Here is a 230686-nt window from a genome sequence, read left to right as displayed (position 1 = left end):
CTGGTCGCAGCAGAGGCAGCCTGGCGGGAGGGGGATGCCTGGCTGGCAGCACAGCTTGATTATCTGCGCGCCAATCGTGACTGGCTGGTGGAACAGGTTAATGCCCTGCCCGAGCTCAGCATGGTATCCCCAGAAGCGACCTACCTGGGCTGGATCGATGCCAGCAAGCTTGCCGTTGCCAGCCCGGCACGGTGGTTTGAACAGCACGGTCTGGGTTTCTCACCAGGACGCGACTTTGGCGACGATAATTTTGTTCGTTTCAATTTTGGCTGTACCCTCGCCACGCTGGAGGAAGCTGTCGCGCGTCTGCAACGCGCGGTGGCAACCCGGCGTTAGGCCTGTTCGCTGGCGACGATCTCTTCCAGTCGCCACGGATGAAACTTAATGGTGGTTTGCCCATCCGTCACTGCCAGGGTCGGATTGGGCAAACGCTCCTTTTCGCCCTGCGGGGTGCTGGTTTTAAACGAAATTCCCGGTTGCATCAGCGCTTCATCGGCCAGCAGCGCCATCGCCCGCATGCCCAGCGTTTCCGGCTCACCACGCAACACAATTTCCACATGTTCCCATCCTTCATGCCGATAGCGTTTTTCACCCGGCCAGGGCAACTCGATCACCTCAACCTGCCATCCCGCCAGCTGCATGGGCTGATGCAGTTTGAACAAACAAATCGGACGACCATTGATCATAGCTTCAGAGAACTGGCTGCCGATTTGCAACAAACCCTGCTTCCAGCGCTCAGCCGTAGCGTACTGATGGCAGCGAACTGCCACATGATCGGCTTCGTGTTGATCGAGCTGCAATCCCAAACGTTCAGCAAATTGGAGTAACGCCTGTTCAAAGCGCAGCAGGTCCTGTTCCAAATCCTTCAGTTCCGAAGGAAAAATCATCGTCATGCGTCAATCACCTTACGATTAGTTTAGATCTTTTAATCAATGCAGACTCTTGCAGAATCTGAATTTCTTCAGGCATAACTGTCGGAATCATCTGATTTCGACGCTAAAACCCCGTAAAACCGTATAAAACTGCCTTTCAATTCGGATTAATCGCAACCCCAGGTCCAAAAGTTACTTTATGAAAGTACTTTAACCATCTGTTTTTAATAAACATAATTAATACAATGAGATAAGTCTTATTTAGCCTGCAAACAATTGCAGCCTGAAATCCTTTCTTATAAATTTGTGACTACTCAAATAAAAGGAATGGCCCTATGTCTATGCTCATTGTTGTCGCGGTCCTGATTGCATTGATGGGATTTGCAATTTCCCGCCACTGGAAGGTGCGTGAAGACAAAAGCGTTAAAAATCCTCGTCGCTTTACACGGCGCCGTTAACCGGCGCTGCAATTTCCGCTATTGTTCGCCCTGAACCGATTGCTGACGCACTCTATCATTTCACGTATACTTCCCCTCTTATTTTTTTCCGTCCCGCCAGCCCGAGAACGCCTCTGCGGGATGACGACAACGGCTCGCTCATGGCAGGCGGGCCATTTCAGCATATGAAGGTAACGCGGTGAATATTCAGGCTCTTCTTTCCGACAAAGTCAGTCAGGCAATGATCGCGGCAGGTGCGCCTGCCGATTGCGAACCCCAGGTTCGTCAGTCCGCTAAGGTGCAATTTGGCGACTACCAGGCGAACGGTATCATGGCGGTGGCAAAAAAGCTCGGTCAGGCACCGCGTCAGCTGGCTGAGCAGGTGATCCAGCATCTTGATCTGCACGGTATTGCCAGCAAAGTCGAAATCGCCGGTCCCGGCTTCATTAATATCTTCCTCGATCGCCAGTGGCTGGCTGAGCAGGCGGCGCAGGCGCTGGTATTACCCCGTCTTGGCGTTAGCAGCGTGGCACCCGAAACCGTGGTGATTGACTATTCCGCACCGAACGTGGCGAAAGAAATGCACGTAGGTCACGTCCGTTCCACCATCATCGGTGATGCTGCGGTGCGTACGCTGGAGTTTCTCGGCCACCATGTCATCCGTGCCAACCACGTCGGTGATTGGGGTACGCAGTTCGGTATGTTGATTGCCTACCTGGAAAAACAGCAGAACGAACATCATGAAGATATCGCACTGGCTGACCTCGAAGCCTTCTACCGCGAAGCCAAGCGCACTTATGACGAAGACGAAGCTTTCGCCGAAATCGCGCGCGGCTATGTGGTGAAATTGCAGGGTGGCGATGAATATTGCCGCACCATGTGGAAGAAGCTGGTCGACATCACCATGAGTCAGAACCAGAAAGTTTATGATCGTTTGAATGTTACCCTGACGCGTAAAGATGTGATGGGTGAAAGCCTGTACAACGACATGCTGCCGGGCATCGTTGCAGACCTGAAAGAGAAAGGTCTGGCGGTGATCAGTGAAGGCGCAACCGTGGTGTTCCTTGATGAATTCAAAAACAAGGAAGGCGAACCGATGGGGGTGATTGTGCAGAAGAAAGATGGTGGCTATCTCTACACCACCACCGATATCGCCTGTGCGAAATATCGTTACGAAACCCTGCATGCTGACCGCGTGCTGTACTACATCGATTCACGCCAGCATCAGCATCTGCAACAGGCATGGACCATCGTGCGTAAAGCCGGTTACGTGCCTGAGAGCGTGCCGCTGGAGCACCACGCATTTGGTATGATGCTGGGCAAAGATGGCCGTCCATTCAAGACCCGTACCGGCGGCACCATCAAACTGGCTGACCTGCTGGACGAAGCGGTTGAACGCGCACTGGCGCTGGTCAGTGAGAAAAACCCGGATATGACACCGCAGGAGTTGCAGGATCTGGCGGAAGTGGTGGGCATCGGCGCGGTGAAATACGCCGACCTGTCAAAAAGCCGTACCACCGATTACGTCTTCGACTGGGACAATATGCTGGCCTTTGAAGGCAATACTGCGCCTTACATGCAGTATGCATACACCCGCGTGCTGTCGGTGTTCCGTAAAGCCGGCATTGAAGCCGACGGCCTGCAAGGCGAGATCGTACTGACTGAAGAGCGTGAAGCCCAGCTGGCAACGCGTCTGCTGCAATTTGAAGAAGTCATTACTCAGGTTGCTCGTGACGGGACACCTCATGTGATGTGTGCTTATCTGTACGATCTGGCGGGTCAGTTCTCGGGCTTCTACGAGCACTGCCCGATCCTGTCGGCGGAAGATGAGCAGGTGCGTAATAGCCGTCTGCAACTGGCGGCATTGACAGCGAAAACGCTGAAGCAGGGTCTCGATACCCTCGGCATTAAAACTGTCGAACGTATGTAATACGAAAAACCCGCCAGAAGGCGGGTTTTTTTATGGGCTAGTGATAATTCACAGTAACTTCGCTGCTCACCACGCGCAGGCCAGGCGGCACCGCCCCCCTGCCGTTAAATCCAAAAGCCAGGTGCAACGTTTCATCAGCAGCGATGTGCGCCAAACCGCGCGTCGTCCCGCTCGCCCCCTCCAGCAGCACACAACGCTGGCTGGCACAAAGGCGCACCACCAGCCCGGACGGTGCCGGACGGCTCAGCTGATAGCGCCAACTCACCTGTGAAATCGTTCCCTGCACCTTGGTTGTGGCACGCAGCGGCGGAGAAGCCAGCCAGTTACCGCGCGCGCCGAGAGTCGGCCCGCTGGCGCTGGCATGCCACGCACCGTCCGCCGCCACTGCCCACAGGGGTAATAACAGCAACAGACCCGGCCAGACGCGACGCATGTTATTTACCTCCGATGGTGGCGGTCATACGAATCTGGCGGTTATCCGTCAGCTCCATATTAGACAACACCACCAGCTGCGGCAGATTGCGGCGCAGGAAGCGCGCCAGCAATGCGCGCAGCGGATGGTTAACCAGCAGCACCGGCGGCGCACCCAGCATTTCCTGACGTTGCAGCGCATCCTGTGCCTGATGCAACAAGCGATCGGCGAGACCCGGTTCCAGACCGCCGCCGCCCTGTAACGCCTGTAACAACAGACGTTCCAGCGTGGCATCCAGACCGATCACCTGCACTTCCCCGTTGCCCGGGAACCACTGCTGGGTGATGGCACGACCCAGCGCCACGCGAACCACACTGGTCAGCTCCTGCGGATCGGTCTGTACCGGTGCATGTTCGGCCAGCGTTTCGATAATGGTGCGCATATCACGAATCGACACTCGCTCCGTCAACAGGTTCTGCAAGACCTTATGCAACGTGGTCAGGGTGATCACGCCCGGCACCAAATCTTCGGTGAGTTTCGGCATTTCCTGCGTCACACGATCCAGCAGCTGTTGGGCTTCCTGACGACCAAACAACTCGCTGGCGTATTGTCCAATCAGATGATTGAGGTGCGTTGCGACCACGGTACTGGCTTCCACCACGGTGAAGCCCTGAATTTGTGCCTGCTCTTTCAACGCACTGTCGATCCAGATAGCCGCCAGGCCGAAGGCTGGGTCGACAGTCGCTTCACCCGGCAGGGTGCCGGCTGCGGTGCCAGGGTTAATCGCCATCCAGCGTCCCGGATAGGCATCGCCGCTGCCAATTTCCACCCCTTTCATCAAAATGCGGTAACGTGCGGGCGGCAGTTCCATGTTGTCGCGAATATGTACCACAGGCGGCAGAAAGCCCACCTCCTGCGCCACTTTTTTACGGATACTGCGGATACGCCCCAGCAGTTCACCATTTTGCAAATGATCGACCATCGGAATCAGGCGATACCCGACTTCCATACCGAGTGAATCTTCCAGTTGGACGTCGGTCCATGAGGCTTCAACCGTGGCAGGCGTCTCCTGACTTTTCACCACGCTGGACGCTTCCGGTTGTTTCTTCGGCTGCATTTGACGGCCACGCAACCACCAGGCCAGACCCAATAGCCCAGCGGTGAACAGCAGGAATACAAAGTTAGGCATTCCAGGCACCAGGCCCAGCAAACCAATCACCCCACCACTTAACATCAGTACGCGCGGATTGTTAAACAGCTGGCCCACCATCTGCTCGCCAACGTCCTGGTCAGTACTGACGCGCGTCACAATAACACCCGCAGCGGTCGAGATGACCAGTGCCGGGATCTGCGCCACCAGACCATCACCGATGGTCAGCAGCGTATAGGTTTCGGCTGCGTGCCCCAGATCCAGACCGTGCTGAACTACACCCACCAGCAGGCCACCGATCACGTTTATCACCATGATCATGATCCCGGCGATGGCATCGCCGCGTACAAACTTACTGGCACCGTCCATCGAACCGTAGAAGTCAGCTTCCTGGGTCACCTCTGAGCGACGGCGTTTGGCTTCCTCTTCACCGATCAAACCGGCGTTCAGGTCGGCGTCAATCGCCATCTGTTTGCCGGGCATCCCATCGAGGACAAAGCGCGCTCCCACCTCAGCGATACGGCCAGCACCCTTGGTGATAACCATAAAGTTGATGATGACCAGAATGATGAACACCACGATGCCAATCGCGAAGTTACCACCGACCAGAAAGTGGCCGAAGGCTTCCACCACGCGTCCTGCCGCTGCGGCACCGGTATGACCATCCAGCAGGATGATACGTGTCGAGGCGACATTAAGCGCCAGACGCAGCAACGTGGAGAACAGCAGAATGGTAGGAAATGCCGCGAAATCCAGCGTGCGCTGGGTGAACATTGCCACCAGCAAAACCATGATCGACAGCGCAATGTTAAAGGTAAACAGCAGGTCAAGGATGAACGCGGGTAACGGCAGCACCATCATTGACAGGATCATCATGATCAGTACCGGACCAGCCAGTACCTGCCATTGTGTGTCTTTGAAGTTGCCCGGTAGCCGCAGCTTTTCGGCCAGATTAGCCATCGTTTCTGTTCTCTCCTGGAATGTCCATCTCTGCCGGGACCGACAGATTATTAGGTTTCTTCGGTATCATGCCGCCTTCACGCTTCCAGCGTCTCAGCTGCCAGACCCACGCCAGCACTTCGGCCACCGCCGCATAAAGTGCCCCCGGAATGAACTGACCAATTTCGGTATGACGATATAGCGCACGCGCCAGCGGCGGTGCTTCAAGAATGGGTACGCGATGTTCTTTGCCCAGTTCGCGAATTTTCAGCGCCACGTCTCCGGCACCTTTGGCGATCACCTTCGGCGCGCTCATCTTTTTCTCGTTATATTGCAGCGCAACCGAGTAATGCGTCGGGTTGGTGACGATCACATCGGCTTTGGGTACGTCAGCCATCATGCGGCGTCGGGCAGCGGCGCGCATCGCCTGACGAATTCGCCCTTTAACATGAGGATCGCCCTCCTGCTGTTTGAATTCGTCACGGATATCCTGGCGCGACATGCGTAATTTTTTGAAGTAGCTGTACAACTGCCAAAACACATCGAAGCCGACCATCGGAATCAAACCCAGCATCACCAGCACACAGCACACAGCAATCATGTTCATGCCATGTTCCAGCGCGTTCATGGGGGATTCACTGATTAAACGCAGCATCTCCGGCCAATGTGACCAGACATACCAACCAGCCACCGCCCCCACCAACACCGCCTTGAGGATGGCTTTCAGCAGCTCAGCCCAGGTTTGTCCTGAAACCATACGTTTCAGACCACTTAACGGGTTAAGTTTGGTTAAATCGAGGCTGAGAGATTTACCGCTGATGACGATACCGCCCAGCAGCATGGGTGCAGCCATCGCCACCAGCACTAAACCGGCCATCAGCGGCAGCACCGCCAGCACCGCCTGGCCAATCAGGGTACTGATATGCGCCACGATCACTTTGTCATCAGTGACCATGCCATGATCAAAACGAAAACCGGTCGCCACCATCGCCGCCAGCCGTCGCGCCATGCTGGTGCCACCCAGCCATAAAATCATAATGCCGGATAACATCATCAGTAATGACGTCAGCTCGCGCGAACGCGGAATCTGCCCATCCTCACGCGCTTTTTCAAGTCGGTGCGCTGTGGGCGATTCTGTTTTGTCCTCATCGCTACTGTCTTCAGCCACGACATACCTCTGCTGACTGGAATTCTGAGCATAGGATGCCAAAAGGCGCGGACGCTAAAGCGTGGATTAAGGGGGGAAAATGTCAGCTTATTTAGCCATAAGGGAAATTACCGCCTGCACTGATGATATCGCGGGGTGTTCAGGAAAGTATCAGCAAAGAGTCATTTCAAAACGATGCCCTTTCAGGACAGGGCATCGCAGAAAATGGCGTGATGAATCGCGCGGCTACACCATAGCGCAATGTGCCGCGTTTGCGACGCTGGTCGCGCGATAAAAGCGCACCACTTCACCCACCAGCAACAACGCGGGTGATTGCGGCCGCTCGCGGGCTACTGTCTCGCTAAGCTGCTCCAGGGTGGTGATGAGTACCCGTTGCTCTGGTCGCGTGCCATTCTCAATGATGGCAACCGGCGTGGTCGGTTCTCGCCCCTGCGCCTGCAACTGTACGCTAATACTGGCGCTCCATTTCAGCCCCATATAAAACACCAGCGTCTGATTGGTGGCGGCGAGGCTATGATCATCCAGCTGCGGCTCGCCGGTTTTACCGTGCCCGGTAATCAGTCGCAGCGACTGGGCGCATTCGCGATGGGTCAGTGGAATACCGCTGGCTGCCGCACAACCTGCAGCGGCCGTAATCCCTGGCACCACCTGACAACCAATTCCGGCCTGCTGGAGAAAAACCATCTCTTCCCCACCACGACCAAAAATAAAAGGATCGCCCCCCTTCAGACGCACCACATTGCGCCCGCTACGCGCCAGATCCACCAGCAGTTGATTGATCTGCGCCTGTTTTAACCCATGACTGCCCGGTTTTTTACCGACATCAATCGCCAGCGTGCTGGAGGGTACTTCCGCCATGACATCATCACTGACCAGCCGATCATAGACCACCACATCCGCACTTTTGATCATCCGCAGCGCTTTCAGCGTCAACAACTCCACATCGCCCGGCCCGGCACCCACCAGCCATACCTGACCCTGTGGCGCATCCAATCCCGGCGGGTTAAACAGTTTATCCAGTGTCTCAATTGCCTGGGTCATGATGGCCTCCGCTACTGCGCTACCTGAAGCGCGCTGATAAGTTGTTTCAGCTCCGGAATACAGGAGCCACAGTTGGTGCCGCACTTGAGCGTTGCGCCCAGCGCTGCCGGAGAGTGGCAACCCTGCTCAATGGCACGTCGGATGGCGACTTCACCGACGCCAAAACAACTGCAAATAGTCCGTCCCTGGCTCTCCCCCTGCGCAGGCCGTCCGCCAAGTAACGCATGACGTTGTTGCGCCGTTGCTGGATGTTCGCTGAATCCCAACGCGACAAAGGAATGGTCAATCTCTGGTAACCAGGGGGCGGCATAGAATGCCCGCACCAGCTGACCATCGCGCCAGCCCAACAGATGCAACTGCTGACCTGCCTGGGCTTGCTGCCATTGCAGTTCAGTTGCACCGGGCTGTTGCTGTAACCAATCGGCAGGTGCTCCCTGCCCGGCCAGCACATAACGCTGTACACCCGGCTGCGGCGCGCGTGACCAATAATCCACATGCTGGGGATCCACCTGCTCGCGCTGCCACAACCAGCCCTGCCACTGCGGACGCAGCGGTTGCAGACGCACGGCAGTTTGCTTGAGAGCTGGTTGCCCGGAATCCGGACAACAACGCGCCGCCACCAGCCCATCGACATTCGCCTGGGCGCTGAACTGACGCGTCCAGTGCATCGGGATAAACAGCTGTCCACGCGTCAGGCCGTTATCGATATTCACCCGTCCACACCACCAGCCAAGTTGTGATTGCACCCGCGTCAGATCGCCCTGACTCAGGCCATGTGCCGCCGCGTCATGCGGATGCAGCAATACAAAAGGTTCGTCGTAATGCTGCATCAACCGCGGCACCGCACCGGTACGCGTCATGGTGTGCCACTGATCGCGGATACGCCCGGTGTTCATCAGCAACGGATAGTGTTCGGACGATGGGGTAGATAACGGAATGGCTACCGGCAGCAGACGGGCTTTACCATCCGGATGAAAGAAGCGGCGATCGCTGAACAGCCGCGGGGTACCTGCCGGGGCAGCCGTGTTAACCGGCCACTGCACCGGCTGCAACTGGTCATACTGTTCACGACTGAGCGTTGCCAGGGCGCTGATATCAAACGCACGACGCCCCTGATTTTCAAAGCCAGACAGTGCTGCATGTTCAATAAAGATTTCATGCGGATGCTGCCAGCCAAAAGCGTCTCCGTAACCGAGGCGCTGAGCCACCTGAGCCAGCAACCACCAGTCCGGCTTCGCTTCCCCGGCGGGCGCAACAAAACTGCGTTGCCGCGAAATGCGGCGTTCCGAATTGGTCACAGTGCCATTCTTTTCCCCCCATCCCTGGGCGGGCAGCAGCACGTCGGCATAAGCGCTGGTATCGGTGGCCGCACTCACCTCCGAGACAATCACCAGCGGGCAACGCGCCAGCGCTTCAGCCACGCGATTTCCCTCCGGCATCGACACCGCCGGATTGGTGCCCATAATCCAGACCGCTTTTACCTCACCGCGCTCAACCGCCTGGAACAGTTCCACCGCCTTCAGTCCGGGCTGAGAGGCTACCCGCTCGCTGCGCCAGAAACGGGCCAGTCGATCCACCTCTTCCACGCTAAACCCCATATGCGCGGCCAGTTGATTGGCCAGGCCGCCAACTTCGCGCCCGCCCATGGCATTGGGCTGGCCGGTGAGCGAGAAAGGCCCGCAGCCAGCGCGGCCAATTTTGCCGCTCAGCAGATGCACGTTAAGGATGGCGTTGTTATTGTCGCTGCCGGTCTGCGACTGGTTGATCCCCATGCACCATAACGTCAGCACGCGGGGATGCGCGGTGAACAGCTGCCAGAAAGCAAGGATGCTGGCCTGATCCAGCTGGCAGGCATGGGCAACGGCGGCCAGATCCCAGTCAGTACAGGCCGCCTGCGTCGCTTCGACATGGTCGAGGTGCGGCAACATGCTGCTATCGATGCCACCCTCGCTGCTTAGCCAGTTAAGTAATCCGGCAAATAAGGCGCTATCGCTGCCGGGACGCAGGGCCAGGTGCAGGTCGGCCAGATCGCAGCTGGCGGTCCGTCGCGGATCGATAACCACCAGCTTCATCCCGGGCCGCTGCTGCTTCGCCTGCACCAGCCTCTGCCAGGCAACCGGATGCGCCCAGGCGGCGTTGGACCCCACCAGAATCACCAGATCCGCCTGCTCAATATCTTCATAGCAGCAAGGCACCGCATCGGCACCAAAGGCCCGTTTGTACCCCACCACTGCCGAGGCCATACACAGCCGCGAGTTGGTATCGATATTGGCGGCACCAATAAAACCTTTCATCAGTTTATTGGCGACATAATAATCTTCAGTCAGCAGTTGCCCGGAGGCATAAAACGCCACTGCCTGTGGGCCATGCTGACGGATGATGTCACGCAATCCTGTGGCCACATAATCCAGCGCCTGCCCCTTGCTGGCACGCTGGCCTTTTACCTGCGGCCACAGCAAACGCCCCTCCTGCCCGAGGGTTTCCCCCAGCGCAGAACCCTTGACGCACAGGCGGCCAAAGTTGGCGGGATGCTGGCGGTCGCCACTGACCGGGGCATCAGGAGCATGGATCTCGACGCCACAACCCACGCCACAGTAGGGACAGGTGGTTTTCATGATGCTGCCGCCAGGGCCAGCAGCGGCTGATTACCCAACCAGACTTTGCCACCCTCAACCCGCACTGGCCAGCAACGTAATTGCAGCTGGGGGTTGTCGAGACTTTGTCCGTCACGCAGGCGTATCCGCTGCTTATACAATGGCGAGATCACCACCGGTTCCCCGGCCACATCACCGAGAATGCCGCGTGACAACACGCTGGCCTGAGTACCCGGTTCAATATCCTCCAGCGCATAAATGGCACTACCGAAGCGGAACAAGGCCACGCGCTGCTGACCCAGCCGCGCCCCGACACCTGCCGCAGGCGGGATCGCCGCCTCATCACAGATGGCATGCCACGGTTCCACTGGCAGGGTCAGGACCGGGATACTGAGGTTATCCGCCGGCTGACGCTGGCCACGTACTTCACTGTAATGCAGGGTTTCGTCCGGCTGGTCGCTGTTGATGGTGGCACTGAACAACGCACGGCGCGACGGGTCGGCCAGCGTGGTGTGCCATTCGCACTGATAACGATCCACCACCCGCTGCATCTCCTGCTCCAGTGTGGCACCGATGCCGAGCGCATCGTCAATCACCACCTCACGCAGATACGCCAGCCCGCCTTCCATGTTGTCCATCCATACGCTGGTACGTTGCAAACGATCGGCAGTGCGGACATAGAACATCAGAATGCGATCGACATAACGGATCAAGGTGTCGTCATCCAGGTCGCTGGCAAACAGATCAGCATGGCGTGGCTTCATACCGCCATTGCCACACACATACAGGTTCCAGCCTTTATCGGTGGCGATTACGCCAATATCTTTGCTCTGCGCTTCCGCACATTCGCGCGTACAGCCGGATACCGCCATTTTAATTTTGTGCGGCGCTCGCAGGCCTTTGTAGCGATGCTCCAGCGCGATGGCAAAGGCGGTAGAATCCTGCACGCCGTAGCGGCACCAGCTCGATCCGACGCAGGATTTAACCGTGCGTAGCGATTTACCATAGGCATGGCCAGTTTCGAATCCGGCGGCAATCAGCGCTTCCCAGATAGCGGGCAGTTGATCGAGACGCGCACCAAACAGGTCGATACGCTGCCCGCCAGTAATTTTGGTGTAGAGATCGTACTGCGCCGCCACTTCACCAATCGCAATCAGGCCCTGCGGAGTGATTTCACCACCGGGTACGCGCGGTACCACCGAGTAGGTGCCATCTTTCTGGATGTTAGCGAAGTAGCGATCGTTGGTGTCCTGCAACGGCAGATGCGCGGGCTTAAGCAGATAATCATTCCAGCAGGAGGCCAGCAGTGACCCCACCAACGGCTTGCAGATTTCGCAGCCATGACCACGACCATGCTGGGCCAGCAACTCATCAAACGTGGTGATCTCACCCACGCGGATCAGGTGATACAGCTCCTGGCGTGACCAGGCAAAGTGCTCGCAAATGTCCTTCTTCACTTCAACCCCGAGACTGGCGAGCTGATGCTCCATCACCTGCTTCACCAGCGCGCTGCAGCCCCCACAACCGGTGGCCGCTTTGGTGCAGCTTTTCAACGTCGCCATATCACCGCAGCCGCTTTGCACCGCAGCACAGATGTCGCCTTTGCTGACATTGTGGCAGGAGCAAATCTGCGCGCTGTCCGGCAACGCGGCAACGCCAAGTGCTTTGGCCGGCGACCCCGCCAGTTGCGGCAGAATCAGGCTTTCAGGCGCTTCCGGCAGCGCCATTTTGTTCAGCATCATTTGCAGCAGGCTGGCGTAATCGCTGCTGTCTCCCACCAGCACGCCACCCAGCAGGGTTTTGCCATCCTCAGACACCACCAGCTTTTTGTAGATGCCTTTCGGGTTATCGATCCATTGATAGTTCTGGCTGGCCGGAGTACGACCATGAGCGTCGCCAAATGATGCGACTTCCACCCCCAGCAGCTTAAGTTTGGTGCTCATGTCCGCGCCGCTGAAGGCCGTCTCTTCCTGAGCCAGTCGTCCGGCCAGCACCCGCGCCATCTGGTAACCGGGTGCCACCAGACCAAAAATTTGTCCGTGCCACAGGGCGCATTCCCCGATGGCATACACATCGCGCACGCTGGTCGCACAGCCATCATCAATGACGATGCCGCCACGTTCACCGAGGGTAATGCCCGCCGCACGCGCCAGCGCATCGCGCGGGCGGATCCCGGCGGAAAACACCACCAGGTCGCTATCCAGCAGGCTGCCATCGGCGAAACGCAGTTGCACGCTGCCGTCCGGCTGGCTCTCAATCGCTTCCGTCGCCTTGCTGGTGTGCACCTGCACCCCGAGGGCGCTGATTTTGCCACGCAGCATTTGCGCACCACCGTCATCCAGCTGCACGGCCATCAGGCGTGGGGCAAACTCAACAACGTGGGTTTCCAGTCCCAGTTGCTTCAGGGCATTAGCCGCCTCCAGACCCAGCAAACCGCCACCAATCACCACCCCGCGTTGCGCCCCACGCGCACAGGCGGCGATAGCATCGAGATCCGCCAGCGTACGATAGACAAAGCAACGCGGCAGGTCATGGCCTGGCACCGGTGGCACAAACGGCACTGAGCCGGTCGCCAGCACCAGTTTGTCCCACGCCAGTTCGTTCCCCTGGCTGTCGCGCAGGCTGCGGCGCTGCGGGTCAATCGCATTAACTTCGCAACCGCTACGCAACTCAATGCCGTGCTGCTGGAAAAAGTTGTCACTTACCAGTGACAGGTCGTCAGCACTTTTGCCCGTGAAATACTCGGTCAGATGCACGCGATCGTAAGCCATCTGCGGCTCGTCGCCGTACACCACAATATGATATTGCTGATGCAGCTCGCGGCTGACCAGTTGCTCAAGAAAATGGTGGCCAACCATACCGTGGCCCACGACTGCGAGAATGGGTTTGCTCATCATTGTGCTTCCTGCAGCCACTGGCTGCGTCGTATTGTTGTCCAGGCCAAACAGCGCATTGATATCAACGCGTTCGGTCCGTTGTAATCGGGTGAGTAACGTTGCTGCCGGACTGCTGTCACCAAACAACAGCACGCCTGAAAGCACACCATCACGCAGGTACAGCCGCTGGTAGTGTCCCGCTAGCGGGTCGAAGCTGGTCAGCGAAGGGGCTTCACTCATGTCTCCGGCACTGAACATCTCGATGCCGCTGACCTTGAGCCGGGTGCCGCTCTCCTGGTAATAAAAATCATCCACCGGCTCCCCTGCCAGGCTTCCGGCCAGCACCGCCGCCTGTGCCAGACAGGGTGCGACCAGGCCGAAGGTTTCCCCGTCAATCTCGCAGCATTCACCCAGGGCATAGATACCGGGGATCGCGGTATGCAACTGGCGATTCACCAGAATGCCGCGTTGACAAGGCACGCCCGCCGCCTGCGCCAGCGCAATCTCCGGAATGACGCCGATGGCAATCACCACCTGCTGTGCGGCGATCTGGCTGCCATCGGTGAGCGTCACCTGCTGCGACCCCACCTGCTGCAACGACACCCCGAGACGGCAGTCGATACCACGCGCGGTCAGATGTTGCTGCAACAGTGCCCCGGCGTGGGCATCCAGCTGACGATCCAGCAGCCAGGGACGATGGTGCAGCAAAGTGACTGCGCGCCCCTGCAGGCAGAGTGCCGCTGCCGCCTCAACACCAACCAAGCCACCGCCCAGCACCACCACCGGTCCCGCCTCAGCCTGCATTTTTTCCACATCGCGTAAGGTGCGGAATCCCAGCACATGGGGCTGTCCGATGCCTGGCAGTGACGGCATCCGTGGCTGCGATCCACAGGCAAATACCAGCTTGTCCCAGCTCAGGGTGCGCTGGTCGGTGTGCAGCAGTCGGGCGTCGATGTCCACCGACTCGGCCTCTTCCCCCGCCAGCAACCTGACACCGTTCTCTGCATACCATTGCGGGGAATGAATCAGGGTTTCAGCGAAGGTTTTCTCCCCCGCCAGCACCGGCGACAGCAGCACCCGGTTGTAATTTCCCTCGGGTTCGCGGCCAATGACGGTAATCGCATAACGTCCTGGCGCACGCTGCAGCAGGGTTTCCACCATGCGCATCCCCGCCATACCGTTTCCGATAACAATCAGCTGCTGCATACCCGGCTCCTTACGCGACCGCCGTCTGTTTTTCGTAGAGGAAATGCAGGATTTGCTGGCGCAACTGGTGATAACGCGGCTCATCGGCCAACGCCACACGCGAGCGCGGGCGTGGCAAATCAATCGCCAGAATTTCGCCAACCTGCGCAGCAGGCCCATTGGTCATCATCAGCACCCGGTCAGAAAGCAGCACCGCTTCATCCACATCGTGAGTAATCAGCACGATGGTGGTGTTGAGTTCCTGCTGGATGCGCATCACGCTGTCCTGTAAATGGGCGCGGGTCAGTGCATCCAGCGCACCAAAGGGCTCATCCAGCAGCAGCACTCGCGGCTTCATTGCCAGCGCACGGGCAATGCCCACGCGTTGCTTCATGCCACCGGAGATTTCACCCGGGCGTTTATGCATGGCATGACTCATCTGCACCCTGCCGAGGTTGTGTTCGATCCACTCCGCCATCTCGCTGCGACTCATCTTGCCTTTAAAGACCTGCTGCACAGCCAGTTCAACGTTTTGATACGCCGTCAGCCACGGCAGCAGCGAATGGTTTTGAAACACCACCGCGCGCTCCGGGCCAGGACCGGTGATCTCGCGGTTGTCACACAGCAGCACACCGCTGCTCGGCGCGGTCAGTCCGGCAATCAGGTTAAGCAGCGTCGATTTGCCACAGCCGGAATGACCAATAAGACTGAGGGTTTCCCCCGGATGGATGTCAAAGCTGACGTTGTCGAGGGCGAGAAAATCACCCTGAGCCGTGGCAAAACGCTGGCTCACCTGCTGCACACGAATGATCGGATTCATCAGAGAGGCTCCTTATTTATCCCAGCTAAAACGACGCGCCAGCAGCATCAGTATTTGTTCGAGCAACAGCCCGACCACGCCGATAATCACAATGGCAATCAGAATGTTTTCCACATTGAGGTTGTTCCACTCATTCCAGATCCAGAAACCAATCCCCAGGCCTCCGGTCAGCATCTCGGCGGCGACGATCACCAGCCAGGCGATACCGATGGACAGACGTACCCCGGTCAACACTGCGGGCAACACCGCCGGGAACAGGATGCGGCGCATCACCGTCCATTCAGACAGTTGCAGCACCCGCGCCACGTTAAGGTAATCCTGCGGGATGCGTTGCACCCCTTCGGCGGTGTTGATCACCATCGGCCAGATGGAGCAGATAAAAATGGTCCAGCTGGAGGCCGGTTCAGCACGCTGAAACAGCAGCAGGCCGATTGGCAGCCAGGCGAGCGGGCTTACCGGACGCAGCAACGCGATGATCGGATTGAACATGCGGGAGACAAAGGTGAAGCGGCCGAGCAGAAAGCCTGCCGGAATGCCCACCAGCGCTGCCAGACCAAAGCCCACCGCCACGCGTTGTAACGATGCCAGCACGTTCCAGCCAATGCCCTGGTCGTTTGGACCGTTGTTATAGAAAGGGTCGGCAAACAGGGTCAGTGCCGCCTGCCAGGTGGCGTACGGTGTGGGAAAGCCTTTGCTGGATAGCGCGGCGATTTGCCATACCAGCAGCAGCAACAGCATGCCGCAGCCTGCCGGGATCAGCCGTTGCAGCAGCGGCCGCAGCCAGGGCTGGCGGATGCTGGGGGCCGTTTGAAGCTTGAGAGTGATCACCTGCGCCGTCGGAGCGGCGGCGCTGACCGGAGGTTTCAGGGTGCGCGCTTCAGATTTCATGGCAACTCCTCTTAATGGTGAATAGCGAAACTGGCGGCGTAGGCGGCAGGGTTGCTGCCATCCCACACTTTGCCGTCCATCAGGGTGCTGCTGCGCATGACGCCAGTGGGCAGCGTGACATTGCCCACCGCAGCCGCAGCCTGCTTATAGATGTCGATACGGTTGATTTTCTGTGCCACGCCAAGGTAATCCGGATCGCTTTTCAGCATTCCCCAGCGTTTCAGTTGCGTCAGGAACCACATGCCATCGGAAAGCCACGGGAAGCTGACTTCACCGTCGTGGAAGAAGCGCATCGCATGCGCGTCCTGCCACTGCTGACCGAGACCATTTTCGTAATGACCCAACATGCGGCCTTCCAGGGTTTCGGGTTTGGTGTTGATCCAGGCGCGCCCTGCCAGGGTTTGTGCGGTTTCGCGTCGGTTGTCGTCGGATGCATCAATCCAGCGCGCGGCTTCCAGTACCGCAGCAGTAAGCGCGCGGGCGGTGTTGGGGTTTTCCGTGACCCATTGCGAGCGGGTGGCGAGGATTTTTTCCGGGTGATCCGGCCAGATTTGCTGTGTGGTTGCGGCGGTGAAACCAATGTTGTCGCTGATGGCACGCTGGTTCCAGGGTTCGCCAACACAAAAACCGCTCATATTGCCGATTTTCATGTTCATCACCATTTGCGGCGGTGGCACCACCACGGTACGCACATCCTCAATGGGATCGATCCCGGCATTTGCCAGCCAGTAATACAGCCACATGGCGTGGGTACTGGTGGGAAAGGTGTGAGCAAAGGTATAAGTGCCTTTGGCGCTGCCCGCGATCAGGGTTTTCAGGCTGACGGCATCGGTCACCTTCTGATCTTTCAGCTGGTTGGCTAAGGTGATGGCCTGGCCATTGTTGTTCAGCGTCATCAGGTTGGCCATATCGTGCTGCGGACCGGCCACACCCAATTGCAGGCCATAGATCATGCCGTACAACGCATGGGCCGCATCCAGCTCACCGGACGTCAGTTTGTCGCGCACTGCCGCCCAGCTGGCTTCTTTGCTGGGTTGCAGGCTGAGGCCATATTTTTTGTCGAATCCTTTCACGGCCGCCATCACCACCGGTGCGCAGTCCGTCAACGGGATAAACCCCACCCGCACTGTACTTTTCTCCGGCGCATCACTGCCTGCTGCCCAGACGGCGTTGCGTAAGCCAGGCAGCAGATAGCTACTGCCCACCACCGCACTGCCCAGCAAAAACTGACGACGGGAAATCGAAAACCGCGTTTTGCTCATCCGCTTTACCCTGAAAAAAAGGAATAAAAAAAGGCGTCCTCCCACATGCAATTGCACGGGGCCGGACGCCTTTATCCAAAGCACTCGTTCTGCCGCCATTGGCAAAACAAATGCGTAATGTCATTCAGGATATTGCAAAGGCTGTGCCAGGAAGGTGAAGGGCGACATTTCAGGCAGTTAAGCGGCTAAGCCCTTTTTTCGTTCAACGGTGCGCACTGCGTTGACGCAAAATACGCACATTGTTTGTGCAGCTAACTCTAATGGGTTATGCCTTTAACGTGGCAGCGACCGCGAGGATCGCCTGAGCGATTTCAAGGATGCGTTTGTTCTGGTTCATGGCGCTTTTACGCAGCGTCTGCCACGCGTCCTGCTCACTGTAGCCATGTTGTTGCATCAGCCAGCCCTTGGCCTGATCAATGATTTTGCGCTCATCCAGCGAGGCACGCATGCTGGCCAGTTCATCGGCCTGGGTTTGTAAACGCTGCGCCTGTTCGCGGATAAGCGACAGCACCGAACGGCCCAGCTGGGGGGCCAGACCATTGCTATCCAGCGTGATATCCTGCCCCGCCAGCCAGTTAGCCCCTGCGACATATAAGGTGAAACCGGCCTCATCCGCCAGCGCAGGCGCGTGGGTATCATGCTGCTCGCTGGCGGCGATGGCGCGTTGACAGCAGCTCATTAACATGGCACTCAGGCCATCTTCTACCTGTTTCATTTTATCGAGACGCGCGGTGAGCAACCGGAACCATTGCAGTACGCCGTTCTCGCCACAATGCGCACCGGTACAGGCGATACGCCGCAGACGTTCAATATCCCCTCCCGCATCAGCCATAGCGCGCCAGCGTTGCAAATTATAGGCATCGGCGAACTGGCTGAAGGTGGCGAAGCTTTGCTCCTGGGCTTCAATCAATGCCTGCAACCGCTGCCGCTGCTGCTCACTAAAATGTCCGGCGGCAAAACCCGCAGAGCCGGTGGCGCGTTCCTGCCCGGCCAGTTCTTTCCCCTGCATAAAGCTGAACAGCGCGATCAGCGCGCGTGAAATATCCGGCTCGCTGGCGGTATCCGCCGCTTCAAACACCAGATTGAGTAAGGTGCGGATAATGTGGTTGAACGCTTCCATCGCCTGTGCATGCGCCAGCTGCTGGCTTTGTACCTGCAACCGCAGTGCGGGTAATCCTTCCAGCGCCTGTAAACCCGCCGCGATTAACAGGCAGAAGCGACTGTAGCCTGGTTGCGCATCTGCCGGTGGCAGCACGGCGAGCATGTGCTGTTGACCACGCAGGACATCCAACGCGCGCGCTTCCAGCTCATCACCAAATAAACGTCCGTCTGAACACAACCAGATGTTGCTGACGCCTCTTTCGCGTTGCAACAGATGAATTAACTCACTGATTGCAGTGATTAATTCACCAGTACGCAGCAGCCGTTGCAGGCTGGCAATTTCGCTCGCGCGGCTGGCCTGCAAATAATCCACAGCCTGAGTCATCGCATTCTCCTGGCAAATAACCTTTTCGACTAAAAGACTTAGCAAAAGCCATGCCGGAACTGATATTGCAACGGGCCGAATCAGGGGTGGATATTCTGAAAGTAAGAAAATTGTTTACTGCCGCAATCTTTTTTTACAATAGAAAATAGATTAATCTTATTTACCGTTTATTTTTGGTCCTGACGGGTATCAAAAGCAGTTACGCTGGCCTGAGCGCCGAATAGCATCAAATAAGTTAAATTGGCTTAACTATCCCCACGCGCACAGTTTTTTTATCAACCAACGATCGTCCCGTTTTCCCCGTTAACACGGGATTTCATACGGTGCAATGGTTTGAATTCTCAAAAGTCTTAGGTAGACTGACGGGAGCACTATCTTTCTGTAATCTGTCTGTTTTTTTGATGGCTTTCTCACTGCATAATCCGGCCTCCTGCGCCCGTTAACAGGCACCCGGGACTCCCCATTATGTAGTTAATCTGATGAAATTTGAGGATCATGGTGAATAAGAGTCTTGTGCTAACACTGCTGGCGGTGCTCACTCTGGCGAGTTGCAAAGCGCCACCGCCGCCAGTCACAGATGACACCCTGGTAACCAGTGAAGTGAATGGGGTTAAACTGGTTCATCGTCATGCGGTGGCAGCACCTGGCGAATTTACGCCGGTCAATGAGAGCTTTCGTGCCTTATATGGCGCATCCATCATGACCACACCCGACTATAGCGGCAAAGTGGTGCGTTACCTGGAAACCGGTAAAACCTTTGAAGTTTTAGGCCGGGTTGAGCATAGCTGGCTGGCGATTGCGGATGAAGCGCAGGGTCAGCTGATTGGCTACGTGCCGCCGAAAGCGGGTGTCGAAAGCAGCCGTTACGATGCCACCGTGCGCAGTGACCGTCCTCGCCCCCGCCGCAGCAAACAGGTCTGTGTAGACGTGGGGGGTGCCAGCAAGGCATGCCGCACCAACGATACCGCGACCTGGATCTTAGACTGATCATGAAATCCGGCGCATATTGCCCGCAGAAGGCTGACTCTCTGCGGGCAGAGAGTTTCACTATTGCCTGGAAGAACACGATTTAATGACTCAGGACGCTCCTGCACGTGATGCGAACGTCACGGGCAATGATAACCTTTTATTGACTGCCGCAGCCCCAATCCTCAATGCCGTCGTTCAGATTCGGCAGGCCGCGACGCATGACGATCCTGCCGGGCTGCGTCAGTTACTCATCGATGAAGTTCGCCAGTTCGAAAGCCGCTGTAAACAAGCCGGTTTACCGTTTGAGATGATCATTGGCGCCCGCTATTGCCTGTGTAGCCTGCTGGATGAAGCCGCCGCGCAAACGCCGTGGGGCACCCGTGGTGTCTGGTCCGGTAATGGCATGCTGGTCACTTTCCATAATGAAAGCTGGGGCGGCGACAAGGTCTTTCAACTGCTGTCACGCATTTCACAAAGCCCGGAACAACATCTGTGGCTGCTGGAAGTGATCCACTATTGTCTGCTGCTGGGGTACGAAGGCCGCTATCGCGGTAGTGAAAACGGCCCTGCGCAGTGCGAAATCATCCGTAAGCGCCTGGCGCATTTGATTGCCGAAACCCGTCCGGATAACGCTGCCGCGATGGCTCGCCTGGTGGAGGTCCATCCGCTGGTGAGCAGCTTATCCCGTCCGATGGTGCCACTGTGGGCCTGCGTCACAGTGACGGCCCTGGTGGCCTGCCTGATCTACAGTGGCCTGAACTGGCGTCTGGGCAACGCCGCGGAACCCCTGCTGCGCGCCATCTATCAAACACCGTTACCGCAAATTACGCCAGGACGCCGCCCAACATCCCCCCAGGCACTGCTTGACCTGCATCAGCGCCTTAACGATGTGATCGCCGCCGGGCAACTGGAAGTCAGCGATGGTGCATTTGGTAGCAAGGTGATCATCCCCGCCGATAAACTGTTTGCCGCCGACGGTACGGTCGTCAATCAGGTGGGACGCGCCCTGCTGGCACACGTCGCCAGTGCGATGAAATCAGTGAAAGGTACGGTGCTGGTTTCCGTGTATACCGATGACAGTGCCGTGGATGGACGCTTTGCCTCCAGCTATGAATTCTCCTTTGCCCGCGCTCGCGCCGTCGCGCAGTTGCTCAATCCGCAGTTGGCTGAGGGGCACAACGTAAAAGCTGAAGGACGTGGCGACAGCAATCCCCTGCTGCCCAACGACAGCAATGAAAACCGCGCCCGCAACCGCCGGGTGGAAATCACCCTATTCGCGGCACCGGAAACCCTCAGCAATCATCAGGGAGGCCAGTGATGCGCGCATCACTTCAGCATTTATTAACCCACCGCCTGCTGTGGAGCTTTATTGGTGTCAGCGCGCTGAGTTGCGTGCTGTGGATACTCGGTCCGCTGTGGAGCTGGGGCGATACCCGCCCGCTCGAACCGGTGTGGCCACGCCAGCTGGTGGTGGGCTTCCTCTATTTTTGCTGGGTTCTGTTCCAGTTTATCCCGGCAATCTGGCGGGGGTGGTTTAACAGTAAACTCCTCACCCGGTTGCAACAGGACAGCAGTGAAGAGTTAACCGATCGCCTGGCAACCGAAACGCTCCTGACACAACGTTTCAGTGAAGCCGCACAGCGCCTGAAGCGTACCCAGTTTGGCCGACGTCCACAGCAAAGCTGGCTGGCACGTTTTCAGAGCCACTATCTCTATCAGTTACCCTGGTATGTGATCATTGGTGCTCCCGGTGCCGGTAAAACCACCGCCCTGCTTAATGCCGGGCTGGATTTTCCCCTTACCGATAGCCTTGGCAACGCGGCAATCCGTGGTGTTGGCGGAACACGCCATTGCGACTGGTGGTTTACCGACAGCGCGGTACTGATCGACACCGCCGGTCGCTATGCATTGCAGGAGAGTCAGCGTGCACGCGATGCCAGCGAATGGCAAAACTTTATCCATTTGCTGAAACGCTATCGCACCCGTCAGCCGATTAACGGCGTCATCATTACTATTAGCGTGGCCGATCTGCTGACCGATTCAGCCGAAGCGCGCCATGCTCAGGCCACCGCCCTGCGCCAGCGGATGGTCGAACTGCATCAGCAAACCGGCATTCATTTCCCGGTTTATGTGATGGTGACGAAAACCGATCTGCTGAAAGGATTTCTCAGCTTTTACGGTGCACTGACTAAGCAACAGCGCGATGCCATCTGGGGTTTTACCTTTCCGTGGGATCCAGGTAAACCGCACAAGGACAGCTGGCATCGCAGCTTCAATCAGCATTTCCACCTGCTGGAACAACGCCTGCAACAGCAGCTGGCGGGGGTGATGGCGCAGGATCGCGACCTGACGCAACGTGCCGACAGTTTCCTCTTCCCGCAGGAATTCAGCTCCCTGCGACCACTGCTGAGCGAATATCTCGATGTGGTGTTTTCCGGTCATCAGGATGCCGTGGCCTGGTCCGCGCGCGGGTTGTTTTTTACCAGCGGCACCCAGGAAGGCTTGCCCTTTGACCGCATCATGGGTGAGTTGAACCGCAAATTACAGCTGCCGCTGGCTGGGCAGCACACCATTGCTGCCTGGGATAGTGTCAATCGCAGCAGCCCGATTCCCGGTACCAAAGGTCAAAGCTTTTTTATCCGTAATCTCCTGAGTGACCTGGTGTTTCGTGAGAGCGGGCTGGCCGGGAGTAACCGCCATTGGGAGTATCGCAACCGGTTATTTCACTGGATTGGCTACGGTGCCCTCACTGGTGCCCTGCTGCTGCTTTCCTGCCTGTGGCTGGCAAGTTATCTCCAGAATCAGCGCTATCTGGACCAGGTCGCCGCTCGTATCGCGCCCATTACCCGCCAGAGCCAGCAGGTGATTCATCAGCCTGCTGATAATATTTTTGATCTGCTACCCTTCTTAAATAACCTGGTCAAATTGCCGCTTTCGGACCGTTTTTCCCTCGACAATCCACCGCTTACTATGCGTGTCGGCTTGTATCGCGGTAATCAGGTGAGTGACGCGGCATGGGTGCTTTATCAAAACGCCTTAAAGTCTTTATTGTTGCCACGCGTGGCACAGCAAATTACCAATCTGCTGCGCGACGATCCCGGTACCGACAATGAATACAGCCGCAACGCCTTGCGGGCCTATCAGATGTTGTATCAGCCTCGCAATTATGACGGTGAGTTTCTGCGCGGCTGGCTGATGCAAAACCTGCAACGTTCCCTGCCCGCCAATGTCAGCGCTCGCGATTTACAACAACTGGACTGGCATCTCAGCCAATTGCTGGATCAGCAGATTCAGTCTTCGCCTTATGCCAGCGACAATGCGTTGATGATGCGTAAGCTTGCGGAAAATCTGAAAAATGCGGGTCAGAATGGCAATACGCTGACGCTCGTGCCTTTAAAGGCTGCACAGCGATTGACCGGACGCAGTGAGTAATGGTGAGGTAACGATGGCGACCTATACCGCCCCAGGCTGGTACGGGAAATTGCCGACAACCGGTGATTTCCTGCGACAGCGTCTCAGTGAAAATACCGTGACATCCTGGAGCCATTGGTTTCAACAGGGATTGCTGCACTGGCACCCGGAGCATGATGCCAGTACCCAGCAGTTTCTCGCCGCACCGGTGTGGAATTTTGTTTTGCCGATTTCGCCACTGCGCCAGCAGGTGCAAATGGGTTGCCTGCTGCCCTCGTGCGATCGTGTCGGTCGCGCCTGGCCGCTGCTGGCATTGCACCATTTTCCACTCAACCTGTGGCATCCTGCTCAGCTGGCGATTTCCGGTGAGTGGTTCCAGGAGCTGGGTGCGACGCTGTGGCATGCAGTGCGTGAAGCACAGACAGCGGAGCAGCTGGAACAGTCGATACAGCAGGTGTCACCTTTGCTGGTACCGGAAAAACGTCGCTCTGACATCATGGATGTCATCGGTTTTGACGATCTGCCCAGCACGCTGAGCTGGCGTGAGGTGGCAGACCAGTTTGATCCCCAGCAGCATATCAGCTACTGGTGGAGTAATCGCAGTGACGGTTTTGCTCACGCCACGCATAAACACAGTGGCCCGCTCACCGCGCAGCTTTTTTCGTTATTGTTTAACCCGGCGTCTGGTGCGCAGCCGGGACGTAACGGTCTTTATCCGCCGATGTTCGAATAAGACCGCGACGTTTGCCCTCTGAAAACGGGAAGACTCATGGAATTTACCATTGTGCAATGCAATACGGATGTGCCGGCAAAAACGGTGGCGTTTAAGCCTCCCGGCGGCACCATCGGCCGTAGCCAGGATAATGACCTGGTGCTGCCGGATGAATCGCGGGCCATTTCGCGCCTGCAGGCACTGGTACATCTGTCGCCAGAAGGCGAATGCCGTCTGACCAATCAGGGAAGCGTCACCTCGGTGGTGTTGAATGGTGCAGCATTACCCCGTGGCGCGCAGGCAGTCCTGCAGCATGGCGATACGCTAAAGATTGGCGATTATGGCCTGGAGGTCCGCGATCCGGTGCGTACAAGTACGCAAAAAGATGATCCGCTGGCGTTGTTTGCTGCCAGCGAAAGCGATCCTCTCGGCATGCTGGATGGCCTGCATATCCCCGCTGAGAATGTTATCTCTGAACCCTTAGTGACACGCTCTGAACGTCATAATGATGCCCGGCTCGGCATCGATCCACAGAGCGATTCCCCCGCCCTGCCCGCCATCATGACCGGCAGCGATCAGGATAAACTGATTGCTGCTTTGCTGGAGGGGATGGGGCTGAATAACGGCCATCAGACGCCGATGAATGAAGATCAAATGCGGGTCACTGGCCGCATGTTGAGTCTGTTCTCACAGGGAACGGTGGCGCTGCTTTCCTCGCGCTCGATTCTCAAGCGCGGCGTAAAAGCTGACATGACGATGATCCTCAATGAGGCCAATAACCCGTTCAAGATCCTGCCCTCCGGCAAAACTGTGTTGATGCAGATGTACCAGAGCCAGATGCCGGGCTTTATGCCGCCGGAAACGGCGGTACGCGATGCGCTGGTGGATTTACAGGCACATCAACTCGGAATGATCGCCGGGATTCGTGCCATTATTGCGGCAATGCTGCAATCGTTCAATCCGCAACGGCTGGAAGAACAGGCACGACGCGATGGCGCCATGCCGAAAATGCCGTTTTCCAATACCCGCAAAGCCGCGCTGTGGGACCATTTTTCCCGTCATTATCAGCGCACCGCCGGTGAGATTGAGGATGACTTCCACACCCTGTTCGGCGAAGCCTTTCTTCATGCCTACGACATGGAAGTCAATCAATACAAGGACTCACAAACGCGGACCGAAGACGCATGAAGATGATGTTTGCCAGTCGCTGCCAGCAGGGTATGCGCGATGAAAATCAGGATCGCACCGGCGCGAAACTTGACGAGCATAAAGCCTGTTTTCTGGTCTGTGATGGCGTCGCAGGCATACCCGGCGGTGACATGGCGGCACAGCTGGTACGTGACACGCTGCTGGGTGCATTGCAGGACAATGATGACTTCACACCGGAAGTCACCTGTGAAGCGGTGAAACTTTGCCAGCGCGTGTTGCTGGACGCGCAGGGAAAGAATCCGAATTTTTCCCGCATGAGTACCACGCTCGCTGCCCTGTTTATTGACCGGGAAAAACAATGCGCGTGGTGGGCGCACGCGGGTGACAGCCGGGTTTATCACTTCCGTCATGGTGCGCTGCACCAGGTCACTCGCGACCACAGTCTTGCCCAGCAGTTACGCGAAGCTGGCTATGAAAATACCGGCATTAACAGTAATTTACTCTATAATGCGCTGGGCGTTGAACCGGCGAAACCCGCCACATTTAGCGATGTGATTGCGCTGGAGGATGGCGACGCATTTCTTGTCTGCACCGACGGATTTTGGCTCAACCTGACCACCGAAGAAATGGAACAGGCACTGCGCATGGTGAATGCCTGCGAAGAGTGGCTGGCATTGATGGAACAAGCCGTTAACCGCAGCGTAAAAAGCGACAATCTGAGTGCTCTGGCGATTTGGATTGGCGAGCCACAGGAAGCAACGCTGCTTTATTCCCAGGCTGATGCGGCACGTTTTCTGCCGTCACGTTATTGATGCAAGGATTCATATGAAATTGTGGTTGCCGGGCTTAGCGACCTTGCTGCTCACCCTGACAGCACAGGCCGAAGATTATCGGGTGGTGTACTCGCCAAGCCTCTCACTGGAAGTGTATATCGATGACGTGGCCAGTAATGCGCCGAACGACTGGTGTAAAGAGACGCTGCCGCTGCGCATTGTCTCGGGTAAAAGCACCGACTCCAGCGTACTCACCAGCTTCCTGCCGCGCGTAGGGACATTACTGGCGAATCAGTGTGGCACGCTTGATGTCATTCCCTGGCAAATGACTGATAAAGAAGACAGCGTACTGGCGAACGGCAGTGCCACCAAATTGCAGAACTGGCGGCCGATTGTATTGAATGACGCCACGGCCAGTGCCAGCAACGATAATGCCGCACCGCTTGATTTATCGCGCCCTGCGGACAGCACGCCATTGCAGCAATTTGCGCTGCCCGGTGGCTGCCATTTCCGGACTTCATGGGATGAGAAAGGGGAATCGTTATTTGTCCCGGAGAGTACCCAGCAGCACTGCTCCAGTGAAGGCTGGCTGGAAGGTGCGAGCGAACTGACGCTGATGAGTGCCGGCCAGACCCGCAAGCAGTCAGTGAATTTTTATCAGGGTTATCCCATTGCCGATCTCAATCTGAACGCGACAGCGTTGCAGGTGGTGGCTGTGAATAATCAACGCATGATTGTGACGCGTCCTGATGCCGACGGTAGCTGGCTGGTGTTGCCGTTTGATGCGCAACAACACCTGTGGCGCTTTACCGGGACTTTGCTGATTAAAATGGATAAGACCGCTGGACAGGATAGTGATGTCGTTAAAAAGCGGGTTGATACCTTACGTGGCGTCTGGACGCCACAGTTTATGCCACAGCAAAAAGTGACTGTGTTACTGATTGACACCCTGCATGCGGATCTCGCCGATCCCGCGATTGGTGCCTGGCGTAACATTAATTAATTAGCGGTCGTTGCCCATGTCATCGCGATGGCCGGGCGCTACAGGACGTGTTCAGAGAGTTCACTATGTCGGCAAACGATAATCAGAAAGTACCCAACGCCCTGCCTGCGGGTTACCGGTTTAATGAGTTTGAAATCAAGGATGTGATTGGCGGCGGTGGTTTCGGCATTGTTTACCGTGCCTGGGATCATCAGCTGGAGCGCACTATCGCCATCAAAGAATATATGCCGGTTTCACTGGCCATTCGTGCTGCTGATCTGACGCTGGAGCTGCGCGGCGAGCGCTTTCAGAAGCTGTTCAACGCCGGTCGCAACAGCTTTATTCAGGAAGCCCGTCTGCTGGCGCGTTTTAACCATCCCGGCCTGCTGCATGTATTGCGTTTCTGGGAGGAGAACGGCACGGCCTATATGGGGACGCTCTACTACAGCGGCATGACGCTGAAAGAGTGGCAGCTGACCAGCCCGGAAAGCGTCAACGAAGCCTGGATACGTCGCCTGCTGCCGCCGTTGTTTGGCGCCATCAATACCATTCATCAGGCCGGTTACCTGCATCGTGATATCTCACTGGATAATATCCAGATTCAGGAAAACCAGCTGCCAGTGCTGCTGGATTTCGGCTCCGCGCGTAAAGAGATTGGCAACCTGTCCGATGAAACCGAGATTATGCTGAAACCCGGTTTTGCGCCCATTGAACAATACAGCGAAGAAGGTGAAGGCGAACAGGGCCCCTGGACCGACATCTACGCGCTGGGCGCGGTACTGCATAATCTGATTACCGGCTATGCGCCACCGGTTTCCGTGGTGCGCTGCATTGAAGACAACTATCAGCCGCTGGTAGAACGTAAACCTGCAGGCTATTCGCTGCCCCTGCTGCATGCCATCGACTGCGCGCTGGCGATGAAACCCACTGACCGGCCACAAACCATTGATGCTTTCGCCAGCCTGATCGACTTACCGGTAAGCGATGTCGAAGCGCTGGTAGCCCGGTATACCAGCGTCAGCGAAACGCCAGCGGAACCTGAACCAGCGATCATCATTCCTGAACCCCAGATCATGGGAGTTAACCACGCGGCGGCGGCCATTGAACCGCTCACCCCACGCAACGTCCGTCGTTTATCACCCGGACTGCTGGCGGTGGCTGCCGTTGCACTGCTGGCGGTGATTGTTGCCGTCTGGAAAGTGAATCATCGTGAAGTGGCGGTGCCGTTAGCGAACTCAGGCACACCTGCACCCGCCGAAGCCAGCAAAACCGTCAGCAATGCAGCACCCGTGCTGGCAACCCTTTATCTGCGTTTGCAGAGCGGCGAGAATATCGTGCTGAATGGGAAAGCGCAGAACGTGAAGCCTGCCAGCAACGGGTTTGCCTCGCTGAGCCTGGCGGCAGGCCAGTATCATATTGAAGTGCACAGTGGCAGCCAGGTTCACAGCCAGACGCTGACCATTGATAAACCTGGCACCTGGCTGATTAATCCCGGCAATTAAGAGGATAAGCGCGCTGTACGCTGTTGCAGCGCTCTGACCTGGCTGGCAAGCACCGTTAGCCCTTCTTCCTGCATACCGCGCTTTGCCAGTTCCTGCTCCAGCGCAAAGAGATACTGCGCGTTGGTGCCCAGCGGGCCGCTGGCCTGGGCAATTAACGGGGCGATAGTCCCAGGGCAGGAATCGGCTTCGAACAGCGGATGGCGCGGATCCATAATAAACACCAGCGCAGATACGCTGCGACCATCGTCCAGCTTCAGCTCACACCAGGTGGGCAGATAGCAGCCAGTGATCATTTCACGCTTCCACAGCAATTCCAGCTCTTCATGCAGACGCGCTTCTGGCAGACGAAACGCCAGCCCACTGGTGCTACCGCCCTCTTTCAGCGCCAGCATGCGGCCAGGGTGCGATGCGGTACCGCGTCCAGCCGTGAGGCGCAGACAGAAAGCACGATGCCAGCCATCAAGATGACCAGACGCCACTTCTTCCGACTCAAAAACCGGGTTCCACATTAGCGAGCCGTAACCGAAAATCCACACCGGACTTTGGTCAGGCCGACAGGCAAGCGTGGCAGCGAGAGAAGCGGCACGTTGCTCACAGCTCCACAGCAGCGTGTCATCAATATCGCCGAATGATGTTTTACAATCCGCTTTTAATAAGAATTCCCGGGTTAGCAATGCGACCTCCTCAACTCCCCTGACATCCTGTCGATTTGGCTCCGCTGAAACTGGTTTCATGACCTTTGGCTAGCACAGAGCTGCCTGATAAGAAGACATTAATGCATTTGTCACAATTTTTTCAAGGTTGATGCCGATCACAAAGGGTAAATTGCCCGTAAATAGCATCGGCTGCCTGGCATGATACTTGAGGTGAGAAAGTCAGATGAGTTGAGAAGTGTGAAGCGGGCCGCAAAGACCCGCGCAAATTAATGTTTACGATGCCACTTATTATCGTCGCCCTTTTGGTAATCTTTTTTCACTGCCGCCCAGGCCACTTTATGTGCCACCTTTTCCCGTGAATCATCGCCGCGCCAATCGTCTTCATTCTGATACTGATCCCAGGCGCTGTTAAACGCTTTCTGGTAGATGGTTTGCGCGTGCGCTGGCAGTACATGGCGTATGCTGTCAGGCAGTTGACGTGTTGATGAATAAGGCATAGTTCCTCCCCTGCGAACACACCTTATAAGTCTGGAACAGATAAAGAAAAACGCAAACCACCATTTTTACCTTATAAACAGAATAATTCAGTTATAACATCAATTTTTATCCATAAACTCAAAATTAAATCGCAAAAATTACCATTCAAACCTTCATCACTCAAACATTAACATCATGAAAATATGAAGATGAATTGAGATAACCTTATTTTTTACCCGAATTTGTCTTGATTTCAATAAAAGTAAAAACGCGTAAAGATGCAACAACGGAGAAGCTGAAAAGTTACACTGCGCATCGCGGTAAAACCACGTATATTTATCAGGCACTGACTGCCTGATTTTGTTCTTTTTTCCGGAGAGGATGGTGAATGGCTGCACAAGAGAAAACCCGACATTCTGAGTATTCCCTGATTTTCCCGATTGTCGCCCTGGCAGTATTGAGCTTTTTTGGCGGGCAAACCAGCCTGCTGGCTGTCGTCGGCATTAACCTGCTGGCGTTGGTTGCTATTCTGAGCAGCGCATTCAGCGTGGTTCGTCATGCTGACGTTCTGGCCCACCGGCTAGGTGAACCTTATGGCTCACTGATCCTCAGCTTGTCGGTGGTGATTCTGGAGGTCAGCCTGATCTCCGCGCTGATGGCAACCGGCGATGCCGCGCCCGCACTGATGCGCGATACGCTTTACTCCATCATTATGATTGTTACCGCAGGCCTGGTCGGCTTTGCGCTGCTGCTCGGCGGACGTAAATTCGCTACCCAGTACGTCAATCTGGTTGGCGTTAAGCAGTATCTGATCGCCATTTTCCCGCTGGCGATACTGGTGCTGGTGTTCCCCAATGCGTTACCCGGTGGCAATTTCACCACCGCCCAGGCGTTGCTGATTGCGGCGATTTCCGCGGCGATGTATGGCGTGTTTCTGCTGATTCAGACCAAAACGCACCAGAATTTGTTTGTTTATGAGCACGAAGATGAGAGCGATGATGGCGACCCGCATCATGGCAAGCCATCGGCGCACAGTTCTGTCTGGCATACCGCCTGGCTGATTGTGCATCTGATTGCGGTGATCAGCGTGACCAAAATGAACGCCAATACGCTGGAACATCTGCTGACAGAATTAAATGCACCCGAGCAGTTTACCGGTTTCCTGGTAGCATTACTGATTCTGTCACCGGAAGGACTCGGGGCGATCAAAGCGGTGCTGATGAACCAGGTACAACGCGCAATGAACCTGTTTTTCGGTTCCGTGCTGGCGACAATTTCCCTGACGGTACCTGCGGTGACCATTATCGCTACGCTGACTGGCCAGCAGCTGGTGTTCGGCCTGGAGCCGCCGCATATGGTGGTGATGAGCGCCGTACTGATCCTGTGCCATATTTCGTTTTCCACCGGGCGTACCAATGTGCTCAACGGCGCGGCCCATCTGGCTCTGTTTGTCGGCTACCTGATGACGATTATGTTGTAATCGAACGTGCAATTAAAAAGGCGTCTTACGACGCCTTTTTTCATCAACCGGCAAATTAATTGCTGGTATCCAGTTCCGGGAAGCTTTTTACCAGATCATCAATGGCTTTCATCTGCACCAGGAACGGCTCCAACTTGTCGAGTGGCAGCGCTGACGGGCCATCACATTTGGCGCTGTTCGGCTCCGGATGCGCTTCGATAAACAGGCCGGCAATACCCACTGCCATACCCGCACGCGCCAGTTCACCCACCTGTGCACGACGTCCACCGGATGCTGCACCGAAGGGGTCACGGGTTTGCAGCGCATGGGTAACGTCGAAAATCACCGGGCTATTGTTGGTGACTTTCTTCATGACGTTGAAACCGAGCATATCCACCACGAGGTTGTCATAGCCGAAATTGCTGCCACGGTCACACAGAATGACTTTGTCATTGCCGCCTTCGGCAAATTTATCCACGATGTTGCCCATCTGACCCGGGCTGACAAACTGCGGTTTCTTCACGTTGATCACCGCGCCGGTTTTCGCCATCGCTTCAACCAGGTCAGTCTGACGCGCCAGGAATGCAGGCAACTGAATCACATCCACCACATCAGCAACGGGCTGTGCCTGCGCCGCTTCATGGACATCAGTAATGATTTTCACGCCAAACGCCTGTTTCAGCTCCTGAAAAATCTTCATACCCTCTTCCAGACCCGGACCGCGATAGGAATGGATTGAAGAACGGTTCGCTTTATCAAAAGAGGCTTTGAACACGTAAGGGATGCCGAGTTTATCGGTTACTTTCACGTAGTGTTCGCAGATACGCATGGCGAGGTCGCGCGACTCCAGCACGTTCATGCCGCCAAAGAGAACAAATGGCAGATCGTTTGCGACCTTGATATCACCAATACTGACTACTTTCTGTGTCATGCCCTTTCCTTATTCAGAGGTACGCTTAGTGCAGCGTGACCTGTTTTTGTTCAATTGCGTGGATCTGCACCCGAATCATTTCGCTCACCGGGTCTTCCGGACACTGTTCAACAAAGTAGGTAAGATCGTTCAGCGCGATATGTTCACATTCCAGCTGAGCATAGATCAAACCACGATCGCGGATTTCATACGGGTCGTCCGGATCGATTTGCAACAGCACCTGGCTGACATTCAGCGCCAGCTCCATCTTCTTCTCTTCCATCAGCGCCGCTTTCAGCGTATCGAGCATTTTGCGCATCACGCTGACGGTTTTCGCTTCGTCGAGATCATCCTGATAGAGTTTCGCTGTCGGGCTGATATTGCCCTTCAGCCACACTTCCAGCGTATGGGTATCAAGGGTTTCGCCGTTAAACGGATTGATCAGCCACATTTCGCCATCCAGCCAGTCCGCACGCAGAATCATCTGCGTCGGGAAAATCACCGGCATCAGCGGCAACTCCAGCTCCTCAGCGATATGCAGCAGGATCACGCCCAGTGACACCGCCGTGCCCTGGCGGCTTTTCAGCACCTTATCGATCCATAACGCATCCGATAAATTGTAGACGCCACTGGCACCACCAAATCCCCACTGGCGATAAAACAGCTCCAGCAACTTTTCCAGTTGCAGGTCGGCATCCGTTGCACTGCTGACATAAACGCGCGCTTCTTCAACCAACGCAGCCAGCTGAAGCTCAACGGATTGAGCAGAAAAATCTTCGCGGATGGCGCAGGTTGCGCCAATAACCGCTTCACTTAACGGTGTTTGACTGTAATCAAGTTGCTCTGGCGAGGTCATACTATCCCCAATAACGGCACTTTGGTCATCGCCAGCTTAAACACGACCAGCAACGCCACGATAGCCAGCAGACAGGCAATCCAGCGGATACTTATCTTGCGTGGGCGACGACTTAGTGCCACGGAACCTAAGGCGATGTAGATAATAACCCCTATCAGCTTCTCCGTCAGCCAGCTTCCTTGTGGTGAGAACGGGTAAAAGTGCGTAATCATGACCAACAGCACGCCGCTCAACAGTAAAAAGGTGTCGTTTACGTGTGGCGCAATGCGCACCCAGCGACGGTTCAACTGCCCGGAACCGGTACAAAGCCAGTAGAAACGCAGCAAGAACAGGCTAATGGTGATGACCACCGTCAGCAGGTGGAAATGTTTGATCAGTGGATACCAGGTAACCATCTTGCTTCCTTAATCAGAGAAATTGTCCAAGCGTCACGCGCGGATTACCGCCGTAATCGTCCACGGTGTTCACCTCTTGATAGCCGTGCTGAACCAGCAAGGTACGCACCGCCTCACCCTGTTGCCAGCCATGCTCGAGCAACAGCCAGCCGCCCGGCAAAAGCCAATCCGGGGCCGATGCGATAATGACCCGAAGATCCGCCAGTCCGGCATCATCGGCCACCAACGCGCTGAGTGGTTCAAAACGTACATCCCCCTGCTGCAGATGTTCATCGGCGGCATCAATATAGGGAGGATTGCTGACGATCAGGTCAAAACGTTGCGGGGGAAGGTCGCTAAACCAGTGGCTGAGGAAAAACGTTGCGTTAGAAATATGCAGACGCTGGGCATTTTCCTGCGCCAGCGCCACGGCAGCGGCAACACGATCGCAGCCGATAACCTGGCAATCAGATCGCTCACTGGCCAACGCCAGCGCAATAGCACCGGTGCCGGTGCCCAGGTCAAGTATGTTTGCGGCAGCAGCAGGCAGATGGGCCAGCGCCTGCTCCACCAGCACTTCGGTATCAGGACGCGGGATCAGGGTGGCGTCACTGACGCGTAGCGGCAGCGACCAGAATTCGCGTTCACCCACCAGATGCGCCACCGGCTCACCCCGGGCACGACGTGCCAGCAGAGTATCGAGTTGCTGTAGCTGGGTGTCATCAAGCTGCGCATCATCAAACGCCACCAGCCAGCTGCGGGATTTGCCCGTGACAAACGCCAGCAGAATTTCTGCATCGCGTTTTGGGCTATCGCCACCACGGAGCGTAGTGACGGCCTGCCGGAGCCAATGACGGATTTCCATTAATCCTGTCCAGCCAGCGCCGCCAGCTGATCGGCCTGATATTCCTGCACAATCGGTTCAATCAGGGTATCCAGCTTACCTTCCATGGTTTCGTCCAGACGATAAAGCGTCAGGTTGATACGGTGGTCGGTCACCCTTCCCTGCGGGAAGTTATAGGTGCGGATACGGTCGGAGCGGTCACCGCTGCCCAGCAGGTTGCGACGCGTTGAGGCTTCGGCTTCGTGGCGTTTTGCCATTTCAGCTGCGTGGATACGCGCACCCAATACGGCCAGCGCTTTCGCTTTGTTTTTATGCTGCGAACGCTCGTCCTGGCACTCCACCACAATACCGGTCGGCAGGTGGGTAATGCGGATAGCAGAGTCGGTGGTGTTAACGTGCTGGCCACCGGCACCGGAGGAGCGGAAAGTATCAATTTTCAGGTCGCCTGGATTGATTTCCGGCAGTTCGGCTTCCGGCAACTCAGGCATCACCGCCACGGTACAGGCTGAAGTATGGATGCGGCCCTGCGACTCCGTTTCCGGGACGCGCTGCACGCGATGTCCACCTGACTCAAACTTGAAGCGACCATAAGCGCCATCGCCAATTACGCGGGCGATAACCTCTTTATAACCGCCGTGCTCGCCGTCATTGCTGCTGATAATTTCTACCTGCCAGCGACGCGCTTCCGCATAACGGCTGTACATACGGAACAGGTCTCCGGCAAAAATCGCCGCTTCATCACCGCCAGTGCCCGCACGGACTTCCACAAAGCAGGGACGCTCGTCGTCAGGATCCTTCGGCAACAGCAATACCTGTAGCTGTTGCTCCAGTATTTCGCGTTTTTCGCGTGACGTTTTCAGTTCTTCCTGCGCCATATCGCGCATTTCAGGATCGTCGAGCAGCATCTCAGCCGTCTCAACATCTTCCTGTACCTGCTGCCATTCACGGAAACAACGGGTCACGTCAGACAGCTGTGCATATTCGCGCGAAAGCGCACGGAAACGGTCCTGATCGGCAATCACGCCAGCATCGCCCAGCATCGCTTCCACTTCTTCGTGACGTTCCTGGAGCGCTTGCAGCTTGGCAACAATAGAGGTCTTCATGTAATTGAGGGTATCCCGTAAAAGGACGTAACAGCCTAATCGAGACCGAGACTGTCACGTAAGATCTGCAGGCGTTCGCTGTCGCCATCGCGCGCGGCCTGCTGTAGTGATTTGGTTGGAGCGTGAATTAAACGGTTGGTCAGCTTGTGTGCCAACTCCTGCAATACTTTTTCCGCATCCGCGCCCTGACGCAATGCTGCCAGCGCACGCTCCTGCAATTCTGCGCGGACATCATCAGCCTGGGTACGATACTCGCGAATGGTTTCAACGGCACTTTGCGCGCGCAGCCAGGCCATAAATTCGCCACTTTCCTGCACCACAATGCTTTCGGCCTGCACGGCAGCGGCTTTACGCTGCGCCATATTCTGCTCAATGATGGCCTGCAGGTCATCCACACTGTAGAGATAGGCATTGGCGAGTTTGCCCACTTCCGGCTCTACGTCACGCGGTACCGCGATATCCACCAGCAGCATCGGCTGGTTACGGCGTGCTTTTAACGCGCGTTCCACCATCCCTTTGCCGATAATGGGCAGCGGGCTGGCAGTAGAAGAAATAATAATATCAGCATCGGCCAGACGCGAATCAATATCCGCCAGACCAATCACTTCAGCCCCGACCTCATCGGCCAGCAGCTGAGCGCGCTCACGCGTACGGTTAGCGATCATCAGTTTTTGCACATGGTGCTCGCGCAAATGGCGCGCCACCAGCTCGATGGTTTCACCGGCACCCACCAGTAAAACATTGACGGTGCTGAGCGATTCAAAAATTTGACGCGCCAGGGAACAGGCGGCAAAAGCGACGGAAACCGCGCTGGCACCGATTTCGGTTTCGGTACGGACGCGTTTGGCGACAGAGAAGGTTTTCTGGAACATGCGCTCCAGTTCGCTGGTCAACGCATGACCGCGCTGGGAATCGGCGAAGGCTTTTTTCACCTGCCCCAGAATTTGGGGCTCGCCCAGCACCAGTGAGTCCAGCCCGCTGGCGACGCGCATCAGATGGCTGACGGCGGCGTTATCCTGATGCCAGTAGAGACTTTTGCGCACATCTTCTTCGCGCAGCTGGTGATAATCACACAACCAGCGCACCAGCTTCTCCTGCAAATCAGTCTGCTGCTCTACGCTGAGGTAGAGTTCAGTACGATTACAGGTGGAAAGCACCACTCCGCTTTGCACCATCGGTTGGGACAGCAGGCTGCTAAGTGCCTGATCCAGCGTATCCGGCGTGAACGATACACGTTCGCGCAGTGCAACGGGTGCGGTTTTATGGTTGATTCCGAGAGCAAGCAGCGTCATGGTGATTCTGGTTGGGATATCCCAGGTATTGTCATGGTTTTGTGAAGCGCATTCTACAAGATGCCTTAGATCAAGAAAAGCCATACAAAGGCTATGACTGTAATAAGATTAAACTGATCGTGCGCAATAATCCGTACATCAGCATTGACGGCTTAGATGCGGATGGTTAGCGTTACCGGTTACGAAATAAAAACGTGTCTGAGGAGATGACCACGTGATGCACATGCCCCCGCGCAAGCTGTTGCGCTTTCTACCCCTTGCCAGTGTGCTGCTGGCTGCCTGTAGCATCAACAAGCCGCAGCAGGGTCCTGGTCCCAGCACCACCTCACCACAGTGGCAACAACATCAGCAGACAGTGGCGAAAATCAGCCACTATGAAACCCGTGGTGCGTTCGCTTACATCTCTGATCGCCAGAAAGTGTATGCCCGTTTTAACTGGCAACAAACCGCCGCTGACCGCTATCGCCTGCTGCTGACCAACCCGCTGGGCAGCACCGAGTTGCAGCTGGATGCGCAAGGTTCAGTCGTTCAAATCGTCGATAACAAAGGCAAACGCTACGTTAGCAACGATGCTGAAAAAATGATCTCCCAGCTGACCGGCATGGATATTCCGCTCGCCAATCTGCGTCAGTGGATGATGGGCCTGCCTGGCGATGCCAGCGAGTATCAGCTGAACGACCAGTATCAGTTGCAGAGCCTGAACTATAGCCGTAACGGCCAGCAGTGGAAGGTCTCGATTACGGATTATGACAGCAAAGTCACACCACCGCTGCCGGCAAATCTGGAGCTGACTGAAGGTGAGCAGCGCATCAAACTGCGTATGGATAGCTGGACCGTACAATGATCACCACCTGGCCTGCTCCGGCGAAGCTGAATTTATTTCTCTACATCACTGGCCGTCGTCCGGACGGCTATCATAATCTGCAAACCCTGTTTCAGTTCCTTGATTACGGCGATACGCTGACCATCACCCCGGATGACAGCGGCGATATTCGTTTGCTGACACCACTTGATGACGTGCCGGACGAGGATAACCTGATTGTGCGGGCCGCCCGGGGGTTAATGCAGGCGGCAAACCTGCGCGGCACCCTGCCGCCACATGCCGGTGCGCAGATCACCCTGGAAAAGCGTCTGCCGATGGGTGGTGGGCTGGGTGGCGGCTCATCAGATGCCGCTACGGTGCTGGTGGCGCTGAATCATCTGTGGCAAACCGGGTTGAGTGTCGATGAGCTGGCGACCCTTGGCGTGCGGCTGGGAGCCGATGTACCGGTGTTTGTCCGCGGGCAGGCAGCTTTTGCCGAAGGCGTGGGAGAACAATTGCAGCCAGCCGCCCCGGCAGAAAAGTGGTATCTGGTGGCCCATCCTGGCGTCAGTATCGCTACGCCGCAAATTTTTGGCGATCTGGAGCTGACGAGAGATTCACCAACTCGCTCACTTGATGAACTTTTGCAGCTTCCTTTCCACAATGATTGTGAGTCTGTGGCAAGAAAACGTTTTCGTGAGGTTGATGAGCTGGTTTCCTGGCTGCTAGAATACGCGCCGTCGCGCCTGACTGGGACCGGAGCTTGTGTGTTTGCTGAATTTAACACCGAATCCGCCGCTCGTCAGGTGCTGGAGCTTGCCCCGGAATGGATACGAGGATTTGTGGCGCGCGGGCTAAATATCTCGCCGTTGCAGCGTACTCTTTCCGGGATTTAAGCGTATGCGTGACTGTGTCACCCCTGTTCCAGACACAGCACGCGACGCATCAACACACCTGTCTGAACACGCTTTGCGGTATGCGCCGGTTATCGCAGTGTTGTTCATTCGCTGGACGCAAAGCCTGAGGTTCTTCTCGTGCCTGATATGAAGCTATTTGCTGGTAACGCCACCCCGGAACTAGCACAACGTATTGCCAACCGCCTTTACACTAGCCTCGGAGACGCCGCTGTCGGTCGTTTCAGCGATGGTGAAGTGAGTGTACAGATTAACGAAAATGTACGCGGTGGTGATATTTTCATCATCCAGTCCACCTGTGCCCCCACCAACGATAATCTGATGGAGCTGGTTGTGATGGTCGACGCGCTGCGTCGGGCTTCTGCTGGTCGTATTACTGCCGTTATCCCCTACTTTGGCTATGCCCGTCAGGACCGCCGTGTGCGTTCTGCGCGTGTGCCAATCACCGCTAAAGTGGTTGCGGATTTCCTTTCCAGCGTGGGCGTTGACCGTGTTCTGACGGTAGACCTGCACGCCGAGCAGATTCAGGGCTTCTTTGATGTCCCGGTTGACAACGTGTTTGGCAGCCCAATTCTGCTGGAAGATATGCTGCAAATTGGTCTGGAAAACCCGATTGTGGTTTCCCCGGATATTGGTGGTGTGGTTCGCGCCCGTGCGATTGCCAAACTGCTCAACGACACCGATATGGCTATCATTGATAAACGTCGCCCGCGTGCCAACGTTTCTCAGGTCATGCATATCATTGGTGACGTCGCTGGCCGAGACTGTGTACTGGTCGACGATATGATCGACACCGGCGGTACGCTGTGTAAAGCGGCTGAAGCGCTGAAGGAGCGCGGTGCGAAGCGCGTGTTCGCTTACGCCACACACCCGATTTTCTCTGGTAACGCAGTGGAAAACCTGCGCAAATCGGTGATCGATCAGGTTATCGTTTGTGACACCATCCCACTGTCTGACGAGATGAAATCTCTGCCTAACGTGCGTACTCTGACGCTGTCCGGCATGCTGGCCGAAGCGATTCGTCGTATCAGCAACGAAGAATCTATCTCTGCCATGTTCGAACATTAATCGAACGAAACCGGGCCTCGTGCCCGGTTTTATTTCTCTCACCCTGCTATTGCGTCATTTACCGATTAAGCCGCTCCCGGCGCGGGTTCTTGCGCGATAAATTTCGTTAAAATTCACTATTCTCGTTGCCATTCACTGTTTTCAGCCAACACTGACATCCGGGCTTTAGCGCTACCATGTTTAGTGGTATTTTTCACCACACTTTTTTTGAGAACTCCGACCACTATGGCTCTCGACATCTACACACTTTTTGTTTGTGAGCTCTATGTACTGGGGTTTTTAAGCATCATTCTGGTCTTCGCCTGGGTCGGTTCACAATATGATCGCGTGCTGGGCTTCACTTCGCTGACCCTGACATTAACCTTACTGGCGGTGTTTCTCAGCAGCCTGCGCGCCGCAGGATTGCACTTCCTGCCGGTCGCAGTCGGAAATGTGGTCATGCTGCTGGCCTATGGCAGTTTGCTGAATGCCTTCCGCGTGTTCGATAACAAGCCACTGGGATTAAGCTGGCTGGCCGGTGCCCTGCTCTGGGCGATTCTGTGTTGCTTCCCCGCCTTTTATTACAGTCTGCCCAAACGCGTGCTGGTGGTTTGTCTGCTGTGTATCTTTTACACCGCAGCCTTAATTCAGTTGCTTTGGCGTGCCCGCGCCACATTGACGGTGACATTCTGGCCTGCACAAACTCTGCTGTGGATTCATCTGCTGTTCCACGTTGCCCGTATTTTTCTTGATGATGCCGTGGCGACTCCGGTACATGGGGCGATTGGTGGCTCCAGTTTTTCCGTCTACGTCATTCTTGAATCCATTTTGTTCGTGATTGGTCTGGCCTTTACGATTCTGGCAATGGTGAATGAACGCACGCAAATTGCACACAAGCTGGCATCACTGCACGACCCGTTAACCAGCGTGTGGAATCGCCGGGCCCTGTTCGAGCAGGCAGAAAAGATCATTGCCCGCCGATTACGTCAGCAGCAGCCATTCACCGCAGTGTTGTTCGACCTGGATCACTTCAAAAGCATCAATGACCGTTATGGTCATCAGCAAGGCGACCGGGTGCTCATCGATTTTTGTCAGATTGCGCAGGCGTTATTGCCGGAGGAAGGTAAGTTTGCCCGTCTGGGCGGCGAGGAATTTGCCGCTATTCTGCCAGGTGGCAGCGAACTGGCGCAAACAGTCTGCGAACGCATCCGGGTAGCGACTCAGCTGTCGCAACCGAATGATATCAGTTACACCGTCAGCATTGGTTTTGCCACTTCCTGTCAGGAAGATAAACATTTCCCGGCATTGCTGGCACTGGCCGATGAAGCACTCTACCGTGCAAAAGCCACAGGCCGTAACCGCACCGAACAGTATCTGGCGCAGTTACAGCCGTTTAATCAGGCTACGTTGGTGTAGCGTTAAGAATGATGGGTATTGCGGCGGCAACGTTTATCGCCGTAATGCCGCAACCAGAAATAACGGTCTTCTACTTTTTCACGTCCGCTGACGCGTGCGCCAACCAGCCACAGCAGCGCACCGATAAAGATGCTGAACATTGCGCCATGCGCCAGAAATTGCGGCAGATTCAGCGAAGGAATTTGATTAATGATCGAATACCCGACGCCGAGCACCATGGTGAGTAAGCCGAGACACATCAGGCCGTTACCAATATAGCGAGTATGATGACGTTTCATGGTTTACCTCCTTCCTTATGAGCAAAGCTCAGAACAGCACATAACGTTAACTGACCATAAGTTTAGGCAATACCAGGCGGTTAATATGCGTACAGGATCACACATCTTTCACAATTCTGACAAAACTTTACCGCTTATCGGATTGATTTCGATAGAAAATGATAAATAACGAAGCGTCACTATTCTTCAGCCTCGCCCTTTGTCATCTTCTCGGGCACGCAGTAAACTATCGCCCTTTCGTGATCGAGACAGGATAACCATCGTGAGCAGCATTAAACTGATTGTCGGACTGGCGAATCCCGGCGCCGAATATGCCGCCACGCGCCATAACGCTGGCGCCTGGTATGTGGATCTGCTGGCAGAGCGCTACAATCAGTCTCTGAAAGACGAACCCAAATTCTTTGGCTATACCGCCCGGCTGTCGCTGGCAGGAGAAGATGTGCGCCTGCTGGTACCGACCACATTTATGAACCTGAGTGGCAAAGCGGTGGCAGCGATGGCGACCTTTTACCGTATTGCGCCGGAAGAGATTCTGGTCGCACATGATGAGCTGGATTTGCCGCCTGGCATCGCAAAATTTAAGCAGGGTGGCGGCCACGGCGGCCATAACGGGCTGAAAGACATCATCAGCAAACTGGGGAATAACAATAACTTTCACCGTTTGCGTGTTGGCATTGGCCACCCTGGAGATCGCAATAAAGTCACCGGATTTGTGCTGGGTAAACCGCCCACCAGCGAGCAGAAGTTGATTGATGATGCCATTGATGAAGCGGTGCGTTGCACTGAACTCTGGCTGAAAGAAGACAAAATAAAGGCGATGAACCGCCTGCACGCTTTCAAAGCCGGTTAACGCCAATTCCCGCGCCGCACAGCAGCATTTCTGTGTATAATGCGCGAAATTTTTAGAATCTGTCAGCGTTGCCAGCCAGCGCTGCACCCTCAGTGAGAAAGGTAATCAGACCATGGGATTTAAATGCGGTATTGTGGGCCTGCCGAACGTCGGTAAATCCACCCTGTTCAACGCGCTGACTAAAGCGGGTATCGAAGCAGCCAACTTTCCGTTCTGCACCATCGAACCCAATACCGGTGTGGTGCCTATGCCCGACCCGCGTCTTGATCAACTGAGCGACATCGTTAAGCCGCAGCGTGTTGTGCCAACCACCATGGAATTCGTCGATATCGCCGGTCTGGTTGAAGGTGCGTCGAAAGGTGAAGGTCTCGGCAACAAATTCCTGACCAATATCCGCGAAACCGAAGCTATCGGCCATGTGGTACGTTGCTTTGAGAATGACAATATCATTCACGTTGCAGGCAAAGTAAACCCGGCTGAAGACATTGACGTTATCAACACCGAACTGGCGCTGTCGGATCTCGATACCTGCGAACGCGCTATTCAGCGTGTGCAGAAGAAAGCCAAAGGCGGAGATAAAGACGCAAAAGCTGAACTGGCTGCGCTGGAGAAGTGCCTGCCGCATCTGGAAAACGCCGGTATGCTGCGTTCACTGGATCTGGATGCCGATGAAAAAGCCGCCATCCGTTATCTGAGCTTCCTGACGCTCAAGCCAACCATGTACATCGCCAACGTCAACGAAGATGGTTTCGATAACAACCCTTACCTCGACCAGGTTCGTGCGATTGCTGACGCTGAAGGCTCTGTCGTAGTACCGGTATGTGCGGCTGTCGAATCAGATATCGCCGAGCTGGATGATGAAGAGCGTGCTGAGTTTATGGCGGAGCTGGGTCTGGAAGAACCAGGTCTGAACCGCGTTATCCGCGCCGGTTACACCCTGCTCAACCTGCAGACTTACTTCACCGCAGGCGTCAAAGAAGTGCGTGCCTGGACCATCCCGGTAGGCGCAACGGCTCCACAGGCCGCTGGCAAGATCCACACCGACTTCGAAAAAGGCTTTATCCGCGCCCAGACCATCGCATTTGATGACTTTGTCACTTACAAGGGTGAACAAGGTGCGAAGGAAGCAGGAAAAATGCGTTCAGAAGGCAAAGAATACATCGTGAAAGATGGCGATGTGATGAACTTCCTGTTTAACGTCTGATTTACTTCTTATAAGCTGACGTCAAAAATCAGGCCCATGCAAATTGCATGGGCTTTTTTATTACCGCTATTATTACCCGGCATTTTGTCAATTAGCTTCAATACGGTTTACAGATTGAAGACACTCCAGGGATTTTTCCTCACCGGCTCCAGAGTTTTAGGAAATCTTGCATCGGGTAGTTCTGTGATGATCACGGTTATTGCCGGCACCCAGTTCCGTAACCTTATCTGGAAAAAAGAACGCGCGAATCTGACCGTTGAAGTCAACATTGAATGATCTGGCTTTAACAATGGCACCAGTATTGCGAGCTCTCCTTCGCGAACCAAAAACCCACGCAGTTGCGTGGATTTTTCTTTACACACCACCGCTAATTAGTCCCTTTTCCTCGCTCTCCTGCTGTCTTATTCATTGTCGCTGATGAAATAACAGCTAAGACATTTCTGTGATTCCCAAAAGAAAACATCTATCCCACATACTGTTACATTACCGAACTTTAAGCAGAAAATTATCTTAATATTCAACACCACTCAGAAAGAGTTTTTTTCTATCGAAATTTGCACAAAACAAAATTCAACTAATAATTAGCCACTGCCAGATATTCAGCACACTTGATTTATTCATGGAGGAGAAACATGAAATATTCTTTTTTTGCCCTGGCTGTAACCACCTGTTTAACAAGCAATGTCTGCGCTATAACCCCAGGTGGTGTGGCCGGATGGAACTGGTCTGTCAATGCGGACAATATTACCAGCCTCACCCTGCCGTTAACGGTTAACAAGGCCCCAGACACTGCTGGTTATTATTTTGCAAATCAATTTTCTTTCACTGGTACCAGTGCCGTTGGTTATATTGGTTTGCAACCACACACAACCGAACAATATATGTTGATTTTCTCTTCTTTTATTAACGGAACGGCTGTACTGGACAGTCAGCACTGTCGCCTGGGTGCTGATGGCGGTCACGGTGTGAGTTGTTCTACCCTGTATCCGATCAAGACAGGTAAAAAATATCTGTTTGAAGTTCGCCGTGATAACCATGACACGAATACCTGGTACGGTTTCGTCAAAGAAGAAGGGAGTAAGGATGAAACACAGATTGGTGCATGGCGCCTGCCTGCGGGTTCAGGAACATTAAGAAACAACCAGGCGGGGTGGATTGAGTATTATAAGAATGTTGCAACCTGTTCTATTCCGGAAGTCGCGCAAATCACCGTTTCACCACCCTACGTCACTTCAAACGGGAAACAAGGCGAGCTTACTCATCCGCATTCATATGGCCGATGTAATGGTAAATTCAATTATCAGTATGAGTTCGCGGGTAAAGATTTAAAAACCACCGTTGGGCAACCCAGTCACTAAGACGCTGTTCTTTATGATGAAGACTGTTCTTACCGCAATCAAATACGAAAAAATCCACGCGATTGCGTGGATTTTTTATCGCGTAAGATTAATGCGTTACTTAATCCCCATCGCATCCCGCAGGGTAAAGAACAGGTCAGTCTGATCTGTCAGACCCACCACATTGGCCGCATGAGGGCCGTAAGCAGCAATACGCAGCTGAGTGCCGGTATGTTCCTGCGAATCCTCTTCTGAATTACCGTAGCTGATGGTCATCACCGCGCCATCTTTGGTGTTAACAGCCTGCGTCAGTCCCGGCGCTTTGGTGCCATTTTCGATAATCTGGCTACTGTGAGCGTGGTCCGCAGTCACCACCACCAGCGTGTCTCCGTGCTGGCGGGCAAAGGCCAGTGCCTGCTGTACCGCTTCGTCCAGGTCCACGGTTTCACCTATCTGACCACAGGGATTGGCAGCATGATCCTGTTTATCAATCGATGCCCCCTCAACCTGCAGGAAGAAACCTTTGTCATTTTGACTGAGCAAGTCCAGTGCCTTTTTGGTCATCTGCGCCAGTGTCGGCGTAGTTGCCGGGCGATCTTTATTCACTTCACAGGTGACCACCGGCTTATCCAGGTTACCGTGATAGCTGGCTTTTGGCCCCTGCCAGCGTACCGGCATATTGCCTTCCGCAAACAGCCCCAGCACTGGCTTGCTTTGGTCTGCCTGCTGCACAGCATTCATACCATCAAGATTATCCACCAGCTGATAACCCATAGCCTGCGCCTGCTCACGCAGGGTTTTGCCCTGATATTCACCCGCTTTCGCCACTTCGCTGAAGGATTTCGCTCCGCCGCCCAGCGTGACATCCGCGCGGGTTTTCAGCATCTGTTCGGTAATTGAACCCTTCCCACCCTGCTCCAGCGCATTGGTCGGGCATAGCTCACTGGTTTTTTCCGGGCCATAACATTTACGTGAGGTCACATGGGCGATCAGTGCCGCAGGTGTCGCATCCTGCAATTCCGCAGTAGAAACGTTACCGGTCGCCTTGCCCGCTGCTTTTGCCAGCTCCAGCAGCGTGGTCTGATCTTTACCGTTCACATCAACGCCAATGGCACCGTTATAGGATTTGGTCCCGGTAGCCCAAGCCGTGGCAGAAGCGGCTGAATCCGTGACGTAGTTTGGTTTGTGGGTTTTCTTATCCAGAGAATAGTGGGTGTACTGGCCGGTGAGCGGTAACGCATCGATACCCGGGAAGAAGCCACCGGCCCCCATCGCCTGGTTACGTGCTGCGGTGATTTCTGAATCCCCCATGCCATCACCAATCAGCAGAATCACGTTTTTAGCCGTGCTGTTGCTGAGCGAGGCTTTCAATGCTTCAGTTTGATCCCCCGTCAGACGACGCGCACCGCCGTGCTGCGTCAAATCGCCGGTTGCGGCGCGGGAGTAAGTTGCCTCATCCGCCACCGCAGCCGAAGCAAACAGTGAAGCGATAAGTGGAACCGTAATCAGAGGTATATGTTTCATTTATAAGCATCCTTATTCACAAATATAACCAAATGTTTCCGCGGACAAGTCTGCGACAATTTAGTGACACTTCTGTGACTGACATGCAATATTTTGATGACAGGATAACCAAAGCGCACAGGGTTAAAGCGATTCGCTCAGGGCTTAAGCGAATAGAAAAAAAGGAGAAAATAGGGCTTGACCCTTTTAGGCGAACTCCCTATAGTAGCGCCCCGTTGACCCGCCAAGGTCAGCAGCAAAAAATGTGGTGAGGTGTCCGAGTGGCTGAAGGAGCACGCCTGGAAAGTGTGTATACGGCAACGTATCGGGGGTTCGAATCCCCCTCTCACCGCCACAATTTTGAAGAAGAGTCTGAACTTACGTTCAGACTTTTTTTTTGCATATTCTTCGGGTGAGAGAGGGTGAGAACCCCCGACGGGGTTCGACAACCGGCGCAGCCGGTTGGACAGTTTGGGCGCGCAGCGAATAAACTGCCCGCAGGGCAAGCGAAGCGAGTCAATCCCCTTCTCACCACTCCCAACACGATCACATTCTCCAGCGCATCAGCTTCGATAATCCCGTCATCGGTCATCAGGTATTTCGGGTACCACTTCCCAATCATCTGGCATCCATCAATCTGGAAGACGACCAAATCGCCAGGCCTCACCTTAACCACCTGGTCAACGAGCAGACAGCCCGTTGCAGTTTCAATCATGAACGTGTTTGCCCGGTTCGGCATGAATATCTGATTCAGGTCGAGGCGTGGCTCGACATAATCATTCACCGGTGAAGGAAATCCCATCAGAGCACCCTCCCCATGTTGCGTAAAACATAGGTGCGATCGGCACCATCGCCATCAGTGATGTCCTTGAAGAAAGTCTGCTTGCGGGTAAACCACTCGTTGCAGCGCTGCAGGGGCCAGTCATGATTAAGCTTGTGAAGCTCAGTCCGGAACACTGAAGTCTTGACAGTCAGCAAACCCCTTTGATTACGGATAACTTCAAGCGTGAAAGCGTATGGGATGTCGAGTTCGCGGGGGCATGGTGCACCCTCCAATAGATACTGTATATACACACAGCATTATTGATCGGCGGAACTGATCAAGTGGAAGGTGACCGGGATGCGTGAAGGGATTGGCGGGAAAGGGAATTTAGTTGGTTGTGGGAGTGGTGACTACAGAAGGCAAAGTGGTCTCTCTCTGTGTCAATGACTTGTGTTCTTATCTGATTTGAGTGATATCATTTCATTAGATAGCGGTTTTTATCATGGATATTGATTGAGAATTAACATGAAATTACATAAGTACAATATATTTGGCGTGTCCATATTGTTGATTATGGTTTTAGCTTCAAGCCTAATAAAGTATAAGAATATGAAGGACGACAATGGCATCGAAAACATTGAGGCATCATATCACGTTCTGTTAATTGCCAAGTCAATTTCGGAGAGAAACTTTTCAGAACATCATTTCTTGCCGCTTGTTACATTGGGTGGCGCCGTAAATTCTAACATCCCTTGGGGGGCGGCAGTTCCTGACAAATCCGGTGGCTATATCTATACTAGTTTTCCCAGTTTTGGTTTCTTAGTTCCAGAAATGTTCATTAGAACATTAAATCTTGACTACTCAATACAAAGCTTGTTTTACATAAACTTATTGATATTAATTTCAACATCAATAATATCTTATTCTTTAATTTTAAAGTTATTTAAACCTGAACGGTGTTTTGGTTTTGTTCTTGCAGCGATTGCTTGTGCTCCACTCATACTTTCCCGAGAATCACTGGCTAGTTCTGGAATACTTTACTGGCCTCAATCACTAAGCCAGTTGCTTATCTCGGCATTCATGCTCTCAGTTGCACGCAGAATTGAAAGTAAAACTCGCAGTTCTTTATTTTTTGTTTTTGCGTCTTGTTTACTGATCGCTTTGACTGAGTGGACTGGCTTTGTTCTGGGTGGGCTTTCATTGTTATATTTCACTCTGAGTAAAGCAAACAGAGACTACAGGCTCGCAATCAGTATCATGTCATCTCTTGTTGCCTCCCTGCTCATTTTTGGTATGCAATTATTACTCACCTTGGATTTATCCACCTTTACTTCTGCCTCCCTGGCGCGCTTTAGCGTCAGGAGTGGTGAGAATGCAAACTTCACAGACCTCATCTTTGGATACTATGAGTCGTTCTCTTTATTCCTGCTCGTCATTCCTGTTTACATTGCACACAAATTTATAGGTAGAAATAAATCGAACAATTTAACAAGAATTGCCATCCTGCTCTGCGTGTTTATGCTTGTAGAGAATGTCATACTGGCTCAGCATGCAACAAGCTACACATTCGACAGGTTTAAGCTGGCATTCCTTCTTGCTGTACTGATTGGAGAGTTGATTGTCTCCGAGGCTCAAAAATTAAGATTAGTAACACTGGTAATTATATTAATTTCCATTCCACTATCGATTAACACATACAAAAAAGACATAAGCAAATTCAAGGACTGGGTTTCAATCCAGAAGTCTAATCATGAATTGGCAAGCAGAATAAAGGAGGTTAATGGATTTGAGTGTGCAAGGATTTTTAACAGCACTCGGGTCAGGGCTTATCTTAACTTAATTCTTAACAGGTCTGTTTGGGAGCATGTCCCTGGCGATAGTGACTTAAGGTCATCAACAGATAGTAAATGCCCCATCATTATAATCAATGGGGATTTACCCTATAAGGACCTGCAGGAGATTTCATCCGCATATGTTTACAGGAACGGTATTAAAGTCGAAACAATTGAGTAAAGCTTAATTGGAATTTGGAGGGGTTAATTGAACCCTCCAGTGTTTTTATCGTAATTCATTCCAATAGTTACAAACACTCCAGCTTCTATTTTAATGAAGCAGTACCCTTCAATTTCAAACCCATCCTCAGCCACGAGGACGTTGATAATTTCCGTATCGCCGGATTTGATCATTGCATAGTCAGGTGTTTCCATTAGGTTTACTCCTCGATAATTACATACCTGTTCGCACCTTTTCCTGACGCAAAAGCTGAGCCAGGCTTAGAACCACCCACTCCACCGCCGCCAGGAAAGCCTCCATCATCACCAGCTGATGCTCAGTGTCCAAGACCACCATAGCTACTAAATGATGCCCCTCCGGTTCCACCAAGCGAAGAACTCACCACCCCTTGGTCTAACTGCCCTGTGAAGTTAATAATGTTACCATTCGTTCCTGTTCCCCCTGAAGGGGTTCGACAACCGGCGCAGCCGGTTGGACAGTTTGGGCGCACAGCGAACAAACTGCCCGCAGGGCGAGCGAAGCGAGTCAATCCCCCTCTCACCGCCACAATTTTGAAGAAGAGTCTGAACTTACGTTCAGACTTTTTTTTTGCATATTCTTCGGGTGAGAGAGGTAATGACCAGTGATGATGATGTCACTCCAATTCTGCCACGCAGTCAGTTGTGTTCACTGTCTTCTACCCTATCGGGTCCATCTTGATGCTCTGGTGAAAGGCGATCTGTATGTCGCGGTAACGTGGCATGGTGATTACCCCTTACTGATTACTGCATGTGCAGACATGCATTATCGATCGATAGAATCGATCAAGTAGATCGTAGGATCTTTCTGGGAAGGGATGGTCAGGAAAAGAAATTTAGATGCCGGGAAGGTGTGGCGGAATGAAGCATTACCGGCGTATCTGGTAAAAATTACATGGATAGTCCCATATAAAGAATTTCGCCCGCTGCTGCGGGCTTTTTTACGAACCGGATCCATAAAATGCAACGATACGGTTCTTTAAGATTGAGTTTTGTGAACTCAGTACCCAGCACGAAGGAAATAAGCAATCATCTCGGGAGACCTCTCTGCGACAGGTTTCACAGCATCATTTTCTGGATCTGAGTTCACGCTGGGTCCATCCGGAGTGTGTAAACGTGATAAGCATACAGAGTTTCTGATCTTGTAGACCTCAAACATTCCTGGATGGGAGACAGGTTCACTTTCCGGAGTCCTTCGCAAGTTTTTCATGGCAACGTCCCTTTCACAAAAAGGGCATGATAACTCCAGGAAAAATCTTAGTTAAGGAAAATTTCATTTATATTAATTTTCTCATATAAAAATCAACTTGCTGGAGAGAATAGACACAGATAACCGGTCTGAAATCTATCAGCTAACCCTTGATGATTACCGTTTATTATTCATTGGTATAGTTTCCCTGCGCCAGTCCAGCATCAAGCTGCCCAGGCGCAGAACAATGATTGTGGCTTACTCAGTCGGTGCGGTTGGGAGCGTTGCGCTTCCGTCACCAGTCGAAATGTACGCTCTCAGCACTTTACGTCAGGTTGTCCAACAACATTTAGCACAAAAAAACCCGGCCTGAGCCGGGTTTTGTCTACTGTCCTGATTCTCAATGGTTAACTGTAAGCATGCAGCGTGCGCTGGCAGAGTGCTGAACGGACACAGTCGTCTTTAGCAAAACGGACAACCCCAATCATCTCATCCTCTTCGAAGCGCGCCAGCGCATCTGCAAGGCCTGATAGCACGCCACGCGGTAGATCACATTGGGTGATATCACCGTTGACGATGACCGTCACGTTCTCACCAAGGCGCGTCAGAAACATCTTCATCTGCGCGGCGGTGACGTTCTGCGCCTCATCCAGAATCACTACGGCATTTTCGAAGGTGCGTCCGCGCATATACGCGAAGGGCGCGATCTCCACCTTGCCGATTTCGGGACGCAGGCAGTACTGCATAAAGGAAGCGCCAAGACGTTTAACCAGAACGTCATAGACCGGCCGGAAATAAGGGGCGAATTTCTCGGAAATATCTCCGGGGAGGAAACCGAGATCTTCATCCGCCTGCAGAACCGGGCGCGTAACGATTATCCTGTCGATGTCCTTATGTATCAGCGCCTCGGCCGCTTTGGCTGCGCTAATCCAGGTTTTTCCGCAGCCGGCTTCACCGGTGGCGAAAATAAGCTGTTTCGTTTCTATGGCATTAAGATAGTGCGCCTGAGCATCATTTCTGGCCTCAATTGGTGAACGATCGCGTACATCCCGCGCCATACCAATTGCATCCAGCCCACCCATCTGCACCAGCGAAGTGACCGATTCTTCTTCACGCTGACGATGACTGCGAGAGTCATTACGAATTACTCTTCTTGCTTCGCGACGCGCTTTGATCACTGCTTTCTGTCTTCCCATAGTGGCACCTTACAGTTGGTTTCATTTATCGCCGCAGGGGCTTTCCTGTTGCGATGACGTGAACGCTTTAGAGGTTTACGTGGCTTCCTTTAGAGCCGTTTCTAGCCATTGAGAAAGGTGTACAACAACGCCAAAACGCTGCCGTGCACCGGTAATGAATTGGGGCCTGAAAAAGTCTGAAGATTGAAAAACGAAGAGGAAACTTTCGAGGGAAGAAATCCCCCGCAGTGGACTGCGTATGTTGGAGGGTATTTACCTGTCCTTTGAAGGACCGAATCATGCGCGAACTCCAGTGACCTTAGCCACACTTCTGACAACGCTTATGATTAAAGTGCATCATATTTACGGTCCTTTGCAACAGTAATTTTAACTATCGGCTAACAAAAAGTGACTGTGGCATGCACCCGGTCTGCATCTTAAATTAAATTTATGATAACTATCAATTGGTTAGTTATTTCAGGTTGGTCTGAACTTTTTAGGAGGATTCGGAAACCGCAGGTGCCATGCGAAACTCAGGAAAACCTGACGGGGATGAAGCCTGCGCATCTGATGTGGTAAAACGTGCTGTGTGTTTATTAACCAACTGGTCAACAATCGGCAGGTGGGATAATTGTTTTACCCTGGAAAATATATTCACCCTCGGTTGAACACCTCATCTCTATGGCACTGCAATAAAACCCGCCCCATCAAATGAGGCGGGCTGAGGCTTATTTAGTCTGATACTCGGCTTCTGCCGCTGCGAAACGCAGTTGCGCCTCCTGCGAGGGTGCCCGGCCCATCAGACTCACCACCACAATCGCGATACTGGCAAACAGGAAACCTGGGATAATTTCATACAGATCCAGCCAGGCAAAATGTTTCCACACCAGCACCGTCGCTGCGCCGATAATCATGCCCACCAGCGCACCGTTACGTGTCATGCGTTGCCAGCACACACCAAATAGCACCACCGGACCAAAGGCAGCGCCAAAACCGGCCCAGGCATAACTCACCAGACCCAACACCCGATTTTCCGGATTTGCAGCCAGCGCGATTGCAATCAAGGCAATCACTAACACCATCAGACGTCCCACCCAAACCAGCTCCCGCTGACTGGCATTTTTCCGCAGGAAACCTTTATAAAGATCTTCCGTCAGCGCACTGGAACACACCAGCAACTGGCAACTCAGCGTTGACATGACTGCCGCCAGAATGGCCGACAGCAGAATACCGGCAATCCACGGATTGAACAGGATGCGCGCCAGTTCGATAAACACGCGCTCACCGTTCTGACTGACACCGCCAGCCTGGTCAGGATGGTTCTGGAAGTAAGCAATACCGAAAAAGCCCACTGCCACTGCGCCTGCCAGGCACAGGATCATCCAGGTCATCCCAATCCGACGCGCGCTGCGGATGGAACGATGGGAGTCGGCAGCCATAAAACGCGCCAGGATATGCGGTTGACCGAAATAACCCAGCCCCCAACCGAGTAACGAGACAATCGCCACAAAGTCCAGCCCTTTCAGCATGTTGAGGTTTTCCAGGCTTTTGGCTTCAATCACCGCCAGCGAGTCGGACAGGCCACCCACCGCAACAATCACAATCACTGGCGTCAGGATCAGCGCGAAGATCATCAGGCTGGCCTGAACGGTGTCAGTCCAGCTCACCGCCAGGAAGCCCCCCACCAGGGTATAGAGGATAGTGGCCGCAGCACCGGCCCATAACGCCGTCTGGTAATCCATACCGAAGGTGCTTTCAAACAGACGCGCGCCGGCAACCACTCCTGAAGCACAATAAATGGTGAAGAAGATAAGAATGATCAGCGCAGAGATCACCCGCAGAATTTTGCTGTGGTCCTCAAAGCGGCTGGTAAAGAAGTCTGGCAGCGTCAGGGCATTGTTATGATGCTCCGTCTGTACACGCAGACGTCCGGCAACGATTTTCCAGTTCAGCCAGGCACCGATAGTCAGGCCGATGGCAATCCAGCTCTCAGAAATGCCCGAGAGAAAAATGGCACCTGGCAACCCCATCAGCAGCCAGCCACTCATATCTGACGCCCCTGCAGAGAGCGCCGTTACCACGCTGCCAAGGCTGCGGCCACCGAGAATATAATCATCAAAGTTTTTGGTTGAACGATATGCCGCAAACCCGATCAACACCATCCCGAGGATATAAACAACAAAAGTCACCAGCATCGGTGTACTGACATTCATTTTATCTCTCCACTTATTATTCGATTTCCATAAAGCCGCGGTATCCTGCCGCAAAGCGGTGGCCGGTACAATGCCTTTCATTCCGCGCCACAGACGGTTGCACCCAATGAATTTACAACCACGAAAGGTGCAACCCTGGCGAGATTCTTGCAACAAACCCCAGACCAATGACTTAGCGCACAATTAACAAGGTTGCACAAAGTTGCAACATAAGTGATAGTGCAGTTCACACCGGACATCAAACTATTCTTTTTGAGGAACAGGAAAGCATGGGAACCACCACCATGGGGGTGAAGCTGGATGACGCCACCCGCGATCGCATTAAACTGGCAGCGCAGAAGATCGATCGCACGCCACACTGGTTGATTAAACAGGCGATTTTTAACTATCTGGCGCAACTTGAGGCCGGGGATTCGCTGCCAGAGATTCCATTGCAATCCAGCGACACTGTGCAGGAAGACGCGTCAGCTGAAGAACCCCTGCAACCGTTCCTTGATTTCGCCGAGCATATCCTGCCACAGTCGGTGACACGTTCAGCCATTACCGCCGCATGGCGTCGTCCGGAAACCGATGCCGTCCCGATGCTGCTGGAACAGGCACGCCTCCCGGCCCCGCTGGCGGAAAAAACCCATCAGCTGGCTTACACCCTCGCCGATAAACTTCGGCATCAAAAAGGTGCAACCGGGCGCGCCGGAATGGTGCAAAGTTTGTTGCAGGAGTTCTCCCTCTCTTCTCAGGAAGGGGTGGCGCTGATGTGTCTGGCCGAGGCTTTGCTACGTATTCCAGATAAACCGACGCGTGATGCACTCATCCGCGACAAAATCAGCAATGGCAACTGGCAGTCGCATCTCGGTCGCAGTCCGTCGATGTTCGTTAATGCCGCCACCTGGGGCCTGTTGTTCACCGGTCGTCTGGTGTCCACCCACAATGAGGCTAACCTGTCCCGTTCCCTTAACCGCATCATTGGTAAGAGCGGTGAGCCGTTGATCCGCAAAGGTGTGGATATGGCGATGCGTCTGATGGGGGAACAGTTTGTGACCGGTGAAACCATCGCGGAAGCGCTGGCTAACGCACGCAAGCTGGAAGAAAAAGGCTTCCGTTATTCTTACGATATGCTGGGCGAGGCGGCACTTACCGCCAGTGATGCCAAAGCCTACCTGGTCTCCTATCAGCAGGCCATTCATGCCATTGGTAAGGCCTCTAATGGTCGTGGCATTTACGAAGGCCCGGGTATCTCCATCAAATTGTCGGCACTGCATCCACGCTACAGCCGCGCGCAGTATGAACGTGTGATGGAAGAACTCTACCCGACGCTGAAATCGTTGACGCTGCTGGCGCGCTCTTACGACATCGGCATTAACATCGATGCCGAGGAAGCTGACCGTCTCGAACTGTCACTCGATCTGCTGGAAAAACTGTGCTTTGAACCGGAGCTGGAAGGCTGGAACGGGATTGGCTTTGTGATTCAGGCCTACCAGAAACGCTGTCCGTTCGTGATTGATTACCTGGTGGATCTGGCTCAGCGCAGCCGTCGTCGCCTGATGATCCGTCTGGTGAAAGGCGCCTACTGGGACAGCGAAATCAAACGCGCCCAGATCGACGGCCTGGAAGGCTACCCGGTCTATACCCGCAAGGTGTATACCGATATCTCCTACCTGGCCTGTGCACGCAAACTGCTGGCGGTGCCAAATCTGATCTATCCGCAGTTTGCCACCCATAATGCCCATACGCTGGCGGCGATTTATCAGCTGGCAGGTAACAACTACTATCCAGGCCAGTACGAATTCCAGTGCCTGCATGGCATGGGGGAACCCTTGTATGAGCAGGTGGTGGGCAAAGTGGCGGATGGCAAACTCAATCGCCCATGCCGAATTTATGCACCCGTCGGCACCCATGAAACCCTGCTGGCGTATCTGGTACGCCGTCTGCTGGAAAACGGAGCTAACACCTCGTTCGTGAACCGCATCGCCGATACTTCGCTGCCGATTGATGAACTGGTGGCCGATCCGGTCACGGCGGTGGAAAAAATGGGTGCGAGCGAAGGGGCGATTGGCCTACCGCACACGAAAATTCCGTTGCCGCGCGAATTGTATGGTGAAAAACGCGTTAACTCCGCCGGTCTCGACATGGCGAACGAACACCGTCTGGCGTCGTTGTCCAGCGCCCTGCTGAACAGCGCCAGCCAGCCGTGGCAGGCCCAGCCGCTGATTGACGGTGAACTGGGTGCCGGTAGCGGCCGTCCGGTGCTCAACCCGTCGGCTCCTGCTGATGTGGTGGGCAGCGTGCGCGAAGCCACGTCCCAGGAGGTGTCACAAGCACTGGATGCCGCGGTGAATGCCGGTCCGATCTGGTTTGCCACCCCACCGCAGGAACGCGCCGCCATTCTGGAACGCGCTGCCGAAATGATGGAAGGCCAGATGCAGCAACTGATTGGCCTGCTGGTGCGCGAGGCGGGCAAAACCTACAACAACGCCATCGCCGAAGTGCGTGAAGCGGTGGATTTCCTCTACTACTACGCGGGCATGGTGCGTGATGATTTCGACAATGTCACCCATCGCCCGCTGGGTCCGGTGGTGTGTATCAGTCCGTGGAACTTCCCGCTGGCGATTTTCAGCGGCCAGATTGCCGCCGCCCTCGCCGCAGGCAACAGCGTGCTGGCGAAACCGGCCGAGCAGACGCCACTGATCGCCGCCCAGGCAGTACAGATTATGCTGGATGCCGGTGTGCCGTCTGGCGTGCTGCAACTGTTGCCAGGCCTGGGGGAAACCGTGGGTGCTCAGTTGACCGGAGACGAACGCGTGCGCGGTGTAATGTTCACTGGTTCTACCGCCGTCGCCACCCTGCTGCAGCGCAATCTTGCCGGTCGTCTTGATCCGCAGGGTCGTCCAACGCCGCTGATTGCCGAAACCGGAGGGATGAACGCGATGATCGTGGATTCCTCAGCGCTGACCGAGCAGGTGGTGGTGGATATCGTTGCCTCCGCGTTTGATAGTGCCGGACAGCGTTGCTCCGCCCTGCGTTTGCTGTGTGTGCAGGATGATGTGGCCGATCACACGTTGAAAATGCTGCGTGGTGCCATGGCCGAGTGCCGCATGGGGAATCCGGAGCGCCTCTCCACCGATGTGGGTCCGGTAATTGATGCCGAAGCCAAAGCCAATATTGAGCGTCACATTCAGGCGATGCGCAGTAAAGGCTTCACCATTTACCAGGCCGCACAGGAAAATCCGCAGGACAGCAAAGAATGGGCGACGGGCACCTTTGTTAAACCAACGCTGATTGAGTTGGAACAGGTCAGCGATCTCGACAAAGAGGTATTTGGTCCGGTGCTGCATGTAGTGCGTTTCGCACGCAATAACCTGCCGCAGCTGATCGATCAGATCAACGCCTCCGGTTATGGCCTGACGCTCGGCGTACACACCCGTATCGATGAAACCATTGCGCAGGTCACCGCCGGAGCGAAAGTTGGCAACCTGTATGTGAACCGCAATATGGTCGGTGCCGTGGTCGGCGTGCAACCGTTTGGGGGTGAAGGCTTGTCGGGTACCGGTCCGAAAGCCGGCGGCCCGCTCTATCTCTATCGTCTGCTGGCAAACCGCCCGGACGCTGCACTGCGCACGACTTTTGATCGCCAGGATGCCGAGCGCCCGGTGGACAGCGTGCTGCGCACCACGCTGCTCAGCGCCCATCAGGCACTGCAACAATGGGCACAGGACAAACCTGAACTACTGGCCCTGACACAGCGTTATGAACAGCTGACACAGGCCGGTACGGTGCGCGTGCTGCCGGGTCCGACCGGAGAGCGCAACACCTTTACCCTGTTACCACGTGAGCAGGTATTGTGTATCGCCGATAATGAACAGGATGCGCTGGCGCAACTGGCAGCCGTCACCAGCGTCGGCAGCCATGCGTTGTGGCCGGATGATGAACTGCATCGGGCGCTGCGCGCCGCGTTACCTGCGGCGGTTCAGCAACGTATTACGCTGGCAAAAGATGTGCTGGCCGGTGAGTTTGACGCGGTGATCTACCACGGTGATGCCGATCAGCTGCGTAGCCTGTGCGAACAGGTTGCCGCGCGTGACGGTGCGATTGTTTCCGTGCAGGGCTTTGCCCGTGGCGAAACCAATCTGCTGCTGGAACGGTTGTTGATTGAGCGCTCGCTCAGCGTCAATACCGCCGCTGCCGGGGGTAACGCCAGCCTGATGACCATTGGTTGATATTGAAAAGCAAAGCGGCCCTGTTACAGGGCCGCTTTGCAGATCTTATTACGCGATAAATCGCGTTGCTACGCAGCGGTTTTCTTACGTTTCATACCAATCAGAGTCGGGAAGACAAACAAGGACTGCCCCAGACCACGATTGGTTAATGACCACACCAGTACCGAGCACAGCGAACAGATGGTGACGATCGCTATCGGGTAGAGACATGCCCACAGCACGGAAAACCATGTTTGCTCGAACAGATGATGACGCTGGGCAAACAGAATCGCCGACATACCAAAGAACTCGATGAAGATGCGGTGAATAACGTAAATCTGTAACGTATTACGCCCAATCCAGTTGAGCCAGCTCATACGGAAATGGGCATTCAGCCAGCGACAAATTGCCACGCTGCACAGCACCGCAATCAGGCACATAAACAGGCTGCGGTTCATACCGAAGATCACATGGACACCGGCAATGGCCGCCAGCAGCGCCCAGGGCACGATATTCTCACGCCGCCATTCGCTCAGGCGCAGCATCAGCGGGCTCCAGAATGCCCCCATCAGGAAGAACAGGAAATATTGCGCCAGGCTTTGTGGTCCCCAGAAAGGAATAATCTTCTCTACGGCCAGATAATTCAGCACCACCGCCACCACCAGCAACGCCATTTTCTGCTTACGGAAGATCCTGGCGAGCAGGAAGTAAATGCCCAGACCATACAGATACCAGGAAGTACTCATCGCGAGGAAGGTCAGCTTGAGAAACTCAAGTAAAGAACCTGCATACGCCGCATTCAGGTTTTCGGAAATACGCTGCCCGGTAATTTCAGAGGAGATACCAACAATTGACCACCACTGAATGAATCCCCATAAAATATAGAGATAGAACAGGTTGGTAATCCGGCTGGTAAATACCTGTTTCCACGGGCGATTCATAATCCCGTTTGCCGCCAGCAATCCCGACACAAAGAAAAAGGCGGGCATACGCAGTGGCGACAATACCGTATTGAACTTCACCCATAACTCAGCCGGAATCCATCCTGCCGACAGATACTGCACCGTATTCTCAAATCCGGGTAAGACCGTGTGATAGAGCACAACCAGTAATATGCAGGTCCCTTTGAGGGTGTTTACCCACAATATTTCATCGCTCCTGGTGTTATTCATAAGATTAACTCCCGCTGTGTAGGTCTGAAATGTGAAAAATGTGAGGCAGATAAATGGCGAGTACTTTTTTTGATTAAGGGGCGATTATCGGGCAGGAGAGGTTGCATTACTGTAGCGAAACTCTTAAAAGTTTTTCACTGGTCCTGATATAACAATGCGTTACGTGGTTTTATCTTTATTTGTAAATAAGCAGGCTAATGATTTACTTCATTTATTTAAACGATGAGTAACCACCATCACTGTCAACAGAATATCAACACCCCTCACAATTAAGAATATTTCACCTACTATTCAGCCAGGGAATAATCGAGTCAGAAGAGTAAAAAAACGCCGCAACTGAATTGCGGCGTTGAGGATTATTGATTAAGGAATTTATCGAGAAATTGCCGGGTACGCGCCTGCTGTGGGTTGCTAAACAGCGCCTTTGACGGCCCCTGCTCTACGATGCGTCCTTGATCCATAAAGATCGCCCGGTCAGCAACATCACGGGCAAAGCTCATTTCGTGGGTGACGATGACCATGGTGCGTTTCTCTTCCGCCAGCGCACGAATGGTATTCAGCACCTCCCCCACCAGCTCAGGATCGAGAGCGGACGTCGGTTCATCAAACAAAATCACCTGCGGCCGCATCGCCAGCGCACGCGCAATCGCCACGCGCTGCTGCTGTCCACCGGACAACCGGCGTGGGAAGCTCTCTTCCTTACCCTGCAAGCCGACTTTCTCCAGCAGCGAGCGCGCGCGCGCAATGGCTTCCGCTTTCGGCTCGCCTTTGACGATTACCGGCCCCTCAATGATATTTTCCAGCACCGAGCGGTGAGGAAACAGATTGAAGTTCTGGAACACAAAACCAACCTGCTGACGCAGACGCCGTACCAACTCTTTTTGCTTGTGGATGCCCAGTGCGGCATCGACCGAGATATCCCCGACCCTGATGCGCCCACTGTCCGGCACTTCCAGCAGGTTGATACTGCGTAATAACGTGGTTTTACCCGAGCCACTCGGTCCGATAATGGCGACGACTTCGCCGGAAGCCACGTCCAGATCGATACCGTGCAGCACCGTCTGGCCGTGAAATTGCTTCACCAGCTGACGAACTTCAATGGCACTCATTTCACCTCCCGATCCTGACGATTTACATGCGCTTCCAGCCGGTTCTGCAAGGCAGAAAGTACCGTGGCCATCACCCAGTAAATCACCGACGCGGCCAGATACATGGTAAACACCTCAAGGGTACGCGAGGTGATCAGCTGCGCCTGACGGAATAACTCCGGCACCTGAATGGTCGCTGCCAGCGAGGTGTCTTTCACCAGGCTGATAAAGCTATTGCCCAGCGGCGGCAATGCCGTCCGCGCCGCCTGCGGCAGGATCACGCGCCGCAGTGTCTGCCACGGCGTCATACCGATACTGGCGGCCGCTTCCCACTGTCCACGCTCAATCGCCGCAATGGCACCACGCAGCGATTCCGAGGCATAGGCTGCGGTGTTAAGCGACAGGCCAATCATCGCGGAAGGAATCGGGTCCAGCTCGATACCGAACTGCGGCAGACCGTAGTAGATCATAAACAGCTGGGCGATCAGCGGGGTACCGCGGAAGATCGAGACGTAAATGCGGGCCAGCCAGTTAATTGGCCAGAAGTGGGACAGGCGCATCAATGCCAACACAAAGCCAAGTATCAGGCCAAAGAACATCCCGCCGATACTCAGCTGAAGGGTGAACACCGCGCCTTTAAGGAGAAATGGTGCTGAATCCAGCACCAGTTGTAGGCTTTCCTGCATTATTTAGTGACGTCCGCGCCGAACCATTTCTCGGAGAGCTTGCTCAGCGAGCCATCTTTTTGCATCTCAGCAATGGCGGCATTAATCGCGTTCAGCAAATCATCATTGCCTTTACGCAGTGCCACACCCGATTCCAGACGGGAGAAGGCCGGACCGGCCACTGCCATGGTATCGCCGGTTTTCTTCACCAGATCCAGCGCAGCCAGGCGATCAACCAGGATGGCATCAAGACGGCCAGAACGCAGATCCTGATATTTGGTCGGGTCATCATCGTAGGTGCGGATATCCACACCCTTGACGTTATCGCGCAGCCATTGTTCATAGTTAGAACCGAGGCCAACGCCCACTTTCTTACCCGAGAGATCTTCCGGCTTACTGATGCTGCCCGCGTTTTTCTTCAGCGTCAGCGCCTGCACACCAGAAATGGTGTATGGCGTGGAGAAGTCATATTTCTTCTTACGCTCGTCAGAAATAGTGACCTGGTTGATGACGACGTCAATGCGTTTTGAATCCAGTGCCGCCAGCATGCCGTCCCATTTGGTCGGTTTCAGGCTGGCTTTGACGCCGAGATGCTGAGCCAGTTGCTGAGCAAACTCCACCTCAAAACCGGTCAGCTTGCCGTTTTCATCCTGGAAGCTGAACGGTGGATACGTCCCTTCCAGCCCCACCAGCAGCGTACCGCGCTCTTTAACTTTATTGAGCAGATTTTCTGCCGCAAAGGTTTTCACGTTGAAGCCAGCGACTAACGCCACCGCCATCACGCCCATCACCAGCTGGCGACGAATCTGTGAGAAAGCCATAATTACCCCATTTATTATTTGTGAGTTGTGTGTTGTGAGGCGGCAAAAACCACATCTGCCGCACTATTGTTATTAGCGCTACTTAACCGGGCAAGTCAAATAACGGCCGGATTATAAACCTTTTTTCAGCCGCGCCTCAGACCGAAGGATGATAAGCAAATAACGCGGGCGCACCGCCGGTATGAACAAATAATAGTGGTCCTTCGCGGCGGAAGCGCTGCTGACTGATACCATCAATGAGACCGGCCATGGCTTTGCCGGTGTACACCGGGTCAAGCATGATGCCTTCCAGCCGCGCCAGCAGCTTGACGGCGTCCATCCCTTCTTCGTTCGGTTCACCGTAGCGCGGGGCAAAATAGTCATCCCACAGGGTAATCGGCGCCTTAGCGGTGACCTCCAGCTGCTGTGCCAGTGCACTGCGGATGCGCTCCACCACTGGCAATTGATCGGCCACCTTACGCGAAACGGTCACCCCCACCAGCTCGCTATCTGGCAGCAACTGCTCCAGACCAATCGCCAGACCGGCATGGGTACCGGCGCTACCAGACGCGACAACCACCGCAGCAAAATCCACCACCCCTTCGCTCTGATGTGCGATTTCCTGCGCGCACTCGACATATCCCAGCGCCCCGAGCGCATTGGAGCCGCCAACGGGCACCACATAAGGGCGGAATCCCTGCGCTTCAAGGCGGATTGCCTGCTCCGCCAGCTGTGCGGTTGGGTTGTGTAACGCCTCCACCATCACCACTTCAACATCCATCAAATCGAGTAGCAGACGATTACCGTTGCTGAGGTAGTTTGCGGCGTGGGTGCCAATCGGGTTTTCCAGCAGCGCCACGCATTTCAGGCCAAGACGCGCTGCCACCGCGGCGGTCTGGCGCACATGGTTCGACTGGATAGCGCCAGCGGTCAGCAACACATCCGCGCCTTCGCGCAGGGCATCGGCCGCCAGAAATTCAAGTTTGCGCAGTTTATTGCCGCCGAACGCCATCGGCGTGAAATCATCGCGTTTGATGAAAATATCACGGCCCAGATAGTCAGACAGACGTGGCAGGTGTTCCAGCGGCGTAGGTGCACCGAGTAATTCAAGACGGGGATACTGGTGCAAAAGATGTAAGGACAATGCAGCCTCCATTCGGGCTAAGTGCGATTATTCTTACAGTGTTGCAGAAGATGAGAGAAGTCGCACCCGGAAATCACCGGGTGCGGTCCCTGTTGCTGACGTCTTCGACAACAACAGAGGGGAGGATCACAGTTAACTGCGCTGCCAGCCTAAAAACTGGTCATATTTGCGCAAAGCGATGCGGTAGTTGTTGTTACCGGCATCAGGTAAATCGTTCTCCAGACATTCATGCCAGCTGTTGCCCCGCAAGCGTTCTGCCGGGAAGTTTTTCGCCTTAAGCATGTCATCGAGACGACGTAACCGCACCACATATTCACGAATGGTGCTGTGACTCATCTCAGTCTGTTCAAAGAGGTATTGTTTGAACGCCATGATATCGAAGTAATTCGGATGAGTATTACAAAAAATATCGCTGCAAAAACGACACAAGGCAGTCAATTCCGGCTGGAGTTTCATCCAGACCTGATCGTCAATCATCTGGTCCATCCGTGCGATGGCCTCCTTATTGATAATCTGGCCACGGAACACTAACGCCATACGGTCAAGAACTTTGCCACAGTGCGAACAATTGCTTTGGCTGTGCTTGTAGTCTTTAAGGTAGCGACTTAAAGGTCTGGCTTTGGATTTGGCTCCCATTGCTGAGTCCCCGGTTTTATTATTTTTGGATCGCCAGGAACTGATTCTGTCAGCGCGCTCCCGTTAATCGGGCACGCAGGCGTTTAATCGCCTGACTGTGCAGCTGGCTGACGCGGGATTCGCCCACTTCAAGCACCGCGCCAATCTCTTTCAGGTTCAGTTCTTCCTGGTAGTACAGTGTCAGCACCAATTTTTCACGCTCGGGCAATGCCTCGATCGCTTCAATTACGCGCTCACGCAGATTCCCTTCCATCAGTTGATGAAGCGGGTTGGCTTCTTCATGCCCTTCCGTCACCAGCTCTGCGCTGTCACCGTGTTCTTCCCGATACTCGTCGTAGGAGAAGAGCTGGCTGTTGTTGGTATCCAGCAGAATCTGCCGATACTCTTCCAGCGAAACATTCAATTGCTCAGCCACTTCCTGCTCGGTAGCCGCGCGCCCCATCGCTTGTTCTACCTGATGCATGGCACCCGCCACTTCGCGCGCATTACGGCGAACACTGCGTGGTGCCCAGTCACGGCTACGCAATTCATCCAGCATTGATCCCCGGATGCGCTGCACGGCGTAAGTGGTAAAGGCGGTACCCTGTAACGCGTCGTAGCGTTCCACGGCGTTCAGTAAACCAATGCCACCGGCCTGCAGCAGATCGTCAAGTTCAACGCTGGCTGGCAAGCGCACCTGCAGACGCAGCGCTTCATGCCGCACCAGAGGAACGTAGCGCTGCCAGAGCGAATGTTTATCCATCACGCCATCGGCGGTATAGAGATCGTTCACGTTGACTACCCTGCGTTAGTAAAGTTATCGGCATGATTATCCAATTCTGTAGGGTGTTTTGATTGGGTGAATAGGCGGGCAAAGCGCGGTTATTTCAAATTTGTAATAGATGGCAGCATCATGAGCCGCCATCCATCGGGAGATTAACGCAGATTACGCAGACGCTGCCGCGTGCCGGGCGGCACCGCATCCCACAGCGCACAGATTTTACCCTCAAGCACCTGATAAAAAGGATTAATGTTATCGTCGCTTTCCAGTTGTGATTTGAACAACACCTGGCCAGTTTCCGCATCAATGCTTAACATTCGGTTGATAAACAGCCGTTGTAAGTCACTGCGCAGGAACAAACCGTTGTCCACGCTATTATCGGCGAGAAATCCATCATCATTTTCCTGGGTATCGATATGGCAGGCTTCAACCCAGGGCCAGCTATGGCGCTCGGTCAACCGGGTACCAGTGATAATGCAGGCACCATAACGCGCCTTAACCGCGGCGCTAAATTCGGCCTGGCTGTCGCGCTGGAAAACTCTGGCTTTAACCCGCCTGCCCACTTCGATGCCGGGCATCACTGCGATCGGTACTTTATGTTGCGGCGTACTCAGTACCACCAGGAATTGCACTTTACGTGACAGCGGGAAACAAGGGTGCGCCTGTGGGTCGAACAACTGCCAGTATTCATCCTCTTCATTCTGGCGCATCAGTACCAGCTTAAAACCACGGCTCGCCAGCATGTTTTGCGCCTCGGCAGAATGCGGATCGAGCATCGCATAGACCCGGGTTTCCCCCACCACCTTCCAGCGATTTTCTTTCTTTATTTCATCAGTACGACGGAAATAAAGGAAAGCCTGCTGGTTTTTCAGGTAATGCTCAAAACGGCGCAGATAGTTTTTACGTTCGTTATCATCCGAGACAAATAACAGATCTTCCAGCGGGCTATTGAACTCCTGCTGGGCAAACACTGCGCGGATAATCAAATTGCGATAGCTGGTTGACGGGCTCAGCAACCCGCGGGAGGTAAGCTCTTTTTCGTCAGGATGCTGTTGCGTGTAGCGCAATGCGATCTCTTCAAAAGTCAGTAGCTCACCGGGTAACAAGTCATAATTGAAGCGCATAGACACCCCAGAAAATGGAAAAAATAAGGCAATAATTGGTGTGATTCTGAAAGGGGTTATCGGCAGATTAGGCGGGTTCTGTAACAGGATGGTTACTTTTTTTATGGTAGCGGCACACTGAATCGTACCGCTGCGGAAAGATAACCTGTCAGATAGAATTTTGGCGGGTTTCCTGCGCTTTATGCAACGCTAAAATTTGTTTAGCAAGACGCTCTAGCGCCTCCCGGTTTTCTGAATCGGTCGGGAAACGACCGTGAGTATCGTAGAAAATCGACGCTTCTGAATCAATAATGGCGCGCAGTGCGGAAAAACCGGTGTTTTCAAAACGGAAAAATTCACCGAGTGATACCCCTTCGCCATCGTAAACCTCTAAATAATCCGGACGCAGCAACAGCCAGGGTTCATTTGGCTGATCGGCGGGTGGTATGAAACTGACCACTCCGTTCGGTTGATAATCAGCGACAAAATCACGTACCTGATTTTGCTCAACCACCATGATATTCGTATGCCGGGCCAGATAGTGGCATAGCCGCTCCCAGGGAATATCATCAATGGCAGTCTGCAACACCTGAAGACGCTCTTCCAGCCTTGCCCGCCAGGTTTTGTCCATTGCCAGCGAGGTCACCAGTTTTTTCCAGTCAGCGTGAGGGTTATAAGGTATCTCACCTTCAACAGGTTCCTGATTTATCAATGCAGCAATATCAAGGATACCCCGGCCGCCATCAACACCATTCGGGAATAAAAACAGCAGATACGCCAGTTCATCTACTTTCAGAGATAGCTTTTCCAGCGTGTAGGGGTAAAGACCGTCCTGAATTAATTTTCCGAATTGATGCTCGTCAAATTTATCTCCATTAAGTTTTTTACCAATACGTTGCAGTGCACTGAACAATAATAAACTATCATGATCACCGTTTTGTTCGGGATTTCTGAATGCGCAAAATAATAACTCTAACACGTCATCCGGGAAATCATCCATCCAGTGAAAATCAAGCATGCCTGTTTTGGTTATTTTTGAAATAATGGTATTACTCCAGAGACCAATACGATTAAGGCGAAAGATGGAAATATTCCGATTATCGATTAATTCCTGATAGAGAAATTTATAACTTAGTCCCTTATCACCATAGTCGAGACCATCCAGATTCATACCGGTAACGGGCTTACCCTCGCCGAGAATAAACGGTGCTCCAATCATATGCTGCCTCAGACTGGCCAATCTGGCGGCGCGATTATTTCTGAGGTGATGCTTAAGGTTTTTTACGCTAAGGCGGCCATCATAATACAGCCCCCTTTCTTCCGGGTTAATCACACTTCTCGTCATAAATAATGGGCTATTATAAGCCGCGTCCTCATGAAGATTACTCATGGGGAGACGTTGCAGGTGACGATGTTCCAGCAATCGCCTGACACGGTTAGCAATCAAATGTTCTTTAATTACACCCTCTCTGGCGAGCACAACCTCAAGGTTGTCAGTGTAATTATAATTTTCAGCACTATAATTCTCGTCTAATTGCTGCTCATTCAGAAAAAAATGCCCTTCAAAATCGATGTTATTAACAAAGTGTGCCAGTTCAATCAGATCCTTTTCAAAGCATTCTTTTAAATTATCTATCTTTTCCTGAACCGCTGGCTCTCTGATGCGCTGGCAATCTTCGGGTAAATCGGGGTCTTTCTCCATTTCCAGCACAATTTCTCCCAGATCTTCCAATGCGGTACCGAGTAATTGGCCCTCTTGTAGCAATGTCGCGGCTTCAGTCAGTTCAATGAAAGCCAGCAATTGGTGAGGACTGATACCGGTTTCTAACAACACTGTCACCAGATCATGGGTAATGGCATTGGCAAGGATCTTCAGTGAAGCCATTTCCCTGACCTTCTGCCTGCTTGCCTGCTCATTTAACTCAAGGTTGTACTCGCCATCCTGAGCACGCTCGATCCGATACTGTAAACGACCGAGGATTCTCTTTTGCTCAACTGGCTTCAGATAAGCAATCGTTTCTTTTATTCCCTGAAACCTGCTGGCATCATAGATCGATAAAAAATGGTGCAGAGCATTTCTCAGAATTCGTTGATCTTTTTCAGAAACAATTTGCGATGGTGTCGCACTGCGCCCGATAAAACTGCGTAAATCCTTTTGCAACGTCGTTAAGAAGTTATCCAGAATAATATCCTTAACGTGTGGCTTACTTAGCGTAAGATCTGGCAAGAGATCTTCAAGTTTTTTTTCCTGCCCGGTTATATCTGGTGCCAGCTCCAACGGTGCTACCCGAACAAATTCCCGATAAATATCATAGTGATTTTCAATATGATCTGCTGTCTGACCTCTTAAATAAATCCAGGAGTCTTGATCGCCGTACAACGCCATGGATACTGAGCGGAACAAACAATTGCCATCGGCCGCCACATCATGCACGTAACCTGCATTATCGATAAATTGATAATGCTCATAACCGCGAATCCTGACTCTTTGTAAATTAATGGTTCTCTGTGCATTCTGCTCCTGACCGGCATCAGCAATCATTCCCACATCAGCATCATAGATTCGGATTCGTATATTGCAGGCATTAGCCAGCGCATCCACGGCAATATCGATGGCATCATGATCCCATCTGCCTTCCTCACGAATGCAACTTAATAAATTTTCTTTTTCTTTTTCGCTTTCACTTTTTTCCTTCGTCTGTGATGAAAGTTTTTCCAGTAACTGTGTGGCGTTTTTTTGGATCGATTTTTTTACTTTTGCATTATATCTTGCTTTACTCCCTGATTTTAATATATCGCTCGCGCCCCAGCTGGGATCAAAGCGTTTACTTTTAACTTGCTCTTTGCGACCACGGGTAATCTCCATAACCGAAGACGGTCTTTTCTGCGCGATACTAAATGGCGCTATTTTCTGAATTGAACGGATAAATTTACTGTCTGCATGGTTGCGGAAAGGGAAAGATTGACTGGCAGCAGAGGATAGATTCCGCTCTGGCCGGAGTGCTGGTGGCATAATACGTGAAGCGATTGATGCGGTGGTATTATTTAATGATGCAACCGTTGTTATTTTTTTCAATGCAGGTGGGCGGATAGATAATGTGGACTGGCGATTAAAATTCACTAATGAATGAACATTATGAAAATCTGGCATGATATATTCCTTCTTAAGCCTTGATAATCCATCATTTATTCTGACACTGAATATGTTTATATCAGCAATCATTACAACAGGCTTTTATATTCCTGGTGCGAAATAAAAACACAATAACCTCTGTTCTCTGATGTACCTCCTCTGTTTTGGCATATTCAGTAGCGGTACGATAAATCGCATCGTTGTTGAGTTTTTAGCCTTTATGGTGCGCTAAGATGTTCAGCGCAAATTGTTCTAAAGCCTCCCGATTCTCCGCGTCAGTGGGTTTGCGCATGCGTATATTCGCAAAACGGATTGCCTCAGTTTCAATAATTGCCCGCAGGGCAGAGAAATTAGTTTGTTCAAAGCGGGAAAATTCGATCGGTTCTGCTTCTCTGCCATCATAGACTTCTAAGGAATCAGGACGCAGCACCATGAAAGGTTGGTCTGGCTGCTCTGCCGGTGGCGTAAAAACAACCTGACCTGTTGGTTCATAGTAAGCCAGAAACTCCTGCGATTCGTCCTCCTCGATAACTATCATATTCCCTTGTCGGGCTAAATAGCGGCAGAACGCCGGAAGAGGAATATGATCAATTTTTTCCTGTAAAACCTGCAAACGTAACTGGAGCCTTTCTCTGAACCTTGTTTTATCGGCCAACAGAGTTACCAGCATTTTCCAGTCAGCGACTGGGCTATAAGGTACTTCGCCTTCCGCACATTCTTCATCGATCTTTGTGGCAATATCAATAATACCCCGTCCCCCGTCTACGCCATACGGCAGTAAAAACAACAGATGGGCAAGCTCGTCCAGTGTTAGTGATAATTTCCCCAGGGTAAAGGGTTCAAGACCTTCTTCGATAAGTCCGGCAATCTGGTGTTCATCGAATTCATCCCCTTTAATTATCTTTCCGATACGCATTAACGATGAGAATAATAACAAGCTATCCAGCTCATCATTATTTCCCGGATTTCTTACCCCCTGAAATAAGGCCTCGACCGTATCATCCTTTAACTCATCCATCCAGTGGAAATCCATTACCCCGGTTTGGGTGATTTTAGAAATTACCGTATTACTCCAGAGACCAATACGATTCAGGCGAAATATTGATACAGTCGGATTATCGATCAATTCCCGGTTTAATGTCTCAATACTCAACCCTTTATCACCATAGTTGAGACCATCCAGGTTCATATCCTTAACCGGTTCCCCTTCACCAAGTATAAAAGGCGCACCGGTCATATATTGCTTCAGGCTGGCTAATCTGGCCGCGCGATTATTGTTAAGATGATGCCTGACACTTTTTTCACTGATTTCACCATCATAATACACCTCCCTTTGCTCAGGATTAATTACGCTCCTCACCATAAACAGCGGGCCGTTATAGATTACATCCTCAAAAAGATGATTAACCGCCACACGCTGCATAAAAAGCTTCTCTAATAAACGCCTGCTTCGATGAGCAATGACATCTTTTTTATTAACACCTTCCCTGCTCACTACATCATCAAGCTTATCGGTGTGGTTGTAATTCTCCGGACTATAATTATCATCTAATTGCCGATCGCTCATAATGAAAAAACCGTCGGCATCGATATCTTGATCAAACTGAGCAAGGGCAACAAGACTCTCTTCAAAATCTTCTTTTAACTGTTCAATCTGGCGCTGAACCGAGTATTCCTTAATGCGCATGTATTCGGCTGGCAAATCAGGATCTTCTGCCGTCCCCTGTAAGATATCAGCCAGATCCTCACAGGTGGCACCGAGCAAACCGGCATCCTGTAGCAGATTCGCGGCTTCGGTTGCCTCAAGAAAGGCCAGCAGCTGATGAGGATTGATTCCTGTACCCACCATAATGCTCACCAGATCATTACTGATGGCCGTCGCAAAAATCTTCAGTGAATTAACATCTTTATGTTTTTGCTGACCGGCCTGCTCACGAAACTCCAGGCAGCGCAGGTTATGTTGAGAACGTTCTGCCAGCGTTTGTAAACGCCCCAGCTGTCGTTTTTCTTCCACCGGGTCCAGTTGCCAGCGAGTAATGGCTTGCTTTATTTCAGCCAGCTTTTTCACATCATAGATCGATAAAAAGTGATGCAACACGTTTCGTAAAGTTACTTCATCTGCTTTAGCAATGACCTGCACCGGCGTTACGTACCGTCCAATAAAGCTGTATAAATTCTCTTTCAGCATTCGCGCGGTGATATCGAGGATGTTATCTTTAATATGCGGTTTGCTTTCAGTCAGTTCTGACAAGCGTTCATTTAATGATGTATCTTCCGATGGTTGCTCAATAAATTCTTTATAATCATCCCAATATTCATTAATATGACTCGCTGTTTCATTCCTTAAATGACCCCAGGAATCTTCATCGCCGTACAGCCCAATAGATACTGTCGTGAACAGGCAATTTCCATCCGCCGCTACATCGCGAACGACGCCGGAATCATCGATAAATTGATAATGTTCCTGATCATGAACCCTGATCCTTTGTAAATTTATCGTCTTTTGTGGCGTTGGTGATTGCCCAATATTAACAGAAAAACCCAAATCGGCGTCATAAATATTCAAGTGAAGGTTAAATGCATTCGCCAGCGCCGCCACTGCAATATCAATCGCCTGATGATTCCATTTGCCGGGCTGGCGTATGTTTCTTAATATATCCTGTTTAATTTGTTCAACCTGATTACTCTCATGCTTATTCAGTGAGAGTTTCGCCAGCTGCTGAGCCGCATTTTTCCTGATAAATTTTTTTTCTTTTATAGCATTCTTTATATTATCCGTAGATTGCAATATACCCTTTACTCCCCAATCACCCGTGATACGCTGTTTTTTATTATTCATATCGCGGCTGCAATCCATTGCCAATACCGGAGAGGGTCGCTGCAACGTGGGAATTGTGACCGGAGATATCGTACGAATTGATCGGGTAAATTGATTTACCACGTTACTACGGGAAGATAACAGAGGTAAGGATAAACTGGTTGCGCGCGATAAAACCCGTGCGGGCATTAACTGTGGCGGTAATGATAGCCGTGCCGAACTATTTGCTAACAATGTGACAGCTGTGGTTCTGATTTGCGAGGTTGCTGGCGTGGATAATGTTGATTGCCGATTGAAATTGACTACCGAATTCACGTTATTAGCATCAGGCATAATTGTTTCCTTATCAGGCCGATAATAATCCATCATTAAATCTGACGCGGCGCGCGTCAGTTCACCGACTATAGCAGCCCCTTTTTTACCTGAAATCCTGCTCTCCTTCCCTGAGACTTGTTCACAAACCGACCTGCATCACGATTTTATCGTCACCCTGAAGCGTCTTGCTGCCACACCCTGGCAAAACCCGGCAAATCAGGCCAAAAAGCCCGTCTGTTTAAGCCATTGTTCCCACTGCCTGCTGCATAAAATAAAACCGTTAAATTTACTCAGGCTAAGGTTGGACACCATGTCTTCACCCTCACGGGCGCTGCTGCTGGATGCGGGATTCGCATCGCTGCCCTTTCTCGATGTGTTACGCCAACAGGGTTATCGCACTGCGGTCTGTGGCAGTAAAAACCAGGACCCCGGCCATCGTTTCGCTGATGACAGCAGCCCGGTTAACTATGGTGATGTCCAGCAGGTGATTGATTTGTGCCGTGAATGGCGCATTGCTGCCTTGCTGCCCGGCGTCACTGATGTGTCTTATCTCACCGGCTCACGCGTGGCTGACCAGCTCGGGTTCCCGGGATTCGACTCTCCCGAGGTGAGTGACACGCTGTTTCAGAAGGACCAGTTCCGCAGTTGGGCACAGGCCAACCATTTCCCGGTTCCTGCCGCTGTTGAGCAGCTAAGTGAGAGCGAATCGCTCCCTTTACCATTAATCGTGAAACCCGTGGATGCTTACAGTGGGCTGGGTATTACGCATATCAGCGAACGTGCACAGTTACCCACTGCCTTTGACGCAGCCCGTCAGGCATCGCGCAGCGGTGAGGCGCTGATCGAACAATTTATTCGGGGAACGCTGCACAGTCATTCGGCGTTTGTTCGCAACGGTGAAATCGTCTGTGAATTCTTTGTCGATGAGTTTTGCACCGTCTATCCGTGGCAGGTCAACAGCAGCTCCCTCACCACCCAGCTCAGTAGCGCAATGCAGGATCGGGTCAGTGACTGTCTGGCGACGCTAACCGCACAACTTGGTCTGGTTGATGGTCTGCTGCACACCCAGTTTATGACTGATGGCAACGATTTCTGGTTGATTGAACTGACGCGCCGTTGTCCTGGCGATCTTTACAGTCGCCTGATCAGCCTCTCCACCGGGGTGCCGTACTGTAGCCACTTTGTCGCCCCCTTTATCGGTCTTGACGACCATTTTGATCAACGCCGTCCGGTACGTCAGCGTTTTATCGCCCGTCATACCGTCTCGGTAGCCGAGGCGACCCGCTTCCCTGGTTTTCACTTCGCGACATTACCGGCACAGATTCTGGATGTGATCCCGCTGAAAATGCCAGGCGACGCGCTGGAGGCCGCACCACGCGATCGCGCGGGTCTGGTGTTTGCCGAATGCGACAGCCTGACCACGCTGGCAGAGCTGACTCCTCATCTGAACCAATATCTCAACCCGTCGATACAACAGGAGAGATCATTATGACCCAGCCGCTCAAACTGGCCTTTCTCGGTGGCGGGATGAATTCCGCCATCGGCCAGACGCATAAAATTGCCTGCCAGATGGATGGCGAGTTCCAGCTGGTCGCCGGTTGTTTCAGCCGCGATGCACAAATTAACCAGCAAACGGCACAGGCTTGGGGGATCCCGGCAGCACGCCTGTATGACCATTACGAGGCGTTACTGGCTGCCGAACATGCCCAACTGGACGCCGTGGTGATTTTACTGCCAACCCCCCATCATCTTGATGTGATCGTGCGCTGCCTGGAATACGGCGTCGCCGTGATTTGTGAAAAAGCGCTGGTCGAGTCCGTCGCCAGCGCCCAGCTGGTGCACCGTACCCTGCAACGCACCGGTGGCCGTCTGTATGTCACCTATAACTACAGTGGCTACCCGATGGTGCGCGAACTGCGTCAACGCATCGCGGAAGGCGAACTCGGCGATATTCAGCAAGTACTGGTGGAAATGCCGCAGGAAGGCTTTAGTCGCCGCAATCCGGCCGGTGAAGTGGCTCGTCCGCAAAGCTGGCGACAATCCGACGGAGTGATCCCAACTGTCTCTCTCGATCTCGGCGTACATGTCCATCAATTGGTGGATTTTGTCGTGCAACGCCGGGCAACCGATGTATATGCCATCAATAGCCACTTCACCTCGCTGCCCAATATCATCGATACCGTGCATGCCGTTTCCCGTTATGAAGACGGCCTGGTATGCCAGTATTGGTATGGCAAAGCCGCGCTGGGTTACCGCAATGGCTTACGCATCCGGGTGATGGGTGATAAAGGCAGTGCCGAATGGCTCCAGGTCGAACCGGAGACCCTGAAGCTCACCAACGCACAGGGGCAGGTCACATTAATTGATCGTACCGATAACGCCAACCGCATCGCTAATCTGCCTCGCTACTGCCGCTTCAAAGCCGGTCATCCTGCCGGGTTTATCGAAGCCTTTGCCAATTATTACGTGGATATCGCGCACAGTTTGCGCGGTGAGCATAATGATTACAGCCTGGGTATTGATACCGCGTTGAGTGGCTTAACCTTTCTTGAGAAAGCGCAGCGCAGTGCTGCACTGCATCAACCGGTTACGCTGCTGGATCTGCTCAGCCAGCCGGTTACCGCCGCCAGCTAACCCTGCTGTAACCGCATCTCCCCCGCGTCAGGGGAGATGCTCTTGTCGTCTGTCTTCAGGCTGCCGCGATCTGGCTGGCTGCCAGCACGATATCAATGATACGCGTCTGCTCAGCTTCGGTCAGCGTCGGATGGATCGGCAGGCACAGAACCTGTTGAGAGGTTTCGGTCGCCACCGGCAAGTTGTCGGGATGGGATGAATCGTAGCCTTTGTACATCGGGAACTGCGATATCAGTGGGTAGAAATAACGACGCGCATAAATACCGGCATCTTTCATGCGCTGGTACAGTTCATCGCGCGACAGCGGGAAGTGTTCAGGATGGATAAACAACGGACAGTAGGCATAATTCCACTCGGTTTGCGCATCGCTATACAACAGTGACACACCGGGTACAGAAGCCAGTGCCGCAACGTAGCGCTGATAGATCTGCTGACGCACCGCAAAAGCAGCATCAACGTGTTTGAGCTGTAACATACCAAACGCCGCCTGGAATTCGCTCATTTTGCCGTTGATACCCGCCGCTACCACGGTGGTTTCGTCAGCAAAACCGAAGTTTTTCAGATAATCGATGCGACGTTTGATTTTCTCATCAGGACAGATAATCGCCCCGCCCTCAAAGGTATTAAACACCTTAGTGGCGTGGAAACTCAGCACCGATAAATCGCCATGATTCAGGATGCTGACGCCTTCACGCTTCACCGCGAAGGCATGCGCAGCATCATAAATCACCCGCAGGCCATAGGTATCGGCAATACGCTGAATCGCATCGGTATCGCACGGAATACCGTAGCAATGTACCGGCATGATGGCGCTGGTTTGTGGCGTAATGGCCGCTTCAATTTTGGCCGGATCGAGGTTACAGGTCACCGGATCAATATCGACAAATACCGGTTTGATGCCGTTCCACAGCAGCGAGTGTGAGGTGGCGACAAAGGAATAAGGCGTGGTGATCACTTCTCCGCCGATGCGTAATGCCTGTAGCGCCGTCATTAAGGCCAGCGTGCCGTTAGAGAACAGGCAAATATGTTTGACCCCAAGGTACTCCGCCAGTGCCGCTTCCAGCGCCTGATGGTACGGACCGCCGTTGGTCAGATATTTGCTCTGCCAGATATTCTCCAGATAAGGAATAAACTCTTCCAGCGGCGGCAATAACGGGCTGGTGACCAGAATGTTTTTATTGTCGTAATGTGGCGCAATCTTTTTCATCAAAACCCCCTGTGGGCGGTGTCACGGTCAGGAAAATGGATACCAGCCTGTTGCCAGAAGGTCATAAGCCCGGCTGCTGTCAGCTGATACGCAGGGTCGAGCGCGGGAACCGGCGGCCATTCAGTCTGCTGGTGCCAGTCGCGCAGTGCGGTTATCCAGATATTCTCTTTGTTACGGATATGGCTCGCCGACCCGCGATGCCGGAGCGAAGCAATGTCGCTGCACAGCACCGGCAGACCTGCCGCCTGGTAATGGAGTAATGACAAATCATCTTTGCCACGGTTTTCGTCCAGATTGAGACGAAACAGCACCGCCATGTTGACGTGCAGGCTGGCGAGTTCGTCGGCCGAAACCGGACCCGGCGCAACGCGATGGATTTCGCAAATCGAACCAAGCCAGCTGGCCGGTGCTGCACCCCGGATCACCCAGTCGATAAATGCTGAGGTTTCGCTCACGACGCAGGCAAAAAAGCGCACATCGGCAGCGCTGAGTTCACGGGTGTCACACAACACGCGCAGACGTGCGTGACGCGGTGCACGGGGGGGAGGTGTTTCTGGCATCATGACCTGCGACGGCAGCAGAAACGCGCTTTGCTTACGTTTTTGCAGCCAAAGCTGTGATTCTTCGCTCCACACCAGCCAGCCGTTCAACCAGCTGGCCTGCAACAAATTCGAGCCGGATTGCTGGCTGACACTGGCTTCCGGCAGGACATAGCATTGGCAGCCGCTCAGGTTCACTAGCGACGCAATATTTTCCCGTTGTCGCTCGGCGACATCGGCGGTAACGATCAACATATCCGGTTGCAGACGCAGCAGCACCCAGGGGGTAAAGGCGTCATAGGTCAGCAGTGCAATCTGTTGCTGCTGTGCCATCACACTCAAGACCTGCAGTAAGCGCGCACTATTGTGCTTATGTTGATCGCCATGTACAAAAGCCACACGGGGAATGTTTGCCTCGCTAAAGGCAGGCCAGGTTTGTTTCAGGCTCTCATCAACGCTGAAAGGATCACCGTGCAACGAGTAATTAAGGGGATAAGCCGGATCGCACAGCAAGTCACGTCCCCAATGCTGGCGCAGCTGACTGGCCTCTGGCGACGAAGGGTTGAATCCGCGCGCATTGCCCTCGGTTGCCACCACACTGTGCGGTGTCCAGATACTGCGATAACCCGCCTGGGCAATTTTCAGCGCAAAGTCGATTTCTGCCACGGCAGGATCGCTATAGCTTTCGTCCAGCCCACCCGCCTGCTGCCAGCAATGCTGCCGGATCAACAGGCACTGAGCATTGAGCAGCCGTGACTGACGATCGCTTTGCAGATAACCGCCCATTGCCGATGAATCCCAGCGTTCGCCGTGACCAATATGTGCGGCCAGCCCGCGATGACCGGCAATAACCCCTGCCGAGAGGATATGCTGTTCGGTGTGGATCAACTTTGGCCCTACCATCGCCACTTCCGGGCGCAGCGCATGGTTCATCAACGCTGCCAGCCAGTTATCCAGCAGGAAGATCAACTGCGGCTCAATAAAGCACAGGAACTCGCCGGTGGCCTGCGTTGCTGCCGCATTACGCAGTGCAACGGGCTGCCAGCCGGTGTCCACCTCAATCACGCGAATGCGTGCTGGATCGATGGTTGCCAGCCCTGCCAGCCAGGTATTCAGGGTGCTGTCTTCATGCTGATGATTCACCACCAGCAGCTCGGTATGCGGCCAGTTGTTATGTTGCAGCAGACTGGTGATGGCACGCTCCAGCTCTGCCAGCGAATTGCCTGCCAGCAGGATCAGCGAGACCAGCGGCATTGCCGTATGCCCATACAGCAGCTGCAGCGTCTGACCTGGCTGAATATGGACCTGAGCCGCGGGATACCCCATCAGCTGCAGGCCATGCTCCAGCACCCGCCCAGTCTCCAGACTCTCTGCTTCAGTCAACTGCGGCTCAGGCAGGATACACAGCGGGTCCGGGTAATGTCGGATCGTCTCAGCACCTGCGTGTAAGGTGATCTGCTGCATCAGAGCAACTTCAAATGCCTGCGGATATTGCCGTGCCTCACCCTGCCAGCGTTGCAGTGCCTGGCGTGACAACCAGCATCGTTGCAAATATGCCGCAGGTGCTGCACTGAACAGGTCCCAATCCCACTGGGGTTTCAGATGTGGCACCGCTGCACCTGCCGCGTTCAGCCATAGCTCGTCGCTGTACACCGCCAGTGCATCCGCTTGTCTGCTGAGGAAATGGGCCAGTACTGGCCAGCTTTCCGCGCTGTAAAAACTGCCAGCGGGGATGCAATGTAACCAATCATAGGTGGCATCAACACTGGCGTGTTGCAGCCAGTTGAGCCACTCATCTGCATGAATCGCCAGTATGTCAGCAGGCAAGGTAATATCCTGCGCCGTAATCACCACCACCTGCACAAACGCGGGCCGTTGCACCAGCGTGTCTAACGTCAGCAAGAGATGCTCAGGATGGTCGGGATCGTTAAACACCGCCACCAGGATACGCGGCGAGCTGGCTAATGCCAGCCTGTCATGCAGAGTGGGTGTCAGGCTACGTTGCACCAGCCAGTTTTCCAGTCGTCCCTGCCACAGTGCCTGCTGGTGCTGGCGCAGCTTCTGCTGGGTAATATCCACTAGCTGCTGGATCTGCGCCTGCGTCTGCTCACGTCGCTTCAGTAAGGTATCGCGCATCTGCCATAAATTGGCCCGCACAGCCTCAAGCGTGGCGGGATGGTCATCCCAGCAGATGCCGACAGCACCATTTTCCGCCAGCGTCGCCTCGGTCAGGGCATATTTTTCGTAACCCGCCGCCCTGAGCGCCACCACCGGGCTGCCACACAGAATGGCCAGCAAGGCGGTACCGGATGACTCAAAGGTATAAAACGTTCGCGCCGTTTTCAGCTTGGCTGCCAATTCTGTCAATGTCAGCGGATTGCGCATCGAGAGGATCTCAATGCCTGGCGGTAAGGCGGAGAAATCAACCGCAGAGAGCGGTACACGGTTGAGATACAGAATGTCGCAGCTTTTCTCTGGCTGATCGTTCTGGAACAAGTCGAGGTCATAGCACTCGATATTGAGCATGCGCGGATTGGCGTGTTTGCCAGCAAATTCCGGGCGATACCAGAAAAACAGGTCATCAGCACCGGCTTCCAGGGCATTGCCGTTAATTACCCCTTCCTGGTTGAGCATGTAACGCACCACCATTGCTGCCTGATGAGGGTTGCCGCTTATCACTTCCGGGTAGATAGCGGTAAACAGGCCACCACGCAGCCTGTGCTCCCGCAGTTCTTTACCGCTGACCACCGGTGTATTCCATGCCGGATTAACGGCGCAATTGACCATCCATGCCTGTCTGCCACTTTCATTCAACAGATGGCACAAGCGATGCATCACCTGTATGCCAGCCGAAGACTCGCGATAATCCGGCGCAATAATGAAATAAGGGAAGTTTTCGTCCTGAATGGTGGTCATCGTTGTGCGCTTCTTCTGTAGCTGATGTAGCCCGGCAAATATTCCCTATACTAGCGACCCCGCTCTGCCTCCAATCCCCAAAACAAAGGGCAAAAACGGGGTATTTATGTCGTTATCAGACAGTCCAGGCTTTTAACCAGTTGTCCAGATGCGTACCGGTCAGCATCCACTCATCCCGCACCAGGGTTTGCAGTGCCAGACCATTGCGTTCGCTGGCATCCGCATCGCTGAGGTGCATACGGATCGCATCCACCCAGTCCTTAAAGCGGTTCTTAACGCGCGTGACCGGCAAATCAGTGTGGCGATAACATTCCACATCGCTACAGATCACGGGAATACCACAGGCACCGTACTCCATCAGACGCAGATTGCTTTTGCAGACGTTAAAGATATTGTCTTCCACCGGTGCCAGCGCCAGATCGAGATTGAGCGCCGCCAATGCTGCCGGATAGAGACTGATGTCTACACCAGCATGATGTTCATGGACGTAAGGACGCAGTTTTTCCGGGCACATGCCCATAAACACCCACTCCACCTCATTCGCCAGCGCCTTCACCACGTCGGCAATCATTTCCAGATCGCCCTGATGGCTGGAGCCACCGGCCCAGCCCACGCGCGGTTTGCGCCCCTGGCCGCGCAGGCTGTGCAGGTTGCCCCACCAGTTCACCGGCAGACGGTTCAGCACCACCTTGATATCGGGATGGAAAGTGGCGAGCGACTCCGCCAGTGGCGGTGTCGAAACCACAAAGCGGTCGAAGTAGCTCAGGCTTTTACGCAGCAGTCCGGAGATCTCCTGGCTGAAATTGGCACGGTTGTAATGCTTCATCGGCAGATTGAGGATGTAATCATCCAGTTCGAACACTTTGAACATATCCGGCAACTTACCCGCACGTTCGATCCACGTATGAAAGGCCGGAGCGTAACGGCGCTGGATGATCAGGCTGTCGGGACGATACTGGGCAACTTCGCTCAGATTGAGCAAAGATAACGAGGCGTTGCCCTGCGCTTTTCCTTCCATTTGCATGGCATACAACGGCTGCAACATGCGGTAATGACCGCAACCCGCCGTATCAGAGTGATGCAGCAGCAACTGTGGCAGCGCGGCTCGTTGCACCGGACGCCAGCTCATTTCGCTGTCGTTGCTGATATCAAAGTGGCGGCTGCGCAGAGACAGATTGGTGTTATAGGCCGGGTCATGCCCCACCAGCGGCAGCCAGCGTTGCAGCAACGTGTCTTCTTCCTGCTGCCTGAGCTGGGCGGCAGTCTTGAGGGTGACACCCGCAAAGGGACTTTTGCGTTCGGCGGCACGCATAATACGTGCGTAAGGCGTCCAGACCGTGAGATAACCCTGTTCGCGCGCGCGCAAACACAAATCCACATCGCTAAACAGCGGCTGGTTTTCGTCGAAACCGTTAAGCGCCGCGAACACGGCAAAACGCACCAGCATAAAGTCGCCGGACACGGCGCTGTAATTCTGATCGAGATGCAGGCGACCCAGCACACTGGGATCTTTATCATCATGGCCACGCAGCACATCACCCACCACGCCATTAATGCCCAGAATATATCCCGCGTGACGGACTTTATTATTGGTGGAGAGCTGCTTACCGCCAACGATCGCCACCTCCGGACGCTGCCCATGATTGAGCAGATTATCCAGCCAGTCGCCATCGGCAATCGCCAGCTCACTGTGCATAAACATCAGGTATTCACCCAGTGCCTGCTCTGCTGCCAGATTGCTCATCGCCCCCTGATGCCACGGATGCGGATAGTGAATGACGCGAATACGTTGTGGATCCACCGTGGCAATGGCACTCAGCCAGTTGTCGCGTTCCGGGCTGTGCTGATCGTCAGCCACAATCAGCAGCTCATAATGCTGATAGCGCGTCTTCTCCATCAGGGTGGTCACACAGGTAATCAACGCAGGCAGACTTTGCCCGGCGAGGATCACGATTGATACTTTTGGCTGCGCCTCGTGGTTGTAGCGCAGGCGATAGTTGTAGTAATTGTCGAGGGCAATTTCGGCATTGGCGTACCCCCGGTTTTGCAGGTGACGCTGGATAATCCCGGCATCCACCACCACCTCGCGTGCACGCAGGTGCGCCGTCACCAGCGGTTCCGCCAGGTGCCCGACGACATTCAATCCTTGTGATTCGATCAATTTCACGATCAAATCCAGCTCTGCCGCCTGCGGATAATGGAGGTCAAACCCTTCCGCTGCCAGCAGCAATTCACGGCGGAACAGCCAGTGCTGGGCCATGGTTTTCGGCGAACTGAGTAGCATATCGAGGTTAAAATCCGGGCGAAATGCCAGACCTGAGGGTTCACCGTTGATGAAGAAATACTCATCGGCATATAACGCCAGCACATCATCACGGGATGGCAAGGTACTCGCCAGTGCGATCAGGCCAGAGGCATTAAAACGCGTCCCTGCCTCAACAAAGATAAACCAGTGGGCATCCTGATCGTTGATCAGTTGATTAATCACCGGCAAACGTTGATCGGCTGCGGCCGGAAACGCCAGCACGCCTGCCTGATTATCGCTTACCGCACCGACCAGCATTGGGTGCAGCGTCAGTAATGGGGAAGAAAACGCCGCCAGCGATGTGACTGTTTCATCAAGCAGGGCCGCATTATCCGGGGTGACGTTGATCACCACCGCCACACAAACCGGTTGCGCGACTTCCGCGCTCAATTGCATCAGCGCCACCTGGTGAGCCGGAGTCAGCTGACGTACCGTATTCCAGTGGTTAAGGGTGCTGTTGCTCAGCGCCTGATACTGCTGCTGACGCATATTGTATTGCGTCGTCTGAGCCGGTTGCCTCAACGAGGTCACCCTGACGATATCCGACGGACCTTTAGCATTGATATACCATGCCGCTTTGCGCAACTGCTGAATCAGTTTCTCACGGGGAATGCGGATGTGATCTTCCCCCTCTTTCATATGCGGTTGCACATACAAATCTGACACGCGCACCGTGCACAGCGCCTGTGGGAACCACACCACATCCCCCTGCGGCAGTAGTTTGCTGTACAGCACCAGCGCACCAATTTCTGGCAGCGCCTCACCCTCAATGCTTAATAACGCACCGTTATCTGGCATCAGCGCCAGTAACATTTCCCGACGCATCAACGCAGCACTGAGATCACCCAGCAGGTTGTAGCCGAGACGACACTGGTAACGCAACAGGTCCATACCCTTGATCACCCCCGGCTCCGGCAGAAACGCGGCGGTGGAGAGGATATCTGGCAACGGTTCACCGGCTGCATCCATCCGATTGCGTTTTGCGAGTGCCAGCACCGCCTGAGGTGCTGTCTCTAATGCTCCGACCAGGGTGCTGATGGCGTTGCTGGTCAACAGATCCGTATAACTCAGCACATTAATCAACTCACCCCGCGCTTCCCGAATCGCTTCGGCAATCACTTCAGGATGTCGTGACGGATAGACCAGATGGCGAACCGGATGACCCGGCTGATTCAGATAAGGTTGTAGCAGTTGTGCGACAAATTCCGTACCGCTGACGTCAGCCACCAGGATTTCACAGTTGGGGTGATCCTGCGCCAGCGCACTGTTGAGTGCCGCTTCCAGCCAAACGGGAAAATGCGCCGTGATAATAATGCTGACAAGTGGGGAGTGGTTCATGATGGCCCTTCTCTGGCAATGGTTGCGTCAACCGTCATCGGCACGCAGCAAGACGATTTTTCCTTATCCTAAGGGTTACCAGCGAATTCAATCCGCCAAGCAGCGCCACGATTTTGTGGTTATTCAGCCATAAAAAAACCCCGCCGGAGCGGGGTTTGCAAGCCATTAGAAACTTACTGCAGCAGAGACAGAACCTGCTGCGGAACCTGGTTAGCTTTCGCCAACACGGAGTTACCCGCCTGCTGGATGATCTGTGCTTTAGACATGTTCGACACTTCTGTCGCGTAGTCCGCATCCTGGATACGGGACTGTGCTTCTGACAGGTTGGTCGTGGTGTTGTTCAGGTTGGTGATGGCAGAGTCCAGACGGTTCTGCACCGCACCCAGGCTTGAACGGTAGGTGTCAACCTGAGAGATAGCTTTGTCCAGCAGTGCCAGCGGGTCAGCAGTGGATGCACCAGCGAATTCTGCAGTCGCGGTGGTTGCACCGCTGGTGCTCAGATGAATGGCCATAGTACCGCTGGTTGATTGAGTGGCGTCATTGCTGTTCGCCAGCACGGTACCGCTTACTGCGTAGTTTTTGTCTTGCAGGGTGGTGTAAGCAGTCACATTACCGCTGCTGTCGGTACCCACTTTAATCAACTGACCACTCACGGTCGCCGGGCTGCCGCTCGACAGACCATTCGCTGCGTCATCATAAGAAACGTCAACGGTGTTGAGTTCAACTTTACCTGCGTTGCTGCCAGTTGTTCCATCAGTATCAACAGATACAGAGTAGTAATCGCTGCCAGACTGTACCACGTATTCGCTGGTGCCAGAGATCTGGTGCAGAGACAGAGTACCGCTGCTCACGCCCAGTTTGCTTGCTACGTCAGTCAGGTCGATATCTTTCATCACGCCGGTGCCGGTATCAGCAACCTGAGTGATAGAGTCAGACACATCCAGAGAGTTTTTAGAGACGGAGAAGCCGCTCAGACCCAGAGTAGAAGAGTCAATCTGCTGCAGGTTGATATCGATGGTTTCGCCATCGTTAGAACCGACCTGGATGCTCATTGAACCGTTTTTAGACAGCACGTTCACGCCGTTGAAGGTGGTCTGGCCAGACACACGGTCAATTTCGTCGAGACGTGATTTGATTTCGTCCTGGATTGAAGACAGGTCGGAATCAGAGTTGGTACCGTTCTGTGCCTGTACGGTCAGTTCACGGATACGCTGTAAGTTGTTGTTGATTTCAGACAGTGCGCCTTCAGTGGTCTGCGCAGCAGAGATACCGTCGTTGGCGTTACGCGCTGCCTGAGTCAGGCCGTTGATGTTAGAAGTGAAGCGGTTGGCAATCGCCTGGCCCGCTGCGTCATCTTTAGCGCTGTTAATACGAAGACCAGAAGACAGACGCTCGATAGAAGTAGACAGAGCAGACTGGTTCTTGTTGATGTTGTTCTGAGTGATCAGCGAGAGGCTGTTGGTATTAATGACTTGGGCCATGATAAATATTCCTGTTAATCAAGTCTTTCGGTTAAGGTGTGGGCTTCAACCCGCCGGCTTCAGCGCCGTCAAAGTTGTTATCGTCTGCCCTTAAACAACCTTTAGATTTTTTTTAGTACCAGGCAAAAATTTTTCACTTCAGCCTGTCACGCTTATCTTTATCGCCCAGGTCCTGCACTTCTTTAGTGCTGAATGATCACTTTTCTAGCGCCAGAAATACCCTTCTCTATATGCGCTATTCGCTTTATTACTCTCAGGTAAATACTTTTAAACTTTCCCCATCCTAAGCCGATAACCCCGGTATTCACTCTCCGTGTCGACATAAATAAGGAAACAACATGGCAGCAACGATTACTAACCTGGGTGTCGGTTCAGGCCTTGATTTAAGTAGCATTCTGGATAGTCTGGAAACCGCCGAAAAAGCGTCATTAACACCGATCTCCAATCAGCAGACGGCGTACACCGCCAAACTGAGTGCCTACGGCACGCTGAAAAGTGCGTTGACGACGTTCCAGACAGCCAATACCGCGTTAAACAGTGCTGACCTGTTTACTGCAACAACCGCGACCAGCACTTCCAGCGCCTTTAGCGCCACCACGTCTGGTAACGTTGTAGCCGGTAATTACACTATCAGCGTATCTCAGCTGGCACAGGCACAGACGCTGACCTCCGCCACGCAAACCAGCAACAGCACTGCACTGGGCGATAGCTCGGCCAGCAGCCGCACCATGACGATTAAACTGGTGGATGGCACCAGTAAAGACATCACCCTGACCAGCGATCAGACCTCGCTGACCGGTATGCGTGATGCCATCAACAGCGCCGATGCCGGTGTCACCGCCACTATTATTAAAACCGGCGATAGCAGCTACCGTCTGTCACTGACCTCAACTGAAACCGGCAGCGATAATGCCGTCAGCAGCATCACGGTGACAGGCGATGATACGTTGCAGGGTATCGTCGGCTATGACGCCAGCGCCAGCAGCAACGTCATGACAGAAAGCGTTGCCGCGCAGAACGCCAAACTGACAGTGAATAACGTGGCGATTGAGAACAGCAGCAACACCATCAGTGATGCGCTGGAAGGGATTACGCTTAATCTGAACGATACCACCACCGGCAACCAAACGCTGGCCATCACTAAAGACTCATCGAAAGCAGATAACGCAATCACCAGCTGGGTGAGTGCTTATAACGCCCTGCTGACGCAGTTCGACACCCTGACCAAATATACCGCGGTGGATGTGGGTTCAGATTCACAGGACTCCAGCAACGGCGCACTGCTCGGCGACAGTACCCTGCGTACCATTCAGACCCAGCTGAAAAGCATGCTGACCAATGCGCAGAGTTCATCTACCTATAAAACCCTGGCACAGATTGGCATCACCACCGATCCGACATCAGGTCAGCTGGAGCTGGATTCCGACAAACTGTCAACCGCACTGAGCACCGATGCCGCTGGCGTTAAAGAGATGATTGTCGGCGACGGTAAAACCACGGGTATTACCACCACCATTGCTACCAACCTGACCAGCTGGCTCTCGACTACCGGTATTGTGCAATCAGCAACTGATGGTGTCAGTAAGACCCTGAACGACCTGACCGATCAGTACAACGACATGAGCACGCGTATTGATAACCTGATTGCGCGCTATAAAACGCAATTTACCCAGCTCGACGTCACTATGAGCTCGCTGAATAGCACCAGTACTTACCTGACTCAACAGTTCAGTACGTCATCCAGCAGTAGCTCATCCTCATAAGGAGTGATTCATGTATAGCGCAAATGGCACAAAAGCCTATGCCAAAATCGGCGTTGAAAGCGCCGTCATGAGCGCCAGCCAGCAGCAACTGGTGGTGATGCTGTTTGACGGTGCGCTCAGTGCGCTGGTTCGCGCCCGCCTGTTTTTACAGGACGGTAATATGGAGGGCAAAGGCCGCTCGCTCTCACATGCGATCAACATTATCGAAAACGGACTCAAACAGGGTCTGGCAGACAGCAACGGTGATGAACTCACCGATAACCTGTTAGGGCTGTATGCCTACATGGTTCGCCGTCTGCTACAGGCTAATCTGCGTAATGACGTGGAAGCCATCGAAGAAGTTGAAGGCCTTCTGCGTAATATCGCTGATGCCTGGAAAGAAGTCGCTCAACCTCAACACCTTCAGGACGCCGTTTAATGACTATCGCACCGCATCTGATTGCCATTTATCAACAGTTACTCGATCTCAGCCAGGGAATGCTGCGCCTTGCCGCAGAAGGCGAATGGGATGAATTGATTAAAAAGGAGTTGGAGTATGTCAGTGCGGTGCAACAGCTAGCCCGATCAACGCAGGATGCTGCACCTTCGCTGCAAACCCAGGAACAGTTGCGCCCGGTACTCCGCCATATCCTCGACAACGAGAGTGAAGTCAGACGTCTGTTGCAGGCTCGTATGGATGAACTGGCACAGCTGGTAGGGCAGACATCACGGCAGAAGTCGGTGATGGGCGCTTACGGCAAGCAAGGCAGCGTACTGGTGCCGCGCGAATCGGTCTGATTTTTTACCCTCACGCAGCGGCAGTGGAAGATCCTTTCCCCGCCGCTGCGTTTTTTTCCTGCCTTTATTGCTGCGCAACGCTCTGCGTCGGCCGCAAAATTTCCGGCTCAATATTCTGAATCACCGCTTCATTTGGCCGCGCCGCCACTTCCTGTAAGGCCTGCTGACATTCAACTGTCGGGCGCTCCACTTTGCGCATGCGCAAACCATCGTAACGCAGCTCACCATTTTGCAGTCGCAGCGGCATCACGCGTACCAGACGCGTCACATTGACCCACTGATCGTCAAAACGCGTCAGTTTGCCCGGCTTGGCGATCACGCGTTGCCATTGACGGCAATCCAGCGTATCCCCCTTCGCACCGATGATCAGACTCGCCATCGCCTGGTCACTGATAAGCTTGCTCTGCGGCCCTGTGGTTTGCCAGTAACCCTGCAATTCTGCCGGAGGCGGGGTTTTCACGGCGGCTTCATAGTTGTTAATCTGCGCACAACCGGTCAGCGCCAGCGCCGCCAGTATCATCCACTTTTTCATCTTCGGTCCCTACACTCGCTTCAATGGCGGCTACGTTATAATTTTTCCAGTGAGTTTCGCAAGCTATCTGCGCGCTGGTTGTTCGTATCACGCTCTTTTTCCGTCATAGAAGCGCGCCCGGGCGACAACCCGGCTGCGGCACGTTACACTACGCGCCGAGTCGATCAGCAGGAATTCCGCATGAAAACACCAGAACAATATTACGCCCAGGCGCGCGAGATGTTTTTTGCCGCCCACCCTGATTTCCAGTCCGCACTGGATGAACTGACGGAGCAGGATGCCCAGCAGGCGAGCATGACATTAGCCGCCCTGCGCCAGTGGCACGCGGAGCGTATCTACGCCGCATTTCTCCGCCAGAAAAATCTCGACGGTATGCTGTTTTCCATTCAACTCGCCGAGCCAGACAAGGAAGTGGCGGCAACCGCTATCGAAACTTATCTGAAATCACACGCTACGGCGCTGGGAATGACGTGGGAAGAGTTCTGCATCAAAAACGAACTCTGACTCCGCAGCACGATTTCATCTGGCCCTAAAAAGCTCAAAATGATCAGGATAAAGTTGTACAACTCAATAAAAGTTGTATAACTTAATCTCACGACTTCGGTCGTAGATTGTCCTTGAACGAATGGTGCCTTTGCACCGCCTCTGGAGGTGTTGCTGGATTTCCACCTCCAGAGGTAAAATTTTTTTGCTACTCTTCGCGTTCAATCGCCTTCACTTCTACATAACGCGCCACGGCCAGCAGGCGGTTAATGTGCGTCAGCAACAGATCCACATCGGACTGCAAGAACTCCTGTGATGAGCGTGATGCCGTCACAATGGCGTCCTGCACCGTGTCACTGATGGTCAGCGAATTATCCTGTTTGGCCTGAATCAGCAGCGCAGCAATCAGCAGCGACTGTGCTTCCACCTGTGCCATGAGTTCTTTTGCTTCCACATCCATTTTTGCCATCTTGAGCAAAATATCGATGACCAATTGCCGCATGTTTACCCCCTGGAATGTAAAGTATCCTGATCAAAGATAATATTTTCGTCTTATCCCTTCCCGCCGCTTGATACTGTTTTTATTTACAGTAATATGACGCTCTGATTCATTAAATGGAATGCCCTGATGTTTGTGGAGCTGATTTACGACAAGCGCAACGTAGCGGGATTGCCTGGCGCGCGCGAAATGATTTTGCAGGAACTGGAAAAACGTGTGCAGCGGGTGTTTCCGGAAATTGAAGTGCGGGTTAAGCCGATGGAACGCAATGCCATCGAAACCGACATGAGTAAAAACGAGAAAGCCACCCTGGCACGTATCATCGAAGAGATGTTCGATGAGGCTGATATGTGGCTGGTGGCTGATTAACCACCAGCTCCATCGGCTTAGCTTTCCTGCTCGCTATGATTGATGGCGATTTCCAGATCCTGAATCGCCTGATCAATATCATCCAGCAATTTTCCCTGCCTGTTGATCAACCCATCAAACCGGGTGGCATACTCTTTATCTTTATATTCACCCGCATCGAAGGCCAGCCAGTGACTGGAAAGCATTTCAGTATTGGTTTGCGCGTAATGACGCATCTCTTTTAGCTGTGAGGTGACATCACGCAGGTAGTCAGTTTTGGTTTTGATTGCCTCTGAATCACTCATGCTATTTTCCTTTTTCTAAAAATTGCCAGTTTTAATAACGTGCGAATGATTAAAGTTAGTAGAAAATAGCGGTAACGCCTTAGGAATAATCGGAACTGATTGCAGATCAATGTCGGGCAAAAAACCCGCACAGTGGCGGGTCAAATAAGACAAAACTACGGCAAAAATTACAACACGTCGGTCAAGTGATCGACGACAACCCTTCCGTTTACATCGGTTTGCGTAATGCGATAACTGACGCACCAGGAACGCTGGATACACATTTTATCAAACAGGGACACCCGCCCTTTATGTTCGCCATTCGCACCGATAATGCGCCATTCAGTAATATCTTCCTGACCGCGATTGTTAAGCCTTTGCATACCCTGTTCTACTAAGCGATCGCTATCATCAATCTTCAAATAATCACGCAACATTGTACTCACCTCCCGTTAACGAAGGTTACATTACGCTTTTTATTTGTCGTTTCAATCTAATTTTTTTATCGATAAGTGAGTAACAACCTGATGCAGAAAGAATCCGACTTGACGTAAACCCATCGCCACGTTCCAGCCGGTGAAAGGAAGGAAAGCAACGGCAAAGATAAATCATCTGTCATATCGTCTTTTTCCGTCATCGCTCTGTTAATGTAGGTCACACAAAAATAATGCTGTGGAACCTGCCATGCTCTCAACCGTCCTTTATCGCAGCCATCTGTGCGACCATGTTCCGGTGAAAACTCTGGAAGATATGGTTGATAAAGCCAATAAAAAGAATGAATTATCGAATGTAACGGGCATTTTGTTATTTGATGGTCTGCATTTTTTCCAGCTGCTGGAGGGACCGCCTGAAGCCGTGCAGTCTATCTATGATCGGATCTGTAAAGACGCGCGTCATGAGAACCTGGTGGAATTGTTGCATGACTATGCTCCCGCCCGCCGTTTTGGCAATTCCGGTATGGAGCTGTTTGACCTGCGCGAGCATGATAAGGCCACGGTGTTGCAGGCAGTGCTGAACAAGGGGACATCTAAGTATCAGCTTACCTTTGAAGATCGGGCGTTACGTTTTTTGCGTACCTTTGTCGAAGCCAGAGAAAAAGAAAACTATTTTGAAATTCCGCCGGCCAGCACCTGGGAATTTATCGCTGATAGCGGAGAAAAGGTGCTTATCGACGTTATTCCCGATCCCACCACGCAGTGCCACTTTGCCTTTCAACCGATTATCGACCCGTTCTCACGCGAAGTCCTGGCGCTGGAGGCGCTGATTCGCAGCGCGGATGGCGGACCGCCACAAAAGTTCTTTGCTCCCTACAGCCGCAAGCAAGCCTATGAGGTCGATCTCAAAAGTAAAAGCCAGGCCTTTAAGCTGGCAAAACAGTTCGGCATTCCGGAACTGACGCTGTCGATTAATCTGTTACCGATGTCGCTGGTGATGGTGCCCAACGCCGTGGATTATTTGCTGGCTGAAATTCGGGCCAGCGGCCTGGTGCCTGAGCAGATAGTGGTGGAGGTGACCGAAGATGAAGCCATCTCGCGTGCCGATGAATTCGCCGCCGCAATTAAACAATTAAAGGCCGCCGGGATCAGCGTGGCGCTTGATGACTTTGGTGCCGGGTTTGCTGGCCTGTCGCTGCTGGCAAAATTTCAGCCCGATAAGATCAAAATCGATCGCAGCATCATCAAAGACGTACACAAAAGCGGCCCGAAGCAGGCTATCGTGCATGCCATGATTAAGTGCTGCTCCTCACTGGAGATTTCAGTGATTGCCGAAGGGGTAGAAAAAGCTGAAGAGTGGATGTGGCTGGAAGCTGCCGGGATCAGCAAATTCCAGGGTTTCCTGTTTGCCCGCCCGCAGCTGAACGGCATTCCTGCCGTGGCCTGGCCGGAGATTCAATAGGTTTTATGATGCCATAGCAGACAGGCCACCCGCAGGTAGCCTGTCTTGAAATTAATGCCCCACCCGGCGCTTATCTCCGGCACTCGTAATTGGCTTAGCTCTTGAAGGGGCAGAACAATCATCTCAGATTATTCCCAGCGAAACTTAGCAATAGTTGCTAAGTTTATTATTAGCCTGGAAACAGTATGTTTCGGGTATTAACTCTGTTTCTACACCGACATATTCATGATGTCGGTGTAAGCCGAGACCAGCTTGTTTCTGACCTGAATTCCCATCTGCATTGAAATCGATGATTTCTGCAAATCGACCATCACGTCGTTCAGTGCGACGCCTGGTTTACCCATCTCAAAATCCTGCGCCTGGGTGCGTGCGTTGTTCTGGGTGTCGCTGATTTTATCCAGCGCGGCTTTCATGGTGGCTGCAAAATCCACCTGCTGTGTGGTGTCACTCTGCTGACCGCTGGCCTGCACCGATGTCAGCTGGAGCTGCTGCAGAACACCATCAATTGCCTGAATCGACATGCCATTACCTCGTTGAAGTTGATCCGAATTTTCACGATGGAAAAGTTAGCACACTGTCAATAAGACAAAGGCGCTAAATGACTGCAAAAAACCCGGCTTATTCAGCCATCAAATTTCGCGATTCAGAAAATAATGCAAAGCATTGGAGTGGAATTTCATTTTTCGACGTTTCAGGGAGTCAGTTTTGTCACCACAACACACCCGGTCAATTATGTCAGGCAGGAATCGGTCATGAATGCGAGTGCAGCCGCTACACAGGATACAACAAAGAAAGGCTTCAGTGACCTTATCGCCCGCCTGCGCGCCAATCCGCGAATTCCCTTAATTATCGCTGCCGCTGCGGCTATCGCAGTGGTTTTTGCATTGGTACTGTGGGCCAAAACCCCGGATTATCGCGTCCTTTATAGCAACCTTTCCGATGAGGACGGCGGCGCAATTGTTACCCAGCTGACCCAGATGAACATCCCTTACCAGTTCTCAGAGACTGGCGGTGCGCTGATGGTGCCTGCAGAAAAGGTGCATGAACTGCGCCTGCGTCTTGCCGAGCAGGGGTTGCCGAAAGGGGGTTCGGTCGGTTTTGAATTGATGGATAAAGAGAAATTCGGCATCAGTCAGTTCAGCGAACAGGTTAACTATCAACGTGCGCTGGAAGGTGAACTGGCGCGCACCATCGAAACGCTCGGCCCCGTCAAAAGCGCTCGCGTCCATCTGGCAATGCCAAAACCGACGCTGTTTGTTCGTGAACAGAAAGCCCCTTCTGCCTCAGTCACCCTGAACCTGCAACCAGGACGTGCGCTCGATGAAGGCCAGATTCAGGCCATCGTGCATATCGTCTCCAGCAGCGTCCCCGGTCTGCCGCCGGGTAACGTCACGGTGGTGGATCAGGCCGGTCGCCTGCTGACCCGTTCTGACAGCGAAGGGCGCGATCTTAACGATGCCCAGCTGAAATTCACTTCCGAAGTGGAAGCACGTTATCAACAACGCATCGAAGCTATCCTCAACCCGATTGTTGGCCAGGGCAATGTGCATGCGCAGGTGACGGCGCAGCTCAACTTTGACCGCAGCGAACAAACCGACGAGAAATATCAGCCGAACGGTGGTCCGGATAACTCGGCGATCCGCTCACGCCAGACCAGTACCAGCCAGCAAAACGGCAGCCCTTATCCGGGTGGCGTACCGGGTGCATTGTCTAATCAACCGGCTCCGGCCAATACGGCACCGGTCACCAACCCGCCAGCCAATAATGCCAACGGCCAGAACGCCAATGGGCAGAACAACGCGGCGAATGGCAGTACCACCAGCACCGCTCAGAACAGCGGCCCGAGCAACTCGCGTCGTGACGACACGGTGAACTACGAGCTGGATCGCACCATCCGTCACACCAAAGTGAATGTCGGTGATGTGCAGCGTCTGTCGGTTGCCGTGGTGGTGAACTATCGCGCTGACGACAAAGGCAAACCTGTTGCCCTTAACGACCAGCAGATTAAGCAGATTGAAGACCTGACGCGTGAAGCGATGGGCTATTCGCAGACCCGTGGCGACAGCATCAACGTGGTGAACTCACCGTTCAACATGACTGAGCCTGCCGGTGGCGACCTGCCCTTCTGGCAACAGCAGTCGTTCTTTGATCAGCTGATGACCGCCGGTCGCTGGCTGCTGGTCGCACTGGTTGCCTTCATCCTCTACCGCAAGCTGGTCCGTCCGCAGTTGCTGCGTAAACGTGAACAGGAACAGGCTGCCGTTGAAGCTGCTGCCGCCCGCGCCGCTGCGCAGGAAGAAGAGCAGGCCTACAACGTGCAGCTCAGCAAAGATGAAGTGGATCAGGAGCGTAAATCAACTAACCGCATGAGCGCGGAAGTGTTGAGCCAGCGCATCCGCGATATGTCTGAAAACGATCCACGCGTTGTTGCGCTGGTGATCCGTGAATGGATGAGTAACGAACTATGAGTCTGACCGGTACTGAAAAAAGCGCCATTCTGATGATGACCATTGGCGAGGATCGTGCGTCTGAGGTGTTCAAACACCTCAACCAGCGCGAAGTGCAGCATCTGAGTGCGGCGATGGCTAGCATGAAACAGATTTCGCACAAGCAGCTGACCGAGGTGTTACGTGAGTTTGAGATGAATGCCGAGCAGTTTGCCGCGCTGAGTCTCAACTCCAATGACTACCTGCGTACGGTGCTGGTCAAAGCGCTGGGCGAAGAACGCGCCTCCAGCCTGCTGGAGGACATTCTCGAAACGCGTGAAACCACCAGCGGGATGGAAACCCTCAACTTTATGGAGCCGCAGGCAGCGGCGGACCTTATCCGCGACGAACACCCGCAGATTATCGCCACCATCCTGGTCCACCTCAAACGTGGCCAGGCGGCAGATATTCTGGCGCTGTTCGACGAGCGTCTGCGTCACGATGTGATGCTGCGTATCGCCACCTTCGGCGGCGTACAGCCAGCGGCGTTGGCAGAGCTGACCGAAGTGCTCAACAGCCTGCTGGATGGTACCAACCTCAAGCGCGCGAAGATGGGCGGCGTAAGAACCGCAGCAGAAATTATCAACCTGATGAAAACCCAGCAGGAAGAAGCGGTTATCGAAGCGGTTCGCGACTTCGATGGCGAGCTGGCACAGAAGATCATCGACGAGATGTTCCTGTTCGAAAACCTGGTGGAAGTGGACGACCGCAGCATCCAGCGTCTGTTGCAGGAAGTGGAATCCGAGCAGTTGCTGATCGCCCTGAAAGGTGCCGAGCAGCCGCTGCGCGAGAAGTTCCTCAAAAACATGTCCGCCCGTGCGGCCGACATCCTGCGCGACGACCTCGCCAACCGTGGCCCGGTGCGTATGTCGGCGGTGGAAAACGAACAGAAAGCCATCCTGCTGGTGGTACGCCGTCTGGCAGAAGCAGGCGAAATGGTAATTGGTGGTGGCGAGGAAACCTATGTCTGATGCCTTTTCCGCCCGTCCGTGGCAGCCCTGGCAGCCTGATGATTTAGGGCGTTCGTTTGATGCGGAACCGGAACCGTTGCCGCTGGAACCTATCAGCAACGAAGAGCTGAGTCCCGAAGATGAGCAGCAGCAACAGCTGGAACGTCTGCAACAGCAGATGCGCAAAGAAGCTCAAACCCAGGGCTACAGTGAGGGTTACCAGAAAGGCCATGCCGAATCACAGCAACATGGTTATGACGCCGGTTTTCAGCAGGGATTAGCCGATGCCCAGCAGCAGCAGGCTCCTTTGCAGGCGCGTATGCAGCAACTGGTGACGGAATTCCAGCACACCCTGGAATCCCTCGATAGCGTGATAGCCGCGCGACTGATGCAGCTGGCACTGGAAGCCGCCCGTACGGTGATTGGCCAGGCGACCACGGTCGATGGCAGCGCCCTGCTGCGCCAGATCCAGCAGCTGATCCAGCAGGAACCGATGTTCAGTGGCAAACCGCAACTGCGCGTCCATCCTGACGATTTGCAACGTATCGAGCAGACACTCGGCCCGACACTGGATCTGCACGGCTGGCGTCTGCTGGCTGACAGTACCCTGCACCCCGGCGGCTGTAAGCTCAGTGCCGAGGATGGCGATCTCGACGCCAGCGTGGCAACGCGCTGGCAGGAATTGTGCCGCCTGGCGGCACCGGGAGAGTTCTGATGACTACGCGCCTCAATCGCTGGCTCGGGGCGCTGGACGCCTTCGAAGAGCGTATTTCTCAGGTCCAGACCGTGCGCCGTTATGGTCGATTGATTCGTGCCACCGGCCTGGTGCTGGAAGCCACTGGCCTGCAACTGCCGCTCGGAGCCACCTGTGTGATTGAACGCCACGATGGCGCGAATATTACCGAAGTGGAAAGCGAAGTGGTCGGTTTTAACGGCCAGAAACTGTTTCTGATGCCGCTGGAAGAAGTGGACGGCATTTTGCCCGGTGCCCGCGTTTATGCCCGCGTCACCGGCGATAACGCCCACAGCGGTAAACAGCTGCTGCTCGGTCCGCAACTGCTGGGCCGCGTGCTCGATGGCAGCGGCAAACCGCTGGATGGTCTGCCCTCACCGGAAACCGGCTATCGCGCCCCGCTGATCACCGCGCCTTTCAACCCGTTGCAACGTACCCCAATCGAAGATGTGCTGGATACCGGTGTGCGCGCCATTAACGCCCTGCTCACCGTCGGTCGCGGCCAGCGTATGGGCCTGTTCGCCGGTTCCGGTGTCGGCAAAAGCGTGTTGCTCGGCATGATGGCACGTTACACCAAAGCCGATGTGATTGTGGTGGGGCTGATTGGTGAACGTGGTCGCGAAGTTAAAGAGTTTATTGAAAACATTCTCGGTGCAGAAGGCCGTGCCCGTTCGGTGGTGATTGCCGCACCGGCGGATGTCTCACCGCTACTGCGTATGCAGGGTGCCGCCTATGCCACGCGCATCGCCGAAGATTTCCGCGATCGGGGTCAGCACGTGTTGCTGATTATGGACTCTCTCACCCGCTACGCCATGGCCCAGCGTGAAATCGCGCTGGCTATCGGCGAGCCACCGGCGACCAAAGGTTATCCGCCTTCGGTGTTCGCGAAACTGCCTGCGCTGGTGGAACGCGCCGGGAACGGCACCCACGGCGGCGGTTCCATCACCGCCTTCTATACCGTACTGACCGAAGGCGACGATCAGCAGGATCCGATTGCCGATTCGGCGCGTGCCATCCTTGACGGCCATATCGTGTTATCGCGCCGTCTGGCAGAAGCCGGACACTATCCGGCGATTGATATTGAAGCCTCGATCAGCCGTGCCATGACGGCGCTGATCGATGAAAACCACTACGCACGCGTGCGTCAGTTTAAGCAACTGCTCTCCAGCTTCCAGCGTAACCGTGACCTGGTGAGTGTGGGGGCTTATGCCGCAGGGAGCGATCCCATGCTGGATCGGGCCATCAAGCTCTATCCACAAATGGAGGCTTTCCTGCAACAGGGGATTTTCGAACGCAGCGACTACGACGATGCCTGCCTGCATTTACAGGCGATGTTCGGTTAACCCGGTGTTAAGGGGAATGCAATGAAAACGGCCAATGCTATTGATACATTGCGCGATCTGGCGGAACAGGACCTGGAAAAAGCGGTTATTCATCTCGGTGATATGCGCCGCGGTCAGCAACAGGCGGACGAGCAGCTGCATATGCTGCTCGATTACCAGGATGAATATCGCAACAAGTTAAATCAGGACATGTCAGGTGGCATCGCCAGCACCCGCTGGACCAACTACCACCAATTTATTCAGACGCTGGAAAAAGCCATTGAACAGCATCGCCAACAGCTGCAGCAATGGGAAAAGCGTCTCGATCAGGCTCTCAACAACTGGCGCGAAAAGCAAAAGCGGCTCAATGCCTACCAAACGCTAATCACCCGCGCTGCCGAAAACGCTTTACGACAGGAAAACCGTCTCGACCAGAAACGGATGGATGAATACGCCCAACGGGCTGCATTGAGGAAAGGCGAATGATTACGCTGCCAACAGTGGTGACGCAAACCCCGACTGCGGGTGATGCGGACACTTCAGTTTCGACGGACATTCTGCAGGGGGTGGAAAACCTGCCGCAGGACTTCGTCACCGCGCTGGGAAATAAGCTGCTCACGCTGGCGCAACAACAAGGCACCAGCACGCAATCGGCTGATTCATCAGCAGAAAACGATGAAAAATCCAGCAAAGGTGTCTCTCTGAGTACGCTGATGGAGGCACTGGACAAACCAGAGACCCTGAACGCACTTTTACAACCGGAAAATATTAAAGCCACGCTGAAATCAGCCGATGATAAGGATAAGAGTGAGGCAAGTTCGTTAAGCGCCAGCGACTTACAGAATGTTCAGGCCCTGTTCGCCATGTTGCCAGCTGCGGTAGAAAACCGAACCACACAGACAGCAGCAACCAGCGCGCTGAGTGACAGCACCAGCGATAAAAACGCCAGCCTGAATAGCTCGTTACTCAATTCGCTGGCCAGCGCCATGAAGGATGAACAGCCCGAGACAACGGCGGCCACCACAACGGTGACGATGAAGAAAACCAGTGATGTCGCGGATGCGTTAACCGCGCAGACCAGCGCCACAGCGGCCACCAGCAGCACGGCCAGTAGCAGTAGCACGAACAGCACAGCCCTGACGCTGGATGAAAGTTTCCAGCAGGTGCTGAGCACGTTGGCTAAGACGGATGATAAGCGTGACCTGAGCAACAGCAGCGACACGACCACCCCGATCACCAGCGCGCCATTAAGCAGTACCAGTACCCTGGCCAGCAGCACCGCGTCGACCAGCGCTACGCCATCGACCCCGATGCTCAACGCGCAACTCGGCAGCGCAGAGTGGCAGCAGGCGCTGAGTCAGCAGATTGTGATGTTCAGCCGCAATGGGCAGCAAAACGCCGAATTGCGTCTGCACCCGGAGGACCTGGGTGCAATTCAGATCAGCCTGACCCTCGATAAGGATCAGGCACAGTTAAATATGGTTTCCAGCCACAGCCATGTGAGGGCCGCGCTGGAAGCGGCTCTCCCACAGCTGAAAACGGCGCTGGCGGAGAGTGGCATCAACCTGGGACAGAGTAATGTCAGCAGCGACGCCTCCGCACAGGGCCAGAATTATCAGGGCCAGCAGGAAGGTCGCCGTGATGGACAGTACGGTAGCTTTACCCTCTCCCAGGACAGTGAAAACGAGATAACGCCTATTGCCGTCCCGGCAGCCCTCCAGGCGCGCGCGACCGGCAACGGCGCTGTCGATATCTTTGCCTGACAGCGGCTAACGCTGAAGGTAAGCGTAAAACCCGCGTCTTTTCTTCCCATTGTTTGACTTAAGACGCGGGATAATCTGTCCAGGCGAGCCGAAAGGCTTGCCCATAATTCACAGGAAGTAACTGCAAACATGTCTGATAACGCGAAAGCTAAAGGCCGCAAACGTTCAATATTAATTCCGGTGTTACTGATTGTGACGCTGGCCGCTTGCAGCGTGGCAGGCTATGCAGTCTGGCGAATGATGAATAAACACGAGGGCGGTAAGCCGGAAGTGGCGAAAGTTGAGCCGCCACCCGCCCCCGTATTTTTTGCAATGGATACTTTTACGGTTAACCTGGTCAATCCTGACAACGATCCTGACCGTGTGCTGTACGTGGGCTTTACGCTGCGTCTGCCCGATGAGGATACCCGTCGTCGGCTGAATGACTACCTGCCGGAAGTGCGCAGCCGCCTGCTGTTGCTGCTTTCCCGCCAGAGCGCAAGTTCACTGGCATCGGAGCAAGGCAAACAGGCCCTGGTTGATCAAATCAAACAGGTGCTGTCACCGCCGCTGGTAAAGGGTCAACCTCCGCAGGTGGTCAGTGACGTGCTGTTTACCGCCTTCATTTTGAGGTGATTTAATGGGCGATAGCATTCTCTCCCAGGCTGAGATTGACGCGCTGCTCAATGGCGACAGTGACAGCGCGGAAGTAGAGAAGAGTTCCACCGGGGGCGATGGTGATATTCGTCCCTATGATCCCAATACCCAGCGCCGCGTGGTACGCGAGCGTTTGCAGGCACTGGAGATCATCAATGAGCGTTTTGCCCGTCACTTTCGTATGGCGCTGTTTAACCTGCTGCGTCGCAGCCCGGATATCAGCGTTGGGGCGATCAAGATTCAGCCGTACCATGAGTTTGCCCGCAACCTGCCGGTGCCGACCAACCTGAACCTGATCCACCTGAAACCGCTGCGCGGTACCGCGCTGGTGGTGTTCTCGCCGAGTCTGGTGTTTATCGCCGTGGATAACCTGTTCGGTGGTGATGGCCGCTTTCCGACCAAAGTGGAAGGCCGCGAATTTACCCATACCGAGCAGCGCGTAATCCGCCGCATGCTGAAGCTGGCGCTGGAAGGTTACAGCGATGCATGGAAAGCGATTTATCCGCTGGATGTGGAATATGTCCGTTCCGAGATGCAGGTGAAGTTCACCAATATCACCACTTCACCGAACGACATCGTGGTGAATACCCCGTTCCAGGTGGAAATTGGAAACCTGGTGGGTGAATTCAACATCTGTATTCCGTTTTCAATGATTGAGCCGCTGCGCGAGCTGCTGGTCAATCCCCCGCTGGAAAACTCCCGTCAGGAAGATAACCACTGGCGTGACAATCTGGTGAAACAGGTGCAGCACTCGGAGCTGGAGCTGATTGCCCACTTCGCCGATGTATCGCTGCGTCTGTCACGTATTTTGCAACTGAAACCTGGTGACGTCCTGCCCATTGAGAAGCCGGATCGCATCATCGCACACGTAGATGGCGTACCGGTGCTGACCAGCCAGTACGGCACGTTAAATGGCCAGTATGCGCTGCGTGTTGAGCACCTGATTAACCCGATTTTGAATTCGCTGAATGAGGAACAGCCCAATGAGTGACAGCAAGAAACCGTCCGATGACGACATCTCCGCGGACGATCTGTGGGCTGCAGCAATGAACGAGCAGGCGGCAACCAGTGCGCCGGAGCAAAGCGATGGCGTGTTCAAATCGCTCGAAAGCGGTGCGGCCAGCGGTTCATTGCAGGACATCGATCTGATCATGGATATCCCGGTCAAACTGACTGTGGAACTGGGTCGCACCAAGATGACCATTAAAGAGCTGCTGCGTCTGACCCAGGGGTCAGTGGTGGCGCTGGATGGACTGGCCGGTGAACCGCTGGATATCCTGATCAACGGCTACCTGATTGCCCAAGGTGAAGTCGTCGTGGTCAACGACAAATATGGCGTGCGCATCACTGACATCATCACCCCATCCGAACGTATGCGTCGTCTGAGCCGCTAATAATGTTAAAAGATGCGCAAACCGGTCAGCCGGTAATCCATAGCGAACCGGTGGTTTCAACCAGTTCGGTGGTAGGCCAGGTCAGCAGCGTGCTGGCAGTGATTATCCTGCTGATCCTCGCCTGCGGTTGGCTGGCACGCCGCCTCGGTTTTGCGCCGAAAACGGTCAACGGTCAGGCGCTGAAAGTCAGCGCCAGCGTACTGGTCGGCAAGCAGGAGCGGGTGGTGATTGTCGATACCGCGGATGCCCGTCTGGTACTTGGCGTGACCGCGCAGCAAATTACCCATCTGCACAGCCTGCCGCCGATTGCACCGGAAGAGCTTTCTGCTGCCCCGGCGCCCGCGCAGGATTTTCGTCAGCTGCTACAGACTTTAGTTAAACGCCCCGGAAAACCCCAATGATGCGTCGATTGCTTCCCCTTCTGCCACTGCTGTTGCTGGCACCGGTTGCCCATGCGCAACTGCCAGGTCTGGTAAGCCATCCGCTGGCAAACGGCGGCCAGAGTTGGTCGCTGCCGGTGCAGACGCTGGTATTTATCACCTCCCTGTCGTTTCTTCCGGCAGTGTTGCTGATGATGACCAGTTTCACCCGCATCATTATTGTGTTTGGTTTGTTGCGCAACGCTCTGGGGACGCCGTCAGCCCCGCCGAACCAGGTGCTGGTCGGTCTGGCGTTGTTTCTGACCTTCTTCATCATGGCGCCGACCTTCGACAAAATTTATACCGATGCTTATCTGCCGTTCAGTCAGGACAAGATCAGCATGGATGTCGCCATTGATAAAGGTGCGCAACCGCTGCGTGACTTTATGCTGCGTCAAACCCGCGAAGCCGACCTCGCCTTGTTTGCCCGTCTGGCTAACACGCCACCGATTCAGGGACCGGAAGCCGTGCCGATGCGTATCCTGCTGCCCGCCTATGTGACCAGCGAGCTAAAAACGGCCTTCCAGATTGGTTTCTCAGTCTTTATCCCCTTCCTGATTATCGACCTGGTGGTTGCCAGCGTGCTGATGGCGCTGGGGATGATGATGGTGCCACCGGCCTCGATTTCGCTGCCGTTCAAACTGATGCTGTTCGTGCTGGTGGATGGCTGGCAATTGCTGGTGGGTTCACTGGCACAAAGTTTCTATTCCTGAGTGGCGTCGTTCGCCACTTTTCTCAACACAGGAGCGCAACATGACACCCGAATCGGTAATGGTAATGGGACAGGAAGCGATGCGTATCGCGCTGATGATGGCCGCCCCGATGTTGCTGGTGGCGCTGGTCAGCGGATTGATCATCAGCGTGTTGCAGGCCGCTACGCAGATTAACGAACAAACGCTGTCGTTTATCCCTAAAATTCTCGCCGTTGCCGCCACCGCCGTAATTGCTGGCCCGTGGATGCTGAATCTGATCCTGGATTACATGCGCAACCTGTTCAGCAACCTGCCCTATATCATCGGTTAATGGTTACCCTCGACAGCAGCCAACTGGTCCACTGGGTCAGCCAGTTTTTCTGGCCGATGGTGCGTTTGCTGGCACTGTTTGCCAGCGCACCGGTTTTGAGTGAAAAAAGCATTCCTAACCGCGTCAAAATTGGCCTGGCAGTGCTCACCACCTGGATTTTGATGCCGCTGCTGCCCTCAGTTAACGTTACGCTGTTTAGCGCTGCCGGTTTCTGGCTGCTGCTGCAGCAAATATTGATTGGTGTCGGCCTCGGTCTGACCATGCAGTTTGCCTTTGGTGCGGTGCGCATGGCGGGTGAAGTGATTGGTTTGCAGATGGGGCTGTCGTTCGCGACGTTCTTTGATCCCGCCAGTCGCCTCAATATGCCGGTACTGGCGCGTATCCTTGATATGCTGGCGATGCTGCTGTTCCTGACTTTTAACGGTCATTTGTGGTTGATCTCGATGCTGGTCGATAGTTTTCACACTATGCCGATCAGCGATCACCCCCTTAACGCCAACGCTTTTATGGCGCTGGTGAAGGCAGCAGGATTAATTTTCCTTAACGGCATGATGTTAGCGCTGCCTTTGATAGTTCTGCTCCTCACGATCAACATGGCCCTGGGTTTGTTAAACCGTGTTACACCACAGTTATCAATTTTCGTGGTGGGCTTCCCGATAACCTTATCTGTGGGTATCCTCAGCCTGGGTCTGATGATGCCTCTGCTCGCCCCCTTCTGCGAACATCTCTTCAGCGAAGTCTTTGATTTGCTCGCTCAGTTCATGTCAGAACTCTCCCGGCAAGGATGATTAACGATTCTGTAGCCGTTCTTAAGTGATAGTTAAGGATTCAAAATCTATTTGTGCATTTTTCGAACCATATTTCTCAGAAATCAACTGAGGATATTCTGATAAATGCGCATTTATGGTGAAAATTATTCTTATTAAACGACGCTTCAAGTATTTTAGTCAGACGAATCCTACGATGCCTAAACGTGTGGATTCGTTGAGAAAATGCCCAAAAGATTGTTTTTGAACAAAAAAAATTTAACAGCGATTTTTCTTGTAAGAATTCTTTTTTTACGGCATTGTCAACACTCGCTGAAGCGTCACACTTTCGCAATTCAAATGTTTTTAAGATTTGTCCTATCAGATTTGTCTGTGACATGCGCGATAGTGACATGGCTCGCAAAAACAGTGCGATCTAAGTACTTAAGGCAACTTCCCGGCGATTCCCACTATCGCGGGGACAAGAGTGACGTGAAGTAACACAACAAACTTCGCAGGACGGGTCAGGGAAGAGTCATTATGGCATACGAGTCGCCAGACTGCTGAGCAGAATAAAAAAGTGTCTTTGGAAATCTCTCTCGTACCGCAAACGCGTAATTCATCGTTGATTTAAACGGATAACAAATTTGGTGAGGGTCGCTAACATGCCAACGATTATTATGGATTCATGCAACTACACACGCCTGGGATTATCGGACTATATGTCTGCAAAAGGAGTTAAAAAGAAAAATATTACTTCCGTGTCGGATATCGAGCAATTGCAGCAACGCTGTGAACAGCTAAAACCCGGAGTGGTATTTATTAACGAAGAGTGTTTCATTCATGAATCCGATTCCAGTGATCGTATTCGCGGTATTATCATGCAGCACCCTGACACCTTATTTTTCATCTTCATGGCGATTTCAAACATCCATTTTGAGGAATATCTCTACGTTCGTAAGAACCTGATTATTACGTCAAAATCGATTAAAACATCGACCCTGGACTCCTTACTTGGCACCTACCTGCAAAAGAAACTCAATGCAGCGCCGCGAATTTCAGCTGGACTTGATATTCACCCTCTGACATTAAGTCAGACGGAATCGAACATGCTGAAAATGTGGATGTCAGGCCACGACACCATTCAGATTTCAGATAAGATGCAAATTAAGGCGAAAACAGTTTCGTCACACAAAGGTAATATTAAACGCAAAATTAAGACCCACAATAAACAGGTTATTTACCATGTTGTGCGTCTGACGGATAATGTTACTTCTGGCATCTATGTCAACGTGCGATAATTTCACACGGTAAAAATAAGGGCTAATCAGCGGATTAGCCCTTTTATGCGTTTTATCCGTTTTGCGATGCAGATCCCACTCTGCCATCTAATCCTTTCTCCTGCCTTGCCGATGTTAGCTTCAGCACACCTACCTAACTGAGAGCAAGGATATGAAAACAGCATCGATTGATGAGCAACATAAGCTCAGCATCTGGCAGAACCTGCGCCTGATGCCTCTTTTCAGCATGATCTTTGGTGGCATTCTGCTGCTTTTTGCCCTGTGCATTGGACTCGCCAGCTACTTTCTGATTCAAAGCAATACGTCGCTGAATGACGCCACGGATGAAATTCAAATCCGCATGGGGATTTCCAACAGTTCCAACCACTTACGCACCGCCCGTCTGAATGTGATCCAGTCCGGCGCGGCAGCACGTATTGGTGAGATGGATGGCTACCGTGCCGATCTGGCGCGCACCGAGCAGCGCATTGAACAGGCTCGTGCTGGCTTCAAACTGTATATGGACCGTAAAACCAAAACCGCAGAAGACCTGGCACTGGATGCACCGCTAACCGAACGCTTCAATGCCTATATCGATAAAGGACTGAAGCCGATGATCGACTCGGCAAAGCAAGGCAGCTTTGAAGGAATTATCGCGCAGGAAACCGACGTAACGCGCAAGCTGGATGATGCGTATAACGCGGTGTTACTGAAGGCGATTAAGATTCGCACCGACCGGGCAGATGCCATTAACGCCATGGCCGCACATCAATCCCGCATCGGTTTTATCGCGATGGCAGCGGCATTTGCCGCCGCGCTGGTGCTGGTGCTACTGACCTTCCTGTTCCTGCGCCGCGTGGTGATTAACCCGCTGCGTCAATCCGTGGCGCGCATTGAACGCATCGCGCAGGGCGACCTGACCGCGCCGGAACAGCACTGGGGCCGCAGCGAGATTGGCAGCCTGCTGCATAATCTGCAACTGATGCAGGCCTCACTGGTGCGCACGGTGGGAACGGTGCGTGAAGGCGCTGTGGCGATTTATCAGGGGTCCAGTGAAATCTCTGCCGGTAATACCGACCTCTCCTCACGTACCGAAGAACAAGCTTCTGCGCTGGAGCAAACGGCGGCCAGCATGGAACAACTGACGGCCACGGTGAAGCAGAACGCAGAAAACGCCCATCATGCCAGCCAGTTGGCAGCGGATGCTTCCGGTAAAGCACGCAGCGGTGGTGAGCTGGTTAACGGCGTGGTGAAAACCATGAACAACATTTCCGGCAGCTCAAAGAAAATTGCTGAGATTACCAATGTGATCAACAGCATCGCCTTCCAGACCAACATTCTGGCTCTGAACGCTGCGGTTGAAGCTGCGCGAGCCGGTGAACAGGGGCGCGGTTTTGCTGTGGTCGCCAGCGAAGTGCGCAGCCTGGCACAGCGCAGCGCCCAGGCGGCGAAAGAGATTGAGTCGCTGATTGGCGAGTCGGTTGATCTGATCAGCAATGGATCCAGCCAGGTCGGCGCGGCGGGTGCCACCATGAGCGAGATTGTTGAGGCGGTACGTCGGGTGACCGATATTATGGCGGAAATTGCCGCCGCTTCAGATGAGCAGAGCCGTGGCATCCAGCAGGTGAGTCTGGCTGTGACTGAGATGGATAACGTGACGCAGCAGAACGCCTCGCTGGTGGAAGAAGCCTCTTCGGCGGCGGCATCGCTGGAAGATCAGGCGGGCAAACTGACGCAGGCCGTGGCGGCATTTCGTTTAAATGACAGCCCGGGATTGCTGGTGCCCACATCGTCTGTACCAGCACTGCCGAAGGCGTTTAGTCCGCGCCCGGCGCTGGCAGCAACCAGTAATGATAATTGGGAAACGTTTTAAGCATTAGATATCAATCATATTCCGTAGCGGCGGGTTTTACGGCGCGGTCTCTTGCACCGCGTCGTAAAACCTGCGCGATAAATCGCGCCGCTACGGGTGCGACTCATTAATCCCCTGCATACGGCTCGACAAATATCCCTTCCGCATGATCGCTTTCATTAAAGAACCAGATACCCAGCGGATAATCCTCCAGCGCCACCAGATACATCACCCCTTCATTAAAGGGTTCCACCGCCAGGATTATCCCGCTTCGGCGTGGACCACCGTCTGTCTTTACCGTCACGCGGTCATTGACCTTCATTGATTACTCTCCAGAAATAGTGCCTCGGACACAGTGTAACGGAAGAAATGGGCAACTGCGTGATCGCGATCAGCATCAGATGATTCGCACGTCAGAACGACTAACGATGTGCCCGGTAAGGGATTTTCACTTTCTTAACGTTTAGTGGCGAGACTTTTGACGCCCTCAGCGCGTAGAATTTTTAGCACTGCACCAACCCCAAAGGCGCAGTCAACCTAAAAGTAACAAGGATTTTTGCCCGCGCAGCGCGGGCTTTTTTTTGCCTGTCAATAAGCCGCCCGCCCATTTCTCCCTGCCGTCTATACTGTTTTAAGACCCCTTGCGCCTTTCAGGAGGCTGATGATGGCAACTGCAAAAGAGTACAGCGATAACGTTCAGCGTGAAGTGAATATCGATGTTGAAGCGTTGCTTCAGGCTATTCAGGAAAAAACCTCGGGTGAGGTGAAAGAGTATATGGAACCCGAGCACGCGCACCGCGTAAAGGTGGGGGGTGAATCTTTTGACTCCTATACCGAGCTGGCGGAGGCCTTTGAACTGGATATCCGCGATTACACCATCACCGAAGTCAACCGCTAACCTTCGCGGCAAAAAAATACCCGGCGGGAAGGCCGGGTAAAGATAAAGCGTTAAATTCGTTACACCAGGAAAATCTCTAACACAGCAGCCAGATTACGCGCTGGTCTGAATAAGACAAGAGCCAGCACTTACTGGAGATGCAGCGCCATGCGCGCTTGCCACGCAGGTTGTTACCGAAAACACCGCGCCTTTGCTGCCTTTTTTCTGCACAATCATCCAGCATGCACAATTCTGCTATCACTGCGTTTTCGGATTTTTCTCAATCCCGTTGCACGCCGACAGGCGAAAAACTGTGATCACGATTACGCTATTATACTGATAATTCCTCGCTTTACGCATACCCGAGGGGGTAAGGAGTGTGATGATGGTCAGTCTTGACCAACCGCTATTGATTGTCACCGACCTCGATGGTTCGCTGCTGGACCATCACGATTATCGCTGGGATGCTGCCAGCGAATGGCTGATGCGCCTGAAACAACATCAAATCCCGCTGGTGATTTGTTCCAGCAAAACCGCTGCCGAGATTATCCCGTTACAGAAGAAACTCGGCATTGCCGGTGCACCCTTTATCGCTGAAAACGGTGCCCGTCTCGCCTGGGGCGGTGAACAAACCCTGCCCGAAGACCCGAGCCGTGACTATCTCGATCTCTGCCAGCAACTGAAAACCTTGCAGAGGAGATTTCACTTCACTGGCTTTCATGATTTCAGCGACATGGAGGTGGCGAAATTCACCGGGCTGACGCCTGCCGAAGCGCGACAGAGTCGGTTGCGCGAGGCATCCGAAGTCGTGCTGTGGCGCGATGAACCCACCCGTCTTGAAGAATTTCGCGACGCACTGGCACCACTTGGGCTGGCGTTAACCCAGGGGGGACGTTTCTGGCATGTCATGCCGCAGGGCAGTGGTAAAGGCATCGCCTTGCAACGTCTGCAACAACATCTTGCCCGCCAGGAAGGCCAGACGCGTATCACCATTGGTTTAGGCGATGGTCCCAATGATGCGCCGATGCTGGAAGGTGTCGATTATGCCGTGGTGATTAAGGGATTCAGTAAAACGCCGGTCATCCTGCAGCGCGATGATGATGAAAACGTCTACCACACCGCACATGTTGGCCCGCAGGGCTGGCGTGAAGGTCTGGATTATTTTCTTGCCCAACCCGATTAACGGGCCGCACAGCTAATCAGAAGGATGAGGCGATGAGTGATTTTTACCAGAATGGCGTGATTACTAACTTTCATAATCTCACCCACCGCAGCGTTGAATCGCTGGAAAAAGAGATGGTGCGCTTTGCACGTAAACGCAAAATGGGGCTGATTTTACCGTCGCTGTTTTCCGAACTGGAAGGTCCGGCACTGGATAATATCGTCAACGAACTGGCGAAAGTGCCCTACCTCGATGAAATCGTCATTGGGCTTGATCGTGCCGACCGCGATCAGTTTCTGTTTGCTCGTGACTTCTTTTCCCGCCTGCCGCAACGCCACCGGATTCTGTGGAATGACGGACCACGGTTGAAGGCGCTGGATGCCGAGCTGGATAAAGAAGGCTTATCCCCCAGCCAGCCAGGCAAAGGCCGCAACGTGTGGTTCTGCACCGGTTACACCCTGGCCTCTGACCGGACCAGCTGTGTCGCCCTGCACGACTGCGATATCGTCACCTATGAACGCAGCATGCTCGCCCGTCTGCTCTATCCGCTGGCTAACCCGGCTTTTCAGTATGAGTTCTGTAAAGGTTTTTACGCGCGCGTCGCGGGGGGCAAACTGAACGGGCGTGTTGGCCGTCTGCTGGTCGGTCCGTTGCTGCGTTCATTACAAAAAGTCTACGGCCATTCGGAGTATCTCGATTACCTCGCCAGCTTCCGCTATCCACTCTCCGGCGAATTTGCCATGCGCACCCATGTGCTGAATAACATCAAGATTCCCGGTGACTGGGGGCTGGAAATTGGGGTGCTGTCGGAGATTTATCGCAATTACACCACCCGCCAGAGCTGTCAGGTTGAGATCGCCGATAACTATGATCATAAGCATCAGCCGTTGTCGGAAGAGGATGGTACCGGTGGATTGAAACGCATGAGTAACGACATTGTGCAGTCGCTGCTGCGTAAACTGGCAACGATGGGGGTTCCTCTGACCAGCGATTCATTCCGGGTGCTGAAAGCCACCTACTACCGCAATGCGCTGGATATGATGGAAATCTACAACCACGAAGCCACCATGAACGGCCTGAAGTTCGACCAGCATATCGAAGAAGCGGCGGTGGAAATGTTCACCCAGGCGATTCTCGACGCCGGTCAGGCGTTTATTGAACGCCCGAATGACAAACCTTTTATCCCCAGTTGGAGCCGCGTGCAATCCGCATTTCCCGATATCCTGCAACGGATTTATCAGGCAGTGGAAGAGGATAACGACGGTAAAGTCTAATCTTTACTGCACACGCGGTTACGCCCGCTGGTTTTTGCCAGATAGAGCCTGCTGTCAGCCCTGGCCTGCAGGCTCTCGGCGTGGTAATCGCCCTGTTCCTCGCTGCTGGTCACCCCGGCGGATAAGGTGATATTGAAAGTGGTGCTGGCATTAACCAGGATGGTTTTTGCCGCCAGCCGTGCCCGGATACGTTCTGCGACCGCAGAGGCTTCCTCAAGCCGGGTTTCCGGCAGCACAATGCAGAATTCCTCCCCGCCGATGCGCCCCGCGCTATCATATTTACGCAGCGTATGACTGATGACGCTGGCGACGCGAATCAGCGCCTGGTCACCTGCGTGATGCCCCCAGGTGTCATTCACTTTTTTGAAGTGGTCAACATCTAACTGAATCACCGAAATCGGCTGTCCCTGTTGCTGGCAACGGGCTGCCTGAGCAACGAATTGTTCAAAGAAGGCATTGCGATTAAGCAGGCGGGTTAACCCATCATAGTTCGCACGCCAGGTGAGGCGCGCAGAGAGATCGTCCATACGCCTTACCAGGCGAAAAATCACCTGATGCGCCACCACCAACAACAGCACAAACAACATCCACATGCCAAACAGGAACAACGAAACGCGCCCTAATTCCTGCTGCATCCCCTGCTTCAGAGTTTGCACATTGATAATATAACCATCTACATTTTCCAGTTTGCTCCAGCTGGCAAATTTCGTCCCAAGCCGCAGAATCCCACTCGGTTCGTGTTGCATCCGACCTAATAATTGCTGCCGTTGTTCAGGGTTGAGGGGAACTTCATCCGGCGCATGCAGGCGGGCGATTTCATCCATTTTCCTGTCCAGGAATACCATATTGCCCTGCAACAACGTATGGCGCGTTTTCGCCATCAGATCGCGAATCCGTGCCTGCGGGAAATCCATCGACAATACGCCATACCAGTAACCATTGCTGATAATCGGTGTGCTGAGAGTCAGCATCAGGCCTTCATTAAATAATCCCTGATAACCGCTGGTCCAGCGCAGGCGATTGGCGGGAGTTTGTGGCGGGGCAAGCGCGCGGAAATAGTTACGCTGCACCATAGTGGCGTAACTCAACTCCAGTTCCTGCGCGCTTTGCGGCGGCCGCGAACTGATGTAAAACCCGGCGCGTGAGATGTACCAGAAGCGTGAATGAAAATCGTGGTCGGGATCACTGAACTGCATAATAAAGCTGAATTCCAGCGCCGCTCGAATTTCCTGGTCAATACGCGCTGGATCGCGCTGTAACAGCGAATCGCGTGCCATCCAGGCATCGCTCACCCCATTGAGCGGCATACTGCGCGGGCTATTCAGCTGCAATTGCCATTGCGGCTGCACACGCAGATGGCGAAAGCGTGTTATTGCTTCACGCGCATTATCGGAATCGAGTGGATGCCCTAAGGCATAACTGAGCATTTTCTCGTAGTAAACCAACTCATCAACACTTTCCTGAAACTGACTGTCGAGATTTTTCTGGATCTCGGACAGCTGCGCGCGCTGACGGTCCTCATAACTGGTTTTTAGTTCCAGTGCTTCATGAACCGTGAGAAAAGCTGAGAAAAGGAAAACCGCAAAAAAACACAGGTGAACCGGTAAAAAAGGATTGCCCGAGTGCCGGGGAAGTGGCGATTGTGCCATCAGCAACCATGCTCCGGAAAAAGGCGAATGAAAACAGTGTAGTCAGCAGGAAAAAAATCGTACAGGGGGGAATCAAATGAAAATCAGATAGTTCGCTGAATAACACGGGACGGCAAAAACCGTCCCGGAGGCGGTTAGCTGGCCAGCTGACGCGCTGCGGATAAGTGACAGAGTTCGTCACTATGGAACGCCTCACGGCGCACGCTATAGCCATCATACCAACGACACTCTACCATTCCACTGGCATAGCCGGTCACCACCATAGTGGGTCCGCCCTGTTTATGCTGAACTTCGTCACTGATCGCAAAGGTCATTACGCGCCCTCCCTTCTACCGTTGAATGAACCTCATCAGGTATAGCAGGTGGGGGATGTTTTTGCCTATAAGAGTTTGTGATTACAACTGCAATTTAGGAATAAGCAGTTAAAAATGCGGAAAATAAAAAAAGCGGATAAAAATTATTATCCGCTTTGAAATCGTTTCCCGGGTGGGAAAATCAGATTTTGCAGCCTTCGCAATCGGCTTCATCGCTCAGATCGGTCGGCACTTCGCGCGCTTTTTCAGCTGCTTTCGCCTCAGCCTGTTCCAGCTGTGCATCGATATCAAATTCAAACATATCGTCGTTCATCATCGTTCTCCTGACCCGTGATTAAAAATTTCCTGCGCTTTATAACGATTATCCACGCAATTTGGCAACCAGATTCACCACTAATAGCACGATCGACCCAATCAGGAATCCCAGCACCAGATTGGCGCCGTTACTCAGCAGCGCAGAGATCAGCGGGCCAAATCCGCCGCTGTACTCGGTAATGGCATGATGCAACGGCGTAATCCCATGCACCACGATGCCACCCCCGACCAAAAACATTGCTACCGTCCCCACCACCGACAGAATTTTCATCAGGATCGGTGCCGCCGCCAGCAACAGCCCACCGACAGCCTGCGCCAGCGTGGATGACTTTTCCCGCAGCCAGTATCCGAGGTCGTCGATTTTCACAATCACCGCCACAATACCGTAGACGCCGACGGTGACCAGAATCGCGATACCCGCCAGAATCAGCACCTGATTCAGCAACGGTGCCTCAGAAACGATGCCAAGCGTAATCGCCACGATCTCAGCGGAAAGAATAAAATCGGTACGCACCGCACCTTTCACTTTATTCTTCTCAAATTCCCGAGGGTCCTGCTGTGCCAGCTGCTCAAGCCGCTGCTGCCGCGCCTCCGGGCTTTTTTCTGCTTTATCATGATTCAGGCTGTGCAGCACTTTCTCCACCCCCTCGTAGCAAAGATACGCGCCACCTACCATCAGTAACGGCGTAATCAGCCAGGGAGCAAAAGCGGAGATCAGCAGCGCCAGCGGCACCAGAATCAATTTGTTAATAAACGAGCCTTTGGCAACACTCCACACCACCGGCAATTCGCGATTGGCTTTTACACCGGTAACCTGTTGCGCATTAAGCGAGAGATCATCTCCTAAGACACCCGCCGTTTTTTTTGCTGCCACCTTGCCCATGACCGAGATGTCATCAAGCAACGTTGCAATATCGTCCAGAAGCGTCAGTAAGCTGGTTCCTGCCAAAATATTATCCTTATTCCGGTTCGTGATCCTGACAACAGGGGCAACGCTCAACCGCCGTTACCGACATATCGGCGATGCCCGCACAATCCCACTCGACGCGCAATGGTTGCCCTGCCACATCTCCCGCGTGCAAATATTTGCTCACCGGACTTTCCGTCATACCCGTAATCTCTTCGGTTGCCACCAGCGTATCTCCCAGATAGATACGTGCGGTGGCTCGGGTGTTGATCATCCGTTCGTCACGAAGTTGGTACAGGCGTTTGACCGTCAGTTTGATGCTGCTCATGGCTATACTCCGCGTCCCAGAGAAAGGGGAGATCTAAACCGTTATGGCGTATAAAAGCAACAATCACCCTTATTCAGCGCGATAATGATGCAAACCGGCATGATCAATTTCACCGCTATGACTGGCTGCCAGTAACCACTCCTCCAGCCGTTCGATCAGCGCTTCATCATCCAGACGCAGCTTACCGCGCAGCGCGCATTCCCAGATGATCAGTACCTTCCAGCCACTCTCCTGTAGCTGGCGGACATAGCGCCTGTCACGTTCAACATTGCTGTTAATTTTTCCGGTCCAGAATTCGGTGCGCGTAGCGGGCATCTTGAACAGGTAACAGTGATGGCGGTGCCAGAAGCAGCCATGAACAAAAATAATCGCCTGCTGGGCAGGCACAACAAAGTCAGGACGGCCTGCTAATGCTTTATCCTGCACCCGATAGATAAAGCCGCGGTCTTTTAATATCAAAGCGATACGTTGTTCAATCTCAGTGTCCTGATTGCGAATCGCGCGCATATTTTTGCTGCGCACATCACGGGAATGGACGTCGGCCATAACGTTTCCTTCTTCTTGTGGCTCCTTCAACTTTAGCGGTTTGGGGCAAAAGCGAAAGCAAGATGCACAAAGCCATTTTTTCGGACCGATTCTAAAAAAAGCTCACCTGCGGTTTCTCTTAAAATCTGATTTTCCCCCGGCGTTTTTTTCTCCGTAATCATGGGTTTTGGTAGTGCGTGCGGCGGGGGCAACTCCGCAGTTTCAATCAACGACTGGTACTGACAAACTCATTTAATTTCATCAATTTATAATAACACGGCGTGACAAAATCTCCTTACCCCATGCGAGGAATTCATGATGGCGAAAAAACCAAAGAGCCCTGGAAACACCGGTTATAGCGACTTTGTGGCCAGTATCAGAGCGCAGGATAGCAGCGGAACCAGCGTTGATTTCAGCACCTTCATTTTGCAACTGGCTAATGTCGGTGAAGACGCGCCGATGATGCAGATAAGTGATATCGATACCTTACGTAAAACCGAACCCACCCACCCGGGCGTGTTAGCCGCTGTTCTGGAGTACAACAAAAATACCAAAACAGGCGGTGGTATTTTTATGTATGACGAAGCGGATAAGAAAACTGCCGAAGATTACGGGCTTAACATCGTGACGGCAAAAGGTGCACGCTGGAAGCGCATATTATTTGAATATAATAATTTAACTGTGCTCGATTTCGGTGCCGTCGCAGATGGTAAAACCGATTGTACGGATGCCATCAAACGGATGTTTAACTGGTCACAGGCCAATTATCCCACCATCGGGATTCGCTTCAGTGCCGGAAAGTTCTTCATTTCAAAATTTGATATTTCCGCTCAAACTATCAATCGCTTCAAACTCTCCGGCGCGCCCATTAGTTCCGGCTATTTTTCTCCCACCACTCTGGTATCCGATCGGGCCAATAATCAGGTGATGTTTACCGTCAAAGCACGCTTTGTCGAGATTTCGGCGTTAGTGGTGGATGGCGAAAGCAAAACCAGCGCCGTGCCTGTCGCCAATAGCAAAGGCTTTTTTAAAAATATTGAAGTGGCGGGTCAGTTCCTGCGCGTCAGTGGCATTCAGTTTAATAATTTAGGCGGTCGTGGTCTGGATGTGCAGGATACGCTGGATTGCAAAATTGACCAATGGTATGGCAGCCACTGCCAGAACGCGATCATTTATACACGCTGGTCTGATACCGATAAAGGTGGCTGGAATCATTCCACAGCCATCGAGTTGTCCAATTTTAATATTCAGTACAACAGCGACTTTCCGGCGATAGATATCCCACGCGCGACTCAATCCCTGCTGCGCAATGGCTGGATTGAACACTCTGATGACCCAGGCGACCTCTCCAACGGTCAATGGATTATTGAAGCGCTTAGCATTGAAGATTGTAAGAAACCCATGAACATGGCCTATTGCCGCGCGATTACGTTGCAGAAAAATATTCAGGGTGGAAACGGACTGGATTTTACTCCCTCGGGTACACGCTGGCTGTCGGAATATGAGGATGGCAGTATTGAACTGGAGAACAACGGCATCATTATTAACGGTTCTCTGAATTACGATTACATCACCTCGCAACACACAATGGACAATCGCAGCGACAAAGAAACCTGGTTTTATGTCGGCGAAATTCAGATGAAACAATCGCAACAGGCACATATGCAGGTGGTCGGCAGTGCACAATTTAACAGCATGGGTAATACCCAGCTGGATTGTAGTGACCGGACACCAGAAGGTGTGGCGCATATTTATTTCCAGGTAGATAACAGCCAGATTCAATGTAGCTGGTACGGCGAAGGTTCCTGCCCGATAGTTAAAGTCCATACAGAAAAAGTCTCCGGAAACGACTGCCGTATTTACGTCAAACTCGCTATGTATACCGGCTTCTGCAAAGTGCTGGTGGATACCAACGCCGAAGATCGCTTTGAGGCCGGTGTCCATTTTATCTTTCGAAAAGCATTCACCAAATGTGATGCCACCAAAGCGGCGGCACTCGACGAAGCCGTGAAGACCCCGGTGGTATTCGAACAACACTGGACAGGGAATAAAAACGTCGGCTTCGGTTATAACCACAATGGTGAATTACTGCTCCACGCAGCCAAAGGCGCAGTCGCCGACTTCAACGACGCCACGGAATTACTGAAGGTGCGCATTAATGGCGTGGAATATGCGCTGGAGGTGCGTAAGAAAAAGTAGCATTTGATGGCAGGCACTGCGGGCCAATTTCTTCGGGGCGTGATGAGTGATAGCATAGCCGCTTCACTGTTAAGGAAAAACGCATGCACGCCGAAGAGACCGCCGCGACTGCCTCACCCTCCCCGCTCACTGTTTCCACCCATGACGATGCCAGCAACCTGCTGCAACAGGTACTGGCGATTTATGCCGCGCGCGATCTGGTCATCACACTCAGCAACGCCGGTGGTCGTGACTGGAACGTAACACGTCTCAACCGGATACGTCAGGGCAAGATGGCAGCACCGGCGCTAAGCAGCGCGGAAGTGGCTAGCCTGCAGGCGTTATTACCCAGCCGACCCGCACATTACGATGCACCGCGCTTCCAGTTTGTTGACCTGTTCGCGGGCATTGGCGGCATTCGCCGTGGGTTTGAGCAGATTGGCGGCCAGTGCGTCTTCACCAGTGAATGGAATAAAGAAGCGGTGCGTACCTACAAGGCGAACCACTATTGCGATCCGCAGACCCATAGTTTTAACAGTGATATTCGTCAGGTGACACAACCGGCGGGACTGACTGATGAGCAGGAAATTTATCAGCACATCGCCAACACTATCCCTGACCATCAGGTACTGCTGGCAGGCTTCCCCTGCCAGCCGTTTTCACTGGCAGGCGTGAGCAAAAAGAACGCCATGGGGCGAGCACACGGTTTTGAATGTGAAGCGCAGGGCACGCTGTTCTTCGATGTGGCACGTATTCTGGCCGCGAAAAAACCGCCATTCTTTGTGCTGGAAAATGTCAAAAACCTCAAGAGCCACGATAAAGGCCGCACCTTTGCCATCATCATGGCGACGCTGGATGAACTGGGCTATGACGTGGCTAATGCGCATGACGATAGACTGCCGGATGCCAAAATCGTCGATGCGCGCCATTTCCTGCCACAGCACCGCGAACGTATCGTGCTGGTGGGTATCCGGCGAGATACCGCGCTCAGTAAGGGTTTCTCACTGCGCACACTCTCCACGCTTTACCCAAAAACGATCCCCGCGCTAAACAGCCTGCTGGAGCCGCAGCCCGATGCCAAATACACACTCTCCCCGGTGCTGTGGAACTATCTCTATCAGTACGCTAAAAAACATAAAGCCAAAGGTAATGGATTCGGTTTCGGCCTGAACGATCCGCGTAATCCTGCGGTCTGTGTGCGTACTCTGTCGGCACGCTATTACAAGGATGGTTCGGAAATTCTTATCGATCGCGGCTGGGATAGCGCATTAGGCGAGCAGAACTTTCAGCATCCCGGAAATATGGCGCGCCGTCCGCGGCGTTTAACACCACGGGAATGCGCGCGCCTGATGGGATTTGAAGCGCCCGGTGAAGCACGTTTCCGCATTCCGGTCTCCGATACGCAAGCTTATAAACAGTTCGGCAACTCGGTGGTGGTGCCGGTATTTGCTGCTGTCGCGCAATTGCTGCTGCCGTTGATTGAGCAATACACGCACAACAATAAGTGATTTCGGTCCAGAATTTCCTTTAGGAACGCGTGTTCTGCTGTTTTCCCGGGCAGTCACTCCTCTGTCACCAAACTGTCACACGCCCTGCCAATACTGCTTTTTATTTTTTGGGGGCGTTTGATGTCACTCCTTTCCGTTATCTCTCTGCCAGCGCGGCTGCGCGCCCGGTTTTCCCTGCGCATACCTTTGTGGCTCACCAGTCTGCGCAGCCAGTTTTTGCTGTTTATGGTGCTATTTTGCCTGCTGCAATCGGCAGGCGTGATGCTGCTTAACAGTAAAGTGAATCAGACCCAAACCTCGCTGCAACAGGCCAGCCTGCTCCGGGATAGACTGGCCCTGCTGGATAAAGCCCGTATTGAGTTACTCACCGCCAGTGATAATAGCCATGGGGCGGCCATCTATCTGATGCAGGATCAGCAAAGCGGCTCAGTGGATAGCTGGAAAAGTCTTGCCGCCGCCGCTCAGGACTCGTTAAATCAGGCACAGCAGCTGTTTACGCAATATCATGCGGCAGCCGATAGCCCGCTGGCGCAGGGTTTCGCTTTGCTGGCTGGCGGGTTGCAGGAGCAGCTCAAAGGTCTCAGCGCCAATGATATCAACGCCTTCTTTATGGTGCCGATGCAGGCATTTCAGCAGCAATTCAACGATGCCTGGTTCAGCGAAATCGAGCAGGCCAACCATCAACTTAGCAGCGTAAATCAAAGCACCCTCAGCACTCTGAAACATAGCCGGGACCTGTCCTTGCTGGTCAGTGCGCTGTTAATGGTCCTGTTGTTACTGACGGCGACGCTGCTGATTCGCGGTGTATTACGACCACTGCGTCACGCCAATGCCCAGCTGGCACAAATCGCCACCGGTGACCTGCTTGCCAGCCACACCTTAGCCGGTCGCCAGTCGCTGGAAACACGCCAGTTATTCCAGTCAATCGATACCATGCGCCAGGGGTTGCAGCAGATCGTGAGCGATATCAATACCGTCGCGGTGAGTGTTGCGGCCGGTGCCGAACATATGCAACAGCATAACGAGCAGGTGATGCAGCAACATCAGGCGCAAAACGCCAGCTTCCATCACTTGTCACAGCGTCTGCATCGGGTATCAGAAGAAGTGGAAAATGGCGCACGCTTCTCACAGCAGGCCACCCAGGAAGCCCAGTCTGCCGATACGTTAATGCGTAACTGCGCGCGGGAGGTGGATAACATGGAACATCAGATGCAGCAGATCGTCAACGCTTCCGGCGATATCGCCGGGATTGTCGATATGCTGGATAATCTATCGCTGCAAACCCGGTTGCTGGCACTCAATGCGGCGATTGAGTCGGCACATGCTGGAGTATATGGCCGCAGCTTTTCGGTGGTGGCGAAAGAGATTGGGTTGTTGTCGCAGCAAAGCGGCCAGTCAACACGACAGATCGATGGTCTGATTCAGCATACGCGCCAGCATGTCAGTGACGGTTTCGATAAGGTGAAAACGCTGGAAACGTTGTTTGCGCAAATAAGCCACGCGGTTTCGGGTGTGGTACAACAGCTGGACGATTTGCAAACCAATACCACGGCCCAGAGCCGTCGTGTCAGCACTATTGCCCAGGAAGTGGTGGCGATGAGCGAGCAACTCCAGAAAAATGAAACGCTTAACGCGCAGCAGGTGGACGCGGCTGCGCAGTTGCGTGATCTTTCAGACCGCCTGGCGCAACGCGCACAGCAATTTCGCGTGGAACACGCTTAAATGTCTCAAAAGAAAAACCCGTCAGGCGACGGGTTTATTCTTATTTCTTCTTCTTACCCTGCTTCTTCAGCAACGTACGGATCTGTTTCAGTTCAGCGGCACTAAGCTGTTCAGCCGGTGCTTCCTCTGTGTCCTGATTATCAATTGCGTCCTGAGACGGTGCCAGTAAGCTCGCCTGCAAGCGATTAACAATCTCCTGGCTCATGGAAATCTGGTTGTCCAGAGCCAGCTGTTTGATGTGTTCTTTCAGCGCAGGATCAATTTTAATGGTTAAGTTAACGGTCTCGGTCATCTTGTTACTCCTTTTTGATTTTCATCAACGTAGCGGAAGATGCCGAAAGTTAACAGGCTGTCATAAAAATTTAATATTAAACCTGTATAGGGCTGAAATCTCTTAATACCGATTCATCAATGGATGTCAGGTTGCCTTGCAGCTCCGCACAGAGCTTGGCCATGTAACGTACCAGGAAGTCAGCGTTGTATTCTGCCAGCTGCCGTCCGGCCTCTGTTTGCATGGTTTCAGGCAGGCGCAACAGCTTCTTCTGAAAATGATCCAGCGTCCACTGCACATCATTCAGCTCGCGGTCTTTACCCAGCGGGTCGTCGCTATCAAACAGCGGACGACCCAACGCACCCGCAGTATAAAAGACGCGCGCCAGTCCAATCGCCCCCAGTGATTCCAGCCGGTCCGCATCCTGCACAATCTTCGCTTCCAGCGTATGAGGAGCGATTCCGGCGCTAAAGCTGTGCGCCTGTACCGCATGGGCAACTGCATCAAGATGATCGGCGGGAAAATCAGGGAAGTCCTGCTGCAAAATACGACGCGTCTCTTCTGCGGCGTAGGTCGAGGCCAGATGGCGTTCCGGGTGATTTTTCGGCAGGTTGACCACATCATGGAAGTAGCAGGCGGTGAGCACCACCAGCGGATCAGCATCACTCTGCTGCATAATGCGCGACGCGCTCATCCAGACACGGCGCAGGTGGGCGATATCATGGGCTTTATCATCATGCAGCCAGTTCTGCTGCAGCCAGTTTTCGAATCGTGTTTGCCAACCAGTTAGCGACATCGTGCTTCTCCTGTTATTGCTGTTATAAAGCACCGCCAGGCTCAGGGTGCTACTCCTGCGGACATCATAGCGGCCCGTTGATGACACTATCTTTACACCCCTCCTGCATAAGCCATGAGGAAAAAATGGGATCCTGATCCTGTTATAGCGCTGTTAACTCCGCTTTCCCAGCGTCATGGATGTTTTCGGTATTTCCTCATCCTCGTTTCAGTTAAACGACTCTGTTTAGCAGCCATAATGTTTTAAAGCCATACAGATATAGTGTGTTAATCAATTATTCTGGTTTAACCCGCTAGTTAAAAACGTTTCGGTAAAGCGATCACCCACGGCATATTCTGAAAGAGTTCCCATTTTGTCCGTTATAACGTACTGTATCTGAGAAAAATGTGATTTTGTTTTTCCGTCTAAGCCAAACAAGCATGCTTTTTGCTTATGAGCCATTTTTAAAACTGAAAACGCACGGATGGCCTGACTATAAGGCGACAAATTATTAAGCAAATTTATTTAAACCCATTATGCTAATTCTGCACATCCGCAGACGCGAATGAGGCAGCAGATTCTCCGGGTTCGTGACATAACAAGAGGTAAATCATGAAAGAACGGCCGATTCTTTTTTCCGAACAGCGGGTACGCGCCCTGTTGGTTGGCCAGCAAACACAGACCCGGCGCATTATGAAGACTCAGGCATTTGGTCCGGGTCAGGATCACCACGAAGGTGTGCACGCATTTGACGTCAGCGCGAACCATCTGCACGGCTACAAACTCATGTCGATGGCTGATATCAGTTATCACTGCCCCTATGGCAAACCCGGCGATCGTCTGTGGGTACGCGAGACCTGGCGTGGACCGATTGTCCCCGAAGATCAGCTTACAGAATACGAGCGTGACCCTATCCCGTTCCGCCTGCCGTCGTTCTGCCAATACCGTGCCGACAGCAATGAACTGGGGCAACTGGATGAGAACATGCAGGACGCCGAGCAATTTGGCTGGCAGACGGCCATCCATATGCCGCGCTGGGCCAGCCGCATCGACCTGGAAATTACCTCAGTGCGCGCGGAGAAAATTCAGGACATCAGTGAAGACGACATCATGGCAGAAGGCGTCCAGACCGACTCGCACTTCCTGAATAACTTCTTCACCATGAATATGAATGCTGAATCACCGAAAGAGGCCTACCGCAAGGCCTGGCAAAAGCAATACGGTGCCACCAGTTGGGAAGTTAACCCCTGGGTATGGGTGATCGAGTTCCAGCGCGTAGAACGTGAATAAATCCTCCCTCCTCTCCCGCCTGCGGGAGAGGAAAACTCTCACCTTTGTAATCCCAGTCACAGACAAAATCCTCGCTAAGAGGTTGAATAGACAGCTTTGAATCCGCGCTGGTAATTTTCTCTGCACCGCGCGACGATACCGTCTTCCGCCCTGAAGAGTGAGTAATGCAATGTTCAAATGGCCGTGGCAAGCGCAGGTTGAATCTTCCGTTGCAGCGCTCCCGTGGCAACAGGCGCTGGCGCAGCCTATCTTCTCTCTGCTGGAGGAGGATGAGCACCGAGCCTTGATCGCCCTGGCCCAGCGCTTCCTGCAACAGAAAAAGATGACTCCACTTCAGGGTTTGCAACTGGATGAGCTGCGCACCGCGCGACTGGCGTTATTGTTTTGCCTGCCGGTGTTAAAACTCGGTCTGGAATGGCTCGACGGCTTCCACGAGATCCTTATCTATCCTGAGCCCTTTAATGTGGATGACCACTGGCAGGATGAAAGCGGTCTGGTGCACCAGGCGGCAGCCGTGCACGCCGGTCAGAGCTGGACACAAGGCCCGGTGGTGTTAAACGCACTGGATATTCAGGATTCGTTCGATCTCTCCGGCTATAACCTGGTGCTCCACGAAGTGGCGCATAAGCTGGATGCACGCGGTAGCGGTTATACCAGCGGTATTCCGGCGATTGCGCTGCGTGATGTCGCCAGCTGGGAGAAAGATTTGCTGCATGCGATGGAACAAATTGAAGCCGAGGTCGAGCTGGTCGGTGAGCAAGCCGCCACTATCGACCCCTACGCAGCCAGCGATGCTGCCGAATGCTTTGCGGTGCTGTCCGAATATTTCTTTAGCGCGCCGGATCTACTGGCGAACCGTTTTCCCGCCATGTACCAGCATTTGCAACAGTTTTACCGTCAGGACCCGCTGGCGCGTTTAGCCCCCACGCCACCGGAGTCTGCTTAAAGCGTGATCGCTTTGTATTAATGCTAGCCAGTTGAATACAAATGTGTTTTTAGCTGTTGACACATCTGCCAGTGGCCATTAATATGCGCGCCATCAACACCGATTCCTCTGTAGTTCAGTCGGTAGAACGGCGGACTGTTAATCCGTATGTCACTGGTTCGAGTCCAGTCAGAGGAGCCATATTTAGAGAAGCCCGCTCAGGGAAACCTGAGCGGGCTTTTTGCTTTTCTGTGCTGATCACTCTACGCGATCAGCCGCCATCACGGCTTTTCGTTAAATACATCTAAATCCTGGACCAAATCATCAATCAACTTGGTTAAAGGTTGCAGGCGGGCCGTCGGGTTGCGAAAACTGAACTGGCCTAATAGTAATTGTTTGAGTTGATCCCGGGAAAATCTAATCCCATAAATCGTCTCTAATTCATCCATCCATTCAGGTGTGTAGATCCGTTTAAGTTGAGTAAGATAATCAACAACAGCGGTCATATTTTCATAACGGTCGTCCAATGCAAATGTATCATTTAGCTCCTTCAAATGATTCTTTTTCCCCTGTACGTAATTTTGCCGGATTTTTACATTTGATGTTTGGTAGTTTACCAATGCATTGTGTTTATCCTGATCCGAGAGATAAAAGTAAAATACAGAATCCAGGTTATCATCTATCGGGTTGAAATGTTGCAACCTCTTTTTACTCTTCTTTCGGTTACAAACACCACACACAGCTACAAAATTATGAATATTCAGGGCATAAAAACTGTATGTCGATTTATCCAGGTAATGGTCGAGTTCACCATAAAACTGTTTTCCCACATCCAGAAACGCCTTATCGCAGTAAGGGCACACCACCGTGCTTAGCGACTTAGCAAAACAAGGTGCCGAAACTGAATTTCTGAAGCGCTTATAGCTTGCTTCCATCCATGTATCAAAGTCGAGACGCTGCCGGGGTGTCAGGCGACATAATGCAGCTTCAAAGGCCTGACTTCGCGCGTTTAATCTTTTTCTCTGCCATGGTGTACTAATAAAAGCGGCTTTAACAAACGCAGCATGTGGCGTATTGAGGAAACGGCGCAGTGAATCGATTTTTGCTTTTGTTGTCTCAATCTGTTCCAGTCTGGCAATATCGCTATTGAAATTATTATAATCATTAATTTTTCCGTCGAAAAATACAGTTACGACTGCCGTTCTCAAGTTTTTATTAGAAGGTAACGTGATATTGAATTCGGAGAAATAATTGACCCGCACACACCACTCGAAAAAAGCCGAATCATCCCTCATTGAGTTTTCCTCTTAACAATGCACGCTGCTGATCCGTTAGCCTTGAAAGAAATTGATCTATCTCCTGGTCTGACATATTTTTTGTTGTCCTGAGTTTATTCTGCAAGGCATAAACCACAACTGGCTCTCCTGTTTCAGCAATCAGAAAACGCAACATCTCGTCATCAATCTCCTCGCTATCCAGCACCTCGCGGATTTTGCTGCTCGCAAATGCACCTACCGAGCGTTCGACGAAGAAGCGATGCTTGTACAAATCGTGAATGTTGCTGCCAAACGTTTTCCCTAATATATCAGTAGAAGAGTCTACCGCTATCACACTAGCAGAAGGCAGATCGGAAATAACGATCGGATTATGACTGGAGATAATCAACTGAATACGCTGTTTTGCATGAGTTGCTAATAAATCGAGCATCGATTTAATCAAACATCTTTGCAGGTCGGGATGCAAATCTGAATCGGGTTCATCAAGCAGCAACTGCATGTTATTTGCCCTGGCCCGCGATTCTTTCGCCTTTCGCTGTAATGTGGCATAAAGATCAATCAGTTTCCATTCTCCAGTACTAAATGGAGGCTCTATGGTAAAACGACTTTCACTGACATTTTCTTTAATTTGTACCATAACCGACAGAATACTGTGAAACGGTTCATCATTTTGCCTGTCAGGAGAACACTCATAACGCACCGTTCCATTTCGGGTGAAATTACTACGCTGCATATAATACAGAGACTTTACCAGCATGTAAGGTTCAACTGAAAAGAAATAATGACATAGTGGAGAGAACTCATTAAGCAGCTTAAAAGCACTCTCTTCCGAGCTAATCTGACTGATGTTTTCCAACAATGAGTCATTCCCAGGAATTAAATACCTGGCATCCGGATTATCTTTATTAACCGTTCTCCAGAAATAATCATTTTCCTCATAGGAACGTGCTATACCCCATAACAATCTGAGTGCAACTAATGTTGCCACATATTTTTTCTTATAATGTAATGATGTATCTTCTGGCAACTTAACATCAATATTACCGAATTTTTGATACCATGAACGCTGAACATTCCACGTAAACAAACGCGATGCCATTCGCTCTCTCAGATCGAGATGTCCCATAACCTGATAGCAATAAAATATTTCATCGTGGCCTGCGTGACTTTTATTACGCCGCCGATGCGAAATCGATAGATCGTGTCGTGAGTTCTTATTCCCGGAGAAACTCAGCTGGAGATTGTTGGAAGCATAATACCAGGTGTCTACTATGGGCGTACTTTTTATCTGCTCACAACTTAATCGCATGATCTTATCAGCATGAAACTTATCTCTTGTCTGCCATAAGCCAGACACTTTTCCCTGAGTCACTTTCACCACATACAGGTAGTCAAACCGGGTAAAAATATAGGTGAAGGCATAGGTACTGGCATCGGTTCCGCCTTCCACGGATTGCCCGATTTTTAACGACGTGCCAGTAAGGTTAAGTATGCCCATTACGCCCGATTTGCCACTACCATTCTTACCGGTGAGACACACCACCTCTGTATTTCCAGAAAAAAATTGTTCAGGAACAGCATCATCACGTAACTCAACGTTAATCTCTTGCTGGCCTTCATCAAATCGGTATCGATATTGCAGAGAGAAGTCGAACGTTTGTTCAACAATATTGCGCCAGCGTTCAATGCTGAGGGAAAGTGCACTCATCTCTGTTTCCTTACGAGTGGTTTAATGTGGAAAGGATATCAATATACAGATTCTATTTCAGAAACATCCTACTTCCACAAGCAATATTTAACCAAATCATTGCCAGAAAATGCCATTTTTATAGTAATACCGTAAGCATATTTTTCTTTATTCATCGTCTTTCTTCCCGCTAACACCGCTGAAACCTGAAGTTACCGTTAAAAAGAAATGGAAACACTTAGTTTGTCATGAAACGTCAATAAACGGCGATCTAAAACGAACCGAGCGGTACAATAAGGGTGCATTTTCACTAATCACAATTTACACATCATGAATACCATTCGTCTTAAAATCAGGCCCTTGCCTGTAGCATTACTTTGTGCGCTGGCCATGCCTGCCGCTTATGCAACCGACTTTTTCCATCAGGACACGATGACCGGCGACTGGGGGGGTGCACGCACCGACCTGGCGCAACATGGCGTCAACTTAACCGGCGATTATGTTTCTGAAACCGCCGGTGTCCTCAGTGGCGGCCAGTCTTATGGCACCCGCTATGCGCAGCAAATTCGCCTCGGTGCCACTTTTGATCTGAATCGTCTGTTTAATGCTGAACATGCCGGTACGATCCAGCTCAGCATCAATGACCGTCGTGGACGCAGCACCTCTGCCGATCTGGTGGGCAACCGTCTGCCGATTCAGGAAGTTTATGGTGGGGAATATACCCGTCTGAGTGAATTCAGCTACACCAACACCCTGTTTACGCAGCAGTTGCAGTACAAACTGGGTTGGCTGGCGATGGGCAATGATTTTGGTGGTCTGTCGATTCTGACTAACTTTATGAACGCCGGATTCTGTGCCCACCCGCTTTCTATGTCGGGAGGCAGTGGCTGGGGCAACTATCCAAATGCGCATCTGGGGGGTGAGCTGAAGTACACCTTCAATGATAGCTGGGCACTGCAAACCGCTGTGTTTAATGTTAACCCGCAGCAAAACAGCGAATCATCAAACGCATTTAAACCCTTCGTACCTGGCACCACCGGTTATATCGTGCCCGTTGAGTTGATTTACAATTTCAACAGCGCCCTGCCCGGTCAGTACAAGTTAGGTTATTACTACGACAGTTCCAACGTCGCGCGTATTGATCAGCCGGATCGCCGTGCGAATAAACGCTGGGGTGCTTATCTGCTGGCGGATCAAACCGTCTGGCAGTCCGCGTCCTCACGCAGCCAGAATTTGCACGTATTTGGCCAGGCCACCACCACCGACGAAGCGACCTCTCCGTTCCGTCACTGGTACTCAGCAGGTCTGGTGCTGAATGGTCCGTTTGAATCACGTCCGAATGACGCGATTGCGATTGGTTATGGTCGTGCAGTGTACAACCAGCACAGCCGTGATAACGCGGTCGATAGCCTGCGCGCCAAAGGTGAATTAGCAGACGCCGCCATGGTGAGCGGTCTGGATATTGGTGAGCAACTGGTTGAAATGACCTATACCCTGCAGGCAACGCCGTGGCTGTCCGTGCGCCCGAGCGTGCAGTACATCAAAGAACCGGGTGCCTTCTCGAATAAAGAGATTAAAGATACCTGGGTAGCGGGTGTGCAGGTCAAAGTGAAGTTCTAAAAGAAAACGCCTTCCACGACAAACGTGGAAGGCGCATTTAACAGGCGGGAATTAATGACCGTTCAGCGCAACATTGATGGTTTTCAATACCTGATGCAGCTGCGCAGCATCAACCTGACCCGGCGCTGAAGCCGTGCCCAACATACCGAAAGTCAGATCGTCGCCAAACACTTCACCCGACAAACGGGAAATAGCACCCAATCCGCCCATCGACATGGTCAGCAGCGGTTTGCGTGAATATTGATTACGAATCTGCGCAGTCGCATCGATCAGTTTCACCACATCGCCGGAATCATGCGGCATCACCGCGATTTTCAGGATATCGGCACCCATGCTGTCCTGTTTACGCAGACGCGCAACGATTTCACTGGTCGATGGGGTTTTGTGGAAATCATGGCTCGACATCACCACTTTAATCCCCGCCTGGTGGGCCGCAGTGACTACCTGATGAATCACGGCCGGATCGCGGAACATTTCCACATCAAGAATATCGATGAAATGGTCTTTAATCAGCGCCAGATATAACTTGCCATAGTCCTTATCGCTGATGGCTTTCGCGCCACCTTCAGATTGGGTACGGAAAGTCAGGATCAGCGGTTTACCCTGGACATCTGCCGCAACCTGTTTGCCCAGCGCGCCAACTTTGGCGGCGTCAGTAGCAAAATTCAGGTAATCAATGCGGTATTCAATCAAATCGGCATCCGGGTTGGCGCCGATGGCTTTCGCTTGTTCCAGTACCTGATCGGCTGTCGCACCCGTGGTCGGAATGATGACTTTCGGCATACCTTCGCCAATCGCGGTCTGACGGATAACAATCGGTTCTGCGTGACGCACGCTAACTGCGGCGGCAGGTGCGCTGGTGGCAGCGATGGCGTTGGTCACGCCCGGCAAGGCCAGCAGCAGAGAAATCGCTAATACATTTTTACGCAAGTTCATGGGTTGTTCCTGTTTCGCTAATGACACACCTGACAGGATGAGAGCGGCACGAATACCGTCTCTTTCCGGTCGGATTATTTTTTTAATTTCAGGTGAATGCTGTCAGGTAATGCGATGTCGAGGCTTATCCAGGAAAGAGTTATTGCATCGGGGCAGGCTTACTTAACGGTGAAGTTGCTCCGTCATTGGTGGTGGCTGTCGAGGTCACATTCGCAACCTGCAAATCAGCGCTTAGCGGGGTCTGATAATGAATGGTGCCATTGCCTTGCGCATTAATTGCCACCATTTCATAACCAAGGAAATGCTCAGCTTCATCCATGGCAGGTTTGCTGTTGGAGAAGAACTCAATACGGTACTCAGTATTGGCTTCACCTTTCACATTACCGTCTACGGTCAGCGTGTTCTGGTTACGGACGACACGGGTAATAGCCGGGGCATGCTGGTCTTTATTCGGCGTCGGTTCACAACCGGCAACGTTGCCATCAATAGCGCAGATTTTTTCCAGTTTACTGGTGTCATCGCTGATACCACCACCACGGTTACCGATAAAGGCCGCGTGTTCCAGACCTGGTACATTAAATACAATCGCTCCGGCATAACCCGGCAGACAGCTACCACCGGCAAAGCAACGTTTAATTTCTTTACCGTTATCGACCATAATATTTTCAGTAATACGGTTTACGGCTGGTCCGGTAATACGGTTAATACCAAAGCTGCCATCTTTACCCGGCGCACCTTGCGGACGAACAGACACGGCCACGCGGTTACCGGTCATAATATTCCCCGCCACCACATTGCCAGTGCCGCTTAACGTTACCGCTGAAGAAAGATTAGTAAAGGTATTATCGGCAATATAGTTGCGATTACCCCAGTTCAGCTGTACGCCATCGGAATAATTTTCAAAGTGGTTATGAATCACTTCGTTGTCATTACCCCATAACATTTCCAGGCCCTGCGACGGTTCCTGATTATGTACGCTATCCGTAGTGACAAAGTTATCCGCAATCAGATTGAATGAAGCGCCACGAGTGGCTTCCATTGCATCGCCGTTGTTAATAAAGGTATTGCGGATAATTTTATTACGTTCGGTGGTGGTTGCCGTGGAGTTGCCTTTACCATCATCGCCGGTCATCATAATACCGGCACCACCGTGGTTACCGACAATACGGTTATCTTCGATGACGTTATTTTTGGCGCGATTGATCAGAATGCCGATACAGAAATTACGCACCTCTACCCCTTGCAGGGTGACATCATGGGTATCGCGCAGCACCAGGCCCGGCATGGTGGTAGTACGAACATTCGCGCCATACTGGCCGCTAACGGCGCCCGGGCAGGATCGCGGATCGACGCCTTTAATATAACCCGAGCCGTCGATAGCCACATAGCTGCCATTTTTGAGGAAATCGCTGTTAATAATATCCACCGGTCCTTTAATTTCCGGCAGTGGTTTATTGGGTTTAATAATCAGTGGCTGGTTGTTAGTGGAATGTAATTCGATGCGATAATGACCAGGATTTTGATTATTCTTTTCCAGTGCCCAACGCAGCGTACCATTGCTGCCATCGTCAGCTGGAGAAGTAACCTGAAGTACTTCAAGACCCTGTGTTGCGTTATCCGCTGCGTATGATGCCAATGGCAATAGCAAGGCTATTGCGCAAGTAATTTTATTTTTAATCATGATAAATTCCGATCTTGCTTAAGATGCCGGAAAGTAAAGCACCCGTTTCCGGCCCCTGGATTTATAACATTTCCATCCCATTTTTAACGTGTTATTTACCCCCTCCCTCTATTAAAAGAAACTGGTCCACAACGAAGAGATCGGCATGGCTAAAACCAGCGCAGGTAACATATTTGCCACCGGGAAGATTTTAATGCCGCAAATACGGAAGCCCGTAGCGAACATTAATACGCCGCCTACCGCTGAGAAGTCCGCCTGCATCGCTGGGGTGGTCAGCGGTAAAATAAATACCGCACCATAGGCCAGCAGCAACTGGATAATTAACTGTGGCACCGCCACCACTGCCACGGCAAAACCCAGTGAAGTGGCAAAGATTGCGGCAGTGAATAGATCAAGGAATGATTTCGCAATCAGGACGCTGGTATCGCCGGTCATGCCTTCGTGCATTGAACCGAATATCCCGGTGCCGCTGGCGCAAAACAGCACGATAATCGCCACATAGCTTTGCAGAAATTGTTCCTGCGATTCCTGATCCTGCGCACCTGAACTGACAAACATCTCCACCAGCCCGCGCGCCTTACTGCCCAGCTTGCCAATGCCTTTTTCGAGATAACACAACTCACCGAGCAGTGCGCCAAGGATCACCGACAGCACCATTACCGGCATATGGCTGACTTTCACCACCAGCACAATCCCCATACACATCGAGGCAGCGCCGAAGATCAGCGGCATGGAGGTTCTGATACGCTCGGGCAAGCGTGAGCTGAGCAGCGCACCGACAATGCCACCAATCAGTACCGCAGAGCCATTAATATAGGGTCCAATAATCACGATTTATTACTCCTGGTCATTAAAGTCACGTCTTCTCCCCAGCGCGGCAGATCGGCGCAATCCAGATCCATCAGCCCCAGAGCACGTGCAACGCTATGCGCAATAATCTCTTCCACACTTTGCGGCCTGGCATAGAGCGCAGGCACCGGCGGGAAAACAATCGCGCCGGATTCGGTCGCCTGTTGCATATTGCGGATATGTCCCAGATGGAGCGGAGTTTCCCGCACCATCAGGACCAGCCTGCGCCGCTCTTTTAATACCACATCAGCAGCACGCGTCAGCAGATTGTCGGTCAGGCCGTTGGCGATAGCCGCCAGGGTATGCATCGAACAGGGAGCCACCAGCATGCCGAGGGTGCGGAATGAACCGCTGGCGATCGCCGCCCCTACGGCACGGATGGGATAAACCACATCGGCTAACTCCGCCACATCCTCTGCGCTGAGGTCGGTTTCATGTTCACGATTAAGATGCCCCGCCGGAGAGATCACCAGATGGCTCTCCACATCCAGCTGACGTAAATAGCGCAATGCCTGTACGCCATAAGAAAAACCAGAGGCACCGCTAATGCCCACAATCACCCGAGGTTTACCACTGTTGCGAACTACAGACCCTGACATGCTGCCTCCTTATTTTTTGTTAAAACCTGGGATAAAGCGATTTACATCCACTTCAAGAAATTCGCTGCGGTGGAAATTGGCTTTCAGGTGATAAGGCACGGTGCAGTCAAAAATCGTTTTGCAGGCAATACCGTGATCACGTACCGATGGGCTGTAGGCCGGATCGGAAGACGGATCGAGCGGATGGCAGCGCACGCCGGGGATAAACACGGTATCCACATCACCCTGGTAGCGGGTAGTCATCGCCCAGACGACGTCGTTGATATCGAACACATCCACGTCTTCATCCACCAGCATCACATGTTTCAGTTCGGAGAAGGCGGAGAAAGCCAGCAGAGCCGCCTGGCGCTGACGTCCTTCATCAGCCGGGGTGCGTTTTTTCACCTGCAACACCGCCAGATATTTGCCGGTACCTGGAGTCGGGCAATGTACGGTCTGCACAAAGCCAGGCAGTGCGCGTTCAACCATTTGCAGGATACTGGCTTCGGTCGGGATACCGGCCATATTGGTGTGTTCATCGCTTGGACCGATACAGGTTTGCAGAATCGGGGAACGACGATGGGTGATGGCTTTCACTTTAATCACCGGAACTTCGGCCTGGGCTGCACCGGTATAACCCGGGAATTCAGGCATGGCTTTACCGGAGTTGGTGTTCTGGTCTTCACGCACACGCACGCCTGGCAGCAGTTCGCCTTCAATCACCACTTCAGCATTGGCGATGGCACGCGCATTCACGGTCACACATTCGGTCAATTCAACCGCCTGGTTGCGCAGGCTACCGGCGATAGACAGTTCATCGAAGCCCAGAGGCGTTGTTGGCGGCTCAAAGCAGGCACCAATTTCAATCGCTGGATCGACACCGATGCTGATAGAAATCGGCAGCGGTTTACCGGCGGCTTCCGCTTTCTGACGGAAGGTATCCAGATGGCGGCCCGGCACGAAATACATCGAGATTTCGTCTTTGCTCTGCACGCATAAACGGTGAATGGTGACGTCGTGCTCGCCGGTTTCAGGATCGGCGGCATAACACATACCCAGAGTGAAATACGGACCGGCATCTTCCGGGGTATTGGTCGGCGCAGGCAGAATTTTCAGGATATCGAAATCCGGGTCGCTGGCCAGATGAACCACTTCCTGGCAGGCTGCCTGTTCACGGGGAATGACAATTGGCGCGATCGGGTTAGCCACGGAATCTTTCAACATAAACGCCAGGTTTTCCGGGGTGGTGCCAAACAGACGCGCCACACGTTTACGTGAAGAAAGCAGGCCAATCAGCACCCGCATATCGTTATAGCCTTTGATTTTGTTGAAAATCATAGCCGGACCGATTTGCGTTGGGCGTTTCACAGTGCCGTGCGCACCAACATAGCGGTAAACCCCGGATAGCTCCGCAATCGGGTCTACCGGTTCATCGGTGTAGATCAATTCATCATCGTACTGGCTTAACACTTCCAGTGCGGAACGCAAATCGGTGACTTTCGTTTGCTTAACAGACATCTCAATGTCCCTCTTAGTCGTGGTAATCGGTGATGCAGCGGCGCAGACAAACGCAGGCACACCTTGAGAACAACAGGAGTGAATTCAGTGGCATAGAACCGGCACCTCCCGTCGTTGCCCCCACAGTTTTAGAGGATCGGTGATAAGAGTCCAATAATAATACCGGCAGTTTTGATAAGGAGTTATTATCAGGAAAAATCAGGAGAGAACCGATGGATTACCGGCATTTACACGCATTCGTGGTACTGGCGGAGGAGCTGCATTTTGGCAAGGCGGCACTGCGCCTCAACATCGCCCAACCGGCATTAAGTCAATACATTAAGGCGCTGGAAAAGGAGCTGGAATTCGAGCTATTCACCCGTGACAGGCGGCATGTAGCACTGACCTTTGAAGGCGAACAGCTGGTGGAAGAAGCGCGCATTGCATCGAGCCACTACGTTAAGTTTCGCGACAATGCCCGCAGCTTACGCCTGGGCTATCGCGGACAAATTAAGCTCGGCTATGTCGGGTCTTCCATCCTCGATCCGGCACTCACGCTGTTAATTAATGGTTATCGTAAGCGGAAACCGGACATCGATATCGTGATTGAAGAACGCAATGTTCACGAACAACTTACACTTTTGTTAACTAATCAAATAGATGTCGCCCTGGTCCGCTCACCAGTGCCACGATATGATCATCTGGAATATCTCAATCTCGCCACCCGCCCCCTGATTGCCGTGCTGCCACGCAGCCATGCACTGGCCTCCCAGCCCCGTATTGCGCTGGCGCAACTTGCTGCCGAACCGTTTTTGATGCAGGAAGACCCGCCAGGCGTCGGGCTGGGCTGGTCAGCGCTTAATGCCTGCCAGCAGGCAGGATTTGTGCCGCAGAAAATCCAGCCGACCCGTGACGTCTCGGTGGCCATTGGCCTGGTTTCAATGGGGATGGGAGTGACGCTGGTCCCTGAGACCCAGCGTTCGGTGATGATACCGGACGTAGCCTACTGCTTTTTGCAGGATCAGCACGCCACCTCCACGCTGACCATGAGCTGGCAGCGGGAGATAAAAAATAAGGCATTACATGATTTTATCCAGTTTGCCCGCGAGCTGACGCAGTAGTCAGGCATTCAGCACTTGTTCGAGCGACAGCGTTGCACCGCCACACACCACCACCAGCGGGTTGCGGTAAGGCTGCATCACTGCTTTTTGCTGGTATAAACAGGCCAGGCTCGCCCCACAGGCGGGTTCGGTCAGCACCCGATGGTCATCGATAAACAGGCGACAGGCGCGCAATGCCTCTTCATCTGTCACCACTTCGCTGATCACCGGATGCTCCCCGGCAAGTTTTACTGCCTGGTCGCAGACCTTTTTCGCGCCGAGGCTGGTGGCAACCGTGTTGATGCGGTCGATTTCAACCGCATGCCCTGCCCTGATGGCCGCGTGAAAAGATGCTGCACCTGCGGTTTCCACCGCAATCACCGGCACATCCGGCAAACCGTTGCGTTGCAAGCCTGTAATGACACCGGATAACAAGCCCCCCCCACCCACCGACAACACCACCGCGTCGGGGCGTACACCGGCAGCCACCACCTCATCGACCAGCGTGGCATGTCCCTGCCACAGCAACGGATCATCAAAAGGATGAATAAAGGCATCGGTTGCGCTTAACAGCGATTGTGCATACTGGTTCGCTTCCTGCCAGGACACGCCATGGACGATCACCTCGGCCTGTTCCAGCCTGAGCAGTTCTCTGGCGCGGATTGGGGTGGACTCCGGCACGATAACCGTCACCGGGATGCCCAGAGTTCGGCCTGCGTAAGCCACCGCCAGCCCGGCATTACCGCCGGAGGACGAGATAAAACGACGCGCCCCCTGTTGATAATAGCGCTGGCACGCGAGGCCAACGCCTCTGATCTTGAATGAACCCGAGGGTTGCAGCGCGTCCATCTTTAACCAGACCTGGCTGCCGGTAAGTTGGCTCAAAGGACGGGAATTCAACAATGGCGTGTTGAGGTGTAATGGCATGTTAACTCACCTGTTCTGCTAAGGTTTTTTGGGCGACTGCCTGCACTTCGATTTCTACATCGAGGTCAAAAGCCAGCTTGCCACTGACCACCGAACGGGCCGGATAGCCATGCTGGAACCACTTTGCATATTCCTGATTAAATTCAGCGAAATGCTTCATGTCCGACAACCAGACCGTGACCTTAAAAATACTCTCCAGACTGGATCCCAGCTCCACCAATGTGTGCCGGATACTGGCGAGAATATTGGCGGTCTGCGTGGCAATATCGCCGTACAGCGGCTCTGCATGCGCCGTCATCGACACCTGGCCGGAAAGATAAAGCACACCGTTGGTTTCTGTCGCCGCCGCAAAAGGAAACGGCAAACTGCTGGCATAATTTTTAATAGCTGGATTCATGATTGCCCCCGCATGGACAGGCTAAGTGGACAACCTAAAATAACAACGAAAAGTTGAAATATCAACATTTAGTTGAAAAAGTCGTAGCGGTAATCATGTTTCTATTTCAACAAATTGTTTATACTCGCAGGCAAAATTTGCTCTTACACCATGAGTTTGGCGCATGACAAACGATCACGAAAAATCACGCCTGATACAGCAACTGAGTGCGGTTATGGATGCCTTTGCTTCGATCTCAGGTCATCATGTTGAGGTGGTACTGCACGATCTGACGCAGCCTGAATCCTCCGTGGTAAAAATCATTAATGGTCATGTCTCCGGCAGAAAGCCAGGCAGTTCCCTGCTGGATGGCCCGGAGAATGATCGCGGATTTCTCGGCCTGCTGAACCTGGATACTCTGCCGTCCAACACTGAACCCACGGTTTTTCCCAATTACCCGACCGCAAGTCTGCAGGGCAGCCCACTGCGCAGTTCAACCGCATTGTTTAAAGATGAAAACGGCAAACCCGCACTGGCGCTGTGTTTCAACGCTGACAACCATGCGATAGAGGCGGCGCGCGATGCGCTGGCTATGCTCCTTCCGCAGAGCAGCAGCAAAGATGAGGGCGAGGCCGGGCTGGAAGAAAAGATGGATGAGATCATCCGCAGCTGTATCCCTCCAAACGGGCAGCTCAGAACCGGTACCAGTAAAAAAGAGAAAGTTGAAATCGTGCGGCAGATGCAGAACAAGGGAATGTTTATCGTACGCGGTGGTGTAGAAAAGGCGGCCAAAGTGCTCGGTGTCACCCGTTACACCATTTACAACTACCTGGATGAAATCAAAAAGAAGAGTGCGTAAAGCCTGAAGTAAAGTTTGCCTGCCTGCCGCCGATATGACGGAGAGAATCCATCAATCAGGGAATAATGATGCCTCTCCAGCGAACTATCCTGGCTTCCATGCTGTTACTCGGCGCAGTTTCTCCGGCCATGGCCGCCTCTTTTGACTGCACCCGCGCCAGCACGCCGCAGGAAAAACTGATTTGCCAGAATCCGCAACTCTCAGCATTGGATGAAACCTTAGCCGCCGCTTATCGCAACAAGATGTCTGGCCTTACCGGTAACGATGCAGCGCAGTTAAAACAATCGCAGCGTGACTGGCTGAAACAACTGCGCAGCCGCGGCACCGATGCCGCCCAATTACAGACGACATACCAGCAACGCATCGCGGCACTTAACAACACAGCGGTTTCCCCTGTGGCTGAAACCAAAGCACCCGCAGCGGATGCGCCACACGCGCCGGCGAAGCCTGCGCCAGGGCAGCCGATCACCACGGCTCATTATGTTTACCAGCCAGGTTCTGTCACACCGGAACCCTACACGCCGCCGCCTAACACGGGTGTGAGCCGCATCATGCCAGAAGGTCGTGTGATTATCCGTACCGGCACCTACCGTTGCGGCTTCAATAATATCCCGGACCCGGCCAACGGTACCGCCTACACCCTGGTTTCTCTCCAGGTGGGAACAGACAGTATCAATATGCTTAATCAGCATTTCTCGCTGGTGCAGATTAAGCATCAGCCTTACGACCACACCCGCAGTGTTCCCTCCTTTATGGTGAAGGCGTTCCGCTCGGCCGATAACCAGACCATTATTACCCATCAATTCAATGAATTTCGTCTGCTGTTCATTGGCGTGATCAAGGGCAAAAAGGCCATGACGGAGTGCGAGTTTGAGCACTAACGAGCTGGTTTACACCTCTGTCCAGCCACGCATCAGCAGCGACAGCAATAATAGCGCGGCGGAAAAGAACAGCGGATTGTTGTTCAGCGCCTGCAACACCGCCGCCTGCAAACACAAGGAGGGTTTATTGGAATTATTTAAACAATGTGCAGAAAATCGTCAGGCCGGGCACATAAAAAAGCGCGATAAATCGCGCTGCTACGGGATGCACTGAAATGCAGCGGCGCGATTTATCGCGCACTGGCAAACGCGCACAGCTCATTCCAGTAGCTGTAGCGCATCACCAGATGGAATCGTTCATCTTTCATAGTAACGATACACCGAGGGATGGAATTCAATGCCATACAGCTGGCTGATGGGGATGAGCAGCTCAATATGTTTCGCGACATCGATGTCACGCTGTTGCGGCACCGCGTTCTGCGGCTGATTGAAACGATTAAACCACTGCTGTAGTAACTTTTTCATCGGCTGTTCTCCAGAAATGATTGACCATGTCAGTAAAGCGCACCCCGGCTTATAACCAAAACAATTAGTTCTGCGCTTCATTGCCGCAAATTGCATATAACATCAGGCATGAGGTGGCAGCGCGGCACCTTCCATGCGGCAGCGCAACCAATCCCGTGCACGGTAATAACGCAGCGTCAGTTGTGGGCCAAAGCCCATCCAGAACGGGGCCTTATGCAGCGGTTCAATTTTCAGCGCCAGCTCACTCTCCGGCACCTCCAGCGCCCATTCGGCCAGAATGCCGCCCAGCATACTGCCGGTGGGCACGCCTCGCCCGGAAAGGCCGGTCAGCGCCACCACACCGGGTGCCAGCTGATACAGCCGCGGGATAGTGCGCTGCTGCATATCCAGCTCGCCATACCAGAAATATTCCCAGCGTAACGGCTGGTCGATAGCCGGATGCAGCCAGCGCAGTCGGTCACTCATCACCTGATGGGTATAGTTCATCTCACGCCCGCGCCGCCCCATCGGAAACATCGACGCAACAATACGCCCCTGCTGGTTGTATTTATAAACGTAGATATCACCGCGTCCATCATGGAGGGTGGTATTCAGGGGCAGTACATGGCGGCGCAACGCTTCATCCAGCGGCTGGGTTGCCGCCACAAACACCCGCATGATACGAAAACTCTCTGCCAGCTGCGGCCAGCCAGCGACGGTATAAGCACCGGTGGCGAAAATCACTTTATCCGCCAGTACGGTGCCCTGCGGCGTGATCACCTGCCATTTTGTACCCTGTTTTTTCACCTCACTGACCGGCGATTCACAATAGATCTCTCCGCCCTCCTGCAACACTGCGCGCGCCAGGCCGCGCGCATAACCCAACGGATTGAGGTGCCCCCCTTCATGATGAAACCAGCCACCATAAAAGCGCGGGCTGCCACTGATGCGTTCCGCCTGCGCGGCATCTACCGCTTCAGTATGCGCTCCCACCGCGTTGTACTGCCGGGCTTTCTCTTCGACAAGTTTCATGGCTCCGGGCCGTGCCGCTGCCTGCAGATAACCGTTTTGCTGCCATTCGCAGTCAATCTGGTAATCACGAATCATCGCGCTGACCTGATGATTCGCCTGGGTCTGACGCGTAATCAATCGTTCCGCCCAGGGTTCACCTAACAAGCGGCGCAGTTCCGGCAGGGAAAAATGGGTGAAGGTGGGTGTGCAGTGACCCGCGTTGCGTCCTGAGCCACCAAAACCCGCCTGCTGCGCCTCCAGCAGAATGACCTTTACCCCCTGCTTTGCCAGCGTCAGCGCCGTGGTCAGGCCGGTATAACCGCCGCCCACCACGCAGACATCGGCCTTGCGATCACCCTGCAAAGGGGGCAGATGTGGTGCAGCGGCGGCAGTGGCAAACCACAGCGAATCTTCAAACGGAGAGAATCTACCCATGCTCGTCACCTCACTCTTTCTCGCTGCGGGCGTCCAGCGCATCGCGCAATCCATCGCCAATAAAGTTAAAGCAGGTGACCGCCAGGGTAATGGCGATGCCCGGCACCAGTGCCAGCCAGGGCGCACGAATCAGGTACTGCTGTGCACCGTTGAGCATGTTGCCCCAGCTCGGCAGCGGTGGCTGAATGCCATAGCCGAGAAAGCTGATATAGGCTTCCAGCAGGATGGCGCGCGCCACCGTCAGCGTCGCGGCGACAATAATCGGCCCGACCACGTTGGGTAGCAGCTCACGGAACATAATCCAGCGCCCGGACAGACCCAGCATGCGCGCCGCCAGAATATATTCACGTTCACGCAGCGAACGTACTTCCGCCTCAACAATGCGTGCCACTTCCATCCAGCTGGTCACCGCGATAATCACGGTAATCATCGCCGGATCCGGTTTAATAAACGCCGCCAGCGCCAGCAACAAAAACACGCTGGGAAAAGCGAGAAACGCATCGACGACACGCATCAGCAGCGCGCCAACACGTCCGCCGTAATAGCCAGCCACAATCCCCACCAGCGTGCCCAGCATGATACTGAGCAGCATGGCAAAGAAACCCACCAGCAGCGAAATACGCCCGGCCATCAACAGTCGCGCCAGCAAATCACGCCCGAGTGGATCGGTGCCCAGCCAGTGCCAGCCGGTAAGCGGCGGCGCAAAACGCGCGCGCAGGTCGATATGTAAATCGTCAAACGGCAGCAATGCGGGGCCGAATGCGCAGGCCAGTGCCATCAGGATAATCAGCAGCAGACTGGTGCAGGCCAGCCGGTGACGCAAAAAGCGTTGCAGCGTACGGTTGCCTCGCCAGCGTGACGTGGCGACCGGTGGCGTAATCACAGAAGATGCCATCTTGCCTCCTTAAGCGGGACGAATACGCGGATCGACCAGCGCGGTGATCACATCCGCCAGCAGATTGCCAATCAGCACCAAAATCGCCGAACACATCAGCAACCCCATCACCACCGGGTAATCGCTGTAGCCGAGGCTGTCGAGGAACAGACGCCCCATGCCCGGCCAGGTGAACACCGTCTCCGCCACCAGCGCGCCACCGAGAATGGTCGGCAGTTGCATGCCCGCGAGGGTAATCATCGGCAGCAGCGCATTGCCCACCACATGCTTCATCAGCACGCGACGTGGGGAAACACCTTTCGCACGCGCGGTTTTGATGAAATCCTGGTTGATTACCTCCAGCGTGGCGGTGCGCATGTAGCGGCTCCAGATCGCCACATCGACAAAAGTCAGCACCAGCACCGGCAGAATCAGATGGCGCAGCACATCCAACAGCGAACCGTCCCCCACGGTGTACATATTTCCGGCGGGCAGCCATTGCAACTTCAGTGCAAAGAAATAAATCGCCACCAGGCCGAACCAGAAGGTGGGAATCGACAGCGCCACCATCGCCCCCATGGTCGCCATGCGATCAAACAGGCTGTCACGTTTGATGGCGCTCTGAATGCCGATCCACACGCCAATAGCGATGGAAAACACCATTGAGGTGCACATCAGCAACAAGGTGGCAGGCAGATGCGAAAAGATGATGCTGAGTACCGGCTGACCATCACGGTAAGATCGCCCCCAGTCCCCACGCAGCAAATGGCTGAGCCAGTCAAAATATTGCACCGGCAAAGGCCGGTTCAGTCCCATCTGGGTGGCGATGCGTTGCATCGCTTCCTGGGTCATCCCCGGCGTTAAGGCATATTGCGACAGTGGCCCACCGGGTGCCAGGTTCAGTGCGGCAAAGCCGATGATCGACACCAGCAACAGCAAAATGATGCTTTGGCCAACACGTCGCAGCAAAAATGCGCCCATGGCTCTCCTCCCCGGCGTGACGCGCGATCACGTCACGCGCTCTGTGAATGGACTCAGGCTTTTTTGTTCCAGTACCAGGTGTTGACGTTCCAGCTATCGATACGCACGTTGATGTTGGGAATGATATTTTCCGCACCCTGCTTGTGACCGCGCACATTGGCGAAACTGAACAACGTCAGGAACGGCAGGTCTTTGCGCACCAGCGCCTGGATTTGCAGATAAGCCGCCTTACGCTGCTCGGGGGCAAACTCGGCACTGCCCTGGGCCAGCAGCTTGTCCACCTCGGGATTTTTGTACTGGAATACGTTCTGCCCCGCCCCACCCTGGGCCGGAATGGCATCGGAACGCATATAAGTGGCGGTATCCGGGTCAGAACCGGTGAGGTAATTCAGGCCGACAATGGCGCTATCAAATTTCGACAACATCCAGTAATCGCCCCACATCACCGCAGGCGGCAGGTTGGAGATCTTCATCTCGACGCCAATTTCCTGGAAGCTTTGCTGCATAAACTGCTGCATTTGTTCGCGCAGATGGTTCCCGGCGGTGGTGGAGTTGGTGAACGACAGTTTGACGCCATTCTTCTCGCGTATCCCGCCCGCACCGGGCTTCCAGCCTGCCTTATCCAGCAGCGCTTTGGCTTTATCGAGACTGAATTCATGGACCGGTAAGTCGGCGTTAAAATATGACGACTGACGCGGCATATAGGTTTCGGTCGGCTTCGGCAGGCCGTAATACAACGCATCGATAATGGTTTGTTTATCAATGGCGTAATACAGGGCTTCACGCACGGCGGGGTCCTGGAACTGTGGACGCGCCAGGTTAAAGGCAAAGTTCTCAATGGTGGCGCTCTGGAACACGTCCACCACTTTACCCGGCAGCTTTTTCGCCTCGTCGTAATGATCCGCCGAGATCCACTGCAACCCGGCAATGTCGATATCGCCGGAGACAAACTGGGTGTACATCACGTTGAGATCCGGGATGTATTTATAAATCAGCCGGTCGAGTTTCGGGCCGTCGCCAAAGTAATCTTTGTTGGCCGTCAGTTCAATATGGTCGCCCGGCACCCGCTGCTGCCATTTGAACGGTCCGGTGCCCACCGGCGCGCTGTTGAACGGCGCGGTGTTTTTGTCCTGCACGTTGGCAAAGCCATGCTTCGGCACAATAAAGGTGGCGGCAAGAATCGAGGTGTAAGGCGAATAGGGTTTTTCCATGCGCCATTTGATTTCGGTTGGCGAGACGATAGTAATGTCGCGCACCAGCTCATGACCGGAACGGCTCCAGCTGCGGAAATTCGGATCGACCAGCAGTTCCAGGGTGAATTTCACATCTTCGGCAGTGAACGGCTGACCATCGTGCCACTTCACCCCTTCGCGCAGTTTGAGATGGAAATTGAGACCATCGGCGGAGATGCCGCCGTTCGCCTGCGTCGGCACTTCTGTCGCCAGGGCTGGGATGAAATTGCCTTTCTCATCAATGCCAAACAGCGGATCGAACAAGCTGAAATGCAGGCCGTCGTCTACCTCGATATGGGGCATCAGCGGGTTAAACACCGTCGGTTCCTGGGAAAACCCCACCACCATCTGTCCACCACTTCCCGCAGCCCCGGTCATTGCGGCACGCGCCACGTTGCTACCGAACAGCCCCGGCAATGCCATCGCTGCGGTGCCGGAGGCCAGATAAACCAAGGCCTGCCGACGGGAAATTTTTGGCAGGAAATCTGCAAACTTATCGCTCATTGTTATTCCTCAGGTGAACAGAAACACAACGCCGCGCTGCGGCAATAAGAGTTAGTAGCCGGTCATAATTTCGATCTTTGAACCATCTGTGAAACGGGAGAAACGGAAAGCGTTGGGGTCCACTACCGGGGTGCGGTTGAGCACCAGGTCAGCGGTGAGGCGCCCGGCTCCGGGTCCGATACCAAAGCCATGGCCGGAAAAACCGGTGGCCATTACCAGGCCGGGATAACGCTCGATATGGGAAATTACCGGGATGGCATCCGGCAGCACATCAATGCAGCCTGCCCAGCGCTGCGCGACTTTCAGCCCGGCCAGTGCAGGCAGTTGCTGTTTCAGCTGCTCCAGTACCTTGTCAGTGAGTTTTCTCGACGGCGGCAGATCGAGTACGCGGCAATATTCAAACGGGCTGGGTTCATCCAGATGCCAATGACGTGGCATACGCCACTCGTCATAAAATCGCCCGGTGAGACGCAGACGTAATGATCCCCATTCATGGCGCAGTGCTGGCAGGAAATTGCGGGCAAAACGAAAAGTGTCGGGCACGAAATCCACTTCGCTTTCATGCCCGGAGGCGATGGTGTAACCGCCATCCTGACGTTTACGAATAGCAAAATCGCGCGCCCAGAACGCCGCTTCCGGCCCTCCCGCCAGCGGCTCGGTGCGTACCACGCTGTTCAGCACCTTGAGCTGTGGCAGGCGCAGACCAAAGCGCTGCGCCATCAGGCCTGACCAGGCACCTCCGGCCAGCACCACGCTCTGGCAGGCAATCGCACCGCGTTCCGTCATCACGCCAGAAATACGCCCACCGCTGGTTTCGATACCGCGCACCGCGCATTCCGTCAGAATATGCGCACCGTGGCGGCGTGCCGCCTCGGCAATCGCCGGAGCCGCTTTCTGCGGTTCAGCACGCCCATCATCCGGGGTATAGAGCGCACCCACGCCCTGAATTTTGTGGCCGGGGAACAGTTTCTCTACCCCGTCGCGATCCAGCATTTCAGCACGAAAGCCGGTGCCTGCCATATGCCGCGACCAGCTTTGCAGCTCGCTGAATTCCTGGTCAGTGGCGCAGTTAAAGGTGATGCCAGCACGCTGATAACCGGTGTCCGCCTGCACCCGCTGATCCAGTTGCTGCCAGATACGCAGTGATTCGGCCATCAGAGGGACTTCACGCGGGTCGCGACGCGCCAGCCGCACCCAGCCCCAGTTACGGCTGGATTGCTCCTGACCAATGCCGCCTTTTTCACATAACGCGACGCTGACGCCCTGTTCGGCAATTTCCAGCGCGGTGGCGCAACCAATAATGCCGCCGCCAATCACCACCACATCGACTTTCTCCGGCAATGTCACATCGCCGTGAACCGGCACAACAAACGGACCAGGCATAATAATTCCCGCAGTTTTGTCATCATTATTTCAGTCTGCCATCAGACGCCATCAGAGATATTTCGACAACAGTTCGCCGTGCAGGTGAAATTAATTTCTCACCCACAGAAATATGCAGCTTTTATTCATGCATTACGGCTGTAAGACTTTTTTTAATAAACGGATGACGGTGTGTTTTTCTCTGGCCGTCAACCGCTGAAAAAAACGATCTTCCTGCTGTTGCGTCAGTTCGCGCACGCGCTGCGCCAGAGCCTTACCGTGATCGGTAAGAAACAGCGCCTGTGAACGGTTATCGCTGTGGTCGGCCTCGCGCGTCAGCAACTGTTGTTGCTCCATCTGCTCCAGCAGACGTGCCATGGCCGAACGGTCACGCTGGATCACATCGGCAATCACCGAAGGCCGGATACCGGGGTGGCGATCCACCACCAGCAGCGTACTGATTTTGCCGGTGCCGCGCGCCACTTCGAGTCCAGCCAGTTGCTGGTCAAGGTCACGCGACACGGCGATGTTGATGCTACGAATGTAAAAACTCAGCATATTGCCAAGCGGTCCCAAATCCACGTCAACGGCTTGTTGCGGAACAGCTGGTTTTATCATTCTGCGCTCCACATTACTGAAAAAAAACGTCTCAGAAGAAGGGATTAAGGCAGTCAAAACTTTAATCAAGTATTGGCGAGATAGTGGACAATGACAACGACTTTTGTCATAGCTTTTTCCAATTTAACTTAAGACACCACCCGTTCTTCCGCATGGCCAGGAATGGCGCTAACCAGTTGTTGCGTATAACGATGCTGCGGCTGGCGAAACACCGCCTGCGGCGTGCCCTGCTCGACAATTTCTCCTTTAAACAGCACCGCGATACGGTCACAAATCTGGCTGGCGACACGCAGATCGTGGGTGATAAAAATCATCGCCACCTGGGTTTGCTGCTGAATGCTACGCAGCAATTCCAGTACCTGGGCCTGAATCGACACGTCCAGTGCGGAGACCGATTCATCCGCCACCAGCAGCACCGGGTCGAACATTAACGCGCGCGCGATGCCAATGCGCTGGCGCTGACCACCGGAAAACTCATGCGGGAAACGCTGCCAGGCACTGGCATCCAGGCCCACCCGTTGCAGCAGCTGTTTGGCTTTGCGCTCCACTTCCTGCGGCGTCATGCCGCCCAGCGCCAGCGGACCGGCCGAGAGGATGGTGCCGATGGTGTGGCGCGGGTTAAGTGAAGCAAAGGGGTCCTGGAAAATCATCTGGATATAACGCCGCAGCGGACGAAAATCCGCTTCTTTCATCGGCAGGATATCGCGCCCGTCAAACAGGATTTCCCCGCTATCCGCCGCCAGCAACTTCAGCAACACCCGGCCCAGCGAGGATTTGCCGGAACCCGACTCGCCGACAATGCCCAGCGTTTCTCCCTTGTTCAGGCTGAAGCTGACGTTGTTTAACGCCTTCACCTCACGGCTGCGGCTCAGCCAGCCACCGTCACTGCGGTAGGTTTTCACCAGGTTATTGACCTGCAATACCGTTGGCGTGTCACGCACATCTTTGTCACCGGCATGCATACGTGGCACGGCAGCAATCAACTTCTGCGAGTAGGGATGTCGGGGCGCATTTAACACCTGCTGTGCCGGGCCAGACTCCACCATATGGCCTTTTTCCATCACGATGACCCGGTCAGCGATCTCCTCCACCACACCAAAATCGTGGGTGATAAACATCACGCTCATCGCCTTGCGCTGTTGCAGGCCACGGATAAGCCGCAGGATTTGCGCCTGGGTGGTGACGTCCAGCGCAGTGGTGGGTTCATCGGCAATCAGAATATCGGGGTCGAGCGCCAGCGCCATGGCAATCATCACGCGCTGACGCTGCCCGCCAGACAGGCGAAACGGGTGCTGATGCTGGATTTTTTCCGGTTCCGGCAACCCGACTTCTTCCAGCAGCGCCAGTACTTTTTGCTGGCGTGACGCGGGGGTGCCGACGTTGTGCGCCAGCATCACCTCGGCGATCTGCTCACCAATGGTCATCAGCGGATTGAGCGCCGACAACGGGTCCTGAAAGATGATGGCGATTGTCTTGCCCTGCAACTGACGCAGCTGATCGGCGCTGTGCTGCAACAGGTTGTTACCGCGCAACAGAATCTCTCCGCCCTGCACGCGCAGCGCCTTCGGCAACAACCCCATCGCCGCATGGGCGGTGACGGATTTACCCGAGCCGGATTCGCCAATGATGCAAAGAATTTCCCCGGGCCAGAGATCAAAACTGAGGTTTTCCACCGCAAAACGGCGGTCCATGCCGGCAGGTAACGCCACAGAAAGCTGGCGCACAGAAAATAACGGGGCGATGTTGTCAGGGTTTTCCATATTGACGCTCCTGGTTGCACTGAAAAATAGTTTTTCGGTATCGAAGCCAGCGGTTAATTAACGGAATTGACCAGCAGATGAATTTAATTTTTAGTTAAGCAGGGAAAATGGCACAGATTAGCGGCGGGGAAATAATAGTTTTTACTTATTTCGCATTTGACTTATCCGCGCGATAAATCGCGCCGCTACAATTCATTGCTCATACCGTAGCGGCGCGATTTATCGCGCATCGTTAAAGGGAACTTACCCCCCGGTTTTCGCCAGCATTCGCCGATAATTATTCAGCCATGTGCCGCTGGTCAGACGCCACCAGAAGCAAATGCCGCGCACTGTCCAGTCGAGGAACATGCCGAGCCACACACCAATCACCCCCATACCCAGCACAATACCAAGCAGATAACCGGCTACCACGCGGGCGCCCCACATGCTGAACATCGAAACGTACATGGTGTAACGGGCATCGCGAGCGCCTTTCAACCCGGCGGGCAGCACCCAGGAGGCGGTCCAGATCGGCATAAAAGCGGCATTCAGCCAGATCAGGTGTTTGGTCACCGTGATCACTTCCGGATCGCGGGTATAGAACTTCGCCAGCAATCCGGCCAGCGGCACGGTGATCGCCGCCAGGCTACACAGGCCAATCATCGCCAGCCAGAACACATGCTTGATCTGGCGTTCGGCCTGCATCACCTGATTACGCCCGAGTCGCTTGCCGGTGATAATGGTCGAGGCCGAGCCTAATGCGTTACCGGGCAGGTTAATCAGGGTAGCAATCGAGAAGGCGATAAAGTTACCGGCGATTTCGTTGGTGCCCATCCCGGCGACAAAAATCTGCGTCAGCAGCTTACCGCCGTTAAACAACACCGATTCGATACTGGCGGGCACACCAATGCTCAGCACTTCCATCAGGATGCCGTAATTCCAGCGCCGAAAGTAACTCTGGATGGAGATCTTTAGCGCCGGGTTGATACCCAGATACAGCACGTAAATCGCCGCTATTGCGCCGATATAGCGTGAGATGGTAAGCCCGAGACCGGCCCCGATAAAACCCAGGCCATGCCAGCCAAAACAGCCATAGATCAGCACGGTACTGATGATGATATTGAGGATGTTCATCCCGCCGTTGATCAGCATCGGGATTTTGGTGTTGCCCGCCCCGCGCAAAGCACCGCTACCGATCAGCGCAATCGCCGCTGCCGGATAACTCCACGCAGAAGTTTGCAGGTAGCTGAGCGCCAGCTCCTTCACCTGGGGCTCGGCGCTCCCGGCAATCACATCGATGATCAGGTGACCCCAGATCTCAATGGCGATCACCAGCAAAAATGCCAGTACCGTCATCAATCCCAGCGACTGACGGGTGGCCGCGCGCGCGCGTTTGCCATTACGTTTGGCAAGGCTGAACGCCACCACCACCGTGGTGCCGAGATCGATGGCTGCAAAGAATGAGATGATCACCATATTGAAGCTGTCGGCCAGGCCTACGCCCGCCATCGCTTCTTTACCCAGCCAGCTGACCAGGAAGGTACTGAGGACGCCCATCAGCATCACGCAGAGGTTTTCGATAAAGATGGGCACGGCCAGAGGCGTAATTTCACGCCACAACAGCGTGCGATAAGAACGGCGTTTTGGGTACCACGCCGTTTTTCTGATCGCCCGCATCACTGCTACGCCAGGATTTTGCAAGGGAATACCAAATCACTTTGGACAAGAAGAATAATGATGATAGGCCGCTAACAATTATGCAAAGTGTTTCCCGTCAACATTTAATCATTATTACAAACTTTTTGTTCCCGGGGCCGCAGGATCGACCGCACCGCCCAGATAAGCACTGCGTACATCCTCGTTATGCAGCAATTCCTCGCCGCTGCCGCGCAGCAGAATTTCACCGTTGACCATGACATAGCCCCGATCGGCCAGTTGCAGCGCATGGCGGGCATTCTGCTCCACCAGAAACAGCGTCATGCCCTGTTGTGTCAGTTCACGCAGGATGCTGAAGATCTGTTTCACCACCAGCGGTGCGAGACCGAGGCTTGGTTCATCCAGCAGCAGCAGCGTTGGCCGACTCATCAGCGCACGCGCTATCGCCAGCATTTGCTGTTCGCCACCGGACAGCGTCATCGCACGTTGCTTACGCCGTTCCAGCAGGCGCGGAAACAACTGATACATACGGTCCTTATCCTCGCGCACATGACGATCGCCAAGCGAGATGGTACCCATCAGCAAATTTTCCTCCACCGTCATATCGGGGAAAATTCGCCGCCCCTCCGGGGACTGGGCAATGCCGCTGGCGGCAATCGCATGGGTCGATTTGTGGCTGATGGCTTCGCCGCGAAAGCGAATCTCCCCGGCAGCGATACGCGGCTGGCTGAAGATCGACATCAGCAGCGTGGATTTGCCCGCCCCGTTGGCCCCAATCAGCGCCACAGTTTCCCCTTCGTTCACCGTCAGGGAAACCTGTTTCAGAGCCTGTACCGGACCGTAAAACACATCCACCCCTTCAAAACTCAGCATCGGTTCAGCCATGATCACTCTCCTCTTCCGCGCCGAGATAGGCGGCAATCACTTTCGGGTCATGACGGATTTGCTGCGGGGTGCCCTGGGCAATCACATCCCCGTGATCCAGCACCACGATATGGTCAGAGATGCGCATCACCATCGGCATATCGTGTTCGATTAACAACACGCTGATGCGATGGTCAGCGCGCAGACGATGCAGAATCTGGCTTAACGCCTCGGTTTCCACCGGGTTGAGTCCGGCAGCCGGTTCATCGAGGCAGATCAGCTCCGGTCGCGTGCACATCGCGCGGGCAATCTCCAGCCGTCGCTGCTGGCCGTAAGACAAGGTGCCCGCCAGTCGGTTGGCGCTGCCGACCAGGTCCACATTTTCCAGCCAATAAAACGCCCGATCCAGCGCGCGATTTTCCGCCTCACGATAGCCGCGGGTATTCAGAATGCCCGCCAGCAGCTGGCGGTTAACCTGCATATGCTGCGCCACCAGCAGGTTCTCAATCACCGACATCTCACGAAACAGGCGGATATTCTGGAAGGTGCGCGCCAGACCGGCACGGTTCACCAGATGCGCACCGCCAAACATTTTGTACCAGACGCGCGAACCGAGCCGCGCCGGATGCAGCCAGTCAGCAGGGTGAATTTTCTGCCCCAGTACCTGAATCACGTCGGTAGAGCGCTGCCTGGCATTCAGGGTGATGCGCCCACCTGTCGCCCGGTAAAAGCCGGTTAAACAGTTAAATACCGTGGTTTTTCCCGCGCCGTTGGGACCAATCAGCGCCGTCACCGAACCACGTTCAACGGCCAGGCTGACGTCATTAAGCGCCTTAATGCCGCCAAAGCGCATCATCAGGTTATCCACCTGCAAAATAGCATCACTCATGGCGTACTCCTTTACGCAGCGGCACGCCTACGCGTGCGGTTCGCACCAGCCCGCGTGGCCGCCAGATCATCATCAGCACCATCAGCACGCCAAACAGCAGCACCCGGTACTCGGCGAAGCTGCGCAGCAGCTCGGGAGCAACGGTCAGCACAAACGCCGCCAGTACCACACCCAGCGTCGAACCCATCCCGCCCAGTACCACAATGGCGAGGATCAGTGCCGATTCGAAAAAGGTAAACGAGGTCGGATTGACGAAACCCTGATAGCTGGCAAAGAACACTCCAGCGATACCGGCAGTTGACGCGCCCAGCATAAACGCCGACAACTTGACCAATACGTGATTCAGCCCCATCGCCCGGCAGGCGATCTCATCTTCGCGCAGCGCTTCCCAGGCGCGGCCAATCGGCATGCGCGTCAGGCGATGTTTGATAAACAACACCAGCAGCACCACCAGAACCAGCACCACGTAGATAAAGATAAACTTCATGTTCGGGTTGTAGTCGAGGTGGAAAAACTCGTTATACGGCACCCCGCCCTCGCGTGCACGGCGACCAAATTCCAGCCCGAGAAAGGTGGGTGACGGCACCGACACCCCGTTGGGGCCGCCGGTAAATGTCAGCCAGTTATTCAGCACCAGACGGATGATTTCGCCAAAGCCAAGGGTGACGATCGCCAGATAATCGCCGTGCATCCGCAGCACCGGGAAACCCAATAGCGCACCAGCAAAGGCGGCCATCAGCGCCGCGAGCGGCAACATGCTCCAGAATCCGAGGCCGAGATACTCATAACCGAGGGCCAGCCCGTAGGCACCGATGGCGTAAAACGCCACATAACCGAGGTCAAGCAGCCCCGCGAGACCCACCACAATATTCAGCCCAAGACCAAGCAAGACGTAAATCAGTCCGAGAATCGCCACCGTCAGCAGGTATTTACTCGAAAGGAACGGAAACGCCAGCGCCACCACCAGCAGCAAGGGCAGGATCCAGCGCAGGCGTGAACGATGGCCCGGTTCGCGCACGTACACGCCATCATCATTGCCTTCGAATTTACGCGCGAAGCGCTGCCCGGCAGCGGATTGCTGAAACAAGCTAAACAGCAGACGGCCCACCATCACTACCGCCACCAGCACAGCAACACGCTGCGGCGAAAGATGAAAACTGTAGCCATCCAGCACCACACCGACAATCGGGCCAAACACCACCAGCGCCACCAACCCGGCCATCAGACAATCCAGCAGCGACTGGCGCAGATCAATTCGTTGCGTCATTGCACTCATTTTGGCGTCCTCATACTTTGGCAACCAGCGGTCGTCCCAATAGCCCCTGTGGCCGGAAGATTAAAATCACCACCAGCAGGGCAAAAGAAAAAACATCTTTGTAATCGGAGTTCACCAGCCCGGCGAACTGCGCTTCAGCCACGCCAAGCAACAGGCCGCCAAGCATCGCCCCCGGCAACGAACCAATGCCACCCAGCACCGCCGCAGTAAAGGCTTTGATGCCGATGACGAAGCCAATATAGAAATCAAAGGTGCCGTAGTTCAGGGTGACCAGCACCCCGGCCAGGCCCGCCATCGCCGCGCCAATCATAAACACCAGCGAAATCACCCGGTCGGTGTTGATACCAAGAATGGCGGCCATGCGCCGGTCCTGCTGCACCGCACGGCAAATCCGTCCCAGCCGCGTGTATTGGATAATCCAGGTAAGCAACGCCATGCCGCACAACGCGGCAATCAGGATAAACACTTTGGTCCAGGTGATTTGCACCACGCCATCGCCCACTTCCATGCGCAATACACCGGACATCAGGGTGGGAATGCCCTGCTGGTTCGGACCCTGACTTATCTGCACGTAGTTTTGCAAAATCAGTGACATACCAATGGCAGAAATCAGCGGTGCGAGACGGGTGGAGTTACGTAACGGACGATAGGCGATGCGCTCGATAGTCCAGCCGTAGACCGCCGTCACCACAATGGTGAAGATCAGGGTGCCGAAAATCAGCAGTGGGAAGGAGTGAATGCCAAAAAAGCTGAGCAGCCCCAGCCCGATGGCACAAAGATAGGCAGAGACCATATACACCTCGCCGTGGGCGAAGTTGATCATGCCGATGATGCCGTAAACCATGGTGTAGCCAATGGCAATCAGCCCGTAAACCGCGCCCAGTGTCAGGCCGTTCACCAGCTGCTGGAGAAAGAAGGCTTCCATATGCAAGTCCCGTGCTTAAAGGGAGCGCAAACTTCGCGCCCAATCGCGAATGGCCCCGCAACACGCGGGGCCGCGTGTCAGCTTACAGCTGGTGATATTTGCCTTTATCGTCCCACTGATACACCACATAATCCGAGACTTTCAGATCGCCTTTGCCGTCCCAGGCTTTTTTGCCCATCACGGTATCAACGCTATTGGCCTTCAGCCACTCACTGGCTTTGGCGTTATCTTTACCTGCGGCTTTGTAAGCGGCGGCCAGCGCCTGCACTGAAGCGTAGGCATACAGGGTATAGCCTTCCGGCTCAAAACCACCGGCGCGGAATTTGGCGATCACCGCTTTGCCGTCAGGAATCTGACGCGGATCCTGACCAAATGTCATATAAACGCCTTTGGTGTATTGCGGGCCGCCCGCTGCGGTTACCATATCTTCAGTCACGATACAGTCACCGGAGAAGAAGGCCGCCGTCACACCCTGCTCACGCATCTGACGTACCAGCGGACCGGCTTCCGGGTGGCAGCCACCGAAGTACACCACATCCGGTTTGACTGAGGCGATTTTGGTCACCAGCGCGTTAAAATCTTTCTCGCCACGCGACAGACCTTCATACAACACCTCGTTGACTCCGCGCTTTTCCAGCGCAGCCTTGGTGGCATCGGCCAGCCCCTGGCCGTAGGTGTCTTTGTCGTGGATCACCGCCACGCGTTTGGCTTTCAGCTTATCGATGATGTAGTTAGCGGCAATCGCCCCCTGCTGATCGTCGCGGCCACACATACGGAACATGGTTTTCATGCCGCGTTCGGTGATTTGCGGGTTAGTCGAGCCGGGGGTAATCGCCAGCACGCCAGCATCGTCATACACTTCGGAAGCGGGCATGGTGGAAGAGGAGCAGAAGTGCCCCACCACGGCCAGTACCTTGTCCTGGTCTACCAGGCGGTTGGCAACGGCGACGGCCTGTTTCGGTTCGCAGGCGTCATCCCCCTGCACCAGCACAATTTTTTCACCATTCACCCCTCCGGCCGCATTGATGTCATCGGCTGCCTGAGTCGCACCCTTCCAGTACTGTGCGCCGTAAGTGGCGTTGGGGCCTGAGAACGGACCGGCCACCCCAATCTTAATATCTGCCTGGGCATAAAACGCCGCGCTCAGGCAACCTGCAATCACAACCTTCAATGGTAATTTTATGAATTTCAAAGACATGCTTTCAATCCTCAACGGGTCAGGAACGGAGCCATACCACGGCCTGGGAGAAATCAATTTCTGAAACTTAACGATGTGCAGTCTGTGACCAGCAGGGCCACGGTTAACAATCAAGCAAAAAGCTCGCCAAAGGTAAGCATTGGTGACAAGTTTTTGCACCGGCATCGCGCCAAAGCGGGAGGGAACGCGTCTGCTGATCTTAACCATAGCCAGCGTTTTAAGACGCACCAGCACTCTGTTGGTGCAGAATGCGGTTGATCACAGATTCTTCATGGTGCTGAGGGGTTTACCCGCTATGCTATAGCCAAATCGGCCCAAAATTGATGCGGGAGAACTTATGAATACACAACGGAACGGCATCAGCAGCCAGCAGGCGCTGGATGAACTTGAGCGGTTATACGCCAACGCGGTAGAGGCGTTACGCAACGCGATTCGCGACTTTACTGAAAACGGACGTTTGCCGGATGAGGCAGCGCGCCAGCAGGGGTTATTTGTCTATCCGGAGCTGCGTATTACCTGGGCTGGCGAGGGTCCGCAACGTAATCGTACCCGGGCCTGGGGCCGTTTTACCCACACTGGCAGCTACAGCACCACCATCACGCGCCCGGCGTTATTGCGTCACTATCTCAGTGAGCAATTGCTGATGATTGAGAAAGAGTACGAGGTGGTGATTGAAGTCGGACCCTCGCAGCAGGAAATTCCTTACCCTTATGTGATTGACGGTTCCGATTTGTCTCTGGACCGCTCGATGAGCGCCAGCATTGCACGCCATTTCCCCACCACCGAACTGTCGCAGATTGGTGATGAAACCGCCGATGGTTTGTTCCATGCTGACGCGCAGCTCCCGCTGTCACACTTTGATGCACTGCGTACCGACTTCTCGCTGGCGCGTCTGCGCCATTACACCGGCACCGCCGTGGAGCACTTCCAGCCGTTTGTGCTGTTTACCAATTACACGCGTTACGTTGATGAGTTTGTCCGCTGGGCAATTGAACAGGTGCAGGATCCCAACACCTCCTACGACAGCCTCGCCTGCGCCGGTGATGTGGTGATCACCAAAGATACCCAGGACCCGGAAGCGATGATGTCGGATCTGGCGTGGAAGAAACATCAGATGCCGGCCTGGCACCTGACCTCACCCAATCGCCGTGGCATTACTCTGGTCAACATTGGCGTGGGTCCTTCCAATGCCAAAACCATCTGTGATCATCTGGCGGTGGTGCGCCCACATGCCTGGCTGATGATAGGGCACTGCGGCGGCCTGCGTGAAAGCCAGACCATTGGCGATTACGTGCTGGCGCATGCTTACCTGCGTGACGATCATGTGCTGGACAGCGTACTGCCGCCGGATATTCCGATTCCGAGCATCGCCGAGGTGCAACGCGCGCTCTACGACGCCACCAAAGCAGTGAGCGGCATGCCCGGTGAAGAGGTCAAACAACGCCTGCGTACCGGAACGGTGGTGACGACAGATGACCGCAACTGGGAACTGCGTTATTCCGCTTCTGCGCTGCGCTTTAATCTCAGCCGTGCGGTGGCGGTGGATATGGAAAGCGCCACCATCGCCGCCCAGGGTTATCGTTTCCGGGTGCCTTATGGCACGCTGTTGTGCGTTTCGGATAAGCCGTTACACGGTGAAATCAAACTGCCTGGTCAGGCAAATCGCTTCTATGAAGGGGCGATTTCCGAGCATTTGCAAATTGGGATTTGTGCGGTCGAGCTGCTGCGCGCCGAGGGGGATAAGTTGCATTCACGCAAATTGCGTACCTTTAATGAACCGCCGTTCAGGTAATTAATGTCACCGCTCCTTTGTGGGCGGTGCAATCCTCCGATCATGACTTCAACATGCGATAAAGCTCACATCACTTAAACTAAACTTTAGTATAGTTTTTTGTGTTATGGTACGGTACCGTAAAGTTTTGCCAGTTGAATGTACTCATGATGGAGGGAGAGATAATGGCAGCTATACCTGTATTAAAATTATCTTTGTTAGATGGGGATCGGAATGACAAAGATAAATTTATTGGCTTATTGAACGAAGCAGCCCACGATGTTGGTTTTTTCTATCTTAGCGATCATGGCGTCGCAGCATCATTCCTGACTGAAGTTCGTGAACAAACCCGAAAGTTTTTTTTATTATCTGAAGAAGAAAAACTCTCGGTTTCAATGATTAATTCCCCTCATTTCAGAGGATATAACCGAGCCGGTAATGAATTAACCAACGGTAAAGCAGACTGGCGAGAACAATTTGATATCGGGGCAGAACGGAAGCCCTATAACTTAACGGATAAGGATCCTATCTGGATGGGCTTGCATGGTTTTAATCAATGGCCTGCATCCTTGCCTGAGTTGAAGAATACCCTTCTTTTCTACAACAATATATTAACCAACATCTCTCTGAGATTACTCAGAAGCCTTGCATCAGGTCTGGGGTTGCCAGAAAATTCCTTTGACAAAATATACGGTGACACACCGAACGAACATATCAAACTCATCAGATATCCACGTTGTAAAAAAATAACCGAGACTCAGGGTGTGGGGGCTCATAAAGATTCTGGTCTTTTGACGTTAATTCTTCAGGACGAAAATAAAGGCTTACAAGTTAAGACTACCGATAATAAGTGGGTTGATGTTTCCCCAATTGATAATACCTTTGTGGTTAATCTGGGCGAGCTACTGGAGTTAGCCACTAACGGATACCTCAAAGCAACCGTTCATAAGGTTCTGGCCCCGGCAGGAGAGAATGACAGAATTTCAGTGGCCTATTTCTTAGGTGCCAGTCTCGATTCTGTCGTACCGGTATTCAGATTGCCCGCAGAATTAACCTCAGACTCCTCATTTATCGAAACTGACCCAAACAACCCGCTACTCAGAGATGTGGGTCTGAATTATATGAAGGGAAGGCTGCGCTCTCATCCCGATGTTGCTAAGAAATATTATGCAGAATGGGGCAATTTTCTATGAAAAATAAACTGGTAGTGATAACGGGAGCCAGTTCCGGATTTGGCGCTGAAGTTGCCAGGGCACTGAGCAACAGGGGATATTGTCTTGCTCTCCTGGCTCGTCGTATCGATAAGTTACGTGCAATGAATCTTGCAAACTCCCTGTGTTTTGAAGTCGATGTTACCTGTCGTGAACAGGTTTTTAATGCTATTCGTAAGGCTGAAGAGAAGTTTGGCGACGTAGATTGCATCATAAACAATGCGGGAGTGATGTTGTTGGGCGAATTAGAGTATCAGAATCATGACGAATGGAACCGAATGATTGATACCAATATTAAAGGCGTCATTCATGGTATGCAGGCGGTCTTGCCCTCAATGCGCGAACGGAAAACAGGAACAATAATCAATATCTCCTCCCTGGCGGGTCAAAAGACCTATCAATACCATGCTGCATATTGTGCAACTAAGTTCGCCGTGCACGGTTTGTCCGACAGCGTTCGCTGGGAGGTTGCCCCGGACAACGTCAGAGTGATCACCATTTCCCCAGGAGCCGCCGAAACAGAGCTTATCAGCCATATTAGCGACGACTTCGTGAAAAATGATTATATCGAATGGAAAGAAAGCATAGGCGGTGTCATTTCTGCCAAAAATGTTATTGACAGCATCATATTTTCATACGAACTACCGCAATCAGTATGTGTGCGCGATCTTAAAATTGCGCCGACAAGACAGCAAAATTAATACTCTTTATTTTTTATTATATGAGGAAAGGCCAGCTATTCAGAGTCAGTAAATAAGATGACATTTACACCCTTCAGTGTAAATCCTTCCTTTTATTCAGGATCCTTTTTATCGCTTCCTGCTCTGTTTCTGCGCCTTCTACCTCACCTTCACAAATAGCAATCCAGTAGTCGGGCAGCTTGCCTTTTTGTTGTGGCAAATGAAATGTTTTGAGCTTTTTTTCTTTGTTTTTCATGACAATGATCGTCCTTGTTAATTGCACACATGCAAGGCATGACAGCAATATCCTTCCAATAAAATGATATAAGCGCGAGAACATTCAATATGACTACTAATGATAGTAGGGTTATTTTTCAGAAACCTCAAGCCGAAGAGTTATTTTTTGAGTGGTTTTGTGATCACCCTATTATTCACTGGAATACTGGCATTATGTTGGTAAAAAACTCAAATCATGAATTTATCGCATCAAACTCAGTATTCAGTAGTTATTCAGGTTACACGCCAGAATCCCTCATAGGCCTGAATGATGAACATATGCCATGGGCAGAAAATAAAGATATTTACATAAATCACGAAAAAGACATTCTTTCGGGTTTAGAATATAACGTTATTGAACCGCTAAGTGGTGTTGTAAAAACCTGCCTATTTACCAGTAAAAAAGTCATCTACTCCAAAAGCGGAAAACCATCAGGCACGATCGCAACAGCACTGATTTTCAATGGCTCAGTTGAATTTGGCAACCTTGCAGGTACTGCTTCCAGCATGAGAGTTTGCGACTATTCCGGATTCAACCTGACAATTGTTGAGTCGAGAGTATTATTTTATCTTCTGAAAGGTTTTTCACGCCGAAAGATATCCGAACTGGCAGGAATATCAACTTCATCGCACGATTTTCATTTGATGAATATTAAGGAAAAGTTCAGAGTCGATACGCGGGACCAACTTGTTTTTTTCTGTTATCAAAATGGATTGCATGAGTTTATGCCCTATCACATTGTTCTTTAATTTATTTTATCAACCTCATCTCATCATAACTGCCTAAACCTATGAATTTTCATAGGTGTTTTTTTGCTTCTGATTTACATCATTTATCACTCCATATATAAATCATCACATGACGTAGAGATACTCAATTTAACGGATGAATAGGCAGTGGAGCGAAAAGGGAAAATGAATCTTAAAGACTGGCATATAGAGGATATTCTTGCTGCTGTTAGAAAAAAGAAGAAGTCTCTCGCTGCACTTTCAAGGGAAAATGGCCTTGCTGCTGGAACATTAAATAATGCCCTGCGAAAACCCTGGCCACGAGGAGAAAAAATTATTGCGCATGCATTAGGCCTGACTCCCGACGAAATATGGCCCAGTCGGTACCCAGGTGGCAAGAAAAAACAAAAAAAACCACCACCAGAAAAGAATATTGAATCTTAAAGGGCGACTGCGCGATAAATCGCGCCGCTACAAATGCGCTGCGGTTTTTGCTAATCAATTCAGAGAGATGGACATAACCGTAGCGGCGCGATTTATCGCGCGCCGTTAAAAGGCACAGCAACAAGGCTCATTAGCACGGAATTCGGGGCCGGTCACAGGAAATGCAAAGGGCGGCCATTGCACATGCCGCCCTTTGTCCGGTCGCCCACCAGCGAGCTGAAACTACCTTAGCCCGTGGCGAACGCAATCACTCTGCAGCGATTACGCACTCAGCCAACCCAGTTTAATCACAAACAGGATCGACATAATAATCAGCGCCGCATTTACCTCTTTAGTACGCCCGCTCAACAGCTTCACTACCGTCCAGGTAATAAAACCAAACGCAATACCGTTGGCGATGGAGTAAGTCAGCGGCATGGTCAGCGCAGTCACGGTGACTGGTGCTGCGGTGGTGATGTCTTTCCAGTCAATCTCCGCCAGGCCGGATGCCATCAGCACGGCGACAAACAGCAGCGCCGGAGCCGTTGCGAATACCGGCACGCTACCCGCCAGCGGCGAGAAGAACAGGCTGAGCAGGAACAGAATGGCAACCACAATCGCCGTCAGACCGGTACGACCACCGGCGCTGACGCCCGCTGCCGATTCCACATAACTGGTGGTGGTTGAGGTACCCAGCAGTGAACCAAACAATGCTGCCGCACTGTCGGCAATCAGCGCACGGCCCATTTTCGGCACGTTACCCTGCTCATCCGCCAGACCGGCACGCTTCGTCACACCCAGCAACGTACCGGTGTTGTCGAACACGTCCACAAACAGGAAGGCAAAAATCACGCTCACCAGGCCGACGTTAAAGGCACCCGCGATATCCAGATGCAGGAAAGTCGGGGCGATTGACGGCGGCGCAGAGAACACGCCACCAAACGGCGTCAGGCCAATGCCCATCGACAGGAAGGTGACGATCAGAATACCGATCAGCACAGCACCGGTTACGCGACGCGCTTCCAGCACCACGATGATGACAAAGCCCAGCAGTGCCAGCAGTGGACCCGGCTTGGTCAGATCACCCAGACCCACCAGCGTCGCCGGGTTATCTACCACGATACCCGCCCCTTCCAGCGCAATCAGCGCCAGGAACAGGCCGATACCCGCCGCAATCCCGGCGCGCAATGGCAACGGGATGCTGGCAATAATCCATTCACGAATTTTGAACACCGACAAGGCAAAGAAGATACAGGCAGAGAGGAATACCGCACCCAGCGCGATTTGCCAGGTGTAGCCCATATGCAGTACCACTGTGTAAGTAAAGAAGGCGTTGAGGCCCATACCCGGTGCCAACGCAATCGGGTAGTTGGCAATCAGGCCCATCAGGACGCAGCCAATCGCCGCCGCCAGACAGGTCGCCACAAAGACCGCACCCTTATCCATGCCAGTGGCACCGAGGATGCTTGGGTTAACGAACAGGATATAGGCCATTGCCAGGAAGGTGGTTATGCCCGCAATAACTTCGGTGCGGACCGTTGTGTTGTGCGCTTTTAGCTTGAATAGTTTTTCTAACATCATCATCTCTCGTGATGGGGAGACGTCACTGACGTGCGTTCTCTTGCCAATGGGGTGTGCATGCGCGTTATTGTTTCGGGAAAAAGCAGACGGGGCTGCATGCTCTGCCATCGATCCGCCTTGTATACAAACTCCTTTCCCCTCAGTCCTCATAGCAATTGCTATGCCATGCCGGGACGCAATCGTTTACCTTCTCAATCACAGCACCGGCTAAGACTATTCTGAACCAGAACGAGGCGCGATTATGGTGCATTGCACCATGTCCGCGCAATCGTTTTCCCACACGTCAATGGGGGCATGAAAAAAGATTGCGGTAACGCACGCTTTCGCATTCTGTCAGGCGATGTCGCTCACGTTTCTGTTGCCTGATGCAGCAGGCAAAAGCGGTCGGTATACACTCTCCGTTAACTCTTCCATAACAAAAGAGGCCCGTAATGAAGCCCGCAATTCTGGTAGTGGATGACGATCGTGCCGTCTGCGAACTGCTGCATGATGTGTTGAGTGAACATGTTTTTACCGTTTATAGCTGCCACCAGGGCAAAGACGCGCTGACCTTACTGGCGGCGCATCCGGAAATTTCGCTGGTCATGCTGGATATGATGCTGCCGGACACCAACGGCCTGCTGGTGTTGCAGCAGATGCAACGACAACGGCCCGAACTGCTGGTGATCATGCTGACCGGCATGGGATCGGAAGCGGATATGGTGGTCGGGCTGGAAATGGGCGCGGACGATTATATTGCCAAACCCTTCAATCCCCGCGTGGTGGTGGCACGCGCCCGTGCCGCATTACGCCGTTGCGGACGGCTGGCGCAACCAGACAACCTTCAGGATGACGGCTGGCAATTTAATGGCTGGCGGCTGGATGAAGCACGTTGCCAGTTGTTCAACCCCCAGCGCGAAAGTGTGCCGCTCACCCAGGGCGAGTATGCGCTGCTGCGCGCGCTGGTGTGCCATGCACGCAAAGTGCTGACGCGCGATCAATTGCTGGAACTCACCCACAGCGAAACCCTGGATGTATTTGATCGCACCATTGATGTGTTGATCATGCGGCTGCGGCGCAAGATTGAAATGAATCCGCACCAACCCAGCCTGATCCGCACCATCCGCGGCCTCGGTTATGTTTTTTCCGCCGATGTGATGCGCCCGGCGTCGGTAGCGCCGGTCACGCAAATCGCCTGACCCATCCAGCGCTGCATCTCACTCAAAGGGCGGGTGCCGTCCAGCGCATTGGCCGCATGCAAATTGAAACAGGCGCAGGTATGCGCCAGCTTTAGGGTGTCGGTCATCGGCCAGCCCTGGTGGCTGGCATACAGTACCCCGGCACAGAAGGCATCCCCTGCGCCGACGCTGCCAACAATCTCCTCCGGCTGTAACTGCCACGCCGGTTGCCAGTGCCCTTCACCACCGACCTGCAATCCCCATGCGCCCTCGGGGGCATGGATCACCACGCGCTGACGCACCCCCTGCTGCGCCAGCCAGCGGGCAGCGGCAGCAAAGCTGGCGGGTGCTGCCAGTCCCTGTGTACTGCGCAGGCTGATGCCGGTGAGCGATTGCGCTTCCAGTTCGTTAATCACCAGATAGTCGAGCCAGCGTAACGCGGGCACCACCAATGCCTGATACTCCCCGGCACGCGACACCAGATCGAGTGAGGTCAGATAACCGCGCTGCTGCATCTGCGCCAGCAACTGTGCGCTGCGCGTGCCCCAGGTTGTATCCGGCACATCGAGGGCATCCAGCAGCAGCAGATACCCCAGATGGAAGATGCGATGATCGGTATTCACCGTGGCAAACTGCGCCAGATCGAGCTGCGCATTGGCTCCCCGCGCATGGAAGAAAGTGCGCTGCCCATCGGGCGTGGTCATCACCTGGGTCATGGCGGTATTCACGCTGCGGATACGCTGGACAAAACGTCGTTCAACATGATGCTGGTCCAGCAGTTGCACCAGGTAGTCGCCGTCGCTGTCCTCACCGATCGTCCCGACAGCCGCCAGCGGCAGGTTGATCTGCATACGTGCCAGGGTGAATAACACATTCGGCACCGCACCACCGCTACACTTTTCGCTGTGGTGGATTTCGGCCAGCCAGCCCTGCTCCGGCCAGTGGCTGATACGCTGCACATGATCCACCAGCATGCTGCCTGCCGCTAAGATGCCGCTGCGTGCCACCATCTCAGACTCTCCCGGCGCTGCCAAATACCCGCATCTGCTGCGCCACCACGTTGGCGATATCGCGCTCCACTGCCATCAGCAGTTCGGCAAAGGCATCGTAGCGCGCTTCACGCTGGGCAATCTGGCTCTCAATCGCCCCCAGCGCCGCCTGAGACATGCCGGTGTAGAAATTGATTTTATGAATACCCAGGCTGATGGCGTGACGGAAATCCGCATCGCTGATGCCGGAACCGCCGTGCAGCACCAGCGGCACGCGCGCCGCATCGCGGATCGCCGCCAGCCGGTCGAAATCGAGTTTCGGTTCGCCTTTGTATTTACCATGCGCATTACCAATCGCCACCGCCAGACAATCAATGCCGGTGCTGCGCACAAACTCCGCCGCCAGTCGGGGATCGGTAAATTTATCGCTGTCCGCCTCACCAAACAACGCGCCACCTTCATCCCCGCCGACCGCGCCGAGTTCCGCTTCCACCGACACCCCGAGCGCGTGGCAGATCTTCACCACTTCCTGGGTCTGGCGCACATTCTCGTCATAACTGAGGGTGGAACCATCAAACATCACCGAGGTAAAACCGAGACGGATCGCCTGCATCACCGCCTCGAAATGCAGGCCGTGATCGAGGTTAAGCACCACCGGAATATCGTGCAATGCCGCCTCTGTGCGGATGGCCGCAATCAGATGATCGAGGCTGACATACTTAAAATGCACTTCGGCGATATTGATGATAAACGGCGAACGCTGCTGCTCTGCCGCATGGAACAGGGCACGCAGAAAGTGGGTATCGAGCACGTTAAACGCGCCGAGGGCATAACCGTTTTGTTGCGCATGAGCCAGGCCCTGCGCCAGTGAGATCAGTGCCATATCGTTGCTCCTTCAGTCCAGCCAGCGGGCATATTCGTTACACAGCAGCCAGCGCGGGTCTTCATCCTCATCAATCGGGTTGAAGCGCGCCAGCGGGGTGAGAAAGACGTTGTCGTGCTCGTCATCGTTCGGCATGGAAACCTCCCCCACCAGCACGTCGCCATAACCCTCTTCGCCCCAGAAGCTGTGCCAGATACCTGGCACCAGGGTGACGCTCTCCCCCGGCGACAGGCGCAGTTGTGATCCAGCAGCATGGGTCTGACGGATGCCATCGAGGGTGACGTTCACCGGTGTGTTGGCCAGCCGGTCGCCATCACGATTGTGCAGCGTCACAATCAGGTTGCCGCCGCCACGATTGATAATGTCTTCCATCTTTTGCGGGTGGTAGTGCATCGGCGTCACCTGCCCTTCCCGCACGTGCATGATCTTTTCCGCGTAGGGTTTCGCCCACGGCTTGCCGCCGCGCGAACCGTTACGCAGGGTGAACAGGGTTAAACCGGTCTGAAAGAAATCCTGCGCGCCAAAGCTGGTAACATCCCAGCCGAGGTGCAGCGCCAGCAGCTCGTCGGCCGCTGGCTTATCCAGCGCACGCCACTGGCTCAGGCCGTAATCGGCCCAGCTGGGCAGATGGACATCCTGGCGCATAAAGAATTCACGGGTGAGTTGCAGAATGGTATTCACTTCCGAACGTTGCATCACTGCGTCTCCGGTCAGTGGAAAGTGGGGGCGGCCCATGGCGCACCGCCCGCGTCGGTTATTTCACCGTCCAGCCTTTGTAGCTGCTGACATTGTTGCGGTCGATCATCGACACCGGGATCAGCACTGGCTTATCCGGCGCAGGTTTGCCTTGCAGGATGTCATAACCGATCTCCACCGCTTTTGCCGCCATCACCTGCGGGTCCTGCGCCGGGGTGGCGACAAACAGCGAACCTTTGCGTTTCAGCGCCTCTTCACCGTCCGGGCTGCCATCGACGCCAACAATAAAGAATTCGTGGCGCTGCGCCTGTTTAGCCGCTAAATCCGCGCCGATGGCGGTAGGATCGTTAATGGCGAACACCGCATCAATTTTCGGGTTAGCCGACAGCAGGCCGGTCATCACCTCCAGACCACCTTCACGGCTGCCTTTGGCGTTCTGGTTGGAGGACAGGATCTTGATATCCGGGTGGGTTTTGAACTCGTTCATGCAGCCTTCCACGCGGTTCTGCACCGCTGAAACCGGCGGTCCGTTAATGATCACCACGTTGCCTTTATCTTTCAGGCGGTCAGAGATGTATTTACAGGCCATTGCCCCTGCTGCGGTGTTATCGGAGGTGATGGTGGCATCGGCACCTTCGGCGGCCACGTCCACCGCCACCACCACGATCCCGGCATCACGGGCGCGTTTAACGGCAGGCGCGATCCCTTTCGAGTCAGCGGCATTGAGGATGATCATGTCCACTTTGGCGGCGATAAAGTTGTCGATTTGCGCCACCTGCTGGCCGAGATCGTAACCGCTGGAGACCAGCGTCACTTTCACGTCATCTCCTGCCAGCTTACGTGCTTCCAGTGCCGCCCCTTTGGTGATCTGCACGAAGAACGGGTTGGCGAGGTCGCCGACGGTGACACCAATGGCTTTTAACTCTTTGGCCTGGACCAGCGGTGCGCTGAGAAGCGTGGCCGCCAGCAGTCCGGTGATAATCGGATTAAAACGCATAGTCGATGTTCTCCTGCTTTTTTTGTTGGTATTGCATTGCGCGATAAATCGCGCCGCTACAAAATCGTGCGCCATCCCGTAGCGGCGCGATTTATCGCGCGTGTTTTTCTCTTTCAACCCACGTGATGCCGGGTACGGTACTTGTCGATCAACACAGCGATAATGATCACCCCCCCCTTAATCACCAGCTGCCAAAAGTACGACACCCCCATCAGCGTCATGCCGTTGTTCAGCGTGGCGATAATCAACGCACCAATCAGCGTGCCGGTGATAGTGCCGATACCGCCTACAAAGCTGGTGCCGCCAAGGATCACCGCAGCAATCGCGTCCAGCTCGTAGCCCACCCCGAGGTTGCCGTTGGCGCTGTATAGCCGCGAGGCGCTCATCAACCCGCCCAGCCCGGACAGCAGGCCACTGACGGCATAGACGAACGCCAGTACCGCCCCGACTTTGATACCGGTGAGACGTGCCGCCTGCATATTGCCGCCCACCGCGTAGATATGAACCCCAAGCGTGGTACGGCGCAGAATGAACCAGCACAAGGCAATCACCGCAAAGGCAATGACAATCAGCCACGGAATCGGCCCAATATAGCCATTGCCTATCCACTCAAAGTTAATGTCGGAGTTAATCACCGTGGTGCCGTCCGCCAGCAGATAAGCCGCGCCCCGCAAGGCGGTGTAGGTGCCTAGGGTGACGATAAACGGCGGCAGTCCGGCCCAGGCCACCAGCAGGCCGTTGAACAGCCCCATGATCAGGCCCGCCCCCAGCGCCGCCGGGATGGTCAGGCTGGCAAACGCCGGGTCGAGCGAAACCACCATCGCCACCACCGCCGTGGTGCCGAGCATCGAACCAACCGACAAATCAATGCCGCCGGTAAGGATGACAAAGGTCATGCCTGCCGCCAGCACGATGTTGATTGATGCCTGCCGGGTGATGTTCAGCAGGTTGGCTTCGGTAAAAAAGTTGGGTGCAACAAAACCAAACACCGCGACGATCAGAATCAAAATTGGCAGGATGCCGACGGTCTGCAACAGATCCGCCATCAGCGCGCGTTTCAGCGTCGGGTTTTTCATACGGGTGGTTTCACTGGTCATCCGCGTCTCCTCAAGGCTCGACCGGCTGTGCGCCGGTGGCCAGTGTCATAATGTTTTCCTGGCTAATCTCTTCACCGCTCAGTTCACCGGCAATGGTGCCTTCGCGCATCACGTATACCCGGTCGCTCATCCCCACCACTTCCGGCAGTTCACTGGAGATCATCAGAATCGCCACACCCTGCTGCGCCAGCTGGCTCATCATGCGGTAGATTTCACTTTTGGCACCGACATCCACGCCACGCGTGGGTTCATCGAGGATCAGGATGCGTGGGGCAATCGCCACCCAACGCGACACCAGCAGCTTCTGCTGATTGCCGCCGGACAGGCCACCGGCGCGCACCTGAGCATGGGGCACACGAATGTTGAGGGTCTGGATCGCCTCGCTGGCGATCTTCTGGCCTTTGCGGCGATTGAGCAGGCCATAGCTGGCGTCACGTTCCAGCGTCGCCATCACAATGTTTTCCTGAGCGGCCAGTTCGAGAAACAACCCCTGCTCTTTACGGTTCTCGGTGAGAAAGCCAATGCCGTGGGCGATAGCTTCACGCGGGGAGTGGATTTTGACCTTCTCGCCGTCAATCCAGACCTCGCCGCCACTCGATTTGTGTACACCAAAAATCAGCTGCGCCAGTTCGCTGCGCCCGGCCCCCACCAGGCCCGCCAGCCCGACAATCTCTCCGGCGCGCACCGCCAGGCTGCTGGGATGGACCTTTTTGCCGTCTGTCAGGTGGTTAACTGCAAGGCGAATTTCACCGAAAGGAATGGTGCGATCTTTGTTGAACAGATCACTGAGCGGACGCCCGACCATCATACGCACCAGTTCGCTGGCGTTGAGTTGATCACGCGTCAGACTGCCGACGTACTGACCATCACGCAGCACGCTGACGCGGTCGGAGAGTTCATACACCTCCGCCATGCGGTGGCTGATATAGATGATCGCCATCCCCGCACTACGCAGACGTTTGATCAAGGCAAACAGCTGCTCGGTTTCACGGTTGGAGAGCGCAGCGGTGGGTTCATCCATCACCAGGATGCGGCTGTTGCGATGCAGCGCGCGGGCGATCTCCACCTGCTGCTGCTCGGCAATGCTGAGACGGCTGACCAGATCGGTGGCGCTGAACTGCGCACCAAGGCGATCGATCACCTGCTGCGCCTCTTCCGCCATCTGGCGACGCTTAACCAGACCCACGCGGGTGATTTCGCTACCGAGAAAGATGTTTTCCGCCACCGTCAGATTGGGGGCCAGATTGATCTCCTGATAAATCAGGGTGATGCCTGCCGCCAGCGCGTCTTTCGGTCCTTTGATGACATAGGGTTGACCATCAATCAGGATTTCTCCACTGCTGGCGGTGTATGCCCCGGCCAGAATTTTCATCAGCGTGCTTTTGCCCGCGCCGTTTTCTCCCATCAGCGCATGCACCTCGCCGGGCCAGACTGTCAGATCCACCCCTTTCAGCGCGTAGAAACTGCCAAAGCGCCGGGTAATTTCCCGCATTTCCAGAATCGGTGTGGCCGCCATCGGTTCGCTCCTGCTGGCAAATCGTGCAGCGAGTTAAGCAATGACAGATAAATGGAAAATGTCAGCCACCATTCATATTTGTCATAAAGCGCCGACCTGGCACTTCTATACTCGCGCAGAAAAGGGCCGGTTGGAGGACGCAGCATGAGTCGAAGTCTGCACTGGCAGGTGGGCGCGCGCGGTCGCCTGCTGCTGTTTAATCTGCTGGTGGTGTGCGTCACCCTGGCGGTGGGTCTGGTGGCGATTAGTGGATTTCGCCACGCCGGTCACATTCAGGAACAGGCGCAGGCACAAACCCTCGCCGATATGAGCGGCAGCCTGGCGCTGGCACGCGACACCGCCAACGTGGCAACCGCCGCAGTACGGCTTTCCCAGGTGGTGGGCGCGCTGGAGTACCAAAGTGAATCGGCGCGCCTGCAACAAACCCAGCAGGCATTGCAGCACTCGCTGAATCAACTGGCGCGTGCACCGCTGGCATTGCTGCAACCGGCCTTGCTGCAACGCATCCGTGAACGCAGCCAGATGCTGGAGCAAAGCATCAATCAGCTGTTGCTCAAGGGCCATGAGCGCCATCTGCAACGCAACCTGATGCTGAGCGGCCTGTGGCAGGCTCAGTTGCTGCTCAACCATATCGATAGCCTGGCAGTGCAGCAGCCCTTTTCCCCCGACCTGCGCCAGCAAACGACTCGCCTGCTCACCGTCGCCATTCAATCCACTACGCCACAGGCAGCAGTACGCCAGCTGAATACGCTATTCGGTGCCTGGTCAGCGCTGCCAACGCAGGGGGTACTGGCGGATAAAGTGCAGCAACTGGTCAGCACCGAACGTGTACTACTGCCGGTTGCCACCGAGCTGGATCAGAGCGATATCGCCATTGCCTACGCCACCTATCGCATCAAAGCGCTGGTGGCCATGCTTAACGATGACATCACTCATTACGTGCAGCTGGTGGCGCAGCAAACTGACACTCGCAGCCAGGCCACCCATCAGGAGCTGGACTCCATCATCGGCTTTATCGGCCTGTTTATGCTGCTGGCGCTGCTGATCACCGGGTATGCCGGTTACTACATTTATCGCAACCTGGGTTCCAGCCTGACAGCCATCGCCCACGCCATGACGTTGCTGGCGCAGGGGGAGAAAAGCGTCAATGTGCCCGGGCTGGCGCGACGTGACGAGCTGGGGGATCTGGCGCGTGCCTTTAACGTGTTCGCGCGCAATACCGCCTCACTGGCCCATACCTCGCGGCTGCTGAAAGAGAAAAGTAACCAGCTGGAGTCTACCTTTCTGGCGATGCGCGATGGCTTTGCCCTGTTCGACAACAGCGGCGGGCTGGTGGTGTGGAATGCGCAATACGCGCAACTGCTGGGTATCGCCCCGCGTGAACTGCATCGTGGCCTGCATTATCAGCAATTGCTGAAACGGCTGGAGATTGAACTGAACGGGCTGGGCGAGGCCCAGGAAGTGCGGCTGGCAGATGGTCGCACGCTGGAGCTGCGCTTCAGCCCGGTGCCACGGCGTGGCATGGTCAACACCGTGCTGGAACGCACCACGCGCAAAGCACTGGAAGAGGCGCTGCTGCATAGCCAGAAAATGAAGGCGGTTGGGCAACTCACCGGCGGGCTGGCCCACGATTTCAACAATCTACTGGCGGTGATTATTGGCAGCCTGGCCCTTACCGTCGATCAACTGCCCCCCGGCACCCTCGCCAGTCGTATCGAACGCGCAAGACAAGCGGCTGACCGTGCCGCCCAGCTCACCCAGCGTCTGCTGGCTTTTTCACGCAAGCAGGCACTCTACCCACGCGCCGTGTCGGTGGTCGATTTGGTGGATAATTTGCAGGGCCTGTTGCAGCACTCGCTGCTGCCAGGCCAGCAACTGGTGATTGAGGCCGAGCGCCCCGGCTGGCCCGCGTGGATCGACGCCGGGCAGCTGGAGAATGCGCTGATGAATCTGGTGGTCAATGCGCGCGATGCGATGGAAAAACAGAGCGGCACCATCCGTCTGCGCGTCTGGCATCAGCAATGCGACGAAGGCGACCGTGTCACCATTGAAGTGATCGACCACGGCTGCGGCATGTCCGCCGAGGTGCAGACGCAGGTGTTCGAACCGTTTTTCACCACCAAAGCGATTGGCAGCGGTAGCGGGCTGGGGTTGTCGATGGTGTATGGCTTTGTGCGTCAGTCCGGCGGGCAAATCGAACTGGAAACCGCGCCCGGCCAGGGCACCACGGTGCGCCTGTTACTGCCGCGTGCTCCTGATGTGGCACAGCCCGCATCCGTCGTTGCGCCCCACTTGCTGAGCGCCAGTGCCGACCGGCTGGTGCTGGTACTGGATGACGAACCGGCGGTGCGCCAGACGTTGTGCGAACATTTACATCAGCTGGGCTACCTGACGCTGGAGTGTGGCGATGGCGAAAGCGCGCTGACGCTGCTGCGCCAGACGCCAGATATCGAACTGCTGATCAGTGATCTGATGCTACCCGGCAACCTCAACGGTGCCGATGTGATCCGCCAGGCGCAGCAGCAGTGGCCGCAACTGGCGACGCTGCTGATCAGTGGACAGGATTTGCGCCAGACGCCGGTGATGCTGCCGCTGTGTGAGCGGCTGGCAAAACCCTGGCATCAGGCGCAGCTGGTGCAGGCGCTGGAACGCGCCTGGCAGCGCAGTGAACGGCTCAGTCGCGCGCGGCGGGCTGCCACAGCGGCACCGCTTTCCCGGTGATGTAACGTTTACGCAGACGGCTGGAGACAACATCCATAATCATCACGATCGCCGCGAGGATCACGGTGATAAACATCACCACATCCCAGTTCCACAGGCGCATGTTCTCGGCATACACCAGGCCGACACCACCTGCGCCGACAAAGCCCAGCACTGCCGCCGAGCGGGTGTTGGATTCAATCTGGTACAGGCTGAGGGCGAGGAAAGTCGGGAACGACTGGGTGAAAATACCGAAGCGGTGTTTTTGCAGGCTGTTGGCCCCGACGGCTCCCAGGCCACGGCTCGGCGAACGTTCCACCGCTTCGTGTCCTTCAGCATACAGTTTGCCGAGCAGGCCAATGTCCTGCATCACAATCGCCAGCACCCCGGCCAGCGGCCCCATGCCGACCGCGCGCACAAAGATCAGACCCCAAATCGCCATATCGATGCCGCGCAATATATCCAGTACACGACGCATCAGCAGCGAAATCGGGCGGGTAAGCGGGTCGTGCATCACGTTACGCGCCGCCAGGAAGGAAATCGGTAGCGCCAGCAGCGTCGCGGTGAAGGTACCGGCAAACACAATCGCCAGCGTGATGCCAATCTGCGACAGGTAATAACCGAATGGCCAGTTGGCGAAATCCTGCCAGACAAACATGCGCAGGAAATAACGTCCCAGCTGCTGGCAGCCAATCAACAGGCGACTCCATTCGATACCAAAAACTTCAAAGAAAAAGATGTAGTAGAGCAGCACGGCCAGCGCGATCAGCGCAATGCGGCGCAGATAACGCTTTTGCGCGGCAAACAGCGCCGGGTGTTCCTGCTTCAGTTTGCCGATATCCGGGGCCAGAGCAATCATGCGCGTTCTCCTTCCACCACGCGACGGCGCAGCCAGCCAGAGATCGTATCCAGCAGCGACACCACCACGATGATCAGCAGCAGCGTAATGCTGACCTGATCGTAACGGTCGAGTTTGATATTGGTCATCAGCTCCTGGCCGATACCCCCTGCCCCTACCAGACCCAGAATGGTGGAGGAGCGGAAATTAATCTCCAGACGCATAAAGCTGTAGGAGAGGAAGGTCGGTTTGACCTGCGGCCAGAAGGCAAAACGCATGCGCTGCAATTTGCTGGCACCGCAGGCGGCCAGGCCGCGTACCGGCTTGTCGGAAGCACTTTCAATCGATTCGTAGAACAGCTTGGTCAGGCTGCCAACGGTGTGCAATGCCAGCGCAAGAAAGCCGGGAATGGCACCGATGCCAAAGGCCATCACGAACATCACCGCCCACGCCAGTTCCGGCATGGTGCGCAAAAAGGCGACAAACGCGCGAATGGCGAGACGCACGCCAGCGGGAGATTGTGTATTGTCGGCGGCGAAAAAGGCCAGCCCGGCGGCGATAGCCACGCCAATCACCGTTGATGAAATCGCCAGCTGTAAGGTTTCCCAGATCAGCGGCAACTGAATATTCAGGCGATAGCCCCAATACGCGAAGGAACCTTCGGTTTTCACATCAGCAAACAGCACCGGAAAATGCAGCACCGGCATGGTTTCGCCAATGTAATCAAAGAAATGTGGCAATGATTGCCAGACAGTGACCAGGTTGAATTCCGCGATTTTGCCCGCAGCAAGATACAGCGCCACCAGCAACAGCGACCACAGCAACGTGTCACGCTTTTGCTGACGACGGATGCGTTGATAGTAGTGTTCGAAATCGGTCAAAGGGGAGGTCCTGTGGTTGGAATGCGTACCATAACGATGCGATTTAACGCGCAATGAATTGCGCCGCTACGGCAGTGTGCACGATTTCGTAGCGGCGCGATTTATCGCGCAGAGAAAGCGTTAGCCGCGGCTGCCCTTCATCAGGTCACGCTTCATATCAATGATGTTCTGATAGTCAGCGACAGTTGCCGGGCCGATATGCTGCTCACCGCCCACTGCTTTAACAAAGCAGCTGTGATCTTCTTTATCCAGTTTCTTGATGGTTGCCACCACTTTTTCTTTAAAGTCGGCTGGCAGATTGTTGCTCACCAGGATTGGGCCGTTCGGGATCAACGGTGATTTCCAGATGATGCGAATCTGTTTCATCAGGTCCGGGTGGTCCATACGAATCAAACGACCAAACGCACCTGAGGTGTAACCGGTGTTGTAATCACCCACCAGTGAAGTCCAGGTTACCGCGCCGTCAAACTGACCATTCAGCACGCCGAGGATGTCCTGCTCGTGGCCGCCGGAGAAGGTCACGTTAGAGAAGGTGCCTTTGTACTTATCATCCACCGTGCCGCCAAACTCTTTCTTGAATGCCTGGTTCGGCATCAGGAAGCCAGAGGTCGAATCCGGGTCGGCCATGCCGAAGGATTTACCTTTCAGGTCTTCCAGCTTTTTGTACGGGCTGTCCGCTTTAACGATCACCACCGAGTGGTAACCTTGTGAACCGTCTTTGTCATCCACCACGATACCAACGATATCGACCGCTTTCGGGTTCTGCAGGTAGACCGAGGCATACGATGCCGGTGACATGCTCAGTACCAGGTCAATTTTGTTACCCAACAGGCCCTGAATCACGCCTGAGTAGTCAGAAGAGTTACGCAGTTGGGTGTCAACATTCAGCTCTTTGTCGAAGAAAGTTTTCACACACTGGTTGTCGCCAATCTGCTGCGTGGCGTTCTGGCCACCCAGAATCCCGAGGTTAAGTTGCTTAGGGGCATCCGCTGCGTTAACGCCAAAAGCCATCAAAGCGCCAGTCAGTAAAGCTAAAGAGGTCAGTTTCATTGGTGGTTATTCTCTTGCCGTGGGAGTTAGTGGAGCTGGTTAATTTCGTCGCCGTACAGCTCATGCAGCAGGCCGTCGGTCAACTCAGAAGGATGTCCGTCAAACAGCACCTTGCCGCGCTGAATACCGATGACGCGGGTGCAGTAGTTTTTCACCAGTTCAATCGAGTGCAGGTTGACCATCACGCTGATGCCCTGCTCGCTGACCTGGCGCAGCACGTCCATGATGCGTTTGGTGTTTTTCGGGTCGAGAGAGGCTACCGGCTCATCCGCCAGCAGAATCTTCGGGTTCTGCATCAGCGCGCGACAAATCGCCACGCGCTGCATCTGACCACCAGACAGGTTTTCGGCGCGTTGCAGCGCCTGCGGCAGCATGTTCATCCACTGCAACAGCTCAATGGCCTGAGCGCGGTCAGCCTCGGAAAAGACTTTAAAGAAGGATTTCAGTGTTGAGGTCTGGCTGAGACGCCCCAGCAGCACGTTAGTCAGCACATCGAGGCGCGGCACCAGGCAGAAATCCTGGAAAATCATGCCGCATTCGCTGCGCCACTCACGCATCTGGCGACTGTTCAGTGCCACCACGTTGCGTTCCGCTTCGCCGCTACGCTGGGTGAGGATAGAACCCTCGCTGGCTGAGATGGTGCCGTTCAGCATATGTAACAATGTCGATTTGCCTGCGCCGGAGCGGCCAATCACCGCCACCAGTTCCCCCGCATGCAGATCGAAACTGACATTATCCAGTACGCGGTTTTCGCCGTACGCTTTGCACAGTCCCTGCACCGACAACACCTTGTTGCCCTGCTGCAGGTGCGGAACATAAGGATTGTCGACCACGGTTTTCAGTAATGCCTGTGCCATATTCCGCTCCGTTTCATCTGAGGTGTGAATTGCCCGCTTATTACGGCCAAACGGGATGAAGACTTGATGACAGCAAAATGATCAAACCGTGACAGCATGCCCACTAACAGCGCGATAAATCGCGCCGCTACGGTTGGTGCGATTTGTAGCGGCGTGATTCATCACGCGGGGTTTTCCAGCAGCAAACGCAGTTGCCGCAGCGTATCCGCCAGCGCGCCATCGTTATTGAGCGGAAAGCTGTGGGCCGGGAGCGGCTCAGCGGCACGGGCGAGGCGGCGGGCGATCTCCGCCTCGCTTTCGCGTCCACGCTGCCGCAGACGCGCCGCCAGTACCTCGGGTGACACCTGCAACACCAGCGGCAGCAGCTGGCTGCCGTAGTGTTGCTGCGCCACCGGCAGATGCAGTCGCGAACCATTGACCAGCACGTTAAGATCGCGTGCCAGCCAGTGGTCGATTTCTTCACCCAGACCATAGCTAAGACCGTGCGCCTGCCAGCTGAGGGCAAACAACCCGAGCGCCTCACGCCGCCGAAACTCCGCTTCGCTCAGCGCCACATGGTTCTCACCCCCGGCATCCGCCGGGCGTGTAATGTAGCGATGGGCGATCACCAGACGCTCCGGCGGTGCTTCACGCAGCGCGTTGAGCAGGCTGTCTTTCCCCGAACCAGATGGCCCGGTCAGCCAGATCAGGCGCGCCATCAGAACACCAGCCTGCCCTGCGACCACACATGACGAATATGCGGATGACCGTGATCGGTGTGCGCCAGTACCAGGTCGGCACGCAGTCCTTCGGCGATGGTGCCGCGATCCTGCAAGCCGATGGCCCGCGCCGGATTACGTGTCACCAGCGCCACCGCCTGCGGCAGTTCCAGCGTGTTGCGTTCATCCGCCGTTAGGCGGAACACCGCATCCAGCAGGCTGGCTGGGTAGTAATCCGAGGAGAGAATATCCAGCAGACCGGCACTCGCCAGCTCCCAGGCTGCTACATTGCCGGAGTGCGAACCGCCGCGCACAATATTGGGCGCGCCCATCAGCACCTGCATTCCGCAGGCACGTGAAGCGGCAGCGGCTTCCAGCGTGGTGGGGAATTCGGCAATCGCACTGCCGACGTCGTGAGATTCGGCCACGTGCGCCGCCGTGGCATCATCGTGGCTGGCAATCGGAATACCACGCGCCCGGCACATCGCCGCAATGGCGTTGCGGTTCGGCTGTGACCATTCGGCCGCCAGCGCCAGCTGTTCGCGTTCAAACTCGTCCATTTGTGCGTCATTGAGCTGATATTTGCCCTGATAATAATCGCGGTACTTCTCCAGCGAGGCGTACTGACGCTGGCCTGGCGAGTGATCCATCAGCGACACCAGCGACAGCTCCGGCGTGCTTACCAGCGCTTCAAACAGCGTCAGCGTGGTGTGATAAGGCAGTTCACAGCGCAGATGCAGCTGGTGATCGACGCGGTTCAACCCTTTGCGATTGCTGTCGCGGATGGCGTCGATCATCTTGTTGAGGTTATCGAGGCGATGACCGCCGTCACGCACATCACCCACGCCAATTGCATCCAGCACCGTGGTAATGCCGCTGGCAACCATCAGCGCATCATGGCTGCTCATGGCGGAATGGGCTGGCCAGTCCACTTTCGGACGCGGAGTGAAGAATTTGTCCAGGTTGTCGGTATGCAGCTCCACCAGCCCGGGCAGCAGATACGCCTGTTCGCCATCCAGCGCGCCAGGTTGCTGGCTGTTGCTGTCGCTAAAGCTGGCGATACGCCCCTCGCGGATCTCCAGCGACCCGGCCACCACTTCATTTTCCAGCACCAGTCGGACGTTATTGACGATCATGCTTCTGCTCCTGTTTGTACCGGCTGCATGACGTGCAGGCGATCGGCCACGCGACTGCGCACCGCTTCGTCATGAAAAATACCTACGATGGCCGCACCCCGGGCGCGCGCCTGTTCAATCAGTTCCACCACCGCCGAGCTGTTGGCGCTGTCGAGGGAAGCGGTCGGTTCATCCAGCAGCAGCACCGGATAATCAGCGATAAAACCACGCGCGATATTGACGCGCTGCTGCTCACCCCCGGAGAAAGTTGACGGAGCCAGTGACCACAGGCGTTGTGGCACATTCAGACGCGTCAGCAGCTCTTTGGCGCGTTTCTCGCAGAAGGCGCGCTCCACACCGCGCTCCAGCAGCGGCTGCATCACGATTTCCAGCGTCGGCACACGCGGGATGACACGCAGAAACTGGCTGACCCAGCCAATGGTGTTGCGGCGAATGGCAAGGATCTGGCGCGCCGGTGCCTGCGCCATATCGATCCATTCCCCGGCATGTTGCAGCCAGATATGGCCGCTGTTGGCCTGATAGTTGCCGTACAGCGCGCGCAGCAGCGTTGATTTTCCGCTCCCGGAACGGCCATGCAGCACCACACATTCGCCTGCGTTCACTTCCAGGCTGGCGTCCTGCAACACCGGCAGCGCCACGCCACTCTGGTTGTGCAGCACAAAGGTCTTACACAGCTTCTCCACGCGCAGTTGCGTATTCATGGTTAACTCCGCCATTAGTTGAGCACCGAAGAGACCAGCAGTTGTGTATAAGGGTGATGCGGATCGTCCAGCACCCGATCGGTGAGGCCGCTCTCCACTACTCTGCCCTGTTTCATCACCAGCAGACGATGCGCCAGCAGGCGTGCCACACCGAGATCGTGGGTGACAATCACCACCGCCAGATTGAGTTCGCGCACCAGGGTGCGCAGTAAATCCAGCAGACGCGCCTGCACCGACACATCCAACCCGCCAGTGGGTTCATCCATAAACACCAGCGAGGGCTGGGTGACGAGGTTACGTGCAATCTGCAAACGCTGCTGCATCCCGCCGGAGAAGGTGGTCGGCAGGTCGTCGATGCGACCAGCCGGGATCTCCACATCCTGCAACCAGCGCATCGCCTCGGCGCGGATATTGCCGTAATGACGCTGCCCGACCGCCATCAAACGCTCGCCGATATTGCCGCCCGCGGTCACCTGCGGACGCAGGCCGTCGAGCGGATGCTGATGGACCACGCCCCATTCGGTGCGCAGCAGGCGACGTCGGTCGCTCTCGCTCAGCTGATACAGGTCCTGATTGCGATAAATAATGTTGCCCTGCTGCGGCGCTAAACGCGCTGACAGGCTGCGCAGCAGCGTGGTTTTGCCGGAGCCGGATTCGCCGACGATCCCCAGCACTTCGCCGGGATAAAGTTCAAAGCTGACCTCCTCAAAGCCTTTGCCAGGCGCGTAAAGGTGAGTAAGGTTATTGACCGCAAGCAGCGGCTGTTCACTGTGCATGCTGTTGTTCCTGCTGCTGGTGGCAAAAATCGGTATCGGAGCAAACAAACATGCGCGTACCGGCGTCATCCATCACCACTTCATCGAGATAGCTGTGACGTGAACCGCACAGCGCACAGGGTTGATCCCACTGTTGTACGCTGAATGGGTGATCGTCGAAGTCGAGACTTTCCACTTTGGTATACGGCGGCAGCGCATAGATGCGTTTCTCACGCCCGGCACCAAACAATTGCAGCGCGGGCATCATATGCATCTTCGGGTTGTCGAATTTGGGGATCGGCGAGGGGTCCATCACATAGCGATCGTTGACCTTCACCGGGTAAGCGTAGGTGGTGGCGATATGGCCGTAGCGGGCGATGTCTTCATACAGTTTCACCTGCATGATGCCGTACTCTTCCAGCGCGTGCATGGTGCGGGTTTCCGTCTCACGCGGCTCGATAAAACGCAGCGGTTCCGGGATCGGCACCTGAAAAATCAGCACCTGATCTTCCTCCAGCGGCGTTTCCGGGATGCGGTGACGCGTCTGGATTAGCGTGGCATCCACGGTGCGCTCCGTGGTGGCCGCCCCACTGACACGCTGGAAGAAACGCCGGATCGATACCGCGTTGGTGGTATCGTCTGCGCCCTGGTCAATCACCTTCAGCACATCCTGATCGCCAATGATGCTGGCGGTGATCTGGATCCCGCCAGTACCCCAGCCATAGGGCATCGGCATTTCACGTCCGGCAAACGGCACCTGATAACCGGGGATGGCGACCGCTTTAAGGATGGCGCGGCGGATGGTGCGTTTGGTTTGCTCATCCAGATAGCCGCTGTTATAGCCGCTCAGTTCACTCATCATTCTGCTCCTGATGCTGTTGGCGCAGCCGCTTGAGCAGCTCCAGCTCCGCCTGGAAATCGACGTAGTGCGGCAACTTCAGGTGCGAGACAAAGCCCGCGGCTTCAACGTTGTCGGCGTGGGCCAGCACAAACTCTTCGTCCTGCGCCGGGCTGGTGATGCGTTCCTGGTACTCGCGGGTTTGCAGTGCGCGATCCACCAGCGCCATCGCCATCGCTTTACGCTCGGTACGGCCAAATACCAGGCCGTAACCACGGGTAAATTGCGGTGGGTTATCGTCCTGAGAGGCGAAGCCGTTGACCATCTCACATTCGGTCAGCAGGATTTCGCCAATCTCAATCTCGAAACCCAGCTCTTCCGGGCAGATTTCGATGCTGAGATAACCCGTACGGATTTCACCGGCGAACGGGTGGTTGCGGCCATAACCTCGCTGGGTCGAATAGCCCAGCGCCAGCAGAAAACCTTCATCACCGCGTACCAGCTGTTGCAGACGCGCGGCGCGCGATGCCGGAAAAGATGGCGGTTCACGGGTGATATCGCACGGCTCGCTGCCATCATCTTCCTCACGCGTGGCCAGCCCTTCGGCGGTCATCATGCTGAACATATGCGGGCAATGCTGCGGCAGCACCTGGTCGTCACGCGGCGCTGACGGGGTTTCGCCGTTCGCCAGCAGGGTAAAATCCAGCAGGCGGTGGCTGTAATCATAGGTTGGGCCAAGCACCTGGCCGCCGGGCAGATCTTTGTACACTGCCGAAATACGACGCTCGATACGCATCGCATCGGTGTCTAATGCCAGGCTGTCCGCCAGGCGTGGCAATGTGGTGCGATAGGCGCGCAGCAGGAAAATCGCTTCGACTAAATCGCCGCTCGCCTGCTTGATCGCCAGCGCCGCCAGCTGCGGATCGTAGATGCCGCCTTCGGTCATCACGCGATCCACCGCCAGACCCAGCTGCTCTGCCAGCTGGTCACACTGCAGCTCCGCCAGCGCACGATCGCCACGACGTAAATCGGCCTGCAATTGATGGGCGCTGGCTATCGCCTTTTCGCCCCCTTTCACCGCCACGTACATCAGCACACCTCCACGTCAGTGGTGCGCGGCAACGCCATCATCGCTTCGCCGCAGGTGAAAATCAGATCGACGCCCTGCGGGAACGGATGCGGGCGCTCACGCAGGTAATGAAGAATCGCCGCAGGCAGCTGAGGGGCGATGGCACGCGGTTCACGCAGGCCCGGACCCGACAGACGCAGCGTCAGGCCACCGTTCAGCGATGGCACTTCAATAATCAGCGTGGTGCTTTTTTCTGGTGACAGGTTGTCACCGGCAGCGAAGTGCGCCGGATCAGGGTTAGCGCTGGCATGGGTCAGGGCAAAGGGAGCATCGCGCTCGCTGACAATCGGTACACCGGTATGGAAACGCAGGTTGCTGCGCAGGATCTCGTTATCAATCTTCTCATCCAGCCACAGGGCGCTTTCCTGATCGACCAGCGTCAGCAGCACCGCCGTTGCCGCCGGTGACAGATCGCCCCAGCCCTGGGCCAGCGGCAATGCCACCATCACGCCCGGCTCACTCATCGCTTTCAGAATGCGACGGAAAGCGCGCTGCGCATCAGCCACCGGATGGTTAAAACTTGCCAGTAATGTCATCAGTTATCTCCGCGAACCAGCGTAAAGAAATCCACTTTGGAGCTGGCGATTTCGCGTGCGCGCAGCTGACGCTGCTCTTCACGCAGGGCCGCCAGCGGGGCAATTATTTTTTCTTCGATCAGCGCCTGGGTTTCCGGCTGTTGTAATAAGGCATCGATCAAGGCGCAACGCTCGGCATGGGCTTTATCGCGTCCCAGCACATAGCTGAACCCGAGGGTGCCATCGTGCAGTTTCACCACTGCACGCGTCACCGTGGCATCGCCCATCACAAAGCGCTTGCCACTGCCCCCCATGCGCGCCTGCAAACGGGTCAGACCGGTTTCTGCCGGACGCACCCGTTCAAAGCTCGGGTTGAGTCGGAGCGGTTGCCAGTGAGCGTCAAGCTGGCTGGCTTCGCTGTGAGCCAGCACCGACATCCAGTGCTGACGGGCCGTAGGTTGTTTCATTAGTGCTCCAGGGTCAGTTCAATCATGTCGCCACGCGTCAGGCTGACGGAGTATTCCGCTACCTGGCCGTCGCTGTTTTTATTCAGGGTGCGTACGCACAGCACCGGCGACTGCAAAGCAATCTCCAGCTGCTGGCACTCTTTGGCCTGTGCACGGCGGGTGCTGATGCGGGTCTGCGCGCGGGTCAGTTGCAGGCCGGCATGCTGCTGTAAATAGTCATGCAGCGAACCGCTGTGGAACTGTTGCAGCACCGGCCACCAGCTCAGCTCAGGCAGGTAATGGTTGATGACGCAGACCGGTACGCCATTAACGCGACGCAGGGTACGCAGGTGAATAACGCTGTCCCCTTCCCTGATGCCGAGGGCGCTGGCGACGTCACTACTGGCTGGACGCAGCACCGCCAGCAGACGTTCGCTGGTGGGATGGCTGCCCTGCTCCAGCAGGTTCTGAGTGAAACGGGCCTGAGCATGCAGTGGGTAGTCATACGGACGCATCAGCACCAGGATGCCGACGCCATGACGCCGTTGCAGCAGCCCTTTATTCACCAGCTCGTCTACCGCACGGCGCAGCGTGTGGCGATTGACTTCGTAATGTGCCGCCAGCTGTTGTTCGGAAGGCAGGTAATCGCCGCAGCGATAGCGTTCCTGTAGCGCCTGCTCCAGTTGGGCGGCGACCGCCTGGTACACAGTGGTCGGATGTCTGGATATCTCCATCACCATCAATACCTCGCTCGCGTAAGGTTGTGGAATCGCAGCCAGAGACGCTGCGGGATGGCGACTACCTTGACGCAGGCAAATGACAACTCCGTGACGGCTCAGTGACGCACTGATGAATTTGCTTTAAGGCAGCAGGATGCGAGTGATTCAGGCGGGAATTTAATAAAAAATTTTTAACTGTTGCCTTTGTGATGCTGCTCAAAAAAATATCGGTTATTTCCACTCCATTTACGCCACCCTTACGCAATGCAGCTTTTCGGACTTCTGCTAAGTTAAAACATGACACTTCCTTGTTACGCGAACTTTAAAATGATTAATGCAATCAAACTGTCAGACGGTTTTCGGCGCAATTTTGTGCGTGAAGTGATCCTGCCGCTAGTGGCGATTCTGGTGCTGACCTTTACCGGTGCCGGTGCTGGCCTGTTCTGGGGCACCCGGCTGACCAATAATGAAGCCCAGGAACAGCAGCAACGCATGATTGAGGCCTCATTTGAACAAAGCCTGGCGGAGCATTTGCGTCAGCTGCGTAGCCTGACGCGCTGGACGCCGCTGGCTAATCAGCTGGATTTATCACAACCGGATCAGGGCTGGCTGGATGAGAATGTCGGCAACTGGCTGTATGAAATGTTCGACCATGAGCTGGTCTTAATACTGGGGCAGGATAATCAGCTGGTTGAGGTGTGGCGTAATGGCCAGCAGGTGCCGGATCGCCAGGTGGGGCCGCAGGTGCAGGCGATGCTCGACAGTACGCTGCTGCACACCAGTGACCATTCCGCAGATCGCGCCGATTTTGTGCGTATTGGCGATCGCGCCGCCTCAATCGCGGTGGGTGATATCAGCCGCGATGCCAGTCAGGGGGGACACTATCGGCTGGTGAGTGTGAAATATCTCGACGACGGTTATCTGAACCGGCTGGCGACACGCAGCCAGCTACGGCAGTTGCATTTCAGCGGCAGCACACCGCAGCCCAATGACCGGGCGCATTATCTGCTGAACTCGCAACAAGGCGATCCGGTGGGCTATATCAGCTGGGAGCCAGACCGGCCCGGCGCGCAGATGTTGCGCACCATCGGTCCTTCCACCTTGCTTTCGGTGGTGATGATTACCCTGGTGTGCCTGTTTATGGTTCGGCGTATCTGGACCTCATCACTGAATCTGTCGCAATCCCTGCTCAGGCTGGGGGCCAGCGAAGCGCAGGCGCAGCATCTGGCGTTTCATGATGTGCTCACCGGCCTGCCCAACCGGTCGCTGGTGGAGGACCGGCTCAGCCAGGCACTGGCGATAGCGGCACGCTATGACCACCGCGTGGCGTTGTTGCTGATCGATCTCGATCGTTTTAAGAATATCAATGATACCTACGGCCACCACGCGGGCGATGATTTGATTATCGAAGTCGGGCATCGGCTGACCGGTCTGGTGCGCGCCAGCGATACCGTTGGCCGCATCGGCGGAGATGAATTTATTATCGTGATGCCGGATGTGGAGAATATCGGCCAGGTGCAGACAGTCGCGAAACGCATCATCGGTGCGTTGAGTGAGCCTTACCATTTGTTCGGCAGTGAAGCCTGGATTGGGGCCAGTATCGGCCTGGCCCTGGCACCAAAAGATGGGTTGGATCGCCAGGAGTTGATGCGCAAAGCGGATATCGCGTTGTATGAAGCGAAAAACGGCGGACGCGGTCAGTATCGCCAGTTTGAGCGGGCGATGGATGAATCGCTGCGCACCCGCCAGCAAATCGCCGCCGATCTGCGCCAGGCGCTGCTGCATTACGACGGTCTGGCGGTGTGGTATCAGCCGTTGATGGAGATCAGCGGCCAGCGTGTGGTGGGCCTGGAGGCGCTGTTACGCTGGCAGCATCCCACACGCGGCGAGGTCGCTCCCGGGGAGTTTATTGCTATCGCAGAAGAAACCGGTTTGATCATCCCGCTGGGCGAATGGGTGCTGCGCGAAGCCTGCAAAACCTCACTTCGCATGCCGCAACTGCTCGTCGCCGTCAATGTCTCGCCTGTGCAGTTTCGCGCCAGTGGCTTTGTCGAGCGGATGATTGAAATTGTCCAGTCCGAAGGGGCCGATCCGCAGCGCATGGAGCTGGAGATTACCGAAGGGGTGTTGATTGAGGATGAGCATGAGGCGCGCAACAACATCATCGCGTTACGCAATGCCGGTTTCCGCATCGCATTGGATGATTTCGGCACCGGCTATTCCAGCCTGAATTACCTCAGCACCTTCCCGGTGGACAAAATCAAGATCGACCGTTCCTTCACGCAGTCATTAGGGGTGGCGCAGAATTCGGCTGCAATTATTGAATCGGTAGTACGCCTCGGCCACGCCATGGGGTTAATGGTCACCGCCGAAGGGGTGGAAACCGAAGGCCAGATGAGCGCGCTGGCCGATGCCGGCTGTAATCAGTTGCAGGGTTATCTGTTCAGCCAGGCCGTGCCGATCGAGGAAATTGAAAGGATGGTGTGATTTTCAATTGCGCGAAAAATCGCGCCGCTACGGTACTTTGCACATATTTGTAGCGGCGCGATTTATCGCGCGGCAGTGAGCAAATTTTACTGGAATCCGTTACGCAAAAAACCAATATAAAAATTAACCACCGCATAATTTCTGACAATATGCTCCCGCAACAAGGAGAGCAACATGTCACATCGCAAGAATCTGCGCTTACCCTACTATGACTATAAATCAGCAGGGGCCTACTTTGTAACGCTGGTAACTCGCCAACGTGCTCCACTGTTTGGACATATTGAAAACACGCAATTAATGAGTAGCCGCTTTGGAATAATTGCCGAACAGGAGTGGTCAATGTTGCCGTCACGCATAAATAAATTAAAACTTGATGCTTTTGTTCTGATGCCAAATCATCTGCATGGCATCTTATGGCTGGGAGAAAATATGCTCTGCCCTTTGCAACGGATTATCGCGTTATACAAGGCCGGAGTCACACGACGTTGCGAGCAAAAAATCTGGCAATTTAATTTCCATGAACGCGTGATTCGGGACGAGGGAGAATTATATTTTGTGCGGCAATATATTGAGCAAAACCCATTGCGCTGGGAATTGGATCGATATTATTTATAATTGCGCGAAAAATCGCGCCGCTACGGTACTTTGCACATATTTGTAGCGGCGCGATTTATCGCGCTAAATATTAAATATTATTGCGGAAAATCCGTATCAATCGAGGTTTGTTTCCATGCCTCGACCTGTGCCAGCCGCTCTTTCAGTTTATTGATCACCGCGTCATAACCCCAGGCCCCCATCACCAGATGGCGCGGTGGGTTGGTGTTTTCGGTGATGGCGATCATCGCGCTGGCGGCACGCGCCGGATCGCCCGCCTGGGTGCCGCTGTATCCTGAAGTGGCTTTCATACGCGCAGCGGCGGTTTCGGCATACTCCGGCAGCTTGCTCGGCGTCTGATGCAGTGAACGCCCTGCCCAGTCGGTACGGAACGGGCCGGGTTCGACGCAGGTGACGTGAATGCCCAGCGGGGCGGTTTCCAGCGCCAGCGAATCCGACCAGCCCTCCACCGCGTGTTTGCTAGCCGAGTAATAACCCGAGCTGGCAAACCCCATAAATCCGGCCACCGAGGTGATATTGATAATGTGCCCGCTGCGCGCCTGACGCATCGCTGGCAGGATGGCGCGGGTCAGAGCAAATAAACCAAACACGTTGGCATCAAACTGGGCACGAATTTCCTGATCCTCGCCCTCTTCTACCGAACTCTGATAACCGTATCCGGCGTTGTTGACCAGCACATCAATGGTGCCGAACGTCGCCAGCGCTTTGGCTACCGCGGCATCAATACTGGCCTGCTGCGTGACATCCAGCGCCACCGCCAGTGCGTTGCTGTGCCCCTCAACCAAATCCTGCACTTTCCCTGGATCGCGTGCCGTCACCACGGTTTGAAAACCGCGCGCGATCGCCTGCTGCGCCAGCTCACGACCAAAACCAGTGGAGCAGCCGGAAATAAACCATACGGGTTGTTTTGCTGTTGCCATGCTGAGACTCTCCTGAAAATGTCAGAAGCCCGATGAGCCTGCCATCGGGCAAAGAGGTTAAGCCTGGCAGGAAAGCCACAACAGTTTTAGCGCGATGTGCGTCATTAAACCCTCATCGCCGGATAGCGCAGACGCAAATCGCTAAAGATGGCGTGCATCTGCGCCGCCACACCAGCCTCTGGCTGGCTATCCGCTGCCACTGCCTTAAACACCTGATGCTTAAGAAAATGACGCCAGCCAACCGGTGCAGCCGCCAGGAAAGTAGTCAGCAACTGATAGCGTTGCGGTGTCCATATCGCTTCGAACGCGTCACGCGCCGCACCGTGATCAAAGTGTTCGGCAACAGGCTGGCGCAGGGCGTGACGCAGTTCAGCGGTCATGACCTCGTCAACCTGGTCATTGACGATCGCCACGCCATATTGCTCACGGGCCGCCGCCAGACTGACGAAGCCGCAGCGCACATCCCGCAGCACCGCCTGCACATCACGATCCACTGCCAGACCGTAGCCCCCCGCTCCCGGACCACACACCTCGACCACATCCCCAGGCAGGCAACGAATCACATCGGTGTTGCCATGTTCGAGGGTGTCACCGTCACGCAGGGTGCGGAAGTGAGACAAACCGCCCGGTGCGCCGCCGAGCACTCCCGCCGAGGCAAATACCGAACGATTACGGTTACGGGCGGTGACCAGCGTATCCGGGGCAAAAACCTCAAATACCATCTCGCTGGCTAAGCCGCCGCGATAACGTCCGGCACCGGCGCTGTCAGGCACCAGGCCATAGCGATGGAAATGGATCGGCACTTCCGCTTCGTTGATCTCAATCGGCGTGTTTTTCAGGAAGGCGGATAAACCACCGGATCCATCCGGGCCATCGTGACGTGGCGTACCGCCCGCACCACCGCCCACCGGACCAAGCGATGCCACTACGCTGCGGTTAGCTGCATCGCTGGTGCGAATATTCATGATGGAGTTGCCACCCGGCGAGTTGGCGGGCAAACGTTCGGGGATCGCCTGGGAAAATACGCCGATGGTGGCGATCTGCGACAGAGCACAGGTCAGCGAACGCATGCCCACTGCCGCCGGTGCTTCACAGTTCATCACCGTCCCCGGCGGCAGAATGGCGCGCGTCGGGCGCAGCGTCCCCGCGTTCAGCAACAGGTTACGGTCCAGCGTGGAGAGCACATAGGTGACCCCCACCAGCGCCAGCGGGTGACGTTCGCGTCCACCGGTTGGCATATTCAGCGAGGAAGCCAGCTGTGGATCGCTGCCGGTGTAATCCAGCTCCAGCGTTTCTCCCTGCACCCGCAGAGTGATCGCCACCCGGCACGGGAAGCCCCCTTCACCATCCTCGTCGGCAAAGTCGGCATAGAAATATTCACCGTCGGGAATGGTGGCGATAATGCTGCGCGCCTGCCGTTCGGCGTACTCCAGCATCCCCTCGATACCTTGCAGAAAATCCACCACCCCAAAACGGGCGATAATCTCGTGGATTTTACGCTCACCCACGTTCACCGAAGCAAGCTGGGCTTTGAAATCGCCCCAGTTCTGATCCGGTACACGCACGTTGAGCCGCATAATGCGCGCCACTTCTTCATTTAACTCACCGTTACGCATGATTTTCAGCGGCGGAATGCGGATGCCTTCCTGCACGATATCGGTCAGGGAACGCGACAGCGAAGCCGGGACTGCGCCGCCCACATCAGTATTGTGAATATGCCCCACCACAAAGCAGACAATTTCCCCCTGATGAAACACCGGTTTCCAGATATGGATATCCGGCGAGTGGGTTGCCACGTTGCCCGCGTAGGAGTCGTTGGTGATGCAGATATCTCCCTCGTCATAATGGTCAATCAGGGTCAGCACCGGACCGTAATCAATCCCGCTATACCAGGGCGCGCCAAAGCTGCGCGGTGAGGCAAACGCCAGCCCGTCCCGGCTGACAATCTGGCAGGAGAAATCTTCCGTCTCTTTGACAAAAGTGGAGTGCGCGGTGCGCATCAGGGTAAACGCCATCGCGTCGGCCGCTGCCGCACAATAGTTGGCGAGAATTTGCAGGTTACGTCCGTCAATCGCCATCTTAGTGCGCCTCCCGTGGGGTAATCAGTAAGTTGCCAAACTCATCCACCAATACCTGCATGTGCGGTGGCACGCAGGTGGTGCAGTCATCCTGAGCAATAATCACCGGCCCGGTCAGCTGATGTCCGGCACGCAGGTTGGCGCGCAGCACCACATCAACCTGATGTTCTGCCCCATCGATCCACGCGCGGGTCTGTTGCGCCACGGCTACCGGCCCGCTGGCCGCAGCCAGACGATTCAGCGTGGGTTTTGGGGTCGGCGAGGCGATCACCAGCCGCAGATTGATGATCTGCACTGGCGCGCTGGCATCGCAATGACCAAACAGCTGCTGATGCTGGCGATCAAAGGCATCATGTAAGGCGCTGACATTGGCCTGCGCCAGCCATGACTCCTCCAGCATCACTTCAATTTCGAACGACTGACCGCGATAGCGCATATCGGCGCTGTAGTGCAGCGTAAAGGGCATCGCGGCACCGTGCTGTTCACTCAGCCAGCCGCGCGCGCGCAAGCTGAGCGCTTCCGCTTCTGTCGCCAGTTTATCCGCCAGTGAGGCATCCAGATCGCTGTACAGGGTGCGGATAAAGTCATTGCGAATATCGGCCACCAGCCCACCCAGCGCTGACAGTACGCCTGGCGTCGGCGGGACAATCACCCCTTTCATATTCAGTTCACGCGCCAGGAAGCAGCCCATCATCGGACCAGCCCCGCCAAAAGCAAGGAACCAGAATTCACGCGGATCGAGGCCAAAACGTGACAGCAGGCCGCTGGTATCGCTGTACATGCTGGAAATCGCCAGTTCGATGGCGGTCTCCGCCGTCTCCTCCACAGTGATACCCAGCCTCTCCGCCAGCGGCTGCCAGGCAGCACGCGCTGCCGCAACGTCCACCCTGACGGCGTTATAGCCCAGATCGCCGTGACCGATCATGCCGCAGGCGGCAAAGGCGTCGGTGGCGGTCGGCTGCGTGCCGCCACGCTGGAAGCACACCGGCCCGGGCAGGGAGCCGGCGCTATCCGGCCCCATGTGCAGCACGCCCTGGTTATCGATCCATGCCAGTGAACCCCCGCCCTGCCCGACGGATGTCACCGCCACCGAGGGGATATAGATCGGGAAATCACCGATGATTTCCCCATTGCCCTGCGCCACCTGGCCATCGATGATCACCGCCACATCGGCACTGGTGCCGCCAATGTCGAGGCTAAGGATTTTGTCAAAGCCGCAGGCGCTGGCAAGGAAGCTGGCACCCATCACGCCAGATGCGGTGCCGGACAGCACCATCTGCACGCATTCGCTTTTCGCCTGTTCCACTCCCATCACCCCGCCGTTGGATTTGGTGATACGCGGCGGCGGCGTCACTCCCATGGTGTTCAGGGCGTGTTCAAAGGATTCGAGATAATGGATCACCATCGGTTGAACATAGGCATTAATGGTGGCGGTGATGGTGCGTTCGTATTCACGGATGATGGGCCAGATATCTGCCGAGCAGGAGGTCAGCAATTCTGGTGCCTGGTCATTGATAATCGCTTTCACCGCTGCTTCGTTGTGGCGATTACGGTAGCTGTGCAGAAACGCCACTACGATGCCCTGACACCCTGCCGCCCGCGCGCCAGCAATCGCCGCCAGCACGCTGTCACGATCGACATCCTGCAACACAGCACCATTACGGTCGGTACGTTCTTTGATGGCAAACACCCGGTCACGGGAAATCAACGGCTCTGGTCGGCGTGAGAACAGGTCGTGGATATGCGGTATTTTCAGACGCGCCAGCTCCAGCACATCGCAAAAACCCTCGGTGGCGAACAGCGCCAGTTTGACGCCGCGCCGCTGGATAACCGCGTTAATCCCCACCGTGGTGCCGTGGGTGAAGTAGTCGATTTGCTGTGGTGCGATGCCGTCGCGTTGTTCCAGTTGCGCCAGCCCGGTGAGAATTTCACTGCCGGGCTGATCCGGTCGCGATAACACTTTCAAGGTGTGAATCTGATTAGTTTGCTCGTTCAGGACGGCGAAATCAGTAAAGGAGCCGCCAATATCTACGCCAACGCGGTAACCCATGGTGTTTTCCCATTATCAGGAGAGCGGAAATTCCATCAGCTTGTGCGGATCCTGCACCACACGCCAGCCGAGGCGCTGGTATAGCTGATGGGCATCATTCGTCGAAAGCATCCAGCGGCGCACCGTTTGTAACTCCGGGTGCTCCCGCACACAAGTCGCCAGCCAGCTACCAAGGCCGTGGCCGCGCCAGTTTTCATCGATGATGACGTCACATAACCAGCCGAAGCGGGTGTAGTCAGTCACCAGCCGGGCAAAGCCAATTTGTTGATTTTGATGATAGAGGCCAAACGGCAGCGACCCGGCAATCGAGCGCTCGGTTTTCGCACGCGGCTGTCCCTTTGCCCAGTACGAACGCACCGCCAGCTGATCATGAATCCAGTCTATATCGAGGCGCTGACGTTCGGTGGAGAGAGTGAAGTCATCGCGCTGCCACTGCTGAGCGGGGATGGTTAAGGCGTCCATGGCAACTCCTTGTAAAGGGGTGAATTGAGTTTAAAGGCGTCGGGGCAAGCATAACGACTGAAGCCGGAGCCTGAACAACTAAGATAAAGGGAATTTTGTGCCGGAAAGAAATTTTATGCTGTAGGTTTCGGATCTAATGACCATGCGCGATAAATCGCGCCGCTACGACAGCGTGCTGTTATTTGTAGCGGCGCGATTTATCGCGCAAAAACACCGGGTTGCAAACGAAACTACACCCCAAATTCCACCGAATTCTGCTTCGCGATCAGTGACCTCAACGGCACGCTGCTTTTCATAATCGGCGACTTAATCACAATATAACTGAAATACTTATCGATGCCGATTTGCGCATCCAGCATCTTTTCAATCACTTCCTGGTAATGTTCAATGCTGCGGGTAATAAAACGCAACAAATAGTCGTAACCGCCGGTGATCAGATGGCACTCCATCAGCTCATCCACATCACGCACCGCGTTTTCGAATTTCATAAAATCTTCGCGGCGATGGCCGGAGAGCGTCACTTCGGTAAACACCGTCACCGAATCGGTAATTTTGGTGAGATTGATATGCGCTTCATAGCCGGTGATAAAACCCGCCTGCTCCAGACGTTTCACCCGTTGCAGGCAGGGGCTGGGTGAAAGTCCAACGGCGTCGGCCAGGTTGACGTTGCTGATACGGCCATCTTTTTGTAGTTGCACCAGGATGTTGATATCGATGCGGTCGAGTTTCATTAAGCCGTTCATAGCACCCCTCATTGTTGACCAACTGTGCAGGTTATCCCGATGGTATATCACGCTTTAATGTGGCTGCGCCAGCACTGACGCACGCCACGATTTTCGGGAAGCCTGAGAATAATTTCAGCAATATCAATGAGGAAGCCGGATTTATCCGAGTCGGCCACTGGCGCGTGCCAGCGCGATATCAAAGATATGCAGCGCTTCTTCCAGCTGCGAATCCGTCGTCACCAGCGGTGCCAGGAAGCGGATGGTGCTGCGGTGCAGACCACATTTAATCAGCAACAATCCTTCCTGGCAGGCGCAGTCGAGGATCTTCTGCGTCATCACCGCGTCAGGGCGTTTGGTTTCGAAGTCGATAATTTCTACCGCCTGCATAAAGCCGACGCCGCGCACATCGCCGATACAGGCATATTTTTCCGCCAGCTGGTGCAGATGCGCATTGAGCTTGTCACCCAATTGATTGCTGCGCGCCAGCAGGTTGTCATTTTCCAGCAGATCAAGCACCGCCAGTGCCGCCGCACAGCCAAGCGCGTTGCCGCCATAGGTGCCGCCCAGACCACCCGGTAACGGTGCATCCATCATCGCCGCTTTACCCACCACGCCGGAGATGGGCAGACCGCCACCGAGGCTTTTCGCCACCGTGATCAGGTCCGGGGTGATACCCGAATGCTGGAAGGCGAACATTTTACCGGTGCGACCAAAACCGGTCTGCACTTCATCACAAATCAGCAAAATGCCGTGCTTCTCGGTAACGCGGCGCAGTGCCTGCATAAAACTGGCACCGGCAGGCAGGAAACCGCCATCGCCCTGCACCGGTTCGATGATGATCGCGGCGACGCGTTCCGGCGCAATCTGCACCGCAAACAATTGATCCAGCGCTTGCAGACAATCTTCATCGCTCACGCCATAAAACGCGTTCGGGAATGGCAGGCGATACACCTCGCCCGGGAATGGACCAAAATTCTGTTTGTAAGGCTGGCTCATCCCGGTCAGGGTACATCCCAGCAAGGTACGACCATGAAACGCACCGTCAAAGGCGATGATGCCAGAGCGCTGTGTATGAGCACGGGCAATTTTCACCGCATTTTCTACCGCCTCCGCGCCGCTGGTGAAAAACACGCTTTTGAACGGCTGACCATTCCCCACCAGCTGATTCAGACGCTGTGCCAGCTCGATATAGCCCGGATAGGCCACCACCTGGAAACAGGCGTGCGACACCAGGCCCAGTTGGCGGGTGACGGCATTAACCACCGCCGGATGGTTATGGCCGACATTAAGGACACCAATGCCGCCAACGAAATCAAGGTAGCGATTGCCCTCCACGTCCCATACTTCGCTGCCTTTTGCCCGCTCGATCACCAGCGGATGTGCGGTGACCACGCCACGCGGCACATGCTGCTCACGCGCGTCCAGTAACAGGCTGTTATCGGAATATGTTTGCTGTTCCGCCATGACATTCTGCATTTTTAACCCTCATCCACGTAACGTTCGGTTGGCTCAAGTATCGCAACCCATTGGTTTCTCACGCTGCCGTAATTGCCGGAGCAGCGGCATTTCCTGTTAAAATCGTCAGCCTTTCAGCAGGGAAATGCTTTCAGTATCCCCGGTTGCGATCGATAACACCGACCATCGGTTCGCCGCGTTGATAGCGGCGCAGATTGTCGAGCAACGCCGCCACCGCGCTATCGTTTTGCGTCTGGCTGGCGATGTGCGGCGTCAGCCAGATGGCCGGATGGTGCCAGAAAGGATGCCCGGCAGGCAGCGGCTCAGGATCGGTCACGTCGATCACTGCCGCACTGAGCTGACCGCTCGCCAGTGCCGCCAGCAGATGATCGTCATTGAGCTGCGGCCCACGTCCTACCTGCACCAGCGCCGCACCGTGGGGCAGCCGGGCAAAAAGTTCGGCATTGAGCAGCCCGCGCGTACTGTCGGTAAGCGGCAACAGGCATACCAGGATGTCGCTATGGGCAAGAAATTCATCCAGCTGATCGCTACCATGCCAGCAGCGCACCCCATCGATTTCGCGAGGTGTGCGGCTCCAGCCCGCGCAGTTAAAACCGAGCGATACCAGCTGTTTCAGCGAGGCCTGGCCGAGTTCACCCAGCCCCATCACCCCGACCCGGCGCTCCCCGGCGGTATGTATTTTGTGGGTTTGCCACTGCTGTTCACGCTGCTGCTGGAAGTAGCGCGGCATATCGCGATGCAGTCCCAGCACGGCAAACGTGACGTACTCCACCATGCCCTGGGTCAGGCCGGGTTCAATCATGCGCACCACCGGCAGATCCGGCGGCAGCGTGCTGAGGTCAAACTGATCAGCACCCGCGCCTACCGACAGCAGCGCTTGCAGGTTAGGAAAGGTCGCCAGCACATTTTCCGGCGGCTGCCAGGCAATCAGGACTTCCACCTGTGCGGCATCACCGATCTCTGGCCAGATATGCAGCCGGATATCCGGCGCGTGCTGCGCCAGCCAGCGTTGCCAGTGCGCACCGCGCACCGGGTCCGATTTATAGACGATATGCATCAGGCCATCGCCTGGGTCATCAACCCAAACGCCTGCATCTCACCGGCCTGCGGTGACCACGGCGTTCCCCGTATCATGGTGGTCGGCGCATCGACCTGCGCCAGTCCCAGCGTTTCCAGCCAGGCGGCCAGCGGCTGTGCACCATCAGTATCGATGCGGACAAATTCGCCGCCCAGGCCCTGCATCAACGCAGCCACCAGGGCCTGCGCCACCGGCAAGTTTTGCGCAATCACCGGACCAATCGCCCAGCCATGACCAAAACGCCGCAGGCTGGCAAAACCCAGGATACGCTGCTGCGCATCCTGCAACAGCACCGTCTGGCTATTGGCAATCAGGTGGTTTAACAAACGTGGACGCCACATGCCATGCGCCTGGTGATCCAGTTCGGTCAGCAAATCCGCATCCGCCGGGGTGGCGTTACGCAGCGTCAGCCCGGTCGGGATAGCCACTTGCGGAACGGCTGCCAGCGCACGCGTCTGATGCTGCTGGATATGGCCGGTGACATTGAAACCGAGCTTCGCATACAGCCCTTTGCCCATTTCCGTCGCGTGCAGGCGTACGTTGCAGCCAGGAAATTTCTCCAGCAACGCCAGCATCAGCTGTTTGCCGACACCGCGCCCCTGGAACTGGTCATTGACGATCACCAGCCCGATGGTGGCGGACTGCTCCCCCCAGCGCCAGCCGATGGCGCTGCCGAGGTAAGCACCGTCCTCCTCGGCCACCACACCTTCGCCCAGTTGTTGCGCCTGCAACCAGTCTTCGCGCCGGTGCGGCCACTTCAGGTGTTGCGTCATGGCAAAACCCTGTTCAATGTCGTCCGCCGTCATCGCGCGTAGTGTGATACTCATGTTGTGCTCCTTACATCATGCCTGGTGCGTCGAGGCCACTGCCATCAACCAGACGGGAATAACGATATGGGGTCGGATCCACCACCGGCGTGCCGTCGGTCGCCAGATCGGCGGCCAACCGCCCGGCCCCCGGACCAATACCAAAACCGTGTGCGCTGTACCCGGCTGAGATCACCAGTCCCGGTAGTTTCGCCACGGTGGAGATCACCGGAATGGCATCCGGCGTGCTGTCGATCATGCCGCCCCAGGATTGCGCCAGCTTAAGATTGGCCAGCGCCGGATACTCTTTACGCATCGCCGCCAGCCCTTCTTCCACTATGCTGGCATCCGCTGCCGGATCAAGAATACGTACCCGCTCAAACGGCGACTGGCGATCAAACTCCCAGCTGCCCAGCGCTTCCGGGCCAGAAAAGAACGGTTTGATGCCAGGATTGAATTTAAGGTTTTTGCGGCGGCTTTTGAAGGTCGGATAGAACTGGCGTGCGTAGCGAATGCCCTGCGCACCCGGTTCAAGACGACCACGACCGGACACCGAGACGGTATAGCTGCCGTCAATCTGCGGGCGGCAGGCAAAGCCGGGGGTGTACAGCGGCATCGCAATCGCCTGCTCAATCGGCTGGGTGCGGAAGGCAGTGCCGATCACATTGCCAAGTGGCAGATCGATGCCGTGTCGGCGGCAGAACATCGATGTCCAGGCCCCGGCGGCGCAAATCACGCGGCTGGTTTTGATCAGGCCACGCTCGGTCCACACGCCGCTGACCCGGCCTGCCGCAATGTCCAGGCCACGCACCGCGCATTGCTGGAACACCCGCGCGCCAAGACGCTGCGCACCAATCACCAGCCCGGCGGAAGCCAGTCGTGGCTCGGCATGGCCATCGGTGGGTGAGGACACCCCTCCGAGCCAGGGGGTGGTGCTGCCAGGCGTCATCGCTTTGGCCTGCTCCGCGTTGAGCATGTCGCTGCGTACCCCGTAGTTTTTTGCCATCCGGCCCCATTTTTCCCAGGCCGCGATGTCTTCTTCGTTACGCGTCGCATACACCAGGCCGCTGCGGCGGAAGCCCAGTTCTTCGCCGGTGGCCGCATTGAGTTCACCCCAGCGCTGGAGCGCATAGATAATCAGTGGCAGTTCGCGCTCGTCGCGGTTCTGCTGGCGACACCAGCCCCAGTTACGGCTCGACTGTTCCGCGCCCACCAGCCCTTTTTCCACCAACACCACTTTTAACCCCTGCTGGGCCAGCTCCCAGGTGGCGGCAGAGCCGGCGATACCGGCACCAATCACCACCACATCGGCGGACTCAGGGAAATCAGCACTGTCCTGTACATAACGAATCGGCGCAGGCATAACGTTGCTACCTCGATATTCTGTTGTTTTGACGTTGGTCGGCATGAATGCCGACCTGGGAATGGCGATGCACTATTCCGCCTTCAACACTTCTTCATGCTCGTCGAGCCAGCCCTGACGCAGTTCCGGCACCGCACGTTTCAGGCGTTCGAAATACAACTCGCTGGTGGGTTTGTCGTAATCCGCTCGGGCGAGCTGGGTGACAATGCGGCCGCTTTTCATCACCACGATATCGTCGCAAACGGCGCGCACCGCGTGCATGTCGTGGCTGATAAACAGCACGGACAGCCCCAGCTCACGCCGCAGTTCGCTGATCAGATCCAGCACCGCCGCCGCCACTACGGTGTCGAGCGCTGAGGTCACTTCATCACACAGGATCAGATCCGGCTCGGCGGCCAGCGCCCGTGCGAGGTTAACGCGCTGTTTTTGCCCGCCGGAGAGCGCCCACGGACGCCGCCATAACACGCTGCGCGGCAGTTTGACCAGGTCGAGCAACTGATGCAGCCGCTGTTCGCGTGCCGCCCCACTCAGGCCGTGAAATAAGGCCAGCGGGCGTGACAGGATGCGTTCAACGCTGTGCGCCGGATTCAGCGCGGTGTCCGCCATCTGAAAGACATACTGGATACGGCGCAACTCGTTATCGGGCCGCTTGTGCATGTCACCGTTGATGTAATGACCGTTGAATAACAGATGTCCCTGGCTCGGCGCATTCAGCCCGGCGATGGCGTGCGCCAGCGTGGTTTTACCGGATCCAGATTCGCCAATAATGCCGATCGCCTGCCCTTTCCACAGTTTCAGATTGATGTCTTCGAGGATGCGGATTTTGGGCTGACCATCTCTGCCGCGTGGACCATAACCGGCACAGAGATCGCGAACTTCCAGCAAAGGCTGCATCTCTGCCGTGGCACAGCTCCAGCTGCTTGGCCGCTCGGTCTGACGTGCGGCATCCATCAGCAACTGGGTATATTCCGCCTGCGGGTCGCCGATCAGGCGTTCGGTCGTGCCATATTCCGCTATCTGGCCGCGCAGCAGCACCAGAATGCGGTCGGCCATTTGCGCCACCACCGCCAAATCGTGGCTGACGTAGATTGCCGTGACGCCGCGCTGCGCCACCACGCGGCGAAACGCCTTCAGTACCTCCACCTGGGTGGTCACATCCAGCGCGGTGGTGGGTTCATCCAGAATCACCACATCCGGATCGCCAATCAGCGCCATTGCCGTCATTAAACGCTGTAACTGGCCGCCGGATACCTGATGCGGAAAGCGGTCACCGATGGTGTCCGGATTCGGCAGCGCCAGTTCACGAAACAGCGCGATGGCCTTCTCTTTCGCCGCTTTACGCTTCATGCTGCCGTGGATCACCACCGGCTCGATCACCTGATCAAGAATGCGCATGCCGGGATTGAACGATGCCGCCGCGCTCTGCGCGATATAGGCGACCTTGTTACCACGAAACTCGCGCAGCTGGACCGGCGACAGGCTGCGGACATCGGTGCCTGCCACATGGATCATGCCATCCGCGATACGGCAACCATGACGCGCATAGCCCATCAGCGCCATGGCGATGGTGGTTTTGCCGGAGCCGGATTCACCAATCAACGCCAGCACTTCCCCCTTCTGCACGGTAAAACGAATGTCGGAAACTAGTGAGATCTCTTCGCCTTTGTCGGTCTGCGCAGTGACACGCAGATTCTCGACGGCGATCACCGGCATCGCGGTGTGCGGTGTCACGTTCATGCTCCCTCCTTCGCAAAACTAAGCGGACGCATTGCCTGCAAGCTGTCGATAAACAGGTTGGCACCAATGGTCAGGCTGGCTATCGCCACCGCAGGCATCAGCACCGCAGGTGAACCATCAAACAGGCCCTGAATGTTTTCACGTACCAGCGTGCCCCAGTCGGCATACGGCGGTTGTACACCGAGACCAAGGAAACTCAGGCCGCTGAGCAGCAACACGATGTAGACAAAACGCAGACCAAAATCGGTCAGCATCGGGTGCACCATATTCGGCAGGATGTCATGGATGGCGATGTACCAGCGGCTTTCACCGCGCAGCTTCGAAGCGCGCACGTAGTCCATATTGCGCAGGCTGCTCGCCATGGCAAACGCGATACGAAAGGCACCCGGCCAGTAGGTGAAGATTGCGGTGAGAATCAGCATCGGCAGGGAAGAACCGAACACCGCCACAATCATCAGCGACAGCACTTTGCCGGGCAGCACCAGCAGCGCATCGTTGACGCGTCCCAGCAGTTCCTCCAGCCAGCGCCCGGTGACGGCCGCCAGCAATGCCAGCAGCGTACCAATCAGGCTGGCCCCGATCGCCGCGCTCAGCGCCAGACCAATGGAGAACTTCGCGCCATACAGAATGCGGCTGAGGATGTCACGGCCAAGATAATCCGTACCCAGCCAGTTATCTGCGGTAAAGCCGCCCAGCATCGGGCCGCCGCCAATATCTTCGACGCTGTGCGGAGCCAGCTGCGTACCGAACAATGCCATAAACACCCAGAACAGCGAGATCAGCAGGCCAAAACGACCGGAGATCGATAGCGACTGAAAAAAGCGCCAGGGAAGTAGCAAGCTATTCATCAGCTCCTCCATTTCGGGTTAAAGGCGATGGTGAGGATGTCGGCTGCCAGCAACAACAGCAGGTAGCAGGCGGCAAACAGCATGACGCAAAATTGCACCACCGGCAGATCGCGGTTGCTGACCGCATCCACCAGCGCACTGGCGAGGCCCGGGTAGCTGAAGATGGTTTCGATAATGATCACGCCACCAAACAGATACGACAGGCTGAGCGAGATGGAGTTAGCAATCGGCCCGACGGCATTAGGCAACGCATGACGCAAAACTGCGCGCAGCGGCGAGACGCCTTTTAAGCGCGCCATTTCCAGGTAGGGGCTGTCGAGCTGATTGATGATGGCAGCACGCGTCATACGCGCCATTTGCGCCACCAGCACGCAGCACAGCGTCAGCACCGGTAACGCATAGGATTTCAGGTAACTGAGCAGGCTCATATCCGGGCTGCCGAATGACATCGCCGACACCCAATGCAGTTTCACCGCAAAAATCAGCACCGCCACCGTTGCCACCAGAAATTCCGGTACCGCCACCGTCGCCATGGTGCTGACCACGAGAAATCGGTCAATCATTGAACCCCGGTTCATCGCCGCCGCAATGCCGATCACCAGCGCCAGCGGGACGCAGATCAGCGTGGTGATTGCCGCCAGTTCGAAGGTGGCCGGAATGCGTTGCGCCACCAGCTGTGCCACCGGTAAATGGCTGGCAAACGAGATACCGAAATCGCCATGCAGCATGCCGCCCAGCCAGCTGAAATATCGCACCAGCAGCGGCTGATCCAGCCCGAGCTGCTGGCGTAACGCCGCCACCGTTTCCGGTGTGGCGTTTTGCCCCAGAATCATCTGCGCCGCATCACCGGGCAGCAGGCTGGTGATAAAAAACACCACCGCCGAGACGATAAGTAAAGTCAGGACGCCCGCGCCTGCGCGCCGGGCAATCAGGAACATCATGTATCGGTTCATCGGCGTACTCCTCTCAGGGTTAGGGATCAGGCAGAGAGCCAGGCAAACTCATGGAAGCGATAACCCATCATCATGCCTGATGGCCACGCCTCCACCCCTTTCACCTTCTTGTTGTAACCATCGGTGGAGCTGATGAAGGTGGGGATGATGGTGCCGCAGTGGTCGTAAATCAGCGTCTGCATATCGCCGTACATCTGCTTGCGTTTCGCCTGATCGCGCTCACCCCTTGCCGCCACCACCAGCTGGTCAAACTGATCATTTTTCCAGCCGGATTCATTGTTCGACGCGGTGGAGAGATAGAATTGAGAGAACAGCATATCCAGTGTCGGACGCGGGTTGATGGAGCCGTAGCCGACCGGATCTTTGGTCCAGTGCGTTGACCAGTAGCCGTCATACGGCACGCGACGCACCTTGAAATTCACCCCGGTATTGCGCGCCACCTGCTGAATCAGCTGGCCCCCCTCCACAGCCCCTTCGATGTTCGGCGTGGTGATGATTTCCACGTTGGCCCCGACCATGCCGGCTTTTTTGAAGTGGAATTTGGCTTTTTCCACATCCATCGGACGCGGCTTCAGGTCCGCGTTGTACAGCGGATGCCAGGGCGGTACAGGCGTGTCATTACTCACGTCGCCATATCCCTGCAACACGGTTTTCACCAGCATTTCGCGCGGTTGCAGATACTTCATCCCCAGCACGAAATCTTCGTTGCTGCCGGGCTTCATGTCGGTGCGCACGATCAGGTTGGTGTACATGCCGGATTTACTCTCCAGCACGCCGAAATCACTGGTGGCTTTGATACGTTTGCAATCGGCAGCGCTGAGGGTGGAGATGATATGCAGGTCACCCGACATCAGCGCATTGACGCGCGCGGCCTGGTCGGTCACGCCCAGCAGTTCCACCTCGTCGAGATGTGGCAAATCGGGTTTGAAGTAGTTGGGATTCTTCACGCCCACGGTACGCACGCCGGGGCTGAATTCTTTCAGTTTGAACGGGCCGGTGCCGATGCCTTTGCTGAAATCTTTGGTACCATCCTGCACGATCAGGAACGGTGCCGCCGCCAGCATATAAGGAACGTCAAAGTTGGCCTGGCTCAGCACCAGCTGCACTTCGTTATCATTGACGGCGGTGAAGGTTTTAAATTGATCGGCCAATTTGAAGGCGTTGGAAGCGACCGCTGGATCTTTGTGGCGGCTCAGGGAATAAATCACATCTTTGGCGGTGAGCGGTTTGCCATCGTGGAAGGTCACGCCCTTGCGCAGCTTGATTTGCCAGGTAATGCCATCACTGGATGCCACCGATTCCGCCAGCCCCGGCTGAATTTGCAGGTTTTTGTCCAGTTCAGTCAGACCGCTGTAGACCATAAACTGACGGGTGTAGTCGCCGCTGTTGTTGCCTTTGGCGGGATCGAGCGTATCGGTGGCTGAGGCGTTGGCCATCGCCGCGCGCAGCTTACCGCCTTTGACCGGCGTTTCCGCCGCAAAACCCATTTCCGGAAAACCGATCAGGCCGGTACTCATCACCGCACCGGCGGACAACAACTTCATCAGGCTGCGACGGGACAGCGACCCTTCGGTCAATGCACGCGTCAGAGCCGGATTCACAGCGTCAGATTCTTTCTTAAATTTACTCATCTGCACACCCTCAATATGAAATGTTGTTTGCTTTGATAATCGTTACTGACACCCTGCGCCTTGCCGTTTTGCGCAATAAATTGCGCCGCTACAGACCGCACCCCGCCGTAGCTGCGCGATTTATCGCGCGAACAGGCGCAGGAGATGATCAGGAGAGCCGGTCCTTAGCTTTGTAATACAAGCCCGCGAGAGGCAAAAACCACGGTTTGCCGTGGTAACCGGGCAACGCAGGCCAGGCCTCTCGCTGCCACGGGTTATCATTGCGTTTTTCGGCCAGCACATCGGCCATCACCCGCCCCATCCAGGTTGACATCTGGGTGCCATGCCCGCTGTAGCCGAGGGAATAGAACACGCCGTCGTGCTCACCGGCACGCGGCAGCCGGTCGGCGGTCATATCGACCATGCCGCCCCAGCAGTAATCAATGCCGGCCTTGCCCAGCTGCGGGAACAGCGCGGTCATCGCCGCCCGTAACACCTCGCCGCTGCGCGAGTCTGACGTCGGATTGCTGACGGCAAAGCGGGCGCGGCCGCCAAACACCAGACGACGGTCGGCAGTGGTACGGAAGTAGTTACCGATATTCAGCGAGGTGACGTAGGTACGATCCTGCGGCAGGATCTGGCGCAGCAACTCATCGCCCAGCGGTTCGGTCACCACAATAAAACTGCCCACCGGCACGATGCGGCGCTGGAACCACGGAAATGGCCCTTCGTTTGAAACACCGGTGGCCATCAGTACCTTGTCTGCCACGATTTCGCCCTGCGTGGTGGTGATACGGTGGCGATAGCCGTTCAGACGGGTTAGCCCGGTAACCGCGTGATGCGGGAAAATCTTCGCCCCGCTACGCGCGGCCGCTTCTGCCAGTCCGACACCAAATTTCCCCATATGCATCTGGCCGCCACGCTTTTGCAGCAGGCCACCGTGAAAGGCATCACTACCCACTTCACGCCGGATGTCCTCTTTGCTAATCAGCTCGATCTCCGGGTCCACGGTATCGCGCATCAGTTGCCAGGCGCTGCGCAAGCCGGGGAAGTGCGTGGCTTTGCTGGCGAGTTTCAGTTTGCCGCACAGGCGGAAGTCGCAATCGATCTGCTCGTCATGCACCAGCTGTTCGACATAGCTCACCGCCCCATCGAAAGCACGATAGAAGCGGCTGGCCTGTTCCAGCCCCTGACTGGCAACCAGTGCGGCAAAGTTTTGTGAGACGCCGGTATTGCAGTGGCCGCCGTTGCGCGCCGAGGCCTGGCTCATGATGTCGCCACTTTCCAGCAGCACCACATCGATGCCGCTCCGTGCCAGGTTGAGCGCTGCCGAGACGCCGGTAAAACCACCGCCAATAACCACCACGCTGGCCGTGGCGGGCAGCGCACCCGTGGCTGCGCCGGTAAATTGCGGGGCGGTGGCCTGCCAGAAAGATTCGAGTTTCATTGCGCTGCCCTCCGGGCTTAGAGTCCGACCACAGCGGGCAGACCGCCGATATCTTTGATCTCGGTGTAGCCGTAAGCCGGGTTGGCAGGATCGTGACCACGATTGACCCACACCTTGTTGGTGATCCCCATGTCATGGCAGGTCATCAGGTCATAACGCAGGCTGGAGGAAACATGCAGAATCTCGTCCGGGCGGCAGTCAAGTTTTTCCAGCATGTATTCAAAGCCTTTCATCTGCGGCTTGTATGCGCCGACCTCTTCTGCGGTGATCGCCATGTGGATCGGCGCACCGAGACGCGGAATATGCTGTGGCAGCAGGTCTTTCATCGAGTTGGAGAGCAGCACCAGCGGGAACTCTTGCGCCACTTTCGCCAGACCGGCTGGCACATCCGCATGCGGACCCCAAGTGGCGCAGTCGGTGTAGATAAAGTCGCTGTCGGCCTTGTCCCACTGCACGCCCCACTTGTTACAGGCGCGTTGCAGCGCGTGACTCACCACGTCGTAATAGGGTTTCCATGCTCCCAGCACTTCATCCATACGGTAGCGGGCGAAATCGGTGGTGAACGCCCGCATCGCTTCCGGTGCCACGCGATCGTTGAAGCAGCGTTCCGCCGCTCCCGCCATATCGAATTTGATCAGGGTGCCGTAGCAATCAAAGGTGATGTATTTCGGTTTAAACAGTGCCATGACGCGACCTCGTCGTTGTCTGAAACGGAAATTAAAAATCGATTAATACACTCTTCTGGCGCTGACAGGCCTGAAAAGCCTGACGCCCCAGATCTTTGCCAATACCGGAGCCAAGGAAGCCGCCGGTGGGGATAATAAAATCGCCGGAACGGCCATAGCGGTTGATCCACACGGTGCCGGATTCCAGTGCACGCATCGCCCGCATCGCCCGTGGCAGGCTCAGGGTGTGCACCCCGGCGCACAGGCCATAAGTTTCATGTGCCGCCAGTTGCAGCCCTTGTTCTTCGTCGTCAAATTCCTGCACGGTAAGTACCGGGCCAAAAATTTCCTGCTGCACCGCCGGATTATCAGGTGCCACGTCGCATAACAGCGTTGGCTGCCAGAACCAGCCTTCGGCGGTGTCGGCAAAACGCTCGCCACCTACCAGCACCTCCGCCCCCTGCGCTTTCGCGGCCGCGATCACCGACGCCACTTTGTGGCCCTGGCGCTCGTCTATCAGCGGTGCATAACGGCTGTCATCCTGCCAGGTGACACCCGGCCGCGGTTGCTGGCACAGCGTCACCAGACGATCCAGCAACGGCTGTGCGATACCACGTTGCACAATCAGACGCGTACCCGCCACGCAGGCCTGGCCGCCATTGGCGGTAAAGCCGCGCAGGATGCGCTGCGCCAGCACCTCAATATCGCCTGCATCATCGAACACCAGCTGTGGACTTTTGCCACCCAGTTCCAGCGTGACCGGCTTCATGCCGTGCTGCGCTGCATCACTCATGATGCGTGCACCGGTCACGGTAGAACCGGTAAAGGAGACTTTGCGCACCAGCGGGTGCGTGACCAGTGCATGGCCGGTCACCGCCCCGCTGCCCTGCACAATATTCAGGATGCCCGCCGGTAAACCGGCCTGCACAGCCAGCTCAGCCATGCGTACGGTGGAGAACGGTGTCAGCTCGGAGGGTTTCAGCACCACGGCATTGCCCGCCGCCAGCGCCGGGCCGCATTTCCATGACGCCATCGATAACGGGAAATTCCACGGGGTGATGGCGCCGATGACGCCATAAGGTTCAGAGATCAGCATGCCAAGGCTGCTTTCTTTGGTCGGGAACAGGTCGCCGCTGTATTTGTCGGCGCACTCGGCGTAGAAACGAATCGCTTCGGCGGTGAACGGAATTTCATGCTGCACCACGTCGCTGATCGGGCGGGTGGAACCAAGCGCTTCCAGCTGCGCCAGCAGCAGGTCGCTCTCAATCAGATCCGCCCAGCGACGCAGCACTTTGCCCCGTTCACGCGGTGGGCAGCTGCGCCAGCCGCTGGCAGTTAATGCGTGGTGAGCGATAGTGACCGCACCATCCACATCCGCTGCGGTGGCTTCATTCAGGCTGGCGTAGACTTTGCCATCGGAGGGGCGTTTAACCGCAAAAGACGCGCCCTGCGTATGTTGATGCTGACCATTAATATAATGTCCAGCGGGTAAAGAAACTTTTTCAGGGTCGAAACTTAACATGGAAAAATCCTTATTTGTTACACCCGTCATTAGCGTGCTAATTAAAATTTCTTGCCACAGTTATCTGCGCTGTTAATAAGCTAATGCAGAAAGTATGCCAGCCCACCAAAAAATAATAATGCGTAAAAAACAGCCCAAAAAAATTTTCTGCCGTATTGGCGAGCTAAATTTTGCGGAATTGCCGAAGCAATAAACAGATGATTTACTTCACAAAATACGCGCATCCCTTTGGTGCACCTCGCATGAAACTTGCACTAAAACAGCGAATACCGGGAAAAACATGACATTGCGCACAAAATAAAAAACGCCTGTAACCAAAGGCAACAGGCGCTGAGCTATTCGTTTGTTAATTTTTAATCAGAGACTGCCAATATGAAAAGTTTTCTGCTCCAGATACTCTTCAATTCCGTAGCGTGATCCTTCACGTCCTAAGCCGGATAATTTAATTCCACCGAATGGCGCGGCATCTAATGAAATGGTACCGGTATTAAATCCCACCATGCCAAATTCCAGCGCTTCTGCTACGCGCCACGCCCGCCGAATATTTTCGGTGAAGAAATAAGCACCGAGACCATAAGGCGTATCATTCGCCATAGCGATGGCTTCTTCTTCTTCATCAAAAATAAACAACGGCGCAACCGGGCCAAAGGTTTCTTCATGGGCGATACGCATGCGGCTGGTGACATTACCGAGCACCGTTGGCTGGACAAAAGTGCCGTTGGGCTGGCTGATGCCCCCCGTCAGCAGGGTTGCCCCCTGGCTCAGCGCATCATCAATATGGCTATTCACCTTTTCAACCGCGCGATCGTTGATCAACGGACCGATGGTGCTTTGCGCATCAAAGCCGTCGCCGACTTTTAACGTCGCCACCGCTGCCAGCAACCGGGCGCTGAAACGTTCATAAATACCACGCTGCACCAGGATGCGGTTGGCGCAGACGCAGGTTTGTCCAGCATTACGGAACTTGCTCGCCATCACGCCAGCAATCGCAATCTCCAGGTCGGCATCGTCAAAGACGATCAAGGGTGCATTGCCGCCCAGTTCCAGGCTCAAACGTTTCACGCTGTCGGCACTTTGCTGCATCAGCAGTTGTCCAATGCGCGTGGATCCGGTGAAGGAGATTTTGCGCACCGTGCGGCTGGCAGTGAGCGTGCTGCCGATATCGGCAGGCAGACCGGTCAATACCTGAAGCACGCCGCTCGGGAAGCCTGCGCGTTCGGCCAGCACCGCCAGCGCCAGTGCGGATAACGGCGTCAGTTCGGAAGGTTTCACAATGATGGGGCACCCTGCTGCCAGCGCCGGAGCGACTTTGCGGGTGATCATCGCAATCGGGAAGTTCCACGGCGTGATGGCGGCAGCCACCCCCACCGGTTGTTTCAGCACCAGTATGCGGCGATCTTCGCTCGGTGCCGGGATGGTATCGCCATAGATACGGCGCGCCTCTTCCGCGAACCATTTAACGAAACTGGCACCGTACAGCACTTCGCCTTTGGCTTCCGCCAGCGGTTTGCCCTGTTCGGCGGTCATGATGATCGCCAGGTCATCCGCATTCTCCAGGATCAGCTGATGCCACTTTTCCAGCAACGCCGCGCGGGCGGCATTCGGCGTCTTACCCCAGCTGATGCGTACCGATTCGGCATAATCTATTGCCTGTTCGGTTTCTGCCGCACCCAGTGCCGGGATGGTCGCCAGCGTTTCCTGAGTGGAAGGATCGACAACCGGCAACGTCGCGCCGCTGTGCGCATCCTGCCAGCGCCCGCCAAATAACGCCTGCTGGCGCAGTAACTCCGTATTTTTCAGTTGAATTCGCGACATGCTTTTCCCCTGTGTCTATGTCATTTCACTGTAACGCGGCGGCACAGCGCAGGATGTTTTTCTGCGAGAACGAAATGACACAGCTACGCGTTTTGTGACGGGAAAAGAAATTTTATGCTGCGCGGCCCGAACGAGCCGCACGCGGGAGGTTAGATCTGGAAGTCGATGGCGGGTTCTTCGCCGGTTTCGTAGGAGAGCGCCTGACGCTTGATCTCTTCCAGCGACAGGTTGGCGTTACAGAGTTCGAGGAATTGCCAGACATAATTACGTTGCAGCTGGCCGCGTTTCAGGCCCAGCCAGACGGTGTTAGCATCGAACAAATGACGGGCATCGATTTTTACCAGATCTTCACCATCATAGATATCGCAAGCCTGGTCGGCGAGGATGCCGACGCCGAGACCCAGCTCGACATAGGTTTTTACCACATCGGAATCCTGGGCGCTGAGCACGATATCCGGCTTCAGCCCGGCAGCCTGGAAGGCGCGGTCAACACGCGAACGGCCAGTGATACCCTGGCGGTAGGTGATCAGCGGATAGCGACTCAGCTGACCCAGCGATACCTGCTCCGTCTGCAACAGTTCATGATCGTGCGGCACCAGCAGCGAGTGATGCCAGCTAAACCACGGGAAGGCGGCCAGGCTGGCGTTATTCACCAGTTGTTCACTGGCGATACCGACATCCGCCTCCCCCGCCAGCAGCATCGCCACAATTTCCTGCGGCGATCCCTGATTCAGCTCCAGCCGTACATTGGGGTAGAGCTGGCGAAAAGCTTTGATCACCCGCGGCAGGCTATAACGCGCCTGGGTATGGGTAGTGGCGATGGTCAGCACCCCGCTGGTTTCATTGGTAAACACATCGGCGAGGCGGCGGACTTTGCCCGCTTCATCAAGGATGCGTTCAGCAATGGTCAGCAACGCTTTACCTGGCTCGGTCATCCCTAGCAGACGCTTACCACGACGGATAAAAATTTCGACGCCAAGTTCATCTTCCAGATCGCGAATATGGCGACTGACCCCGGATTGCGAGGTAAAGAGCGTGTTAGCGACTTCAGTCAGGTTGAACTCGCAACGGGCTGCTTCACGTATAATTTTAAGTTGCTGGAAATTCACACCTTTTCTCCTTGTTCCTGCCCCTGTTTCATCCATGTTATGAAGTTGGTGGCAGTACAACAAATAATAAAAAACGGTTTGTTATGCGGAATGGTAATAAGGGGTAAGGTTCCGCCCGCCAGGCATGGCCGAGTTTCAGCATCACCGTGCAAGCGGGCGGGCATGGCTGGGGCAGCCATGGTGTGAGCGCCATCCCGACTTGCTGAGCGCGGGAGCGATTCCAGGATGAGCCGCATGGATACGGCGAAAGGCGGCGTGTAGCGGCGCGATTTATCGCGCGAAAAAGCCGCGAAGCGGCGAGGCAGGCGGCGCAAGGCCGGGGAATGCAAAGGGGACGGCCAGGTCCCCTTTGCTCGGTCGCCGCACCGGCGAACTGAAACTGCCAGTGCCTGTAGCGAACGAAATCACCTCGTAGTGGGTGTCGGGCGCAGCCTGACCGGTCGCCCCCGACCGCAATCAACCCACCAGCATTAATTCACGATCTTCCACCATCGGCTTATTCAGCAGCGACAGCAGAATATTTTTCACCGCCTGCGCTGATGGCGACAGTGGCAGACGCGCAGACACATTCAGTGACAGCGGCAGATTCAACGATGGGCTGTTGATACGCGCCATCCAGGCATGAGTAGAACTGACCAGCGCACGCGCAGCCGATTCCGGCAGTACGGTCACGCCCATACCACTCGATACTGCCGCAGTCAGCGTAGAAATCGATTCAATCTCACCAATAATGCGCGCGCTGAGGCGACGCAGGGAGAAGGCTTCATCCACACGTTTACGTACCGCACTGTAATCGCGTGGCAGGAACAGGTTCATCTGCGCCACATCGGCCAGATCCACCGTGGCTCCTGGGCAGTCGGTCGCACCGACCAGATACAGTTCTTCTTTCATCAGCGGAATGCTGTTAATGCCAGCCGTCGGTGCGCGGTCATACAGCACCGCCATATCCAGCTGGCCGTTCATCACTTTCTCGTTCAGAGAGGTACCGCTGTTTTCATGCAGATACACCAGCACATCCGGATACTGTTCGCGGACGGTTTGCAGCAACGGCATGGTCAGCGATGATGCTGCGGTACCCGGTGCCAGACCAATCGAAACCTGGCCATTCAGCGCCTGGCCCGCATTGATCACCGCCGTCTGCGCCTGTTCGCACTGACGCAGGATGGTGCGTGCGTGGGCATAAAGAATTTTACCGGCTTCCGTCGGCGTTACGCCTCGCTTGGTACGAATCAGCAGTTGCTGATCCAGCTCGTTCTCCAGCGTCGCCACCTGCTGGCTAAGCGCGGGCTGCGCAATATGCAACACTTCTGCTGCCTGAGTCAGGCTGCCGATATCGACGATTTTTACAAAGTATTTCAGTCGTCTTAAGTTCATTTTGCCTCCGTCACGGATCCCCGAATGCCCAATAATTATTGGTGCTCTTAGCCTGCTGGCTTGTGGTGATATAGGTTGCAATATGCAGGCCAGGTTTTATCAAAACACGTAAAAGCTTTACCAGATTTTTCCTAACGACGCGGAAAATAAGCGTTTCTGATTACCACTTTAGAGTTAATAAGCGCAGCACATGGCACGGATTGTTGAAAGATTACGCGCAATGCACCAAATAAGTGCAGAAAATGCGAGGCAGGCGTGCAAAAAAGTGATGACCCGGCGACTCTTTTTAGTGCACTGAATGGCGTCAGCATGGGCAAAGACAGGGAAAATCAGGGGTTTAAATGAAGGTTATATGACAAAGCCAGTAGTAAAACTTATCACCTGCCATCCATAGCGATACGCTAAATCATTCGCGTTGTAGCAAGGCGGCATCTCCTGCTTATCCCTGGGAGCATAGCTAACTATGTGACCAGGGTAAGCGGGGGATGCCAACGCCGCTACAACACGAATGATGCCGCGTATCAGCGTTTTTTGCGGTTGCGGTGCATATCGATGGACACTGCCGCGACGATGATGATGCCTTTAATGATGTCTTGCACGTAGGCATCCACCCCTATAAAGGTGAATCCACTCTTAATCAGACCAAGGATCACCGCACCGATCAACGTGCCGGTAATACGACCCACGCCGCCCATCAGGCTGCTGCCGCCGATAACTGCTGCGGCGATAGCATCCAGCTCATAGGCGAGGCCCATACTTGACTGTCCGCTACTGACGCGCGCCGCCAGTACCACACCGGCCAGGCCCGAGAGCGCACCGGCGATGGTGTAGACGATAATCAGGTATTTATTGACGTTGATGCCCGAGACTTTAGCGGAGGTCATGTTGCCGCCAATGGCGTAGACATATTTGCCGTAGCGGGTGTGCTTCAGTGCGATATGGAACAGGAACGCCACCACCAGGAAGATCACCACGGGCATCGCACCCTGACCGATCGAGGTGAAGCCATCAGACAGGAAGCTGATTGGGTTACCCTGGGTGTAGTACTGCGCCAGACCGCGTGCGGATACCATCATACCGAGGGTGGCGATAAACGGCGGGATTCCCGTTTTGGTGATCAATACCCCGTTGACCAGCCCACAGACCAGCCCCACCCCAATACCCGCAACAATCGGAATGGCAGCTGGCAGGTTAACCAGCGAAGGATACATCGGCGTCAGGCTGTCAGAGGTTTGCGCCAGGCTGGCCGCGACCACCGCCGTCAGCGCGATGACCGAACCGGATGAGAGATCGATGCCGGTGGTAATAATGACCTGAGTCACCCCCACCGCGATGATACCGATAATCGCCACCTGCAACACAATCAGCACCAGACGATTGGTGTTCATCAGGAAGGATTGATCGCGGACATACCAGCCCGCAATTTCAAAGATCAGGGCAATACCCAGCATCACCACAAAAATACCGGTATCTTTCGGCATCTTGTGGCGCAAATTGCTGAAAAAGGACGTCTGTTGTTCCGTTGCCTGGGGGGCTGTAACTTTCATGTTGCTCATAGTTGCCTCGCGCCTTACTCAGATGCCAGCGACAAAATGGTTTCCTGGTCGGCCTCTTCTTTATTGAGGATGCCGGTTATACGTCCTGCATGCATCACCATCACGCGGTCACTCATGCCGAGAATTTCCGGCAACTCCGAGGACACCATAATGATGGCGACGCCACGGTTCGCCAGTTCGCTGATCAAACGATAGATCTCTGCTTTGGCACCCACGTCGATACCACGCGTCGGTTCATCAAGAATGAGAATCTTCGGCTGAGCCAGCAGCCAGCGGGCAATCAGCACCTTCTGCTGGTTACCGCCGCTGAGGTTATTGATGATTTGGTCCATGGTCGGCGTTTTGATGTTCAGCTTGCGGATCTGCTCCATGCAGTCCTGCGCCATCTTCATATGGCTGACAAAACCGCTTTTGCCGATGTAATCCGGCATGTTGACGATGCTCATGTTCTCCAGCACCGACAGCACCAGAAACAGCCCCGATTTTTTACGGTCTTCGGTCAGGAACGCCATGCCCTTCTCAATTGCCGTGGAGGGTGAGTCGATTTTCACCGGCACGCCGTCGATCAGCACTTCACCACTGTCGAAACTTTCCATGCCAAACAGGCTTTCCATCACTTCACTGCGACCGGCACCCACCAGCCCGGCAACGCCAAGAATTTCCCCTTTGCGCAGCGTGAAGCTGACATCTTTAAAGCGACCTTTGCTGTTGAGGTTGCGCACCGTCAGCACGTCTTCGCCAATCGCATTGTTAAATTTCGGGAACAGCTGAGTCAGTTCACGTCCCACCATCTGGGTAATCAGCGACTGACGGGTAAACTGCGTGGTGCTGTTGCTGCCCACCCAGGCACCGTCGCGGAAAATGCTGATTTCATCGGTGATGGAGAAGATTTCATCCATTTTGTGACTGATATAGATGATGGCTTTGCCCTGCTCACGCAGGTCACGAATAATGGTGAACAGGTGCGAAACTTCTGTTTCTGTCAGAGCAGAGGTCGGTTCATCCATAATCACGATGTCAGAGTTCCACGACACCGCTTTGGCGATTTCCACCATCTGCTGGGCTGCGATGCTCAGTTCACCGACCATACGGTCGGCTTTCAGACGGATATTCAGTTTGTTCAGTAGCTGTTGTGTCTGCTGGTTGAGCAAGGTGTGGTCGACAAAGCCGTATTTCATCGGTTCGCGACCGAGCCAGATGTTTTCAGCTACGGTCATATGAGGCACCAGATTCAGTTCCTGGTGAATCATGGAGATCCCGGAACGCAGAGCATCCATGGTGTCCTGAAACTGCACTGGCTCCCCTTTAATGCGAATGGTGCCCTTATCGGGACGATACATCCCGATAAGGCATTTCATTAAAGTGGATTTGCCTGCGCCATTTTCGCCCATCAGGGCATGTACCGACCCTGGTTTAACGCGCAGTGAGACATTGTCGAGTGCCTTCACTCCAGGGAAGAACTTGCTGATGCCTTCGGCTTCAAGCGCAAAAGCGGTCATACATCACCTCCGTACGGCTTTGTCGGGATCGGTTTATTTCTGATTACGGGTTTCGAACTGTGCCATGTTTTCTTTGGTGATCAGCTGATACGGGATGTTGATGACCTTCTCAACTTTCTCACCATTAACCAGCTTGATGGCTGCCTGCACCGCGCCTTCACCCTGGCCTTTCGCGTCCTGGAAGACGGTAGCGACCATTTTGCCGTTCTTCAGCATCTGTAACGCATCAGGTGTGCCATCAACGCCAGCAATCAGGATGTGGTTCGGGTTTTTACCCAGTGCCTGCAGAGCACCAATCGCCATTTCGTCGTTGTTAGAAGCAATCGCCTGGATATCATCACCTGCGGTCAGCCAGTTGCTCACCACATCGACTGCATCGTTACGCATAAATTTGGCTGTCTGTTTCTGTACCACTTTGATACCCGGGTATTTGGCGACTACCGCCTCCACCCCTTTGGTGCGGTCACGGGTTGATTCGTTCGCCAGGTCACCCATCAGGATCGCGACGTTGCCTTTGCCGTTCATCGCTTTGGCCAGCGCTTCCATTTGCAAACGCCCTGCCAGCTCGGAGTCAGAACCAACGTAGGCCATTTTGTCCGTCAGTTCTCCGGCCGGTTTACGGTTAACAAAGATTAACGGGATGCCCGCTTTAGTGGCCGCATCCATAACCGGTTTCACCGCGTTGGTATCCACCGGGTTAACGATGATGGCGTCCACACCCTGACCGATAAAGTTCTGCACCTGTTGCAGCTGCTGAGATACGTCACCTTTTGCGTCTTCGACCTGGCCTTTGACGTTGTCTTTAGTCATCTCTTTCTGCATCGCGGTGCGCAGGATGGTCAGAAAGTTGTCATCAAACAACGCCATAGAGACACCGACCTGGATATCTTTTGCCATTACAGCGGCAGGTAACATGCAAGCTAACAGGGAAGTCACTAACGCTTTTTTAATGTTCATAGGTAACCCTTCTTTATCGTTAACATGCTCAGGTTGGCTGATACCGCGAATGAAAAAATTCTTTTACATTCATTCAACGTCGCTGGCGTTTTTTATCTGGTTGTAGAGGTAAGGCTTCTGGTTTAACGTTATCGGTTTTCAACAACTCATCATTGCAACATGTTCCTTATCAACAAGTTATTTTCAAAACAGTGTTTCGGGTTATAAAAGTTGTTCCACCCGTGATGATAAGCAGTTCATTTATTCCATCTTAACGACATTTGAAATTTTCATCATAAAAGCACTGAAACAGTTGTTTTAAAATCGGCAAATAACAAAACTTTGACACGCATCTAACATCTGCAAGGAATTGCGTTTAAAGTGAGATCTTGCTGGCAGTTTGAATTGTGATCATTCAAGGCAGAAAAACAGCAATCCGCTGCTTTTCCGCGCACTTAAACCAGAAGTGTGCAGGAGGGCTTTGACAACGGGGATCGGCATCGCTAATATGCGCCTCGTTCCAACGATTCCTCTGTAGTTCAGTCGGTAGAACGGCGGACTGTTAATCCGTATGTCACTGGTTCGAGTCCAGTCAGAGGAGCCAAATTCGAAGAAGAGCAGCCTGAAAAGGCTGCTTTTTTTTTGCTTGCCACGACCGCACGAAGCTGCGATTACAGATCATAGAAGAAAAACAACGTGCCATATTGCGGGAGAATGCCTCCCGGAGTGAGAAGACCGTGTACATCTTTATCATCGGTATCCATGCGCTCACTGTTTATTGTCGGGGCTTGTTGCTGGTTTTTGAACGGATCAAGCGGGCTCCAGCCCACATTTGTAATACGTAATTTGAGTGGACCGCTCTCTTTAATCGCCTCATTAATGGCCTGATAAGACTCCGCCGTTATCCGGCGATGTTTATAGATGTTGCTCAGCGTTAGCCAGCCATCGTCAGCCAGGTAAGGTATCGGTGCAGGACGGTTTTCATCGCCCCAGCCTAGTGTGCAAGGGTGCCTGTCATCAAGAGGGTCCTGCGAGCATTGTACAAGGAAGATAAAAGGTGCGGTGGAATCGTCTTTAAGCGGCGTGACCAGCTGTGTCCGGTTTAACTCTTCATTCTGCGCGATGACCACCGCCGTCAGGCTGAAGGTAAAGGGATTGCTCGGAATAGGCAGCTCAGCGCTAAAACAGCTGGCATCTTTGACATCGCATTCGGGCTGTAACGTCATCGGCCAGGTTTGCGTGCCGTCCGTCAGACTGAGTTTGTCCGTCGATTCCATCCCCTCGGCAACGACATGCGCGCTAAAGATCTTCGCATTGATAATCTTCTGCGCCGCCGCCTTCAGTGCATGAATCGTCACCCGCGTTTCAACCTTCACGGCTTTTTTCACGCTAATCACGCTGTTCGGTGCAACTATCCGGTCCGTGGAATCCTCTTTTACACTCGCTGACTGCCCGATAGTCGCTTCGACAGACGCGAGATTGGCGAGCAGCGTTTGCTCCAGCGTCACCGGCACGGTCATGCTGTAGCTTTCACCTGGTTGCAAATCCATCCCACGGATAAGCAGCTGATGCCCTTCTTTACCTGTCCAGCTATTATCGAACTCAGGCTTGCAATCCGCATGCTGTGAACAGCGCACCACAATATCTCCTGAGCGCACCACCCCTTCAGGCAGAATGACCTTCAGTTCTGTGGCGTTAACTGCTTTTTCTATCTGCGACTGGGTTCTGAAATTCACCGTCAGGCTTTGTACCGGTTGTGCCCTGGTGAAGGTCAGGGGTTCCTCAGAATTCATATTAACGGTATAAACGTTCTCAGCCTTAAGCAAAAGATCATTTAATACAACCCGATCTCGTATCTGAATATCACCCGAAGCAGCCGATAGCATCGACATTAATAATCCGATCATGGCAATATATTTTCTTAGCATCATTTTCTCTTCCTTGAATATAAATAAACTACTCTCGTTTGATATCACTGATGATAACGCTATTTTCACCTCTGCCAGACTCATCTCCCGATGCGTCTGGCATTTATTTAGTGAATAAATTTTTGCTTATTTTCCATAGTAGAAATGCAGCACGCCGTAGCGGGGTAAAATATCTCCAGGGGTAATAAGACCGTGCACATCTTTGTCTCCAGCATCCATCCTCTCCTTGTTTAACCTCGGTGTTTTATTGGTGTTTTCAAAAGTCAGTAGCGGTTTCCAGCCTTGAGGACCATCGTTTCGGGGGATCACCACTAATGGCCCATTCTCTTTCATCAGATCATTAAGGTGTTTATAGGTCTCAGCAGATATCCTGTTGTGCTTGTAGATATTACTTAGCGTTAACCAGCTATCATCAGCCAGATAAGGCACCGGTGCTGGCCTGTTTTCATCTGCCCAATTCAGCATGCATCCATCCGCCGCAGACGCGGGTTCATCGCACTGTATAAGAAAGTTAAAAGGCGCGATGGAATCGTCTCTAAGCGGCGTGACCAGTTGCGTCCGGTTTAACTCTTCATTTTGTGCAGTAACCACCGCCGTCAGGCTGAAGGTAAAGGGATCGGTGGGGATAGGAAGATCTGCGTTAAAACAGCTGGTATCTTTAATTTCACATTCGGTCTGCAACGTCATCGGCCAGCTGTGTGTACCATCTGTCAGACTGAGTTTATCCGTCGATTCCACCCCCTCGGCGACAACATGCGCGGTAAAGGTTTTTGCATCTTTCACCTTCTGCGATGCAGCCTCAAGGGCATGGACAGAAACCCGGTTTTCAACTTTCACCGCTTTTTTCCCACCTGTTACGCTGTTCTGAGCAACAATCCGGTCCGGTGAATCCAGTTTCACACTCGGCGACTGCCCGATGACCGCTTCGATCGGGGCTATCTCTGCGGGTAGGGTTTTCTCCAGCGTAACCGGCACGGTCAGGCTGTAGCTTTCACCCGGCTGTAAATCCAGCGCCAGGAGAATCATCTGATGCCCTTCTTTGCCTGTCCAGGTGTTATCAATATCGTATTTGCAGTCGGTATGCTGCGAGCAGCGCACCACGATATCTCCGTGGGTTGAACGCACGACTCCCTCAGGGAGAATTAATTTCAGTTCGGTAGCTTTGACGACTTTATCTATCTGCGACTGGGTTTTGAAATTCACCGTCAGGCTCTGTACGGACTGTGTCTTACTGAACGTCAGAGGTTCTTCAGGATTCATATCAATGGCATAAACATTCTCCGCCTTAAGCAGAGAATCATCGATATTAAAAACCTGGTGCCACTGTTTAATATCAGCAGTTGTTCCAGATACATTGGTAATTAATGAATCATTGTTATTTATAAAGTTACCAGCCAGTACAGAGACCGGAGCAACAGAGATCAACACTGCACCCAGGGAAATATATTTATCTGCTATCATTTTAACCGTCCTTGCATATGATTAGTTATTCCGAATTTATTTTTCGTGAAGCTTATTCCCCTGAAAATCTCAGCCTCTGAGTAATATGTTAAGCGTTATAATAATCACAACTAAAACATGACATGATGACACTGATTAAATGGATGATTTTTCCTGTGTGGGAGTTGGGAAGCTATCATTATCATTGCTGCATGAACCACCTCATACTTCGGATAATTTTCTGATAAAAACCAGAGGAGAAAAATAGAGGGAATAAAAATTTCATTATTAGAAATAGTTACGCCCCCTGTAACCGATTGGTGTTAGTCTTGATAACGTTAATTTTTAAATGCTGGATAATGATATTTTCCTGTGTTGAAAAAAAGCCGGAAGGATCTCGGGGATCTCTTCCGGCTTTTATCGGTTAGATTAACTATCGGGCTGCCCTGCACCAGCGGCTGCCGCGTTTTGCTGATACGGCGGCCCGGCGGGTCATACTCAAAACTCACCCGCACTGGTGGCCGGTTACAGTCGTACGGTTCGCTCAGTACCTCCGTCAGACGATGTTCACCGTCATAACGGTAGCGCCAGCGCACCTGCCCGTTGTCCTTCTCCGTGGTGCGGCCATGCACGTCATACTGCCACAGCGTCTGGCTGAACGGGTTGTCATCCCGTTCTTCGCGGATAAGGTTGTTGCGGTAGTCAAAATCGCGACGGCGTGACCAGCAGCGCGGGGCCGGACGCTGCGCATCGCCGTTAAACACATCCTTTTTCACCAGACGGCCCAGGCGGTCATACTCAGTACGCGTCGTCAGCCCGCCCTGGCTACGGCCCAGCTCCCGGTGCAGCATGTCGCGGGTGAATTCGCTCACCGTCAGGCTGTCCAGCGCGATGCTCAGCAGATGCCCCGCCGGACTCCAGCTGAACCGGTGCGTGATAGAAGAGTGCAGCCTTGTGGGCTATCAACCAAAGTCCGGTGATCGCAGCACGCCGCAGGTCAGCATCGCGGGCAAGTGGCTGGCTGAGGCGGGGTTTGAGACCGGTAAGGCGGTCACCGTCAGGTGGAGGCGGGTTGTCTTACCCTGACGGCGGGCAGCTGAAGTAAAAAAGCCGGAAGGATCATTCAGATCGCTTCCGGCTTATTTTTTAATCTAAGAAGTCATCGTTTTCAAGATAATAGACAACTGCATTTAATAACTCATCTTTACTTGATTTTGGATGGTGCTCCAACTTATTTTGGATAATAGCTTTAAATGTCGGGTATTCTAGCCATGTTTTATAATCATCCTCCATATCATCATCCTCCTCTTCTGACTCAGCAAGATAATAATTAGCACTTTCGATTATGGATTTCTTACTAATAAAATCCTCATCCACATAAAAGCCGCCCACTTTAGGTAAATCTTTATATACAGATAACAAACCGTCAAAGCCTTTAATCGTCTTCATAGATCACTCTTTTTTTTCAGCGACACGTAGAACCACCACCCCATTTTTTACGACCACCTGAACCATCTGGATGGTAGATTTTGTGATATGACCGATGATCATCGTAATCAACCAAGCTTAGTACTCCGCTTTTATTTTCATGATGCCATGTCATATCTGGGGGAGAATATTTACTAAACTTGCCTTTAGAGTTAGGTTGAACATGTTCAATAAGATCAGGATATTTCGTTTGCATCTCACGTTTAAAGTCTGCATCTGCATTTAAACGTTCATATACAGATTGATTCCCTCTTCTAAAATGTTCAGCATCTGATAACTCATATTCTGAAGGCTTTAAAGTATGCTCATGGAACACATGATATTTCCCTAATCCACGATCACCTTTATATAACCCCAGCGGATCTATCCAGCTGAACGCATTCGGCGCATAAGCGTAGAGATTTATTCCCCCCGCCAGCCCTATCGGGTCCTGCTGCGTAAACCGTCCGCTGTCCGGATCGTAATACCGGAACAGATTGTAGTGCAGTCCTGTTTCCCGGTCCAGGTACTGGCCCTGCATCCGCAGGTTCTGCGCGAAGCCGGGGTCTGAAGGGCCGACTCTCGCAGCAGTTTGCCCCACGCGCCGTTCACTCCTTCCCAGCTGATGCGGCCTTCACGGTCCGTCAGCCGCTCCGGCATCCAGTTTGCCGCACAGTGGAACCAGAATATTTCCGGGTTCTCCGTGCCGTCGATACGCGCCAGCGGCTCGAAGCTCTGCGCCCCGCTGTACACATACGTCAGCGGCACATCATCCTGAATCTCCTGCAACAGGCGGAACCCTTCCCAGATGAAGCGCGTGGTCACCGCCTTCCCGACCGGCCTGCCCTGCACCAGCGGCTGCCGCGTTTTGCTGATACGGCGGCCCAGCGGGTCATACTGAAAACTCACCCGCACTGGTGGCCGGTTGCGGTCGTACGGTTCGCTCAGTACCTCCGTCAGACGATGTTCACCGTCATAACGGTAGCGCCAGCGCACCTGCCCGTTGTCCTTCTCTGTGGTGCGGCCATGCACGTCATACTGCCACAGCGTCTGGCTGAACGGGTTGTCATCCCGTTCTTCGCGGATAAGGTTGTTGCGGTAGTCAAAATCGCGACGGCGTGACCAGCAGCGCGGGGCCGGACGCTGCGCATCGCCGTTAAACACATCCTTTTTCACCAGACGGCCCAGGCGGTCATACTCAGTACGCGTCGTCAGCCCGCCCTGGCTGAGGCTCAGCTCCCGGTGCAGCATGTCGCGGGTGAATTCGCTCACCGTCAGGCTGTCCAGCGCGATGCTCAGCAGATGCCCCGCCGGACTCCAGCTGAACCGGTGCGTGATAGAAGAGTGCAGCCTTGTGGGCTATCAACCAAAGTCCGGTGATCGCAGCACGCCGCAGGTCAGCATCGCGGGCAAGTGGCTGCAGGAGGTCGGGTTTGAGACCGGCCAGCCGGTTACCGTTCGGGTGGAGGCGGGTTGTCTTATCCTGACGGCGGGCAGCTAAAATAAAAAGCCGGAAGGATTTCAGGGAACACTTCCGGCTTATTTGAAGACTTATTAATTTATAATTCGAAGTACCACTCGAGGAAAGAGTTAAAATCACTCCATTGGGGCTTAAGATTACCTGCTTTGAAGTCTTGTAATTCCTTACCCAAAGTTAACCGAACAACCTCACCAGTTTCTTTATTGTAAAAAAATCCACTTTCTCCTTCAAAACTATCTAATGGAAGATATTTTTCCGATAATCCTAAACCTTCATGACTCCTCCTTAAATCCAAAGAATAATCCGAATTTAATATATACCAACCCAATTGGTATATTTCTTTTTTTTGATTATAAAAGGTAGGGCCGCCCTCGGCATGAGAATAAAACAATGATATATTTGAAGATGGTTCAATGCCTAACTTACTAAGTGCATCCTTATAATCATCGGAAGCATCATCGAACCACCACCCCTGCTCTTTGAGATATTCCTTAACATTATGAGATAACATATCAACCTCTACATTTAGCCTTCAAATTTCGTTTATGTAATTCATTTTCACCCCGTTGCCTCCAGTAACTATCACGATCCATATTGAAAGTATCTCTGTTTACAGGGTTTATTGGATGTTGGTTCGGTAAGTATGGATGCAATGCATTTGTGCCATAATATTTTTGATGAGTATCAGCCGACAACTCAAACAATGACCCTAATCCATTTTGTTCCGAGTGATGAAGGTTAATTTGTGAATATTTCCCATTTTTCACCACAAAAGGACTCTTACCTTCCAAAGCTAAATCCAGGTTTGTTTTCACACCATTTCTCGTATTTACAGGCAAATCCCAGTCAATTGCTTGCTGATAAACTGTATGCGTGCTACCAGATGGTGCATTGAACACGGACGGCGTAAAGAAGTTGCTAAGCCCCAGCGGATCTATCCAGCTGAACGCATTCGGCGCATAAGCGTAGAGATTTATTCCCCCCGCCAGCCCTATCGGGTCCTGCTGCGTAAACCGCCCGCTGTCCGGATCGTAATACCGGAACAGATTGTAGTGCAGTCCTGTTTCCCGGTCCAGGTACTGGCCCTGCATCCGCAGGTTCTGCGCGAAGCCGGGGGTCTGAAGGGCCGACTCTCGCAGCAGTTTGCCCCACGCGCCGTTCACCCCTTCCCAGCTGATGCGCCCTTCACGGTCCGTCAGCCGCTCCGGCATCCCGTTTGCCGCACAGTGGAACCAGAATATTTCCGGGTTCTCCGTGCCGTCGATACGCGCCAGCGGCTCGAAGCTCTGCGCCCCGCTGTACACATACGTCAGCGGCACATCATCCTGAATCTCCTGCAACAGGCGGAACCCTTCCCAGATGAAGCGCGTGGTCACCGCCTTCCCGGCCGGCCTGCCCTGCACCAGCGGCTGCCGCGTTTTGCTGATACGGCGGCCCAGCGGGTCATACTGAAAACTCACCCGCACTGGTGGCCGGTTGCGGTCGTACGGTTCGCTCAGTACCTCCGTCAGACGATGTTCACCGTCGTAACGGTAGCGCCAGCGCACCTGCCCGTTGTCCTTCTCTGTGGTGCGGCCATGCACGTCATACTGCCAGCGGATGCCGTTCAGCTGCGTCACCCGGTTATGCGGCACCGCACCGGCATGGCGCTCCAGGGGATTTCCCGCTGCGTCCCAGCGCCACTGACCATTCCCCGGCTGCACACCCTCCTGCCCCAGCAGGCGGCCCGCGCTGTCATACTGCCACAGCGTCTGGCTGAACGGGTTGTCATCCCGTTCTTCGCGGATAAGGTTGTTGCGGTAGTCAAAATCGCGACGGCGTGACCAGCAGCGCGGGGCCGGACGCTGCGCATCGCCGTTAAACACATCCTTTTTCACCAGACGGCCCAGGCGGTCATACTCAGTACGCGTCGTCAGCCCGCCCTGGCTGCGGCTCAGCTCCCGGTGCAGCATGTCGCGGGTGAATTCGCTCACCGTCAGGCTGTCCAGCGCGATGCTCAGCAGATGCCCGCTGCCATAGTACAGCTGCTTCAGCTGACGTCCGTCCGGCAGCGTCAGCGCGGTGCAGTTGCCCAGCGCATCATACTGCCATGCCAGACGCCCCTGTCCGCCCTGTTCCTCCGTCACCCGCCCCAGCGCATCGTAGCGGAAGGTGATTTCCTGCTCCGCCTGGCGGCTCCACGCCGTGTCCGACAGCGGCAGATGCCGCGTGATGCGGGCCAGCTGACCCTCCGGCGTGTAGCGGTAACGCGTCTGGCCTTCCGGGGTGGTACGGTCCAGCAGCTGCCCCGCCGGACTCCAGCTGAACCGGTGCGTGATGGCGGCCGGGTGCCCGGCGGCAAAAGTACGCGAACGCGTCTGCCCCGCCGCATCGTACTCATAACGCGTCGCCATGCCATCCAGGCCAATCTCAGCCAGCAGCAGCGAATCCGCCCCCCACTCAAAGTGATAACTTTCGCCGTTTTCATTGGTCAGCGCCGTCATGCGGCTGCGGCTGTCCCAGCTTCGCTGCACTTCCTCGCCCTGCGCGTTGCGCGTGACAATCAGGCGGCCCTGGCTATCATAGCGAAACAGGCTGCGCTGGCCGTCAGCGGCGTGCCAGACAACCGGCAATCCTTCCCCGTTCCAGCTCAGGTTCTCTTCCCAGCCTTCCGCTCGCGCCAGCCGCTGCGGGCGACCGGCAGCATCGTATTCATAACGCGTCTCTTCACCATCCGGGGTGATGACACAGCTCAGCCATCCCCGGGCATGGTAGCGGTAACGCGTGGTCCGCCCCGAACAGTCGGTCTCGCGGATCACCTGGCCAGCATCGTTATAGCCACGGTGGTAAATATTACCCGCCGCGTCCTGCTCCTCCGTCACCAGTCCGTATTCATCACGCCGGTAAAACGTGCTCTGACCCAGCGCATCCACCACCCGTTCCAGCCCGTGATGGCTGTCGTAAAAATACTGCGTCACGCTGCCGCCCGGCGCGGTGACCGCCACCGGCAATGCACGATGCGGCAGCCACTGCACCGCCTGTGCGCCGCCGTCCGCGTCCTGTTCCTCCACGCGGTTACCGTAGTCATCATAGGTAAAGCTCACCGCATGGCCGAGCGGGTCAATACGCCGCGTCAGTAGCTCGTGTTCATTCCACTCATAGCGCCATTTTTCGCCGCGCTCATCGATAAAACAGGTTATCAGGCCCTGTGCATTCCAGTGGTGTTCCCGCTGCTGTCCATCATAGGTTGAGACACGGGTGATCCCGGCGGACAGATCGTAATGCATGCGGCAGCCGTCACCGCTGCTGCTGCGGGTTTCCACCACGCGCCAGTGGTCGAACTTTTCCCAGCGATATTCATTTTCCGCACCGCCCGCCAGCTGATGCCAGACCATCAGCCCGTTTGCGTTGTAGCGGAAGCGACGGGTGACCACGCCCGCCGCATCGGTAACGTTAGCCAGCTGCCCCTGCGCATCATATGTCCAGCGCATCAGCGGCCAGTGCCGTTCACCATCAAAGTGGTGCGCGGAGGTGACCCGCTGCGGATGACGTGGATCGTCATAATGCAGCGCCACATCAATCGCCAGCGGCTCATCGTGGATGCGCACCAGACGCCCCTGCGCATCCCACCCGGTCTCCAGCGCGTTACCATACTCATCGCTCAGCGAGGCCAGCCGCAGCTGTTGCGGATCTGCCGCCGTCGGTTTGTACAGCCGCCAGACAGCACCATCATCGTCGGCAATGGCGATATCACCCTGCGCATTTCGGCGGATCATCAGCCCTTCGCTGATACTGTAAAGCACCGCCTGATCTCCGGGCAGAGTAAACGTCAGCTCGCGGCCGGAGTCATCAAACCAGGTAGCCTGTTCCCCTTCCAGCATCAGGTAGCTGTCAAACACCGTGGCCCAGCCGGTGCCAAACAGTCCGGCGCGCTGCGTCAGGCTGTTGTAGCTGCGCTGCCAGCGCAGGGGGAAGCGTCCCGGCAGGACGAAGTCGCGCTCGGCGTCGTCGTTCAGGACTTTCACGCCCGTGGCGGCGTGCACCGGATGAAGCGAGGAGAACACGGCGTTGATCGCCATGTCCGCCAGCATACCGCCCCCGGCCATCGCCAGCGCACAGGGCATATTTTTCAGGATCTGCGACGGACGACCGCGGATCAGTGACAGCCCGATCATCGCCAGCGCCAGGCCGGGTTGTTTGCCGCTTTTGATATCGCGTACCGTCAGCGTCTCACCGCCGATGATGACATCAGGCGAGACGTCATCGCTGATGGTGGCTTCGCAGGTGGTGCGGTCCTTTGCCCGCACGGCAGGCTGACCATTGATAAAGACGCTTTTCGAACCTTCCGCCAGAAACTGCGGACCGCTGTGCTTTTCACACAGCACTTTGTCCTGCATCAGCGGCGAGGTACCCGCAGCGGCAGACGCCACGCCGGGCTGCCACATGGCGCTGCCGAACTGCTCTGCCGCCGCCAGCAGCATACCACCGTAATCGGCAAAGCTGGCGGGGGACTGCGGTTCCGGCGCGGGAGTATCGCCGGACGTCAGGGTCCCGGCAGCACGTGCAGCGGCGAGGCCGTTGATGAGCACATCGTCAGAGCCGCTGATGATCACACCCGACGGGGATGGCGGGAACAGAAAGTTGCCGATTTCGTCCGCGCCCGCGCTGATTTTGCTGCTCAGACCGGTGGCATTGGCGGCCACCCCCGCCACGATCCCGCTCAGCAGGCAGCTGCTGCCGAGCGCAGTCAGTGCCCCGATACCAAGGATCGGGCCAGCAAAAGTTGCCGCCCCCGCGACCATTGCCCCCATTGCCGCATAGGTCACGCCCTCCGCGACGATGCTGGTGATATCCGCCAGGATGCTGGAATGAATGATCTCATCGCCCTGCCGGGCTGCGCGGTTATCCATGCCTTATGCTTTCCGTGAGTTATGTAACGTCAAGCTCTGCCGGAATGCGTTCCAGCGTCCAGTATCCTCTTCACTGAAAGGACGAAGGGCGGAGAGGGTAAAAACCATCAAGGTGCGGGTTCCGGGTACTTCGGCGGCCAGCTGCTTTTGCCATAGTGCCTGACCATTGCGTTCATAAGCGGTTTCCACTTCAATGGCGTGCAGGGCATGGTCTGCGCCAGCGGTGACATGTGCAAAGGTACTCTGATGGATTTCTCCCATCTGCTGACGCAGCGCGTCCCATTGATGCTGAAACTCCTGTTCAAAGTCGCTGCCTTCCGGGATAGGACCACGGCTGACAATCAGCGCAAGGCCACTGGCCTCATCACGCAGGATATTCATGGTGGTATCCTGCCAGGCAGCCGGAAACAGGGAAAACGCGCCCTCATTGAATTGGTAGTGCATGTTGGTTATCCGTTCTGGGGTTTAAATCGGGGTGTAGAGGCGAGAGGTTTCGCCATATTTTTCGCTGCGAGTTGCTAAAGGTGGTTTGATTAATTCTTAGCCTGTGCGATTTAGCGTTTCGAAAGATTGCGGAGTGGGGAGAAATAAAAACACATACCCCAATCATAGATACGTATCAAATCTCATTTACTCATCCTTGTGTGAATTGCAGATAACATTTTATTTTTTAATAATGTAAAAATTACCACTATTCGAATCCGCATCCGTCATTAGTGAATTATCCTTTCGATTAACTTTGAAGGTAAGAAGATGGACCGATGTTTCTGGGTCACCACCGCAAATGGCATAGCGCTTATCTTCTCTTACATCTACGATAAAAAATCTTTATCTGAGGTTTCATCATGGTTATACGCCAGGCATTGGTCACGTAACGGTGATAACTGATGGTCTCTGATTGCCTGGTGTACCGCTAAAATAGCGAAATCTTCATTGCTTTTTATTTTTTCGGCCGACACTGCTGTGTGAGGGTAAATATAAAAACACATCATTACACTAGCAAGAATGCCGGAATATCTTTGCATCTCAGATACCGTTTTCATCAGGGTTCAATGCCAATATGATACGACTCACTTTGTCATTTATGATCTGAAATGATAGGCGTTTTCCATCACCATCGTAATAGAGCCAATGCTGATTATCACTGTTATCTACTTTAACCTGGCCATACTTTTCAACCACTATCTGCTGGCTGTCTCCAATCGAGATACCTCGGGATGTGAGGAACCCTGCTTCATCAAGTATGATCTGGGAAATGATATAACTATCTATATCACGATGTTCTTTCTGCCAAAAAATATTAGCCGTGTAAATTTCAAAACCGCCATAATTATGTTGGTAGTATTTGTAATAACTTTCACCAACCGATACATCACCAACAAAATTTTCGCTAATTTGAGCACCAGCCCTTTTTCTCACTTGTTCATCCCATTGTTCACCGAGTGAAATATATTTATTATTAAGCATAATGGTGAAATCTGAAGATCCTGTTAACGTATTGACTTCTGTTAGATATGGAGTGTTATAATCAGGTGCAATTCCTTTATGCGTTTCTCTCAACCGATTCTTTTCTACCCACCCACTTATCTGTTCATTGTTCCGGGCAAAATACATAACCCGGTAGAAATCTTCATATTCAATATAAGCGATGAGTGAGTCACCCGGGATGACAAAAACATGGTCAATTAAACATTTTCTGTCAGGTGCAGAATAAAATTGCAACCGACCTTCGCCGCCTACTCTGTAGATGTTTTGAGTGTTGCTAAAGCGAGCACCCTGAGAAATCGCATTCTTATCTAAATTCTGGCAAGAATCATTAGCGGACACGATAAACGGAATGAATAGAAAAAATATTAACAATCTCATTTCTCACTCCCTGAAATGAAAATATAAAAACACCCATCATCATAATCAGAACCATTTACATCTGAATTTAATGACAGATGATTCCCAATAAGCATCTTTTTGCTTCTGTTGAAATCAGGGCAGCATTATATATTGAATGACTGCCCAACTCTGACCTCACAGATCGGAAGTGAAAAAAATCACTCCCAATGCCCATCCTGCTCAACCAGTACTTTAGCTCCCTGAGAGACTTTTAACTTTAACGGTTCAAAATCAATCAAATACTCAATGTTACCATTTTTAAATAACATACCGTCAATTTTACCTGACGCAGAATTATCAATAGTATGTCCAGCGAGCACAATTTGGCTTTGGTCACTATTTCTCATTCCGTAGTATTTCACATCAGAACATGAAGCAAAAAAATCCCCACAATTGTTAACAAGGGTGATAATAAAAGATTGAGTTTTAAAACTCCTTGCTTTCTGCATCGCTATCTTTTTAACATCCTGCCTATCTAACTCATAATTTTCAGGAGCATAAAAATCACCATTTTGTGGTTCTTTGATAAGATGCCACAAGAGCTTTTCACCATTTAAGGTTAATTCAGCCTTGCCATTCTTCCCTCCAAAGCTAGAATCAAACTCTATTGTTGCTTTACTATTTCCTACATCACCTCTAAGATTATTCTCACCTTCATCCGGACAGTCAATTCTATTCCCGCCTCTCGTAACATAACAATAAACCCCGCTCAACTTATCACCTGACTGTCTTATTTTAAGAGTCAACACTGAATAAGAAGAACCGTCTTCATTACTGATTACGCCACTCCACTGACCTGATAGATTTTCTGAAGATAAGACAGATACAGGCTGAACCGAAAGCATTACAAATAAACAAATTAAAAACCTCCTTGCTAAAGACTGCCTCACTCTTAGCATATCGTAATTAACACCTCAGGAAGAATGGTGAGTTATGAAAGACTATAAACCCCACATAAAATAATTAAGTCATAGATTAAAAATCAATTCTCTTAGTGAATTTATATATGATACCTTCCAGTACAATACATACATCAAAATTATCTGTTCAAGGCAGATAGCATTTTAACCAACCAAATTGAAAACCATTTCATTTTAACAATGGCTTGTCCATCCATATCCCATCTTCACTTAATACCATTTTATTGTTTACAATCACTGATAGATTATTAATGAGAGCATTGACAATATAAATAGCATCATGGTTATGAAATTTATAACTCAAGATTGGGCATACTTTCCCCCCACATTCACTCCGAGTCGCCTTCCCAGTTAATCTGAGCACGGCCCCATCCGATTTTCTGATTCCTTCATAGGCGACATCATTACAGTTCTCATTATCGGGAGGACATAATACAGTAAGTTTCACCCGAAATTTCTTAGTTTCAAAGTATCTATCTGTCGTGTTAACCCGACTCACTACTGAATAATCATCAGTAATAGCTGTATTTTTAAAACGTTCTGACCATACTTTGATATCTTTTTGCATATCCGTGGTGGCATCATCATTACTACGATAATTTACCTTACTATCATTTGGAACTATCCAGCCAACATAAATCTTACCATTAGGCTGTATAACAAATGCCGACGCCTGCTCAAGGTATAAGTCCTTCAACCAGCCTTCGACAAAAATGCCCCCCTCATCTGTCTTATGTGGTTGCCCAAACACATCAAAATTTTCACTAAATATGGCATAATCTGGCCCTAATAATAATTTCAAGCCAGAAACTACCTTTGCATCGCTAAAGATATTTGAAACTGTTTCAAGAGTTTCATAACTGGAAAAATCTTGCTCTGCTTTTGCGCGACTGACAGCACCAAAAAAAATTAATAAAGAAATTAAAAAAACAAAAAACCTAACAGTTAACTTCATTTTTATTCACCTGAAAACTTCGAGAATTCCGCTGCTTCTCTAACATAACGCTTACTCAGCCCATTAGAATAGTATTCCCACCAGTTATATTTAACACCATTTTTCGTAGTTGTACCTGAACCATATATAACTTTATCATAATTGAGGCGAGCTTTAACGAGGTCAGACTGAAAATCAGATGGAGTCATATTTTCAATATAATCAATGGATTGTTTAGTAAGCTTAGAAGATTTGACAATATTGCCACTGCTCATTGAATTAAGTATAGCCTGCGCCCCCCCACGTCCTCTCATATGAGTTAGTGAAATTATAGCGGCCCTCTTTCCAGGATCGGTAAAGTTCAGAGCCCCAGCATGTTTGGCTTCTTGATTCATGTGTTTTGCAACCACCTTAAACTCCTCATCACTCCCCAAACCATATTTTTTTCTAGCAGCTACCACTTCATCATAAGCCGGCCCAAAACCTCTACGAAACCCGTATACTTCAGGGATTCCTCCCTGCTCGCCTGAGACTCCTTCAGATTTCATGATTGAACGAATCATATTATCTGAAAGTTTATTACTTTTTGCCACCTGAGCTTTTTGTATAACAGCAGCCGATGGTTGGCTTAAGACCAAGTTTGATTTTACTTCCCCCTTACCCCCCTTTTTTGCCGGGAATAGATTCGTCACCGCCTCCGTAATATTCTGCTTATGGCTGCTTCCCGGCGCACCTGTTCCGGGCTGTGCGCCTGCGGTATTCAGGTTAAGTTTGCCGCCCGATGTGGTGATATTTCCGTCACCCTGCACGAAGAGATTAAACCCTTTGCCGACGATATTGATCTGCCCATTGGCGTTGAGTTCTATCGCACTTTCACCGCATTCCAGCCGCAATTTTGTGCCTGACCCCAGCACATAAGTTTCTACCGCCGCATCGATTTTTCCTTTGCCGGTCAGCAGTTCTTCACCACCTTTCACGCCGTGTACACGGTTGGTTTCAACCCGATATAACTCATTAACGCCGACGTAGTGGCTGTGGTTTTTGGCGACAGTATGGGTGGCGTCATTTTTGACGTTGGTATCCATATTTTTCTGCGCCTGAATCCACAGCTGCTCCTCGCCCGCTTTGTCTTCAAAACGCAGCGCATTGGCGGTATCTGCGGTGCCGTCTTTGGTCCGGCTGAGGAAGCCCATCTGGGTTGCCGCCGCTGGCAGCGCCCACGGTGGCATGCTCGCCTCGTTATAAACACGACCAATGATCAGTGGGCGGTCCGGATCGCCGTTGATGAAATCCACCACTACTTCATCACCCACGCGCGGGATTTGTACCCCGCCGAATCCCTGTCCTGCCCAGGCGCTGGAAACGCGCACCCAGCACGAGCTGGTGTCGTCCCCTTTTGCCAGCCGGTCCCAGTGGAACTTCACCTTGACGCGACCATAGCGATCGGTCCAGATCGATTCGCCTTTTGGTCCCACCACCTTCGCCGTCTGCGGACCGTGCGTTTTCGGCCATGCCGTGAGCGGCGGCGTGCGGTAAGTGATGGATGCCGGAAGCACAGTAAAACGAATGTTGTGCGTGGTGGTCACATCCCCGCTGGCGTAGCTGTTTTCCTCGAAAGAATATTCGGCTGTTACTGTCAGATATTTGCCGTTGTCGCTGAAGTGCGGCGCATTGAGCAGACCGAAGGTGTAGCCCGGTGCAATACCCGTCGCCGTCCCCACCCCGCTTATACTGTGGTGCTCCACCTCCCATACTTCCTGGCGGATGCGGGTGTAAAACTCGCCGTGGCTGTGATCCACAAAGTGCCCCGGCCAATCATAAACATCCACGGTGCCGGGACTCGGTGCCACCGGATTCTGGCGCGCCTGCAACATCCAGGCGTTTGGTTTGCGGAAGTCATAATCGTCGGTGCTGTACATCCCCGGCGTCACGCTCTCCTCAAGGGACCACTGGCTGATGCCCTCTTCCGTTACGCTGCCGCCCGACGGCGCAACGTGATAAGGGATGGTTTCATAACCACTGAACGGCTGATGCTGATCCGCTGCATCGCACAGCACCAGGGTGTGCTTATCAGCCTCATGGCGGAACCAGTAGTAAATACCTTCCAGTTCCATCAAACGGCTGATGAAGTCATAGCTGCTTTCCTGGTACTGCACACAATAGTCCCAGACCCGATAGCTGCTGCTGAGTCGCGATTCCACGTTGACGCTGTACTCCTTGAGCAGCGTCTGCACAATTTGCGGCACCGTCTGACTCTGGAAGATACGCAGGTTACGATCGCGCCTCATTGGCCACAGGTCCGGCTCCACTTTCAACGCATAGACCGCGTAGCGAGTGCCGTTCAGCTCTTCATTGCGTACCGCTACACGGGTGATTTTGCCGTTGATATAGCGCGTACTCAGCAGATGCTCTGTCGGTAGCGTAAAGGTGACCGGTTTTCCCAGCAGAGACTGACGATCGATGCGCGCATCGGTGGCAAGCAGCTCCGCGTCCAGGACAAATGATTCCGAGAGGGCTTCAGACCCGTTGAGTTTCCAGAACAGCAAGCCCTCCATGGGCAGCTGAACGGTTATGCGTGAAAACATAAGCAAATCCCTTGTAGTTAGCTATGAGGATCGAGCAGCCAGACGCCTTCATCAACGATGGTCAGCGTCTGTTCACGTGCGCCATGCTGGCCGTGAATGGAGAAGGTGTAATGACCCGGTGCAAGTTGCAATGCGGCGAAGCCATTGGCAGCCGGTACCAGTGCCTGTTGCTTACCATTCACCTGCACCTGTTCACCCGGTTGTAACCTGATATATACCTGCGCCACCGGTGCTGGCGGCGGTGCCGGTTGTGGTTCTGCCGGAGTAGCGGGTTGTTGCTGGACCGCAGGTGCCGCGCTGGCAACGGCAACCGGGGCAGACTCCGGCTGAGGCTGTGACTCAGCCTGCACATCATTATCCCCACCACCCGCCACCAGCAGGCCAACACATAACCCCAGCACCACACCTGCCGCCACCAATCCCGGTAGCGCGAAACGATGACGCAGCAAGGCTTTAACCGGCGAAAGAGGTACCGCGTCTTCCTCTACTTCCTCAACCGGTACCAGCATGGTCCCTGGCCCACTGACGTTGGCGGCGAACGCGGTCTCTGTGGTGCTTTCCGGCAATGCCATCAGTTCAGCGAAGGCATCGATACTTTGCGGACGGTCTTCCGCTTTCAGCGCCAGAGCCGCATCGACAGCGTTGAGCAGCGCCGGGGAGAATCCTGCCGGACGACGCTGGGCCAGCGGCTGGTAGTTATCTTCGATGCTACGCACCACACTTACCGGCGGTGGCGCGCCAGTGATCAGCGTATGCAGCACTGCGCCCAGCGCATAGATATCTGTCCAGGCCCCCTGCTCGCTTTCATCGTTGTCGCTGTACTGCTCAATCGGCGCATAACCTGGACGCAGCATAGTTTCGCTTTCGTCAGACAGGTTACTGATGGTCTTACGTGCCGAACCGAAATCCAGCAGCACCGGTTCGCCGTTACTCTGGATCTGGATGTTATCCAGCGAAATATCACGATGCAGATAGCCCGCATCATGAATGGTTTTAATTGCCCCCAGCAGGGGTGGCAGCAGACGACGGATCCATGCTTCATCAATCTGTTGTGGATTGCGCGCACGCACGATGGAGAGCGTGGTACCGCTGTAAAACACCGTGCCCATATAGGCCGTGTCGTTTTGTACCCAGAAGCGCAGCACATGCAGCAGGTTAGGATGGTTGAAACGCGCCAGCAGCCTGGCTTCCTGGATAAAACTGTTCAAACCCGCTGCGAACGTTTTGCTAAAGCGCTCGCTGCGCAGTACCAGATTCAGCCCTTCGCTGCGCACCGCCAGCGAGGCAGGCATAAATTCTTTAATCGCGATGTCACGTTCCAGCTGATGATCCCAGGCGCGATAGACAATGCCAAAGCCGCCACCGCCGATGACTTCCTTAATTTCAAACTCATTGAATCGGTAACCCAGCGGTAATGCGTTGGGTACATTGAGGTGATTATCGTGTTCCGACATAGACGAAAACTCTCTGATAACGAACGGCTTTAGACATCAAACTGGCAAACAAACTCGCCCTGCTCACAGCGCACCTGTACCCGGCGATAACGTTCATCACGGGCATGGGCGCTGAGCAACATCTGGCTCATTTGCGGCAACAGGGTATTGGTGAGAATGGCATCGACCATGCGGCCACCGGATTCCACTTCGGTGCAACGCTGCACGATCTGGCTGACGACCGAGTCTTCGATATCCGCCTCAATGCCATGATTCTCTGCCAGACGACGCACAATGCGCGTCAGCTGCAAGCGAACAATCTCCGCCAGCATCGCATCACTCAGCGGGTAATAAGGCACCACCAGCAGGCGTCCCAGCAATGCCGGAGGGAAAACCTCCAGCAACGGTTTGCGCAGTGCGGTACTCAGCGTGTCAGGTTCGGGCAACAGCTCCGGATCGGCACAGAGCGCGCTGATCAGCTGCGTACCGACATTGGAAGTCAGAATGATGATGGTGTTACGAAAATCGATATGGCGTCCTTCTCCATCCTCCATCCAGCCTTTATCGAACACCTGAAAAAATAATTCGTGCACATCGGGATGAGCCTTCTCGATTTCATCCAGCAGCACCACGCTGTAAGGACGGCGGCGCACTGCTTCGGTCAGGACGCCACCTTCGCCGTAACCGACGTACCCCGGAGGCGCACCTTTTAACGTAGAGACGGTGTGCGCTTCCTGGAATTCGCTCATATTGATGGTGATGACGTTTTGTTCACCGCCATACAGGGATTCCGCCAGCGCCAGGGCGGTTTCGGTTTTCCCTACCCCCGACGGACCACACAGCATAAACACGCCTACCGGCTTATTCGGGTTATCCAGTCGCGCACGCGCGGTGCGTACCCGTCTGGCAATCAGATCCAGACCATGGCGCTGTCCAATCACCCGCTGATTCAGGGTATCGGCAAGATTGAGGACCGCATCGATTTCGTTCTTCACCATGCGTCCCAGTGGGATGCCAGTCCAGTCTGAGACCACGGCGGCAACCACGCTGGCATCCACTGCGGCAAACAGCAACGGTTCTTCCCCCTGGATCGCACGCAGTTGTTGCTGTGTGGCGTCCAGCTCACTGCGCAGCGTGGTCTCCCCCTCGCTGACACAACGTGCCCGCAAGGCGATCAATTGATTAACCAGTTCCCGCTCCTGCTGCCAGCGAGTCATAAGCGCATCGCGGGTGGCAGACAGCTCCGCGTGCAGCACAGCAATTTCCTGCTGACGCCCGTGGGCACCCAACCCGACTTTAGCCTCGCGTTCGGCGATTTCCGCTTCGATATCAAGCGCCGCCAGGCGATGCAGGCAATCTTCCAGTGCGGCGGGCTGCGCCCCCTGGCTGACCGCCACACGTGCGCAGGCGGTATCCAGTAGTGCGACAGCTTTATCCGGCAGCTGGCGTGCCGGGATATAGCGATGGGACAGCTTAACCGCCGCACTCACCGCCTCATCCAGCAACAACACCTGATGATGTTTTTCCAGCGCACTCACGGTACTGCGCAGCATCTGGATGGCTTTCGCCTCATCCGGCTCCTGTACCTGCACCGTCTGGAAACGGCGGGTCAGCGCCGGGTCCTTCTCAATATATTTTTTGTATTCGGCCCAGGTGGTAGCACCGATGGTTCGTAGTTGCCCGCGTGCCAGCGCTGGTTTCAGTAGGTTTGCTGCGTCGCCGGTGCCCTGCTGACCGCCCGCACCGACCAGCGTATGGATCTCATCCACAAACAGCACAATCGGCGTCGGGCTGGATTGCACCTCGTTGATCAGCGCCTGGAGCCGCGCCTCAAACTCGCCTTTCATCCCGGCACCGGCCTGTAGCATGCCAATGTCCAGCAGCCATAGCTGCACATCGCGCAGCGGAGCAGGTACATCGCCTGCCGCAATACGCAACGCCAGCCCCTCAACGACCGCCGTTTTCCCGACGCCCGCTTCACCGGTCAGCAGCGGATTGTTCTGGCGGCGACGCATCAGGATATCCACCATCTGGCGGATCTCTTCATCACGCCCCGTCACCGGATCGATCGCGCCACTGCGCGCCCGGGCGGTGAGGTCCTGCGCGTACTGCACCAGGGTGCTGGTACCGGCCGCCGCGGGTGCGGAGACATCTGGCTGCGTCAGCGCCTGCTGCACTTCCTTACTGTTGCTGAGTAAGGTGTCAAACTGCTCCAGCAGCACGTTGGCATTAATACGCGCAAACTGCGATGAAATGCCTTTCAGCACGCTGGCGAGGTTGAAGGTTTTCAGCATGCCGATCAGCAGATGCCCGCCACGGATGCGTGTTGCACCGTATTTTAGCG

The 230686-nt window shown here is 54.3% G+C and carries 199 protein-coding genes, 3 tRNA genes and 3 pseudogenes (2 of these 205 running past the window's edge); 72 read left to right on the top strand and 133 right to left on the bottom strand.

The annotated features are described in order from the left end of the window. Positions 1-336: the end of a MalY/PatB family protein gene (locus tag RCF31_RS01775; protein WP_416412298.1), read on the top strand. The gene continues 810 nt to the left of window position 1, outside the view; 336 of the gene's 1146 nt are visible here — the last part of the coding sequence; the start codon falls outside the window, past its left edge; its stop codon occupies positions 334-336. On the opposite strand, the gene RCF31_RS01770 is transcribed toward RCF31_RS01775, so the two are convergent. After that, positions 333-893 (bottom strand): VOC family protein, encoded by a 561-nt coding sequence (locus tag RCF31_RS01770; RefSeq protein ID WP_416412297.1) that lies wholly within the window; start codon positions 891-893, stop codon positions 333-335. The two genes, RCF31_RS01775 and RCF31_RS01770, sit on opposite strands and share 4 nt — an antisense overlap. 314 nt (positions 894-1207) lie before the next feature. Between RCF31_RS01770 and RCF31_RS01765 the strand changes: the two genes are divergently transcribed. Further along, positions 1208-1330 (top strand): hypothetical protein, encoded by a 123-nt coding sequence (locus RCF31_RS01765; RefSeq protein ID WP_299451610.1) that lies wholly within the window; start codon positions 1208-1210, stop codon positions 1328-1330. Positions 1331-1508: 178 nt separating this feature from the next. Continuing rightward, on the top strand, positions 1509-3239 hold the full coding sequence (gene argS, locus RCF31_RS01760; protein WP_416412296.1) for an arginine--tRNA ligase: 1731 nt from the start codon (positions 1509-1511) through the stop codon (positions 3237-3239). Positions 3240-3276: 37 nt separating this feature from the next. Here the strand turns inward: argS and flhE are convergent, their stop codons facing one another. The 10 genes from flhE to RCF31_RS01710 form a co-directional block, all read right to left on the bottom strand. After that, positions 3277-3672: a flagellar protein FlhE gene (gene flhE, locus RCF31_RS01755; RefSeq protein ID WP_299451614.1), complete on the bottom strand. Its 396-nt coding sequence runs from the start codon at positions 3670-3672 to the stop codon at positions 3277-3279. Position 3673: 1 nt separating this feature from the next. Further along, positions 3674-5761 carry a flagellar biosynthesis protein FlhA gene (flhA, locus tag RCF31_RS01750; RefSeq protein ID WP_299451615.1) on the bottom strand — a complete coding sequence of 696 codons (2088 nt, stop codon included), beginning with the start codon at positions 5759-5761 and terminating at the stop codon, positions 3674-3676. Further along, positions 5754-6908 (bottom strand): flagellar biosynthesis protein FlhB, encoded by a 1155-nt coding sequence (flhB, locus tag RCF31_RS01745; protein WP_416412295.1) that lies wholly within the window; start codon positions 6906-6908, stop codon positions 5754-5756. Before flhB ends, flhA begins: the two co-directional genes overlap by 8 nt. 225 nt (positions 6909-7133) lie before the next feature. Continuing rightward, positions 7134-7949 (bottom strand): uroporphyrinogen-III C-methyltransferase, encoded by an 816-nt coding sequence (gene cobA, locus RCF31_RS01740; protein ID WP_416412293.1) that lies wholly within the window; start codon positions 7947-7949, stop codon positions 7134-7136. An 11-nt stretch (positions 7950-7960) separates the two neighbouring features. Beyond that, a complete protein-coding gene (locus tag RCF31_RS01735) occupies positions 7961-10564 on the bottom strand; it encodes a molybdopterin-dependent oxidoreductase (protein ID WP_416412292.1) in 2604 nt (867 codons plus the stop codon). Then, positions 10561-14625: a nitrite reductase large subunit NirB gene (gene nirB / locus RCF31_RS01730; protein ID WP_416412290.1), complete on the bottom strand. Its 4065-nt coding sequence runs from the start codon at positions 14623-14625 to the stop codon at positions 10561-10563. The genes RCF31_RS01735 and nirB overlap by 4 nt, the downstream gene beginning before the upstream one ends. Before the next feature lie 10 nt (positions 14626-14635). Beyond that, positions 14636-15424, bottom strand: a complete 789-nt coding sequence (locus tag RCF31_RS01725; RefSeq protein ID WP_299451624.1) for an ABC transporter ATP-binding protein — start codon at positions 15422-15424, stop codon at positions 14636-14638. A gap of 12 nt (positions 15425-15436) precedes the next feature. Further along, positions 15437-16312: a nitrate ABC transporter permease gene (gene ntrB, locus RCF31_RS01720; protein ID WP_416412289.1), complete on the bottom strand. Its 876-nt coding sequence runs from the start codon at positions 16310-16312 to the stop codon at positions 15437-15439. An 11-nt stretch (positions 16313-16323) separates the two neighbouring features. Continuing rightward, a complete protein-coding gene (locus RCF31_RS01715) occupies positions 16324-17574 on the bottom strand; it encodes a CmpA/NrtA family ABC transporter substrate-binding protein (protein WP_416412288.1) in 1251 nt (416 codons plus the stop codon). A 265-nt stretch (positions 17575-17839) separates the two neighbouring features. Further along, complete coding sequence (locus tag RCF31_RS01710) at positions 17840-19060, bottom strand: nitrate- and nitrite sensing domain-containing protein (RefSeq protein WP_416412286.1); 1221 nt, start codon at positions 19058-19060, stop codon at positions 17840-17842. A 495-nt stretch (positions 19061-19555) separates the two neighbouring features. Here RCF31_RS01710 and RCF31_RS01705 point away from each other — a divergent pair, with 495 nt between their 5' ends. The 8 genes from RCF31_RS01705 to RCF31_RS01670 all read left to right on the top strand — a co-directional run bounded on the left by RCF31_RS01705 (position 19556) and on the right by RCF31_RS01670 (position 28558). Continuing rightward, positions 19556-20047: an SH3 domain-containing protein gene (locus RCF31_RS01705; protein WP_415860450.1), complete on the top strand. Its 492-nt coding sequence runs from the start codon at positions 19556-19558 to the stop codon at positions 20045-20047. 85 nt (positions 20048-20132) lie between these two features. Beyond that, positions 20133-21347: a type IVB secretion system protein IcmH/DotU gene (gene icmH / locus RCF31_RS01700; protein WP_416412285.1), complete on the top strand. Its 1215-nt coding sequence runs from the start codon at positions 20133-20135 to the stop codon at positions 21345-21347. Further along, positions 21347-23461, top strand: a complete 2115-nt coding sequence (gene tssM, locus RCF31_RS01695; RefSeq protein WP_416412284.1) for a type VI secretion system membrane subunit TssM — start codon at positions 21347-21349, stop codon at positions 23459-23461. Before icmH ends, tssM begins: the two co-directional genes overlap by 1 nt. A 13-nt stretch (positions 23462-23474) precedes the next feature. Beyond that, the gene (gene tagF / locus RCF31_RS01690) at positions 23475-24173 is read left to right on the top strand and encodes a type VI secretion system-associated protein TagF (RefSeq protein ID WP_416412282.1); all 699 of its coding nucleotides are present in this window, start codon (positions 23475-23477) and stop codon (positions 24171-24173) included. Positions 24174-24209: 36 nt separating this feature from the next. After that, positions 24210-25340, top strand: coding sequence for a type VI secretion system-associated FHA domain protein TagH (gene tagH, locus RCF31_RS01685; RefSeq protein ID WP_416412281.1), 1131 nt, complete (start codon positions 24210-24212; stop codon positions 25338-25340). Then, complete coding sequence (locus tag RCF31_RS01680; protein WP_299451640.1) at positions 25337-26113, top strand: PP2C family protein-serine/threonine phosphatase; 777 nt, start codon at positions 25337-25339, stop codon at positions 26111-26113. Before tagH ends, RCF31_RS01680 begins: the two co-directional genes overlap by 4 nt. A 13-nt stretch (positions 26114-26126) precedes the next feature. Beyond that, positions 26127-27077 (top strand): hypothetical protein, encoded by a 951-nt coding sequence (locus tag RCF31_RS01675; protein WP_416412279.1) that lies wholly within the window; start codon positions 26127-26129, stop codon positions 27075-27077. A gap of 65 nt (positions 27078-27142) precedes the next feature. After that, positions 27143-28558 (top strand): serine/threonine protein kinase, encoded by a 1416-nt coding sequence (locus tag RCF31_RS01670; protein ID WP_416412278.1) that lies wholly within the window; start codon positions 27143-27145, stop codon positions 28556-28558. Here RCF31_RS01670 and RCF31_RS01665 read toward each other — a convergent pair. Beyond that, positions 28555-29232: a gamma-glutamylcyclotransferase gene (locus RCF31_RS01665; protein ID WP_299451646.1), complete on the bottom strand. Its 678-nt coding sequence runs from the start codon at positions 29230-29232 to the stop codon at positions 28555-28557. The genes RCF31_RS01670 and RCF31_RS01665 overlap by 4 nt on opposite strands. Positions 29233-29480: 248 nt before the next feature. After that, positions 29481-29711 (bottom strand): putative cation transport regulator ChaB, encoded by a 231-nt coding sequence (chaB, locus tag RCF31_RS01660; protein ID WP_416412277.1) that lies wholly within the window; start codon positions 29709-29711, stop codon positions 29481-29483. A 368-nt stretch (positions 29712-30079) separates the two neighbouring features. On the opposite strand from chaB, the gene chaA reads away from it, so the two are divergent. Then, positions 30080-31171 (top strand): sodium-potassium/proton antiporter ChaA, encoded by a 1092-nt coding sequence (gene chaA / locus RCF31_RS01655; RefSeq protein WP_416412275.1) that lies wholly within the window; start codon positions 30080-30082, stop codon positions 31169-31171. Between the two features lie 55 nt (positions 31172-31226). On the opposite strand, the gene kdsA is transcribed toward chaA, so the two are convergent. From kdsA to hemA, 6 genes are read right to left on the bottom strand one after another with little or no spacing between them, the layout of a single operon-like run. Then, positions 31227-32081: a 3-deoxy-8-phosphooctulonate synthase gene (kdsA, locus tag RCF31_RS01650; RefSeq protein WP_084875498.1), complete on the bottom strand. Its 855-nt coding sequence runs from the start codon at positions 32079-32081 to the stop codon at positions 31227-31229. A gap of 25 nt (positions 32082-32106) precedes the next feature. Then, entirely contained in the window at positions 32107-32916 is an 810-nt protein-coding gene (gene sirB1, locus RCF31_RS01645) for an invasion regulator SirB1 (RefSeq protein ID WP_084875501.1), read from the bottom strand. After that, positions 32913-33311: a SirB2 family protein gene (locus tag RCF31_RS01640; RefSeq protein WP_299451654.1), complete on the bottom strand. Its 399-nt coding sequence runs from the start codon at positions 33309-33311 to the stop codon at positions 32913-32915. Before RCF31_RS01640 ends, sirB1 begins: the two co-directional genes overlap by 4 nt. 13 nt (positions 33312-33324) lie before the next feature. After that, a complete protein-coding gene (prmC, locus tag RCF31_RS01635; RefSeq protein ID WP_416412273.1) occupies positions 33325-34155 on the bottom strand; it encodes a peptide chain release factor N(5)-glutamine methyltransferase in 831 nt (276 codons plus the stop codon). Next, positions 34155-35237, bottom strand: a complete 1083-nt coding sequence (prfA, locus tag RCF31_RS01630) for a peptide chain release factor 1 (protein ID WP_299451656.1) — start codon at positions 35235-35237, stop codon at positions 34155-34157. The genes prmC and prfA overlap by 1 nt, the downstream gene beginning before the upstream one ends. Positions 35238-35272: 35 nt before the next feature. After that, positions 35273-36529 (bottom strand): glutamyl-tRNA reductase, encoded by a 1257-nt coding sequence (gene hemA, locus RCF31_RS01625; protein ID WP_084875511.1) that lies wholly within the window; start codon positions 36527-36529, stop codon positions 35273-35275. 217 nt (positions 36530-36746) lie between these two features. Between hemA and lolB the strand changes: the two genes are divergently transcribed. The 4 genes from lolB (at position 36747) to RCF31_RS01605 (ending at position 40708) form a co-directional block, all read left to right on the top strand. Next, complete coding sequence (lolB, locus tag RCF31_RS01620; protein WP_416413191.1) at positions 36747-37373, top strand: lipoprotein insertase outer membrane protein LolB; 627 nt, start codon at positions 36747-36749, stop codon at positions 37371-37373. After that, on the top strand, positions 37370-38227 hold the full coding sequence (ispE, locus tag RCF31_RS01615; protein ID WP_416412271.1) for a 4-(cytidine 5'-diphospho)-2-C-methyl-D-erythritol kinase: 858 nt from the start codon (positions 37370-37372) through the stop codon (positions 38225-38227). The genes lolB and ispE overlap by 4 nt, the downstream gene beginning before the upstream one ends. Before the next feature lie 138 nt (positions 38228-38365). After that, positions 38366-39313 (top strand): ribose-phosphate diphosphokinase, encoded by a 948-nt coding sequence (prs, locus tag RCF31_RS01610; protein ID WP_021182910.1) that lies wholly within the window; start codon positions 38366-38368, stop codon positions 39311-39313. 225 nt (positions 39314-39538) lie between these two features. After that, positions 39539-40708: a GGDEF domain-containing protein gene (locus tag RCF31_RS01605; RefSeq protein ID WP_416412269.1), complete on the top strand. Its 1170-nt coding sequence runs from the start codon at positions 39539-39541 to the stop codon at positions 40706-40708. A 2-nt stretch (positions 40709-40710) separates the two neighbouring features. Here RCF31_RS01605 and ychH read toward each other — a convergent pair whose 3' ends face one another. After that, positions 40711-40986: a stress-induced protein YchH gene (ychH, locus tag RCF31_RS01600; RefSeq protein WP_299451661.1), complete on the bottom strand. Its 276-nt coding sequence runs from the start codon at positions 40984-40986 to the stop codon at positions 40711-40713. A 262-nt stretch (positions 40987-41248) separates the two neighbouring features. Between ychH and pth the strand changes: the two genes are divergently transcribed. From pth to RCF31_RS01580, 4 genes are all read left to right on the top strand, one after another. Further along, entirely contained in the window at positions 41249-41836 is a 588-nt protein-coding gene (gene pth, locus RCF31_RS01595) for an aminoacyl-tRNA hydrolase (protein WP_313690272.1), read from the top strand. 112 nt (positions 41837-41948) lie between these two features. Continuing rightward, positions 41949-43040 carry a redox-regulated ATPase YchF gene (gene ychF, locus RCF31_RS01590; RefSeq protein ID WP_299451663.1) on the top strand — a complete coding sequence of 364 codons (1092 nt, stop codon included), beginning with the start codon at positions 41949-41951 and terminating at the stop codon, positions 43038-43040. A 36-nt stretch (positions 43041-43076) separates the two neighbouring features. Then, positions 43077-43316, top strand: a complete 240-nt coding sequence (locus RCF31_RS01585; protein WP_416412267.1) for a hypothetical protein — start codon at positions 43077-43079, stop codon at positions 43314-43316. 356 nt (positions 43317-43672) lie between these two features. Then, a complete protein-coding gene (locus RCF31_RS01580) occupies positions 43673-44398 on the top strand; it encodes a DUF3472 domain-containing protein (protein ID WP_416412265.1) in 726 nt (241 codons plus the stop codon). 96 nt (positions 44399-44494) lie between these two features. On the opposite strand, the gene phoA is transcribed toward RCF31_RS01580, so the two are convergent. Beyond that, complete coding sequence (phoA, locus tag RCF31_RS01575) at positions 44495-45901, bottom strand: alkaline phosphatase (RefSeq protein WP_416412264.1); 1407 nt, start codon at positions 45899-45901, stop codon at positions 44495-44497. Between the two features lie 246 nt (positions 45902-46147). On the opposite strand from phoA, the gene RCF31_RS01570 reads away from it, so the two are divergent. Beyond that, a tRNA-Ser gene (locus RCF31_RS01570) sits at positions 46148-46235 on the top strand. Here RCF31_RS01570 and RCF31_RS01565 read toward each other — a convergent pair. Beyond that, the gene (locus RCF31_RS01565) at positions 46227-46682 is read right to left on the bottom strand and encodes a hypothetical protein (protein WP_416412262.1); all 456 of its coding nucleotides are present in this window, start codon (positions 46680-46682) and stop codon (positions 46227-46229) included. The two genes, RCF31_RS01570 and RCF31_RS01565, sit on opposite strands and share 9 nt — an antisense overlap. A gap of 486 nt (positions 46683-47168) precedes the next feature. Between RCF31_RS01565 and RCF31_RS01560 the strand changes: the two genes are divergently transcribed. Further along, positions 47169-48656, top strand: a complete 1488-nt coding sequence (locus tag RCF31_RS01560) for a hypothetical protein (RefSeq protein ID WP_416412261.1) — start codon at positions 47169-47171, stop codon at positions 48654-48656. 23 nt (positions 48657-48679) lie between these two features. Here the strand turns inward: RCF31_RS01560 and RCF31_RS01555 are convergent, their stop codons facing one another. The 3 genes from RCF31_RS01555 to putP all read right to left on the bottom strand — a co-directional run bounded on the left by RCF31_RS01555 (position 48680) and on the right by putP (position 53250). Next, complete coding sequence (locus RCF31_RS01555; RefSeq protein WP_416412260.1) at positions 48680-48850, bottom strand: hypothetical protein; 171 nt, start codon at positions 48848-48850, stop codon at positions 48680-48682. 1419 nt (positions 48851-50269) lie between these two features. Then, the gene (phoH, locus tag RCF31_RS01550; RefSeq protein ID WP_084875535.1) at positions 50270-51058 is read right to left on the bottom strand and encodes a phosphate starvation-inducible protein PhoH; all 789 of its coding nucleotides are present in this window, start codon (positions 51056-51058) and stop codon (positions 50270-50272) included. A 707-nt stretch (positions 51059-51765) separates the two neighbouring features. Then, complete coding sequence (putP, locus tag RCF31_RS01545) at positions 51766-53250, bottom strand: sodium/proline symporter PutP (protein ID WP_416412259.1); 1485 nt, start codon at positions 53248-53250, stop codon at positions 51766-51768. Between the two features lie 269 nt (positions 53251-53519). On the opposite strand from putP, the gene putA reads away from it, so the two are divergent. Beyond that, positions 53520-57464 (top strand): trifunctional transcriptional regulator/proline dehydrogenase/L-glutamate gamma-semialdehyde dehydrogenase, encoded by a 3945-nt coding sequence (gene putA / locus RCF31_RS01540; RefSeq protein WP_416412257.1) that lies wholly within the window; start codon positions 53520-53522, stop codon positions 57462-57464. 68 nt (positions 57465-57532) lie between these two features. On the opposite strand, the gene RCF31_RS01535 is transcribed toward putA, so the two are convergent. The 10 genes from RCF31_RS01535 to RCF31_RS01490 all read right to left on the bottom strand — a co-directional run bounded on the left by RCF31_RS01535 (position 57533) and on the right by RCF31_RS01490 (position 71095). After that, entirely contained in the window at positions 57533-58615 is a 1083-nt protein-coding gene (locus RCF31_RS01535) for an acyltransferase family protein (protein WP_299451673.1), read from the bottom strand. A gap of 356 nt (positions 58616-58971) precedes the next feature. Next, entirely contained in the window at positions 58972-59724 is a 753-nt protein-coding gene (gene tcyN / locus RCF31_RS01530) for an L-cystine ABC transporter ATP-binding protein TcyN (protein ID WP_084875546.1), read from the bottom strand. Next, the gene (gene tcyL / locus RCF31_RS01525; protein ID WP_084875548.1) at positions 59721-60389 is read right to left on the bottom strand and encodes a cystine ABC transporter permease; all 669 of its coding nucleotides are present in this window, start codon (positions 60387-60389) and stop codon (positions 59721-59723) included. The genes tcyN and tcyL overlap by 4 nt, the downstream gene beginning before the upstream one ends. Then, complete coding sequence (gene tcyJ / locus RCF31_RS01520; RefSeq protein ID WP_208715439.1) at positions 60389-61189, bottom strand: cystine ABC transporter substrate-binding protein; 801 nt, start codon at positions 61187-61189, stop codon at positions 60389-60391. The genes tcyL and tcyJ overlap by 1 nt, the downstream gene beginning before the upstream one ends. 136 nt (positions 61190-61325) lie before the next feature. Further along, positions 61326-62312 (bottom strand): D-cysteine desulfhydrase, encoded by a 987-nt coding sequence (locus RCF31_RS01515; RefSeq protein ID WP_416412255.1) that lies wholly within the window; start codon positions 62310-62312, stop codon positions 61326-61328. A 132-nt stretch (positions 62313-62444) separates the two neighbouring features. Further along, positions 62445-62948, bottom strand: coding sequence for a flagella biosynthesis regulatory protein FliZ (fliZ, locus tag RCF31_RS01510; RefSeq protein WP_013509525.1), 504 nt, complete (start codon positions 62946-62948; stop codon positions 62445-62447). Between the two features lie 49 nt (positions 62949-62997). Next, positions 62998-63720 (bottom strand): RNA polymerase sigma factor FliA, encoded by a 723-nt coding sequence (locus RCF31_RS01505; RefSeq protein WP_084875557.1) that lies wholly within the window; start codon positions 63718-63720, stop codon positions 62998-63000. A gap of 143 nt (positions 63721-63863) precedes the next feature. Then, on the bottom strand, positions 63864-64832 hold the full coding sequence (locus tag RCF31_RS01500; RefSeq protein ID WP_416412253.1) for an HNH endonuclease signature motif containing protein: 969 nt from the start codon (positions 64830-64832) through the stop codon (positions 63864-63866). A gap of 148 nt (positions 64833-64980) precedes the next feature. Continuing rightward, positions 64981-67962 (bottom strand): OTU domain-containing protein, encoded by a 2982-nt coding sequence (locus RCF31_RS01495; RefSeq protein ID WP_416412252.1) that lies wholly within the window; start codon positions 67960-67962, stop codon positions 64981-64983. Positions 67963-68155: 193 nt separating this feature from the next. Further along, the gene (locus tag RCF31_RS01490; protein WP_416412251.1) at positions 68156-71095 is read right to left on the bottom strand and encodes an OTU domain-containing protein; all 2940 of its coding nucleotides are present in this window, start codon (positions 71093-71095) and stop codon (positions 68156-68158) included. 292 nt (positions 71096-71387) lie between these two features. Between RCF31_RS01490 and RCF31_RS01485 the strand changes: the two genes are divergently transcribed. Together RCF31_RS01485 and RCF31_RS01480 are read left to right on the top strand one after the other, a co-directional pair. Then, positions 71388-72569: an ATP-grasp domain-containing protein gene (locus RCF31_RS01485; protein ID WP_416412249.1), complete on the top strand. Its 1182-nt coding sequence runs from the start codon at positions 71388-71390 to the stop codon at positions 72567-72569. After that, positions 72566-73711, top strand: coding sequence for a Gfo/Idh/MocA family protein (locus RCF31_RS01480; RefSeq protein ID WP_416412248.1), 1146 nt, complete (start codon positions 72566-72568; stop codon positions 73709-73711). The genes RCF31_RS01485 and RCF31_RS01480 overlap by 4 nt, the downstream gene beginning before the upstream one ends. Before the next feature lie 55 nt (positions 73712-73766). Here RCF31_RS01480 and vioA read toward each other — a convergent pair whose 3' ends face one another. The 3 genes from vioA to RCF31_RS01465 form a co-directional block, all read right to left on the bottom strand. Beyond that, positions 73767-74918: a dTDP-4-amino-4,6-dideoxy-D-glucose aminotransferase VioA gene (vioA, locus tag RCF31_RS01475; RefSeq protein WP_313687673.1), complete on the bottom strand. Its 1152-nt coding sequence runs from the start codon at positions 74916-74918 to the stop codon at positions 73767-73769. After that, positions 74918-78373 carry a glycosyltransferase family 2 protein gene (locus RCF31_RS01470; RefSeq protein WP_416412247.1) on the bottom strand — a complete coding sequence of 1152 codons (3456 nt, stop codon included), beginning with the start codon at positions 78371-78373 and terminating at the stop codon, positions 74918-74920. Before RCF31_RS01470 ends, vioA begins: the two co-directional genes overlap by 1 nt. Positions 78374-78488: 115 nt before the next feature. Then, a complete protein-coding gene (locus tag RCF31_RS01465; RefSeq protein WP_416412245.1) occupies positions 78489-82016 on the bottom strand; it encodes a glycosyltransferase in 3528 nt (1175 codons plus the stop codon). On the opposite strand from RCF31_RS01465, the gene RCF31_RS01460 reads away from it, so the two are divergent. Further along, positions 82015-82149 carry a hypothetical protein gene (locus tag RCF31_RS01460; protein WP_299449584.1) on the top strand — a complete coding sequence of 45 codons (135 nt, stop codon included), beginning with the start codon at positions 82015-82017 and terminating at the stop codon, positions 82147-82149. The genes RCF31_RS01465 and RCF31_RS01460 overlap by 2 nt on opposite strands. A gap of 40 nt (positions 82150-82189) precedes the next feature. On the opposite strand, the gene RCF31_RS01455 is transcribed toward RCF31_RS01460, so the two are convergent. Further along, on the bottom strand, positions 82190-83497 hold the full coding sequence (locus RCF31_RS01455) for a FliC/FljB family flagellin (protein WP_299449583.1): 1308 nt from the start codon (positions 83495-83497) through the stop codon (positions 82190-82192). A gap of 338 nt (positions 83498-83835) precedes the next feature. Between RCF31_RS01455 and fliD the strand changes: the two genes are divergently transcribed. Genes fliD through fliT form a run of 3 tightly spaced genes read left to right on the top strand, consistent with a single transcriptional unit; the run spans position 83836 to position 86037 of the window. Beyond that, entirely contained in the window at positions 83836-85260 is a 1425-nt protein-coding gene (gene fliD, locus RCF31_RS01450) for a flagellar filament capping protein FliD (RefSeq protein WP_299449582.1), read from the top strand. Between the two features lie 10 nt (positions 85261-85270). Further along, the gene (gene fliS, locus RCF31_RS01445) at positions 85271-85678 is read left to right on the top strand and encodes a flagellar export chaperone FliS (protein ID WP_299449581.1); all 408 of its coding nucleotides are present in this window, start codon (positions 85271-85273) and stop codon (positions 85676-85678) included. Further along, positions 85678-86037, top strand: a complete 360-nt coding sequence (gene fliT, locus RCF31_RS01440; RefSeq protein ID WP_416412243.1) for a flagella biosynthesis regulatory protein FliT — start codon at positions 85678-85680, stop codon at positions 86035-86037. The genes fliS and fliT overlap by 1 nt, the downstream gene beginning before the upstream one ends. Positions 86038-86101: 64 nt before the next feature. Here the strand turns inward: fliT and yedD are convergent, their stop codons facing one another. After that, positions 86102-86569: a lipoprotein YedD gene (gene yedD / locus RCF31_RS01435; protein ID WP_084875584.1), complete on the bottom strand. Its 468-nt coding sequence runs from the start codon at positions 86567-86569 to the stop codon at positions 86102-86104. A 180-nt stretch (positions 86570-86749) separates the two neighbouring features. On the opposite strand from yedD, the gene RCF31_RS01430 reads away from it, so the two are divergent. Then, the gene (locus RCF31_RS01430) at positions 86750-87073 is read left to right on the top strand and encodes a DUF6388 family protein (RefSeq protein WP_416412242.1); all 324 of its coding nucleotides are present in this window, start codon (positions 86750-86752) and stop codon (positions 87071-87073) included. 187 nt (positions 87074-87260) lie between these two features. Here RCF31_RS01430 and iraP read toward each other — a convergent pair whose 3' ends face one another. Further along, positions 87261-87554 carry an anti-adapter protein IraP gene (iraP, locus tag RCF31_RS01425; protein ID WP_084875588.1) on the bottom strand — a complete coding sequence of 98 codons (294 nt, stop codon included), beginning with the start codon at positions 87552-87554 and terminating at the stop codon, positions 87261-87263. Between the two features lie 126 nt (positions 87555-87680). Here iraP and RCF31_RS01420 point away from each other — a divergent pair, with 126 nt between their 5' ends. Next, positions 87681-87920: a DinI-like family protein gene (locus RCF31_RS01420; RefSeq protein WP_084875590.1), complete on the top strand. Its 240-nt coding sequence runs from the start codon at positions 87681-87683 to the stop codon at positions 87918-87920. A gap of 17 nt (positions 87921-87937) precedes the next feature. Here the strand turns inward: RCF31_RS01420 and RCF31_RS01415 are convergent, their stop codons facing one another. Beyond that, the gene (locus RCF31_RS01415) at positions 87938-88204 is read right to left on the bottom strand and encodes a hypothetical protein (RefSeq protein WP_416412240.1); all 267 of its coding nucleotides are present in this window, start codon (positions 88202-88204) and stop codon (positions 87938-87940) included. Positions 88205-88371: 167 nt separating this feature from the next. Continuing rightward, positions 88372-88620, bottom strand: a complete 249-nt coding sequence (locus RCF31_RS01410; protein ID WP_084875595.1) for a hypothetical protein — start codon at positions 88618-88620, stop codon at positions 88372-88374. A gap of 247 nt (positions 88621-88867) precedes the next feature. Here RCF31_RS01410 and RCF31_RS01405 point away from each other — a divergent pair, with 247 nt between their 5' ends. Then, positions 88868-90079 carry a diguanylate phosphodiesterase gene (locus tag RCF31_RS01405; RefSeq protein WP_416412238.1) on the top strand — a complete coding sequence of 404 codons (1212 nt, stop codon included), beginning with the start codon at positions 88868-88870 and terminating at the stop codon, positions 90077-90079. Between the two features lie 209 nt (positions 90080-90288). Here the strand turns inward: RCF31_RS01405 and fliE are convergent, their stop codons facing one another. After that, complete coding sequence (gene fliE / locus RCF31_RS01400) at positions 90289-90600, bottom strand: flagellar hook-basal body complex protein FliE (RefSeq protein ID WP_299449576.1); 312 nt, start codon at positions 90598-90600, stop codon at positions 90289-90291. A 231-nt stretch (positions 90601-90831) separates the two neighbouring features. Between fliE and fliF the strand changes: the two genes are divergently transcribed. From fliF to RCF31_RS01325, 15 genes are all read left to right on the top strand, one after another. Continuing rightward, a complete protein-coding gene (gene fliF / locus RCF31_RS01395; protein WP_299449575.1) occupies positions 90832-92547 on the top strand; it encodes a flagellar basal-body MS-ring/collar protein FliF in 1716 nt (571 codons plus the stop codon). Continuing rightward, positions 92544-93536 (top strand): flagellar motor switch protein FliG, encoded by a 993-nt coding sequence (gene fliG, locus RCF31_RS01390; protein ID WP_416412236.1) that lies wholly within the window; start codon positions 92544-92546, stop codon positions 93534-93536. The genes fliF and fliG overlap by 4 nt, the downstream gene beginning before the upstream one ends. After that, on the top strand, positions 93529-94230 hold the full coding sequence (fliH, locus tag RCF31_RS01385) for a flagellar assembly protein FliH (RefSeq protein WP_416412234.1): 702 nt from the start codon (positions 93529-93531) through the stop codon (positions 94228-94230). Before fliG ends, fliH begins: the two co-directional genes overlap by 8 nt. Then, positions 94230-95591, top strand: a complete 1362-nt coding sequence (fliI, locus tag RCF31_RS01380; protein ID WP_416412233.1) for a flagellar protein export ATPase FliI — start codon at positions 94230-94232, stop codon at positions 95589-95591. Before fliH ends, fliI begins: the two co-directional genes overlap by 1 nt. Positions 95592-95612: 21 nt before the next feature. After that, on the top strand, positions 95613-96056 hold the full coding sequence (gene fliJ, locus RCF31_RS01375) for a flagellar export protein FliJ (protein ID WP_299449572.1): 444 nt from the start codon (positions 95613-95615) through the stop codon (positions 96054-96056). Beyond that, positions 96053-97333, top strand: a complete 1281-nt coding sequence (locus tag RCF31_RS01370; protein WP_416412232.1) for a flagellar hook-length control protein FliK — start codon at positions 96053-96055, stop codon at positions 97331-97333. Before fliJ ends, RCF31_RS01370 begins: the two co-directional genes overlap by 4 nt. 129 nt (positions 97334-97462) lie before the next feature. Beyond that, entirely contained in the window at positions 97463-97948 is a 486-nt protein-coding gene (fliL, locus tag RCF31_RS01365; protein WP_416412231.1) for a flagellar basal body-associated protein FliL, read from the top strand. A gap of 4 nt (positions 97949-97952) precedes the next feature. Continuing rightward, complete coding sequence (fliM, locus tag RCF31_RS01360; protein WP_013509553.1) at positions 97953-98960, top strand: flagellar motor switch protein FliM; 1008 nt, start codon at positions 97953-97955, stop codon at positions 98958-98960. Further along, positions 98953-99363, top strand: coding sequence for a flagellar motor switch protein FliN (fliN, locus tag RCF31_RS01355; protein ID WP_084875614.1), 411 nt, complete (start codon positions 98953-98955; stop codon positions 99361-99363). Before fliM ends, fliN begins: the two co-directional genes overlap by 8 nt. A 2-nt stretch (positions 99364-99365) precedes the next feature. Further along, positions 99366-99764, top strand: coding sequence for a flagellar biosynthetic protein FliO (fliO, locus tag RCF31_RS01350; protein WP_416412230.1), 399 nt, complete (start codon positions 99366-99368; stop codon positions 99762-99764). Then, on the top strand, positions 99764-100495 hold the full coding sequence (gene fliP, locus RCF31_RS01345) for a flagellar type III secretion system pore protein FliP (protein WP_084878493.1): 732 nt from the start codon (positions 99764-99766) through the stop codon (positions 100493-100495). The genes fliO and fliP overlap by 1 nt, the downstream gene beginning before the upstream one ends. Positions 100496-100535: 40 nt before the next feature. Beyond that, on the top strand, positions 100536-100805 hold the full coding sequence (gene fliQ, locus RCF31_RS01340) for a flagellar biosynthesis protein FliQ (RefSeq protein WP_299449568.1): 270 nt from the start codon (positions 100536-100538) through the stop codon (positions 100803-100805). Then, a complete protein-coding gene (gene fliR, locus RCF31_RS01335) occupies positions 100805-101593 on the top strand; it encodes a flagellar biosynthetic protein FliR (protein ID WP_416412229.1) in 789 nt (262 codons plus the stop codon). Before fliQ ends, fliR begins: the two co-directional genes overlap by 1 nt. 623 nt (positions 101594-102216) lie before the next feature. Beyond that, positions 102217-102852: a transcriptional regulator RcsA gene (gene rcsA, locus RCF31_RS01330; RefSeq protein ID WP_013509559.1), complete on the top strand. Its 636-nt coding sequence runs from the start codon at positions 102217-102219 to the stop codon at positions 102850-102852. A 151-nt stretch (positions 102853-103003) separates the two neighbouring features. Next, positions 103004-104704 carry a methyl-accepting chemotaxis protein gene (locus tag RCF31_RS01325; protein ID WP_416412228.1) on the top strand — a complete coding sequence of 567 codons (1701 nt, stop codon included), beginning with the start codon at positions 103004-103006 and terminating at the stop codon, positions 104702-104704. A gap of 106 nt (positions 104705-104810) precedes the next feature. Here RCF31_RS01325 and dsrB read toward each other — a convergent pair whose 3' ends face one another. Beyond that, positions 104811-105005, bottom strand: a complete 195-nt coding sequence (gene dsrB / locus RCF31_RS01320) for a protein DsrB (RefSeq protein ID WP_416412227.1) — start codon at positions 105003-105005, stop codon at positions 104811-104813. A 342-nt stretch (positions 105006-105347) separates the two neighbouring features. On the opposite strand from dsrB, the gene RCF31_RS01315 reads away from it, so the two are divergent. The 3 genes from RCF31_RS01315 to RCF31_RS01305 all read left to right on the top strand — a co-directional run bounded on the left by RCF31_RS01315 (position 105348) and on the right by RCF31_RS01305 (position 107996). Continuing rightward, positions 105348-105581, top strand: a complete 234-nt coding sequence (locus tag RCF31_RS01315) for a DUF2525 domain-containing protein (RefSeq protein ID WP_084875628.1) — start codon at positions 105348-105350, stop codon at positions 105579-105581. Between the two features lie 364 nt (positions 105582-105945). Beyond that, positions 105946-106743 carry a mannosyl-3-phosphoglycerate phosphatase-related protein gene (locus RCF31_RS01310; protein ID WP_416413189.1) on the top strand — a complete coding sequence of 266 codons (798 nt, stop codon included), beginning with the start codon at positions 105946-105948 and terminating at the stop codon, positions 106741-106743. A 32-nt stretch (positions 106744-106775) separates the two neighbouring features. Next, positions 106776-107996, top strand: coding sequence for a glycosyl transferase (locus RCF31_RS01305; protein ID WP_208715474.1), 1221 nt, complete (start codon positions 106776-106778; stop codon positions 107994-107996). Here RCF31_RS01305 and dgcQ read toward each other — a convergent pair. From dgcQ to RCF31_RS01275, 6 genes are all read right to left on the bottom strand, one after another. Then, positions 107993-109645 (bottom strand): cellulose biosynthesis regulator diguanylate cyclase DgcQ, encoded by a 1653-nt coding sequence (gene dgcQ / locus RCF31_RS01300; protein WP_416412226.1) that lies wholly within the window; start codon positions 109643-109645, stop codon positions 107993-107995. The two genes, RCF31_RS01305 and dgcQ, sit on opposite strands and share 4 nt — an antisense overlap. A 134-nt stretch (positions 109646-109779) precedes the next feature. Next, the gene (locus tag RCF31_RS01295; protein ID WP_021182850.1) at positions 109780-109959 is read right to left on the bottom strand and encodes a YodC family protein; all 180 of its coding nucleotides are present in this window, start codon (positions 109957-109959) and stop codon (positions 109780-109782) included. Between the two features lie 181 nt (positions 109960-110140). Continuing rightward, positions 110141-110275 (bottom strand): hypothetical protein, encoded by a 135-nt coding sequence (locus RCF31_RS01290; RefSeq protein WP_021182849.1) that lies wholly within the window; start codon positions 110273-110275, stop codon positions 110141-110143. 45 nt (positions 110276-110320) lie between these two features. Next, positions 110321-111223 (bottom strand): DUF808 domain-containing protein, encoded by a 903-nt coding sequence (locus tag RCF31_RS01285; protein WP_313686187.1) that lies wholly within the window; start codon positions 111221-111223, stop codon positions 110321-110323. 10 nt (positions 111224-111233) lie between these two features. Further along, entirely contained in the window at positions 111234-111509 is a 276-nt protein-coding gene (locus RCF31_RS01280; protein ID WP_299449562.1) for a hypothetical protein, read from the bottom strand. A gap of 69 nt (positions 111510-111578) precedes the next feature. Then, positions 111579-112055 carry a DNA mismatch endonuclease Vsr gene (locus RCF31_RS01275; RefSeq protein WP_313686184.1) on the bottom strand — a complete coding sequence of 159 codons (477 nt, stop codon included), beginning with the start codon at positions 112053-112055 and terminating at the stop codon, positions 111579-111581. 297 nt (positions 112056-112352) lie between these two features. Between RCF31_RS01275 and RCF31_RS01270 the strand changes: the two genes are divergently transcribed. From RCF31_RS01270 to RCF31_RS01260, 3 genes are all read left to right on the top strand, one after another. After that, positions 112353-114233, top strand: coding sequence for a hypothetical protein (locus RCF31_RS01270; RefSeq protein ID WP_416412225.1), 1881 nt, complete (start codon positions 112353-112355; stop codon positions 114231-114233). Positions 114234-114316: 83 nt separating this feature from the next. After that, complete coding sequence (gene dcm / locus RCF31_RS01265) at positions 114317-115720, top strand: DNA (cytosine-5-)-methyltransferase (protein WP_416412223.1); 1404 nt, start codon at positions 114317-114319, stop codon at positions 115718-115720. 120 nt (positions 115721-115840) lie between these two features. Continuing rightward, the gene (locus tag RCF31_RS01260; protein ID WP_416412222.1) at positions 115841-117442 is read left to right on the top strand and encodes a methyl-accepting chemotaxis protein; all 1602 of its coding nucleotides are present in this window, start codon (positions 115841-115843) and stop codon (positions 117440-117442) included. Positions 117443-117482: 40 nt separating this feature from the next. Here RCF31_RS01260 and RCF31_RS01255 read toward each other — a convergent pair whose 3' ends face one another. Continuing rightward, entirely contained in the window at positions 117483-117734 is a 252-nt protein-coding gene (locus tag RCF31_RS01255) for a hypothetical protein (RefSeq protein ID WP_084875645.1), read from the bottom strand. A 76-nt stretch (positions 117735-117810) separates the two neighbouring features. After that, positions 117811-118509, bottom strand: a complete 699-nt coding sequence (locus RCF31_RS01250; RefSeq protein ID WP_208715483.1) for a phosphohydrolase — start codon at positions 118507-118509, stop codon at positions 117811-117813. 591 nt (positions 118510-119100) lie between these two features. On the opposite strand from RCF31_RS01250, the gene RCF31_RS01245 reads away from it, so the two are divergent. From RCF31_RS01245 to RCF31_RS01235, 3 genes are all read left to right on the top strand, one after another. Then, positions 119101-119778 carry a hypothetical protein gene (locus tag RCF31_RS01245; protein WP_299449558.1) on the top strand — a complete coding sequence of 226 codons (678 nt, stop codon included), beginning with the start codon at positions 119101-119103 and terminating at the stop codon, positions 119776-119778. A gap of 169 nt (positions 119779-119947) precedes the next feature. Then, the gene (mtfA, locus tag RCF31_RS01240) at positions 119948-120724 is read left to right on the top strand and encodes a DgsA anti-repressor MtfA (protein ID WP_416412221.1); all 777 of its coding nucleotides are present in this window, start codon (positions 119948-119950) and stop codon (positions 120722-120724) included. Between the two features lie 104 nt (positions 120725-120828). Then, a tRNA-Asn gene (locus tag RCF31_RS01235) sits at positions 120829-120904 on the top strand. 80 nt (positions 120905-120984) lie between these two features. On the opposite strand, the gene RCF31_RS01230 is transcribed toward RCF31_RS01235, so the two are convergent. Then, the gene (locus RCF31_RS01230; protein WP_416412220.1) at positions 120985-121998 is read right to left on the bottom strand and encodes a hypothetical protein; all 1014 of its coding nucleotides are present in this window, start codon (positions 121996-121998) and stop codon (positions 120985-120987) included. After that, complete coding sequence (locus RCF31_RS01225; protein WP_416412219.1) at positions 121988-123688, bottom strand: AAA family ATPase; 1701 nt, start codon at positions 123686-123688, stop codon at positions 121988-121990. Before RCF31_RS01225 ends, RCF31_RS01230 begins: the two co-directional genes overlap by 11 nt. A 411-nt stretch (positions 123689-124099) precedes the next feature. Here RCF31_RS01225 and RCF31_RS01220 point away from each other — a divergent pair, with 411 nt between their 5' ends. Then, the gene (locus RCF31_RS01220) at positions 124100-125287 is read left to right on the top strand and encodes a carbohydrate porin (RefSeq protein ID WP_416412218.1); all 1188 of its coding nucleotides are present in this window, start codon (positions 124100-124102) and stop codon (positions 125285-125287) included. 51 nt (positions 125288-125338) lie between these two features. Here RCF31_RS01220 and aroD read toward each other — a convergent pair whose 3' ends face one another. The 5 genes from aroD to RCF31_RS01195 all read right to left on the bottom strand — a co-directional run bounded on the left by aroD (position 125339) and on the right by RCF31_RS01195 (position 130849). Next, positions 125339-126223 (bottom strand): type I 3-dehydroquinate dehydratase, encoded by an 885-nt coding sequence (gene aroD, locus RCF31_RS01215; RefSeq protein WP_416412217.1) that lies wholly within the window; start codon positions 126221-126223, stop codon positions 125339-125341. 139 nt (positions 126224-126362) lie between these two features. Further along, positions 126363-127904: a NosD domain-containing protein gene (locus RCF31_RS01210; protein ID WP_416412216.1), complete on the bottom strand. Its 1542-nt coding sequence runs from the start codon at positions 127902-127904 to the stop codon at positions 126363-126365. Positions 127905-128015: 111 nt separating this feature from the next. Continuing rightward, positions 128016-128735 (bottom strand): DUF554 domain-containing protein, encoded by a 720-nt coding sequence (locus tag RCF31_RS01205; protein WP_084875667.1) that lies wholly within the window; start codon positions 128733-128735, stop codon positions 128016-128018. Further along, positions 128732-129352: a UbiX family flavin prenyltransferase gene (locus RCF31_RS01200; protein ID WP_084875669.1), complete on the bottom strand. Its 621-nt coding sequence runs from the start codon at positions 129350-129352 to the stop codon at positions 128732-128734. Before RCF31_RS01200 ends, RCF31_RS01205 begins: the two co-directional genes overlap by 4 nt. 9 nt (positions 129353-129361) lie before the next feature. Next, a complete protein-coding gene (locus RCF31_RS01195) occupies positions 129362-130849 on the bottom strand; it encodes a UbiD family decarboxylase (RefSeq protein WP_299449549.1) in 1488 nt (495 codons plus the stop codon). Positions 130850-131061: 212 nt separating this feature from the next. Between RCF31_RS01195 and RCF31_RS01190 the strand changes: the two genes are divergently transcribed. Next, on the top strand, positions 131062-131949 hold the full coding sequence (locus tag RCF31_RS01190) for a LysR family transcriptional regulator (protein WP_416412215.1): 888 nt from the start codon (positions 131062-131064) through the stop codon (positions 131947-131949). Here RCF31_RS01190 and RCF31_RS01185 read toward each other — a convergent pair whose 3' ends face one another. Both RCF31_RS01185 and RCF31_RS01180 read right to left on the bottom strand, forming a co-directional pair. After that, a complete protein-coding gene (locus tag RCF31_RS01185; protein WP_416412214.1) occupies positions 131950-132855 on the bottom strand; it encodes a pyridoxal-phosphate dependent enzyme in 906 nt (301 codons plus the stop codon). A 1-nt stretch (position 132856) separates the two neighbouring features. Next, the gene (locus RCF31_RS01180; protein ID WP_416412213.1) at positions 132857-133252 is read right to left on the bottom strand and encodes a RidA family protein; all 396 of its coding nucleotides are present in this window, start codon (positions 133250-133252) and stop codon (positions 132857-132859) included. A 163-nt stretch (positions 133253-133415) separates the two neighbouring features. Between RCF31_RS01180 and RCF31_RS01175 the strand changes: the two genes are divergently transcribed. Then, on the top strand, positions 133416-134090 hold the full coding sequence (locus tag RCF31_RS01175; RefSeq protein ID WP_416412212.1) for a helix-turn-helix transcriptional regulator: 675 nt from the start codon (positions 133416-133418) through the stop codon (positions 134088-134090). Between the two features lie 65 nt (positions 134091-134155). After that, the gene (locus RCF31_RS01170) at positions 134156-134971 is read left to right on the top strand and encodes a lysozyme inhibitor LprI family protein (RefSeq protein WP_416412211.1); all 816 of its coding nucleotides are present in this window, start codon (positions 134156-134158) and stop codon (positions 134969-134971) included. Between the two features lie 297 nt (positions 134972-135268). Here the strand turns inward: RCF31_RS01170 and RCF31_RS01165 are convergent, their stop codons facing one another. The 14 genes from RCF31_RS01165 to RCF31_RS01100 form a co-directional block, all read right to left on the bottom strand. After that, positions 135269-135436 carry a hypothetical protein gene (locus tag RCF31_RS01165; protein WP_299449541.1) on the bottom strand — a complete coding sequence of 56 codons (168 nt, stop codon included), beginning with the start codon at positions 135434-135436 and terminating at the stop codon, positions 135269-135271. Positions 135437-135538: 102 nt separating this feature from the next. Next, on the bottom strand, positions 135539-136861 hold the full coding sequence (locus tag RCF31_RS01160; RefSeq protein WP_416412210.1) for an NAD(P)/FAD-dependent oxidoreductase: 1323 nt from the start codon (positions 136859-136861) through the stop codon (positions 135539-135541). Between the two features lie 10 nt (positions 136862-136871). Beyond that, positions 136872-137756: an ABC transporter permease gene (locus RCF31_RS01155; protein WP_299449539.1), complete on the bottom strand. Its 885-nt coding sequence runs from the start codon at positions 137754-137756 to the stop codon at positions 136872-136874. A gap of 9 nt (positions 137757-137765) precedes the next feature. Continuing rightward, positions 137766-138716 carry an ABC transporter permease gene (locus RCF31_RS01150; protein WP_299449538.1) on the bottom strand — a complete coding sequence of 317 codons (951 nt, stop codon included), beginning with the start codon at positions 138714-138716 and terminating at the stop codon, positions 137766-137768. Positions 138717-138769: 53 nt separating this feature from the next. Beyond that, the gene (locus RCF31_RS01145) at positions 138770-140452 is read right to left on the bottom strand and encodes a peptide ABC transporter substrate-binding protein (RefSeq protein ID WP_416412209.1); all 1683 of its coding nucleotides are present in this window, start codon (positions 140450-140452) and stop codon (positions 138770-138772) included. Between the two features lie 51 nt (positions 140453-140503). Then, a complete protein-coding gene (locus RCF31_RS01140; RefSeq protein WP_299449536.1) occupies positions 140504-141835 on the bottom strand; it encodes an NAD(P)/FAD-dependent oxidoreductase in 1332 nt (443 codons plus the stop codon). A 132-nt stretch (positions 141836-141967) separates the two neighbouring features. After that, positions 141968-142432: a MarR family winged helix-turn-helix transcriptional regulator gene (locus RCF31_RS01135; RefSeq protein WP_299449535.1), complete on the bottom strand. Its 465-nt coding sequence runs from the start codon at positions 142430-142432 to the stop codon at positions 141968-141970. A 128-nt stretch (positions 142433-142560) separates the two neighbouring features. Continuing rightward, entirely contained in the window at positions 142561-144192 is a 1632-nt protein-coding gene (locus RCF31_RS01130) for an ABC transporter ATP-binding protein (protein WP_313683272.1), read from the bottom strand. Positions 144193-144435: 243 nt separating this feature from the next. Continuing rightward, complete coding sequence (locus tag RCF31_RS01125) at positions 144436-145848, bottom strand: EmmdR/YeeO family multidrug/toxin efflux MATE transporter (RefSeq protein WP_416412208.1); 1413 nt, start codon at positions 145846-145848, stop codon at positions 144436-144438. A gap of 114 nt (positions 145849-145962) precedes the next feature. Next, positions 145963-146712 carry an ABC transporter ATP-binding protein gene (locus RCF31_RS01120; RefSeq protein WP_299449532.1) on the bottom strand — a complete coding sequence of 250 codons (750 nt, stop codon included), beginning with the start codon at positions 146710-146712 and terminating at the stop codon, positions 145963-145965. Beyond that, complete coding sequence (locus RCF31_RS01115; protein ID WP_299449531.1) at positions 146705-147580, bottom strand: ABC transporter ATP-binding protein; 876 nt, start codon at positions 147578-147580, stop codon at positions 146705-146707. The genes RCF31_RS01120 and RCF31_RS01115 overlap by 8 nt, the downstream gene beginning before the upstream one ends. Then, on the bottom strand, positions 147573-148856 hold the full coding sequence (livM, locus tag RCF31_RS01110) for a high-affinity branched-chain amino acid ABC transporter permease LivM (RefSeq protein WP_299449530.1): 1284 nt from the start codon (positions 148854-148856) through the stop codon (positions 147573-147575). The genes RCF31_RS01115 and livM overlap by 8 nt, the downstream gene beginning before the upstream one ends. Before the next feature lie 10 nt (positions 148857-148866). Beyond that, complete coding sequence (locus tag RCF31_RS01105) at positions 148867-149781, bottom strand: ABC transporter permease subunit (protein ID WP_299449528.1); 915 nt, start codon at positions 149779-149781, stop codon at positions 148867-148869. 82 nt (positions 149782-149863) lie between these two features. Then, a complete protein-coding gene (locus tag RCF31_RS01100) occupies positions 149864-150979 on the bottom strand; it encodes a branched-chain amino acid ABC transporter substrate-binding protein (protein WP_299449527.1) in 1116 nt (371 codons plus the stop codon). 337 nt (positions 150980-151316) lie between these two features. Between RCF31_RS01100 and RCF31_RS01095 the strand changes: the two genes are divergently transcribed. From RCF31_RS01095 to RCF31_RS01085, 3 genes are all read left to right on the top strand, one after another. Further along, on the top strand, positions 151317-152771 hold the full coding sequence (locus tag RCF31_RS01095) for an AMP nucleosidase (protein WP_313683266.1): 1455 nt from the start codon (positions 151317-151319) through the stop codon (positions 152769-152771). A 164-nt stretch (positions 152772-152935) separates the two neighbouring features. Next, positions 152936-153943, top strand: coding sequence for an isopenicillin N synthase family dioxygenase (locus tag RCF31_RS01090; protein WP_416412207.1), 1008 nt, complete (start codon positions 152936-152938; stop codon positions 153941-153943). After that, complete coding sequence (locus RCF31_RS01085) at positions 153940-154662, top strand: SDR family oxidoreductase (protein WP_416412206.1); 723 nt, start codon at positions 153940-153942, stop codon at positions 154660-154662. Before RCF31_RS01090 ends, RCF31_RS01085 begins: the two co-directional genes overlap by 4 nt. A gap of 73 nt (positions 154663-154735) precedes the next feature. Here the strand turns inward: RCF31_RS01085 and RCF31_RS01080 are convergent, their stop codons facing one another. Next, entirely contained in the window at positions 154736-154897 is a 162-nt protein-coding gene (locus RCF31_RS01080; protein WP_416412205.1) for a hypothetical protein, read from the bottom strand. 89 nt (positions 154898-154986) lie between these two features. Between RCF31_RS01080 and RCF31_RS01075 the strand changes: the two genes are divergently transcribed. Then, positions 154987-155667 carry a helix-turn-helix transcriptional regulator gene (locus RCF31_RS01075; protein WP_416412204.1) on the top strand — a complete coding sequence of 227 codons (681 nt, stop codon included), beginning with the start codon at positions 154987-154989 and terminating at the stop codon, positions 155665-155667. 165 nt (positions 155668-155832) lie between these two features. Beyond that, entirely contained in the window at positions 155833-156090 is a 258-nt protein-coding gene (locus RCF31_RS01070; protein ID WP_416412203.1) for a helix-turn-helix domain-containing protein, read from the top strand. A 261-nt stretch (positions 156091-156351) separates the two neighbouring features. On the opposite strand, the gene RCF31_RS01065 is transcribed toward RCF31_RS01070, so the two are convergent. Continuing rightward, positions 156352-157650, bottom strand: coding sequence for an NCS2 family permease (locus RCF31_RS01065; protein WP_217621306.1), 1299 nt, complete (start codon positions 157648-157650; stop codon positions 156352-156354). Positions 157651-158081: 431 nt separating this feature from the next. Here RCF31_RS01065 and RCF31_RS01060 point away from each other — a divergent pair, with 431 nt between their 5' ends. Then, entirely contained in the window at positions 158082-158828 is a 747-nt protein-coding gene (locus tag RCF31_RS01060) for a response regulator (RefSeq protein ID WP_416412202.1), read from the top strand. Here the strand turns inward: RCF31_RS01060 and RCF31_RS01055 are convergent. From RCF31_RS01055 to RCF31_RS01030, 6 genes are all read right to left on the bottom strand, one after another. Continuing rightward, the gene (locus RCF31_RS01055) at positions 158765-159817 is read right to left on the bottom strand and encodes a carbohydrate kinase family protein (RefSeq protein ID WP_416412201.1); all 1053 of its coding nucleotides are present in this window, start codon (positions 159815-159817) and stop codon (positions 158765-158767) included. The two genes, RCF31_RS01060 and RCF31_RS01055, sit on opposite strands and share 64 nt — an antisense overlap. 1 nt (position 159818) lies before the next feature. Beyond that, entirely contained in the window at positions 159819-160679 is an 861-nt protein-coding gene (locus tag RCF31_RS01050; protein ID WP_313689292.1) for a ketose 1,6-bisphosphate aldolase, read from the bottom strand. A gap of 12 nt (positions 160680-160691) precedes the next feature. Continuing rightward, the gene (locus RCF31_RS01045) at positions 160692-161375 is read right to left on the bottom strand and encodes a D-lyxose/D-mannose family sugar isomerase (RefSeq protein ID WP_299449614.1); all 684 of its coding nucleotides are present in this window, start codon (positions 161373-161375) and stop codon (positions 160692-160694) included. 58 nt (positions 161376-161433) lie between these two features. After that, on the bottom strand, positions 161434-162372 hold the full coding sequence (locus RCF31_RS01040; protein WP_084875732.1) for an ABC transporter substrate-binding protein: 939 nt from the start codon (positions 162370-162372) through the stop codon (positions 161434-161436). Positions 162373-162485: 113 nt separating this feature from the next. Continuing rightward, on the bottom strand, positions 162486-163469 hold the full coding sequence (locus RCF31_RS01035) for an ABC transporter permease subunit (protein ID WP_084875734.1): 984 nt from the start codon (positions 163467-163469) through the stop codon (positions 162486-162488). Positions 163470-163479: 10 nt separating this feature from the next. Next, positions 163480-164985, bottom strand: a complete 1506-nt coding sequence (locus RCF31_RS01030; protein WP_299449520.1) for a sugar ABC transporter ATP-binding protein — start codon at positions 164983-164985, stop codon at positions 163480-163482. A gap of 144 nt (positions 164986-165129) precedes the next feature. On the opposite strand from RCF31_RS01030, the gene RCF31_RS01025 reads away from it, so the two are divergent. Then, on the top strand, positions 165130-167706 hold the full coding sequence (locus RCF31_RS01025; protein ID WP_416412200.1) for an ATP-binding protein: 2577 nt from the start codon (positions 165130-165132) through the stop codon (positions 167704-167706). Here RCF31_RS01025 and phnE (RCF31_RS01020) read toward each other — a convergent pair. The 13 genes from phnE (RCF31_RS01020) to phnF all read right to left on the bottom strand — a co-directional run bounded on the left by phnE (RCF31_RS01020) (position 167660) and on the right by phnF (position 178263). Next, the gene (phnE, locus tag RCF31_RS01020) at positions 167660-168544 is read right to left on the bottom strand and encodes a phosphonate ABC transporter, permease protein PhnE (RefSeq protein WP_299449517.1); all 885 of its coding nucleotides are present in this window, start codon (positions 168542-168544) and stop codon (positions 167660-167662) included. The two genes, RCF31_RS01025 and phnE (RCF31_RS01020), sit on opposite strands and share 47 nt — an antisense overlap. Beyond that, positions 168541-169404 carry a phosphonate ABC transporter, permease protein PhnE gene (gene phnE / locus RCF31_RS01015; RefSeq protein ID WP_299449516.1) on the bottom strand — a complete coding sequence of 288 codons (864 nt, stop codon included), beginning with the start codon at positions 169402-169404 and terminating at the stop codon, positions 168541-168543. The genes phnE (RCF31_RS01020) and phnE (RCF31_RS01015) overlap by 4 nt, the downstream gene beginning before the upstream one ends. A 120-nt stretch (positions 169405-169524) precedes the next feature. Continuing rightward, positions 169525-170454 (bottom strand): phosphonate ABC transporter substrate-binding protein, encoded by a 930-nt coding sequence (gene phnD, locus RCF31_RS01010; protein ID WP_084875744.1) that lies wholly within the window; start codon positions 170452-170454, stop codon positions 169525-169527. Between the two features lie 26 nt (positions 170455-170480). Beyond that, complete coding sequence (gene phnC, locus RCF31_RS01005) at positions 170481-171311, bottom strand: phosphonate ABC transporter ATP-binding protein (RefSeq protein ID WP_299449515.1); 831 nt, start codon at positions 171309-171311, stop codon at positions 170481-170483. Positions 171312-171472: 161 nt separating this feature from the next. Next, complete coding sequence (phnN, locus tag RCF31_RS01000; RefSeq protein WP_416412199.1) at positions 171473-172009, bottom strand: ribose 1,5-bisphosphokinase; 537 nt, start codon at positions 172007-172009, stop codon at positions 171473-171475. Then, complete coding sequence (gene phnM / locus RCF31_RS00995) at positions 172009-173145, bottom strand: alpha-D-ribose 1-methylphosphonate 5-triphosphate diphosphatase (RefSeq protein ID WP_208715557.1); 1137 nt, start codon at positions 173143-173145, stop codon at positions 172009-172011. Before phnM ends, phnN begins: the two co-directional genes overlap by 1 nt. Beyond that, positions 173142-173846: a phosphonate C-P lyase system protein PhnL gene (gene phnL, locus RCF31_RS00990; protein ID WP_416412198.1), complete on the bottom strand. Its 705-nt coding sequence runs from the start codon at positions 173844-173846 to the stop codon at positions 173142-173144. Before phnL ends, phnM begins: the two co-directional genes overlap by 4 nt. 14 nt (positions 173847-173860) lie before the next feature. Then, positions 173861-174622, bottom strand: coding sequence for a phosphonate C-P lyase system protein PhnK (gene phnK / locus RCF31_RS00985; RefSeq protein ID WP_084875754.1), 762 nt, complete (start codon positions 174620-174622; stop codon positions 173861-173863). Next, complete coding sequence (locus RCF31_RS00980) at positions 174612-175460, bottom strand: alpha-D-ribose 1-methylphosphonate 5-phosphate C-P-lyase PhnJ (protein WP_084875755.1); 849 nt, start codon at positions 175458-175460, stop codon at positions 174612-174614. The genes phnK and RCF31_RS00980 overlap by 11 nt, the downstream gene beginning before the upstream one ends. Next, on the bottom strand, positions 175453-176529 hold the full coding sequence (locus tag RCF31_RS00975) for a carbon-phosphorus lyase complex subunit PhnI (RefSeq protein ID WP_416412197.1): 1077 nt from the start codon (positions 176527-176529) through the stop codon (positions 175453-175455). Before RCF31_RS00975 ends, RCF31_RS00980 begins: the two co-directional genes overlap by 8 nt. Continuing rightward, on the bottom strand, positions 176529-177104 hold the full coding sequence (gene phnH / locus RCF31_RS00970; protein ID WP_084875760.1) for a phosphonate C-P lyase system protein PhnH: 576 nt from the start codon (positions 177102-177104) through the stop codon (positions 176529-176531). Before phnH ends, RCF31_RS00975 begins: the two co-directional genes overlap by 1 nt. Next, positions 177104-177550: a phosphonate C-P lyase system protein PhnG gene (phnG, locus tag RCF31_RS00965; RefSeq protein ID WP_310617568.1), complete on the bottom strand. Its 447-nt coding sequence runs from the start codon at positions 177548-177550 to the stop codon at positions 177104-177106. Before phnG ends, phnH begins: the two co-directional genes overlap by 1 nt. After that, on the bottom strand, positions 177550-178263 hold the full coding sequence (gene phnF / locus RCF31_RS00960) for a phosphonate metabolism transcriptional regulator PhnF (RefSeq protein ID WP_416412196.1): 714 nt from the start codon (positions 178261-178263) through the stop codon (positions 177550-177552). The genes phnG and phnF overlap by 1 nt, the downstream gene beginning before the upstream one ends. A 312-nt stretch (positions 178264-178575) precedes the next feature. On the opposite strand from phnF, the gene RCF31_RS00955 reads away from it, so the two are divergent. Further along, complete coding sequence (locus RCF31_RS00955; RefSeq protein WP_416412195.1) at positions 178576-180735, top strand: putative bifunctional diguanylate cyclase/phosphodiesterase; 2160 nt, start codon at positions 178576-178578, stop codon at positions 180733-180735. Positions 180736-180909: 174 nt separating this feature from the next. Continuing rightward, on the top strand, positions 180910-181350 hold the full coding sequence (locus tag RCF31_RS00950) for a transposase (RefSeq protein WP_416412194.1): 441 nt from the start codon (positions 180910-180912) through the stop codon (positions 181348-181350). Positions 181351-181427: 77 nt separating this feature from the next. On the opposite strand, the gene RCF31_RS00945 is transcribed toward RCF31_RS00950, so the two are convergent. The 22 genes from RCF31_RS00945 to RCF31_RS00840 all read right to left on the bottom strand — a co-directional run bounded on the left by RCF31_RS00945 (position 181428) and on the right by RCF31_RS00840 (position 209400). Then, a complete protein-coding gene (locus tag RCF31_RS00945; RefSeq protein WP_416412193.1) occupies positions 181428-182270 on the bottom strand; it encodes an oxidoreductase in 843 nt (280 codons plus the stop codon). A 104-nt stretch (positions 182271-182374) separates the two neighbouring features. Beyond that, a complete protein-coding gene (locus tag RCF31_RS00940; RefSeq protein WP_416412192.1) occupies positions 182375-184348 on the bottom strand; it encodes a hydantoinase B/oxoprolinase family protein in 1974 nt (657 codons plus the stop codon). 1 nt (position 184349) lies between these two features. Continuing rightward, the gene (locus tag RCF31_RS00935; RefSeq protein ID WP_416412191.1) at positions 184350-186398 is read right to left on the bottom strand and encodes a hydantoinase/oxoprolinase family protein; all 2049 of its coding nucleotides are present in this window, start codon (positions 186396-186398) and stop codon (positions 184350-184352) included. A gap of 15 nt (positions 186399-186413) precedes the next feature. Beyond that, positions 186414-186860 carry a GNAT family N-acetyltransferase gene (locus RCF31_RS00930; RefSeq protein WP_299449501.1) on the bottom strand — a complete coding sequence of 149 codons (447 nt, stop codon included), beginning with the start codon at positions 186858-186860 and terminating at the stop codon, positions 186414-186416. A gap of 230 nt (positions 186861-187090) precedes the next feature. Further along, positions 187091-187603: an Lrp/AsnC family transcriptional regulator gene (locus RCF31_RS00925; RefSeq protein ID WP_021182786.1), complete on the bottom strand. Its 513-nt coding sequence runs from the start codon at positions 187601-187603 to the stop codon at positions 187091-187093. Between the two features lie 141 nt (positions 187604-187744). Beyond that, complete coding sequence (gabT, locus tag RCF31_RS00920; protein ID WP_313690437.1) at positions 187745-189061, bottom strand: 4-aminobutyrate--2-oxoglutarate transaminase; 1317 nt, start codon at positions 189059-189061, stop codon at positions 187745-187747. A 130-nt stretch (positions 189062-189191) separates the two neighbouring features. Then, on the bottom strand, positions 189192-190118 hold the full coding sequence (locus tag RCF31_RS00915) for a 2-hydroxyacid dehydrogenase (RefSeq protein WP_416412190.1): 927 nt from the start codon (positions 190116-190118) through the stop codon (positions 189192-189194). Continuing rightward, positions 190118-190966, bottom strand: a complete 849-nt coding sequence (locus tag RCF31_RS00910) for a GNAT family N-acetyltransferase (protein WP_416412189.1) — start codon at positions 190964-190966, stop codon at positions 190118-190120. Before RCF31_RS00910 ends, RCF31_RS00915 begins: the two co-directional genes overlap by 1 nt. 10 nt (positions 190967-190976) lie before the next feature. Further along, positions 190977-192308, bottom strand: coding sequence for an NAD(P)/FAD-dependent oxidoreductase (locus tag RCF31_RS00905; protein WP_416412188.1), 1332 nt, complete (start codon positions 192306-192308; stop codon positions 190977-190979). Between the two features lie 72 nt (positions 192309-192380). After that, positions 192381-194045, bottom strand: coding sequence for an ABC transporter ATP-binding protein (locus RCF31_RS00900; protein WP_416412187.1), 1665 nt, complete (start codon positions 194043-194045; stop codon positions 192381-192383). Beyond that, positions 194042-194893 carry an ABC transporter permease gene (locus tag RCF31_RS00895; protein ID WP_299449494.1) on the bottom strand — a complete coding sequence of 284 codons (852 nt, stop codon included), beginning with the start codon at positions 194891-194893 and terminating at the stop codon, positions 194042-194044. The genes RCF31_RS00900 and RCF31_RS00895 overlap by 4 nt, the downstream gene beginning before the upstream one ends. Further along, positions 194893-195846, bottom strand: coding sequence for an ABC transporter permease (locus tag RCF31_RS00890; RefSeq protein WP_299449492.1), 954 nt, complete (start codon positions 195844-195846; stop codon positions 194893-194895). Before RCF31_RS00890 ends, RCF31_RS00895 begins: the two co-directional genes overlap by 1 nt. A 26-nt stretch (positions 195847-195872) precedes the next feature. Then, the gene (locus RCF31_RS00885) at positions 195873-197477 is read right to left on the bottom strand and encodes an ABC transporter substrate-binding protein (protein WP_416412186.1); all 1605 of its coding nucleotides are present in this window, start codon (positions 197475-197477) and stop codon (positions 195873-195875) included. Between the two features lie 148 nt (positions 197478-197625). Continuing rightward, positions 197626-198903, bottom strand: a complete 1278-nt coding sequence (locus RCF31_RS00880) for an NAD(P)/FAD-dependent oxidoreductase (protein WP_416412185.1) — start codon at positions 198901-198903, stop codon at positions 197626-197628. A 17-nt stretch (positions 198904-198920) separates the two neighbouring features. Beyond that, entirely contained in the window at positions 198921-199589 is a 669-nt protein-coding gene (locus tag RCF31_RS00875; protein ID WP_416412184.1) for a haloacid dehalogenase type II, read from the bottom strand. 31 nt (positions 199590-199620) lie between these two features. Further along, positions 199621-201090, bottom strand: coding sequence for an aldehyde dehydrogenase family protein (locus tag RCF31_RS00870; protein WP_416412183.1), 1470 nt, complete (start codon positions 201088-201090; stop codon positions 199621-199623). A 357-nt stretch (positions 201091-201447) separates the two neighbouring features. Continuing rightward, complete coding sequence (locus tag RCF31_RS00865) at positions 201448-202905, bottom strand: NAD-dependent succinate-semialdehyde dehydrogenase (protein WP_416412182.1); 1458 nt, start codon at positions 202903-202905, stop codon at positions 201448-201450. Positions 202906-203054: 149 nt separating this feature from the next. Then, a complete protein-coding gene (gene cbl, locus RCF31_RS00860) occupies positions 203055-204014 on the bottom strand; it encodes an HTH-type transcriptional regulator Cbl (protein ID WP_299449485.1) in 960 nt (319 codons plus the stop codon). Positions 204015-204470: 456 nt separating this feature from the next. After that, positions 204471-205388: a nitrogen assimilation transcriptional regulator NAC gene (gene nac, locus RCF31_RS00855; RefSeq protein ID WP_084875810.1), complete on the bottom strand. Its 918-nt coding sequence runs from the start codon at positions 205386-205388 to the stop codon at positions 204471-204473. A 521-nt stretch (positions 205389-205909) separates the two neighbouring features. Further along, positions 205910-206935, bottom strand: coding sequence for an ABC transporter permease (locus RCF31_RS00850; RefSeq protein ID WP_299449483.1), 1026 nt, complete (start codon positions 206933-206935; stop codon positions 205910-205912). A gap of 23 nt (positions 206936-206958) precedes the next feature. After that, positions 206959-208443, bottom strand: a complete 1485-nt coding sequence (locus RCF31_RS00845) for a sugar ABC transporter ATP-binding protein (protein WP_313689799.1) — start codon at positions 208441-208443, stop codon at positions 206959-206961. A 33-nt stretch (positions 208444-208476) separates the two neighbouring features. Next, the gene (locus RCF31_RS00840) at positions 208477-209400 is read right to left on the bottom strand and encodes a sugar ABC transporter substrate-binding protein (protein WP_084875816.1); all 924 of its coding nucleotides are present in this window, start codon (positions 209398-209400) and stop codon (positions 208477-208479) included. A 507-nt stretch (positions 209401-209907) separates the two neighbouring features. On the opposite strand from RCF31_RS00840, the gene RCF31_RS00835 reads away from it, so the two are divergent. Next, positions 209908-209983: transfer RNA gene (locus tag RCF31_RS00835), tRNA-Asn, on the top strand. A 67-nt stretch (positions 209984-210050) separates the two neighbouring features. Here the strand turns inward: RCF31_RS00835 and RCF31_RS00830 are convergent. The 3 genes and pseudogenes from RCF31_RS00830 to RCF31_RS00820 form a co-directional block, all read right to left on the bottom strand. After that, a complete protein-coding gene (locus RCF31_RS00830; protein WP_416412181.1) occupies positions 210051-211391 on the bottom strand; it encodes a hypothetical protein in 1341 nt (446 codons plus the stop codon). Between the two features lie 42 nt (positions 211392-211433). Further along, entirely contained in the window at positions 211434-212768 is a 1335-nt protein-coding gene (locus RCF31_RS00825; protein ID WP_416412180.1) for a hypothetical protein, read from the bottom strand. Positions 212769-213184: 416 nt separating this feature from the next. Beyond that, positions 213185-213658, bottom strand: a pseudogene (locus RCF31_RS00820) (type IV secretion protein Rhs); the annotation flags it as partial. On the opposite strand from RCF31_RS00820, the pseudogene RCF31_RS00815 reads away from it, so the two are divergent. Beyond that, positions 213639-213806 (top strand): annotated as a pseudogene (locus tag RCF31_RS00815) (SymE family type I addiction module toxin); the annotation flags it as partial. The pseudogenes RCF31_RS00820 and RCF31_RS00815 overlap by 20 nt on opposite strands. An 87-nt stretch (positions 213807-213893) precedes the next feature. Here RCF31_RS00815 and RCF31_RS00810 read toward each other — a convergent pair. Both RCF31_RS00810 and RCF31_RS00805 read right to left on the bottom strand, forming a co-directional pair. After that, a complete protein-coding gene (locus tag RCF31_RS00810; protein ID WP_416412179.1) occupies positions 213894-214196 on the bottom strand; it encodes a hypothetical protein in 303 nt (100 codons plus the stop codon). 16 nt (positions 214197-214212) lie between these two features. Then, positions 214213-215525 (bottom strand): annotated as a pseudogene (locus RCF31_RS00805) (RHS repeat-associated core domain-containing protein); the annotation flags it as partial. On the opposite strand from RCF31_RS00805, the gene RCF31_RS00800 reads away from it, so the two are divergent. Continuing rightward, a complete protein-coding gene (locus RCF31_RS00800; protein WP_416412178.1) occupies positions 215464-215715 on the top strand; it encodes a SymE family type I addiction module toxin in 252 nt (83 codons plus the stop codon). The pseudogene RCF31_RS00805 and the gene RCF31_RS00800 overlap by 62 nt on opposite strands. Before the next feature lie 58 nt (positions 215716-215773). Here the strand turns inward: RCF31_RS00800 and RCF31_RS00795 are convergent, their stop codons facing one another. The 9 genes from RCF31_RS00795 to tssH form a co-directional block, all read right to left on the bottom strand. Continuing rightward, on the bottom strand, positions 215774-216205 hold the full coding sequence (locus RCF31_RS00795) for a hypothetical protein (RefSeq protein WP_416412177.1): 432 nt from the start codon (positions 216203-216205) through the stop codon (positions 215774-215776). Between the two features lies 1 nt (position 216206). After that, complete coding sequence (locus tag RCF31_RS00790) at positions 216207-220583, bottom strand: RHS repeat-associated core domain-containing protein (protein WP_416412176.1); 4377 nt, start codon at positions 220581-220583, stop codon at positions 216207-216209. A 3-nt stretch (positions 220584-220586) separates the two neighbouring features. Then, on the bottom strand, positions 220587-221027 hold the full coding sequence (locus tag RCF31_RS00785) for a DcrB-related protein (protein WP_416412175.1): 441 nt from the start codon (positions 221025-221027) through the stop codon (positions 220587-220589). A gap of 582 nt (positions 221028-221609) precedes the next feature. After that, the gene (locus RCF31_RS00780) at positions 221610-222449 is read right to left on the bottom strand and encodes a hypothetical protein (protein WP_416412174.1); all 840 of its coding nucleotides are present in this window, start codon (positions 222447-222449) and stop codon (positions 221610-221612) included. Between the two features lie 179 nt (positions 222450-222628). Continuing rightward, positions 222629-223369, bottom strand: coding sequence for a hypothetical protein (locus RCF31_RS00775; protein WP_416412173.1), 741 nt, complete (start codon positions 223367-223369; stop codon positions 222629-222631). A gap of 190 nt (positions 223370-223559) precedes the next feature. Then, on the bottom strand, positions 223560-224345 hold the full coding sequence (locus RCF31_RS00770) for a hypothetical protein (protein WP_416412172.1): 786 nt from the start codon (positions 224343-224345) through the stop codon (positions 223560-223562). Positions 224346-224347: 2 nt separating this feature from the next. Continuing rightward, on the bottom strand, positions 224348-226909 hold the full coding sequence (locus RCF31_RS00765) for a type VI secretion system Vgr family protein (RefSeq protein ID WP_416412171.1): 2562 nt from the start codon (positions 226907-226909) through the stop codon (positions 224348-224350). 17 nt (positions 226910-226926) lie between these two features. Next, entirely contained in the window at positions 226927-228363 is a 1437-nt protein-coding gene (locus tag RCF31_RS00760; protein ID WP_416412170.1) for a serine/threonine protein kinase, read from the bottom strand. A 29-nt stretch (positions 228364-228392) separates the two neighbouring features. Then, positions 228393-230686: the 3' portion of a type VI secretion system ATPase TssH gene (gene tssH / locus RCF31_RS00755; RefSeq protein WP_416412169.1), read on the bottom strand. 310 nt of this gene lie beyond the right edge of the window; the window shows 2294 of its 2604 coding nt (coding positions 311-2604); the start codon falls outside the window, past its right edge; its stop codon occupies positions 228393-228395.

Origin of the sequence: Pantoea sp. App145 (assembly GCF_047947045.1) — a bacterium.
Taxonomy (GTDB): Bacteria; Pseudomonadota; Gammaproteobacteria; order Enterobacterales; family Enterobacteriaceae; genus Pantoea.
Note: the sequence above shows the minus strand (reverse complement) of the source record. Positions and strands in the feature narration are given on the sequence as shown.

Bases quoted from the DNA above. Each gene is read 5' to 3' on its own strand.
- fliD (WP_299449582.1), top strand. From the start codon at position 83,836: ATGGCAGCAACGATTACTAACCTGGGTGTCGGTTCAGGCCTTGATTTA.
- lolB (WP_416413191.1), top strand. From the start codon at position 36,747: ATGCACATGCCCCCGCGCAAGCTGTTGCGCTTTCTACCCCTTGCCAGT.
- RCF31_RS00955 (WP_416412195.1), top strand. From the start codon at position 178,576: ATGATTAATGCAATCAAACTGTCAGACGGTTTTCGGCGCAATTTTGTG.
- RCF31_RS01085 (WP_416412206.1), top strand. From the start codon at position 153,940: ATGAAAAATAAACTGGTAGTGATAACGGGAGCCAGTTCCGGATTTGGC.
- RCF31_RS00865 (WP_416412182.1), bottom strand. From the start codon at position 202,905: ATGTCGCGAATTCAACTGAAAAATACGGAGTTACTGCGCCAGCAGGCG.
- RCF31_RS00980 (WP_084875755.1), bottom strand. From the start codon at position 175,460: ATGAGTGAACTGAGCGGCTATAACAGCGGCTATCTGGATGAGCAAACC.
- ispE (WP_416412271.1), top strand. From the start codon at position 37,370: ATGATCACCACCTGGCCTGCTCCGGCGAAGCTGAATTTATTTCTCTAC.
- RCF31_RS00870 (WP_416412183.1), bottom strand. From the start codon at position 201,090: ATGTTAAGTTTCGACCCTGAAAAAGTTTCTTTACCCGCTGGACATTAT.
- RCF31_RS01150 (WP_299449538.1), bottom strand. From the start codon at position 138,716: ATGGGCGCATTTTTGCTGCGACGTGTTGGCCAAAGCATCATTTTGCTG.
- RCF31_RS01305 (WP_208715474.1), top strand. From the start codon at position 106,776: ATGAGTGATTTTTACCAGAATGGCGTGATTACTAACTTTCATAATCTC.
- RCF31_RS00945 (WP_416412193.1), bottom strand. From the start codon at position 182,270: ATGGCAACAGCAAAACAACCCGTATGGTTTATTTCCGGCTGCTCCACT.
- RCF31_RS01465 (WP_416412245.1), bottom strand. From the start codon at position 82,016: ATGAACCACTCCCCACTTGTCAGCATTATTATCACGGCGCATTTTCCC.
- chaA (WP_416412275.1), top strand. From the start codon at position 30,080: ATGGCTGCACAAGAGAAAACCCGACATTCTGAGTATTCCCTGATTTTC.
- RCF31_RS00930 (WP_299449501.1), bottom strand. From the start codon at position 186,860: ATGGACGCCTTAACCATCCCCGCTCAGCAGTGGCAGCGCGATGACTTC.
- RCF31_RS01195 (WP_299449549.1), bottom strand. From the start codon at position 130,849: ATGTCTGTTAAGCAAACGAAAGTCACCGATTTGCGTTCCGCACTGGAA.
- RCF31_RS00880 (WP_416412185.1), bottom strand. From the start codon at position 198,903: ATGAAACTCGAATCTTTCTGGCAGGCCACCGCCCCGCAATTTACCGGC.
- fliE (WP_299449576.1), bottom strand. From the start codon at position 90,600: ATGTCGATTCAGGCAATTGATGGTGTTCTGCAGCAGCTCCAGCTGACA.
- RCF31_RS01140 (WP_299449536.1), bottom strand. From the start codon at position 141,835: ATGCCTGGTCCGTTTGTTGTGCCGGTTCACGGCGATGTGACATTGCCG.
- RCF31_RS01245 (WP_299449558.1), top strand. From the start codon at position 119,101: ATGAAAGAACGGCCGATTCTTTTTTCCGAACAGCGGGTACGCGCCCTG.
- RCF31_RS01325 (WP_416412228.1), top strand. From the start codon at position 103,004: ATGAAAACAGCATCGATTGATGAGCAACATAAGCTCAGCATCTGGCAG.
- RCF31_RS01095 (WP_313683266.1), top strand. From the start codon at position 151,317: ATGAATACACAACGGAACGGCATCAGCAGCCAGCAGGCGCTGGATGAA.
- dgcQ (WP_416412226.1), bottom strand. From the start codon at position 109,645: ATGGCACAATCGCCACTTCCCCGGCACTCGGGCAATCCTTTTTTACCG.
- rcsA (WP_013509559.1), top strand. From the start codon at position 102,217: ATGCCAACGATTATTATGGATTCATGCAACTACACACGCCTGGGATTA.
- RCF31_RS01680 (WP_299451640.1), top strand. From the start codon at position 25,337: ATGAAGATGATGTTTGCCAGTCGCTGCCAGCAGGGTATGCGCGATGAA.
- hemA (WP_084875511.1), bottom strand. From the start codon at position 36,529: ATGACGCTGCTTGCTCTCGGAATCAACCATAAAACCGCACCCGTTGCA.
- RCF31_RS01225 (WP_416412219.1), bottom strand. From the start codon at position 123,688: ATGAGTGCACTTTCCCTCAGCATTGAACGCTGGCGCAATATTGTTGAA.
- RCF31_RS00905 (WP_416412188.1), bottom strand. From the start codon at position 192,308: ATGCCTGCGCCGATTCGTTATGTACAGGACAGTGCTGATTTCCCTGAG.
- ychF (WP_299451663.1), top strand. From the start codon at position 41,949: ATGGGATTTAAATGCGGTATTGTGGGCCTGCCGAACGTCGGTAAATCC.
- RCF31_RS01460 (WP_299449584.1), top strand. From the start codon at position 82,015: ATGATGGCCCTTCTCTGGCAATGGTTGCGTCAACCGTCATCGGCACGC.
- RCF31_RS01370 (WP_416412232.1), top strand. From the start codon at position 96,053: ATGATTACGCTGCCAACAGTGGTGACGCAAACCCCGACTGCGGGTGAT.
- RCF31_RS01480 (WP_416412248.1), top strand. From the start codon at position 72,566: ATGACCCAGCCGCTCAAACTGGCCTTTCTCGGTGGCGGGATGAATTCC.
- RCF31_RS00950 (WP_416412194.1), top strand. From the start codon at position 180,910: ATGTCACATCGCAAGAATCTGCGCTTACCCTACTATGACTATAAATCA.
- phnE (WP_299449517.1), bottom strand. From the start codon at position 168,544: ATGATTGCTCTGGCCCCGGATATCGGCAAACTGAAGCAGGAACACCCG.
- RCF31_RS00935 (WP_416412191.1), bottom strand. From the start codon at position 186,398: ATGGGTTACCGCGTTGGCGTAGATATTGGCGGCTCCTTTACTGATTTC.
- tagF (WP_416412282.1), top strand. From the start codon at position 23,475: ATGGCGACCTATACCGCCCCAGGCTGGTACGGGAAATTGCCGACAACC.
- fliP (WP_084878493.1), top strand. From the start codon at position 99,764: ATGCGTCGATTGCTTCCCCTTCTGCCACTGCTGTTGCTGGCACCGGTT.
- RCF31_RS01220 (WP_416412218.1), top strand. From the start codon at position 124,100: ATGACCGGCGACTGGGGGGGTGCACGCACCGACCTGGCGCAACATGGC.
- RCF31_RS00760 (WP_416412170.1), bottom strand. From the start codon at position 228,363: ATGTCGGAACACGATAATCACCTCAATGTACCCAACGCATTACCGCTG.
- putA (WP_416412257.1), top strand. From the start codon at position 53,520: ATGGGAACCACCACCATGGGGGTGAAGCTGGATGACGCCACCCGCGAT.
- fliN (WP_084875614.1), top strand. From the start codon at position 98,953: ATGAGTGACAGCAAGAAACCGTCCGATGACGACATCTCCGCGGACGAT.
- RCF31_RS00785 (WP_416412175.1), bottom strand. From the start codon at position 221,027: ATGCACTACCAATTCAATGAGGGCGCGTTTTCCCTGTTTCCGGCTGCC.
- gabT (WP_313690437.1), bottom strand. From the start codon at position 189,061: ATGCAGAATGTCATGGCGGAACAGCAAACATATTCCGATAACAGCCTG.
- phoA (WP_416412264.1), bottom strand. From the start codon at position 45,901: ATGAAACATATACCTCTGATTACGGTTCCACTTATCGCTTCACTGTTT.
- RCF31_RS00800 (WP_416412178.1), top strand. From the start codon at position 215,464: ATGTCGCGGGTGAATTCGCTCACCGTCAGGCTGTCCAGCGCGATGCTC.
- phnH (WP_084875760.1), bottom strand. From the start codon at position 177,104: ATGACATTACTGGCAAGTTTTAACCATCCGGTGGCTGATGCGCAGCGC.
- flhE (WP_299451614.1), bottom strand. From the start codon at position 3,672: ATGCGTCGCGTCTGGCCGGGTCTGTTGCTGTTATTACCCCTGTGGGCA.
- RCF31_RS01070 (WP_416412203.1), top strand. From the start codon at position 155,833: ATGAATCTTAAAGACTGGCATATAGAGGATATTCTTGCTGCTGTTAGA.
- RCF31_RS01185 (WP_416412214.1), bottom strand. From the start codon at position 132,855: ATGCCATTACACCTCAACACGCCATTGTTGAATTCCCGTCCTTTGAGC.
- chaB (WP_416412277.1), bottom strand. From the start codon at position 29,711: ATGCCTTATTCATCAACACGTCAACTGCCTGACAGCATACGCCATGTA.
- RCF31_RS01090 (WP_416412207.1), top strand. From the start codon at position 152,936: ATGGCAGCTATACCTGTATTAAAATTATCTTTGTTAGATGGGGATCGG.
- dcm (WP_416412223.1), top strand. From the start codon at position 114,317: ATGCACGCCGAAGAGACCGCCGCGACTGCCTCACCCTCCCCGCTCACT.
- cobA (WP_416412293.1), bottom strand. From the start codon at position 7,949: ATGACCCAGGCAATTGAGACACTGGATAAACTGTTTAACCCGCCGGGA.
- prfA (WP_299451656.1), bottom strand. From the start codon at position 35,237: ATGAAGACCTCTATTGTTGCCAAGCTGCAAGCGCTCCAGGAACGTCAC.
- RCF31_RS01455 (WP_299449583.1), bottom strand. From the start codon at position 83,497: ATGGCCCAAGTCATTAATACCAACAGCCTCTCGCTGATCACTCAGAAC.
- fliL (WP_416412231.1), top strand. From the start codon at position 97,463: ATGTCTGATAACGCGAAAGCTAAAGGCCGCAAACGTTCAATATTAATT.
- RCF31_RS00895 (WP_299449494.1), bottom strand. From the start codon at position 194,893: ATGAATAGCTTGCTACTTCCCTGGCGCTTTTTTCAGTCGCTATCGATC.
- RCF31_RS00765 (WP_416412171.1), bottom strand. From the start codon at position 226,909: ATGTTTTCACGCATAACCGTTCAGCTGCCCATGGAGGGCTTGCTGTTC.
- RCF31_RS00780 (WP_416412174.1), bottom strand. From the start codon at position 222,449: ATGAGATTGTTAATATTTTTTCTATTCATTCCGTTTATCGTGTCCGCT.
- RCF31_RS01135 (WP_299449535.1), bottom strand. From the start codon at position 142,432: ATGATAAAACCAGCTGTTCCGCAACAAGCCGTTGACGTGGATTTGGGA.
- RCF31_RS01025 (WP_416412200.1), top strand. From the start codon at position 165,130: ATGAGTCGAAGTCTGCACTGGCAGGTGGGCGCGCGCGGTCGCCTGCTG.
- livM (WP_299449530.1), bottom strand. From the start codon at position 148,856: ATGAGTGCAATGACGCAACGAATTGATCTGCGCCAGTCGCTGCTGGAT.
- RCF31_RS01120 (WP_299449532.1), bottom strand. From the start codon at position 146,712: ATGGCTGAACCGATGCTGAGTTTTGAAGGGGTGGATGTGTTTTACGGT.
- phnD (WP_084875744.1), bottom strand. From the start codon at position 170,454: ATGAAACTGACCTCTTTAGCTTTACTGACTGGCGCTTTGATGGCTTTT.
- RCF31_RS00775 (WP_416412173.1), bottom strand. From the start codon at position 223,369: ATGCTAAGAGTGAGGCAGTCTTTAGCAAGGAGGTTTTTAATTTGTTTA.
- RCF31_RS01230 (WP_416412220.1), bottom strand. From the start codon at position 121,998: ATGAGGGATGATTCGGCTTTTTTCGAGTGGTGTGTGCGGGTCAATTAT.
- RCF31_RS01585 (WP_416412267.1), top strand. From the start codon at position 43,077: ATGCAAATTGCATGGGCTTTTTTATTACCGCTATTATTACCCGGCATT.
- icmH (WP_416412285.1), top strand. From the start codon at position 20,133: ATGACTCAGGACGCTCCTGCACGTGATGCGAACGTCACGGGCAATGAT.
- RCF31_RS01430 (WP_416412242.1), top strand. From the start codon at position 86,750: ATGAAAACACCAGAACAATATTACGCCCAGGCGCGCGAGATGTTTTTT.
- phnM (WP_208715557.1), bottom strand. From the start codon at position 173,145: ATGATCGTCAATAACGTCCGACTGGTGCTGGAAAATGAAGTGGTGGCC.
- RCF31_RS00830 (WP_416412181.1), bottom strand. From the start codon at position 211,391: ATGAGTCTGGCAGAGGTGAAAATAGCGTTATCATCAGTGATATCAAAC.
- RCF31_RS01280 (WP_299449562.1), bottom strand. From the start codon at position 111,509: ATGAGCAGCATCAAACTGACGGTCAAACGCCTGTACCAACTTCGTGAC.
- fliZ (WP_013509525.1), bottom strand. From the start codon at position 62,948: ATGGGAGCCAAATCCAAAGCCAGACCTTTAAGTCGCTACCTTAAAGAC.
- RCF31_RS01290 (WP_021182849.1), bottom strand. From the start codon at position 110,275: ATGATGAACGACGATATGTTTGAATTTGATATCGATGCACAGCTGGAA.
- RCF31_RS01670 (WP_416412278.1), top strand. From the start codon at position 27,143: ATGTCGGCAAACGATAATCAGAAAGTACCCAACGCCCTGCCTGCGGGT.
- RCF31_RS01485 (WP_416412249.1), top strand. From the start codon at position 71,388: ATGTCTTCACCCTCACGGGCGCTGCTGCTGGATGCGGGATTCGCATCG.
- RCF31_RS01495 (WP_416412252.1), bottom strand. From the start codon at position 67,962: ATGCCAGATTTTCATAATGTTCATTCATTAGTGAATTTTAATCGCCAG.
- fliR (WP_416412229.1), top strand. From the start codon at position 100,805: ATGGTTACCCTCGACAGCAGCCAACTGGTCCACTGGGTCAGCCAGTTT.
- RCF31_RS01735 (WP_416412292.1), bottom strand. From the start codon at position 10,564: ATGAAAACCACCTGTCCCTACTGTGGCGTGGGTTGTGGCGTCGAGATC.
- tcyN (WP_084875546.1), bottom strand. From the start codon at position 59,724: ATGAGTGCCATTGAAGTTCGTCAGCTGGTGAAGCAATTTCACGGCCAG.
- phnK (WP_084875754.1), bottom strand. From the start codon at position 174,622: ATGCACAGTGAACAGCCGCTGCTTGCGGTCAATAACCTTACTCACCTT.
- yedD (WP_084875584.1), bottom strand. From the start codon at position 86,569: ATGAAAAAGTGGATGATACTGGCGGCGCTGGCGCTGACCGGTTGTGCG.
- mtfA (WP_416412221.1), top strand. From the start codon at position 119,948: ATGTTCAAATGGCCGTGGCAAGCGCAGGTTGAATCTTCCGTTGCAGCG.
- RCF31_RS00840 (WP_084875816.1), bottom strand. From the start codon at position 209,400: ATGAACATTAAAAAAGCGTTAGTGACTTCCCTGTTAGCTTGCATGTTA.
- RCF31_RS01040 (WP_084875732.1), bottom strand. From the start codon at position 162,372: ATGCGTTTTAATCCGATTATCACCGGACTGCTGGCGGCCACGCTTCTC.
- RCF31_RS01160 (WP_416412210.1), bottom strand. From the start codon at position 136,861: ATGGGTAGATTCTCTCCGTTTGAAGATTCGCTGTGGTTTGCCACTGCC.
- tcyJ (WP_208715439.1), bottom strand. From the start codon at position 61,189: ATGGCTTTCTCACAGATTCGTCGCCAGCTGGTGATGGGCGTGATGGCG.
- RCF31_RS01030 (WP_299449520.1), bottom strand. From the start codon at position 164,985: ATGGCGGCCACACCGATTCTGGAAATGCGGGAAATTACCCGGCGCTTT.
- fliS (WP_299449581.1), top strand. From the start codon at position 85,271: ATGTATAGCGCAAATGGCACAAAAGCCTATGCCAAAATCGGCGTTGAA.
- RCF31_RS00845 (WP_313689799.1), bottom strand. From the start codon at position 208,443: ATGACCGCTTTTGCGCTTGAAGCCGAAGGCATCAGCAAGTTCTTCCCT.
- fliF (WP_299449575.1), top strand. From the start codon at position 90,832: ATGAATGCGAGTGCAGCCGCTACACAGGATACAACAAAGAAAGGCTTC.
- RCF31_RS01060 (WP_416412202.1), top strand. From the start codon at position 158,082: ATGAAGCCCGCAATTCTGGTAGTGGATGACGATCGTGCCGTCTGCGAA.
- RCF31_RS00875 (WP_416412184.1), bottom strand. From the start codon at position 199,589: ATGGCACTGTTTAAACCGAAATACATCACCTTTGATTGCTACGGCACC.
- RCF31_RS01200 (WP_084875669.1), bottom strand. From the start codon at position 129,352: ATGTCAGGGTCTGTAGTTCGCAACAGTGGTAAACCTCGGGTGATTGTG.
- RCF31_RS01175 (WP_416412212.1), top strand. From the start codon at position 133,416: ATGACAAACGATCACGAAAAATCACGCCTGATACAGCAACTGAGTGCG.
- RCF31_RS01770 (WP_416412297.1), bottom strand. From the start codon at position 893: ATGACGATGATTTTTCCTTCGGAACTGAAGGATTTGGAACAGGACCTG.
- RCF31_RS01180 (WP_416412213.1), bottom strand. From the start codon at position 133,252: ATGAATCCAGCTATTAAAAATTATGCCAGCAGTTTGCCGTTTCCTTTT.
- RCF31_RS00825 (WP_416412180.1), bottom strand. From the start codon at position 212,768: ATGATAGCAGATAAATATATTTCCCTGGGTGCAGTGTTGATCTCTGTT.
- fliT (WP_416412243.1), top strand. From the start codon at position 85,678: ATGACTATCGCACCGCATCTGATTGCCATTTATCAACAGTTACTCGAT.
- RCF31_RS00885 (WP_416412186.1), bottom strand. From the start codon at position 197,477: ATGAGTAAATTTAAGAAAGAATCTGACGCTGTGAATCCGGCTCTGACG.
- RCF31_RS00790 (WP_416412176.1), bottom strand. From the start codon at position 220,583: ATGGATAACCGCGCAGCCCGGCAGGGCGATGAGATCATTCATTCCAGC.
- putP (WP_416412259.1), bottom strand. From the start codon at position 53,250: ATGAATGTCAGTACACCGATGCTGGTGACTTTTGTTGTTTATATCCTC.
- RCF31_RS01065 (WP_217621306.1), bottom strand. From the start codon at position 157,650: ATGATGTTAGAAAAACTATTCAAGCTAAAAGCGCACAACACAACGGTC.
- RCF31_RS01675 (WP_416412279.1), top strand. From the start codon at position 26,127: ATGAAATTGTGGTTGCCGGGCTTAGCGACCTTGCTGCTCACCCTGACA.
- tssM (WP_416412284.1), top strand. From the start codon at position 21,347: ATGCGCGCATCACTTCAGCATTTATTAACCCACCGCCTGCTGTGGAGC.
- RCF31_RS00810 (WP_416412179.1), bottom strand. From the start codon at position 214,196: ATGAAGACGATTAAAGGCTTTGACGGTTTGTTATCTGTATATAAAGAT.
- tcyL (WP_084875548.1), bottom strand. From the start codon at position 60,389: ATGCAGGAAAGCCTACAACTGGTGCTGGATTCAGCACCATTTCTCCTT.
- vioA (WP_313687673.1), bottom strand. From the start codon at position 74,918: ATGAAAAAGATTGCGCCACATTACGACAATAAAAACATTCTGGTCACC.
- RCF31_RS01155 (WP_299449539.1), bottom strand. From the start codon at position 137,756: ATGGCATCTTCTGTGATTACGCCACCGGTCGCCACGTCACGCTGGCGA.
- RCF31_RS01080 (WP_416412205.1), bottom strand. From the start codon at position 154,897: ATGAAAAACAAAGAAAAAAAGCTCAAAACATTTCATTTGCCACAACAA.
- RCF31_RS01035 (WP_084875734.1), bottom strand. From the start codon at position 163,469: ATGACCAGTGAAACCACCCGTATGAAAAACCCGACGCTGAAACGCGCG.
- RCF31_RS01420 (WP_084875590.1), top strand. From the start codon at position 87,681: ATGTTTGTGGAGCTGATTTACGACAAGCGCAACGTAGCGGGATTGCCT.
- RCF31_RS00795 (WP_416412177.1), bottom strand. From the start codon at position 216,205: ATGTTATCTCATAATGTTAAGGAATATCTCAAAGAGCAGGGGTGGTGG.
- RCF31_RS01105 (WP_299449528.1), bottom strand. From the start codon at position 149,781: ATGGAAGCCTTCTTTCTCCAGCAGCTGGTGAACGGCCTGACACTGGGC.
- prmC (WP_416412273.1), bottom strand. From the start codon at position 34,155: ATGGAAATCCGTCATTGGCTCCGGCAGGCCGTCACTACGCTCCGTGGT.
- RCF31_RS01470 (WP_416412247.1), bottom strand. From the start codon at position 78,373: ATGACCACCATTCAGGACGAAAACTTCCCTTATTTCATTATTGCGCCG.
- phnL (WP_416412198.1), bottom strand. From the start codon at position 173,846: ATGAATACGCAACTGCGCGTGGAGAAGCTGTGTAAGACCTTTGTGCTG.
- RCF31_RS01765 (WP_299451610.1), top strand. From the start codon at position 1,208: ATGTCTATGCTCATTGTTGTCGCGGTCCTGATTGCATTGATGGGATTT.
- RCF31_RS01535 (WP_299451673.1), bottom strand. From the start codon at position 58,615: ATGAATAACACCAGGAGCGATGAAATATTGTGGGTAAACACCCTCAAA.
- RCF31_RS01490 (WP_416412251.1), bottom strand. From the start codon at position 71,095: ATGCCTGATGCTAATAACGTGAATTCGGTAGTCAATTTCAATCGGCAA.
- phnN (WP_416412199.1), bottom strand. From the start codon at position 172,009: ATGGCGCGCCTGATCTGGCTGACCGGGCCATCTGGTTCGGGGAAAGAC.
- RCF31_RS01250 (WP_208715483.1), bottom strand. From the start codon at position 118,509: ATGTCGCTAACTGGTTGGCAAACACGATTCGAAAACTGGCTGCAGCAG.
- RCF31_RS01115 (WP_299449531.1), bottom strand. From the start codon at position 147,580: ATGAGTGATGCTATTTTGCAGGTGGATAACCTGATGATGCGCTTTGGC.
- RCF31_RS01270 (WP_416412225.1), top strand. From the start codon at position 112,353: ATGGCGAAAAAACCAAAGAGCCCTGGAAACACCGGTTATAGCGACTTT.
- fliJ (WP_299449572.1), top strand. From the start codon at position 95,613: ATGAAAACGGCCAATGCTATTGATACATTGCGCGATCTGGCGGAACAG.
- ntrB (WP_416412289.1), bottom strand. From the start codon at position 16,312: ATGAAATCTGAAGCGCGCACCCTGAAACCTCCGGTCAGCGCCGCCGCT.
- RCF31_RS00915 (WP_416412190.1), bottom strand. From the start codon at position 190,118: ATGCATATCGTCTATAAATCGGACCCGGTGCGCGGTGCGCACTGGCAA.
- RCF31_RS01130 (WP_313683272.1), bottom strand. From the start codon at position 144,192: ATGGAAAACCCTGACAACATCGCCCCGTTATTTTCTGTGCGCCAGCTT.
- fliH (WP_416412234.1), top strand. From the start codon at position 93,529: ATGTCTGATGCCTTTTCCGCCCGTCCGTGGCAGCCCTGGCAGCCTGAT.
- RCF31_RS01560 (WP_416412261.1), top strand. From the start codon at position 47,169: ATGAAATTACATAAGTACAATATATTTGGCGTGTCCATATTGTTGATT.
- RCF31_RS00900 (WP_416412187.1), bottom strand. From the start codon at position 194,045: ATGAACGTGACACCGCACACCGCGATGCCGGTGATCGCCGTCGAGAAT.
- RCF31_RS01170 (WP_416412211.1), top strand. From the start codon at position 134,156: ATGATGCCTCTCCAGCGAACTATCCTGGCTTCCATGCTGTTACTCGGC.
- RCF31_RS00975 (WP_416412197.1), bottom strand. From the start codon at position 176,529: ATGTACGTGGCGGTGAAAGGGGGCGAAAAGGCGATAGCCAGCGCCCAT.
- RCF31_RS01260 (WP_416412222.1), top strand. From the start codon at position 115,841: ATGTCACTCCTTTCCGTTATCTCTCTGCCAGCGCGGCTGCGCGCCCGG.
- RCF31_RS00910 (WP_416412189.1), bottom strand. From the start codon at position 190,966: ATGAGTATCACACTACGCGCGATGACGGCGGACGACATTGAACAGGGT.
- RCF31_RS01210 (WP_416412216.1), bottom strand. From the start codon at position 127,904: ATGATTAAAAATAAAATTACTTGCGCAATAGCCTTGCTATTGCCATTG.
- RCF31_RS01055 (WP_416412201.1), bottom strand. From the start codon at position 159,817: ATGGTGGCACGCAGCGGCATCTTAGCGGCAGGCAGCATGCTGGTGGAT.
- fliO (WP_416412230.1), top strand. From the start codon at position 99,366: ATGTTAAAAGATGCGCAAACCGGTCAGCCGGTAATCCATAGCGAACCG.
- RCF31_RS01045 (WP_299449614.1), bottom strand. From the start codon at position 161,375: ATGCAACGTTCGGAAGTGAATACCATTCTGCAACTCACCCGTGAATTC.
- RCF31_RS01165 (WP_299449541.1), bottom strand. From the start codon at position 135,436: ATGAAAAAGTTACTACAGCAGTGGTTTAATCGTTTCAATCAGCCGCAG.
- phnG (WP_310617568.1), bottom strand. From the start codon at position 177,550: ATGAAACAACCTACGGCCCGTCAGCACTGGATGTCGGTGCTGGCTCAC.
- fliM (WP_013509553.1), top strand. From the start codon at position 97,953: ATGGGCGATAGCATTCTCTCCCAGGCTGAGATTGACGCGCTGCTCAAT.
- phnC (WP_299449515.1), bottom strand. From the start codon at position 171,311: ATGGCACAGGCATTACTGAAAACCGTGGTCGACAATCCTTATGTTCCG.
- RCF31_RS00940 (WP_416412192.1), bottom strand. From the start codon at position 184,348: ATGGCGATTGACGGACGTAACCTGCAAATTCTCGCCAACTATTGTGCG.
- RCF31_RS01100 (WP_299449527.1), bottom strand. From the start codon at position 150,979: ATGTCTTTGAAATTCATAAAATTACCATTGAAGGTTGTGATTGCAGGT.
- RCF31_RS01050 (WP_313689292.1), bottom strand. From the start codon at position 160,679: ATGGCACTGATCTCACTGGCGCAGGGCCTGGCTCATGCGCAACAAAAC.
- kdsA (WP_084875498.1), bottom strand. From the start codon at position 32,081: ATGACACAGAAAGTAGTCAGTATTGGTGATATCAAGGTCGCAAACGAT.
- RCF31_RS01725 (WP_299451624.1), bottom strand. From the start codon at position 15,424: ATGAATCCGATCATTCGTGTGCAGCAGGTGAGCCAGCGTTTTGCCACG.
- RCF31_RS01315 (WP_084875628.1), top strand. From the start codon at position 105,348: ATGGCAACTGCAAAAGAGTACAGCGATAACGTTCAGCGTGAAGTGAAT.
- fliQ (WP_299449568.1), top strand. From the start codon at position 100,536: ATGACACCCGAATCGGTAATGGTAATGGGACAGGAAGCGATGCGTATC.
- aroD (WP_416412217.1), bottom strand. From the start codon at position 126,223: ATGAACTTGCGTAAAAATGTATTAGCGATTTCTCTGCTGCTGGCCTTG.
- RCF31_RS01405 (WP_416412238.1), top strand. From the start codon at position 88,868: ATGCTCTCAACCGTCCTTTATCGCAGCCATCTGTGCGACCATGTTCCG.
- RCF31_RS01310 (WP_416413189.1), top strand. From the start codon at position 105,946: ATGGTCAGTCTTGACCAACCGCTATTGATTGTCACCGACCTCGATGGT.
- nirB (WP_416412290.1), bottom strand. From the start codon at position 14,625: ATGCAGCAGCTGATTGTTATCGGAAACGGTATGGCGGGGATGCGCATG.
- flhA (WP_299451615.1), bottom strand. From the start codon at position 5,761: ATGGCTAATCTGGCCGAAAAGCTGCGGCTACCGGGCAACTTCAAAGAC.
- RCF31_RS01605 (WP_416412269.1), top strand. From the start codon at position 39,539: ATGGCTCTCGACATCTACACACTTTTTGTTTGTGAGCTCTATGTACTG.
- RCF31_RS01190 (WP_416412215.1), top strand. From the start codon at position 131,062: ATGGATTACCGGCATTTACACGCATTCGTGGTACTGGCGGAGGAGCTG.
- nac (WP_084875810.1), bottom strand. From the start codon at position 205,388: ATGAACTTAAGACGACTGAAATACTTTGTAAAAATCGTCGATATCGGC.
- fliI (WP_416412233.1), top strand. From the start codon at position 94,230: ATGACTACGCGCCTCAATCGCTGGCTCGGGGCGCTGGACGCCTTCGAA.
- fliG (WP_416412236.1), top strand. From the start codon at position 92,544: ATGAGTCTGACCGGTACTGAAAAAAGCGCCATTCTGATGATGACCATT.
- sirB1 (WP_084875501.1), bottom strand. From the start codon at position 32,916: ATGACCTCGCCAGAGCAACTTGATTACAGTCAAACACCGTTAAGTGAA.
- ychH (WP_299451661.1), bottom strand. From the start codon at position 40,986: ATGAAACGTCATCATACTCGCTATATTGGTAACGGCCTGATGTGTCTC.
- RCF31_RS01555 (WP_416412260.1), bottom strand. From the start codon at position 48,850: ATGGAAACACCTGACTATGCAATGATCAAATCCGGCGATACGGAAATT.
- phnF (WP_416412196.1), bottom strand. From the start codon at position 178,263: ATGGAGATATCCAGACATCCGACCACTGTGTACCAGGCGGTCGCCGCC.
- phoH (WP_084875535.1), bottom strand. From the start codon at position 51,058: ATGGGAAGACAGAAAGCAGTGATCAAAGCGCGTCGCGAAGCAAGAAGA.
- RCF31_RS01565 (WP_416412262.1), bottom strand. From the start codon at position 46,682: ATGGGATTTCCTTCACCGGTGAATGATTATGTCGAGCCACGCCTCGAC.
- RCF31_RS00890 (WP_299449492.1), bottom strand. From the start codon at position 195,846: ATGAACCGATACATGATGTTCCTGATTGCCCGGCGCGCAGGCGCGGGC.
- RCF31_RS01580 (WP_416412265.1), top strand. From the start codon at position 43,673: ATGAAATATTCTTTTTTTGCCCTGGCTGTAACCACCTGTTTAACAAGC.
- RCF31_RS01125 (WP_416412208.1), bottom strand. From the start codon at position 145,848: ATGCGGGCGATCAGAAAAACGGCGTGGTACCCAAAACGCCGTTCTTAT.
- RCF31_RS00770 (WP_416412172.1), bottom strand. From the start codon at position 224,345: ATGAAGTTAACTGTTAGGTTTTTTGTTTTTTTAATTTCTTTATTAATT.
- RCF31_RS01275 (WP_313686184.1), bottom strand. From the start codon at position 112,055: ATGGCCGACGTCCATTCCCGTGATGTGCGCAGCAAAAATATGCGCGCG.
- RCF31_RS01715 (WP_416412288.1), bottom strand. From the start codon at position 17,574: ATGAGCAAAACGCGGTTTTCGATTTCCCGTCGTCAGTTTTTGCTGGGC.
- RCF31_RS00850 (WP_299449483.1), bottom strand. From the start codon at position 206,935: ATGAAAGTTACAGCCCCCCAGGCAACGGAACAACAGACGTCCTTTTTC.
- RCF31_RS01410 (WP_084875595.1), bottom strand. From the start codon at position 88,620: ATGTTGCGTGATTATTTGAAGATTGATGATAGCGATCGCTTAGTAGAA.
- RCF31_RS01705 (WP_415860450.1), top strand. From the start codon at position 19,556: ATGGTGAATAAGAGTCTTGTGCTAACACTGCTGGCGGTGCTCACTCTG.
- RCF31_RS01640 (WP_299451654.1), bottom strand. From the start codon at position 33,311: ATGGTTACCTGGTATCCACTGATCAAACATTTCCACCTGCTGACGGTG.
- RCF31_RS01145 (WP_416412209.1), bottom strand. From the start codon at position 140,452: ATGAGCGATAAGTTTGCAGATTTCCTGCCAAAAATTTCCCGTCGGCAG.
- dsrB (WP_416412227.1), bottom strand. From the start codon at position 105,005: ATGAAGGTCAATGACCGCGTGACGGTAAAGACAGACGGTGGTCCACGC.
- RCF31_RS01255 (WP_084875645.1), bottom strand. From the start codon at position 117,734: ATGACCGAGACCGTTAACTTAACCATTAAAATTGATCCTGCGCTGAAA.
- RCF31_RS00925 (WP_021182786.1), bottom strand. From the start codon at position 187,603: ATGAACGGCTTAATGAAACTCGACCGCATCGATATCAACATCCTGGTG.
- RCF31_RS01710 (WP_416412286.1), bottom strand. From the start codon at position 19,060: ATGACTCAGGCTGTGGATTATTTGCAGGCCAGCCGCGCGAGCGAAATT.
- RCF31_RS01075 (WP_416412204.1), top strand. From the start codon at position 154,987: ATGACTACTAATGATAGTAGGGTTATTTTTCAGAAACCTCAAGCCGAA.
- tagH (WP_416412281.1), top strand. From the start codon at position 24,210: ATGGAATTTACCATTGTGCAATGCAATACGGATGTGCCGGCAAAAACG.
- RCF31_RS01295 (WP_021182850.1), bottom strand. From the start codon at position 109,959: ATGACCTTTGCGATCAGTGACGAAGTTCAGCATAAACAGGGCGGACCC.
- RCF31_RS01415 (WP_416412240.1), bottom strand. From the start codon at position 88,204: ATGAGTGATTCAGAGGCAATCAAAACCAAAACTGACTACCTGCGTGAT.
- iraP (WP_084875588.1), bottom strand. From the start codon at position 87,554: ATGCGGCAATTGGTCATCGATATTTTGCTCAAGATGGCAAAAATGGAT.
- RCF31_RS01500 (WP_416412253.1), bottom strand. From the start codon at position 64,832: ATGCGCTTCAATTATGACTTGTTACCCGGTGAGCTACTGACTTTTGAA.